The organism is Petroclostridium sp. X23, assembly GCF_030013905.1.
Taxonomy (GTDB): Bacteria; Bacillota; Clostridia; order SK-Y3; family SK-Y3; genus X23.
The window spans coordinates 173,014-403,699 of sequence record NZ_CP124862.1 but is presented as its reverse complement, the minus strand read 5'-3'; the positions used below and the strand labels follow the sequence as shown (position 1 = coordinate 403,699).

General features: G+C 37.4%; 214 protein-coding genes, 6 tRNA genes, 3 pseudogenes, 2 riboswitches and 1 other annotated feature (2 of these 226 running past the window's edge). Of the genes and pseudogenes, 59 read left to right on the top strand and 164 right to left on the bottom strand.

Annotation, left to right across the window (positions count from 1 at the left end; translation table 11 throughout):
• The 13 genes from QKW49_RS01900 to QKW49_RS01840 all read left to right on the top strand — a co-directional run.
• Positions 1–1,131 carry the 3' portion of a uracil-xanthine permease family protein gene (locus QKW49_RS01900; protein ID WP_282865904.1) on the top strand. It extends 99 nt beyond the left edge of the window, so the window shows 1,131 of its 1,230 coding nt (coding positions 100–1,230); its start codon lies off the left edge, out of view; its stop codon occupies positions 1,129–1,131.
• A gap of 72 nt (positions 1,132–1,203) precedes the next feature.
• On the top strand, positions 1,204–2,145 hold the full coding sequence (locus tag QKW49_RS01895; protein ID WP_282865903.1) for an aspartate carbamoyltransferase catalytic subunit: 942 nt from the start codon (positions 1,204–1,206) through the stop codon (positions 2,143–2,145).
• Positions 2,129–3,421, top strand: coding sequence for a dihydroorotase (locus tag QKW49_RS01890; protein ID WP_282865902.1), 1,293 nt, complete (start codon positions 2,129–2,131; stop codon positions 3,419–3,421). The genes QKW49_RS01895 and QKW49_RS01890 overlap by 17 nt, the downstream gene beginning before the upstream one ends.
• A 381-nt stretch (positions 3,422–3,802) precedes the next feature.
• On the top strand, positions 3,803–4,717 hold the full coding sequence (gene pyrF / locus QKW49_RS01885; protein ID WP_282865901.1) for an orotidine-5'-phosphate decarboxylase: 915 nt from the start codon (positions 3,803–3,805) through the stop codon (positions 4,715–4,717).
• A gap of 51 nt (positions 4,718–4,768) precedes the next feature.
• The gene (locus tag QKW49_RS01880) at positions 4,769–5,857 is read left to right on the top strand and encodes a carbamoyl phosphate synthase small subunit (RefSeq protein WP_282865900.1); all 1,089 of its coding nucleotides are present in this window, start codon (positions 4,769–4,771) and stop codon (positions 5,855–5,857) included.
• A complete protein-coding gene (gene carB / locus QKW49_RS01875) occupies positions 5,857–9,063 on the top strand; it encodes a carbamoyl-phosphate synthase large subunit (protein ID WP_282865899.1) in 3,207 nt (1,068 codons plus the stop codon). The genes QKW49_RS01880 and carB overlap by 1 nt, the downstream gene beginning before the upstream one ends.
• Before the next feature lie 158 nt (positions 9,064–9,221).
• Complete coding sequence (locus QKW49_RS01870) at positions 9,222–10,016, top strand: dihydroorotate dehydrogenase electron transfer subunit (protein ID WP_282865898.1); 795 nt, start codon at positions 9,222–9,224, stop codon at positions 10,014–10,016.
• 34 nt (positions 10,017–10,050) lie between these two features.
• Positions 10,051–10,953 carry a dihydroorotate dehydrogenase gene (locus QKW49_RS01865; protein ID WP_282868037.1) on the top strand — a complete coding sequence of 301 codons (903 nt, stop codon included), beginning with the start codon at positions 10,051–10,053 and terminating at the stop codon, positions 10,951–10,953.
• Positions 10,954–10,977: 24 nt separating this feature from the next.
• Entirely contained in the window at positions 10,978–11,637 is a 660-nt protein-coding gene (locus tag QKW49_RS01860; RefSeq protein ID WP_282865897.1) for a histidine phosphatase family protein, read from the top strand.
• 24 nt (positions 11,638–11,661) lie between these two features.
• The gene (pyrE, locus tag QKW49_RS01855) at positions 11,662–12,240 is read left to right on the top strand and encodes an orotate phosphoribosyltransferase (RefSeq protein WP_282868036.1); all 579 of its coding nucleotides are present in this window, start codon (positions 11,662–11,664) and stop codon (positions 12,238–12,240) included.
• A 120-nt stretch (positions 12,241–12,360) separates the two neighbouring features.
• Positions 12,361–12,436 (top strand) — tRNA-Glu (locus tag QKW49_RS01850).
• A 388-nt stretch (positions 12,437–12,824) separates the two neighbouring features.
• The gene (locus tag QKW49_RS01845) at positions 12,825–20,912 is read left to right on the top strand and encodes an S-layer homology domain-containing protein (RefSeq protein ID WP_282865896.1); all 8,088 of its coding nucleotides are present in this window, start codon (positions 12,825–12,827) and stop codon (positions 20,910–20,912) included.
• Positions 20,913–20,968: 56 nt separating this feature from the next.
• Positions 20,969–21,133: a hypothetical protein gene (locus QKW49_RS01840; RefSeq protein ID WP_282865895.1), complete on the top strand. Its 165-nt coding sequence runs from the start codon at positions 20,969–20,971 to the stop codon at positions 21,131–21,133.
• Positions 21,134–21,209: 76 nt separating this feature from the next.
• On the opposite strand, the gene uvsE is transcribed toward QKW49_RS01840, so the two are convergent.
• Positions 21,210–22,172, bottom strand: a complete 963-nt coding sequence (gene uvsE, locus QKW49_RS01835) for a UV DNA damage repair endonuclease UvsE (protein WP_282865893.1) — start codon at positions 22,170–22,172, stop codon at positions 21,210–21,212.
• A gap of 209 nt (positions 22,173–22,381) precedes the next feature.
• On the opposite strand from uvsE, the gene QKW49_RS01830 reads away from it, so the two are divergent.
• From QKW49_RS01830 to QKW49_RS01820, 3 genes are read left to right on the top strand one after another with little or no spacing between them, the layout of a single operon-like run.
• Positions 22,382–23,260 (top strand): zinc ABC transporter substrate-binding protein, encoded by an 879-nt coding sequence (locus QKW49_RS01830; RefSeq protein WP_282865892.1) that lies wholly within the window; start codon positions 22,382–22,384, stop codon positions 23,258–23,260.
• Positions 23,257–24,048: an ABC transporter ATP-binding protein gene (locus QKW49_RS01825; RefSeq protein ID WP_282865891.1), complete on the top strand. Its 792-nt coding sequence runs from the start codon at positions 23,257–23,259 to the stop codon at positions 24,046–24,048. The genes QKW49_RS01830 and QKW49_RS01825 overlap by 4 nt, the downstream gene beginning before the upstream one ends.
• The gene (locus QKW49_RS01820; protein WP_282865890.1) at positions 24,045–24,899 is read left to right on the top strand and encodes a metal ABC transporter permease; all 855 of its coding nucleotides are present in this window, start codon (positions 24,045–24,047) and stop codon (positions 24,897–24,899) included. Before QKW49_RS01825 ends, QKW49_RS01820 begins: the two co-directional genes overlap by 4 nt.
• Positions 24,900–24,970: 71 nt before the next feature.
• Here QKW49_RS01820 and QKW49_RS01815 read toward each other — a convergent pair whose 3' ends face one another.
• Positions 24,971–25,960 (bottom strand): tyrosine recombinase XerC, encoded by a 990-nt coding sequence (locus QKW49_RS01815; RefSeq protein WP_282865889.1) that lies wholly within the window; start codon positions 25,958–25,960, stop codon positions 24,971–24,973.
• Between the two features lie 351 nt (positions 25,961–26,311).
• Positions 26,312–28,051: an IS1634 family transposase gene (locus tag QKW49_RS01810; protein ID WP_282863996.1), complete on the bottom strand. Its 1,740-nt coding sequence runs from the start codon at positions 28,049–28,051 to the stop codon at positions 26,312–26,314.
• A gap of 259 nt (positions 28,052–28,310) precedes the next feature.
• Between QKW49_RS01810 and QKW49_RS01805 the strand changes: the two genes are divergently transcribed.
• From QKW49_RS01805 to QKW49_RS01765, 9 genes are all read left to right on the top strand, one after another.
• Positions 28,311–29,657, top strand: a complete 1,347-nt coding sequence (locus QKW49_RS01805) for a transposase (protein ID WP_349239048.1) — start codon at positions 28,311–28,313, stop codon at positions 29,655–29,657.
• Between the two features lie 362 nt (positions 29,658–30,019).
• Positions 30,020–32,239, top strand: coding sequence for a formate C-acetyltransferase (gene pflB, locus QKW49_RS01800; protein ID WP_282865888.1), 2,220 nt, complete (start codon positions 30,020–30,022; stop codon positions 32,237–32,239).
• 81 nt (positions 32,240–32,320) lie between these two features.
• Positions 32,321–33,172, top strand: coding sequence for a formate/nitrite transporter family protein (locus QKW49_RS01795; RefSeq protein WP_282865887.1), 852 nt, complete (start codon positions 32,321–32,323; stop codon positions 33,170–33,172).
• Positions 33,173–33,424: 252 nt separating this feature from the next.
• A riboswitch (cyclic di-AMP (ydaO/yuaA leader) is annotated at positions 33,425–33,551 on the top strand.
• Positions 33,552–33,705: 154 nt separating this feature from the next.
• The gene (locus QKW49_RS01790) at positions 33,706–35,106 is read left to right on the top strand and encodes a TrkH family potassium uptake protein (protein ID WP_282865886.1); all 1,401 of its coding nucleotides are present in this window, start codon (positions 33,706–33,708) and stop codon (positions 35,104–35,106) included.
• A gap of 12 nt (positions 35,107–35,118) precedes the next feature.
• Positions 35,119–35,766: a TrkA family potassium uptake protein gene (locus QKW49_RS01785; RefSeq protein WP_282865885.1), complete on the top strand. Its 648-nt coding sequence runs from the start codon at positions 35,119–35,121 to the stop codon at positions 35,764–35,766.
• A 75-nt stretch (positions 35,767–35,841) separates the two neighbouring features.
• Positions 35,842–37,683, top strand: coding sequence for an ATP-binding protein (locus QKW49_RS01780; protein ID WP_282865884.1), 1,842 nt, complete (start codon positions 35,842–35,844; stop codon positions 37,681–37,683).
• 4 nt (positions 37,684–37,687) lie between these two features.
• Positions 37,688–38,056: a response regulator transcription factor gene (locus QKW49_RS01775; RefSeq protein ID WP_282865883.1), complete on the top strand. Its 369-nt coding sequence runs from the start codon at positions 37,688–37,690 to the stop codon at positions 38,054–38,056.
• 13 nt (positions 38,057–38,069) lie between these two features.
• Positions 38,070–38,705 carry a response regulator gene (locus QKW49_RS01770; RefSeq protein WP_282865881.1) on the top strand — a complete coding sequence of 212 codons (636 nt, stop codon included), beginning with the start codon at positions 38,070–38,072 and terminating at the stop codon, positions 38,703–38,705.
• A gap of 522 nt (positions 38,706–39,227) precedes the next feature.
• Positions 39,228–40,130 (top strand): MFS transporter, encoded by a 903-nt coding sequence (locus QKW49_RS01765; RefSeq protein WP_282865880.1) that lies wholly within the window; start codon positions 39,228–39,230, stop codon positions 40,128–40,130.
• 442 nt (positions 40,131–40,572) lie between these two features.
• Here the strand turns inward: QKW49_RS01765 and QKW49_RS01760 are convergent, their stop codons facing one another.
• From QKW49_RS01760 to QKW49_RS01740, 5 genes are all read right to left on the bottom strand, one after another.
• On the bottom strand, positions 40,573–41,448 hold the full coding sequence (locus QKW49_RS01760; RefSeq protein WP_282865879.1) for an ARMT1-like domain-containing protein: 876 nt from the start codon (positions 41,446–41,448) through the stop codon (positions 40,573–40,575).
• Positions 41,449–41,610: 162 nt separating this feature from the next.
• Positions 41,611–42,486: an aldose 1-epimerase family protein gene (locus QKW49_RS01755; protein WP_282865878.1), complete on the bottom strand. Its 876-nt coding sequence runs from the start codon at positions 42,484–42,486 to the stop codon at positions 41,611–41,613.
• Between the two features lie 299 nt (positions 42,487–42,785).
• Positions 42,786–43,124: a YddF family protein gene (locus QKW49_RS01750; protein ID WP_282865877.1), complete on the bottom strand. Its 339-nt coding sequence runs from the start codon at positions 43,122–43,124 to the stop codon at positions 42,786–42,788.
• Between the two features lie 414 nt (positions 43,125–43,538).
• Positions 43,539–43,709 carry a hypothetical protein gene (locus QKW49_RS01745; protein ID WP_282865876.1) on the bottom strand — a complete coding sequence of 57 codons (171 nt, stop codon included), beginning with the start codon at positions 43,707–43,709 and terminating at the stop codon, positions 43,539–43,541.
• A gap of 67 nt (positions 43,710–43,776) precedes the next feature.
• Complete coding sequence (locus QKW49_RS01740) at positions 43,777–44,079, bottom strand: LysM peptidoglycan-binding domain-containing protein (protein ID WP_282865875.1); 303 nt, start codon at positions 44,077–44,079, stop codon at positions 43,777–43,779.
• Positions 44,080–44,250: 171 nt separating this feature from the next.
• Between QKW49_RS01740 and lexA the strand changes: the two genes are divergently transcribed.
• Entirely contained in the window at positions 44,251–44,886 is a 636-nt protein-coding gene (lexA, locus tag QKW49_RS01735) for a transcriptional repressor LexA (protein WP_282865874.1), read from the top strand.
• Between the two features lie 272 nt (positions 44,887–45,158).
• Here lexA and QKW49_RS01730 read toward each other — a convergent pair whose 3' ends face one another.
• The 8 genes from QKW49_RS01730 to QKW49_RS01695 all read right to left on the bottom strand — a co-directional run bounded on the left by QKW49_RS01730 (position 45,159) and on the right by QKW49_RS01695 (position 53,518).
• Positions 45,159–46,457, bottom strand: coding sequence for a methionine gamma-lyase family protein (locus tag QKW49_RS01730; protein ID WP_282865873.1), 1,299 nt, complete (start codon positions 46,455–46,457; stop codon positions 45,159–45,161).
• A gap of 105 nt (positions 46,458–46,562) precedes the next feature.
• Positions 46,563–49,682, bottom strand: a complete 3,120-nt coding sequence (gene ileS, locus QKW49_RS01725) for an isoleucine--tRNA ligase (protein ID WP_282865872.1) — start codon at positions 49,680–49,682, stop codon at positions 46,563–46,565.
• Positions 49,683–49,755: 73 nt separating this feature from the next.
• Positions 49,756–49,998: a binding site (T-box leader), on the bottom strand.
• An 81-nt stretch (positions 49,999–50,079) separates the two neighbouring features.
• Complete coding sequence (locus tag QKW49_RS01720) at positions 50,080–50,502, bottom strand: C-GCAxxG-C-C family (seleno)protein (RefSeq protein ID WP_282865871.1); 423 nt, start codon at positions 50,500–50,502, stop codon at positions 50,080–50,082.
• A gap of 31 nt (positions 50,503–50,533) precedes the next feature.
• Entirely contained in the window at positions 50,534–51,391 is an 858-nt protein-coding gene (locus QKW49_RS01715) for an ARMT1-like domain-containing protein (RefSeq protein WP_282865870.1), read from the bottom strand.
• 130 nt (positions 51,392–51,521) lie between these two features.
• Entirely contained in the window at positions 51,522–51,938 is a 417-nt protein-coding gene (locus QKW49_RS01710) for an acyl-CoA thioesterase (protein WP_349239065.1), read from the bottom strand.
• A gap of 39 nt (positions 51,939–51,977) precedes the next feature.
• The gene (locus QKW49_RS01705; protein WP_282865869.1) at positions 51,978–52,355 is read right to left on the bottom strand and encodes an iron-sulfur cluster assembly scaffold protein; all 378 of its coding nucleotides are present in this window, start codon (positions 52,353–52,355) and stop codon (positions 51,978–51,980) included.
• Between the two features lie 232 nt (positions 52,356–52,587).
• Positions 52,588–53,061, bottom strand: a complete 474-nt coding sequence (locus tag QKW49_RS01700; RefSeq protein ID WP_282865868.1) for a DUF134 domain-containing protein — start codon at positions 53,059–53,061, stop codon at positions 52,588–52,590.
• Between the two features lie 145 nt (positions 53,062–53,206).
• Complete coding sequence (locus QKW49_RS01695) at positions 53,207–53,518, bottom strand: DUF5320 domain-containing protein (protein ID WP_282865867.1); 312 nt, start codon at positions 53,516–53,518, stop codon at positions 53,207–53,209.
• Positions 53,519–53,764: 246 nt separating this feature from the next.
• On the opposite strand from QKW49_RS01695, the gene QKW49_RS01690 reads away from it, so the two are divergent.
• Positions 53,765–54,223: a DUF3189 family protein gene (locus tag QKW49_RS01690; protein WP_282865866.1), complete on the top strand. Its 459-nt coding sequence runs from the start codon at positions 53,765–53,767 to the stop codon at positions 54,221–54,223.
• A gap of 47 nt (positions 54,224–54,270) precedes the next feature.
• Here the strand turns inward: QKW49_RS01690 and QKW49_RS01685 are convergent, their stop codons facing one another.
• From QKW49_RS01685 to QKW49_RS01665, 5 genes are all read right to left on the bottom strand, one after another.
• On the bottom strand, positions 54,271–54,702 hold the full coding sequence (locus QKW49_RS01685; RefSeq protein WP_282865865.1) for an ACT domain-containing protein: 432 nt from the start codon (positions 54,700–54,702) through the stop codon (positions 54,271–54,273).
• Between the two features lie 31 nt (positions 54,703–54,733).
• A complete protein-coding gene (locus QKW49_RS01680) occupies positions 54,734–56,038 on the bottom strand; it encodes a phenylacetate--CoA ligase (protein WP_282865864.1) in 1,305 nt (434 codons plus the stop codon).
• Positions 56,039–56,260: 222 nt separating this feature from the next.
• The gene (locus QKW49_RS01675) at positions 56,261–56,836 is read right to left on the bottom strand and encodes an indolepyruvate oxidoreductase subunit beta (protein ID WP_282865863.1); all 576 of its coding nucleotides are present in this window, start codon (positions 56,834–56,836) and stop codon (positions 56,261–56,263) included.
• The gene (gene iorA, locus QKW49_RS01670; protein WP_282865862.1) at positions 56,829–58,574 is read right to left on the bottom strand and encodes an indolepyruvate ferredoxin oxidoreductase subunit alpha; all 1,746 of its coding nucleotides are present in this window, start codon (positions 58,572–58,574) and stop codon (positions 56,829–56,831) included. The genes QKW49_RS01675 and iorA overlap by 8 nt, the downstream gene beginning before the upstream one ends.
• Positions 58,575–58,728: 154 nt before the next feature.
• Entirely contained in the window at positions 58,729–60,237 is a 1,509-nt protein-coding gene (locus tag QKW49_RS01665; protein ID WP_282865861.1) for a sodium/solute symporter, read from the bottom strand.
• 570 nt (positions 60,238–60,807) lie between these two features.
• Here QKW49_RS01665 and QKW49_RS01660 point away from each other — a divergent pair.
• Positions 60,808–61,788, top strand: coding sequence for a ketoacyl-ACP synthase III (locus QKW49_RS01660; RefSeq protein ID WP_282865860.1), 981 nt, complete (start codon positions 60,808–60,810; stop codon positions 61,786–61,788).
• 176 nt (positions 61,789–61,964) lie between these two features.
• Here QKW49_RS01660 and QKW49_RS01655 read toward each other — a convergent pair whose 3' ends face one another.
• The 4 genes from QKW49_RS01655 to QKW49_RS01640 form a co-directional block, all read right to left on the bottom strand.
• Positions 61,965–63,596: an MBL fold metallo-hydrolase gene (locus QKW49_RS01655; RefSeq protein ID WP_282865859.1), complete on the bottom strand. Its 1,632-nt coding sequence runs from the start codon at positions 63,594–63,596 to the stop codon at positions 61,965–61,967.
• Positions 63,597–63,720: 124 nt separating this feature from the next.
• The gene (locus tag QKW49_RS01650) at positions 63,721–64,713 is read right to left on the bottom strand and encodes a M42 family metallopeptidase (RefSeq protein ID WP_282865858.1); all 993 of its coding nucleotides are present in this window, start codon (positions 64,711–64,713) and stop codon (positions 63,721–63,723) included.
• Positions 64,710–65,753 carry a M42 family metallopeptidase gene (locus QKW49_RS01645; protein WP_282865857.1) on the bottom strand — a complete coding sequence of 348 codons (1,044 nt, stop codon included), beginning with the start codon at positions 65,751–65,753 and terminating at the stop codon, positions 64,710–64,712. The genes QKW49_RS01650 and QKW49_RS01645 overlap by 4 nt, the downstream gene beginning before the upstream one ends.
• A complete protein-coding gene (locus QKW49_RS01640) occupies positions 65,744–66,793 on the bottom strand; it encodes a M42 family metallopeptidase (RefSeq protein WP_282865856.1) in 1,050 nt (349 codons plus the stop codon). Before QKW49_RS01640 ends, QKW49_RS01645 begins: the two co-directional genes overlap by 10 nt.
• Before the next feature lie 304 nt (positions 66,794–67,097).
• On the opposite strand from QKW49_RS01640, the gene QKW49_RS01635 reads away from it, so the two are divergent.
• From QKW49_RS01635 to QKW49_RS01625, 3 genes are all read left to right on the top strand, one after another.
• Positions 67,098–67,173, top strand: a tRNA-Phe gene (locus tag QKW49_RS01635).
• A gap of 154 nt (positions 67,174–67,327) precedes the next feature.
• Positions 67,328–67,403: transfer RNA gene (locus QKW49_RS01630), tRNA-Thr, on the top strand.
• A 6-nt stretch (positions 67,404–67,409) separates the two neighbouring features.
• Positions 67,410–67,494 (top strand) — tRNA-Tyr (locus QKW49_RS01625).
• Between the two features lie 72 nt (positions 67,495–67,566).
• On the opposite strand, the gene QKW49_RS01620 is transcribed toward QKW49_RS01625, so the two are convergent.
• The 3 genes from QKW49_RS01620 to murD form a co-directional block, all read right to left on the bottom strand.
• Positions 67,567–68,892 carry a TIGR02679 family protein gene (locus QKW49_RS01620; protein WP_282865855.1) on the bottom strand — a complete coding sequence of 442 codons (1,326 nt, stop codon included), beginning with the start codon at positions 68,890–68,892 and terminating at the stop codon, positions 67,567–67,569.
• The gene (locus QKW49_RS01615) at positions 68,871–69,338 is read right to left on the bottom strand and encodes a DUF2397 domain-containing protein (RefSeq protein ID WP_282865854.1); all 468 of its coding nucleotides are present in this window, start codon (positions 69,336–69,338) and stop codon (positions 68,871–68,873) included. Before QKW49_RS01615 ends, QKW49_RS01620 begins: the two co-directional genes overlap by 22 nt.
• A 118-nt stretch (positions 69,339–69,456) precedes the next feature.
• Positions 69,457–70,848 (bottom strand): UDP-N-acetylmuramoyl-L-alanine--D-glutamate ligase, encoded by a 1,392-nt coding sequence (gene murD, locus QKW49_RS01610; protein WP_282865853.1) that lies wholly within the window; start codon positions 70,846–70,848, stop codon positions 69,457–69,459.
• A 229-nt stretch (positions 70,849–71,077) separates the two neighbouring features.
• On the opposite strand from murD, the gene QKW49_RS01605 reads away from it, so the two are divergent.
• Positions 71,078–71,164: transfer RNA gene (locus QKW49_RS01605), tRNA-Leu, on the top strand.
• 110 nt (positions 71,165–71,274) lie between these two features.
• Here QKW49_RS01605 and QKW49_RS01600 read toward each other — a convergent pair.
• The 21 genes from QKW49_RS01600 to QKW49_RS01500 all read right to left on the bottom strand — a co-directional run bounded on the left by QKW49_RS01600 (position 71,275) and on the right by QKW49_RS01500 (position 91,111).
• Positions 71,275–71,412, bottom strand: coding sequence for a hypothetical protein (locus tag QKW49_RS01600; protein ID WP_282865852.1), 138 nt, complete (start codon positions 71,410–71,412; stop codon positions 71,275–71,277).
• 37 nt (positions 71,413–71,449) lie between these two features.
• Entirely contained in the window at positions 71,450–71,881 is a 432-nt protein-coding gene (locus tag QKW49_RS01595) for a hypothetical protein (protein WP_282865851.1), read from the bottom strand.
• 94 nt (positions 71,882–71,975) lie between these two features.
• The gene (locus QKW49_RS01590) at positions 71,976–72,155 is read right to left on the bottom strand and encodes a hypothetical protein (protein ID WP_282865850.1); all 180 of its coding nucleotides are present in this window, start codon (positions 72,153–72,155) and stop codon (positions 71,976–71,978) included.
• 281 nt (positions 72,156–72,436) lie between these two features.
• Positions 72,437–72,682, bottom strand: coding sequence for a nucleotidyltransferase domain-containing protein (locus QKW49_RS01585; RefSeq protein WP_282865849.1), 246 nt, complete (start codon positions 72,680–72,682; stop codon positions 72,437–72,439).
• Between the two features lie 956 nt (positions 72,683–73,638).
• Complete coding sequence (locus QKW49_RS01580; protein WP_282865848.1) at positions 73,639–75,033, bottom strand: FibroRumin system radical SAM peptide maturase; 1,395 nt, start codon at positions 75,031–75,033, stop codon at positions 73,639–73,641.
• 106 nt (positions 75,034–75,139) lie between these two features.
• Positions 75,140–75,319, bottom strand: a complete 180-nt coding sequence (locus QKW49_RS01575; RefSeq protein WP_282865847.1) for a hypothetical protein — start codon at positions 75,317–75,319, stop codon at positions 75,140–75,142.
• Between the two features lie 38 nt (positions 75,320–75,357).
• Positions 75,358–75,516: a hypothetical protein gene (locus QKW49_RS01570; RefSeq protein WP_282865846.1), complete on the bottom strand. Its 159-nt coding sequence runs from the start codon at positions 75,514–75,516 to the stop codon at positions 75,358–75,360.
• Positions 75,517–75,986: 470 nt separating this feature from the next.
• The gene (locus QKW49_RS01565; protein ID WP_282865845.1) at positions 75,987–78,407 is read right to left on the bottom strand and encodes a DEAD/DEAH box helicase; all 2,421 of its coding nucleotides are present in this window, start codon (positions 78,405–78,407) and stop codon (positions 75,987–75,989) included.
• Between the two features lie 23 nt (positions 78,408–78,430).
• Entirely contained in the window at positions 78,431–78,862 is a 432-nt protein-coding gene (locus QKW49_RS01560) for a GNAT family N-acetyltransferase (RefSeq protein WP_282865843.1), read from the bottom strand.
• Between the two features lie 644 nt (positions 78,863–79,506).
• On the bottom strand, positions 79,507–80,214 hold the full coding sequence (locus QKW49_RS01555; protein WP_282865842.1) for an HAD family hydrolase: 708 nt from the start codon (positions 80,212–80,214) through the stop codon (positions 79,507–79,509).
• Between the two features lie 47 nt (positions 80,215–80,261).
• A complete protein-coding gene (locus tag QKW49_RS01550) occupies positions 80,262–81,350 on the bottom strand; it encodes a hypothetical protein (RefSeq protein WP_282865841.1) in 1,089 nt (362 codons plus the stop codon).
• Positions 81,351–81,435: 85 nt separating this feature from the next.
• The gene (locus QKW49_RS01545; RefSeq protein WP_282865840.1) at positions 81,436–82,728 is read right to left on the bottom strand and encodes a radical SAM protein; all 1,293 of its coding nucleotides are present in this window, start codon (positions 82,726–82,728) and stop codon (positions 81,436–81,438) included.
• A 13-nt stretch (positions 82,729–82,741) separates the two neighbouring features.
• Positions 82,742–83,773 carry an NAD-dependent epimerase/dehydratase family protein gene (locus QKW49_RS01540; RefSeq protein ID WP_282865839.1) on the bottom strand — a complete coding sequence of 344 codons (1,032 nt, stop codon included), beginning with the start codon at positions 83,771–83,773 and terminating at the stop codon, positions 82,742–82,744.
• Positions 83,766–85,046, bottom strand: a complete 1,281-nt coding sequence (locus QKW49_RS01535) for a beta-ketoacyl-[acyl-carrier-protein] synthase family protein (RefSeq protein WP_282865838.1) — start codon at positions 85,044–85,046, stop codon at positions 83,766–83,768. Before QKW49_RS01535 ends, QKW49_RS01540 begins: the two co-directional genes overlap by 8 nt.
• Before the next feature lie 27 nt (positions 85,047–85,073).
• Complete coding sequence (locus QKW49_RS01530) at positions 85,074–86,081, bottom strand: thiamine-phosphate kinase (RefSeq protein WP_282865837.1); 1,008 nt, start codon at positions 86,079–86,081, stop codon at positions 85,074–85,076.
• Positions 86,074–87,057, bottom strand: coding sequence for a diacylglycerol kinase family protein (locus tag QKW49_RS01525; RefSeq protein ID WP_282865836.1), 984 nt, complete (start codon positions 87,055–87,057; stop codon positions 86,074–86,076). The genes QKW49_RS01530 and QKW49_RS01525 overlap by 8 nt, the downstream gene beginning before the upstream one ends.
• Entirely contained in the window at positions 87,054–88,229 is a 1,176-nt protein-coding gene (locus QKW49_RS01520) for a pyridoxal phosphate-dependent aminotransferase family protein (protein ID WP_282865835.1), read from the bottom strand. The genes QKW49_RS01525 and QKW49_RS01520 overlap by 4 nt, the downstream gene beginning before the upstream one ends.
• The gene (locus QKW49_RS01515) at positions 88,216–88,452 is read right to left on the bottom strand and encodes an acyl carrier protein (protein WP_282865833.1); all 237 of its coding nucleotides are present in this window, start codon (positions 88,450–88,452) and stop codon (positions 88,216–88,218) included. Before QKW49_RS01515 ends, QKW49_RS01520 begins: the two co-directional genes overlap by 14 nt.
• A gap of 1 nt (position 88,453) precedes the next feature.
• Positions 88,454–89,653 carry an NADH:flavin oxidoreductase gene (locus QKW49_RS01510; RefSeq protein ID WP_282865832.1) on the bottom strand — a complete coding sequence of 400 codons (1,200 nt, stop codon included), beginning with the start codon at positions 89,651–89,653 and terminating at the stop codon, positions 88,454–88,456.
• A 12-nt stretch (positions 89,654–89,665) separates the two neighbouring features.
• Positions 89,666–90,646, bottom strand: coding sequence for a UbiA family prenyltransferase (locus tag QKW49_RS01505; RefSeq protein ID WP_282865831.1), 981 nt, complete (start codon positions 90,644–90,646; stop codon positions 89,666–89,668).
• A 21-nt stretch (positions 90,647–90,667) separates the two neighbouring features.
• Entirely contained in the window at positions 90,668–91,111 is a 444-nt protein-coding gene (locus QKW49_RS01500; RefSeq protein ID WP_282865830.1) for a helix-turn-helix domain-containing protein, read from the bottom strand.
• 223 nt (positions 91,112–91,334) lie between these two features.
• Between QKW49_RS01500 and QKW49_RS01495 the strand changes: the two genes are divergently transcribed.
• On the top strand, positions 91,335–91,973 hold the full coding sequence (locus QKW49_RS01495) for a DUF421 domain-containing protein (RefSeq protein ID WP_282865829.1): 639 nt from the start codon (positions 91,335–91,337) through the stop codon (positions 91,971–91,973).
• Positions 91,974–92,012: 39 nt separating this feature from the next.
• A complete protein-coding gene (locus tag QKW49_RS01490) occupies positions 92,013–92,372 on the top strand; it encodes a DUF4363 family protein (RefSeq protein WP_282865828.1) in 360 nt (119 codons plus the stop codon).
• A gap of 272 nt (positions 92,373–92,644) precedes the next feature.
• Here the strand turns inward: QKW49_RS01490 and QKW49_RS01485 are convergent, their stop codons facing one another.
• The 12 genes from QKW49_RS01485 to QKW49_RS01430 all read right to left on the bottom strand — a co-directional run bounded on the left by QKW49_RS01485 (position 92,645) and on the right by QKW49_RS01430 (position 103,345).
• The gene (locus QKW49_RS01485) at positions 92,645–93,238 is read right to left on the bottom strand and encodes a class I SAM-dependent methyltransferase (RefSeq protein ID WP_282865827.1); all 594 of its coding nucleotides are present in this window, start codon (positions 93,236–93,238) and stop codon (positions 92,645–92,647) included.
• A 103-nt stretch (positions 93,239–93,341) separates the two neighbouring features.
• Positions 93,342–94,124, bottom strand: coding sequence for a protein-glutamate O-methyltransferase CheR (locus QKW49_RS01480; RefSeq protein WP_282865825.1), 783 nt, complete (start codon positions 94,122–94,124; stop codon positions 93,342–93,344).
• A gap of 353 nt (positions 94,125–94,477) precedes the next feature.
• Positions 94,478–96,523 (bottom strand): bifunctional 4-hydroxy-3-methylbut-2-enyl diphosphate reductase/30S ribosomal protein S1, encoded by a 2,046-nt coding sequence (locus QKW49_RS01475; protein WP_282865824.1) that lies wholly within the window; start codon positions 96,521–96,523, stop codon positions 94,478–94,480.
• Positions 96,524–97,108 (bottom strand): lysophospholipid acyltransferase family protein, encoded by a 585-nt coding sequence (locus QKW49_RS01470; RefSeq protein WP_282865823.1) that lies wholly within the window; start codon positions 97,106–97,108, stop codon positions 96,524–96,526.
• A complete protein-coding gene (cmk, locus tag QKW49_RS01465) occupies positions 97,108–97,779 on the bottom strand; it encodes a (d)CMP kinase (protein ID WP_282865822.1) in 672 nt (223 codons plus the stop codon). Before cmk ends, QKW49_RS01470 begins: the two co-directional genes overlap by 1 nt.
• A gap of 157 nt (positions 97,780–97,936) precedes the next feature.
• Positions 97,937–98,704, bottom strand: coding sequence for a TSUP family transporter (locus QKW49_RS01460; RefSeq protein WP_282865821.1), 768 nt, complete (start codon positions 98,702–98,704; stop codon positions 97,937–97,939).
• A gap of 146 nt (positions 98,705–98,850) precedes the next feature.
• A complete protein-coding gene (gene aroH / locus QKW49_RS01455) occupies positions 98,851–99,213 on the bottom strand; it encodes a chorismate mutase (protein ID WP_282865820.1) in 363 nt (120 codons plus the stop codon).
• A gap of 17 nt (positions 99,214–99,230) precedes the next feature.
• The gene (locus QKW49_RS01450) at positions 99,231–99,644 is read right to left on the bottom strand and encodes a HutP family protein (protein ID WP_282865819.1); all 414 of its coding nucleotides are present in this window, start codon (positions 99,642–99,644) and stop codon (positions 99,231–99,233) included.
• Positions 99,645–99,705: 61 nt separating this feature from the next.
• Positions 99,706–100,197 carry a hypothetical protein gene (locus QKW49_RS01445; protein WP_282865818.1) on the bottom strand — a complete coding sequence of 164 codons (492 nt, stop codon included), beginning with the start codon at positions 100,195–100,197 and terminating at the stop codon, positions 99,706–99,708.
• A 77-nt stretch (positions 100,198–100,274) separates the two neighbouring features.
• Positions 100,275–101,513 carry an NAD(P)/FAD-dependent oxidoreductase gene (locus QKW49_RS01440; RefSeq protein WP_282868033.1) on the bottom strand — a complete coding sequence of 413 codons (1,239 nt, stop codon included), beginning with the start codon at positions 101,511–101,513 and terminating at the stop codon, positions 100,275–100,277.
• Between the two features lie 320 nt (positions 101,514–101,833).
• Complete coding sequence (locus QKW49_RS01435; RefSeq protein WP_282865817.1) at positions 101,834–102,442, bottom strand: histidine phosphatase family protein; 609 nt, start codon at positions 102,440–102,442, stop codon at positions 101,834–101,836.
• A 3-nt stretch (positions 102,443–102,445) separates the two neighbouring features.
• On the bottom strand, positions 102,446–103,345 hold the full coding sequence (locus QKW49_RS01430; RefSeq protein WP_282865816.1) for a MurR/RpiR family transcriptional regulator: 900 nt from the start codon (positions 103,343–103,345) through the stop codon (positions 102,446–102,448).
• Between the two features lie 430 nt (positions 103,346–103,775).
• Between QKW49_RS01430 and QKW49_RS01425 the strand changes: the two genes are divergently transcribed.
• Positions 103,776–104,414: a hypothetical protein gene (locus QKW49_RS01425; RefSeq protein WP_282865815.1), complete on the top strand. Its 639-nt coding sequence runs from the start codon at positions 103,776–103,778 to the stop codon at positions 104,412–104,414.
• A gap of 505 nt (positions 104,415–104,919) precedes the next feature.
• Here QKW49_RS01425 and QKW49_RS01420 read toward each other — a convergent pair.
• From QKW49_RS01420 to QKW49_RS01400, 5 genes are all read right to left on the bottom strand, one after another.
• Positions 104,920–107,457, bottom strand: a complete 2,538-nt coding sequence (locus QKW49_RS01420; RefSeq protein WP_282865814.1) for an ABC transporter permease — start codon at positions 107,455–107,457, stop codon at positions 104,920–104,922.
• On the bottom strand, positions 107,457–108,143 hold the full coding sequence (locus QKW49_RS01415; protein WP_282865813.1) for an ABC transporter ATP-binding protein: 687 nt from the start codon (positions 108,141–108,143) through the stop codon (positions 107,457–107,459). The genes QKW49_RS01420 and QKW49_RS01415 overlap by 1 nt, the downstream gene beginning before the upstream one ends.
• An 82-nt stretch (positions 108,144–108,225) precedes the next feature.
• Positions 108,226–109,236, bottom strand: coding sequence for a HAMP domain-containing sensor histidine kinase (locus QKW49_RS01410; RefSeq protein ID WP_282865812.1), 1,011 nt, complete (start codon positions 109,234–109,236; stop codon positions 108,226–108,228).
• A complete protein-coding gene (locus QKW49_RS01405; protein WP_282865811.1) occupies positions 109,223–109,909 on the bottom strand; it encodes a response regulator transcription factor in 687 nt (228 codons plus the stop codon). The genes QKW49_RS01410 and QKW49_RS01405 overlap by 14 nt, the downstream gene beginning before the upstream one ends.
• A complete protein-coding gene (locus QKW49_RS01400; RefSeq protein ID WP_282865810.1) occupies positions 109,906–110,100 on the bottom strand; it encodes a helix-turn-helix domain-containing protein in 195 nt (64 codons plus the stop codon). The genes QKW49_RS01405 and QKW49_RS01400 overlap by 4 nt, the downstream gene beginning before the upstream one ends.
• Before the next feature lie 261 nt (positions 110,101–110,361).
• Between QKW49_RS01400 and QKW49_RS25945 the strand changes: the two genes are divergently transcribed.
• The gene (locus tag QKW49_RS25945) at positions 110,362–110,652 is read left to right on the top strand and encodes a DUF4368 domain-containing protein (RefSeq protein ID WP_349239117.1); all 291 of its coding nucleotides are present in this window, start codon (positions 110,362–110,364) and stop codon (positions 110,650–110,652) included.
• Positions 110,653–110,866: 214 nt separating this feature from the next.
• Here QKW49_RS25945 and QKW49_RS01390 read toward each other — a convergent pair whose 3' ends face one another.
• The 51 genes from QKW49_RS01390 to QKW49_RS01140 form a co-directional block, all read right to left on the bottom strand.
• Entirely contained in the window at positions 110,867–112,264 is a 1,398-nt protein-coding gene (locus QKW49_RS01390; protein WP_282865809.1) for an oxaloacetate decarboxylase subunit alpha, read from the bottom strand.
• A 101-nt stretch (positions 112,265–112,365) separates the two neighbouring features.
• Positions 112,366–113,535 (bottom strand): sodium ion-translocating decarboxylase subunit beta, encoded by a 1,170-nt coding sequence (locus tag QKW49_RS01385; RefSeq protein WP_282868031.1) that lies wholly within the window; start codon positions 113,533–113,535, stop codon positions 112,366–112,368.
• A gap of 53 nt (positions 113,536–113,588) precedes the next feature.
• A complete protein-coding gene (locus QKW49_RS01380; RefSeq protein ID WP_282865808.1) occupies positions 113,589–113,978 on the bottom strand; it encodes a biotin/lipoyl-containing protein in 390 nt (129 codons plus the stop codon).
• Positions 113,979–114,014: 36 nt separating this feature from the next.
• Entirely contained in the window at positions 114,015–114,377 is a 363-nt protein-coding gene (locus tag QKW49_RS01375) for an OadG family protein (RefSeq protein ID WP_282865807.1), read from the bottom strand.
• 53 nt (positions 114,378–114,430) lie between these two features.
• Entirely contained in the window at positions 114,431–115,981 is a 1,551-nt protein-coding gene (locus tag QKW49_RS01370; protein WP_282865806.1) for a carboxyl transferase domain-containing protein, read from the bottom strand.
• 376 nt (positions 115,982–116,357) lie between these two features.
• Positions 116,358–117,086 carry a pseudouridine synthase gene (locus QKW49_RS01365; protein WP_282865805.1) on the bottom strand — a complete coding sequence of 243 codons (729 nt, stop codon included), beginning with the start codon at positions 117,084–117,086 and terminating at the stop codon, positions 116,358–116,360.
• Positions 117,087–117,162: 76 nt separating this feature from the next.
• Entirely contained in the window at positions 117,163–118,326 is a 1,164-nt protein-coding gene (locus tag QKW49_RS01360) for a D-alanyl-D-alanine carboxypeptidase family protein (RefSeq protein WP_282865803.1), read from the bottom strand.
• Between the two features lie 79 nt (positions 118,327–118,405).
• Positions 118,406–118,867 carry a GerW family sporulation protein gene (gene ytfJ, locus QKW49_RS01355; protein ID WP_282865802.1) on the bottom strand — a complete coding sequence of 154 codons (462 nt, stop codon included), beginning with the start codon at positions 118,865–118,867 and terminating at the stop codon, positions 118,406–118,408.
• A gap of 52 nt (positions 118,868–118,919) precedes the next feature.
• Positions 118,920–119,603, bottom strand: a complete 684-nt coding sequence (locus tag QKW49_RS01350; RefSeq protein ID WP_282865801.1) for a DUF2953 domain-containing protein — start codon at positions 119,601–119,603, stop codon at positions 118,920–118,922.
• A 70-nt stretch (positions 119,604–119,673) separates the two neighbouring features.
• Positions 119,674–120,210, bottom strand: coding sequence for an SMC-Scp complex subunit ScpB (scpB, locus tag QKW49_RS01345; protein WP_282865800.1), 537 nt, complete (start codon positions 120,208–120,210; stop codon positions 119,674–119,676).
• Positions 120,200–120,946, bottom strand: a complete 747-nt coding sequence (locus QKW49_RS01340; RefSeq protein ID WP_282865799.1) for a segregation/condensation protein A — start codon at positions 120,944–120,946, stop codon at positions 120,200–120,202. The genes scpB and QKW49_RS01340 overlap by 11 nt, the downstream gene beginning before the upstream one ends.
• Before the next feature lie 25 nt (positions 120,947–120,971).
• A complete protein-coding gene (locus QKW49_RS01335; protein ID WP_282865798.1) occupies positions 120,972–121,619 on the bottom strand; it encodes a site-2 protease family protein in 648 nt (215 codons plus the stop codon).
• A 124-nt stretch (positions 121,620–121,743) separates the two neighbouring features.
• Positions 121,744–123,045, bottom strand: a complete 1,302-nt coding sequence (gene lysA, locus QKW49_RS01330; protein ID WP_282865797.1) for a diaminopimelate decarboxylase — start codon at positions 123,043–123,045, stop codon at positions 121,744–121,746.
• A gap of 342 nt (positions 123,046–123,387) precedes the next feature.
• Positions 123,388–124,548 (bottom strand): D-alanyl-D-alanine carboxypeptidase family protein, encoded by a 1,161-nt coding sequence (locus QKW49_RS01325; RefSeq protein ID WP_282865796.1) that lies wholly within the window; start codon positions 124,546–124,548, stop codon positions 123,388–123,390.
• Positions 124,549–124,691: 143 nt separating this feature from the next.
• Entirely contained in the window at positions 124,692–126,017 is a 1,326-nt protein-coding gene (locus tag QKW49_RS01320) for a pyrimidine-nucleoside phosphorylase (protein ID WP_282865795.1), read from the bottom strand.
• A 36-nt stretch (positions 126,018–126,053) separates the two neighbouring features.
• Positions 126,054–126,938 (bottom strand): site-specific tyrosine recombinase XerD, encoded by an 885-nt coding sequence (xerD, locus tag QKW49_RS01315; protein ID WP_282865794.1) that lies wholly within the window; start codon positions 126,936–126,938, stop codon positions 126,054–126,056.
• A 284-nt stretch (positions 126,939–127,222) separates the two neighbouring features.
• Positions 127,223–127,855, bottom strand: a complete 633-nt coding sequence (spoIIM, locus tag QKW49_RS01310) for a stage II sporulation protein M (protein WP_282868030.1) — start codon at positions 127,853–127,855, stop codon at positions 127,223–127,225.
• A 94-nt stretch (positions 127,856–127,949) separates the two neighbouring features.
• Complete coding sequence (locus tag QKW49_RS01305) at positions 127,950–129,017, bottom strand: DUF3866 family protein (protein ID WP_282865793.1); 1,068 nt, start codon at positions 129,015–129,017, stop codon at positions 127,950–127,952.
• 143 nt (positions 129,018–129,160) lie between these two features.
• Entirely contained in the window at positions 129,161–129,979 is an 819-nt protein-coding gene (proC, locus tag QKW49_RS01300; protein ID WP_282868029.1) for a pyrroline-5-carboxylate reductase, read from the bottom strand.
• Positions 129,980–130,098: 119 nt separating this feature from the next.
• Complete coding sequence (gene purB / locus QKW49_RS01295; RefSeq protein ID WP_282868028.1) at positions 130,099–131,529, bottom strand: adenylosuccinate lyase; 1,431 nt, start codon at positions 131,527–131,529, stop codon at positions 130,099–130,101.
• A gap of 83 nt (positions 131,530–131,612) precedes the next feature.
• Positions 131,613–132,812, bottom strand: coding sequence for a pyridoxal phosphate-dependent aminotransferase (locus QKW49_RS01290; protein WP_282865792.1), 1,200 nt, complete (start codon positions 132,810–132,812; stop codon positions 131,613–131,615).
• Between the two features lie 138 nt (positions 132,813–132,950).
• A complete protein-coding gene (locus QKW49_RS01285; RefSeq protein ID WP_282865791.1) occupies positions 132,951–133,895 on the bottom strand; it encodes a dipeptidase in 945 nt (314 codons plus the stop codon).
• Between the two features lie 18 nt (positions 133,896–133,913).
• Positions 133,914–134,291: a YraN family protein gene (locus QKW49_RS01280; RefSeq protein WP_282865790.1), complete on the bottom strand. Its 378-nt coding sequence runs from the start codon at positions 134,289–134,291 to the stop codon at positions 133,914–133,916.
• On the bottom strand, positions 134,278–134,580 hold the full coding sequence (locus QKW49_RS01275) for an EscU/YscU/HrcU family type III secretion system export apparatus switch protein (RefSeq protein WP_282865789.1): 303 nt from the start codon (positions 134,578–134,580) through the stop codon (positions 134,278–134,280). Before QKW49_RS01275 ends, QKW49_RS01280 begins: the two co-directional genes overlap by 14 nt.
• Before the next feature lie 2 nt (positions 134,581–134,582).
• A complete protein-coding gene (locus tag QKW49_RS01270; RefSeq protein ID WP_282865788.1) occupies positions 134,583–136,115 on the bottom strand; it encodes a flagellar hook-length control protein FliK in 1,533 nt (510 codons plus the stop codon).
• A gap of 10 nt (positions 136,116–136,125) precedes the next feature.
• The gene (locus QKW49_RS01265) at positions 136,126–136,905 is read right to left on the bottom strand and encodes a ribonuclease HII (RefSeq protein ID WP_282865787.1); all 780 of its coding nucleotides are present in this window, start codon (positions 136,903–136,905) and stop codon (positions 136,126–136,128) included.
• A gap of 433 nt (positions 136,906–137,338) precedes the next feature.
• Positions 137,339–138,187 carry a ribosome biogenesis GTPase YlqF gene (gene ylqF, locus QKW49_RS01260; protein WP_282865786.1) on the bottom strand — a complete coding sequence of 283 codons (849 nt, stop codon included), beginning with the start codon at positions 138,185–138,187 and terminating at the stop codon, positions 137,339–137,341.
• Positions 138,188–138,460: 273 nt separating this feature from the next.
• Positions 138,461–139,072, bottom strand: a complete 612-nt coding sequence (gene lepB, locus QKW49_RS01255) for a signal peptidase I (RefSeq protein WP_282865785.1) — start codon at positions 139,070–139,072, stop codon at positions 138,461–138,463.
• A 126-nt stretch (positions 139,073–139,198) separates the two neighbouring features.
• Positions 139,199–139,540 (bottom strand): 50S ribosomal protein L19, encoded by a 342-nt coding sequence (rplS, locus tag QKW49_RS01250; RefSeq protein WP_282865784.1) that lies wholly within the window; start codon positions 139,538–139,540, stop codon positions 139,199–139,201.
• A gap of 177 nt (positions 139,541–139,717) precedes the next feature.
• Positions 139,718–140,443, bottom strand: coding sequence for a tRNA (guanosine(37)-N1)-methyltransferase TrmD (gene trmD / locus QKW49_RS01245; RefSeq protein ID WP_282865783.1), 726 nt, complete (start codon positions 140,441–140,443; stop codon positions 139,718–139,720).
• Entirely contained in the window at positions 140,443–140,955 is a 513-nt protein-coding gene (gene rimM, locus QKW49_RS01240; RefSeq protein ID WP_282865782.1) for a ribosome maturation factor RimM, read from the bottom strand. The genes trmD and rimM overlap by 1 nt, the downstream gene beginning before the upstream one ends.
• A 57-nt stretch (positions 140,956–141,012) precedes the next feature.
• On the bottom strand, positions 141,013–141,243 hold the full coding sequence (locus QKW49_RS01235) for a KH domain-containing protein (RefSeq protein WP_282865781.1): 231 nt from the start codon (positions 141,241–141,243) through the stop codon (positions 141,013–141,015).
• Positions 141,244–141,323: 80 nt separating this feature from the next.
• On the bottom strand, positions 141,324–141,596 hold the full coding sequence (rpsP, locus tag QKW49_RS01230; protein ID WP_282865780.1) for a 30S ribosomal protein S16: 273 nt from the start codon (positions 141,594–141,596) through the stop codon (positions 141,324–141,326).
• 37 nt (positions 141,597–141,633) lie between these two features.
• Positions 141,634–142,971 carry a signal recognition particle protein gene (gene ffh, locus QKW49_RS01225; RefSeq protein WP_282865779.1) on the bottom strand — a complete coding sequence of 446 codons (1,338 nt, stop codon included), beginning with the start codon at positions 142,969–142,971 and terminating at the stop codon, positions 141,634–141,636.
• A gap of 15 nt (positions 142,972–142,986) precedes the next feature.
• A complete protein-coding gene (gene ylxM, locus QKW49_RS01220) occupies positions 142,987–143,358 on the bottom strand; it encodes a YlxM family DNA-binding protein (RefSeq protein ID WP_282865778.1) in 372 nt (123 codons plus the stop codon).
• Positions 143,359–143,463: 105 nt separating this feature from the next.
• A complete protein-coding gene (locus QKW49_RS01215; RefSeq protein ID WP_282865777.1) occupies positions 143,464–146,193 on the bottom strand; it encodes a UPF0182 family protein in 2,730 nt (909 codons plus the stop codon).
• Between the two features lie 26 nt (positions 146,194–146,219).
• Entirely contained in the window at positions 146,220–147,131 is a 912-nt protein-coding gene (gene ftsY, locus QKW49_RS01210) for a signal recognition particle-docking protein FtsY (RefSeq protein ID WP_349239116.1), read from the bottom strand.
• 376 nt (positions 147,132–147,507) lie between these two features.
• The gene (gene smc / locus QKW49_RS01205) at positions 147,508–151,074 is read right to left on the bottom strand and encodes a chromosome segregation protein SMC (protein ID WP_282865774.1); all 3,567 of its coding nucleotides are present in this window, start codon (positions 151,072–151,074) and stop codon (positions 147,508–147,510) included.
• 83 nt (positions 151,075–151,157) lie between these two features.
• Positions 151,158–152,237, bottom strand: a complete 1,080-nt coding sequence (locus tag QKW49_RS01200) for a radical SAM protein (RefSeq protein ID WP_282865773.1) — start codon at positions 152,235–152,237, stop codon at positions 151,158–151,160.
• 170 nt (positions 152,238–152,407) lie between these two features.
• Complete coding sequence (gene rnc / locus QKW49_RS01195) at positions 152,408–153,124, bottom strand: ribonuclease III (RefSeq protein ID WP_282865772.1); 717 nt, start codon at positions 153,122–153,124, stop codon at positions 152,408–152,410.
• Positions 153,125–153,337: 213 nt separating this feature from the next.
• Positions 153,338–154,573 (bottom strand): beta-ketoacyl-ACP synthase II, encoded by a 1,236-nt coding sequence (fabF, locus tag QKW49_RS01190; RefSeq protein ID WP_282865771.1) that lies wholly within the window; start codon positions 154,571–154,573, stop codon positions 153,338–153,340.
• Between the two features lie 137 nt (positions 154,574–154,710).
• On the bottom strand, positions 154,711–154,938 hold the full coding sequence (acpP, locus tag QKW49_RS01185; protein WP_282868027.1) for an acyl carrier protein: 228 nt from the start codon (positions 154,936–154,938) through the stop codon (positions 154,711–154,713).
• Between the two features lie 64 nt (positions 154,939–155,002).
• Positions 155,003–155,746 (bottom strand): 3-oxoacyl-[acyl-carrier-protein] reductase, encoded by a 744-nt coding sequence (gene fabG, locus QKW49_RS01180; RefSeq protein WP_282865770.1) that lies wholly within the window; start codon positions 155,744–155,746, stop codon positions 155,003–155,005.
• Positions 155,747–155,748: 2 nt separating this feature from the next.
• Positions 155,749–156,687, bottom strand: coding sequence for an ACP S-malonyltransferase (gene fabD, locus QKW49_RS01175; protein ID WP_282865769.1), 939 nt, complete (start codon positions 156,685–156,687; stop codon positions 155,749–155,751).
• A gap of 1 nt (position 156,688) precedes the next feature.
• Positions 156,689–157,636, bottom strand: a complete 948-nt coding sequence (gene fabK / locus QKW49_RS01170; RefSeq protein WP_282865768.1) for an enoyl-[acyl-carrier-protein] reductase FabK — start codon at positions 157,634–157,636, stop codon at positions 156,689–156,691.
• 14 nt (positions 157,637–157,650) lie between these two features.
• The gene (locus QKW49_RS01165) at positions 157,651–158,637 is read right to left on the bottom strand and encodes a beta-ketoacyl-ACP synthase III (protein WP_282868026.1); all 987 of its coding nucleotides are present in this window, start codon (positions 158,635–158,637) and stop codon (positions 157,651–157,653) included.
• Positions 158,630–159,646 (bottom strand): phosphate acyltransferase PlsX, encoded by a 1,017-nt coding sequence (gene plsX / locus QKW49_RS01160; RefSeq protein ID WP_282865767.1) that lies wholly within the window; start codon positions 159,644–159,646, stop codon positions 158,630–158,632. The genes QKW49_RS01165 and plsX overlap by 8 nt, the downstream gene beginning before the upstream one ends.
• Before the next feature lie 4 nt (positions 159,647–159,650).
• Entirely contained in the window at positions 159,651–160,226 is a 576-nt protein-coding gene (gene fapR / locus QKW49_RS01155; RefSeq protein WP_282865766.1) for a transcription factor FapR, read from the bottom strand.
• Positions 160,227–160,410: 184 nt separating this feature from the next.
• The gene (locus QKW49_RS01150; protein WP_282865765.1) at positions 160,411–161,355 is read right to left on the bottom strand and encodes a sensor domain-containing diguanylate cyclase; all 945 of its coding nucleotides are present in this window, start codon (positions 161,353–161,355) and stop codon (positions 160,411–160,413) included.
• Positions 161,348–161,983 (bottom strand): chemotaxis protein CheC, encoded by a 636-nt coding sequence (locus tag QKW49_RS01145; protein ID WP_282865764.1) that lies wholly within the window; start codon positions 161,981–161,983, stop codon positions 161,348–161,350. Before QKW49_RS01145 ends, QKW49_RS01150 begins: the two co-directional genes overlap by 8 nt.
• A complete protein-coding gene (locus tag QKW49_RS01140) occupies positions 161,980–162,348 on the bottom strand; it encodes a response regulator (RefSeq protein WP_282865763.1) in 369 nt (122 codons plus the stop codon). The genes QKW49_RS01145 and QKW49_RS01140 overlap by 4 nt, the downstream gene beginning before the upstream one ends.
• 215 nt (positions 162,349–162,563) lie before the next feature.
• Between QKW49_RS01140 and QKW49_RS01135 the strand changes: the two genes are divergently transcribed.
• Together QKW49_RS01135 and QKW49_RS01130 are read left to right on the top strand one after the other, a co-directional pair.
• Positions 162,564–163,022, top strand: a complete 459-nt coding sequence (locus QKW49_RS01135; RefSeq protein WP_282865762.1) for a MarR family transcriptional regulator — start codon at positions 162,564–162,566, stop codon at positions 163,020–163,022.
• Between the two features lie 26 nt (positions 163,023–163,048).
• Positions 163,049–163,915, top strand: a complete 867-nt coding sequence (locus QKW49_RS01130; RefSeq protein WP_282865761.1) for a hypothetical protein — start codon at positions 163,049–163,051, stop codon at positions 163,913–163,915.
• Between the two features lie 112 nt (positions 163,916–164,027).
• Here QKW49_RS01130 and pgsA read toward each other — a convergent pair whose 3' ends face one another.
• The 8 genes from pgsA to QKW49_RS01090 form a co-directional block, all read right to left on the bottom strand.
• Positions 164,028–164,567, bottom strand: coding sequence for a CDP-diacylglycerol--glycerol-3-phosphate 3-phosphatidyltransferase (gene pgsA / locus QKW49_RS01125; protein ID WP_282865760.1), 540 nt, complete (start codon positions 164,565–164,567; stop codon positions 164,028–164,030).
• Positions 164,551–165,894, bottom strand: a complete 1,344-nt coding sequence (rimO, locus tag QKW49_RS01120; RefSeq protein ID WP_282865759.1) for a 30S ribosomal protein S12 methylthiotransferase RimO — start codon at positions 165,892–165,894, stop codon at positions 164,551–164,553. Before rimO ends, pgsA begins: the two co-directional genes overlap by 17 nt.
• A 21-nt stretch (positions 165,895–165,915) precedes the next feature.
• On the bottom strand, positions 165,916–166,542 hold the full coding sequence (locus QKW49_RS01115; protein ID WP_282865758.1) for a RecX family transcriptional regulator: 627 nt from the start codon (positions 166,540–166,542) through the stop codon (positions 165,916–165,918).
• A gap of 265 nt (positions 166,543–166,807) precedes the next feature.
• Positions 166,808–167,842: a recombinase RecA gene (gene recA / locus QKW49_RS01110; protein ID WP_282865757.1), complete on the bottom strand. Its 1,035-nt coding sequence runs from the start codon at positions 167,840–167,842 to the stop codon at positions 166,808–166,810.
• A gap of 148 nt (positions 167,843–167,990) precedes the next feature.
• On the bottom strand, positions 167,991–169,262 hold the full coding sequence (locus QKW49_RS01105; RefSeq protein WP_282865756.1) for a competence/damage-inducible protein A: 1,272 nt from the start codon (positions 169,260–169,262) through the stop codon (positions 167,991–167,993).
• Between the two features lie 164 nt (positions 169,263–169,426).
• Positions 169,427–169,627, bottom strand: coding sequence for a PspC domain-containing protein (locus tag QKW49_RS01100; protein WP_282865755.1), 201 nt, complete (start codon positions 169,625–169,627; stop codon positions 169,427–169,429).
• Positions 169,628–169,698: 71 nt separating this feature from the next.
• Positions 169,699–170,877: a tRNA uracil 4-sulfurtransferase ThiI gene (thiI, locus tag QKW49_RS01095; protein WP_282865754.1), complete on the bottom strand. Its 1,179-nt coding sequence runs from the start codon at positions 170,875–170,877 to the stop codon at positions 169,699–169,701.
• Between the two features lie 5 nt (positions 170,878–170,882).
• Positions 170,883–172,046: a cysteine desulfurase family protein gene (locus QKW49_RS01090; RefSeq protein ID WP_282865753.1), complete on the bottom strand. Its 1,164-nt coding sequence runs from the start codon at positions 172,044–172,046 to the stop codon at positions 170,883–170,885.
• A 297-nt stretch (positions 172,047–172,343) separates the two neighbouring features.
• Between QKW49_RS01090 and QKW49_RS01085 the strand changes: the two genes are divergently transcribed.
• On the top strand, positions 172,344–173,225 hold the full coding sequence (locus QKW49_RS01085; RefSeq protein ID WP_282865752.1) for a DUF2225 domain-containing protein: 882 nt from the start codon (positions 172,344–172,346) through the stop codon (positions 173,223–173,225).
• Positions 173,226–173,309: 84 nt separating this feature from the next.
• Positions 173,310–173,510, top strand: coding sequence for an alpha/beta-type small acid-soluble spore protein (locus QKW49_RS01080; RefSeq protein WP_282865751.1), 201 nt, complete (start codon positions 173,310–173,312; stop codon positions 173,508–173,510).
• Positions 173,511–173,618: 108 nt separating this feature from the next.
• Here the strand turns inward: QKW49_RS01080 and QKW49_RS01075 are convergent, their stop codons facing one another.
• The 3 genes from QKW49_RS01075 to QKW49_RS01065 all read right to left on the bottom strand — a co-directional run bounded on the left by QKW49_RS01075 (position 173,619) and on the right by QKW49_RS01065 (position 177,336).
• Positions 173,619–174,434, bottom strand: a complete 816-nt coding sequence (locus QKW49_RS01075; protein WP_282865750.1) for a peptidoglycan-binding domain-containing protein — start codon at positions 174,432–174,434, stop codon at positions 173,619–173,621.
• Positions 174,435–174,691: 257 nt separating this feature from the next.
• Positions 174,692–176,410: a dihydroxy-acid dehydratase gene (ilvD, locus tag QKW49_RS01070; RefSeq protein ID WP_282865749.1), complete on the bottom strand. Its 1,719-nt coding sequence runs from the start codon at positions 176,408–176,410 to the stop codon at positions 174,692–174,694.
• 239 nt (positions 176,411–176,649) lie between these two features.
• Entirely contained in the window at positions 176,650–177,336 is a 687-nt protein-coding gene (locus tag QKW49_RS01065) for a FadR/GntR family transcriptional regulator (protein ID WP_282865748.1), read from the bottom strand.
• A gap of 228 nt (positions 177,337–177,564) precedes the next feature.
• On the opposite strand from QKW49_RS01065, the gene QKW49_RS01060 reads away from it, so the two are divergent.
• From QKW49_RS01060 to QKW49_RS01030, 7 genes and pseudogenes are all read left to right on the top strand, one after another.
• Positions 177,565–177,879: a spore coat associated protein CotJA gene (locus tag QKW49_RS01060; RefSeq protein WP_282865747.1), complete on the top strand. Its 315-nt coding sequence runs from the start codon at positions 177,565–177,567 to the stop codon at positions 177,877–177,879.
• 15 nt (positions 177,880–177,894) lie between these two features.
• Positions 177,895–178,209, top strand: coding sequence for a spore coat protein CotJB (locus tag QKW49_RS01055; protein ID WP_282865746.1), 315 nt, complete (start codon positions 177,895–177,897; stop codon positions 178,207–178,209).
• A gap of 3 nt (positions 178,210–178,212) precedes the next feature.
• Positions 178,213–178,308 (top strand): annotated as a pseudogene (locus tag QKW49_RS01050) (manganese catalase family protein); the annotation flags it as partial.
• Between the two features lie 221 nt (positions 178,309–178,529).
• Positions 178,530–178,606, top strand: a tRNA-Met gene (locus QKW49_RS01045).
• Between the two features lie 771 nt (positions 178,607–179,377).
• Positions 179,378–179,466, top strand: a riboswitch (cyclic di-GMP riboswitch).
• Between the two features lie 264 nt (positions 179,467–179,730).
• A complete protein-coding gene (locus QKW49_RS01040) occupies positions 179,731–180,075 on the top strand; it encodes a hypothetical protein (protein WP_282865745.1) in 345 nt (114 codons plus the stop codon).
• Positions 180,072–180,911 carry a GGDEF domain-containing protein gene (locus tag QKW49_RS01035; RefSeq protein WP_282865744.1) on the top strand — a complete coding sequence of 280 codons (840 nt, stop codon included), beginning with the start codon at positions 180,072–180,074 and terminating at the stop codon, positions 180,909–180,911. Before QKW49_RS01040 ends, QKW49_RS01035 begins: the two co-directional genes overlap by 4 nt.
• A 259-nt stretch (positions 180,912–181,170) precedes the next feature.
• Positions 181,171–181,923 carry a FadR/GntR family transcriptional regulator gene (locus tag QKW49_RS01030; protein ID WP_282865743.1) on the top strand — a complete coding sequence of 251 codons (753 nt, stop codon included), beginning with the start codon at positions 181,171–181,173 and terminating at the stop codon, positions 181,921–181,923.
• A 134-nt stretch (positions 181,924–182,057) separates the two neighbouring features.
• Here the strand turns inward: QKW49_RS01030 and QKW49_RS01025 are convergent, their stop codons facing one another.
• From QKW49_RS01025 to QKW49_RS00995, 7 genes are all read right to left on the bottom strand, one after another.
• Positions 182,058–182,801 (bottom strand): amidohydrolase family protein, encoded by a 744-nt coding sequence (locus QKW49_RS01025; RefSeq protein ID WP_282865742.1) that lies wholly within the window; start codon positions 182,799–182,801, stop codon positions 182,058–182,060.
• A gap of 14 nt (positions 182,802–182,815) precedes the next feature.
• The gene (locus tag QKW49_RS01020; protein ID WP_282865741.1) at positions 182,816–183,793 is read right to left on the bottom strand and encodes an ABC transporter permease; all 978 of its coding nucleotides are present in this window, start codon (positions 183,791–183,793) and stop codon (positions 182,816–182,818) included.
• A complete protein-coding gene (locus QKW49_RS01015; protein WP_282865740.1) occupies positions 183,790–186,252 on the bottom strand; it encodes an ATP-binding cassette domain-containing protein in 2,463 nt (820 codons plus the stop codon). Before QKW49_RS01015 ends, QKW49_RS01020 begins: the two co-directional genes overlap by 4 nt.
• Positions 186,253–186,340: 88 nt before the next feature.
• Positions 186,341–187,471 (bottom strand): ABC transporter substrate-binding protein, encoded by a 1,131-nt coding sequence (locus QKW49_RS01010; RefSeq protein WP_282865738.1) that lies wholly within the window; start codon positions 187,469–187,471, stop codon positions 186,341–186,343.
• Positions 187,472–187,766: 295 nt separating this feature from the next.
• Positions 187,767–188,627, bottom strand: coding sequence for a phosphogluconate dehydrogenase C-terminal domain-containing protein (locus tag QKW49_RS01005; protein ID WP_282865736.1), 861 nt, complete (start codon positions 188,625–188,627; stop codon positions 187,767–187,769).
• Between the two features lie 18 nt (positions 188,628–188,645).
• A complete protein-coding gene (locus tag QKW49_RS01000) occupies positions 188,646–189,590 on the bottom strand; it encodes a transketolase C-terminal domain-containing protein (RefSeq protein ID WP_282865735.1) in 945 nt (314 codons plus the stop codon).
• A gap of 3 nt (positions 189,591–189,593) precedes the next feature.
• Positions 189,594–190,412 (bottom strand): transketolase, encoded by an 819-nt coding sequence (locus QKW49_RS00995; RefSeq protein WP_282865734.1) that lies wholly within the window; start codon positions 190,410–190,412, stop codon positions 189,594–189,596.
• 644 nt (positions 190,413–191,056) lie between these two features.
• Here QKW49_RS00995 and QKW49_RS00990 point away from each other — a divergent pair.
• Positions 191,057–191,992 carry a hypothetical protein gene (locus tag QKW49_RS00990; protein ID WP_282865732.1) on the top strand — a complete coding sequence of 312 codons (936 nt, stop codon included), beginning with the start codon at positions 191,057–191,059 and terminating at the stop codon, positions 191,990–191,992.
• Between the two features lie 199 nt (positions 191,993–192,191).
• Here QKW49_RS00990 and QKW49_RS00985 read toward each other — a convergent pair whose 3' ends face one another.
• Together QKW49_RS00985 and QKW49_RS00980 are read right to left on the bottom strand one after the other, a co-directional pair.
• Positions 192,192–194,639 (bottom strand): beta-propeller domain-containing protein, encoded by a 2,448-nt coding sequence (locus QKW49_RS00985; RefSeq protein WP_282865731.1) that lies wholly within the window; start codon positions 194,637–194,639, stop codon positions 192,192–192,194.
• Positions 194,640–194,697: 58 nt separating this feature from the next.
• The gene (locus QKW49_RS00980) at positions 194,698–195,612 is read right to left on the bottom strand and encodes an RluA family pseudouridine synthase (protein WP_282865730.1); all 915 of its coding nucleotides are present in this window, start codon (positions 195,610–195,612) and stop codon (positions 194,698–194,700) included.
• 144 nt (positions 195,613–195,756) lie between these two features.
• Here QKW49_RS00980 and QKW49_RS00975 point away from each other — a divergent pair, with 144 nt between their 5' ends.
• Entirely contained in the window at positions 195,757–196,482 is a 726-nt protein-coding gene (locus QKW49_RS00975; RefSeq protein ID WP_282865729.1) for an HAD family hydrolase, read from the top strand.
• A 54-nt stretch (positions 196,483–196,536) separates the two neighbouring features.
• Here QKW49_RS00975 and QKW49_RS00970 read toward each other — a convergent pair whose 3' ends face one another.
• From QKW49_RS00970 to QKW49_RS00905, 14 genes are all read right to left on the bottom strand, one after another.
• The gene (locus QKW49_RS00970) at positions 196,537–197,622 is read right to left on the bottom strand and encodes a TRAP transporter substrate-binding protein (protein ID WP_282865728.1); all 1,086 of its coding nucleotides are present in this window, start codon (positions 197,620–197,622) and stop codon (positions 196,537–196,539) included.
• Positions 197,623–197,718: 96 nt separating this feature from the next.
• Positions 197,719–198,996, bottom strand: coding sequence for a TRAP transporter large permease (locus QKW49_RS00965; protein WP_282865727.1), 1,278 nt, complete (start codon positions 198,994–198,996; stop codon positions 197,719–197,721).
• Positions 198,990–199,499 carry a TRAP transporter small permease gene (locus QKW49_RS00960; protein WP_282865722.1) on the bottom strand — a complete coding sequence of 170 codons (510 nt, stop codon included), beginning with the start codon at positions 199,497–199,499 and terminating at the stop codon, positions 198,990–198,992. The genes QKW49_RS00965 and QKW49_RS00960 overlap by 7 nt, the downstream gene beginning before the upstream one ends.
• Before the next feature lie 534 nt (positions 199,500–200,033).
• The gene (locus QKW49_RS00955; RefSeq protein ID WP_282865726.1) at positions 200,034–200,735 is read right to left on the bottom strand and encodes a FadR/GntR family transcriptional regulator; all 702 of its coding nucleotides are present in this window, start codon (positions 200,733–200,735) and stop codon (positions 200,034–200,036) included.
• A 277-nt stretch (positions 200,736–201,012) separates the two neighbouring features.
• The gene (locus QKW49_RS00950; RefSeq protein WP_282865725.1) at positions 201,013–202,098 is read right to left on the bottom strand and encodes a TRAP transporter substrate-binding protein; all 1,086 of its coding nucleotides are present in this window, start codon (positions 202,096–202,098) and stop codon (positions 201,013–201,015) included.
• A gap of 259 nt (positions 202,099–202,357) precedes the next feature.
• Entirely contained in the window at positions 202,358–203,137 is a 780-nt protein-coding gene (locus tag QKW49_RS00945; RefSeq protein ID WP_282865724.1) for an SDR family oxidoreductase, read from the bottom strand.
• 20 nt (positions 203,138–203,157) lie between these two features.
• Entirely contained in the window at positions 203,158–204,435 is a 1,278-nt protein-coding gene (locus QKW49_RS00940; RefSeq protein WP_282865723.1) for a TRAP transporter large permease, read from the bottom strand.
• Positions 204,429–204,938 (bottom strand): TRAP transporter small permease, encoded by a 510-nt coding sequence (locus QKW49_RS00935; RefSeq protein WP_282865722.1) that lies wholly within the window; start codon positions 204,936–204,938, stop codon positions 204,429–204,431. The genes QKW49_RS00940 and QKW49_RS00935 overlap by 7 nt, the downstream gene beginning before the upstream one ends.
• Before the next feature lie 79 nt (positions 204,939–205,017).
• A complete protein-coding gene (locus QKW49_RS00930; protein ID WP_282865721.1) occupies positions 205,018–206,061 on the bottom strand; it encodes a zinc-binding dehydrogenase in 1,044 nt (347 codons plus the stop codon).
• A 201-nt stretch (positions 206,062–206,262) separates the two neighbouring features.
• Positions 206,263–206,958 (bottom strand): FadR/GntR family transcriptional regulator, encoded by a 696-nt coding sequence (locus tag QKW49_RS00925; protein WP_282865720.1) that lies wholly within the window; start codon positions 206,956–206,958, stop codon positions 206,263–206,265.
• 120 nt (positions 206,959–207,078) lie between these two features.
• On the bottom strand, positions 207,079–208,011 hold the full coding sequence (locus QKW49_RS00920; RefSeq protein ID WP_282865719.1) for a transketolase family protein: 933 nt from the start codon (positions 208,009–208,011) through the stop codon (positions 207,079–207,081).
• A gap of 10 nt (positions 208,012–208,021) precedes the next feature.
• Positions 208,022–208,855, bottom strand: a complete 834-nt coding sequence (locus QKW49_RS00915) for a transketolase (RefSeq protein ID WP_282865718.1) — start codon at positions 208,853–208,855, stop codon at positions 208,022–208,024.
• A 397-nt stretch (positions 208,856–209,252) separates the two neighbouring features.
• A complete protein-coding gene (locus QKW49_RS00910) occupies positions 209,253–210,260 on the bottom strand; it encodes a methyl-accepting chemotaxis protein (protein ID WP_282865717.1) in 1,008 nt (335 codons plus the stop codon).
• 140 nt (positions 210,261–210,400) lie between these two features.
• On the bottom strand, positions 210,401–211,153 hold the full coding sequence (locus QKW49_RS00905) for an exodeoxyribonuclease III (protein WP_282865716.1): 753 nt from the start codon (positions 211,151–211,153) through the stop codon (positions 210,401–210,403).
• A gap of 204 nt (positions 211,154–211,357) precedes the next feature.
• Between QKW49_RS00905 and QKW49_RS00900 the strand changes: the two genes are divergently transcribed.
• The 5 genes from QKW49_RS00900 (at position 211,358) to QKW49_RS00880 (ending at position 214,907) form a co-directional block, all read left to right on the top strand.
• Positions 211,358–211,732, top strand: a complete 375-nt coding sequence (locus QKW49_RS00900) for a GntR family transcriptional regulator (protein WP_282865715.1) — start codon at positions 211,358–211,360, stop codon at positions 211,730–211,732.
• The gene (locus QKW49_RS00895; RefSeq protein ID WP_282865714.1) at positions 211,732–212,433 is read left to right on the top strand and encodes an ABC transporter ATP-binding protein; all 702 of its coding nucleotides are present in this window, start codon (positions 211,732–211,734) and stop codon (positions 212,431–212,433) included. The genes QKW49_RS00900 and QKW49_RS00895 overlap by 1 nt, the downstream gene beginning before the upstream one ends.
• Positions 212,426–213,250 (top strand): hypothetical protein, encoded by an 825-nt coding sequence (locus QKW49_RS00890; RefSeq protein ID WP_282865713.1) that lies wholly within the window; start codon positions 212,426–212,428, stop codon positions 213,248–213,250. The genes QKW49_RS00895 and QKW49_RS00890 overlap by 8 nt, the downstream gene beginning before the upstream one ends.
• 130 nt (positions 213,251–213,380) lie before the next feature.
• Positions 213,381–214,175, top strand: a complete 795-nt coding sequence (locus QKW49_RS00885) for a MotA/TolQ/ExbB proton channel family protein (protein WP_282865712.1) — start codon at positions 213,381–213,383, stop codon at positions 214,173–214,175.
• 6 nt (positions 214,176–214,181) lie between these two features.
• Positions 214,182–214,907, top strand: coding sequence for an OmpA family protein (locus QKW49_RS00880; RefSeq protein WP_282865711.1), 726 nt, complete (start codon positions 214,182–214,184; stop codon positions 214,905–214,907).
• Positions 214,908–214,974: 67 nt separating this feature from the next.
• Here the strand turns inward: QKW49_RS00880 and QKW49_RS00875 are convergent, their stop codons facing one another.
• Genes QKW49_RS00875 through QKW49_RS00865 form a run of 3 tightly spaced genes read right to left on the bottom strand, consistent with a single transcriptional unit; the run spans position 214,975 to position 218,109 of the window.
• Positions 214,975–216,393 carry a penicillin-binding transpeptidase domain-containing protein gene (locus QKW49_RS00875; RefSeq protein ID WP_282865710.1) on the bottom strand — a complete coding sequence of 473 codons (1,419 nt, stop codon included), beginning with the start codon at positions 216,391–216,393 and terminating at the stop codon, positions 214,975–214,977.
• Positions 216,377–217,651: an FtsW/RodA/SpoVE family cell cycle protein gene (locus tag QKW49_RS00870; protein WP_282865709.1), complete on the bottom strand. Its 1,275-nt coding sequence runs from the start codon at positions 217,649–217,651 to the stop codon at positions 216,377–216,379. Before QKW49_RS00870 ends, QKW49_RS00875 begins: the two co-directional genes overlap by 17 nt.
• Before the next feature lie 11 nt (positions 217,652–217,662).
• Positions 217,663–218,109, bottom strand: a complete 447-nt coding sequence (locus QKW49_RS00865; RefSeq protein ID WP_282865708.1) for an FHA domain-containing protein — start codon at positions 218,107–218,109, stop codon at positions 217,663–217,665.
• 430 nt (positions 218,110–218,539) lie between these two features.
• Between QKW49_RS00865 and QKW49_RS00860 the strand changes: the two genes are divergently transcribed.
• Positions 218,540–219,556: a calcium/sodium antiporter gene (locus QKW49_RS00860; protein WP_282865707.1), complete on the top strand. Its 1,017-nt coding sequence runs from the start codon at positions 218,540–218,542 to the stop codon at positions 219,554–219,556.
• 69 nt (positions 219,557–219,625) lie between these two features.
• Here QKW49_RS00860 and QKW49_RS00855 read toward each other — a convergent pair whose 3' ends face one another.
• The 7 genes and pseudogenes from QKW49_RS00855 to QKW49_RS00825 form a co-directional block, all read right to left on the bottom strand.
• The gene (locus QKW49_RS00855) at positions 219,626–220,102 is read right to left on the bottom strand and encodes a CBO0543 family protein (protein WP_282865706.1); all 477 of its coding nucleotides are present in this window, start codon (positions 220,100–220,102) and stop codon (positions 219,626–219,628) included.
• 52 nt (positions 220,103–220,154) lie between these two features.
• Positions 220,155–220,322, bottom strand: a complete 168-nt coding sequence (locus QKW49_RS00850; RefSeq protein WP_282865705.1) for a hypothetical protein — start codon at positions 220,320–220,322, stop codon at positions 220,155–220,157.
• 185 nt (positions 220,323–220,507) lie between these two features.
• Positions 220,508–220,723: a hypothetical protein gene (locus QKW49_RS00845; RefSeq protein ID WP_282865704.1), complete on the bottom strand. Its 216-nt coding sequence runs from the start codon at positions 220,721–220,723 to the stop codon at positions 220,508–220,510.
• Between the two features lie 177 nt (positions 220,724–220,900).
• Entirely contained in the window at positions 220,901–221,230 is a 330-nt protein-coding gene (locus QKW49_RS00840; protein ID WP_282865703.1) for an STAS domain-containing protein, read from the bottom strand.
• Positions 221,231–221,432: 202 nt separating this feature from the next.
• Positions 221,433–221,663, bottom strand: a complete 231-nt coding sequence (locus QKW49_RS00835; RefSeq protein WP_282865702.1) for a DUF3892 domain-containing protein — start codon at positions 221,661–221,663, stop codon at positions 221,433–221,435.
• Between the two features lie 96 nt (positions 221,664–221,759).
• Positions 221,760–222,047 (bottom strand): annotated as a pseudogene (locus QKW49_RS00830) (sigma-70 family RNA polymerase sigma factor); the annotation flags it as partial.
• Between the two features lie 790 nt (positions 222,048–222,837).
• On the bottom strand, positions 222,838–223,002 hold the full coding sequence (locus QKW49_RS00825) for a hypothetical protein (RefSeq protein WP_282865700.1): 165 nt from the start codon (positions 223,000–223,002) through the stop codon (positions 222,838–222,840).
• Between the two features lie 323 nt (positions 223,003–223,325).
• Here QKW49_RS00825 and QKW49_RS00820 point away from each other — a divergent pair.
• Positions 223,326–223,769, top strand: a pseudogene (locus QKW49_RS00820) (sigma-70 family RNA polymerase sigma factor); the annotation flags it as partial.
• 31 nt (positions 223,770–223,800) lie between these two features.
• Here QKW49_RS00820 and QKW49_RS00815 read toward each other — a convergent pair.
• Complete coding sequence (locus tag QKW49_RS00815) at positions 223,801–225,336, bottom strand: recombinase family protein (protein ID WP_282865699.1); 1,536 nt, start codon at positions 225,334–225,336, stop codon at positions 223,801–223,803.
• 181 nt (positions 225,337–225,517) lie between these two features.
• Here QKW49_RS00815 and QKW49_RS00810 point away from each other — a divergent pair, with 181 nt between their 5' ends.
• The 3 genes from QKW49_RS00810 (at position 225,518) to QKW49_RS00800 (ending at position 228,482) form a co-directional block, all read left to right on the top strand.
• Positions 225,518–225,697 (top strand): hypothetical protein, encoded by a 180-nt coding sequence (locus QKW49_RS00810; RefSeq protein ID WP_282865698.1) that lies wholly within the window; start codon positions 225,518–225,520, stop codon positions 225,695–225,697.
• A 371-nt stretch (positions 225,698–226,068) separates the two neighbouring features.
• Positions 226,069–227,508: a four-carbon acid sugar kinase family protein gene (locus tag QKW49_RS00805; RefSeq protein WP_282865697.1), complete on the top strand. Its 1,440-nt coding sequence runs from the start codon at positions 226,069–226,071 to the stop codon at positions 227,506–227,508.
• A 188-nt stretch (positions 227,509–227,696) separates the two neighbouring features.
• Entirely contained in the window at positions 227,697–228,482 is a 786-nt protein-coding gene (locus tag QKW49_RS00800) for a sugar phosphate isomerase/epimerase family protein (protein WP_282865696.1), read from the top strand.
• Positions 228,483–228,790: 308 nt separating this feature from the next.
• On the opposite strand, the gene QKW49_RS00795 is transcribed toward QKW49_RS00800, so the two are convergent.
• Positions 228,791–229,474, bottom strand: a complete 684-nt coding sequence (locus QKW49_RS00795; protein ID WP_282865695.1) for a response regulator — start codon at positions 229,472–229,474, stop codon at positions 228,791–228,793.
• Positions 229,452–230,686 carry the 3' portion of a DcuS/MalK family sensor histidine kinase gene (gene dcuS / locus QKW49_RS00790; protein WP_282865694.1) on the bottom strand. It continues 391 nt past the right edge of the window, so the window shows 1,235 of its 1,626 coding nt (coding positions 392–1,626); the start codon falls outside the window, past its right edge; it ends in the stop codon at positions 229,452–229,454. The genes QKW49_RS00795 and dcuS overlap by 23 nt, the downstream gene beginning before the upstream one ends.

Here is a 230,686-nt window from a genome sequence, read left to right as displayed (position 1 = left end):
GCAGTAGCACTTTTTACAGCAGGTTTAGGTACACTGGCATTCCATTTTGTAACAGGGAAAAAGGTACCGGTATTTTTAGGTTCAAGTTTCGCATTTATTCCTGTAATTCAGGCAGTCATTATTGATAAGAATCCTCAATATATTCCTCTTGCACAAGGCGGGATTATAGCAGCCGGATTTGTATATATTCTTTTATCCGCTTTGGTAGCATTGGTTGGAGTAGATAAGATAAGATCTTTCTTCCCTCCGATTGTAACAGGGCCTATCATTATGGTAATCGGTTTAACATTAAGTCCTACAGCCGTAAGTATGGCATCAGGAAACTGGTATGTCGCAATATTCGTTCTTGTAGTGGTCATCGCCGTTACCGTATTTGATAAAGGGTTCTTCAAGCTGGTGCCTATCTTGATCGGGATCGCTTCGGGATATGTTCTTTCATTGATATTTGATTACGCAGGATGGTCGGGTGAGACGCCATTGGTAAATATCCAAGCGATTCACGATGCACCACTGTTCTACTTCAATGATATTGTTAACGGCAAATTCTTTACGGTTCCGACTTTTGATTGGAGTGTCATTCTATTAATTGCCCCGGTCGCTTTTGTAACTTTCATGGAGCATATAGGTGATATTACAACCAATGGTGCAGTCGTACAAAAAGATTTCTTTAAAGACCCCGGAATGCATAGGACGATACTGGGTGATGGTTTAGCGACCTTAATCGCCGGTACTTTCGGTGGACCTGCTAACACAACCTACAGTGAGAACACCGGTGTACTGGCAGTTACCAAAGTATATGACCCAAGAATTTTAAGAATCGCGGCCGTTTACGCGATTATTCTTAGCATGGTTGGGAAATTGGGTGCCGTGCTGCAGACCATACCGGTACCGGTTATGGGGGGAGTTAGCCTTGTGCTGTTCGGTATGATCGCAAGTATTGGTATGAGAACAATCTCCGAAGCAGAACTGGACTTTACACACAGCAGAAACTTAATCATTGTATCATTAATCCTTGTCGTCGGACTTGGCGTAGGGAATGTACAAATTACACAGAGCTTTTCGGCCTCCGGCTTGTTCCTTGCAACAGTGGTAGGCGTATTCGCAAATAAAGTATTACCCAAAGATGTTTAGATAGATCTTATAGAGTAGTGAGGAAATCCTTACTACTCTTTTAAAAAGGAAGTTTAATGAAGAGGTGATCATATGCTAGGTAAAAGAAAAGATTTGCTTGGGTTAAAGGATTTAACGGCAGAAGAAATTAAGTATATATTAAACAATGCGGAAACAATGAAATATATCTTAGCACAAAAGAATAAAAAAACTCCGCATCTTCAGGGGAAATCAATTATCACCCTGTTTTATGAAAATAGTACGAGAACCAGACTTTCTTTTGAATTGGCTGCTAAATATATGAGCGCCAGTGCAGCAAATGTATCTGCATCTACAAGCAGCGTATCAAAGGGCGAAACACTAATAGATACAGGTAAGACCATAGATATGATGGGAACGGATATTATTATTATTCGTCATCCTATGTCAGGGGCGCCGCATTTATTAGCTAAAAATGTAGACGCTTCCGTGATCAATGCCGGTGATGGTATGAATGAACACCCGACACAGGCACTGCTGGATATGATGACCATTAAAGAAAAAAAAGGAAAAATCAATGGCTTAAAAGTAGCAATTATCGGTGATATTGCGCACAGCAGAGTTGCACGCAGCAACATTTGGGGATTAACCAAGTTGGGTGCGGAAGTTTGTGTTGCAGGACCGTCCACATTGCTTCCGGCAGAAATCGAGAAGACCGGTGTAAAAGTATTTAACAGTGTCCAGGAAGCGCTTTTGGATGCAGATGTGGTGATGGGTCTTAGAATCCAAATGGAGAGGCAAAAGAGCGGATTATTCCCGACAACACGTGAATATGCCAGATTCTTCGGGATTGATGATAAGAGGCTTATGTTTGCTAAAGAAGATGCACTTCTGCTGCACCCCGGTCCGGTAAATCGAGGGGTGGAATTATCATCTGAAGTAGTTGACGGTGAAAGTTCATTAATCAATGAGCAGGTTACCAATGGTGTAGCCGTGAGGATGGCGATCCTTTATATACTTGCCAGAAAGGGTGGTAATAATGAGAATATTAATTAAAAACGGGCATGTAATTGACCCAAAAAACAATAGGGACGATATTCTTGATATTTATATTGAACAGGGAAAAATTGTTGAAATAGATAAAAATCTGGATTACAGCGGCGGAGAATTAGAGATTATTGATGCGGCGGGAAAATTAGTGGTGCCCGGATTGATTGATATGCACTGTCACCTTAGGGAACCGGGATATGAGTACAAGGAAGATATCGAGAGCGGTACAAGAAGTGCTGCAGTGGGTGGGTTTACATCTATTGCATGCATGCCCAATACAAGTCCGGTAATAGATAACCAAGCCATTGTAGAATATATTAAAGCCAAAGCTAAAAGTGTAGGCGTTGTAAATGTTTATCCTATAGGCGCTGTAACCAAAGGATTAAAAGGGGAAGAACTAGCGGAAATAGGTGAACTGAAATTCGCGGGTGTCGTTGCTGTTTCGGATGACGGAAGGCCAGTTATGAACGCATCTTTGATGAGAAGAGCACTCCAATATTCCAGTATGTTTGAGACACCGGTGATCTCCCACTGTGAGGATTTGACATTGGTTGATGAAGGTGTAATGAACGAAGGATATATGTCTACTTATCTGGGATTAAAGGGAATTTCCAAAGCTGCTGAAGAGGTTATGGTCGCAAGGGATATCGTTCTATCGGAAGTGACAGGGGCACCTATTCACATCGCTCATGTAAGTACGGCAGGAGCAGTAGATATGATACGATATGCAAAAGCAAAAGGGATCAAAGTTACCTGCGAAACATGCCCACACTATTTTACACTTACAGATAAGGATGTCGACGGCTACAATACCATTGCTAAAATGAATCCTCCGCTGCGTACAGATAAGGACGTTGAGGCTATCAAGGAAGGCTTGCGAGATGGTACCATTGATGCCATCGCAACCGATCATGCACCCCATCATACCGATGAAAAGAACGTAGAATTCACCAAAGCCGCAAACGGTATCATCGGATTTGAAACTGCGCTTGCACTAAGTATCACTTATCTGGTAAATGAAGGTGTGCTGACCATGAAAGAGTTGCTTCAAAAAATGTGTTTAAACCCTGCAAACATTCTGGGATTAAATAAGGGATCTTTAGGAATTGACAAACCGGCGGATATTATAGTAATTGATCCTAATGAAGAATATGTAGTGGACGTAAATCAGTTTCAGTCCAAAAGCAGAAACTCTCCTTACCACGGGTATAAACTGAAAGGGACGGTACATTATACCATCGTTGGAGGGAACGTGATTGTAAGGCAGAAAGTGCTGCTTTAGGGGTAGTGAATAAGTAATAGTGAATAGTGAATAATGGACAATGGACAATGGACAATGGACAATATAATAAGGAAGATGTGAGCGACTAATGGTCTGTGGGAAAGGTTTGAGATCACTGATACAGTCATATTTAGCACACAGAAGGAGTGAAGCATGGGGACGGACCTACTGCTGCGCTCGTTTTTTAGGGAAGCTGAAGGTCCGTCCCCATGCTTTGCGACTGACCAATCAAGCACTTTTTCAGTGGTTTCGGACTGGTCTGCTGTCCCGACTAGTTTTGGAGGGGCTGCGGCCCTGGGCCCCGCCCATGTGTTGCCCTGACCGATAAAGCACTTTTTCACATCTTCCAAAATCACGTGAAAGCAGAGGTGGATGATTGGGATGTCTATGGATGTTTTAATTGAAAAGATAAAAGAGAAAAATAATCCTTCGGTCATCGGTTTGGATCCGAAGGTTGAATATGTACCGGGTTTTATTAGGGAAAAATGCTACGAACAATATGGTAAGACTCTCAAAGGTGCAGCACAGGCGATATTGGAATTTAATAAAAACTTGATAGATGGCCTCTTTGATATTATTCCGGCCGTCAAACCGCAGGCAGCGTATTATGAAATGTACGGTTATGAAGGTGTCAGAGTACTTCATGAAACTGTTGAATACGCAAAGAGCAAAGGCTTATATGTCATTGCCGATATAAAGAGAAATGATATCGGCTCAACTGCGGAAGCCTATTCCAGTGCATACCTGGGTACCACAGACATTGACGGTATACAAACAAATGCATTTCAATCGGATAGCGTTACAGTAAATCCTTATTTAGGTTCTGATGGGATTGAGCCTTTTATCAATGATTGTAATAAGTATAACAAGAGTATATTTGTTCTTGTTAAAACTTCTAACAAATCCTCCGGAGAGCTGCAGGACCTTACGGTTGATGGGGAAATGCTCTATGAAAAGGTTGCTGCGTTGGTAAATCAATGGGGACAAAAAAGTATGGGAAACCATGGTTACAGCAATATTGGCGCAGTTGTAGGAGCCACTTATCCTGAGCAAGCAGCAAAATTAAGAAAAATGATGCCCAATGCTTATTTCCTAGTGCCCGGATATGGAGCGCAAGGAGGAACTGCCAAAGACGTAATGAACAGTTTCAATAAAGATGGCCTGGGAGCAATCGTAAATTCCTCCAGGGGAATTATGTGTGCCTATAAGAATATGAAGATGGATGAAAAAGATTTTGTGAATGCAGCAAGAGAAGCTGCGGTAAATATGAAAAATGAGATAGTAAGTAGTTTATAGTAGATAGCAGGAATTTAATCCTGCTATTCGTCAGAAAGGGAGGCGAAATTCGTGAAAAAAGCGATATTGGTACTTGAAGATGGTACTATATTTGAAGGCAGCAGTTTCGGTATGGAAGGAGACGTTATCGGTGAGATCGTATTTAATACGGGAATGACCGGATATCAGGAAATTCTGACAGACCCTTCATACTGCGGCCAGATTGTAAACATGACATATCCGCTGATTGGCAACTACGGCGTTAATATAGATGATTTTGAATCCTCAAAGCCGCAGGTTAAAGGGTTTATTGTAAGAGAATTATGTAAATCACCCAGTAACTGGCGTTCGGCTGAAACACTGGATCATTACCTAAAGAAGAATCATATCATCGGGATCGAAGGGATAGATACAAGAGCACTAACCAGAATTCTTAGAGACAATGGCACTATGAACGGTATGATCTCTACCGATGTTGAAAGCGATGTAAATAAAAAGATAGAACAAATTAAAGCATTTACCATAAACAATCCGGTAAACGAAGTGACTTGTAAAGCACCTTACGAATTAAAAGGTGATGGTTTCAAAGTGGCTGTCATCGACCTTGGCGCAAAGCTGAATATTGTACGTTCCTTATCAGCAAGAGGATGTAATGTACATGTTTTTCCTGCCCACACCGGCGCAAAGGAGATTATGGAGATTCAACCCGATGGGATTATGCTTACGAATGGTCCTGGCAACCCTAAAGATTGTGAAAGTATTATTGAAAATATAAAAATTCTGATTGATTCAGGCATACCGATTTTTGGAATCTGCCTTGGTCACCAATTGATTGCGCTAGCCCATGGAGCAGACACCGAAAGGTTAAAATACGGACATAGAGGATGCAATCATCCGGTAAAGGATGTTACAAAAGACTTGACTTACATTACATCTCAGAACCATGGTTATACCATTATAGAATCTTCTTTAAACAAAGAATTGGCTGAGGTTAGTCATATCAATATGAACGATGGCACTATTGAAGGTGTCCGTTATAAAAACAAGCCGGTTTTTACTGTTCAGTTTCACCCGGAAGCATCTCCGGGTCCGAAGGATACAGCATATTTATTTGATGAATTCATCCAAGCGATGACAAGATATAGAGAGGAGAAAGCTTAATGCCATTAAGAAAGAATATTAAAAAGGTATTGGTAATCGGTTCAGGACCAATCATTATAGGTCAGGCAGCCGAGTTTGACTATGCGGGTACACAAGCCTGTCAGGCATTAAAGGAAGAAGGAATTGAAGTTGTGCTGGTAAACAGCAATCCTGCTACCATCATGACAGATCAAAATATAGCTGAAAAAGTATATATCGAACCGCTTACTCCGGAAATAGTGAAAAAAATTATTATAAAGGAAAAACCCGACAGCATCCTGCCGACGCTTGGAGGCCAGACAGGACTGAATCTTGCGATGGAATTGGCTGAAGGAGGCTTTTTGGAAAGCCAAGGCGTAAAACTGCTGGGAACAGCTGTCGAAGCGATTAAAATGGCGGAGGACCGTCAAGAATTTAAAGATACGATGGAGAGAATAGGGGAGCCTGTCATTGCCAGCAAAGTTGTAAGCACCTATGAAGATGCACTTGCTTTCGCCCGTGAAATTGACTTCCCTGTGATCGTACGTCCTGCGTATACGCTTGGAGGAACAGGCGGAGGGATTGCCTATAATGAAAAAGATCTATCTGAAATCGCTCCTCATGGCCTGCGTTTAAGCCGTGTTCATCAGGTTTTAATCGAAAAGTGTATTGCAGGATGGAAGGAAATAGAATATGAAGTCATGCGGGACAGCAAGGGGAATTGCATCACCGTATGTAATATGGAAAATATCGACCCTGTGGGTGTGCATACCGGAGATAGTATCGTTGTAGCACCTTCACAAACACTGACCGATAAAGAATATCAGATGCTTAGAAGCGCATCATTGAATATTATATCAGAGTTAGGGATAGAAGGTGGCTGTAACGTTCAGTTTGCCCTGCATCCTGAAAGCTTTGAATATGCGGTCATAGAAGTAAACCCAAGGGTAAGCCGCTCCAGTGCGTTGGCTTCTAAAGCCACAGGATACCCCATCGCTAAAGTTGCAACGAAAATTGCGATCGGATACGGACTGGATGAAATAAAAAATGCCGTTACCGGTAAGACTTACGCATGCTTTGAGCCTACGCTGGACTATGTTGTAGTTAAAATTCCGAAATGGCCTTTCGATAAGTTTGTGAAAGCAAAAAGAACCCTGGGAACACAAATGAAAGCCACCGGTGAAGTAATGGCCATCAGTTCCTCTTTTGAGGGCGGACTCATGAAAGCCATACGTTCCCTTGAGCTAGGACTATTTAATATCGAATTGGATTTCTTAAAGAAGTTCAGCGATGAAGAAATTTATTCCAGATTAAAAAATATTGATGATGAAAGAATATTTGTAGTAGCCGAAGCGCTGCGTCGCGGCACGACAGTGCAACAAATCAACGATATCACAAAGATAGACTTGTTCTTCCTTGATAAGATCAGCCAGTTGGTGCAAATAGAGAAAAAACTGAAGTCTTTAAGCATAGACCAGCTGGATAAAAGCGTATTGTTAAAAGCGAAGAAAATGGGCTATACCGATGCGGTGATTGCATCTTTTGTAAGATGTACGAAGGATGAGCTGAGGGCGCTGAGAAAGTCCTTGTCCATCAATCCGACTTATAAAATGGTTGATACCTGCGCGGCTGAATTTGAAGCCGTAACCCCTTACTACTACTCTACGTTCGATGACCATTGTGAAGTAAAACACTCAACCAATAAAAAAGTACTGGTCATCGGTTCAGGGCCTATTAGAATCGGACAAGGGATAGAATTTGACTACTGTTCTGTACATTCGGTATGGGCACTAAAGGAAGCAGGCTATGAAACAATCATCGCGAATAACAATCCGGAAACGGTAAGTACCGATTTTGATACTTCCGATCGCCTATACTTTGAGCCTTTGACGCCGGAAGATATAGAATATATTGTTGAAACAGAAAAACCTTTCGGCGCGATTGTACAGTTCGGAGGCCAGACAGCTATAAAGCTTACAAAAACACTTAAAGAATTGGGTGTCAAAATACTGGGAACCACTGCTGAAAATATAGATGCTGCAGAAGACAGGGAAAAATTTGATAAGATTCTGGAACAGTGCGATATTCCAAGACCTGCCGGAAAAACGGTCTATACATTGGAAGAAGCTTTGGACGCTGCCGGGCAGCTCGGATATCCCGTCCTTGTCAGACCTTCCTATGTTCTAGGCGGACAGGGTATGGAAATAGCGTTTAGTGAAAATGATGTCATTGAATTTATGGAAATTATCAATCGTGTAAAACAAGAGCATCCTATACTGATTGATAAATATATGATGGGTAAAGAAATTGAGGTTGACGCGATATGTGATGGCGAAGACATCCTTATCCCCGGTATTATGGAACATCTGGAAAGAGCCGGCGTACACTCGGGGGACAGTATCTCGGTCTATCCAACTCAAACCATTGAACAAAAATATAAGGATATGATTGTAGATTACACGTATAAGCTGGCTAAAGCACTTGATGTAAGAGGCTTGATAAATATTCAATTTGTCTTATACAATGGCCAAGTGTATGTCATAGAGGTAAATCCTCGTTCCAGCAGAACAGTACCGTATATAAGCAAGGTCACTAAAGTACCAATGGTAAATCTCGCAACAAAAGCTGTGTTGGGCATGAAGCTGAAGGATCTGGGGTATGGAACAGGATTGCACCCGGAGGGCAAACATATCGCCGTAAAAGTACCGGTGTTCTCCTTCGAAAAACTCCACGATGTTGACATCAGCCTTGGGCCGGAAATGAAGTCTACCGGAGAAGTACTTGGAATTTCGGAGAATTTTGCCGAAGCGCTTTATAAAGGATTAATAGGTGCCGGATTTAAAATGCCTAGGAGAGGCAATATCTTAATGACAGTAAGAGATACTGATAAACAAGAATTGATCTCTATTGCGCAGGATTTTGAAGCTTTAGGATTCAAGCTCTATGCTACCGGTAATACAGCACATAAACTCAACAGAAACTATATTGCGACCAATGTTGTAAAGAAGATAGGTGAAGGTTCGCCGGATATTCTTGATTTGATACAGTCAGGAAAAATAGATATGGTAATCAATACGCCTACACGTGGAAGACAACCTGGCAGAGACGGTTTTAGAATTAGAAGAAAGTCAGTAGAGCAATCCATACCGTGTCTTACATCCCTGGATACGGCTAAGGCGGTCATTGATAGCTTGAAACTCAATAAGGAACAAAAAGATCTTGAAGTGATAGATATTACGAAGATATAATTTATAGTGGGGAGTGGGGAGTGGGGAGTGGATAGCAACCGTGATTCATAACTCATAGTCTGCGATGTATTTGTTTTGTAGGGGCAGGCCTTGTGTCTGCCCAAAGAACTAATAGTAAGCAATTGGTTATTTGTAAAATACACAAGGAGATATCAAATATGTACAAACAAACATATCTTTGTCTGATCACCTATAAAAAAGAAATTGCACCCGGCATCATCGATATGAGGATTAAGAGTGAAGAAATTGCACAGCAGGCTCAGCCGGGACAGTTTTTAAATATTAAGTGTTGTAATGGGTTAAATGCAATATTGAGAAGACCTATCAGCATATGTGATGTAGATGTTGAAAAACATGAAGTAAGATTTATATTCCAAATAAAAGGAGAAGGTACAAAATTACTTTCTTCAAAGTCAATTGGAGAGCAACTTGATATTCTTGGACCGTTAGGAACAGCATTTGCTTTAGAGCAGCAGTATTCAAATCCATTATTAATAGGTGGTGGAATAGGGACGTTCCCTCTGCTGTATCTGGCAAAAAAACTTGACCGGGAAAATATCTCTGCGTATTTGGGCTTCAGAAATAAAGATATAGTAACACTGGAAGATGAGTTTAAGAATTATTGCTCAGATGTGCAGATTGCTACTGATGATGGGAGCTATGGATTTAACGGTTATGTGACACAGTTGCTGGAGAAAAAAATTCAAGAAGGAAAAGTCGATATTGTATATGCCTGCGGGCCGGAACCCATGCTAAAAGCTGTGGTTGACATGTGTAAAGCAAATAACCTTTACACCCAAATATCTATGGAACAGAGAATGGGGTGCGGAATTGGCGCTTGTCTGGTATGTGTATGCAAGATCAAAGTAAACACGGAAGATGGTTGGGATTATAAGCATGTGTGCAAAGACGGACCTGTTTTTTGTGGGAATGAGGTGATATTCAGTGAGTAAAAATGTAGATTTCGTGGCTCAAAATAAGGTTAACATGAAAGTGAATATCGCAGGAGTTGAATTAAATAATCCCGTTATAACAGCATCAGGTACTTTTGGCTTTGGCAGAGAATACGGAGAGTATATTGACTTAAATAAATTAGGTGGAATATGTGTAAAGGGATTAACCTTTACACCGCGAAAAGGCAATCCTCCTCCCCGAATTGCGGAAACTCCCGCAGGAATTTTGAACAGTGTAGGATTACAAAATCCCGGGGTGAAATATTTTGTTGATCACGAGATGCCTTTTCTTAAAAAGTTTGATACAAGAATTATCGCAAATATATCGGGCAATACTGTGGAAGAATATTGTAGTATGGCTGAGATTTTGAGTGACAGCGATGTTGACCTTATTGAAATGAATATCTCATGTCCGAATGTAAAAGAAGGCGGTGTTGCTTTTGGGACCAAAGCCTCTACCGTCAGCCATATTACGAAAGAAGTAAAAAAGCATTGCGCAAAGCCATTGATTGTAAAGCTTTCGCCCAATGTGACAGATATTAAAGAAATAGCGCTTGCGGCGGAAGAAGGCGGTGCGGATGCCGTTTCTCTTATCAATACGCTTTTAGGAATGGCCATTGACATTCACAGCCGGAAACCGATACTGGCAAATAATGTAGGAGGCTTATCCGGGCCTGCTGTAAAACCGGTAGCAGTTAGAATGGTCTGGCAGGTGACATCGGTGGTAAAAGTACCTGTCATCGGAATGGGTGGAATTATGACAGGTGAGGATGCCGTCGAATTTATGCTGGCCGGTGCATCCGCAGTAGCGGTAGGTACAGCAAATTTTGTAGACCCACAGGTTTGTCCTAAAGTTGTACAGGGGTTAGAAAGTTATTTAAAGCAGCAGCATATACATGATGTGAAGGATGTCATTGGAAAATTGGAGCTTAATTGACAATTAATAATTAAGGAGAGTTTTATGACAAGGTTGATTTTAGTTAGGCATGGAGAAGCTGAAGGAAATATAATGCGGAGATTTCACGGACAAACCAATTCCCAATTAACTGAAAACGGTCATATGCAGGTTAAAAAGTTAGCCGAACGGATGGCGTCGGAACGTATAGATATATTGTATTCCAGTGATCTGTCGAGAGCTTATCAGACAGCAAAATATATCGCAGAAAAGAAGAACATGGATATTCATATTGTAGAAGGCCTGCGTGAAATAAACGGTGGTGACTGGGAGGATATCCCCTTTGCGGAACTACCTAATAAATGGCCGGAGATTTACCGATGCTGGGAAGACCAACCGCATCTTGCCCAATTACCCAATGGGGAATCAATGGAAGGACTTCAAAAAAGGGTAGTGAACGAAATCATGCGCTTAGTCAAAGAAAACCCTAACCAAAATATATGTGTAGTGACTCATGGAACCGTTATCAAGGTACTTCTATGCTTTTTTTATGGGAAACCCCTTGAAAACGCAGTAGAAATACAATGGCATGACAATGCTTCTTTTACCATAGTGAATGTTGATGACGATCACTTTCATGTTGTGATTGAAGGAGATAATCAGCATTTAGGTGAGCTAAGCACACTGGCCAAACAAGATTGGTGGAAAAAAGAAAAAGATGCTTAATAAATAAACAAAGGAGCGAAAATGATGATTACTAAAGAAAGAGTATTGGAAGTTTTAAAAGAAGCCGGCGTATTATTGGAAGGACATTTTCTTTTAACATCCGGACGTCATAGTAACAAGTACCTTCAATGCGCAAAGATTTTTCAATACACGAAGTACAGCGAAGAGCTTTGTAAAGCGTTAGCGGAAAAATATAAAGACGCAGGCATAGATCTGGTCATTGGTCCTGCCATCGGTGCTATTCAAATGTCTTATGAAGTCAGCAGATGGTTAGATGTAAAAAACATTTTTGCTGAAAGAGATAACGGCGTGATGGCTCTTCGAAGAGGATTCACCATCGAAAAAGGACAAAAAGTGCTCATTGTTGAAGATGTTGTTACTACCGGAGGTTCTGTGAAGGAAGTAATCGAAATTGTAAAAGAAGCCGGGGGAGAAGTAGCAGGTGTAGGTGCAGTAGTTGATAGAACCGGAGGAAAAATCGATTTCGGCACAAGATTTGAATCGGTAATTTCTATGGAAGTGGAATCTTACGAGCCTGATCAATGTCCGCTCTGTAAGCAGGGAATACCATACATAAAACCGGGAAGCCGACAGATAAAATAATAATTCCAATCAGTATAATGGTGGTAGCGTGTAGAGCTGTCACCATTATTTCTATTTCTTTTATATAGTATATTTACAAATTATTCATACAGGTGTATAATGATCTTGGTAAACTTGTAAGGCCCTATCGTCTAGCGGCCTAGGACGCCGCCCTCTCACGGCGGTAACAGGGGTTCGAGTCCCCTTAGGGTCACCAAATCCGTAGGAACATATGTTTCTACGGATTTTTTATGTTATAAATTAAAATATCACAATATTGCATATATAAAAAATATGTAAGATTTGTATGATTGAAGAAGGATTATGTAAAAAAAAGTAGAATATTATATCTTGATTATGTTGTGTAAATATGGAAATGAAAATTAGGAGGGCATAATACCTTGGAAAAATGCAGCCAAATGGTGAATGAATTTTACTAAAGCAATAAAATAGAACATCATAACGACAACAATCTACTATTTGAAAAAAATATTTGCTATTATGAAGGCAGCGGTATTCTGAGGTGAGGGTATTACACTTATCAGAATACAAAAAAGGTAATTGTATAAGACGTTGTTTTAAAAGTAGAGGGGGAATTTACAGAAATGAGATTAATTATATGTGGGAAAAAATATCAAGTCTTAATGCGTATCATTAGTATGCTTTTAATTATCAGTATGCTTTTACCCCAAACATTGGTTTTTGCATCGGATGATGAAGCGCAAATTCTTCAACAACATATTATACCGGATGAAATCTTAGAAAATAATCTATTCTACATATCTACCTCATCTCAGATTTTTTATGAAGGCGAAGGCGGAAAATACTTACTAAAGATCGGCAGGGGCGGAGATGCCTCGGATGACGTCAATGTGCAGCTTAAAATCATAGACATTACTGCAAAATACGAAAAAGATTATATCATTAGATTAAAGGGCATGCCGCTTATCGGAGGCGAAAAAGTAAAAACCTCTCAAGAAAATCGGTCCATGATAGAGATGATCGGCACGGCGGAGGATTTAAAAGAGACATCTGCGGAACCTGATGTGGAGCTATTGCAAGAAATGTTTGATGCGGCGCAGGACAATCAAGACGCGCCGGGAATGGATTCCGAAAGTGAGGAGAGAACCGTTTCTTCTGCCGTATATGGTGGAGAAGATGCAGAACCTTCTCTGACAGAGGAAACATCTCCTGATGAAATTCCATTAAATCCTCAAGATGTAATTGCAGAAAAAACTGTTTCTGCTGCTGTATATAGCAAAGGAGCTGCAAGCCCTTTATTAAGGGGAAAAGAGTTGTTTACCGGCATTAAATCGGACAGGCAGCCCATGTCTGCAAAGCAGGATATGATTGACGGCCTAGGGGAACTGGCGGATTATTTAACAGGCAATCTTTTAGGAGCAACTTTAGATATACCGTTCAAAGCCGGTATAAAAGAACGGTTTATAGAGATTGAAATACTGGATAATAAGGTTTCCGACGGCCAGAGGATTTTTGCCGTCGTACTGGGCGCGGCATCGGAAGGTATGAATAACAGCGCACTCTCAAGCGCCATGTTTACAATAGACGATGACGAGCCGAAAATACTCTCGCAGGTGTACTTTGAAACGGAAAAGATCTATGCGCAGGAGGATCGGGCAGTTGTGGAAATTTACCGGGAAGGGGCTCTTAATTCCATTGCATCGGTAAATATGAAAACCGTTGCGGGCAATGCGGTTGCCGGAAGAGATTATTCACCGGTGGATGCGGATATCATTTTTCCTATCGGTATACAAAAGAGAACCGTTGAGATTCCTGTAAACAGTGGATATATTAATGACAGCGCACAATTCAAGCTGGTCTTGTCAGACCCCAAACAGTGTACGATTCAGGGGACAGGAGAAGCAACCGTAATCATTGAAAAAGGGAAGACATCACGTATCGCGTTAAGAGCGGCATCCAACAGTTCCGGATCAACTGCGGCGCAATCCACTGTTACAAAAGGTGCGGCCCTTGATCTGAGCCTGATGCGGGCAACCGGCAATACTGCCAACTTTGGAGGGGTCAATCAGTATAATACGAACAAATACAGTATAAGCTGGGCGTATAATAGCTTTTGGGAAGAGTGGACCGGAACATCGGCAGCACAGATTGATCTTGTAGATGATACTACCAAGATGGCAATCATAGATTGGTATGGAGGCAATGCCCTTCAACGCAATTATTCGGCGGTCTTCCGTGCGAATGGGAGATATGATTGGGACGGTGTTGAAATAAACTGGGAACAAGAATCGAGCAAGCCGGCTTTTGTTTCCACCAGGGTATTTGCCCGAGGCATTACGAATAGTGGGGCAGATACCTCCACGCGCCTTTACGATACCGATGAAGAACGATGGAGCAGAAAAACCGACACGCTTTATTTTGGACTTGCAAAAGTACAGGCTCTGGCAGTAGAAAACGAAAAGCGAAAAACCGGCAATTCCTCTACCACACATCTATACAGTCTTACGCCTATAAAAAGAAAATTCGAGGTTCATTTCAAAGCAGCCGATCCTTTAACCTTTGATATCGGAAATGGAACAAAAATTCCCATTCCTGAATATACCGCTGCAGAACTCAAGGGTACTTCAAGCGACAGTGCGATGGTAGAGAAATATGCGGATGAGGAATTCTCCATTTCCGTAAAAAATACGGCCAAAGCCAGGCTGAAAGAGATCAGGATTGTCAATAATACTAAGTCTGAAGTGATCTGCTCCGTTCCGCCCGGAAAAACGGTTGTAAACATAAAAATAGACAATCTGTTTTTGCAGAAATATAACGATGTGATATCATACAACGACGTACCCGGGGTAACAGGTTCTAAAAGGGGCAGCTTTACCGTACAGCCTGTTTTTGAATATATCGATTCGGAAGTACGGGTTTTTACAACCCAGGGTGAAGGATATTTTGATGGATTCACTGCACCGGCAGGACGGCAATATGTGGATCGGATATATCATCTGGGGGATAAGATCAACCTTAAGTTTGTGCCTTTCTCACCCGATGATTACAGAACCGGTCATGTACAATATAAAACAAAAGAAAATAAGAATGAAAATGCCGAATTAAGCGGCAGATACGATGTGACATCGGGGGATACGTGTACCTACGCGGTCAATACCCCTGTAGTGCAATTGACACCGGTCTTCCAGAAAAAAGATAATAAAATTGTAGTGCGTGTCAATAAAAATGATGTGAGTCAGTATTTCAATACGGGAAGCGGACTGTTTACTTCCACAGAAACCACAGATGGAGGAAGTTATTGGGAATATGTAATCGATAAGAATCCTAAGTTCCAAAGCAACTATGCGCTGGCGGTCAACACAAAAAATTCCCGGTATGTACCTACGTGGAAAGAAGCCAGAAACGATACGGTTTACAGCGGAAATATATTCTACTTTTCCGCCAAAACCCTTACCAGTGACAATGTAATCTGGCTGAGTGCCGTAGACAGCATAAAAGTCAAAGCGGGTTATTTTTCTTTAAACGGGACAGCTTATCATAATAATATTTCCATCAGAAATAAGAGCGGTGCAAACCCTTATCTTGCTGCGGAGGGAGCGGTTGTTGCCAGCTGCGGGTCCATGGCGCTGGTAGGCGACGATGGAAAATTTGAACTATCTCCATTTTTTGGCGTTTATGGCGGAACCATAAGATACCTTGTTGCTTCGGATGGCAAGCAGGGCTTGAGGGAATATACGCTGCCAAAAACAGAAGGTTCAAAAAAGACTTTTGTCACAACCATTGTTGATCCGGCAACAAATCAGCCTAAAACCGAAACCGTTCAAGCCGAGGCGGTAAATCTTTCCGAAGTGCTTTTGCCCAGCGACGGCACCGAGATTCCCGTATTTACGTCGGTAAGCGCATATTCGGGAAATGTGCCCCTTGCGGAATTTGATAACGCACTTCTTATCAATGAGGAAATGATCACTTTTATGGTGGATATTGATGCAAAGGGCAAAGAGATCGCCGGAGTAAACTTTATCGTCATGGATAAGAACAATACGAAAAAATTTACAAAACCGGGTGTGCGGAGCTATTCAGGCACCAACAGATTTGGTTTTACGTCCAAGCTGACAACAGCGGGCAATGAGAGCTATGCTCCGGGAGATAAACTGTTTGTACAAATGGAGATCAATATTCCTCCTGTTACACAGGAAGAAGGGGCAGGACAGTTTACTACAACAAAGCTTACTGCCAAGGATACGGGGCTTGTGTTTGTGTCGTCGGTATATAAGGAGCCGGTGACTCAAAACTTTACAGTGCCTACAAATGCGTCATTTATAGAGCTGCCGCTGATTGGAAGCTTTAACTCCGCATTTGCTTTCAGCAATGTCATGTTTACCATCACGCAGAAGCCCAACAACTTGATAGAAATGAGATTCGGTTATCTGCCCAACAATGTGAGCATGTCGGCAGATAATTATAAAGATTACGATTCGATGTCCTATACCGATGGACTTAAAGAGGCATTTGCCGATGGATTTTCCGACGCATCGGCCGCGAAGGCCGGACTGGCCGCGATGGGAGCGCCTCAGTTTAAGGTGAGTCCTGCTGTAGGTATTTCCCTTACTTTCGGTATCCGGGATACAAAGGATTTTGAATTGATGGGCGGAGGGATTTTCCTGGGTGTCACCGCCGGATTCAAAGTGACCTGGTATACACTGCTTCCGGTCGTCTTTATCCCTTGCTATATCGGCGTCGCAGGCAATATATCGGCCCTGATGCAAGGAGGCTTTTTAGCAGATCCCAACGGTCCTTTGATTACGGTGGGAGGACTGAACAATCAGTCCTATGAATTGGAAAAAAGCTTGAAATTTGATGCCGCTCTTCAAGGTTTGGGAAGCATTCAAATATTCGCCGGGGTAGGACTTGCGGGAACCATTGGTGTGCGCGGCGGCGGCGAGATGGTGGCATCCTATATTTGGTATCCTACCGTTAAAACATATTATCCGGCCTACCATACCCATGGGCTGAGACTTTCCTTTGCGCTGAAACTATGGGCAGATGCATTTTTAATGTCCATTCCTATTCCCATTTATGAATTTGATGATCTGAATTTCGGATATTATAAAGACATCGCAGATGCTAAAAGTCAAACGCAGCGAAGGATTGTCAATGCGCTGGCGGCGCCGGGAAATGATATTGAAGAACAAGAGACGGACCAGGTTCAGTATAAAAGCCGAGATTATATTCATCAAATGTCGGACTGGCTGCCGGAAAACAATAGGCTTTATAGTATGAGATTGCTTGGAGCATCTGAAGAATTAAAACAAACAACCCTCATCGAAAATGGCTATGACCGGCCGGATTCAAAATTAATGGATATAGGCGGCGGAAAAATGCTGCTGGTATTTTTAGCCGATGACAAGCAAAGAGAATCCAATCAAAGGACCGCATTGCAGTATAGTGTTTATAACGGAAACGGATGGAGTAAGCCTGTAACTATACAAAACGACGGTACTGCGGATTTTACGCCCCATATACGGGATGCGGGTGAAAATGTAGTGATTACATGGACATCAACCCCGCCGGGTGCTGTTACATCTGAAGATCCGATAGAGTTCCTGAAAAAGACCGAAATCTATACCACCATGTTTAATAAAACAAAAATGACCATCGGGAAAATCGTACGGTTGACGGAGGATGACTATTATGATTCCATGCCTCATGCAATTTACGACGAATCCACCGGTGATATCGTGGTGTACTATGTGAAGAGCAGTGCTGGTGATGACTTTGTTGCTTCATTAGATATGACACAAAATAACAGCGTCATCGTATATATGTTGTACGACCACGGCAAAGGGCGGTGGTTGAGAGATTATTACTATGACAATGAATTAAGCAATCCTGCCGATGCGGAAATCCTGATAAGAGATTGGAAAGGGCAGAGATTTCTTCCTTCGCCCATCGAGCAATTTGGGATGGAGGATCCTATCATTACCGATTTCAACGCGATTAGTTATAATGGATTGGGTGTCTATGCATACACCGTTGATAAAGATAATATTAAGGATACATCAAGCGACAGGGAATTGTTTATCCAGGTTTATGATTTTCATACGCACAACACATATAAACCTGTCCGCGTCACCGATAATGTTGGAAATGACGCAATTCCAAAACTAATTAGAAAAGGAGAGGAAACATATTTATTCTGGCTGCAAGGAGATACGTCGATACGGTATATTAATGTTACGACGTTGATTAAAGAAGGTATCCATGCCGATGGCACCATAAAAGAAAATTACGATTTAAAAGTCGGCACGGTAGTACTGGCGTCGGAAAATACCGATATACAACCTATCCTGCACAGCTTCGAAGTAGTTCAGGATCAACATGATAATCTATATATTGTCTGGGCGCAGCCTGTAATTGATGAAGAAACCCAAAAAGGCAGTCAGGAAATCTTTGCTGCAGCAATGATTAAAACAAAAGCAGCTGACAATACGGAGTCGGTTGTTTGGTCACAGGAATACCAGATTACAAAATCAGGACTGTATAACGATGAACTGTCATTGGCAGTGAATGAAGATGGCAAAGTATATATTGTCCATAATGAATTTGTTCAGGAGTATACGGACGACCCGGATGCGCCTGTATTGATTAAGGATATGAAGCTTAAAGCTACGGAGTTTATGCCGGACAACAATTTAAAGCTTGAAAGATTTAGTCTGTCCGATGAAACGCCAAATCCCGGAGAAATGATCACAGTGGGCATGGCAATAAAAAATGAAGGTGTGCTTGCAAATCAGAAAGGATATCAGGTGGATGTCTATGAACTCAATAGTGGGGTGAGAGGCCGGCAGGTTGCGGTGATTGAAAATACTTTACCGGTTTTGCCCGGAAGTATTGAAAACATCTCATTTGAATGGACGCTGCCGGAGGATGTTGACAATCTTTCATTGGAAGCCGTGATTACCAATAAAGACACCAACCGTATCACATCCGGCAGCAGCAGTGAAATCAAAATCGCGCCGGAGTATGAAATAAAAGATTTTGAATTCTATCAGGATGAAGAAGGAATGAAAGCTTTATTCAACATCTATAACACAGGCAATATGCCGTCGGTGGAAAATGATATTGTGAGAGTAAACTTTAACGGGCCTTTCGTTTCTTCGGAACAACTAGGGATACAAAACAAGGTTTATTTGGAACAAGAAGTAGGCGTGATCATGCCGGGAGAATTTAAACAATGTGAAGGTGTGCTGGATGTTCCGGCTGAGGCTTTTAACCGCTTCGGCTTTGTAAGGACCTATACGGTGGTTACCGACAATACGGCAGAAATAAGAAAAGGTAAGGGCGTCTCCATGGATGTATTTCCTACCCGGCCCATACACATCACATTAGAGGATGTAACCGACAAAGCGATCACGCTTCAGAAAGGAAAAAGTCTTAGCTTAATGTTGAATTATGAACCTGTTGATATCTACCCTAATGCCGAGATCATATATACGGTACAGGATACCTCCATTGCTGATATAGAAGGCAATGTACTCAGAGGGATCGGGAAGGGCGAAACCCTATTGACAGCATACCTTCAGCCCTATGGCGCTAAAAAGACGTTTGCGGTGAAGGTAGAGGGAGGTTCTTCTTCATCCGAAACATCAAGCGGACAAAGCCAGTCGGTTCCAAAGGCTGTGGTAAGCAGCACCGTTACGATAGGAAGGGAAGTTGTACAAAATAATATCATCAATAATATACTGTACATACCTGGTGTGAATACGGCACAAGAGATAGCGCTGACTTTCGAAAAGGATGCAATCGGAGACGATGTTCATGCGATCCATATTACTGCTTTAAAGGCAGATATCGTCCTTTCGGAGGATACGGTCAATGCGGTCCGCGGTGCCGGTACAACTACAATGATGTTTATTACCGGAGCAGGTGAAAAAGAAGTCTCTGTGAAGATGATGACGGATGGGCAAGAAGTGCTTGGTGCAGCGGGATATATGTTTATAGATTATGAATTGAATGATAGCAGTAATACCGACAGTGTTATCGTTAAATTCAAAGATAAGGTCCTTACGGAAGCGTTTTTTGATGAAAGTAAAGGACGGATATATATACCTCTGAAGGAATTTGGGATTTATCAAATATCGGAAAACCCAAGAACATTTGATGATTTGAAGAACCACTGGGCAAAGAATAATATAAGTTTTCTTGCGGCCAGATCTATTTTAAACGGTTATACTGACGGCAGCTTCCAGCCTGAAAAGCCGGTAACACGTGCTGAGTTTTTAAAGGTATTGCAGACAAGTGATATCTTAACCCAAGAACGGGAGGGTGAACCGCATTTTTCCGATGTTGATGAGCGCAGTTGGTATTACAATTATGTTCAATGGGGTGCAGCCAATCATATCATAAATGGCTATGAGGACGGTTCTTTCCGTCCGGATCATCCGGTTACCAAGGAAGAAATGGCCGTGATGCTGACGAAATTTATTGCACTATCCGGAAAAGGGTTTGAAAGGACAGATAACAAGCATTTTCTTGATGCTGATCATATCTCTGCATGGGCAAAAGATGCAGTAGAAGTATTAAAAGAGCAGTCCATTGTAGAAGGGGATGAACAAAAAAGGTTTTATCCCAAAGAGAAGCTTACGCGTGCGCAAGCAGCCAAGCTTATTTCTACAATTTTAAAAAGCTATACCGAGATATCCTCTCAATGATCCGTTATTCTTTGTTGGGTTAAAATCGGCATATTGACGCAAGGGGGGTGATAAAAATGCCTGAAAATAAAAAAATAGAAAAACAAGAGGAGCCGGAAAAACAGTTTGAGCAGTTTTCCGATGAAGGCTTGGTACAGGTCTCAGGCGGCAAAAGTGCGTTTACTAATGTTCCTCGTGTACCGCTGAAAGATTATGATGATGAGGTTAAGAAAAATATTTAATGCCAAGCTAACAAAACATTATAGAATTAAAAAACAGCATAAAACCAGATCAATACAATGGTTTTATGCTGTTTTTTTAATATTCTATTGTTGATTGATTAATAATATTTACACCCTGTTTATCCCTTAACTTTTCCATTAAATTAAACAAAGCATTATCCTTATTTTTTGCTTCAAGCATTACATCAAAGTCCCGGTCCAGTTCTTTAGCAATATCCAAGAACCTTATAAACTCATCGACATCGATATCGTCTGCATGATTTCTAAATTTCTTTTCGCTTTTAGGACTGGAAAAATGAATCTTTGGTTTGAAATATTCACTATTCCACGTGTCAAAGATGGCCGGCAGAATATCAATGATATTTTCACCTGAGTTATTGCATGCATAATGATGCACATCAAAAACCATAGGAATATTCAACTGCTTGCAAATAGATAATACATCAGGGGCTGTATATATTTTGTCATCATTTTCTAGAATAAGCCTATTGCTAAAATATTCCGGCAGCCTTTTAAAATTCTCTATAAATCTTTGTATGGACAGTTCTTTTTTTTCATACATACCGCCGATATGCAGCACCAGCTTATATTTCTTATCACTTAACCCCATCGCACGGTATATCTTATAATGGTATTCAAGGTCACGTAGTGAGTCCTCAAATACTTTCGGATTAGGACTGTTGATCAGCGTAAAATGGTCAGGGTGCGCACTAACCCTAAAGTCATTCTCTTTTACGAAATCGCCTATTTCTTTGAATTCTTCTATAAAATCTTCTTCGTAGTTCCAGTTTTCTACAGGCGTATATGTAGCCAGAGGAACTAGTTTAGAGGTGAAGCGATAAACCTCTATTTCATGTGCCAAGTTATATTTAAGGATTCTTAAGGTGTTCTCTAAATTTGTACGGGTTATTCTTCGAAGTCTATTTTTTTTACCTTCTTCATTATCAATCTTGTTATAGGTTGCGGCCGTGACCGTCTTAGAAGGGGAACAATCTTTTAAATTTAATGTCATTGCGACATAGCCCAGTCTAATAATCATAAAACATCACCCAAATTATTTTCTCCAATAATAAAAAAATGATCACACAACTTCATATGAATGTTTATTTTTGTTATAAAACAGTTAATATATGCCAAAAATATATATTGACAAATAGAAATTAAGTGAGATATAATCTTTAGTTGTAAATGCAAATCATTTGCAAATAAAAAAACACTAAAAATGATTCAACATGAGGAGGTTTATACATGAAGAAGAAAAGCACAATTGTCATTACTCTTGTTTTAATGCTTGCTTTAAGTTTTTCATTTATTACAGGCTGCAGTAAGAAAAATGAAACCACAGCAAGCGGTGATGCTAAAATAACCGTTGCAGTAACTATTCTTCCACAGAAAACACTGGTGGAAGCCGTATGTGGTGAGCTGGCAGAGGTAGTGGCGATGGTTCCACCAGGAAACAGTCCTGGTAATTATGAACCAACTCCTATGGAAATGGAGAAGTTCAGCAAAGCATCAATATTCTTTACAATTGGAGTTCCTACAGAAAAAGCTAATATTCTTCCTAAAGCCGGAAGTATGAGAGTAATAGAGCTTCACGAAAAGGTTGCAGGTAAGTATCCGGACAGGGAATTTGCTCCCGGAAAAAGGGATCCGCACATTTGGCTTTCTCCCAAAAGAGCAAAAATAATGGTGGAAGTGATAGCACAGGAATTGAGTTCGTTAGACGAGAAGAACAAAGATACATATCAAAAAAATGCTCAAAATTATATACAAGAACTGAATAAATTGGATGAAAACATAAAAACAACATTCGAAGAGGTAAAAAATAAGAAGTTCATCGTATTCCATCCGGCATATGGATACCTGGCGGATGATTATGGCCTTGAAATGGTTTCTTTGGAGGAAAACGGAAAAGAGGCGACGCCACAACACTTGCAGGAGGTAATTGATCTTGCAAAAAAGGAAAATATAAAAGTTATTTTTTCTCAAGCGGAAATTGATAGCAAGCAGCCGGAAGCCTTTGCTCAAGAGATTGGAGGAAATAAGGTTCTGCTTGAGCCCCTTTCACCGGATTATATTGCAAACCTCAAAAACATGGCAGAAACCATCGCTGAGGCAATGAAATGAATAAGTTGAATGATGAGAATAAAAAAGCTATTCATATAGACAATCTCACTGTTCATTACAATAAGATACCCGCGCTGGTCGATATTTGTATTGATGTGGAAGACAAGGAATATTTAGGTGTTATAGGTCCTAACGGGGGTGGAAAAAGTACGTTATTAAAAGCCATCCTCGGATTGGTGCCGGTGACTTCAGGAACTATTAATGTGTACGGGAAAAGACCTGGAAGACTTGGAACACTGGTAGGATACGTCCCACAGTTTGTAGGACTGGATAAGCGCTTTCCAATAACGGTTCTGGAAGTAGTGTTAACAGGACGGTTAAACAGAAAATTGTCACTATTTCATAAATTCACAAGAGAAGACAAAAATGCAGCAGAGGAATTGCTTGGAAAAGTAGGTATCTGTAATCTTGCAGATCGTCAAATCAATGCACTTTCCGGAGGAGAATTTCAGAAAATGCTGATTGCCAGAGCGCTTGCCGTCAATCCGAGGCTTTTGCTGCTGGATGAACCTACCGCTAGTGTAGATGCAAAATCCCGGGATCAGATATTCAAGCTGCTCGAAGAACTCAATAAAAATATGACCATTATTCTTGTAACCCATGATTTGCTAGCTGTTTCATCACAGGTACGGAAGCTGGCATGCCTTAACGAACGGCTGGTTTATCACGGGGAAACCGAACTCAATCAAAACATTGTAAACAGCTTGTACGGTTGTCCTGTTGACCTTATTGCTCATGGGGTACCCCACAGGGTGTTAAAAACACATAAGGAGGATAAAGTAATTTGATATCAGCGATGATTCAATACGAGTTTCTTCGAAATGCAATGATTGCAGGTATCTTAGCAAGTGTCGTCTGCGGTATTATCGGAGTTGTGATTGTTGAAAAGAAATTGATCATGATGAGCGGAGGCATTGCCCATACTTCCTATGGCGGAGTAGGGCTGGGATATCTTATGGGTTTTGAACCTATTTTAGGAGCGTTACTGTTTTCTTTATGCGCTGCACTTGGTATAGGTTTTATCAAAAGAAAAGGCGGCGCCCGTTCTGACACGGTTATAAGCTTATTATGGTCTTTAGGAATGGCCTTGGGTATCCTTTTTATAGGGTTGATGCCAGGATATCCTCCGGATATGACTTCCTATCTTTTCGGCAGCATTCTATCCGTAACTAAGGAGGATATTTACTTAATGTCAGGTTTGACCTTACTTGTTGTTTTTATCATTCTTACGTTGTTCAACTACTGGAAGGCATATCTGTTTGACGAAGAATTTGCTGCGATTTTAGGAATAAGGACCGCTTTTCTTGAATATCTGCTTCTTATACTTATTGCATTGACGGTGGTAGTTCTGATACGGGTAGTAGGAATTATTTTGGTACTGGCTTTACTGACAGCCCCTGCGGCGGTTGCAGGAATATTAGCTTCAAGCCTTAAATCCAGAATGGTATATTCAATTGTTTTTGGAAATATTTTTTGTATATCCGGACTCTGGGTATCCTATGAAATGAACATCGCATCCGGAGCTTCTATTGTAATTCTGTCCGTGGTATGCTACCTTTTATCCTATGCAGTACACTCACTACATAGACAACTGAAAAGAAAAAAAACACCGACAATGCCGTTTACGGCTGAGCGATAACAAGAAAAAATAAAAGCAACTCGGCTATTTAATACCTGATTTTAGTAATAGCAGAGTTGCTTTTTCAGCGTTCAATATTTATCCGATTTTACAGATTTATAATCCGATAATGGATTGCTGTTTACGGCATCTCTGAGCTGCTCATTATCCAGATGTGTATAAAGTTCTGTTGTCGCAATACTTTCATGACCAAGTATCTCCTGCAGTACCCTGATATCCACCTTTCCGTGCTTATACATTAGGGTGGCCGCCGTATGCCTTAGTTTATGGGTAGAATATTTTTGAGGATCCAATCCGGCTTCAATGATATATTTTTTGATAATACGCTGTACCATGTTATTACTGATTCTTTGCTTCCTCTCACTTAGAAATAAAGCATTCCTATCTTTCACACCATCCCGGGGACGGACTTTTAAATAATTATCGATAGCTTCTCTGCAAGCATCATTTAGATAAACCGTTCTTTCTTTATTGCCTTTTCCAATGATGGTAAGGGTATCACTCTTGATATTACTGATATTGATACCTACAAGTTCCGACAGTCGCATACCACAGTTCAAAAACAAAATAATAATAGCAAAATCCCTTATCGAATGTTTACCTGAAATCACGGACAGTAATTTCATACTTTCATCCACGGTAAGATATTTTGGCAGCCTTTTTTGGGTTTTCGGCGTCTCAAGTTCACTGGCGGGATTAGTTTTTAAAAGTTTTGCTTTATTGGTAATATAATTGAAAAATGATTTTATGCTGGCAACTTTTCTTGCGCGGGAACTTGCGCTGTTATCACGCTCGCGGCTCATAAAAGACATAAAGGCATATAAGTCGCTTAGTGTGACCGTTTTCAAAAGATCAATATCCACATCGGTTATAGTAATTTCTTCAAAAGCAATCGTTTTTGGTTCAATAATATTTCTGTATACCTTTAAAAAACGGAAGAATACCCTTAAATCATAAAAATATTCTTTAATAGTGTTTTTAGATTTACCTCTAATGGTTTCCATATAATTCAAAAAATCCTTCAGTATGACCGGTGATTCATCAAAAACAAATTTTTTCATTTATAAAACCTCACATAATTTATGATATGCCCATAGATATAAGATACATCAGGCTAATATTTGTGTTAAGTGGAACAATACTTTAATAATATTATAAAGTGTTACTGCTAAAGTTTCAAACTTTTCTTTTTATCTTACATTCAGCATGAATAAATTACCACTACCCTTTTATGTTGCGTAGCGATATATCAACTTGCTAATGAGCATGATTACGGTCAGAATTAGTGGATTTACCATAGCTTACGTAAAAAAAGCGCACTGAACCAAGGTATACCACTAACTCCGGCAACCCAATATATCCCTTTTATTAATAATACATTTTCGAGATTACTATGGATGTCGTGTTAACTGTCATTCTAAGAATTCTTCAATGTCTATATCTAGCAGTTCCAGCACTGTTGTTACAGTTAATTGTTGGTGTTCGCTATAAAACCCATAACTGTAGGTATCTTCTTGTTCTTTCACAAAGTATGCTTTTTCTAAAGCTTCAAGCACATATTTGATGGTAGGGTTTTCAAGCTTCTTGTTATTCCAGCCAATACGTGGAAGCTCCTCTTCTGATTCATTGATACTTTTACGAATCTTGTACTGAACAATTGCACGAATCAGAAGTGAGATGTTCATGAGCATGACCAAGGCATTAATTCGCTCTGGCGTTTTTAAAAAGATTGAAGCTGCAAGTGCAGGTTCTTTCAACAGTCTAAACTGCGCCTCAACAACAGTTTGTTCTTTGTACTGACGGAGGATCTCCTTGCCATCAAATTCTGTCTCATGAATACTTGTGATCAGCACGAAGCATTCTTCTTCGTGTTTTAGTTTCTCCACAGCTGTAGCATTTTCTGCTTGTATGTGTACAGTTACACGCCAAGATATTACGATAACTGGAGGTTTAGGATTTTTTCCCGGATTACCACGTGGTCTTTTTTCTGTTTTTTCTTCCTTGAAACAGACGTCAAATAGAAAAAGACTCTTCTTGTGAGCTTTTTCAAAGCGAGCCCACTCTTCACGGGCATCCGCTTCACAAACAAATACTTTGCCCGATAATGTCAGGATATCTTTTTTAAGCTCCATACGTTGCTTCTCCAGCTTATGCTCAAAACGATCTTTTCCCGCACTACTGCGGACAACAATAAACCGGGTATCACAATTTTCAACAGCCTCCATAAACTCCTGCATTTCATAGGTACATGCGTTCTTGCCAGAACCTATCTGACCGATATCAGTCCATTGATCAAATTTATAAGCTTTCTCGATCAGTCTTCCGGCAACCTTGCCGTAAAAATTTGCAGGACACCGCGATATGAACCGTATCCTGTTGTCTGGATCGGTAAGCTGCTTGAACGTTGGCAGATTAATAAGCTTAGAGTCAGCAATATAAGTTACTTCATTCAAACAATCTCCGAATATTTGCTTTGTAAGGGCTAAGGCTTTTTGATTCCATTCAATATCGGAAGTATTTCCATCCATAGTTGAACTGGCTACGGCAATACCATGTTCATTGACAATCTTACCTACTACGGCCTGTTTGCAATGCGGAAGGTGATCCTTGTTATATCCTTTGGTGATGTTCAAAGCACCCTCCGGCGCATCGTCGCACATATATTGCCCATAAAAGGACAATGTTGTTGTATCAGAATGCAGCCGATTGAAAGCAATATGAAACACGCTGTACATAGACAAACAGATAGATGAAAACAATCCTTCAGGTTTAGCTTCACTGATTCGGTCTAATGCACGTGCGATGGAATAGTCATTTAAGTGTTCTGGCATAACCCCTTTGCCAAACAATGCTTCAGTATCATAACCGGCAAATGCCCGCTTGATCCTGTAAAGTGGGGCTCGTACCTGCATAAATGTTGCCAATATCACGGCCTTAGCTAAATTACCGGGAGACACTTTCCAATGACTTTCATCCCATTCAACACTACCATCTATGAATTCAACAAAACCAATGAGTTTTAAAAACTTGTTTGCAAGCAGTAAAGCAAAAGGAAGGATCAAAGGTTGCTCTACTTTTGCCGGATGCAGTATAGTAATTTTACGCTTTTTATTTCTTTTGTGTTTATGTGACTTCTTTGAAGCTTTTGCCATACGAATCACTCCTATAATTTTGTATATAAAAGAGATTCGCCAAAAGTTCTAAATTCCATTCAAGTTTACATAAATAATGCATGGTAATTTATTCATGCTGAATGTGAGTTTTATTATAAAAGTATCATATAATCTTATTTACTATAGTTTTGCACTTTTTAAATTACATGCATCAATTACCAGCATAAAAGCACAATAAAATAGGAATATAGATATTGCAGGGCACCGGCCCAATCCCTTAAAAAGGAGCGATTCTGCAATGACTATCTACATTCCTATGGAAATAATCCAGTTACTATTATTTCCAAAAGAATGCTTTAAATGCATAAAAACTTATAATTATTTTATTTGCTATATATGGTGCCTACTTGTGGTTCCAGGCAAGAAAACTACCAGAAAGCTGTATCGGCATTGCTTTTTCTTTCGTAAAGACGTATCTAGTTGGTGTAGGTTCTTTACGGAGTATAAATGGGATTATACAGAAGTTATAAGAAAAATGTTTTTGCTGCTTCTGAACTTGTTCCCAAATGAACTCATGGTACATGGTAAGATTCAAGCCTGCTTTGATACTACTTTGAATGCAAAAGATTCTAAGAAAGTAATCGGCATTCAAAAATGGGATAACCACAGCGGTAATGCTGATGCTGGTGAATATATTATAGGACATCACTGGGGAGTACTTGGTATTACAGGCTTTTTCAAAAACCAATATATTAGCTTCCTTATTTCCTTTAAACTCGTTACAGGAAAGCTTGCAAAGAGCCAATGGAAATGTAATCAATCAGGCCAAGCAGAACCATTAAAAATCTGGGATGTTGCACATGCTCAAATACTCCAGTTAAATCAATGGGTATTACAAAGCGGTCATAAACTACGTACCGTAGAAGATGCATACTTTGCAAACAAACCTTTTATTCAGCCATTGCTTGACCAAGGCATTGATGTTGTTACTAAATTAAGAGCTGATGCTGTAGCACGTTTAGACCCTGAACCGCAATCGCAGAAAAAAAGGGGTCGTAAGCCCAAATATGGCAAACAAATTAAAGTTCGTGAACTTTGGAATCTTACCGAACATGAAATTGTTACTGTACAGCTTTACGGCAAAATTCAAACTATAGAAATTGCTGTAGCCGATGTTTGCATGCTCAAGTTATCCAAAAAGGTTCGTACGGTAGTGCTCCATACTAATAAAGGTAAGCTAATGGCATTAATCAGTACAGATACAACCCTCACTGCTGCCCAGATTATTGAAATATACGGTTCCCGTTTTTCAATAGAATTGGCAATACGCGATGTTAAGCAGTATCTCGGTTTTGGAGAATACCAACACCACAGCTTATTACCTGTATTACGATTTTTACACACTGTTGGTATCGCCTATAATATTGGTAAAATTGTACTTATAAAGTATGGCAAGTGCAAATGGTTAAATATTACTTCCGATACAGGGGATACCCCTTGGGTATCAGAGTTAAGTTTTTCCAAGCTACGGTATTGTTTGAGAAAGTATGCCTTGGGAAAACTTGTATTCGCTGATTCCGCACCAGAAGCGGAACAGCATGAAATTGTCTTGGATAAAGATGCTATCGTGGACTTCGTTGCATAATGCACAGTGGGTTTTTATGGTAACACATTTACCCAAGAGTTTTCTGCAAAACTATAGTTATTTAGGTTTTATTTGCGATTTTGCTAGGGAGATGAGCTAAACGAAAAGAGACACAGAAAGGTTAATATTCTATCAGGTAGATATACGTATTCTTTGAAAAAAGGAAGATTTAATCATATCTTAGACATAATAGATATTGACACAGTACATTGTATACAATATACTGTATATTGTGTTAATAAATATGTTTAGACTTGTACTTTGAGTGGAATATATAAAACATAATACAATATATACTTATGGCTTGCAATACATTCTGTTTTTTCAGATTAAACTGCAAGCAAGAATAGGGGGATATCAATATGAATACCAATCTTAAACTTGGAATATGGAAAAATGAAATAAATGTAAGGGATTTTATACAAAAGAATTATACACCTTATGATGGTGATGAAAGCTTTCTGGCACCACCTACTTCTGAGACTTTAAAACTCTGGAATAGAGTTTCGGAATTGATGAAAGAAGAGAGGGAAAATGGAGGTGTATTGGATATTGATGAAAAAACTATATCCACCATTGCATCACATAAACCCGGGTATATTGATAAAAATATTGAAGAAATTGTGGGACTTCAAACTGATGCACCTTTAAAGAGAGCGATTATGCCTTTTGGCGGAATTCGAATGGTCAAAACATCTTTTAAGGCATATAATCGCGAGATGGACCCGGATGTAGAAAATGTATTCAAATATAGAAAAACACATAATGACGGTGTTTTTGATGCTTATACCGATGAAATGAAAAAAGCAAGAAGTACCGGCATTATTACCGGATTACCGGACGCTTACGGCAGAGGAAGAATTATTGGTGATTACAGAAGAGTACCTCTTTATGGTGTGGATTTCCTGATAGAGAAAAAGACGCAAGCAAAGAAAAATTATATTTTTGACACCATGGATTCACCTGTTATAAGACAACGTGAAGAAATGAGTGAACAAATCAGGGCATTGGAAGAACTAAAAGAGATGGCATTAAGCTATGGTTATGATATCAGCAAACCTGCCCAAGATACAAAAGAAGCAATCCAGTGGCTGTATTTTGCTTATCTTGCAGCTATTAAACAGCAAAATGGTGCCGCAATGAGTTTGGGAAGGATATCTACTTTTTTAGATATTTATGCGCAAAGAGACTTGGAACAAGAAAAGTATACAGAAGAGCAAATTCAAGAGATGGTAGATCACTTTGTGATGAAATTAAGGATGGTAAGATTCCTGAGAACGCCTGAATATGAAGCCCTATTCTCAGGTGACCCGACTTGGGTGACCGAGGCTCTTGGTGGTATAGGCATAGACGGCAGACATATGGTTACAAAAATGACGTATAGATTCATGCATACATTGACCAACTTAGGACCGGCTCCGGAACCGAATATGACGGTATTATGGTCTACAAGGCTGCCGAAAAGCTTTAAGAAGTATTGTGCAAAGGCATCTGTTGAAACTTCATCTATTCAGTATGAAAACGATGATCTTATGAGAGAGAAATTTGGAGACGATTATGGAATCGCATGCTGTGTATCGGCAATGAAAATCGGAAAACAGATGCAGTTCTTCGGTGCAAGAGCGAATTTGGCAAAAGCCTTGCTATACGCAATCAATGGCGGAAAAGACGAAATCAAAGGGGTACAAGTTGCTCCGGCCTATGTACCTATTACCTCTGAATATCTGGATTATGATGAAGTCATACAGCGTTTCGATACCATCATGGAATGGCTTGCCAACTTATATATCAATACACTGAATATCATTCATTACATGCACGATAAATACTGCTATGAAGCACTGCAAATGGCTTTGCATGATGAAGAAATACTAAGAACATCGGCTTGCGGCATTGCCGGTTTATCTGTAGTAGTTGATTCATTATCTGCAATTAAGCATTCAAAGGTAAAAGTGATTAGAAATGACCAAGGACTAGCTGTAGATTATGAAATCGAAGGGGATTATCCTAAATATGGTAACAATGACCCGGTAGTTGATGAAATCGCAGTGAATGTAGTAAAAAGCTTTATGTCCAAATTAAGTAAACATAAAACTTATAGAGACAGCAAACCTACCATGTCCATCCTGACCATCACTTCAAACGTAGTATATGGTAAGAAAACAGGTAATACTCCCGATGGTAGAAAACATGGAGAACCTTTTGCGCCGGGTGCTAATCCGATGCATAAGAGAGACACAAAAGGATGCGTCGCTTCAATGATGTCAGTGGCGAAACTGCCATATGACTACAGCGAAGATGGTATATCTTATACATTCTCCATTATCCCGGGTGCGCTGGGAAAATCGGATGATGAAAAGTATAACAACCTGTCTGCGTTAATGGATGGGTATTTCAGCCAAAGCGGCCATCATATCAATGTGAATGTATTAAATAAAGATGTTTTGATGGATGCCATGAATCATCCTGAGAAATACCCGCAGCTTACCGTTCGCGTATCGGGTTATGCGGTTAACTTTATAAGATTGACCAAAGAACAGCAGCTGGATGTTATCAATAGAACTTTCCATGATAGATTCTAGGAGAGGTTTTTGATATAGGGGCAGGCAGATATGCTTGCCCTAATTTATTGAAATATGCGAATCTTAGAAGGAGTAAAGTGTATGAATAATTATTTACCGCCTGAGCAAATTGCGGAGAAAACCTTAGAGATAGGGATAGCAAAAGCAGATAATTCTCTGAATAAAAGTTTTTTATTAGGAGTCATGGGTGGCATTTTTATTGCATTAGCTGCTTTTGGAAGTATCGTGGCCACTGCAACCATCAGTAATTATAGCATTGCCGTACTTATCGCAGGGATCGTGTTTTCAACGGGATTAATGATGGTAGTAGTTGCAGGAGGGGATTTATATACCGGAAATGTATTGATGATCATTTCGGTTCTCAAAAAAAGAACAACTGTAATAAGAATGATCTTAAATTTAGTCACTGTTTTCTTGGGAAATTTGGCAGGATCAATAATAATTGTACTTATAGTAAATTATTCGGGATTACTTGAAAGTGCGAATGGCATGATTGTCGGAAAAATCCTGACAAAAGCTGTTCATAAAGTAGAGTATCCTTTTCATCAGGCATTTTTATTGGGTATATTGTGTAACCTTCTTGTATGTATAGCCGTATGGATGATGTACTCTGCTAAGGATACCGCAGGCAAGATATTGACATGTTTTTTTCCTATTATGTTATTCATTTTGAGTGGTTATGAACATATCGTCGCAAATATGTATTATATTCCGGCAGGGATACTGGCATCATGGAATATGAACTATATCGATATCTCTGGGTTGGCGAAAGATGAGTTGTTACATTTAACAGTAGGTGCTATCCCGAATAATTTCATTCCCGTAATTTTGGGAAACCTCGTTGGAGGGCTGATTATAGGAACTATATATCATTCTATATACTTGAGAAATGATATTAAACAACCGAAGACAAAATTAAAAATGAGTGCGTAAAACGTATAAAAATACTGTTAATGAAAGATATCGTAGCGGTTTCTCTTTATAATCGGTACGATATCTTTTTATACAATTATTCTAATAGGTACAAGTATTATAAATATATTTATATATAGATATACAGTGTTATATGAAGCAATTGTATCATAAATAGCAACAATCAGTATATTTAGTCCATATCAATGACAATAATCAAATTAGATAACTTTGACGATTATTTGTGTGAGTGCTAGTATTAGATAATAAATTGAATATCCTACGCTGAATTCTAATATGAAACGGGGGATCCATTTATAGGGGCGAATTCTGAAAAGATAGGATAACTCTTTCAATCCGAGTCCGACAGCTAACCTCGTAAGCGATGGAGGAGGAGATAACTGGATATTTATGCAACCATGGTTTCTCCATGGTTTTTTTACGTTTGGAATATCATATGTATACAAAATTTTCAGATATATAAATAATATTATATCTGTTGAAATAGATTTTAATAGTAAAAATCATTCAAGATCTAAGAGTAATCATTTGCTATGGTATTTAGTTCGAAGGGGGTAGTTTTTACGAATTATATAAATAAAAGAATAATAAAAAAAATATTGAGCTTTACTCCTGCCCAACTGATTCCTATTGGTTTTGCAACAGTCATTCTTATTGGCGCGATACTACTTAACCTTCCTATTGCTTCTAGAGACGGACAAAGTATCGGCTTTATCAATGCATTGTTTACGGCTACCTCAGCTGTATGTGTAACAGGATTAGTTGTAGTGGATACTTATACACATTGGACTTTATTTGGACAAATTACGATTCTATTTCTTATACAGATTGGCGGGCTTGGTTTTATGACTATGGCTACATTATTCTCTTTGGTATTAGGAAGGCGAATCGGTCTAAAAGAACGTTTATTAATTGCCGAATCGCTGAATCAGTGCAGCCTAGAAGGCATGGTAAGACTCACAAAACAAATCCTTTTGGGTACTTTGCTTTTTGAGATGTCCGGAGCTATTATACTATCCATCCAGTTTATCGGCGAATTTGGTGTTGCAAACGGAATATATAAAGGCATTTTTCATGCTATTTCAGCATTCTGTAACGCAGGCTTCGATTTGATGGGAGAAAAAGAGAAATTCAGCAGTTTGGTATCTTATGTAGATAATACAATGGTAAACCTGACAATCATGGCACTTATTGTTATAGGAGGGCTGGGCTTTTCGGTTTGGGATGATGTTTATAGAGTGAAAAGGTTTAAGGAACTAAGGCTTCATACAAAATTAGTATTAATGGTAACAGCAGTTTTATTAATCACCGGTTTTTTGTTTTTCGCTTTGTTAGAATATAATAACCCAAACACACTGCAACCGCTCGGAGTAAAAGGTAAATTTTTAGCAACCATGTTTCAGTCGGTTACACCAAGAACAGCAGGTTTTAATACTTTGCCGCTGCCGGATTTAACAAATGCATCAAAGTTTTTTACAATTATACTTATGTTTATCGGCGGATCTCCAGGTTCTACAGCAGGCGGTATTAAAACTGCGACCGCCGGTGTGCTTATATTTGCGATTATCTCAGTTTTGAAAGGATCTGAAGATACAAATATTTTTGAAAGAAGGGTTAATGTACAAGTTGTACTAAGAGCGTTAGCTATTACCGTCATCAGCCTTTCTATTGTTGTAGGAACAACTGTTATTCTATCAATTTTTGAACAGGCTAGTTTTATGGAAATGTTCTTTGAAGCGGTATCAGCGTTTGGTACAGTAGGTTTGTCTCTGGGAATAACACCATCACTAAGTACTGTGAGTAAATTGGCTATTATCATGACTATGTTTTTTGGAAGAGTAGGCGTACTGACCATGGCATTAGCACTTACAATTAAAATGAAAAAATCCAACGCGAATTATAAATACCCTGAAGGAAAAATAATGGTAGGATAAGGGAGGAACTATATGAATTCTTTTGTAATATTAGGTCTGGGCAGGTTTGGGAAAAGTGTTGCTAAGACTTTATATCAGCTAGGAAATGATGTTTTGGTAATTGATGAAAATGAAGAAACTATTCAAAGCATGTCAGAATGCGTTACACATGCAATTGCCGGTGATGTCACTGATGAAAACGTACTAAAAGCTTGTGGAATAAGGAATTTTGATGTTGCTATTGTAGCCATTGGCGGAAACATGGAATCAAGCATTTTGGTCACAGTATTATTAAAAGAAATCGGTGGCAACTATATTGTTGCGAAAGCGCAAAATGAACTTCATGCGAAAGTATTAAGCAGGGTTGGCGCTGATAAAGTAATCTTTCCGGAGCGGGATATGGGTGTTCGGGTAGCGCATAACCTGGTTTCTACTAATATTTTAGACTATATTGAGCTTTCTCCGGATTATAGTATTATGGAAATTACCGTTCCGAAACAATGGATAGAAAAATCATTGAAACAGTTAAATGTAAGAGTAAAATACGGTATTAACATTATGGCAATAAAAAATGGAAACGAGATAAATGTAGCTCCTAAAGCTGATAATATCATCCAACAAGATGATGTGCTTGTTATTATTGGCTCCAATGCGGATATAAAAAAAATAAATGAAAAATAAAATGATAATTATTGAATTAGCATATGATATAATTTATTAAGATGTTATTTATAATAAGTGAAAAGGTGATTGCTAATGTTCCAGTCATTAAGAAGTAAAATATTATCGATATATATATTTCTTATTCTATTAATCTGCTCGATTGCAGCGGTATCGGTATTAAGTTTATATAACCTGAATAGAGCGATAGACGGACTTATTGAATCAAATTACAGGAGTATTGTTGCTGCAACCAATATGATTAATGCAATGGAAAGACAGGATAGCAATCAGCTTATTTTTCTTCAAGTGAATGAGGAAAAAGGCCGAAGTGCTTTTACGAATAATGAAAAAGAATTTTTTATATGGCTGGGAAAAGCAAAAGATAATATTACTGAAGAAGATGAGGCAGAAATCCTGGATAAGATTGAGATGAATTATATAAAGTACCTTAAATATTTCTCTAAGCTACAGCAGATCAAAGCGTCAGGAAGGGAAAGGGATGCTATTGCATTCTATGATAATGAAATATACCCGGTATTCCATTCTGTAAAAGATGCATGTATGGGCTTATCCGACCTCAATGAGAGAGCCATGTTTAGAAGTAAAGAAAAGGCAACCGTGAGTTCTAGAAATCAAATGTACTCAATCATTGCCTTTTCACTTTTCTTAATCTCATTTGGGCTATTTGTTGCTCTATATTTTATCAATAAAACGATGAAACCGATGCATATGTTAATTTCCGGGGTTAAGTCTATTAAAGAGGGAAATCTGAATCAGGAAATTCAAATCAGTACACAAGATGAAATAGGACAATTGGCTTCTGAGTTTAACAATATGACAAAGAGATTGTGGCAATATGAACAAAGTAATATTAAGAGCTTAATTGCCGAAAGAAACAAGTCATTAGCAATTGTAAAAAGTATTTCGGACCCTATTATAGTAACAGATAATCAATATCAGGTTACTCTGGTAAATAAAGCTGCGGAGACCGTATTTGATATATCTGAGCAGAAAGTCACAGGAAAACATTTTTTAGAAGTCATTAGCAATAATAGTATTTTTGATGAAATAAAGCGTATTACGGATGGTAATGAGTTTGCCAATGCGAGTAATAATTTAGTTACAATTATAAAAAAAGAAAAAAAATACTTTTATCTTTTAGCGGTTACATCTATACTGAATAATGATAATCAAACGATCGGGACAGTATCAGTACTCCAGGATATTACGCATATGAAAGAAGTAGAGGACTTGAAATCAAACTTTATCTCAACGGTTTCTCATGAATTAAGGACCCCTTTGACCTCTATTATAATGGGGGCCGGACTTTTACTTGACGGAATCTCAGGAGAATTAAATCCGGGTCAGAAAGAAATTGTGGAGGCGATGGATGAAGATGGAACCCGCCTTATGGCGATTGTAAATGATTTACTTGATCTTTCAAAAATCGAATCAGGTAAAATGTATATGAACTTACAGCAAACTTCAATATATGCGCTTGTAGAATCTTGTATCAATCCTTTATTGGATATTGCAAAAGAAAAGGGGATAAGGCTATTTGATTTGGTTTCAAAAGATATCCCTCTGATATATCTGGACTCTAATAAAATAAGTTATGTGATGAATAACTTAATTACTAATGCGTTAAAGTTTACAGACAGAGGTGGAGAAATAAAGATATCGGCAAAAGTTGAAAATCAATTATTGAAAGTTTCTGTAAAAGATACCGGGATCGGAATACCGAAAGAATACCATGAATTGATTTTTGAAAAATTTACACAAGTAGAAAGCGAAAGTAAAAACCAAGGAGGAACCGGACTAGGGCTTGCAATCACAAAAGAATTTATTAAAAAGCATAATGGTGATATATGGGTAGAAAGCGAACCCGGTGAAGGAAGTAATTTTATATTTACCTTACCTTTAGATAGAGGGTGATTTTATGCAGAAAAAAGTACTAATTGTAGAGGATTCTAAAAATATATCTTTCATGATAGAAATGTGCTTAAAAACAAACGGATACCAAGTATTTAAAGCTTCTGACGGTGTAGAGGCTATGGTGAAAATCTTTGATATCATACCCGACTTGATTCTGCTCGATATCCTTATTCCCAAATTAAACGGGTATTCGGTATGTGAAGCTGTAAAATCAAATGAGAAAATATCACGCATACCTATCATTGCAATGAGCGCAAAAACGCAAGATGAAGATATTCAAAAAGCTTTTGAATTGGGAGTTTCCGATTATCTTGCAAAACCGTTTTCTCCAGCAGAGTTGCTTTCTGCAGTGAGGAAGCATTTGAACGAATAAAGAGGTGAGATATATGTCTTATAGAATACTTGTCATTGATGATACAAAAAATATAAGAATGATGGTTTCCAAATGTCTGGTATCTGAAAACTATACCGTTGATGCGGCAGATAACGGCTATGATGGAATCAAGCTATTCAAGGATCATAGATATGATTTGGTGATGCTGGACATACGAATGCCCGAATTAAGCGGTACCGAAGTGCTGAAGATCTTAAAAGGAATCAATAAAGATATTCCCGTGATCATCATTACCGCTTTTCCTACAATAAAAAACGCGGTTGAATGTGTTAAACTCGGAGCCATTGATTATATAAGAAAACCGTTTACTTCGGAAAGGATCAAAGAAACTGTACTCTCATTAATCAATAGAGCTAATATTAACGAGCTTGACGTGAACGATTATAAATATTTATTGGAATATGCTAAGAAATGTATTAATAATCTAGAATTTGATAAGGCTTTAAATTATTTAAAAAAAGCTGTATCCATTAATATTAATGATGGTGAACCTTTTAATCTTATGGGGAATATCTGTGAAATCCAAGAAGACTTTATTAATGCTCAGAAGTATTATAATATTGCACTTGTATTAGATCCTAACTCAGAAATTATTGCGGAAAATTTAGCTAGAATAGCACAGTATTAAAGCTACCTTCAAAATTGCTGGCGTTAACTCTAGTTCATGCTTAAACTAAGGAAGGGGAGAAGGATGTTAATTTAATAGATATCTTTTTTTATTATATCTTGTATTCTTCTCCCTAATAAATGAACGGCAGTATTTTGCTTTTCGGTTAAATTTATGATTGGAGAAATTTCTCCGATTTTCTCACCATTTGTAATTAATTAGACTTGGCAATTTGAATTTTCTAAAAGTCTCAAGGAAATCACGTAACTTGTTTTCTTTTACTGTTTTGAAGACGATATTGAGAAATTGTCATTCCTTCAATTTCTTTAAACAGTTTAAATAATGTACGAGAAGATGAAAAACCTACTAAAGTAGAGATTTTTTCCACGGAGAAGTTAGTATTACAAAATAGTCTTTTGCATAATTTAGACGGTAAATGCTCAAAGTTTTACCAAAGCTTGTACCAAAATACTCTTCAAACAATCTCCTAATATGTCGTGGCGTTACATAGAACGCATCAGCGACATATTGTAGAGTTATGTTATGATACCCCGGTCCAGCTTAGCAAGTTATCGTATGACCGGTGCTTTTATAGCAACTCTTATTTTATCCCAACTAGTGCTGCGTGTAGTAAAATGGGCCGGCAATGGTGATGAGGCAAGGGGATTCTTCTGGGCAGCAATTATCTTTTCCTTTATAGCGCTACCGCTATATTTATTCTGCTTTAAAAACACTAAAGAAATTGTTGATATACCCGTTATAAAAACAAGCTATAAGGATATGTTTAAGGTGTTAAAGGGGAATACCCCTGTTATGATTTTAGTATTATCTTTCATTTGTTGGGAATTTTACGAGGCAGCAGGCGGTGGTGTGAGAATGTATTACTTCAAATATTATATTGGTGACGATAGTCTGTTTATGACCAACTCCGGGCTGATGTTCTTAGGCAGAGTTATAGGGACTTTCTCTCTCGCATATTTAGTAGCAAAAGTTAGTAATAAGAGGACTCTTCCATTGATTGCGTTTATCTCTTCAGGTGTGTTGATGATCATAATGAACTTCCTGCCAGTGAACACTGCGGTTGGATTAAATTTATATCACTTTTTTACCTTTTTAACAGGTATAGGCGGTGGTCTTGGTCTTGCTTCTTTATTTGGTATGGTGCCGGATACTACAGAGTACTCCCAGTATAAATATAATATTCATGCAGCGGGTTTTATTTCTTCCTTTATCAACTTTGCATTTAAGCTAGGCATGGCAATTTGCACAGCAGCGATTGGCTGGCTATTAGGCAGTTTTGGTTATATAGCAAATCAAGTACAAAATGCACAGGTTATGTCAGCAATCAACAATTCTATGAATTTATTCTGTGGAATTGCATTATATTTCTATAAAATAGACAAAAAGAAATATGATCAAATTGTAGAAGAATTGAATAAAAGATAGAATGATATTTTTCTTGTTTTATTTGATGGCTTATGAGAAATTATATAGAAAAACTTTTGACCTAAAAATTTGAAAAACTTCGTTTTGTATCAGAAGACAAAAATGCCATTATAAATAACTTGAAGTCCAAGTTGAATAATTTCATAGGACTGGTTAAAATAGTAGCGTACAAGCGAAATATTAACGTTAAAATATTTTTTATCGCCCATACGATTCAACAAAATATTTATTTTGTTGAATCGTATGGGCTGTCTTATGGATTTTATCAACTATTCTAAATTATCCATATCTATGTTGTCTAATACCGTAATCGTATTCACATTTTTTTAATTCTTATGACACAGCAATTTCATTATTGTATCGTATTTATAATGGGATCATATAAAATAAAAAATAACCTTCTTTTAATCTCAAAATAATAAGTAATCATTATGTTTTTTATTTAATCCGTTTCTTTCACTTTGTTCCTTATGAATAAAATCTCTCCCAATTTTGCGCCTGCACAGTCAGCTACAAGATCACATTTTGCCCGTAAAACAAAGAAAGTTTTATCGCCGGCAAATTTGCTTCCTTCAAGAGACTCAAAATTAGCCTGTCCTTTTCCGATTACTAAGTCCGATTTTTCAAAGCGGTCTATAAATTCGTGGGAGCATTCGTGTACGACCGTTCCTAAAAAGTTTGCACCATTTGTAATTACTTCAGTAATCTGACTCATTCCTGTCTCTATAGCATCTTCCATTGTGGCATCATTAAGGATTGGCCCATTTTTCACTACATATGTAACATTCTTATTATAAGATTTTAAAACCTCTACTAATAATTTATCAAATACAATCTCTCCGCTGTTATCCCCGAGAATCATAATGTTTTGAGCAGCTTCGAGACATTCATTAAACTTATCATAATCACAGTGATCAAATTCTTTGCTAGTAATTTCGTTAAGAGCCACATTGATATCAAAATCAGGCGTTATACCCATGTCAATGATATTCCCCGCAACTGAAATCTTAAAAACAGTTAACAGAGGATCATCAGCTTCTTTCACCAGCTGCGCCATTCTATTATACAACTTCATCGCCAGATCATTAGATTCTTTTTTTGCCTGTTTAAATGGATCATCCATACGCATTGCCTTGTACGCCTCAAGCAGTGCGATAGTAGAATTCTCTGCCGGGGATGCTGCTGTATTCATCTCAGGTATGATCCTCATGGCTTGATAAAAAACTTCATTTGCTTTTTCTTCAGAATATCCTCCTATCTTCACTGCAGATAAAACCTGCTTTAAATAGCAAGGAATACATTCCATTCTAACTTTCATTATTCACAACTCCTTATGCAATAAACTTCTTATGTTTTAAATATACACATGTTCGTTATTATTTTAACATACGTACAAAAAATATAAAAGAGGATATCCTTCTAACTCAAGTATATCAAGGATATCCATCTATTTATAGAAATTTCATATGCTTGTCGTTTTCTATTTTACTTCTATAGAATAATTGCATTCATAGCTTTTACTTGTACCTAACTCAATAATCATCTCTTTTTCTTTAAATTCTCCGTTATATCCTTCAACATCTGCTATACCATGCCAGGGCTCAATACATACAAAAGGCGCATCCTTTGCCTGCCATAACCCCAGATATGGAAGATCGTCAAAAGATACAATTACTTCTTTATCGGATTTATTACTTTTTAAAGATATCTTTCTTGAATTAATATTTTTAAAGACCAGTGCGCCATCTTGGAACAGCTTACGTGTTAACGGAATGATATTTTTGTCCTGTAATATCATTTCCGACTTGTCTTTGATAAGCACATTGGCGGCATTCATGAAAAGTCTTTCGAGGGTTTCATTACATTCGAACTCTAAATAATAGTCTTCAAATTTCTCATCTTTCGCTAAAGGACAGTTAAATCCCGGATGTGTTCCAATCAAAAAATAGATTTCCTTATTATCGACATTTTCCACTTTATATGTTATATCTAATTTGTTCCCCGTTAGTGCATAAGTAATAAATAAATTAAATTTGAAGGGATACATTTTTAAAGTTTCTTCACTATACGGCAGTTTATATGTAACGCTGCTATCAGTATCTTCTACAACAGAAAATTCACTTTTTCTTGCAAAGCCATGATTTCCTATTGCATACTCTTTGCCTCCAACTTTAATTTTTCCTTCATCAACAGCGCAAACCAATGGAAACAATACAGGTGCATGACTAGCCCAATATTGTTTATCTCCATTCCATAGGTATTCACAATCATCTTTCAATGTTTTAAAACTTATAACTTCTGCTCCTAAAGTTGATATTTCTACTCGAGCGATATCATTTTCTATCACTTTGTTCATAACGCTGCTGCCCCCTATAAGCTTTTATTGTTTTCTGTTACAATCATATTATGCATAATATTTTATTCTCTGGCAACTGTTTTTTTACGACAATACTCACCTATATACGTCACACTAAGTATATTAACATACTCGCTCAAAAATGCAACACGAAATGCAACACGGGAACGGTTCTCCTGTCACCCAAAACCGTTGTGACATGAAAACCGTCCCCATGTCACATTTTTTCTTCTACGCCTGACTGTGATGTATTTAGTGTTATTTATATAACAACTTTATTATAAATTCAAAGAAATACTCTACTTTAATCTTTGCATGATTTTCAGACTATAACCTATACGCTGAATTTCTTCTTTATTTAATATAACTCCTTCCGGAGGTCTCTCATTTAATTTAAAGACAATAGCAACTTGTCCTACTTGTTGATAAAATTGAATTCTATTCATCGGTATATTTGTGCATAAAATATCCGACATAATTTCTGCTGTAGCTTCATGGCCGATTGCAGAAATAAAACCGTTTCGTGCGATATATTCCTTAGCATTCTCAACATCTATGTCTTCGATAGAATATAGTCCATTGGTAGTAGCTACTGTACCGTTAAATAATGCAATAGGAAGTATTCCATTATTAACCAACTCCATCCCCCCTCATATGTAACCTTTAGTTTATTTAATATTATAACATAACTTTACCAAAGAACGTAATTTAAATATCTTATCTTTAATAATATATATACGTCACACTAAGTATATTACAAATGTAACACGGGGACGGTTCTCCTGTCACCCAAAACCGTTGTGACATGAAAACCGTCCCCGTGTCACATTTTTTCTTCTACGCCTGACTGTAATGTACTTAGTGTTATTTATATAGTAATAAACTTTAGATTTGAAAATGTGACAATATCGTTCGCATACGAACTATTTGATACTATACTGTATATTACTGCAAATTGGAAATACTGTTAATACATTATTTGCACAAAAAAGGTACCTTGCAATATCTGTCTAATACGCAAAATACCCTATAGAATACCATATATACTTTTATTACTCTTCTATTTCAAGAATATCATCTATTCCAACCGTTTTATAATCGGATCCTTCATCAATACATCTTCCGCAATTGTCACAATACTTACTATGATCTAAATCACAAACATCACACTCACCGCAATAGATACATGCTTTGTCTTCCAATACACATTCTTTCTGAGACATTTTATTCACCTTGATTCTAAAAATATTTGTTACAGTATAACATAAGTATTTAAAAGAAATCAAGGGATTATTTAACCGGGACCTTGATCACCTGATCCTTATAAAGCATCGCCGTTGTCATATCATTTTCATTCATGATATCATATATAACATTTCTTATATCTTCATTATTATGGTTATTTTCTTTTGCTATATCCCACAGCGTATCCCCTGTAACGATAGGTACATATTTATAACTGTTTTGAGATTGTCCATTAACTTGTTTTTGATCGATAAGTGTAATTGTTGCTATAGAAAGTAATATAAATACCATCGTAACAAATGTTGTAAACCGTTGTCTGTTTATAATTTTTAATTTTACTTTTGTCATACGCACGCCTCCATTAATATCGAACAAATGTTTCTATGTGAATTATTATACAAGAACATTTGTTCTTAGTCAATGTTTTTTTAACATTTTTTACGAACATTCGTTTGATATTTGCCATAATATGTGTTATAATTGCATTAACTTAAATGTAAGAAAGGTTGTTATAATACTATGCAGAAAAAACTTACAGAAAAACAACAGATGATTCTTGATTTTATAAATCAGCAGGTTCAACAAAAAGGCTACCCGCCTTCTGTCAGAGAAATTTGCAGCGCGGTAGGTTTGAAATCCACGTCTACTGTTCATGGATATCTGGAAAGATTAGAAAAGAAAGGTCTTTTGCAGAAGGATGCCTCCAAGCCCAGAGCACTAAGGCTTATTGAAAATGAAACCCATAAGAGTACTATATCTAATGAAGTTATGTCTTCCCGTGAAATTATTGAAGTTCCTATTCTAGGAAAAGTGACTGCCGGACAACCTATCCTGGCGGTTGAAAATATTGAAGATACATTTCCTTTACCTGTGGAGTTTGCACAAAACAGCGATGTATTTATGCTTCGTGTAAGCGGTGAAAGTATGATTAATGCAGGAATTCTTGACGGTGACCTAGTGGTTGTAAGAAAGCAGAATACTGCTCATAACGGTGATATCGTTGTAGCGCTTATTGAAGATGAAGCAACTGTAAAAAGGTTCTTTAAAGAAAAAACACATGTTCGCTTACAGCCGGAAAACCAGTTTATGGACCCTATACTGGTAAGTGAAGTCATCATTTTAGGAAAAGTTGTGGGCGTATTTAGAAAACTCTAATAGAAATAAAAAAAGAAGATGACAGATTCATCTTCTTTTTTTACACATTTATTAATTCTTTTTTAAATATATCTGTCGTGTTATCGTAGGGGTGGACAGACCCTGTCCACCCTCTGTACTATTACCGTATCTACGGGCGGACAGAGTCGTCCGCCCCTACAGAATCTTAACTATTAGCGTGATATATAATTTGGTAAATTACAAGCCTACAGTTCGTTATCTATAAATAGTAGAAGTACAGAATATTTTTTCTCCGTACTCCCCACTCCTCACTATAAACTAATATCAATCAAACCCTTATCAACCATGTTTTGCAGTGCGATCATCACACCCAGTTTGGCGTGATGCCATGTGAGTCCCCCCTGCATATAAGCAATATACGGCGGCTTGATAGGTGCATCGGCACTCAATTCAATAGATGCTCCTTGAATAAATGCGCCGGCTGCCATGATGACCTGCGATTCATATCCGGGCATATCCCACGGCTGCGGCTCAACGAATGAATCGATTGGAGCACCTTTTTGTATTCCTTGGCAGAAACTGATCACCAGTTCGGGATTGTTAAACTTTACGGCTTGAATAATATCAGTGCGTATATCATTCACAGCCGGACACACATCAAAACCTAGTTTCTCAAATACAGCAGCACAGAAAATAGCCGCTTTCAAGCTTTGAGATACAATATGCGGCGCCATAAAGAATCCTTGAAACATTTGGCGGTTCATCCCTAAAGATGCCCCGCATTTTTTCCCTATTCCCGGCGAAGTTAAGCGATAGGCAGCAAGCTTTACACATTCTTTTTTACCTACAATATAACCGCCCGTGGGTGCTAATCCACCCCCGGGATTTTTAATAAGTGAACCGGCTGCAAGGTCTGCTCCTACTTCTGTGGGTTCTATGGTCTCTACAAATTCACCATAGCAATTATCTACAAGGCACATGGTATCAGGATTGATTTTTTTGATCTCTCTGATGATTTCTCCGATTTCTGTTACCGACAGAGAAGGTCTCCAATCATATCCTTTGGATCTTTGTATTAGTGCCATCTTGGTGTTTTGATTTACTGCGGATTTCACTTCTTGGAGGTTTACTTTCCCTTCAAGAGTAAGATCGATCTGCTGATAATTTACGCCTAATTCTTTTAAAGAACCGTTATTTTGGCCGCGTATTCCGATTACTTCTTCAAGGGTGTCATAGGGTTTCCCGGTTACTGCTAACAGTGTATCGCCGGGGCGAAGGATTCCAAAAAGACATATCGCCAATGCATGTGTACCCGATATAATATTATGCCGGACCAATGCGTCTTCTGCCCTAAACACATCGGCATAGACAGCATCCAGTGCCTCACGTCCCAAATCATCATAGCCATAGCCTGTAGTTTCTACAAAATGCGTATCACTGATGTGATGGTTTTGAAATGCTTTTAACACTTTATACTGATTGTATTGGCTTATTTGGTCTATCTCTTCAAATTTTTCAGATATGTATTCTTCAACCTTTTGTGATAGCATATATATCTGATCACTTATGTTAAACTCATTGAATAGAAGTTCAATCATTTTATTTTTCATAGGTATATCATCCTTTCTTTGCTGCGAATATTTTAACATATCTATGATGCTGAGGCAATAAAAAAACTCGTCCACTTTGATGAACGAGCTTATTAATATTGTATATTATACTTTAGCAACAGTTATTTTTACTTTTTCACCATTTACATTCCATTCTTTGGTGTAGCCTTCACCGCTTGCTTCAGTCATTGCTTGTGCCAGTACTTCCTTTGCAATCTCTTTTGCGTTGTTCTTCATGATTTCAGCAACTTTCTCATTGTCATTGTAATACACATGAATGTTATCTTGAATCTCGAAACCGGCTTCTTTTCTCATGGTCTGTATTTTACTGATAATTTCACGTACAAAACCTTCTTCAATCAATTCCGGTGTAAGATTGGTATCCAGTACAACAGTAATGCCGTAGTCGGTTTCTGCTACCATTCCGGCTTTATCTGCAGACTCACTGAGTACATCCTGTTCTGCCAGTTCAACCTTTGTACCTTCAATGTCCAGTGTAATGGTTTCTTCTTTTTTGAATACATCCATGACTTCATTTCCATCTATGCTATTAAGTGCTTCAGCGATCTTAGGAACCAGTTTACCGTACTTTGGTCCCAGTGTTCTTAACTGAGGCTTAAATTTGTAAGTTGTAAACGCACTTACATTATCTACAAAAGAAACTTCTTTTATATTCAACTCATCTGCCACAAGTTCCTTAAACATTTCAGGCAGTTTCATTTTTGATTTTACATACATGGTCCCGATAGGCTGACGGTTTTTGATATTGGCTTTGTTTCTGCAAGCACGGCCTTGTACTACCAGCTTAAGCACAACATCCATGTTTTCTTCCAGTTCTTTATCTATAAAAGATTGGTTTGCCTTCGGATAATCACACAAGTGTACACTTTCCGGAGCTTCTTTGTTTACGCTCAACACAAGATTTTTGTAAATCTCCTCAGCCATAAACGGTACAAAAGGCGCAGTAAGCTTGGACAGTGTTTCCAATACCGTATATAAAGTCATATAAGCATTGATTTTATCCTGTGTCATTTCTTCCTGCCAAAAACGCTCTCTGCTTCTTCTTACATACCAGTTGCTTAACTCGTCGGTAAATTCCTGGATTGCTCTTGCAGGTTCGGTAATACGGTAATTATCCAAATTCTTTTCGACCATTGCAATTAATGAATGCAGTCTGGATAATATCCATTTGTCTATAACCGGCAGTTTATCATGTTCCAATTTATAGTCATTCGGATTGAATTTATCTATATTTGCATATAGCACAAAGAAGGCATAGGTATTCCACAAGGTTCCCATGAACTTTCTTTGTCCTTCACTTACGGCTTCTTCGTAGAAACGGCTTGGCAGCCATGGTGCACTGGCAGTATAGAAGTACCAACGAACTGCGTCGGCTCCCTGTTTATCAAGGATCGTCCATGGGTTAACGACATTCCCTTTATGTTTGCTCATCTTTTGTCCGTCTTTATCCTGTACATGACCCATTACGATAACGTTCTTATAAGAAGGTTCATCAAAAATCAGTGTTGAAATCGCCAAAAGCGTATAGAACCATCCCCTGGTCTGGTCAATGGCTTCACTGATAAAATCAGCCGGGAAATTCTCTTCAAATATTTCTTTGTTTTCAAACGGGTAATGCCATTGCGCAAACGGCATGGAACCCGAGTCAAACCAACAGTCTATTACTTCAGTGACTCTTTTCATGGTTCCGGTTTTACACTCCGGACAATGCAGATAGACTTTATCGATATATGGTTTATGCAGTTCTATATCTTCAGGAACATTTTGTCCCATTTCTTTTAATTCTGCGATGCTTCCTATAGCATGGCGGTGTCCGCATTCACATTCCCAAATAGGCAGAGGCGTTCCCCAGTATCTTTCACGGCTTAAACCCCAGTCAATGACATTCTCAAGGAAATTGCCGAAACGTCCGTCTTTGATGTTATCAGGCAGCCAGTTAATCTTATTATTGTTCTTTAAAAGATTGTCCTTTACGGCCGTCATCTTGATAAACCAAGTATCACGGGCATAATATAACAATGGTGTATCGCATCTCCAGCAAAATGGGTAGGAATGCTCATAATCCATGACTTTATATACCAGGTTCCTTCGGTCAAGCTGCTCAATAATCATTGGATCAGCATCTTTAACAAAAACACCTTTCCATGGTTCTACACTATCAATGAATGTTCCTTGCTCACTAACCAATTGTACAAACGGCAGATCGTATGCACGTCCGACTTTGGCATCATCTTCCCCAAAAGCCGGTGCAGTGTGTACAATCCCGGTACCATCCGTTAATGTTACAAAGTTATCCGAAACGACGTAGTAAGCTTTTTTCTCCGGCTTCGCGAAATCAAATAAAGGCTCATATTCTATTCCTACTAAATCTTTTCCTTGCATTCTTTCCAATACTTCAAATTCTTCACCCAACACGGTAGGTGCCAATGCTTCAGCTAAAATATATACTTCATCGGCACATTTTGCTTTAATATAGGTTTCGTTCGGGTTTACGGTGAGCGCCACGTTAGATGGCAATGTCCATGGCGTGGTTGTCCAAGCCATCAGATATACTTGTTTTTCTCCTTTTACTTGGAATTTCACATAAATGGACGGGTCTTTCACATCTTTATAGCCTTGAGCGACCTCATGGCTGGATAGAGATGTTCCGCAGCGTGGGCAATAAGGTACGATCTTATGACCTTTATAAAGCAAGTCCTTGTCCCAGATTTTCTTTAATGCCCACCATACCGATTCGATATAGTTGTTATCATAAGTGATGTAAGGGTTCTCCATATCTACCCAGAATCCTACACGATCACTCATCTTTTCCCATTCACCCTTGTATTTCCATACGCTTTTCTTGCATTCCTGGATAAAAGGTTCTACCCCATATTTTTCTATTTCCGGTTTGCCGTCAATACCGAGATGTTTTTCAACTTCCAGCTCAACGGGAAGTCCATGGGTATCCCATCCTGCCTTACGAAGAACATTGTATCCTTTCATGGATTTATATCTCGGTATAATGTCCTTTATAACACGGGTTAAAATGTGTCCGATATGAGGCATCCCATTGGCAGTTGGCGGGCCGTCATAAAAGGTAAAGGTAGGCGCATTTTCCTTCTTTTCGAGACTCTTTTCAAAAATATTGTTTTCTTTCCAGTACTTTAAGACTTCCAGTTCTCTATCGCCAAAATTTAGGTTGGTCGATACTTTTCGGTACATGTTGTTACCTCCGTTTCTTCTATACATAATAATAATTTTTACCAATTTAGACAATAAAAAAACCCTTCATCCATCACAGGACGAAAGGATTATTTCGCGGTACCACCTGAATTGATACACAAGGTATCCGGCTCTCTACATACGGCTTAATACGATATGTTTCCTTTTAACGTCAGGATCACGGCACAACCTACTATCAATTCGGTCTGCTGCTCTGGAGTGATTTTCAATATCTATTACTTCAGACCGGGCTCACACTACCCCCGACTCGCTTGGCTTTCAATAGGTATTTACTCTTCTCCTTCTTTGCATTTCAAATATTTACATTTGTTCTATTACAGTATATTTTAAAACAAAGTTATTGATTTGTAAAGGTTTTTGTGAAATTTTGTGTTTATCATCTTATACTGGTACCGTCTTGTTCATTAGCCTGGTAAATATCACCCAAAGCTATTTTTTGACTATGTAAAAAGTTTGAATATTTTAATAATAACTCAGCACTTTTTTCAACACAATCTAAACATGAAAATTTTCTGCACTTTCTAATTTCATGACATTTAGTTGAACCGGCATGAACCAAAAAATATTGTTCCAACTTTTTCTCATGTCCCTCACATTCTTTTTCCAATAAAAATTTTGCCGCATAATATGCACCACATAGCCCCTCAGGAGCTCTTCCACGTCCATAAGCTTTGAACATTTCAACTATTTCATCTTTTAGTTTATATTTGTGTTCAAATGTACATATTATTGATTGTGCGCAATTCATCCTCTTATATCCATCAATACCAAGATAATGTCTTTTAGCTTTTTCTATCAAAATTTGTTCTCCTCCAATAAAAATCATAACATCAATTTATTTTGCCGCTGTGCTTAAAAATATATTCGTTAACATCAACGTTAACAAGATTAGCAACAACCGGACATTTCACTTTTAGCAGAAAAAAAACTTCTCTATCCACATCTGATAAAGTTTCAAAATTCCCTTGACCTTTACTAATGACAATATCGGCATGCCTAAATATATCTGAAAATTCCTTGCTGGATTCCTCTAATATCAAGCCTGGCGCATTGCAGCCAGTAGAAATAATGTTACAGTGTTCAGATAAACCGGAAGCATAGGCATCTTCATATGTAGCATCATTAATAATCGGTTCACTTCTGACAGCGTAAGTAATTTTTAATTGTAAAAGATCTTCTATTAATACCTTATCAAATACGGTTTCACCTGCATTATCTCCAATGATTAACAGCGTTTTTGCATTTCTAAATTGTTTTTCAAATCTTTCAATATCATTGATAGCAAATTCTTTTTCAAGTTCGTTTTCAATACATGCTTTAATATCAATATGATGATTAATAGCATAATCAATGATATTGCCCATAGCAGATACCTTTAAGGCCCAATATAATCTATTATCATATTTTCTATATAAAAAATGTTTTAATGATGGATAAAGGTCTTCTGCAAGCTCTATACTCTTTTCTTTAATTGTTTTATATGGATCGGCTATATCTGTATATTTTTTTATTATATTGTGCATATCTCTTCCTAATTCAGGTGAGTATTTATACCTTTTATACTGTAATACCAATCCAATTGTATCTTGCATTATTTTATCTTGTACATCCAATTCGTTTGTTATCATTCTGGTTGTCTCAAGCACTTGTCTTAAAAAACAAGGCAGGCAATCAAGATAAACCTCCATTACATCACCCCTGAAATTTTTATATCACATATGTATCTTTTCATTTTCTATCTTCTGAATTACAAATACAATATATCATTAGCAAACTTATTCTGTATTATGAACAGCTTTTAGTTTATAAGGGATCAAGTTATATTGCTTCTTTAAGCAATTGATATAAATCAGATATCTTTTTTTCAATATTTAAGGGTTTTAAATTCTGATCAGTCCAAGCGTGTGCTGTTTCTCCAATTGCAATTAAATCAGAAAAATGATCATATATTTCATAAGAGAATGCAATCCGCACACATGTCATTTTTATTATCCGTACCTTTATTATTATTTCATCCTCATATCCAGCCGGCTTTTTATATGAACATTTTAAATCTGTTAAAGGAAGTAATATCCCCTTTTCCTCAATACTTAAATAACTAAATCCTAGTTTCTTAAAAAACTCTGTTCTCGCAAATTCAAACCATACAGCATAGTTAGAATGATGTGCTATTCCCATTTTGTCAGTTTCCGCATATCTTACAATCAGTTCCGTTTTTGTTTCCAGCATTTTCATCACCTATCTCTTTCGTATTCCAATGCACAAGCAGTAAAACTATTTTTCAATTTTATTTCTTCTATAATAGTCTTCAATAGCTTTTTTTAACGCTTGAACACCAAGATTAGAGCAGTGCTGTTTATCTTCAGGCAATCCACCCAAAGCCTCTATAACATCCTCTTCTGTTAATTTCAATGCTGCTTCTATTGTCTTCCCTTTTGTAAGTACAGTTGTCATACTACTGGTTGCAATTGCTCCGGCACAACCAAAAACCATAAAGCTTATGTCCTCTATAACATGGTTTTCAACTCTAATATATATTATTAGATAATCTCCACATGAAGGATCACCACATTCACCTTGTCCATTTGCATCAAGCATGTTCCCTATATTCCGTGGACACATAAAATGATCAATTGCAATATCACTATACATTGAACCCGCTTCCTTTCATCACAATTCCCCTTATAATATATTTTTGGGCTTACGCCCATTTATTTTCCATTTAAAATCATACAACTATTTTAAGCATATGTCAATATTTATTAGTTTTTTTACTTCATACTACCTTATGAATGATAAGCAGAAGATATCATGCAAAAAAAGAGCCCTTCGTGAAGTGACTCTTTTCTGACGTAATTCTATTTATTCAAATAACACCTTACTATCAATCCATTCTTCCTCTTCTCCAGCAATTGCGCTTACAAAATTTCTGACCATTCGTATTAAGACATACTATCTTCTTTGATTGACACTCAGGACATAAATACTCACCATTAATAATTTTTTCAAAGTTTTCATAGCTTTCTTTCCACTCTTTCCCGCAATCAAGGCATTGGACCGGACAAATGTGGCGGGTGAAATTCCCGCCTTCTATACGTATAGCTTTTCCATTTATAATACTGTCAGCGATTTTTTCTCTTGCACTATTAAGTATCCGTTGGAAGGTTTGTCTTGAGACTTCCATTTTTACAGCACATTCTTCCTGCTCTAATTTTTCAAGATCCTTCAAACGTACTGCTTCAACTTCCTCAATCCGCAGAATATTTTCTTCTATATTATTTTTTTCTATGTCCAGAGGCACAAAATGCTGTATATTAGGAATAAATTCAACTTTTCTCCATTTAGGTGGTCTAGCCAACTTGCTTTCTCCCTTCAGAATTCTATTTATATGTTTATTCTATCATTTTGAGCACTTTAAAAAAAGAGGGTATTTTAATAAATTTGGATAAATAGAAAGCAGGCTCTTTATCTTTAGAACCTGCCGTCCGAAAAGAATCAGATATCTACTTTTCTTCATCAAAACTTTTTAAACGGTCCTTTACCTGTTTAAGCTGCTTCTCTAAGAATTCTTCTTGGTTCTTCAAGGTTGTTTTTTCATCATAAACTTGTCTATCCGTATAACCATCTCTTGGCCAACCTGGAAGTCCTACAGCACAAAACATTTTTCTAAATCCTCTGCCTCCGCCTATTCCTCTTCCAAATCCAACTCCATCATGTTTTACAAGACCAAACATTGCACGACCTGTGCAATAACCTGCCCCTCTTCCTGTCATAGACCCCATTCCCATTGGACCTGTAGCGTCTCTTCTTGGCATAATAAATCACTCCTCATTAAATATAATTATTGGCATATGCCCATTTACATTATAAATCTATTATGGGCATATGTCAATAATAACTTAAAAGAATATCTCTCTGAAGGTATATGTTTTTATAACATAATACAATATCATTCTGTAAAAATAATAAAAATATTGGTTATATGTATATTCATCTTGATTAATGTGCAAACATAAATAATAATACTGGTTCAATAAAATGATATAAGTTGGAGGACTTAAATGATTATTATATATCATTGTTCCGGTGGTACCCACTCATCGGTTCTTGCTGCGAATATTCATTTAGGAATACTGCCGGAAGATAGAATTCCTGACGCTGATGAAATGCTACAAAAAACAAACTTTGATAGGTCCAATAAAAAAAGATGGGGCTTAATAAATAAGGTTGGATATGATGAGCATGGAAGTCTTGTGTGTACTTTGGGAAGAAGATTTAGTATTGATATCACTATACAGGCACTTAACAGTTTGAGTATACTCTTTGATAAAAAGGAAGAATTACAGCTTATAAACATTCATAATGATGTAAATTTCCTTATGAAAATCGGCGGAACATTGTCGAGAGGTTTACACATGGTTGGTATGGGAAGGCCCATTGTTATCAAAGGATCTCAAGCTGTATATCCAAATATTGTAGAAGTGGTCAAGAATGTAAAACAACGGCTATATAATATATAAAAAAGTGCATTTAGCATAAGTCCAAATGCACTTTTTTCCGTTATATTTTAAAGTTCATATACCTTTTCTGAAGGTAAAACCCTTATATTGCTTGCTTCTAATTCTTTTACAGCCCGTTCTGGTTCTTCTACTCTTAGGATAACCATTGCTTCATTGGTTGTTTTCCCTACGAAAGCATACATATACTCAATGCCAATGGACGCGCTTTCCAAAACTTTTAATGCTGCAGCTAATCCACCGGGCTGGTCTACGACGGCAATGGCTATAACACTGGTGCAGCTTACTGTAAATCCGTTTTCCTTTAAAACCTTTTCTGCTTTTTCCGGCTGATTGACAATCAGTCGTAGTATACCGAAATCAGTGGTATCGGCAATGGATAAAGCACTAATGTCAATGTTATTGCCGCCTAAAATATCTGTAACTTCCGCCAAGCGTCCCGATTTATTTTCCAGGAATACAGAGATTTGCTTAACCAGCATAAATTACCCCTCCCTTAATATAATTTTTAACTTATTTTAAATTTCTCTTATCAATAACTCTCTTTGCTTTCCCTTCACTTCTCTCAATGGTCTTAGGCTCAACCAGACGGATCTTCGCGCTGATGCCTAATGTACTTTCAATGGCATGCTTGATTTTCTTTTCCAGATCTTCCAAGCGCCTTACCTCATCAGAGAAAAGCTTATCTGACATCTCAACAAGTATTTCCAGTGTATCCAAAGTACCGATACGGTCAACAATGAGCAAGTAATGCGGCGCTGTTTCACCGATTTCCAGCAATACACTCTCAATTTGTGACGGGAACACATTTACCCCTCTAATAATCAGCATATCGTCAGTACGTCCGGAAACTCTGGCCATTTTCACCAGTGTTCTGCCGCAGCCGCATTTTTCATAGGTTAAGGATGAGATATCTCTGGTTCTATAACGTATAAGCGGTAACCCTTCCTTGGTGACAGTAGTAAATACCAATTCCCCTTTTTCACCTTCCGGCAATACCTCTCCTGTATCAGGATTTATGATTTCCGGAATAAAATGATCTTCAGGAATATGTAATCCGTTTTGAACTTCACATTCATATGCCACACCGGGACCGATGATTTCACTTAATCCATAAATATCAATGGCCATGATTCCCAGTTTACTCTCTATTTCTTTCCTCATATTATTCGTCCACGGTTCTGCACCAAACACCCCTGCTTTAAGCTTTAACTGGTCTCTCGTAATCCCCATTTCTTCAAGCGTCTCCGCTAAAAACAGCGCATAGGACGGTGTACATGCCAGCAATGTGGTTCCAAAGTCTTTCATGATTTGCACCTGTCTGCTGGTATTGCCTCCTGAAATAGGGATAACGGATGCTCCTATTCGTTCAGCACCATAGTGCGCACCAAGTCCACCGGTAAATAAGCCGTAACCGTAAGCGACTTGTATGAAGGATTCTTTGTCTGCCCCTGCGGCAGTAAGCGTTCTTGCCATTACTTCAGACCAAATGGCGATATCGTTTCTCGTATATCCTACTACTGTTTGTTTTCCTGTTGTGCCGGATGAAGCATGGATTCTGACGATTTCACTTAACGGAGTGGCAAACAATCCGTAAGGATAGTTATCTCTTAAATCCTGCTTATAAGTAAATGGTAGCTTCTTCAAATCTTCTACCGTTTTGATATCCTCAGGAACCAATCCGGCTTGCTGCATTTTGTTACGATAAAAAGGTACGTTATGATAGACTCTTTTCACCGTATTGATTAGCCTTTCAGATTGTAAAGCGCTCATCTCGTCTCGTGACATGCATTCACATGTCTGGTTCCAATAGCTCACTCTCATGACCTCCTCAGTTCTAATGTATAGCTGCATTAAATGCATTAAAGATTTTCAACGTACTATCAGGATAAAACCGTCCAATATACTACGGGCGGACAGAGTCGTCCGCCCGTACAACATATGCCAATTACATCATATTAAATGATATGAGCGTTAGAATAGTTAAATTAATCTGAACTCATACTACTATACTTTATAATGTCCATTGTCCACTGTACATTATCCAAAGTTGTATCCTAATTCAAAAGCCGTTTTGTTCGCTTCTAAAAACTTAGCAGGAACAGTTTGCTCAATAGCCTTTAACCAAATCTCTTTATCAATACTAGTATATTTAGCCATTAATCCAATCAGTACAACATTCACAGCTTTCATATTACCTGCTTTTAGCGCAAGACTTAATGCATCAACCGTTGTAACATTACCGGACAGGTTCTTTACTTTTTCAATAATATTCTCCGGATATTGCGCACTGCCGATAATTACAGGCATAGGATCTATGTTCTGTGTATTAATAATCATTTTCCCATCTTTTTTCAGGTAAGGCAGCCATCTATATGCCTCCAATTCTTCAAAAGCAAGAATGATATCCGCTTCTCCTTCTGAGATAATAGGTGAATATACCTTTTCGCCATATTTTACATAAGTTACTACACTGCCGCCTCTCTGGGCCATTCCATGTACTTCAGAGACTTTCACATCATATCCCAGTTCTATTGCCGCATTTCCTAATATTCTACTGGCCAGCAAGGTTCCCTGACCTCCGACACCTACAATCATAATTGAACGATTAGCCATTGATATCACCCGCCTTTTCTATTGCTGAGAATTTACATACTTTCAAACATAGTCCGCATCCGTTACATAGGGTCACATCAATCTGGATCTTCCCGTTCTTATTTGAAATTGCCGGACATCCCAATTTCATACACATTTTGCAGCCGGTACATTTTTCTTGATTAATGGTTAGCGGGCCTTCGAATTTTACATGCTTCAATAATGCACATGGACGTTGTGTAATAATCACTGAAGGTTCTTGAACCGCTGTTTCTTCTTTAACGATTTTTTCAAACGCATCCACATCAAAAGGATCTACCACTGATATACGTTCCACACCAATTGCTTCTGCCAGTTTCACAAGATCTACTTGTTTAGTCGGCTCCCCTTTAATGGTTTTGCCTGTTGTAGGATTGTGCTGATGTCCCGTCATTCCTGTAATGGAGTTGTCCAATATGATGACAGTAGAACATCCTTTGTTATATACAATATCAATAAGGCCGGTAATTCCTGAATGCATAAATGTAGAGTCACCAATGACAGCTACCATCTTCTTGGCGAATTCTTTGCCTCTGGCTTTTTCCATCCCTTGCGCCGCACTTACGCTGGCACCCATACAAATGCATGTATCCATTGCCTCTAACGGCGGAAGTGCACCTAGTGTATAGCAGCCGATATCGCCGGTAACAACCATTTTTAATTTTTTGAGAACATAGAACATTCCTCTATGAGGACACCCCGGACACATTACCGGTGGTCTCACGGGAATAGGCTCATTGACACTGATTTTATCTTGATTTTTAATACCCAGTATTTTTTCTTTAATAATTTCAGCGCTGAATTCTCCTGTAATAGGAAGCAAATCTTTTCCTATCACTTCGCAGCCAAGTTTTTTGCAGTGATCTTCAAAAATAGGATCTAATTCTTCAACGACATATACTTTTTCTACTTGACTGACAAATTCTTTAATCAATTTCTCAGGAAGAGGATAAACCATACCAAGTTTTAAGAAAGAAACATTTCCTAATGCTTCTTTCGCATACTGATATGCAATACCGCTGGTAATCACACCGATTTTTTTGTCGCCCCACTCAATCTTATTCAATTCGCAATTTTCCGCATATTCTTGCAGTGCACTGATTCTATCTTCAACAATAACGTGTCTCTTTCGAGCCATTGCAGGCATCATAACAAATTTTTGAAAATCTTTTTTATATTCTTTTAGAGGAACGCTTTTACGTTCATTGAGTTCTACAAGACTCTGTGAATGGGATATACGTGTCGACAGTCTAACAATAACAGGTGTGTCGAATTTTTCACTTAATTCATAAGCCATCATGGTAAAATCTTTTGCTTCCTGGCTATCGGACGGCTCCAGCATCATAACTTTGGATGCTTTTGCAAAATGTCTGCTGTCTTGTTCATTTTGGGAACTGTGCATTCCCGGATCATCGGCAACTATAAATACAAGACCGCCGGTTACGCCTGTATATGAACACGTAAACAAAGGATCGGCAGCTACATTCAATCCGACATGCTTCATGCAGGACATGGCGCGTGCTCCCCCGATAGAGGCGCCAATGGCTACTTCCATAGCTACTTTTTCATTTGGTGCCCACTCGGAATATATTTCATCATACTTTGCAATTGTCTCAGTGATTTCGGTACTTGGTGTACCGGGGTAGGAAGAAACAACCGTAACTCCTGCCTCATATGCACCACGGGCAACTGCTTCGTTACCTAGCATTAATTTTTTCATCAGAAACCCCCACTTTTAGAATTGAGAATCTGGAACAATGATCACAAGTTCCATACTCAGATTTTCAATTTAAATTATTTATTTTAATAATTATAGCATTTTTTTATAAGTCTAGTCCATACATTTTCTATTAATAACACATGTATGTTAATGACTACATATCCAATCCAACTTCATTTGACTTGCTTATTTTAGTATTAAATACTTCAGCTACATGGCTATGCGAAAGTTTTGGTGTTATCAAACTTACCACCGGTACAGTAATAATAGAAACCAACATGGCAATCATTCCGAACAACGGCGCTTTACCGGCATCCATATTGTAAACCACTGCCAGGGTGATTGAAGTACCAAATCCACCAATCATTCCAAGCCATGCACCAAGCTTTGTAGTTCCTTTCCAATACAATCCGAAAAGGAAAGGACCAATAAAAGAACCGGCTACTGTTCCCCAAGAAAATGACATCAGTACCAATATCGCATTTGGCTTATAGGCTACAATAAATGAAAAAGCAATAAATACAAGACATAATATCTTCATGAGCATCATGATCTTCTCGTTCTTCATATTAGGGAACATATATCCTTTTACAAGGTCCATGGCAATCGCAGAGCTTGATGTCAATACGATGGAAGCCAATGTGGACATAGAAGCGGATAAAATCAAAAGAAGAATAATGCTCAACATCACTTCGGGAAGAGCCATCTTAAGAAGCTCCGGCATAATGATATCGAAATTGTCTTTTCCGTTTAGCATCGGAATTTTATTATCAAAATACAGTCTTCCGAAACTTCCTGCCAGATATGCGCCGCATCCTATCAGCATCGCAAAGCAGGTTGAAACAATGGTAGCTTTAGAAATCGATTTTTCATCCTTTATCGCGTAGAACTTATGGATCATTTGCGGAAGTCCCCAGCTTCCCAAACTGGTTAGTACGATCAATGACAATAGACTTAGCCATTTACCTCCACCAAAAACGCTCACCAATTGAGCGCCTTCTTCCGGAATTTGTGAAAGCCTTGATATTCCTTCGGTTAATCCGCCAACTGCAGGATTCATAACCACATAAAAGATCATGAGAACTACGCCGCCTATCATAATAATACCCTGAATAAAATCGGTCATTACGGTTGCGACATATCCTCCTAGCACAAGATAAATAGCAGTCAGAATTGCCATAAAGAGCATGCAGTACACGTAATCAAAGCCAAATATAGATGTAAAAAGATAGCTTAGTCCGGCATATACCGAAGCTGAATAAGGGACTAAGAAAATAAAAATAATGAGTGCGGAAAAGACCTTTAGTGCCTTACTATCATATCTTTTTTCAAAAAATTCAGGCATTGTTGAAGCATTCAAACGGTGGGTCATATCTCGGGTTTTTTTTGCCAGCACAACCCATGCCAGCAGGCTGCCGACGAGAGCATTTCCTACTCCAATCCAAACTGCGGAAGGGCCGAATCCCCAACCGATTTTACCGGCATACCCGATAAATATAACAGCGGAAAAATACGTAGTACCATAGGCAAAAGCCGATACCCACGGTCCCATCTTTCTACCGCCCAAAAAAAAGTCTTGTAAAGTTGACGCTTTCTTCATACTTACAAAACCTATTCCCAACATAAGCACAACATAGAGTGCTAAAAATATGAATTTTAACATACTACCATCCTCCCATAATACATTTAAGTTTTAATTTTATGAATCTCTACCCTACCGTACTAACCGTTCTAAAAGCATCTCTCTCAATGTGTTAACAACTTCCGAATTCGGATATGTGCTTCTTCCGTTAGGCTACCACTATTATTTTACATGATTTTAATCTAAAAATAAAGTGTCAATTTAATAGTATTCAAATGGGTCTATCGGCCTACTCCTATAATTAAGGAACAGCAAAATAATAACTTCCGATTTTTCAGCGGTTATTTTTCCGCCATGCGTCGTTGTCGACCTTTGCCATACGCCAGTATTGCCAAAGGCCTTCGCCTAGCCTGACGAAAAAATCCCTCGCTGAAAATTTCGGAACTTATTATTTCACTGTTCCTTAATTAAAAAGAAGTATTGTTTTATTCTTTTCCTAATAATAAACTATGCCTGGTGCATCAAATAGTTTCGTAATCAAAATATCAATTTAGGAAATTGATTGATAATTGATATAAATTATGGTAAATTTATATTACTAGATATTATCACTAGCTACCAAACTACTAATGTATCTTTAAGGAGGTATATATGGAAAACAAGTCAAATTCTAAAATAATTGGAGTAGGTACATACTTGCCGTATAGAAAACTGACTAATCAAGACCTTGAAAAGATGGTGGATACCAGTGATGAATGGATCGTCCGCCGTACAGGGGTGAGAGAAAGACGTTTATCAGAAGAAACCGAATTTTCCAGTAATATGGCTATAAAGGCTGTCGGAAATTTAATTGAAAGATATCGTGTAAACGTGGACGATGTAGATATGATTTTAGTCACAACCTTTACTCCTGACCACTTTTCTCCCACTGTTTCAGCGTTAGTTCAAGGGCATTTCGGTATGGAGAAATGCGGCACAATGGATATTAGTGCAGGGTGTACCGGATTTGTATATGCACTATGTGTGGCTGATTCTCTAATAACAGCGGGATACAGCAAAAAGATATTAGTCATTGCCTCAGAAACGGTTTCCAAAGCTGTTGATTATTCAGACCGGAATACCTGTGTGCTTTTTGGCGATGCAGCAGTGGCTGCACTCATTGTAAGAACTGAAGAAAAAGGAAATTTTATTTCATCTTACTTTTCTACCGACGGAAATTTTGGAGAAAAAGTATCTTGCAGCAATTTATCACAAAGTGTTAATGGACATGTGTTAGGCAAGAAAAAAACGTTCGAACAAGAAGGAAGATTTTTATACGAATATGTCCTTAAGAGTGTGCCAAATGGTGTTAGTAATCTATTAAAGAAAGCTGAATTGACATTGGATGATATCAATTGGTTTATCCCTCACAGTGCTAATTTACGCATGATAGAAGCTATTTGCAAAAGACTGGATTTTCCGATGGAGAAAACTTTAATAAGTAATGAATTGTATGGAAATACATCTTCTGCATCAATTCCTCTCGCTCTTTGGATAGCATTGGAAGAATCCAAGATTAGATCCGGTGATAAAATGGTGCTATACGGATTTGGCGGCGGGTTAACTCAGGGTGGAGTTATCATTGAATGGTGATAAGATATCTGCCATTTTACCGCAAAAAATAGCGGAACGGCACAGAGGCCGTTCCCTACATAGAACACCAAATTCCATTTATACATGATTTACAATTCGTAGGGAACGCCCCCCCCGTGGCGTTCCGCTATCTTGCAATATCCAATTATTTAATTCAACTTATTTAGATCCTATCTTTAAACTCTTTTAAAATAGTGCAAGCTTTTTTCCAGCTCCTTCAGCTTAAATACCATGATTTCGATAGTTTCGTCATCGGTATCTTGTGAGACAGCTTCTCTCACACTATCTTCAAGATCAAACATCTCTTCTTGAATCATTTGAATATATTCAAGCAATTGCAGTCTTGTGTATCGGTATTTCTTATCATATTCAATGGTTCTTGCGGTAAGTGCCCTATTTTCTGTGATAGAATATTTTTCATGCTTATCCGGAATAATGCACTCAATATTGAATTGATCTTTGATCTTGTCAGACAGAACTTTTTGTGCCTCTTCTTCCCCATGAACAATAAATATCTTTTTGGGTTTACCGCTAAAGCCGCTTAGCCAATCCAGCAATCCTTTCTGATCGGCATGGCCCGAAAAGCTTTCAATAGATTCTATTCGTGCATGAATAGATATCTCTTCACCAAAAATACGTACTTTTTTTGCGCCTTCCAGAATTCTTCTGCCCAGTGTACCTTGTGCCTGATATCCTACAAACAGGATAGTGCTTTCCGGCCTCCAAAGGTTATGTTTCAAGTGATGCTTAATTCTACCTGCTTCACACATACCGCTGGCCGAGATGACAATCATCTTTTCGTCTTTCTCATTTAGCTCCTTGGATTCTTGAGCAGTCTTTGTAAACTGCAGTGTAGGAAAATCAAGAGGATTATCACCATTTTTTATATATTCTCTTGCTTCTTCATCATAGCAATCAAGATTATTCCTAAATACTTCGGTAGCAGATATAGCCAAAGGGCTATCTACATAAACCGGAATATTGAATAATTTTTTAATTTTCTCATCGTATCTGGACAATTGCTTATGCAATTCATAAATGACTTCCTGCGTTCTTCCTACTGCAAAGGAAGGGATAACTACATTTCCGCCTTTTTCAATGGTTTCAATGATGATATTTACAAAATCACTTATCTTCTCATCAGATTTTTTATGAAGCCTGTTACCATACGTAGATTCTATAAACAGATAATCGGCACTTTCGATGATGGTTGGATCCCGTAAAATGGGAATATTTCTATTTCCTAAATCACCTGAGAATACCAGTTTTATTTCTTGTCCGTTCTCGTTGACCCATATTTCAAGAATAGAGGACCCCAGTATATGTCCTGCGTCGCTGAAACGTACGGTAATATTCCCCGGAAGCCTGACATACTCGTCATATTTTACCTTCTCAAAGCATTCTATGCAGTCTACCGCATCCTGATAGGTATATAAAGGGTCTATTGGTTTTTTGCCTGCCCTAAGTCTCTTTCTGTTTATCCATTCATATTCCGTTTCCTGAATATGGCCGCTGTCGGGAAGCATGATTTCACATAGCTCAACAGTGGCTTTGGTGGCAATGATTTTATTTCGGAATCCGTCTTTATACAATTTCGGAATTCTGCCGCTATGGTCTATATGGGCATGTGTCAATAATACATAATCAAGTTCCGATGTATCAAAAGGGAAAGGTTCAAAATTCAAATCCCGGTCTCCATCATGGCCCTGAAACATTCCGCAGTCGATAAGTAATTTTTTATCGTTAACTTCGAGGTAATAGCATGATCCTGTTACGGTTTTGGCTGCTCCTAAAAAAGTAATATTCATAACCCCACTCCAATCATATATTATTCTATATTATCCTTCTACTCTATTTATTCGACAAAAGATATATCAAATCCTGCAAATTATTTTCTTTTATTACATACTTTATGTCTCATTGGGTTGGAGATTACTTATCAATTTTCTTTAGTGCAATTGCAATCATAAGTGCTATAGCATTTTTTACATCATCCATATCTAATATTTCTCTGGGTGAATGAATATATCGGGTAGGTATGGAAAGCACACCTGATGGGATACCGCCTTTTGTCAAATGAATCGCACCGGAATCCGTACCGCCTCTTTCCAATACTTCCAACTGATAAGGAATCTCATTTTCTTTAGCGGTATCCACCATCAAGTTGCGCACAAACGGGTGTGTGATGATAAGACTGTCTTTTACTTTTACGGCAGGTCCTTTGCCTAGCTTTAATGCCATAGGTTTTGCACCGGGGATATCCCCCATTCCGGTAACATCTATCGCAATGGCATAATCGGGACTGATAGAGTAAGCAGATGTTTTTGCACCACGCAGTCCAAGCTCTTCTTGTACGGTGAAAACAAAGTATAGATCGTTATGATTATCTTTTATAGACTTTATCACTTCAATCAAAATATAGCATCCGATACGGTCATCCATGGCTTTGGAAGATACTTTATTGAAGTTCTGATGAAATTCCCCGGTAAAGCAAGCGGCATCTCCGATATTCACCATTTTTTCCGCTTCTTCTTTGGATGACGCACCAATATCTACAAACATTTTTTCTAGCTTCAGATTTTTCATTTCTTCAATTTTTTCCTCATAGCCTATAATACCGATGGTGCCATTTTCAAATATGACTTTTTGAAACAATGAATAATGGGGTGAAACCCCTCCTATATTTGAGAACCTCAAGAAGCCATTATCATCGATAAATGTAACGATGATCCCGATTTCATCCATATGCGCCGCAAACATCAGCTTTTTTCCGTTCCCTTTTTTTCTGGCAATCAGGTTTCCTAATGGATCTACGCTGATTTCATCCACATAATCTTTTATTTTTTCTATAAGCAATTCCCGTATTTTCTCTTCATTACCGGATGGCCCGTAACATTGTGTCAATTCTTTTAATAAGTCCATCATTTTATTACCTCCGAATAATTTATATTTGTATTCTCTAGCTCTTTAAGGAACAATGCGACAATTTTACTGCATGTTTCAAAATCATCCAGACTCATTACCGATACCGGTGAATGGATATATCTGCATGGAACTGAGATCGCAGCCGTAGGGATGCCCTCACCGGTCAAATGAATTTTACCGGCATCATTTCCCCCAAAAGTAGTACGTTTGTACTGTACCTTTAAATTGTTACTCTTAGCTAAGTTATAAAGCATTCTTGCAAGCTTTTTATCGGAATAGGAGGTTCTGTCCATAATAGATACGGCAGGACCATCCCCTAGCTTTGTTGCGTATTCATGTACCTCCGCGCCGGGAACATCCGAACAAGTTGTACCTTCTACTACCAACGCAATGTCCGGTTTTACGGTATATGCAGTTACACCGGCACCCCTTAGTCCAACCTCTTCCTGCACTGTGAAGCATGCATATAAATCAAAAGCATACCTATTTTTTAACATTTCTATCAGGATGGCACAGCCTACACGGTCGTCCAATGCTTTGGCTTTCACTAACCCATCCCCAAAAGCTACGTATTTACTGTCAAAGGCAATATAATCTCCCGGTGACACTTTTTTTTCCGCATCTTCTTTATTTCTCGCTCCGATATCTATATACATACTTTTAACTTTTACTGCTTGTTTTCTTTCTTCCGTACTTTGAAGATGAATAGCCTTTAAACCGATCACCCCGGGAATCCTATCAGCACCTATAAGGACCTTCTTAGAGAGTAGAATTCGGGCATCTATGCCCCCTACCGTTTTGAACTTTATAAATCCGGTGTCAGTAATGGAACTGACAATCAATCCTACTTCGTCCATATGAGCAGATAACATAATTTTTTTATCGTTACCTGCTTTGCCTTTTTTGTATGCAATCACGTTTCCCATACGGTCTACTGTAATATGATCACAATATTCCTTTATTTCGCTTAATATGATTTCTCTTACCTCATTTTCATTCCCCGACAATCCGTTAGCTTCAGTCAATTTCTTTAATAGCATAGCAGCTCCTCCAATTCTCCTTCCAGCTTTCGAATAAAAAACGCTAAAAGTTTTCCGGTATTCACGATATCATTGAAGTTTATTGTTTCAACGGTAGTGTGCATGTATCTAAGCGGGAAAGAAAGCAGCAGCGTAGGAATTCCGGAGCGTGTCACTTGTATGGCCCACGCATCGGTGCCCGTATTCCCCGGCTCCACATCTATTTGATACGAGATATTATACTCTTTTGCGATGTCCGTCAGTCTTTTTGAAAGCTTAGGATGTATATTGGCTCCAATGGTGATGACCGGCCCTTTCCCCGTTGAAAAAGTTTCATCTTTTGACGCGTCCGGGGTTTCTCCATGACATACATCAACAGCGATACCAATATCAGGATTGATATGATACGAACTTACTACAGCGCCTCTGGTACCTACCTCTTCCTGTACGGTAGCTACCGCATATACTTCAACATCGGTTTTCATGGTTTGCAATTCTTTAAGACATTCAATAAGCACAATAATTCCTGCTCTATCATCTAAAGATTTACCACATAAATAACTGTTCATTAGCTCTAAAGGCATGGAATGGAAAGTGATGATATCCCCTATATTGATTATCTCTTTAACTTTTTCTGCAGAAAAACCTGCATCTATGGCCATATCTTCCATTTTAACAGCTTTGTCTGTATCTTCCGGTGCTTGCAGGTGCGGTGGTTTTGCCCCAATCACACCATAAATGCTTTCTTTCCCATGCACCATGACTTCCTGTCCAAGCAATATCCGATGGTCAACCCCTCCGATATTTGTAAAACGAATAAATCCTTTTTCATCTATTTCTTTTACCATTAATCCGATCTCATCCATATGGGCAGCCAGCATCACTTTATAGGGATTGTCTTTTTTAGATCTTATTACTCCAATGACGTTCCCCATACTATCTTGGTTAACAAAATCACAATATTGCTCAAAAGCTTTCTTGATTAGGGAGGAATATATATATTCATATCCCGAGACACCGGTAGAACTGCTTAAACTCTTTAATAACTCCCGTGTATTCATGTTGTCACCTCATTTACTTATTTTTTATGCTATGTTTTAATTTATTTTTCTACTAATATTCACAAAGTACTCATTAATATATTATTAACCAAATCCACGAACTGTGAACCGTGAACTGTGAACTACAACACTAGTTATCTTATTAGATATTGGCACTTTTTTCAATATTATTAATATATTAATATTGGAAAAAATAAATTTCCTCTATTTTCTATGAAAATACTATTGACATAAACATAAATTTATCGTATACTAAATTTCGTCGCTGCGGCAGACAAGTTTCTTAGGTAATGATTAATAATATGCCTCTGTAGCTCAGTCGGTAGAGCAGGGGACTGAAAATCCCCGTGTCGGTGGTTCGATTCCGCCCGGAGGCACCATTAAAGGCAATTAACAATAAATACTTCTAGTATAATAAATATTTAGTGTGAATTGTTAAATCTATATTATGCTGATGTAATGGATTTTGTTTAATGATGCATGATATGTAGTTATAATGGCTTTAAGATTATTAATTGTTAATTAAATACACGTGCTGGTGTAGCTCAGTAGGTAGAGCAGCTGACTTGTAATCAGCAGGTCGGGGGTTCAATTCCGTCCACCAGCTCCATAATCAGGAGGGGTTCCCGAGTGGCCAAAGGGGGCAGACTGTAAATCTGTTGTCAGTGACTTCGATGGTTCGAATCCATCTCCCTCCACCAGAATAAACCCTTATATACTATATGATACAGTATATAAGGGTTTATTGCTGTTTCCAATAAAGTCGTTTTCGCTTAATCTTTAGTAATATTAACATTCGAATGTTCCAATGATGTTTTTACATCCTCCGTAAGTAAATCAATCATCATCTCCTGATATCCCGCATGCGTTTCATCCTTTAGAATAGCAGCCATTGCTTGAAGTTGTTCATCTTTGATATTTCTCATTTTATTTAACCGGGCACTATTAATAATTTGATGAGACCGTGATTTTAAATAGCTGTCCTTATCGTATCGCCATAGTACCAATTGCGCCTTATACCTCTGCTTTAATCGATCAGCAATCAATAATCCTTCCGGGTCAAAATCTCCGGAATAAAAAATAATGGTTCCTTCTTTCACCAACATGTCCAATAGCACTAGAGATGCTATTTTTACCTGTCCATAGCTGCAAAGCATGGGAGGATAATATTCTTTACACCGGTAATATACTTCTGAAAAAACACTGGGATTTTCAAATACAAATATCTTACCCGTTGGACTGATGATTCTGGTGATGCTGGTTAAATTGATTAAAGATACCTGCATCGGTTCTTTATTATTATAATATCCTCCCCAACCTTCATGGACACTGTTTTCTTTATACGCTTTTAGGCCGCAGCACACCGTAAAATTGGAAATCTCATCTTTCAGAATACCGGCTTGGAAGAAGAGCTCTGCTTTTTCTTCAGCATTCTGTGGCTTTTTTATATTAAGACGATGCATTAAAGCATATTGAAACAGTTGTCCGCAGTCGGTATTCTCATCAAATTGGTGGGGATTTTTTGATATTTCAGCGGCGAATACTGCCAATGGGATTTTTTTCTTTTTTTCCAGCGGAAGACGATTTATCGCTTTGCAGGTGATGTCTATATCTTTAAGCACCTTTTCACGACCTAGATCATATCTTTTTACTAATATCACATAGCAGCCGCATTTTTCTCTATAATTATTATCCAGCCATCGGGCAGCAGGGGTATCCTCATAACGTTTTATGATACTGTTAAAGAAAAGATCCCTTCGCTCTAAATACATATTGGCTGTTTCCTTATTGGATAATAGTTGACTTTCAAAATATTTTTCCAAAATATCTTCCAGCTTTAATCCTGCAAATCTGGTCCTTTCCAGTGCCTTCTGAAATGTATCCACTTTTATAATCGCAGATTTTTGCTTTGTATAGTCTTTTCGCAGAAAACCTGATAACGCATCTTTTTCTTTTTCAGACAGATTGGTTACCTGAATGGTTCCCCCTATCGTCCCTAAGGACTTATATTTGTCTTTCATCTTACTAAATACCCTCTGGAAGCCTTCATGCGCTTTAAAATACAGGATACATTTCTCTAATTGTTTTTCATGTTCCATCGTGCATTCCCCATTCTTAATTGGTTACCAATTCCTTTACCCTTCCGTTCAAATAGTGTGGGCTCGAGGGATGCACCTTCTACAAAAAGATTTTCCAGTTTGATAGTCATACGTTCAATTTCAACAGCATACTCGGAAAGCTGATATCTGAATTGTTTATTTTTGAATTCTTCAACCGTAGCCGCCTTTGTGGTATCCTGAACCGCCACAAGGTTACCCCATTCCACCAGCACATCCAAATCCTGCTTGCATTGATCAAGGGTATACTCTCGAAACAGTTCATGCTGTCTTAATTCACCATATACCTCTTCTTTATACATCCAATATTTGATTTTCTCATATTGCACATAAAAATATCTTAAAATAGGGCGGTACCGCCATGTGTTTTCCGTCGCAAGATATTTCGTTTCGGTAATTCCCTTTGTGAGCTTCATATTGATTTCCATATTTCTACATCCTTCTCAACCCTATTACTTTAATTATTGCCTGTATTATACCATTTTAAGCTTTCATGGGCAATAATCCGCGGATTTTCTAATACATGCAAAAAAAGACTATAGTTTCCTACAGTCCTTTTACAATTCCCTTATATACTTTTCCTCTTTCCTCAAAATTCTTAAACATATCAAAACTTGTACTTGCAGGTGATAATAAAATAATGTCTCCACTCACCGCATTTGAATAGGCTGTTTTGACAACTTGTTCATAAGTGCTGCATATAAACACCGGGATATCTTTTCCCTTTCCGCTTCTCTGCACTTCATCCTCAAGCGCTTTTTTTATCTTTGAACCGGTAGGACCGATGAGTATAAGGCACTTTACGTTATTTACCAAGGCCTCTCCTATTTCATCATAAGGTATATTTTTATCTTTGCCTCCGGCAATAAGAATGACTTTTTGGTTGAAGGTATTAAGGGTTGCCATGGTTCTGTTTGGGCTGCTGTCAATGGAACTGTTATAGAATTTGATTCCGTTTAGTTCTCTCACTAACTCTATACGATGCTCCACACCGGTAAAAGTGCCCGCCACTTTCTTTATGCTTTCTGCACCGGCTAATCCCCAGACCGCACCAGTTGCTGCCATATAGTTTTCAACATTATGCATTCCAGGCAAGATAATATCCGCTACATCCATTGCTTTATGAGTACTTCCATCCATATTTACACAGATTGATTGGTCTTGGATGAATACTCCTCTTTCAAGACCGTTTTGCCTGCTAAACATTACAACTGCCCCTACTGCTTCTTTTTCAAAATCTCTTGTGATAGCATTGTCAAAATTAATGACAAGCTTTCCGGATTTTGATTGATGTAGGAAAATATTCTTCTTTGCGTCAATATATTCTTCCATTGACTTATGTACATCCAAATGATTCGGCGTTATATTGGTAATTACCGCGACATCAGGACTTGTTCTCATAGTATGCAGCTGAAAGCTGCTTAGTTCCAAGACTACTTTATGATTCTCCTTTATGTTCTCAATCTCACTTAATAACGGAGTGCCGATATTCCCGCCCAGCCAACAGTGATATCCTTCTTGCTTTAAAATTTTATGGATCAACGTGGTGGTGGTGGTTTTACCGTCACTGCCGGTAACCGCAATGATAGGCGCGGGACATAATTCAAAGAACACTTCCATTTCCGAAGTAACTGTGCTTCCCTTTTCTCTTGCTTCCAAAAGTTCAGGGATATCATATCTCATTCCGGGCGTTTTGAATATGATTTCATGACTGATATTACTAAGATAATGATCACCCAGTGAAAAACTCACACCCAATGCTTCCAATTCATCATATACTTCCTCAAGCTGCCCCTTAGACTTTTTATCAAATGCGGTAACATTTGCTCCCAGTTTAATAAGAAATTTAATCAATGGCGTATTACTGATTCCTATGCCTATCACTGCTACTTTTTTTCCTGAAATGCTTTTTTTAAACGTTTGAAATTTCTGATTCACGGATTATCCCCCTAATGTCCATTATTAACTACTGCAACTTCCTGTAAAAATATATGCTAAATATTGAATATTATTGACAAAATATCAGTATGATATAATTCAGGCCTTTACTTTACCATTATTAAACAACATTTTTATATTGTCAATACCACAAATTTCTGAGAGATTTTTTAAAAAAACTATTGAAATTCATTAGAAAATGTTGTAGAATAGTTAATGTTCTCTCTATGCGAGAATGGCGGAATTGGCAGACGCGCTAGCTTCAGGTGCTAGTGGGGGCAACTTCGTGCAGGTTCAAGTCCTGTTTCTCGCACCAGTGTTGATGAGGGTTTGAGGAAATCGAAAGGTTTTCTTGAACCCTTTTTTCATAAACTTCTTTCAAATCTTCTTTCAACCACGTAACTTCTTTCGAACTTCTTTCAGTCATCAGTCTACCGAAGTAAAATTACTGAAAAGTTTATTCATTTGAGTTGCAACATTCTTTTTCATATCAACATCAATATGAGAGTAAATATTTGCTTTTGCAGGCTTAAAATTCTTTATAAGCTTTAGTGTTTTTTCCATTCTTCTAACCTCCAATATAGAGCTATAGATTAACATATTAATTAAAAAACCTAACCAACTGTATCAATTTATCGTTTTCATCTTTTTGGAGAACCATGAATCCATTATTAGTATAAAACTCTATCAGCTTTGGCTTATCCAAACATTCAATAAGTACAAATCTGCCGCCAACCAGTTCCTGCACTTGCTCAAGGATATTAATTGCATAGTCAATAATTTCTTTTCCAGTAATTTCGGTTTTATATAAATCATTTTTGCCTAATTGTCCGATTAGGTATGCTGATACATTAGTTGCTTTATTAAAAAGTCCATCCAACTGTTTTATCTTGGTTTTGGAAATATTAGATCCAATAAATAATGTCTTAAGAGAAATGGTGAAATATGCAATGATGATAACTTGTTGATTTGCCAATGCTTCCTCGTCTACAAACAGATAAGTTCTACTCTTAGACCTTTTTTCATAGTGCATCGCTCTTGCTCTCAAAAAGTTTTGAACATCAGGGTCTTTCTCACAAAAAAATTAGAAACAGCCGAGTTAAATACTTCTTCTTCAACTGTTTCTATCAGGTTTTTGAGCGAGAGAACGATCGCCTTAATAGCGAAGAACTCCTTTCCAATTCTGAAACAACATCAATTTTCTTGTGATCCGATTTATCAATTTCTTTGTTAAGACTCTTTAACAAAACATCCATTGACTCATTGTTATTAATAACTATTTTCTTGTCAAATGATACTGTTGCCATTAAATCACCTCTCTTAATTACCTTTATTATAGCACAGCACTAGCTACTGCAAAGATATTCATTTAGTATTATTATATGCAATAACAATATATTCAGCAATCAAAAACAAGGCACAATTTTTCCAATAATATTATAATATGATTAACCATAAAAAAAGGTTCATGTTAGAACTGTTCATACAAAACGATCCCCTCATTTTTCACCTTTGTGTAAAATGGCATATCATCTTGATACTTCATAAACTTACTTTGAGGTACAAAAATTGGCGATACAAGTGCATCCTATTTCATGTTGATTTCTGAATCGATTTCTATAATATCGTGCTTATATTTTCTTATCGCTGTATCATCCTCATCAACCATTACTAAAATATCTATATCGGATTCTGCATCATAGTCTCCTCGTGCATAGGAGCCAAACAGGATTACTTTTTTAAACTTATCTCCAAACACAGGTTTTACTTTTCTTACAAATTCACTTGTGATCTCTTTAACTTCTTCCTGGGTCTTTGTTGAAAGGACAGCCATAACAACACCACTTTTTCTGACTATATTCTTATTATAGCCAAAATATATTTTTTTGTCTAACATGATTATTACAAATTTTGCCTAACCGAACTAAAGCTTCGAATTTTTTTAAAACTGATATTGGAAATAAAGGCAGTAATATCGGCATTTTGCGGCTGAAAATCTTCTAACAAATCTTCTAACAAACGCATAAACACACACACATTTTCGATTATCAATAATCGTTGGAATTTTTTTTTATGCGACTTGTAACAGACTTCTAACAAATGCACTTATAAAGAAGCTGCTTTACCGACTTGCTCCTGAACTTATTTTTCTTGGGTAATGAAATATTCTCTAACGGATTCGTACTGACGAGATTCATATCAATCGCATGATTGAAAAAACTTTGAAGTAGTATTTTATGCTTTCTTAATGCCTGTCCAGATAAACCACTCTTACCATCTAAACGCCCTGTTTTGAACTTTTCATCAAAGCATCTCTGGAAATCTATTGTTTTCGACTGTTGGAGTAATGTCTCTTTATCAAAATATTTTTTGAGATGAGCGTTAAGTATTATTATGACATAGCCGTTCATTCATAAAAAATAAATTACATCCGAATGTTGCCTAACAAGATTAAGTTTTTTAATTTTGAAAAACTGGTATCTAGGATAAACTAATAATATCTGTAAAATACAATATAACTGGCTTTTTAGCATCTTTTATAATACAATAAAGAGACAGAAATCGATGCCTAGGATGTAACTTTAAATTTCTGATCATGTAAAAAGCCGTCCACTTTCGTAAACGGCAAATCTCTTCAAATTAAGGTAGTAATCGCTCAAGATTAACTACCTGCCTTCACCTTTAATATCACTATACTCATATAAGAATCATTTTTCAAGAAAAAACATCCCCCTTCGGGGGGAAAAACCTTTTTCTTACCCTATGTTTCCTAAAGGCTTGTTTTTCATTTTATTGCTTCACTGACTTAGCATATAAATCCCATATCAACCATTCCAATGTTTTCTTTGCATGTACACAAAAACGTTCGTCTAAATCCCAAATAGACTGATTCTTTCCATTTTTCTTTGCACTTAAAGGACAGCCGCCCCCACATATGCCAAGAGCAGAACAATCTACACATTCGTCCATATTAACAGGTGTTCTCCGGCTCCATTCTAAGTATACATCATCTTTCACTGGATCAAACTCTAAATTATCAATCGTTGTAGGGAAATAATCTCTGTTATACAAGTAACCATGACATATTCCAACTTGTCCATTAGGAGCAATAATTATTTGGTTACCACCAACAGCAGCACAATCATATAAATAAATTTTAGCATCAACAAATGCTTTTGCCTTACGCATAATCCTATCTTCATAAATACCTTTTTTTCTAAACACCTCAAATGCATTAAGAATAAATTCTGAAGCTTCTTCGTTGTATTCTTCAGAGACAGAAAAAGTTTCATCTGTCATAATAATATTAAACCCTAAACTTTTAATATTATACTCATCAACCATTGTCTCTATTTGAGACAAATCCTTAATTGTTTCTTCTGTTAAGGTAACAGATAAACTACAATCTATTTCGGCCTCAGTGGCATTTTCAACTCCTTTAATTATATCACGGTAAGCTTCATCACCATTTCTATATTTTCTGCAACTATTTTCTACAGCAGTTGCTCCATCTAATGATATACTTACCGACACATTCCGCTCTTTTAATATTTGGGCAATTTCTTTAGATAAAAGTGTTCCATTAGTAATCATCGAAACCGTGGTTCTTTCCGGTAATCGTTTATCGGCTTTATATTCATCAATCATATCCAACAAATATTGGACCACTTCAAAATTAGTTAATGGTTCACCACCATAAATAATAATCGCTTTCTCATCCTCAAATGAGTCCATATCTAATAATATTTGTTTAGTAAAAAAATCTAATCCTTGCTTTACAGTTTCTTTCGTCATAATTTTCTGTCTTATAGCGTTCTCGTCCATACTATTTTCTATAAAGCAATATGAACAAGCTAAATTACATAACTCTGACATAATAAAATAAGCCACTTGTATAGACGGTTTAGGAAGTTTCTCTCTCAACATATTGAGAACTTTTATATCGTAGTTTTCATCTTCAATAATAATTTTATTATTTTGAAGTGCTTTTAAAAGCAAAGTCATTTGTTGTTTATAAGCCTCTGGCAGATTATCAATTGCTTGCTCAGAATTATCAGCCAAAACTATTTCTTGAATATATTTATGATATTGCTCATTTACATAAACTGGCTTCATTCGTAATGAATGATAATAAGCATATACGTTATCTTTTTCAAATATTGATGTGTATTTTGATAATTTCATTTCTTTGCTCCTTTAAAAAAAGGATATTACTATTTCTTTCTTAATGGAACATCGGTCTTTCCACGTAGTCAGAAATTGTAGCATCCTTTTGACAAATTTATAAATTTTATGCCGCCCAAACCTCTTCTGATTTAAATTCTGAATTATCAGGATCTGGCACCATGCAAGAGCAACGATTACAAGCTACACATCTGCATTTGCATCCACCTGTGATTTCTATAGCTTCAACGTTAACCTCTCCAAAAATTTCCTTTTTTGTTTCATCCATAGGAATAATAAAACTCATTGCTATCCCTCCTTTCGCCATACAAAACTGTTCACCGCTTAGTTCCAATCTACGATAAACTCATCATCTCTGTTTTTGCAAGGACAACCTCGGCAAGAACTAATACATTTAGGTGTAGCACTACATCCCAACTTACTTAATTCTCCCAACATCATTTCATAATTAGAACTTTCCGGTACATAAAATGCTTGGCTCATTCTTCTCACCGCTTTCTCTAATATGTTTTTAAATTTTTATGTATTATTGCTAGAATTCATATGTATTATAGCAAATATAATTTTTAAAAGCAAACACATAGAAACTCAAGAAAAATAGAGAAAAATCGATATATATAAAGATAAATGGCAATATATAGCACCTTTTTATTTGAAATTTTTATGGTATTTTTCGCCACTGTGACTTAAAATATAATATAAAACACGACATAATTCTATAGTTCGTAGCCTATGCTTTAAATATAAGAGTATTTATTAAACAATTCACAATATCGCTAATATACTGCCTATAATCACCGAATTTAGCCAAATTGGATTAGTCCATTATAACAACGAATGTCATTGAATAAACAATTAGAACACACCGTTTTAACGAGGCAGGGATATCCCCACCGTCAAAAAACCTGATCGCTATCTGCCACCTATAGGGTCTTTTGACCTCGTTATAACTATTACAATGTTTTAATAGTAACATTTTTCACATGTGTTTGTTCTAAGTCATTCACAATATAATTGAGTACACTATCAAGTTGTCTTTGTAACCATTCTGGATGATTCCCACTAAATATTGTAAACTCCCAATTAAAATAATACTTAGAATTACTTCGTCTACTTATATTCACATCATGTACTGCACCGCATTCATAAAACATGTTGATTGATGCTTTTAGAGCAGCTTTTATTTTTACGATATTTCGAATATTTTGTTTATCAAATGTTATCCCTGTAAATAATTTAGGCGAAACTAAGCTAGTTCGGGTCACTTTAAAGTTATATCTATTTTCTTTATTCATGAAATTACACCGAGTACATAAGGTTTGTAAATTATGCATTGTCTTACCCTGTGAGAAATTATAATTCAATATCTCCGCTGCCACTAACCGTACTCCTTGATTTGACAAACCACAGCATAAACATGTATGATTATCTCGAAACTTTACAGCTTTTATTAATTCCTTTTCCTGTGCTGAATCCATAGCTAATTGTAGACTTTCACTACTTTCGCTTGTATTCTCAATAACACCTTCCCTTGAGAACAGCAATTTGTTTACATACATATCCACTGCCGTTTTAAAGTGAAAGAAATGTTCATATAAATATGGCCAGACACCACCAATTTCATTATATTCTTTAAGTAAATAATTATATTGTGCATTAGGTGTCATATTAATAAAATTCGATGCAATACTTTCAATATCACATTTATCCCTGTCATAAAAGTGATAAAACCGCGGAGAAGAGCTATTTTGTGCAATATGTCTGCAAATGTTACAAATATCTTGAAAAAGACCTTTATTCATTGAAGTATGTAGAATGTTAAAATACTTATCGAATAATTTCTGTGTTTCCACATATAATGCTTTGTCTTGAATATCTTCATTCTCCCATATATCATCTAAAGATACCAATGCATTTGAAATCAACTCTTCCCAAATTTGTCGATCTATTTCATATACCAAAACCGTATCTTTGACTATTTCTATTCTTTCACCTTCGGCATTTTTAATAGAAACATATTCTGTCTCATACCATCCGATTGGTATTTTTTCTTTGAAATTGGGTATCTTGACGCTTTTAAAAGTCATATTAGAAATAAGACTTCGCACTAAGGAAATAGATACTTTTTCCATAGGATAGGATACTTGGTGTACTCTTCCTTCTTCAATTCCTCCGGCTAAGTCAGGTCTTGCCCATGCAATTGTTTTATCCCAACTATCTCCAAATAGGACAATATTGGCATTTTCTTTCTTTCCTCCTGCCCGTTTCCCCCGTAATGCTCGTCCTATCATTTGCTGCAACAAAATATGACTTGTAGTATCACGGGTTATAAAAACTGTATTTACATCTGGAATGTCTGCACCTTCCGTAAACATTTTTATATTCAATAACACATCTAATTCGCCATTTCTAAATTCATTTATTATTTCGGTATTTGATTTTTCACTATGCTCATTTCTTTTTTGATAATATATTGTATCTGCTTTAATCCCATATTCAATCAATTTATTCTTAAAATATATACATTGATACCATCTATCTAGAAAGAAAATCGTCTTTTTATAAGTTTTGCGATTTTTAAGATAATCATTAACTATATAGTCATTTCTTTCTTTATTTGCAGCTAATTCTTCAATAATATTTTCAGGAATATCAGAATGAAATCTGATTATCTTATTGAACTCTTCATCTGTAAGTTCAATCCTAATGGGAGTTTTCTTTCTCATTATATTTTCTTTTGCTAATATTTTCTGTTTTTGTAATAGTTCTTTCTCAACTTGATAAACAATTCCACCATCGAATATTTTCCACAACCATCCTCTTTGCATTCTGTTAGTATAAGTGGGTGTAGCTGTCAAACCTAGCATCCAAACATTTTCAGCTAATTCTTTGACTTTATTTAACATATTTCTGCATCCTCGTGCAGGAGCGTGATGAGCTTCATCCAATATGACTATTAACCCATTTCTTCCATTATACTTAATATAGTCACTTAATTTACTATCATCTTTTCCAAGTGATTTCATAGCAGTTTGAGTTGTAATAATGATTACATCATCATTTTCGTTAATATCAGAAACATTCATATGCTCATTATTACTTGAAATAATTTTGATTTTGATGTTTCCATTATTATTCCTAATAGTGTAATAAGCCTGATTTAAGAGTTCAAAAGATTGTGCAAACCAAATTACTTTTTTAGGCCTTTTTTCAATTATTTGATTTATCCATGTTACTGCTGTAAATGTTTTTCCTCCACCAGTAGGTATCACAAGCAATCCTGATAAACTGCTTTCATTTTTTGATACAGAAAAAAATTTATTCAAACAGGAAATTGCTTCTTTTTGATGTGGAAATAACTTATAAACATTCATATAAAAATCCTCCTGTGCAAAAGCTATATTTTCATTATCAAATACATTCCCGCACCATCCTCTGTGGTTGGCCTCAAGTCAAATCCTTGTTTTTCGTAAAATCTCTCTTTTCCTTTTGCACTTATCAACTCAAGACTAACATACCATCCTTCTGGAATTTGCTCAATAATATATTTCTTTATATCCTGAATAATTAATGTACCAATGCCCTTACGCTGAAAGTCCGGATGAACAATTAAATCTTTTATATAAAAAGACATCGCTCTATCTCCGCAAAGCCGTGCAACAGCAATAACCTTCTCAGCAGAATAAACAGCAAAAGTACACAAGGAATTCTCAAGTGCTTTCTCCGCTTGCTCATATGGCAATTCTCCCCAACCAACTAATGAAAATAAATAAATAAATTCTTTTGTATTAATTGAATTTCTTTTTTGTGTCCACATATTAATTTTCATTCCTTTCACTTCGCTTAAGCACAATCATTATCAAAATATCTGAGCTTTTTCAGTATTCACTATTCTTACATTGAAGTATATGGTACACCATAGAGCACGGAGATGGAAATAGTGTTGAAAGGACAGCCATAACAACACCACCTTTTGTGACTATGCTCTTATTATAGCCAAAATATATTTTTTTGTCTAACATGATTATTACAAATTTTGCCTAATTAAACTAAAGCTTCGAAATTTTTTAAAACTAATATTGGAAATAGTAATATCCGCATTTTGCAGCTCAAAATCTTCTAACAAATGCATCAAAAAACACGCATTTTGGGTCATTAACCATGTTGGTGAGTTAACGAGTCATCGATGCGTGTAACTCTTGATACAACTCGATTTTCAGCGTTTTTGATAACACAACACAATAAGAGGCTATGCCCTGAAAATCGTGTTCTTTTAGCTTCAGGTGCTAGTGGGGGCAACTTCGTGCAGGTTCAAGTCCTGTTTCTCGCACCAGATATGAAAAGAATTCCAGCGATAATTATAATCGATGGAATTCTTTTTTTGCATTTTTTAGTAAACTTCTGAAAAAATTCTAACAAATGCTCTTATAAAAAATCTGTATTGATAAAAAGAAAGACTTGTGTTTTTTGCTTTTAATATGAGATTAAATCCCGTAACATATAAAAATTTGTTACCCTGTGCTTAACATGAAGATATTTTTCTGCTCTATCTAAAAGCACTGTTCTCAATCCCAGTTCTTTCGGAGTTATGTAATCATTTTTGAAATCATCACCTACAAACAATATTTTAGAAAGCGGCACATCCGCTTTGTCTATTGCAGCCTTATAAATATTATAATGCGGTTTTTTCCATCCTTCATTAATTGATGTAATGATAAAATCAAAATATTTGTAAATTCCGTTGGTTTTCAATAATTCTTCAATACCGCCGCTAACCATAAAATTAGATACAACTCCCAAATTGTACTTTTTTGTAAGTTCCGTAATTATTTCTTTTACATCGTTCCTAACATAGCATTTGCTTTTATATGTATCCCAAAAGTTTTTATATAAGCAATCAGCAATTTTTTGAACTGCTTGTTCATCTTTATTACAGATCTTTAATCCAGCTACCATCTGCAATCTCTCATAAACTTCATACTCTTTACCTTGAGGCAGCTTATTTGCAATCACTTCAATTGCATATTTATAACTTTCATAGAAATCTTCAAATCCATCCCACAAGCCCTCTACCCCTGAACCTTCATATGCCCAAAGAGCATAACCCTTTAAACCAGGCAGCTCCGTCAAATCAACCAACGTTTCCATACAATCAAATAATATCCAACTAATATTTTTCATATTTAATTAATACCCTCATAGATTTTTTATTACTTATTATTTTTATACTATATCGCCATATCTATTTGATGCACCGTACCGGCACCACCATCTTCCTTTAAAAAGATACTTGAAGTTCTCATCGTTCCGAGTGTTTTGTTTTCAGCGTCCTTATATTGGTAAGCAGTGTCTATATTTCCCAGATATATCGCACCTATTCCTTTTTCTCCCAATGCAAATAGTTTGTTGTTTCCGTTTTCATCTTTTGTCCATATACGCAGTTTTTCATAGATGATATCACTCTCATCAATCCATCCGTTTCCATCTTGATCATATGCTTGCAGCTCTTTAAACCCGTCACCGGTTTTGGGACCAAAAAGCTCGCTGCCGTCATTGATGATTCCATCATTGTTTAAATCCAAAGCTAGAAAACCGCTTCCCTGCCCCACAAAAGATATCTGATCGTCAGATCCATCCATATCAATATCAAAGGCGTATTTTTGATCTGTTAATTCGGTTAAACCGATATCATAATTGATAACCAACGGATCTATGGCGGCATCACCGGCAAGCAGCCGTATATCATTTTGTGATATAAATTCCCTGCTCATATTCAGTTGGACATCAATACTGATTTTTCTGCCGTCAGTCGTTTGGATCAATCCTCTTGTATTAAATGACAGCGTTTCCTTTTCATAATAAGTCTCATGATAATGATACTCAAGTCCCCACCCTTGTCTGTTACTCATAAGATTTTCCGCATTTGGTGAAGCTGTGGCTTCAATATCATTTTTGGGCCGCTTCAACTTTATGTTGTCCATTAAAACGAATTTAAATTTCTTACCGGTTAGCTTTTCAAGCAGCTTTTCAAGCAACATAATTTTTTGTTTATCTTCATCCCTGATAGAAAATTCAATGCATTCTTCCGAGTCGGTCTTTTTAATAGAAGAGGACAGCGACTGGTTCGCCTTTTGCCCTTGTTCGGATATTTCAAAGATATCTTGAGATGCTAAAAGATTCATATCTGATAAATCATCCCGCTCTTTAGAATCCGATCTTTGTTCTCCTATCCAAAAGTTTAGAGACTCTTCTTTTTTGGCCCATTTTTTCATGTCATGGGTGCTCTCCATGCTCATGTGTGAAGTTTGAATTTTCATACATATTGCCTCCTTGCATTTTCTGTTAATCCTTATATGATATATATCGGTATTATTTTAGTAAGATTAACATTAAATGTAAGAATTATTTTAATTGTTCAAGACTTTTGTATAGATCGGTTTTATCCCCTCTGTCCCATGTACCGTAGATTTTTTCAGATATCTCCGGCGGAAGCGGCAGTGTTTTTAAATGGTTTTCTTTATATTGATGATGTATCTCTTTAGAATACTTTTCACAAAGATAACAATTCCCTCCCCATGAAAAAACATTTCGCATTTTTTCATAAATCATCTCAAAAGGCTGATCAGCGATATTGCCAAAGGAAATATTGAGAAACTCACAGGGCTGCACATCTCCTTTTGCATTGATGTAAAAACGATCGATTCCTCCTGCCGTACACCCGAAAACCGCTGCGTCCTCTTCTATAATCTGAGCGGAAATGGAAGGATAACGTGCAAATTCCTGCTGCGTATTATATTTATTTACCTTTTCTTTCACCAAGGCGATATCCTTTTCATCAAACAATATATCTTCCTTCTCAAGCCATGCCCCTGATGGTTTGGGTTTTATCAACTGAATCATGCATGCATGAAAATCTTTGGCAGTGTCCATAATTTCTTCAAAAGTCCCATTATAAAAGTCTTCTCTCATCAGACAAGTATTGAATGCCACAGCGATATCCGCATCATGACACATCTCTACGGCTTTCTGAAGCGTATCCCAGGCAGAATCATTCCCCATAAAGCGATTGAGATCTTCCGGTTGAGGACTGTGTAAAGAGAACATTACTGCGGTTACATTCAGTTTTCTCAGTTCTTTTAATTTTTCTATTGTCATTCCTACTCCTGTTGAGTTTATCCAAATTTCCGATCTTTCATCAATAGAGGAACACAAATTTTTTAACCGGTCATATGCGAGAAAAGGTTCACCACCTTCTATATTATAGAAAGCCACGCCCCTCTCCTGAAGAACCTGTGCAGCATTCACCAAAGTATCTATATTCACATCTTTCCCTTTGTCCAACTTTTGATAACAGTGACTGCATCGGTTTGTACAGGCCGATGTGACCGATATCAGCACCGTAGCACAGGGCATGGCCCCATCAAAATGCATGAATTTTTTACATGCCGTATAAAAGGCTTTTGATGGAAAACCGGGTACATATAGATCCAGTCGGGTTTTATCTCCGATTCTTACAAACTTATTGTGCTGCATCCTTGATAAAAAAATTAAAAGCCTTCTTAGAAAAAGAATAAAATTTTTTAGCGACAACTTGCGTTTTAAAATATAAGGAATAAAATGGAACAAAACACTAATTTTTAGTTTCAGATTAAAGAGTATCTTATTATTCCCCGTAATGTTTGTTATTTCAATCATGGTGATCATCCCCCTAAAGAAATCCATTTTCTTTATACCATTTCACTGTCTTTTTGATTCCTTCTTCAAGACTATATCGGTTCTTAAACCCTAACACTTGTTCTGCTTTTTTAGTTGAAAATTCAATATTATCATAAAACATGTTTACCCTTCCACGGGTTAGAAGAGGTGGCTTGCGGGAACCAAACAATGTATACAATAACTCCATGATGAAGGCGGCCGGATAGATGAAGCTTTTAGAAATATTCAATGGTTTCTTGATCCCTGCCTCTTTACAGAATAGTGTATATATTTTATCCATGTTTTCGGCTTTTTGATTGCCGATAATAATGCAGTGAGTACTTTCCAATTTCTTTCTATATGCTAAGTAATAAGCATAGGCGACATCATCGGCATAGACTACATGAAATTTATTTTTTTTAGAACCGGGCAGCATTGGAATACCTGAAGCGGCAGTGCTAAGATACTCGTAAAATCCGGTATTGAATTCCCGTTCTCCATATACCCATACCGGTTCCATCATGGTGATGTTCAAGCCGTTTTCTTGTGCAAATTGAAGCGCTGCCTTTTTAGCCAGTGCCTTGGTATCCCTGTAGTAATTTAAGCGGCATGGAAAAATGTTATCAGCAAAATATTTGTAATGAGAGTGATACGGTGAGTTTTCATCTTTTATGCAATCATTGTTTTCTTCACCGTAAACCGAATTGGAACCGGTTAAAATAATGTTCTTGATGCCTGTTTTTTTACATGCTTTTAATACGTTTAATGTTCCTGTCGCATTCATATCGTAAAAATCCTGGTAAGTGCCCCAATCGGATGCCTTTGCGGCATTATGGATGATAAAATCATACCCGGCAAAAGCCTTTAGCAAGTCATCTATGTTTCGGATATCTCCATATCTTAAATCCACCGGAAGACTCTCTATATTTGTAAGACTGCTGCCTTCCCTGACAAGGCATCCGATATGAATGCCCTGTTTGCAGAAATAATGTGCGATATGGCTTCCTATAAATCCTGTCGCGCCGGTAATCATCACATTATTCATGTTCATCCACCTTCTTAAAAAGAAGTAATGCGTTATGACCGCCAAAACCATAGGATGCAGAAAGGGCATAGTTAATATCCTTATTAAATGAAGAGAGAGGTAGATTCAAGTTATCCAACGGATATTCAGTGAGGTTTCCATGTATGACCGAATGCTTAATAGACATAGCTGTTACTGCTGCCTCAATGGCTCCGCTTGCGCCTATGCTGTGACCGATAATTCCTTTTGTAGAATTGATGTAGGGCTGCGATTCCTTATCTCCGAAAATCGTTTGTATGATCTTGGCCTCGATATCGTCATTTAAAACAGTCCCGGTACCATGGGCATTGATATAATCTATTTTATAACCGTTAGATATCTTATTGTAAAGTTTTAAAATATTTTCACCGGATGGATCCATTTGTACAATATTATATGCATCACTGGAACATTCATAACCGATGATCTCAGCATATATACGTGCCCCACGTTTTTTGGCACTTTGGAGCTCTTCAAGAATCAACATGCAGCCTGCACCCTCGTTAAACAAAAACCCGCTTCTTTTATGAGAAAACGGAAGCGGTCCGCCATCCGGTGACTTTGTCAACGTTGTAAGCATATCAAAGCCTCTCATAATTGCACCGCTTTTGTCAGTCAATGCTTCAACACCACCGGCGATAGCAATGTCGCACCGACCTCCTAAAATATTTCTATATGCTTCACCGATAGCAAAACTTCCCGATGCACAGGATGCGTTAATAGTATAGTTAAATCCTTGGATGCCAAATAAGATGGATACCCACGCCGAAGCAGCATTGGGCATGAGCATTGGGATCACCATTCTATGATATCTGGGAGATGCTGCTCTTTTATCTGTATCTTCTTCATCGATTGGCGCAGTATGTGCCGTATAGGATTCCAATGCCGTTTGAAGACTGCTCATCCCTATTCCTATGGTAATAGAACAGTTTTCAGGAATATCGGTATGAAAACTTTTTTCTTTGCTTTCCACTCTAAATCCGGCATCTTCTAAAGCCAGCTTGGTGCATAAAACAGAAAGCTTTGCGGTATCTTCCATTACATTTTCCAACGATGCATGAACGCCATAATCAGCTAGAGAGAATATAGGTTTCGGCACAAAATACCGTGATTTAAAACGGTAGTTTTTCTCATAGCAAGGAGGAATTTCAGATAAGTTTGTTTTCATCCCTATAATGCTGTTGAAGAACGTTTCCTTTCCTATGCCAACTGCCGTTGCAGGGCCCATTCCTGTAATCACAACTCGTTTTCGCATATCCTTCTCCTTCATTTATTTGGTATCTTACAACATGTCTACAAATTTTATAACTTCTTTTAAATACTCTTTTGGATTTTCAAAATCCCTGGCGCTGCATTTATATGTGCATAGATCTATTTTTTTCCTCTTATCATATAACAATTTTACATTTGAATCTTTTATCTCTCCAATTTTATAAAAACTAAGATGATGCTTTTCAGCCTCTTGTATGAATTCTTCCTGCTTTTCCCGATTGATAGTAAAAAGCAGCTCGTATTCCCCACATTCTCCTAAAAAAAGCAGTTCTTTCGGAACATGCAAGAATTTAGAAAGCAATAATCCTTGTTGATCATAAGGGAGACTGTTTACCTCAAAACCTGCATTACTTAATTCTGTAATCGTGCTAAGTGCATTATAAGAACCGTCACTGGTGTCTATGCAGCAATGACTGTACTTTTTAATCAATTGCACCTCTTTGCTTCGAAGCTTGAACCGGTTCTTGAATCTGTTTGTAATATTTTTGATAACAGGATGGTTTGAGTACAGTTTTAAAGCAGCTTCTACATTCCCTATTCCGATATTCCCGGTAATAAAAATAGCATCTCCTATTTTTGCACTGCTCCTAAGCATCGGATTTCCTTCCATTTCTCCAATCACCGATCCGGTGTATCTCCATCTATCGGAAGTACCAAAATCGCCTCCAATAAAAGCCGTACCGGTTTCTCTGAGTACATCCGCAATGCCTTTGGCCAGTTGTTCAATAAATGATTTGGTCCAAGTTTTATTGATCACAAGACTATGGGCATAATATACCGGAACCCCTCCTGCCGCATAGATATCACTGATACTGCCGACAGCCATATTCCATCCCAATACATAAGGATCATGTTCCCTCAACATATCTTCTTCTGAAAATTCATCGATATTATAAACCATTTTTTTCCCGTTAAAGTTTACGATTTCAGCGTCGGATTCAAAAACTTTGTTAAATTGCTTTGTAGTTTTTGGCATTTGCTCTTGTATGCTACGGATGAATTCCTTTTCTTTACTCATTTTTCACCTCACATATCAACTCTATCGGATATTGTACGCATTCGATGGTACAAGGAAGAAATCCTCTGGGATCACCGTCAAATTCTATTTCAGGATTCTCACTTTGTCCTAAAATTTCAATCTTCTCTACATAGTCAAGAGAGATATGATTGTTATTTACAATCCTGTTGCCGCTGTATATCTGTTTGAAAATCTTCAACCAGTTCATCCATCGTAAATTTCTTACCATCAAACAATAAAACTTCTCGTCTTCTGGCTGCAAGTCATTTTTTACCTTGATACCCGAGGCGATATAGGTTGTTTTTCCGATGGATATATTGAACACATCATGATAGATTCTTTTATCGCCGTTTATTATGGTAGCAAAAGCACAAGGCCGGTATAGCATAAGACTTTTGATCATAGAAATAAATGTACCGGCAATATCACCGAGATATTTTCGTATTCCGTTGTTGGCGTTTCTCGCGATAAAAGCACCTATTCCGATATTGGTACAGCAGGCAAAATAGCTGGTCACCACATCTTCAGTAACCCTGCTTATAGGGAGGTTATCATATTTCGGATAATTGGTCCGTGCATGAATGATTTTTCCTATTTGAATTTTTTTACTTTTCCCTTCAAGCAGAATCCTAACTGCCGGCTGGACTTTTATCGGAATACAATAACTCTTACAAAAATCCGGACTTGTCCCGGTATAGATCACACCCAGCCGTGCATTTGAAATTTTACTGCCGGAGGAAACATCATAAAACCCATTTATAACTCTATTGATGGTTCCATCTCCCCCAACGGCAACGATCACATCATATCCTGTTTTATTCGCTGCTACCGAAAATCTATATGCTTCTTCCAATGAACCAGTAATTTTATAGTCATAAGTAATATTATTACTATCAAGAAAATGAAAGATCTCTTTAAATAATCTCTTGCTTTTCCCTCCCTTGGAACCGGGATTCATAATGAGGTAATATCTCATAGAGCACACCTTTTTATAATAGCTCCCGCTTCCTCTACCGTATCTTTTGAAAGATTCGCGCCGGCAATTAATCTTACACGGCCTTCCCCAATAGGTACCGATGGTTCGATAAACGGAGTTGTAAGAATACCATTTTCAAAAAGTCTTTTAAAGATTGCAGCTGTGCTTTCTTTGCAACCTGCCTTAATAGTATTAATAGGTGCCTCACTTCGAACAGTTTCGAATCCTGCCTTACGAAGACTATCAAAAATTACTTGCTGATAGTATCTCATTTTTTGCTTTAACAATGAAAATTCTTTATATACAATATCTAAAACCGCTTCAATTCCGGCTAAAACCGGAGGGGGAAGCGCCGTTGAATAAACCAAATGCGGACAGTAATATTTCAGATAGTTAATAATCTTCCCATCTCCACTGATGATTCCCCCTGCATTGGCGAATGCTTTCCCAAGAGAGGCAGTATAAATCCCTTTATATGAGGTAATGTTCTGTTCTTCCAATATCCCTTTTCCGGATTCCCCTAGTACACCTATCCCATGTGAATCATCTATGACAGGAAGTGCATTGTAAATATCACACAATGCCAACATCTCTTTAAATGGTGCAATGCTGCCATCAGTAGAAAATACCGATTCCGTCACCACAAAGATCTGATCATATTGGGCTGACCGCTTTAAGATGCTCTGAAGATGATCGATATCGTTATGCAGAAACGGTCTGATTTTACACCCGGCAGCTTTTATACCTTGTATTAACGATGAATGGGCAAAACGGTCTACCACAATAAGATCCTCTTTTTTAGCTATGGAAGGAAACAACCCATTATTTGCTTGATAGCATGAGGGAAGAATCATCGTCTCTTCAAGTCCTAAAAAATTTGATAACTTGTGTTCCAGCCTTTGAAAAAGATCAATATATCCTGTTGATATAGGTGTAGCACAAAGAGATACGCCATATTCATACACTGCTGCTGCAGCAGCTTTTTTCACTCTTACATCCGATGCCAAACCCAGATAATTATTTGAAGCCAGATTAATGACTTGTCTTCCATTGATCATAATTTTGTCATCCAAACCGGGTGAGATGGGTATATAATAGGGATTGATACCTATTGTTTCGCTCAGGCTTTCATCTACTCTAAACCTTTGGTGAAAATCCTTAAACGCCATCATTGTTCTCCTTTAATTTTTGCACAATATCATTGATAGAAATAATATCAGCAAAATCGCTTTCATCTATCGTAATTGAAAATTCATCTTCCAGCGCGGAAATGATCATCAGCTTATCGAAAGAATCCACCATTAAATCTTCTACCAATCTGCTATTAATAGTAATATCCGTATCTTTTTGCAAATTACTCTTTATGGTTGAAATAATCCTTTCTTCCAAATTCATTTTACGACCTCCTATAACACTTTGTCTTGTGCTGAGAGTCACACATCACTGCGCATATATTGCAATTTGTACATTTTGAAACGTAGCTCTCATTTTTTTCTACCTTTTGTACGATATCCGGTTCGCATATGAAAGGTCTGCATAGGCTTACAAAGTCTGCAAATCCATCATGCAAACAATCTTGCATTTCCTTTCCTGTTCTGAAACCACCTACACAAATAATCGGGATATCGGTAATCTCTTTCGCTGCCGTGGCATGTTCCAAATTATATACAGGAGTGAAAGGTTTTAGCTTGGTTTTCATGTACGGGTAAATGAGTGAATGAAAAATTGCTTTATTTACTGCTCCGTTTGCTTTGAACACCGGATTGTATTTTAAAATCACTTCTAACGGGACCCCTCCCCTAAAGATATTCAGCGCATAATCCATCGTGCCATAGCTGATTTCAATGGCATTCACTTTTTTAGAATCCAGGAAACCGATCAAGTTTTTAAACTGGGAGGTGGAGAATCTTTTAAAATAATCATCGCTTGCGCTTACTTTCACAAGAAGCGGAAAATCATACCCACATACGTTTCGAATCTCATCAATGACCAAGTCCAAAAATTTTGTGCCGATTCCGGTCGTTCTATCCACCCCAAACTCATCTTTTCGGTTATTGATGGACGGCAAAATAAATTGATGTACAAGATATCCGTGGGCCGCATGTAATTGTATACCGTCAAATCCCGACATCTTTGCGTATTGTGCGCTTTGTCCAAATGCTCTGATAATTTCATGGATTTTTTTAGCGGATAACTTTATGGGATTACTTCTAAAATAAGTTGATTTTTTTTGAGAAACCCCATAGACTTCACAGCCCGTATCTATTCTTCTGGTTTGTCTCCCCGTATGTGCCAACTGCATAAAAATCTTCGCGCCATATTTGTGCACATGGTTGTTTACAGTTAAGAAATGCTCGATTTTTTTCTCATTGTCCATTCCCGCCTGTCCGGGCTGCATGGCTTTCCCTTCGGGTGAGATATAGGCAAAGCCTGTAATAATGGCACCAACACCGCCGGATGCTAATTGTTCATACATCTTATGGTATTCAGGTAAAGGAAATCCGGTTGCATCACACATGCCTTCAAAGGTTGCGGAGCGGATGATTCTATTTTTCAGCCGGCATGTTCCTATCTTTCCTTGCTCAAACAATTTCATCTTATTTTTCTCCTATGATTTCGGATTTGTATGCAAATCAAATAAAAAGCCTACGAATATATATGCCATCAGAAAAAGTACAATGGATAATTCGGTATTATACAAGGCAATCAACGCTGCCTGTCCGCATGTACATGCTCTGAAATTCGCAGCCAACGAATAATATGTCTTTCTGCCTTTAGGGTTTTTGTAATATAGATACCCTGTCCAAACCTCTAAAAATATGGTCAGTATACCTAGGATCAGAAACATATTATTCACACGGGCGACAATAGCACCATTAAAATAAAGCATCATAAAGATGACCGCAGGCATAAAAGATGAAAGTATTGCAATGTACCGTGACTTTTCAATGCCCAGTTGAACCACAATGGTCTTTTTATCTGCTTCCTTATCGCCTTTATAATCCTTAAAATATGTGTAAAATGTCATCAGGCCGTTCATCACAGCCACCAATATCATTACAGAAATTCTGCTTGATGTAAAATACGGCGATTGTGTAGGGCCTGCAGACAGGAACCCAAAAGCGGTACACATGGATATCATCAGACCAAATACGATATTGCCAAAGATTCCATACCCTTTTGCATATTCATATACAACATTTAGTAAAACACCCAGCACTGCCGGTATTAATGCTATAGGTTCCAGATAAAAAAATATAATCAAAACAGTAATCAATAGTAAAAATCCGGTAAACAGCAGCGCTTTATGCGGCTGCAATTCGCCGGTCACCATCGGACGATGCGGCGCATTAATCCGGTCTTCTTTTAATCCGAGATAATCATTGATGATTTGATTGATTCCCCAGCTTAGAAACAGCATTACCAGTATCACTGCTTTTTTTTCTGCTAATGGGACCAATTCCACTGTCTTGAATGACGATTTTGCGATATATTCATAAAAAGCCATTCCGATCCACCCGGCAATACCCGTAATAAATGCATAATATAGCCTCATTGATTTAATATACGCTTTAAAAAACGAAAGCATGATCTTTCCCCCCAAAACATCTCAAATCTCTTGCAGCCTCTTCCGTATATAATCATAATCAAAAGATGACGATATGCGTCTGTCTTCACCGTCCAATATCCTGTAGTGTTGAGAAATCAAATTCTGTTGTATTCGATAAACTCCTTTACTTTCAACATCTTTCCACCAGACTTTTCCACCCATTGTTTTTTCATAGTTGTTTTCATACCCGTTAAAAGCCAATGTCAGGATGATATCCTGCGGCTGTCCTCCAAATGTCATTTGAAGTATTTCGCTGTCTTTAAAGATTGTGCACAATGCTACTGCTCCGGTCCAGCCTAAGGTTGACCGTCCTTTTTCAATCTGGACCAGCGTTTTTTTTGACATACCAAGTATTTCTGCCATCTTATCTTGTGTATAGTCATTTTCGGTCCGTATCATTTTTAATTTTTCATCTAACTTTTTAACAAAACCTACTCTATCCATATACTTTTACTCTCCTTTAGTGTAATTTTACACTATTCAAATATAGATGTAAATATATTTTTAGAATGATATCAAAATAATTATTTTATCATCAGGGGAAAATATACTTATTCCTGATATGATCAAATAACAAATAAAGGAAGTGTTTACCATATCTATTATTTGGGTGGTAATTATTCGTTCTGTAGTTTCTTTTTTTGCGTTGTTAGTGCTAATACGAATTATGGGAAAACAACAGGTCTCGGAGCTGACATTTTTTGATTATATTGTCGGCATTACAATAGGCTCAATCGCTTCAACACTTTCGGTTCAGCTAAATCAGAATACCACTGCGACTTTAGTCGGTATGGGAATATGGGTAGTACTTCCCATATTATTAGGCTATCTATGCATGCATAGTGTATGGGTTAGAAAACTTGTCGAAGGAGAAGCTACGGTAGTCGTGGAAAACGGTAAGATTTTAGAAAACAACCTGGGTAGGACCCGTATTACAATTGATGACTTAGTTGCTCAATTGAGAACACAAGGAGTATTTAATATCTCCGATGTTGAGTTTGCTTTATTTGAAAGCAATGGAAAAATAAGCATACAAAAAAAATCTCAAAAGCAGCCGCTTACACCTGGTGATATAAGACTATCAACGCAGTATGACGGTCTGCCTACGAATTTAATTGATGACGGGATCATTCTTATAGATGCGCTACGCTCGCTTAATCTTACGAAAGCCTGGCTGCAACATCAGTTAAGTAAGAAAAATATCAACGATATGTCTCAAGTTTCATTGGCACAGCTGGATACAAAAGGAAACTTATATGTGGATTTGAAGGGTGACCAGCCGTATTTCATTATTCCAACAAATTAATAAGTGCAATATATATTTCAACTACTATGGAGGTTCATGATGAGAAAGAATATTATTTTAATTATTTTGATATATATGTTTACAATGGTATTATGTTCCTGCACTATCTTAAGAAAGCCACTTGACCGTAGATATGAATTCTCAAAACACTTAAAAGAAACGGAAAGCTTTATTAAAAAAGAAGATTGGGATAATGCAGAGAATAGCTTAAAAAATTCACAACGCGCGTGGCATAAAGTGAAGCCTATTCTTCAAGTGGATATAGATCACGATTATGTCAATGATATCGAAAATAACTTTGACCTATTAAAAGCATCTATTCAAACGAAAGAAAAATCCGATGCTTTAGCCACTATTTATTTGATTCAGAATGATTGGTCAAGTATTGATTCAATGTAATACCTATGCTATAAGTGCTTAAGTTGCCAAATCGGGTATCTTTGGCATTTTTTATAGTAGTGTGGAATACCCCTTCAATACTGTTAACTTAATGTTACGAATTGTGGTGATTTAGATTATTATATCATAAATCACCTAATATCACCTGAAGCAGAACGCCACAGGGGGCGTTCCCTACACACTGTACATAACAATTTGTATCAATTAATAAAAAGATCAAGGGATCTTGTAGGGAACGGCCCCCGTGCCGTTCCGCTAACCTCAAGTTTTACTTATCTCTCATCAAGTGTTGCAGTAAAGAATAACTTGTTATAAAAATATAACTGGCTAAACCTTTTTAACACCTCTACCTTATACCTTTGCTCTGTAAATATACTCACATACTCATCTTCATTTCTGATATATTTCCCTTTGTCAAAAAGAGCCATAAAGTGATTACTTACAGGGCAATGATCATAAACACAAGGTTCAATTACGAGGATTTTACCATTATTTTTTAATATTCTTCGATACTCTTTCAAATAATCCGTAAGCTGCTCTGACGGGATGTGGTGCAGCACAGATATAATCAATATATAGTCGATTGAATGTTGTAAAACAGGTATATGCATGTTTTCAATAGTACTAAAATTATATCCCGGATGTACGTGTGCCGCATATTTTACCCTATCAGCATCGACATCCATTCCTAAATAGTTATTAGGAGTAAACATCGTGCAAGATGAACCCACTCCACATCCAAAGTCCAGGATCTTTTTATTGCTAAAGTCAAACTCTTTTAAAACTTTATTGTTTATATAAACTTCTGTAAACCATTTTGGACGTACAAACCAATCATAGATTCTTGGAGATAATTCCATAGTCATCTACTTTTTCACCCTTTATTTAATATGCTAAAAATAATATGCCCAAATAGCCAAAAGTTATTGATAGTAATATACAACAATAATGCTGCATTAAACAATAAATTTAAATTTTAAGCTTTTGATAGAAAAAAGTTTTTGATGGAGCAAGATTATAGCGGTTAGGCATGATGATTTGTTCGGTACTGCCAACAAACAATATCCCTTCAGGTTTTAATGACTGTGTAAACTTTGTATAGATCTCGGTTTTTGCCTCTTCAGTAAAGTAGATCAATACATTACGGCATACAATAAGATCACAATTGCTTGGGTAAGCATCTTTTAAGAGATTATGCTGTGAAAACTCAACACATTTTTTTACTTCGTCTTTTATTTTATAGAAATCTCCTTCTTTTGTAAAAAATTTATTAATATTTTCCTTAGGTACACCCTCAAGACTTTTAGCGTTATATAAACCGATGCTCGCTTTTGCAAGGGCTTCTTTATCAATATCCGTTGCTGTAATTTTGATAGATGCCAATGGAAAAAACTTTGTCAATACCATTGCAAGTGAATAGGGCTCTTCCCCCGTTGAGCAAGCTGCACTCCAAATCTTCAATGTTCTGCTTTTAGCTAAAAGCATTGGAAGAATCTCTTTTTCTAGTATTTCCCATTGTCCCGGGTTCCTATAAAACTCTGAAACATTAATTGTAAGATAATTAATGAATTCATTGTATAATACTTTATTAGACTTTAATTGAGTCACATAGTTGCTAAAGTTTTCAATAGCATTCTTTTTCATGAGAGATTCTATTCTTCTCTTCATTTGTTTTTCTTTATAACAGGTTAGATTAATGCCGGTCATTTTAAATATTTCAATTTTAAAATCTTCATAATCTTTCACTAACATTTCGACACCTCTTTGCAAAAAATGTAATCTTATTCTACCACATCTATATACAAAAAAAAAGCGTGATATATAATAATATCACGCAAATGTAAAGGGGGTCTCAATGTATTTTGTGAGGTCATTCATTATTATTGCCATACAATTAGAATATATACATCATATTCATAAAAAAATAAATACTTTATAAAAATTTTCTGTATATAAAAAGCGACAAAGAATTTACAGCTGCAATCATAAAGTGAGGAGTGGGGAGTGGGGAGATTTTATATTCTCCTCACTATCCACTCCTCACTGGTTAGCAATAAATTCCGCCTAAAATCTATAGTGCGTTTAAAGCAGGTTTTTTAAATCTACTAATTATTCTCAGTTTTATTATTTAACATATCGCCAATTGTGACTTTAACATCTTCACGGTATTCTGAAGGAATCTGATCTTCCTTTTTTTCTTCCTGAGCAGCAGCCGGTGCTGCCTGAGGTTCCGGCTCCCCTAAGAGCTCTCTTATGCTTAAACTTATTTTTTGGCTGTCAAAGTCAAGAGAAGTAATTTTGGCTTCTACCGTACTTCCTAAAGCTAAAACATCTTCCGGCTTACCAATTCTTTTATTAGAAATCTGAGATATATGGATCAATCCGTCTACTCCCGGAATCAATTCTACGAAAGCGCCAAATGGAACCATACGAACCACTTTACATTTCACTACATCGCCTTCATTGAAATTTGATTTTGCGATTTCCCATGGATTGTCTTCTGCTTTTTTAAAGCCCAAAGAGATTCTATTCTTTTCTTTATCCAATTCCAGAATATATACTTCAGCCATATCGCCTTCTTTTAAGACTTGTGACGGATGTTTAATTTTCTTCCATGACAGTTCAGAGATATGAATGAGACCGTCTACGCCTCCCAAATCTACAAATGCTCCAAAGTCGGCAAGCTTCTTAACTGCTCCTGTATATTTCTTTCCAATCTCTGCGGTCTGCCAGAATTCTTCAGCTTTTATCTTTTGTTCTTCTTCCAGCACTACTCTGATAGAGCCGACAGTTCTTCTTTTTTTCTTATTGATATCAATAATTCTTAAGCTAACTTCTCTTTTTAAGAACTGATTCAAATCAGTTATATATCTATCACTTGCCTGCGATGCAGGAACAAATACACGTATTCCATTTACTAAAACAATGATACCGCCATTTACAGCTTCAATTACCTTACCGGTAAGAATTTTCTTGCTTTCCAGTGAGGATTCAATCTCTTCCCAACCTTTAATGGCATCAATTTTTTTCTTGGACAGTAAAACGTTACCTTCTCCATCATCCACTCTAATAATAAATACTTTTATTGGGTCTCCAACCTTTACAAGGTCTTTCGGGTTTAAGGATGGGTCATCGGTTAATTCACTCGCCTTAATAACACCATCAGATTTAAAGCCAAGATCAACATACACTTCATTTTCTGAAACACCAATAACAGTACCCTCTACAATATCACCTGTATTTAAAGTTACCAGAGATTGTTCAAATGCTTCAGCAAAGCTCATTTCAGTTTCGTGGTTTTGCAAGTTTTCTTTTTCAGACATTTTGTCTATAACCTCCTTTATAATCCATGCCGGTGTAGATGCGCCGGCAGTAATACCAATTTTTTTTGACGTATATACGATATCCTGTGGAAGCTCTTCAAAAGTTTCAATATGATAAGTAATTTTACAGTTATTTCTACATATTTCAGCAAGCTTTTGTGTGTTTGAACTGTGCTTTCCACCAATGACTATCATGATATCTACCTGTTTTGCAAGTTTTTCTGTCTCAACTTGTCTATCATTCGTTGCACTACATATTGTATCATAAATCAAAGGATTTTGACATCGCTGCTTTATATCATCGGTTATTCTATCCCAACGTTCTCTATTAATGGTAGTTTGCGCAACTACACAAGTTTTATCAGAACATTTTAATTTTCCTTCAATGTCTTCAATACTACACACAATAATGGCGGAGTTTTCACACCAGCCGTTGATCCCAATGACTTCAGGGTGGTTTTCATCACCGACGATCACAATTTGATATCCTTCATCATAATATTTTTCAACAATTCTATGAATTTTTTTCACATAAGGGCAAGTTGCATCGATATAATCAATTTGATGCGCTTCTAAGTCAGTATAACTGCTTTTGCCTATCCCATGCGTTCGGATAATGATTTTAGCGTTTGGATCGGAAATATCTGTGATAGATTCAACCATACCAACACCTTTGGATTTTAAGTCATCAACTACCTGCTGATTATGAATAATAGGACCTAATGTAAGGATACCCGAATGTGCTTGTTTTACATTTTCATAAACAGTATCTATAGCCCTGTTTACTCCAAAGCAGAATCCAGCTGTTTTTGCTATAATAATTTCCAACTAATTCTCCTCCATAAGCATTCTAATATGATTCATTATATTATTACTGATAGATTGCAGCTGCTCCATTGATAGCTTGTGATCAAAATATTCATCATAATATAAAGGATGTCCAATATTAATGGTTATCTTACTAAATAATTTATAGGCTCCTGTAACACCAACCGGTATTACAGGCACTTTTGCCTTTGTTGCAATCAAAGCGACTCCTGGTTTTGCTGCCCCTACTTCACCGTTTTTGTTTCTTGTTCCTTCAGGATACATGGCAAGAACCTTACCTTCATTAAGAATAGCAATAGATTTTTTTATCGCGGTAATATCTCCCATTCCCCTTTTCACCGGAAAAGCACCTAAAGCATTTATGATAGATCCTAATAACGGTACCTTGAATAGCTCTTCTTTCGCCATGAATACAAGCTGTCTGGGCATAAAAACCCCTATAATGGGCGGATCAAAGGTGCTTTTATGATTAAAACAAATAATACACGCACCCTCTGTAGGGATATTTTTAATACCTTTGATATCCATTCTATATAAAACTCCAGCCGCAGTTTTGATAATCCATTTAACGATACTGTAAAACATTACATTAACCTTTCCCTAATCAAATTTGATACAACAGCCACCGATTGTTCCAAATCATTATTAGTAGTATCAATGATGACCGCATCTTCGGCCGCTTTTAACGGGGCGAATTCTCTGCTGCTATCATTCTTATCCCTATATTCAATATCTTTTTTTACTTGCTCAAAACTGCAGTCACTGTATTTTAATTTCATCTCTTCGTATCTTCTTCTTGCACGGTCCTCCACTGAAGCAGTCAGAAATATTTTGATATCTGCATCAGGAAGAACGTATGTACCAATATCTCTGCCGTCCATAATCACATTATTCTGTGCTGCCAGCATCCTCTGCAATTCTACCAGCTTTATCCTAACTTGCGGAATGGCTGCCACATTGGAAGCTCCTACTGAAACTTCAGGAGTTCTGATTGCCTGCGTAACGTCTTCACCATCCAACAATACGACTTGTCCATCTTCATCATGTTTAATATTGATATCTATATTCTCCAATATAATACATATTTTATTTGCTTCCTTGGTATTAATGTTGTTCTTGATCGCTTTTAGCGCCACCGCCCTATACATGGCCCCAGTATCTATATAAATGAAGCCCAGCTGTTTGGCTACAATTTTAGCAATTGTACTTTTCCCTGCACCGGCAGGTCCGTCTATTGCTACTTTAATAGTAGTCATTAATAACAACACCCCTTATATTCAATTTTATAATTATTCTATAAAAAAGTCAAAAATCCTTTTTTTTTGTAAAAAAACTTATGTTCGCTGAAATATTAGTTTCATCGCAAAGCTTTTTTCTACTTGCTGAAACTAACAATCATCACTTTATAAGCAATCATCTAAATAAATCAAAACTTATTTTCCCAAATAAAAGTATCATGACACAAATAAAAACCGGCTTAATAATTTTAGATCCATTTTTTATTGCCAGCCCTGATCCTATCCAATTTCCAAGTATTCCAAAAAAAACAGCCGGTATGCCTATTGCAAAAAAGACTTTCCCATTGGCTATAAATGTTATCACAGCCGAAATATTGGATGCAAGATTTACCAGTTTCGCATTACCGGAAGCAGTTGTTAGATTGAATCCTATTATCCCCGTATAAGCAAGAATAAGAAATGCCCCTGTTCCGGGACCAAAAAATCCATCATAAGCGCCTATAATCAATCCTGATAATACAGACAAGACAATGATTTTATGATCTGATAAATGAACACTTTTATTATTTTCACCAAACCTTCTTTTTGTTAGAATAAACACTGCTATAATAGGAAGTAAAACAACTAGGCAATACTGCAGATACTTTTCATCAAGTGCCAGTGCTGCTTTTGCTCCCGCGAAAGAACCTATCAATGCACTAATGATGGACACAATAGCAGACTTCATATGAATATGCTTGCTTTTGATGAAACGAAGCGCAGAAAAAAAAGTACCAAAGGTTGAAGAGAATTTGTTTGTACCATATGCAAAATGTATTGGAAGTCCTATAAATAGATAAGAAGGTAAGGAAATCAAGCCTCCTCCGCCGGCTATTGAATCGACAAAACCAGCTGCAAAGACCAACGGACATATTATTAATAAATCACTCAGTTCGACTTGCATTCATTTTCCTACTTTCATAATTTTCCTAATATCAAAAAATTGGAATATATCACAATAATATATTCCATCAGAACAGACTGGATTCCACTTTACAATATCAAAAGGGTGCTACGACACAATTATATTTTAGTGTGCGTTATCTATATCTATTCAGCCAAGTCCGGCCTCAATTTTTTAGCATTCCCAAGATATACATGCTTGATTTCATCTAAACTTTTGTCACTGTTTAGATGCAGCATGACACGTATACATTTCGGCAAACTCCCCGGAACTTCCATCTCAACCGCTGTCATTAGCGGTACATTTGCCAGGCCGAGTTCACGTGCAGCAACCGGAGGAAATGCAGCGGTTATATCATTCGTCACAGTAAAAAATATACTAACCATATCACTATTCGAAACGTCATTGCTTTGAATGATTTCAACTAATAATTGCTTTGTTTTATTTATAATTTGTTCCTTTGTATTCTCATCAACGGTGATAGCCCCTCTAATCGCTCTAACAGACATTCTATATCCTCTTCTTTCTAAACAACTCTATGTCCTAGTCCGATCGCAACTTCATTTAAATGAAGAAGTCCGATTCCAAAGAAAATCGCAACACTTATATGGTCTTCAAATCGTGCGATGCCAATTTTCCCCCCGACATTTAATCCAATCGCTTTATTCATAATCTGTGATAAAGCTTCTCTTGTGGCTCCGGCTACTGCGCCTTCTTCAGAGTGTGAATCTTGAATAACACCTTCGCGTTTTGCAGATACTACCGCTCTCTCTACTATCTTCATTACAGAGCTGATAAATTCCCCTCCATAATCAACAGCAGCAGTATGAATGCCGATCTTTTGATACTCTGATTGCAATGCTTTCTCTTCATGCCGGTCACTTGTGAGAGATATCTTTATTGCCGCGCTTGCAATGTCTTTGCTTCCAAATTTTTTCATCTACATCCCCTAATTATAGTATTTGAGTATATTATATAGTAATCATTGTCATACTACAATATTATTTCAAAAAAATTCTAGCTAAAACCCCAATATTTCTATCTATTTCGATTTCTTTTCCGTTACAATTGGACATAATGTTATCACTTGTATTTACGATCTGTACTTTAAATGGTACTTCAACTTTTGTTCCATCTATTTCAATGATACAATTATTTCTTACATCTATAACTGCGGTTTCTTCAGTAAAATCATATTCCACGGTTCCGTTTAATAATATTTTTATATTGGCATCGGGAGTAGTATTTATTAGCTTTACCGTAACTTGCCCTTTTTTAAACACTTCATCTAAATCATTAATATCGACACCTTCATACCGGTCGATATCCGTAAAGAACGTTCTGGTAGTTTCGTTGAACAAGCCGATTTGTGAAATAATAAGCGTAAATACAAAAATAGAAGAAAGAAGTGCTAAAAATCTTTCGAATTTTTTATTTATTATATTTAGTTTTGATAAACGAGAAAATAGATTTTTAATACTTTTGAAGACCACCCTAATCCCTCCCAATTCGTACATAAAATAATAATTCATAGTATATTATGCACAAAAAGGGAAAAAAATACACTCGATTATTCAGTGAGACAATAGTACCCGGCAAGATATCCTGTTGAAAAAGCGATCTGCAGGTTAAATCCTCCGGTATATGCGTCTACATCTAATACTTCTCCCGCAAAATATAATCCTTTGATTATTTTCGATTCCATCGTTGAAGGATTAACTTCATCCACATTAATGCCTCCGGAAGTAATAATAGCTTCTTCAATAGGTCTGAAACCCGTGATATTTAGTGTCAATTCTTTCAAAGTTTTAATAATAGAAAAACGCTCCTGTCGGGTTATTTGATTTACCGGCTTATCCTCAGGAATACCCGATAATTTAATAATAACCGGTATTAATTTTTTGGGAAGCAGCTCATCTAAAGCATTTGAATAATGCTTTCTAGAGTATTTTTCAAAATCTCTTTGTATTCTTTTATCTAATTGTTCTTCCGATAAAGCCGGTTTAAGGTCAATCCTTAACATATATCTGTGATTCTCTATATCTCTCATATGTGAACTTGCGCTCAGAATCACAGGTCCTGAAACACCAAAATGCGTAAAAAGCATTTCTCCAAAGTCAGTGTATAATTTTTTCGCCTTTTCATCCAGTATGGTGATAGATATATTCTTTAAAGACAACCCTTGCAGCTCTTTTATCCAAGGTTCTGATACTTCCAAAGGTACCAGAGAAGGCTTAAGAGTAGTAACAGTATGTCCTGCCTCTTTTGCAAATTTATAGCCGTCACCGGTAGAGCCTGTCCCGGGATAAGATATGCCTCCAGTTGCCACAATGACAGCATCTGCATCTATTTCGCTACCATTATCCAATTGGACGCCTGTTACCTTATCATTATGAAATAAGATCCTCTTAACACCGCTATATTGTATTTTAACATGATTACGTGATATATATTTTTCAAGCGCTTTTACCACATCTAACGCTTTATCCGAAGACGGAAAAACCCTTCCGCCCCTTTCTACCTTAACCTCTAATCCCAATTCTTCAAACAACGCTAATAAATCAGTATTAGAGAATGTGTAAAATGCGCTATACAGGAAATTACTATTAATCGGAACATTATCGATGAGGCCTTCCACATCGGTATTATTAGTAATGTTACATCTGCCTTTTCCTGTAATAAGCAATTTTCTTCCTAAACGCGAGTTTTTTTCAAGCAATACGACATCCAATCCTCTTTTGCCTGCGGTTCCGGCAGCCAGCATCCCCGCTGCGCCGCCACCAACCACAATTATCCTTTTATGATCCATCAAAATATTTCACTTCCCCAAGTTATTGTAATTAATAGTGAATAGTGAATAGTTAAAGAAGCCAAATCAAATGATTTTCCATTTATGATTATATACGTCACACTAAGTATATTACATACTCGTTCAAAAATGTAACATGAGGACAGGGCCGCAGTCCGGTCAAAAACCAAGCCTGACAGCAGACCAGTCCCCATGTCACATTTTTTCTTCTACGCCTGATTATAGTATATTTGTGTTATTTATATCTCCATTAACTATCGACTATTGTCTATTACTTATTCGTTATCATGTATTCACTATTACTTATTCACTATTACTTATTAATTATCCAAGTGGCTCGTGTCATTTAATAACCCCAGCACATTCCTATCTTTTCGTATTTCAATAATACTTAATGATGTATTCCCTAACCATAGCTGGTTAAAATGAGATAAATCCATATCCAGCAATGATAAGATCGCAATCTTTAACGATGCACCATGAGATACTATAATGATATTACCGTTATCATACTCATCAATTATTTTATTTATTCCTGCCATCACTCTTTGTTGAACTTTATATAAAGTTCCTTCTCCCGGAAACTCTACTATATGCGGTGCCATTTTCCATTGATTGAAATCATATTCCTTAAGATTTATTATTTCTTCTCTAGTCAGCCCTTCCCAAGCACCAAAATGAATCTCTCTGAGTTCAGGGAATTTAGTGACCTGCATGTGATGTGGCTCAGCAATATAGTTTGCTGTTTGGAATGCCCGGTCTAAATCGCTGGCAAAAACAGCATCAAAATCAAGCTTTGATAATCTTTTGGATATTTTCTTGGCTTGTTCTACTCCTTCATCACATAAAGGGATATTCGAAGAACCCTGAAAGCGATTCACTTTATTCCATTCAGTCAAACCGTGTCTGATAAAAAATAGTTTCATCATCAGTTATACCTTTTGTATTTCATCTTCAGTGATTTCATCAGAATATTTTTCATAAACCTGGTATTCCTCCCAGATGTGTTCAAGATGCTCAAAGGTTTGGTATACCTCATCTTTTTTTCTCATACCTAGTGCTACTATCAAGGCATTAATAACACTTAACGGCGCCACCAGAGAGTCCACAAATGATGCCATATCACTTCTTGCGATAATGGTATGATCTGCATAGGCTGCAAGGGGGGATAACTGACTATCGGTAATCGCTACAACTTTACTGCCTTGATCCTTTGCATATTGCAGTGCCTTTACAGTTCTTCTGGAATATCTGGGAAAACTTATTCCGATGACTACATCGTTAGCATCTACTCTTAAAACCTGCTCAAACATTTCACTTACACTTGTTGTATGGACCAATCTGACATTATCAAAAATCAGATTAAAATAGAATCCCAGAAAGCTTGCAAGCGCCGCTGAGCTTCTAACACCTAGAATATATATTTTGTTTGCTTTTAAGATGGTTTCAATAATATTTTCAAATCCATCCTTATCGATTTCTTCCAATGTAAGTCTGATTTTATCCATATCAGCTTGTAGTACGGTAGATAGTATATCATGGTCACCTATTCTGTCGGATGTTATCTCCATTCTCTGGACTGCTGTAAGCTTCGTACGGATTAACTCCTGTAATGCCTTTTGCAGCTTTGGATAACCGTCATATCCTAATTCGGTAGCAAATCTGACAACGGTAGATTCGCTTATCCCTACTACGCTTCCTAAACGTGCTGCAGTCATGAAAGCAGCCTTATCATAATGATTTAATATGTAATTAGCAATAAGCTTTTGCCCCTTACTAAATTTTGTCATGGATGACTGGATTCTTGATATTAAGTCCTGCTTTTTATCCATATTGCTAATGCCTCCCTATGGAATTATATTGACTATATATGATGAATTAAATATTTGTAACGATCTAATTATGCAAAACATGTAGGGACGTATGGCAATACATCCGATTAAATGTCCTATGTCTGTATTCCTGTTTTCGGCCGTATTTCCATACGGCCCTACTAATCATCAACATGAATATTGGACCAATAGTCCAATTATTTAATTCAACTTATATAGCTATTTAAAATATGCAAGAGAAAATTAGCTATCTTGCATATCGCACCTATTATTAATATTATTATTTAATATAACAAAAATCAAGTGTTTTTATAATGAATACATGGAAAAACTTAATTTGACAATAAAATCAGTGCAAAGTTTTCATAAGATAGCTATTAAATTGTAATACTAATATAGACTATTGGTTCGCTGTAAAGGATGTGAAATATTGGTACAAATTGATGACTCCGGGAGCGGCAGCTTAATTGGCGGAACATGTATAGGGTTGTATAACACTAAAAATCAACAATATTACTATGAAATCATTCCAATCAGATACTTTAATCAAACCAACTTCCCTCAGAAAAAGTATCTTGATTATGTAATTAATATCGTAAAACGAGGATTCAAGCAATTATCCGTATCAAAAAATGATACAATTGAAATATGTCAGGGCTATATGTTTGATAGATTAAGAAATTGGTTAAACAAAAAAAATTATCAATGGAAAAATACTCAAATTACCGGCTATCTTCAAAATACCATTGAGAGGACGTTTGAGCAGTATGCGATTTCGTTAGGGTTTCCGGAACAATATATAAAATACACAAAATATCCTTTTCATTTTCATAGGATTCTACGATGGGTATATGCAGATTACACTAACAGATCAAAGTTATGCAAAGTCGGATGGAAAAGCTGGAAACTCTATGGCAATCTAGATTTAGAAACTACCATTGAAAGGATGCCTAATAAAAAATATTACTGTCTTAAATGCGGAAATACCTTAGAACCAAATACCGAAGTAAAAACACTGAGATATACCAGTAATAAGCCAAATATCATATACTTGCATAAGGAATGTTAGATTTTCGAACAATTAAGCACTTTTTCACATTCTCCTACAGTAAGGTACCTTAATAAATTTACGTTAATTACTTTATAAAAAAGAAGACAGACATAAGTCCACGGTATCGTAGGGACAATTTAAGAAAAGCAAACTGAATACGGTAAAAAAATTCTCCAATAAGGTATTGACCAAATCATAGTTGTTTGGCACACAGCCAAACAACTACCAGTGAATTGTAAATATTCTTTATTGGAGAATTGATTTATAGAAACATTTAAATGCACATATACTAACATTGAAATTTATAGGTAAGCAAAGAGCGGCAACTTGGATAACTATGGATCGTTAAGCCTAAATTATCTGCACTAATAAAAGTGATTTCAGACGAATGTACCACAGCCAAGTTAATTTGTATTTTATAAAACGTGAAGAAGCCATACTCCTAATTAATGTATGGCTTCTTCACGTTTTCATTATCGGCTATATAGGACAAAGTGTAAAATCAATCCACATGTAATTTAAATTAAGCCATATCATCCCGGAGTGCGTCAATGATATTTTCCCTTTTTATCTTGCGGATGGCATACAGTGTGGTAATAAACACCACAAGGAACACACCAAGCATACTGATTCCGGTGCTGTCCCAAGGAAACATAAATCTTATCTCACCGCCGCCAATAACCATTCCTTTGTAAATCAGCCAAGAGAGAATTCCCGATAGGGGCAAACCCCAAAGCATCGTCCGTGCTCCGTAAAGCGCACATTCAAAACGCATCATCTTATTGAAATCCCGGTCGGACATCCCCACCGAGCGGAGCATGGCAAGCTCCCGTCTGCGCAGCTTGATGTTGGTGGAAATTGTGTTGAACACATTGGCAACCGCAATCAAGGAAATCATAGCGATAAAAACAACAGTGAATAGATTTACGATAAACAGGATGTTTCGATTTTGCTCCAGTATTGCATGAACATTGTATAACGTATAGCCTGAGGTAATGCCCGATCCTTCAATCATCGCCTGCATTTTCGCCGTTGACTGTGCAGGATTATCCGACCAGAAGGTCAAGCCCAGCTTTGTAGGTGCATTCAGTGCGTCAAACTGCAGTTTCATCTGGTGAGGAGCTACCACCGTCAGCACGTATCCTTTTACCTCAGAGCGTTCTGCGGGTGGGGGATCTAACGGGTAACTATCTGCAAAGGTGGTGTGAATCGTTTTGGTCTGTTCCCCGGATTCAGTATGAAGTGTAAAATCCATCGAACGCTCTGTAAACATATCAAGCCCACCGTTATATTTCCCCACGATAACCATTTTTGCGTCCTGCCCGGTGTATTCAGCTGTGGACAGACCGATGCTTTCGATAAAGTTTTGATAGATGCCATCCTCAATAAACTGAACATCCAACGACAGTTTCATCGTTTCACTGGATGCATCGAAACCGGCAGACTTACGGTAGCTATCTAAAAAGCCATTGGTAAGCTCACTTGTATTGATCTCACAGGTATAGGTTGAAACAGCCTGATCGGTGCTTTTGGTCACTCCGTCAGCGGTTTTCAGTGTATCATAAAGCTGGGAAAATTCGTTTTGGGTCATATCCCGTGTATACAGCAGGATGTCACCATCCATTTCAACAGCTGACTGCTCTGTCAGTTGATCCAAATAGGTGCCAAAAGCGCTTGCCGCTACAAACAGCACAACGCTGAGTGTAAGCGAGAGGATAATACTACGATAACGCCGCTTGTTTCTCTTAAAGTTTTTTAATGCAAGTGTTCCCTCTAAACCATAAATCCGACTTGTGAGGTTTGAGGTTTTTATGGCTTTGGCTTCCACCTTGACCTCGTTAGTCTGGCGAATACACTCCATCACGGGAGTCCCGGCAGCTTTCTTTGCTGGGATATAGGCTGAAATCAGAATGGTAACCATACTGATGACTGTGGCAACAACAAGGACAGGAACCGATACTACCAAAGTTAGCGGTACATTGTCATAAAGAACATTTGCGAAATTCTTTGCTACAAAAGAAAGTACAAGTCTGATGCTTGGTATGCCAACCAAAATGCCGATAGGAATACCGACTACACCGATACAAAGCCCCTCAAACAACACAGAACTACGCAACTGCTTTTCTGTGGCACCTACCGACATTAGAATGCCAAACTGGTGTGTGCGCTCGTTTAGGGAAATGTTGAAAGCGTTGTAAATCAGGAACACCGACCCGAGCATAATCAGGGCAACCAAAATTCCCCCGACTGAGTAGAGCAGCGCATTAAACATCTTATCTTCCGATAGCCCCATAAAGCGCAGCACATCATCGTTTAGGACATAAACATGGCTCTCGCTCTGCTCATCTGCATAGGAGCGAATCTGGCTTGGCTTTTTCAGCGTTACAAACGCACTGAGGCTACTCACCGGAACTGCTGTATCTGCTGTCGTGATTAGAGTATATCCGGGAGCAGAACGTTGTTCAAAGGCAGGCCTTTGGCAGATGCCGACCACCGTGTAAGCTTTCTCCACGATAGGTGTCAGAGTTTCCTCTCCGGAACGATATGGGTCGTGCTGACTCAGGGTTTCGTTTCCGGCTTGACGGGGTCCGACCGCAAGGGAGAGAGTATCGCCAACCGAAATTTTCACGCCGCCGTTTGCCGCAACGTGCGCCGGAATCAGAATTTCACTACTGTTTTCCGGTAATCTGCCGGAAAGAAGTTTAACAGGCAAAGCGGAAAAGGTTTCCTTGTTAAATCCAGCAATGAATAAATAGGGTTTGTCAGGATTTTGTCCATCTGCAAGCGCCCCGTAGCTTATATTTTCAAAGGATGCGATATTTGCAACTTTGCTGTCATCAGCCTGTTCCTGCACGAAAGAGGTGTCTACATCGGGAAATGCAACGTGCCAGTTGCCGTACTTCATGATGGCTCCGTTTACCATATAGGTTTGCAATGAAACAGCAAAGGTGGCAACTGCCGTAATCAGAGCAGCAGACAGGATAACTCCAACAATTGTTACAAGTGTTCGTGTGCGGTTCTTTTTCAGTCCTTGCAGGGCAACTTTATTAAAGATGTTCATTATCGTGCCACCTGCCTCTCATCCCGCACCACTGTTCCATCCGCAAGGGTAATGATGCGGTCTGCCTGCAAGGCGATATTTTCATCGTGGGTGACAAGAAGCAGGGTCTGTCCGTATTTTTTATTGCTTTCTTTGAGCAGTTTAATAATTTCCGAGCCGTTGCGGCTGTCCAGACTGCCTGTCGGTTCATCGGCCAGCATAACTGCCGGGGCGTTCATTAAAGCGCGCCCGATAGCGACACGCTGTTGTTGACCGCCGGAAAGCTGATTTGGCAGATGGGTTTTGCGTTCCTGTAACCCGAGCAATTCGAGCAGGTCATTCAGCCGTTCTTCGTTGACTTTGCGCTTGTCCATCAGAATGGGTAAAGTGATGTTTTCCACCACATTTAAAGTGGGGATAAGGTTATGAAACTGATAAATCAACCCCACCTGCCGCCTGCGGAAAATGGCAAGTTTTTCGTTGCTCCCCGCATATACATCCTGACCGTCCAAATAGATCTTTCCGCTTGTGGGCACATCAACACCTGCAATGGCGTGAAGCAAGGTGGATTTACCGGAGCCGGAAGAACCGATGATTGCAGTAAAATCGCCCTTTTCAATTGTAAGAGTAACATGGTCTAACGCGGTGATCTGATTGTCACCCTTGCCGTAGACCTTACATAAATTTTCAATTTTTAAAAACTCCATCGTATGAGTCTCCTTTCTCGTGGTTCACCCATATCATAGAACTTTTAACTGACATCCCGGTGACTTTTTGGTGAGAGATCCGTCACTTAGAAAAACGAATCGTAAATACAGCACCGCCCTGCGGGTAGTTTTTGGCGGTAATTGTACCGCCCTGCCGTGTGATAATCGTCTTGCAGAGAGCGAGTCCAATCCCGTATCCGGTAGCCCCTGCGTGTTTCCCTCGATAAAACCGGTCAAACAGGTGCGGTAAATCTTCCTTTGCAAAGCCAACTCCGCTGTCACGAATCATAATCTCGGTATACAGCGGATTATCTTCGCATGCAATCGCAATCTTTCCGTCATCGCCGGCGCTTTCCATGCAGTTCTTTAGAATATTTTGAATGGCTTCCGAAAACCAGCGGTCATCGCCCTGAATAAACATTCCTTTCGGCACATCAGTTTGCAGAGTGATGTTGTGCAGTTCCATAGAAATTAAGAACGGATGAACTGCACTGCTGATCAGGTCATGCACATCAATTTCCTCTCTCTGAAACACTACGATCCCCGCATCCAAGCGAGATAGTTTCAAAAGAGAAGTAAGCAGCCAATCCATCTGTACAAACAGTTCCTTTGTTTCCCGGATCATTGCTTTCCGTTCCTTTTCATCTGGATTATTTTCCAATTCATCTGGATTATTTTCCAATAGAGATAAAATCAGGTTTACCGATGTGAGAGGAGTACGTAGCTGATGGGCGATGTCAGCCATCGACTCGGCAAGATGTTTCTTTTCCCTTTTCAGTGCATCGTTTTGCTCCCGAATACGCAGCGTCATTTTTGTAATCTCGCTTTGTAAAATGGAAAGCTCGCCCTCATTCATTTCACCGATGAATAGATGGTCGGCATTATGCAGTACAAGGTCTATTTGCTCGGATAGCTGCGCGATGCCTTTATATCTTGATTTAGTAAATACATAAAACGCTGTGCCAAAAGCAACAGCAGAAACAAGGGAAAGAATTCCGGCAGTCGGATGGAGGGCAAATCCTGCTGCGGCAGCGGTGGCGGTGATTGCGGCAAATACCACAGCAAATTTTCGTATCTCCCTATTTCGAAACATGTCCACCCCCCAGTCGATAGCCTGTCCCACGAACGGTCAAGATGATTTGTGGATTTGCAGGGTTGTTCTCAATTTTCTCCCTCAGGCGTTTGATATACACTGTCAATGTGTTGTCGTTCACAAACTCGCCCACAGCATCCCACAATTCGTCAAGCAAGCGGCTCCTTGTGATAATACTTTTGGGGTTGTTGATAAACACTAAGAGCAGCCGGTATTCCAAAGCAGAAAGAAAGACCTCGCTGCCGTTCTTTTTCACAACGCCGCTCGCCGTATCGACATGAAGCCCAGAGATTTCAAAGGCCGATGGAGACTTTCCACTTTTACGCAGTGCGGTTCTGATTCGTGCAACGAGTTCACGTGGACGAAAAGGCTTGGTGATGTAGTCATCCGCACCCATGTTCAGACCGGTCACCACACTCACCTCATCACCGGAAGCCGTCAAAAAGATTACGGGAATATCCATTGTATCTTTAATTTCTGTACAAACCGTAAAACCATTTCCGTCTGGCAGAGAAATATCTATCAGAGCCAAGTCAAAATCATCTCCGGCAAGCGCTGCCAGAGCTTCCCTGTGTGTAGAGGCGTGGATTACTGTAAATCCCTCCGAACGGAGCAAAAGCATCAAGTTTTTGGCGATTGCCTTATCATCCTCAACTAAAAATATTCGTTTCATTTATGTTCGCCACCCTTTCCTTTACTGCTCCTGTATCGTCCATCAACTGGTTTTTTAGCGGCAGCGGGAACAAGCCATGTGTTACCGATTTTTTTAGCTCCCTGAATCCGCCCGCCAGAGCAATGGTACACAACCATTCGGTCTGTGATTCCCCAATTTTTCGCTGCTTCTTTTGTAGTTATATAATCCACGCATAACACCTCCAATCTTTTTATTATATTTCTTTTGACGGAAATATACAAGCTGAGGTATCAAACGAGAATATATGGTGTGTCTGTTTCACAAATTGCTATAGAAAACCTAACCTACAAGTTACCCTTAACTTAAACTTGTAGTTCATAAACGTTTTGAATCAAAAACTACTGCCCAGAAAAAACTTACTCTCCACCTGAGTAGGCTTTGTACATTCTGTGATTTTAGTGGATACGCTTTAGCATTTCCTCACCGCTGATATCCTCAGCCTTGTACGCCTGGCGTGCCTTAGATGCTTCTGCAATCCATGCCTTAAACTGTTCCTCTGTCAGCTTGTTGGTCTGACGGTCGCTGTCCCAAAAAAGGAGAGCTATCTGGAAAAATTAAAGGCTTCGGTCAGCAACGTCAGTGCATTTATTGATAAGGCAAAACAGTATACGCAGATTGATAAATTGACTGCCGAAGTCCTGCACCTCTTCATTGAGCAAATAGAAGTCGGTGAACGCACAGAGAAATGGTCTCGCACCGCCATGCAGGAAATCAACATTTAATATCGAGATATCGGACTGTTGGATAACGTGATTGAGCCACAGACCGATGAACCCGCACAACCAGAGCCATCTGAGGTCGCATAAAAGGTAATCGGCAGACAGTGAATACTCACCGTCTGCCGATACATACAACCCGCTTCTCCACGGTTTAGAAAATGTCCCTATGACACCGTGGAGAATGTCTGTCTTCTTTTTTATTGTACTGACTATCTTATCAGATAGGATGAGTTTTTTGTTCCATATCTACCATATTGCCATCAATCTTATATTTTTGTGCTCTTCTGAATTCAAAGAACTTGGTAGCAACCTGTGGGAACAGTGCGTAGGACAATACATCTTCATCCTGCTCCATAAATTCTTTAATCTCTGCTCTCAATTTTTCCAATTCAGGTTCAATCAAGTCAGCAGGACGGCAGGTCACAGGTTTTTCATTTCCGATGATTTGCTTTCTGAATTCATCAGAAATCTTAACCGGCGTTTCACCATATTCACCTTTTACAAGGGCTTTGGATTCTTTTGATACCATCTTGTATCTTTCTCCTGCAAGGACATTTAAAACAGCCTGTGTTCCGACAATTTGGCTGGAAGGTGTTACAAGCGGCGGGAATCCGAAGTCTTCTCTTACTCTCGGTACCTCTTTAAGCACTTCCTCATACTTATCTTCTTTATTTTGCTGTTTCAGCTGAGATACAAGGTTGGAAAGCATTCCACCCGGCACCTGATATAGAAGTGTATTAATATCAACGCTTAACAGTTTAGGATCCAATAATCCGCTTGCAATATACTTCTCTCTTAACGGTCTGAAATACTCGGCGATTTCACTTAATAATCCAAGATCAAATCCTGTATCATACTCAGTACCTTGTAGCGTAGCTACCAATGGTTCTGTCGGCGGCTGCGAAGTACCTAATGCCATAGAAGAAATTGCAGTATCCACTACATCAACACCTGCTTCAATGGCTTTTAAATAGGTCATAGACGCAACACCGCTGGTGTAATGCGTATGAAGCTGAATAGGTATCTTTACGGCCTTCTTCATGCCTTTTACAAGGTCATACGCTGCATATGGCGTTAATAATCCCGCCATATCCTTAATACAGATGGAGTCTGCACCATTATTCTCCAGCTGCTTAGCCATCTTGATAAAAGTATCGTTGGTATGCACAGGGCTTATGGTATAACATACGGTGGCCTGTACATGTCCTTTTTCTTTTTTACAAGCATTAATTGCTGTTTGAAGATTTCTAACATCGTTTAATGCATCAAATATTCTTAGAATATCGATACCATTTGCAATGGATTTTTGAACAAAATATTCAACAACATCATCAGCGTAATGCTTATATCCAAGAATATTCTGACCTCTGAACAACATTTGGAGCTTCGTATTCTTAGCTATATTTTTAAATTTTCTTAATCTTTCCCATGGATCTTCATTCAAAAACCTTAGGCATGAATCAAATGTCGCACCACCCCATGCTTCCAGTGAATGATAGCCCACTTTATCTAATTTATCTACGATTGGGAGCATTTCATCAGTCGTCATTCTTGTTGCGATGAGTGACTGATGCGCATCTCTCAATACGGTTTCAGTAATCTTAACCTTAGGCATATTTATCCTCCTTTATTAAATGTATTTCACTTTATAATACTGCATATATTCTACCGCTCTCGGTATTTATAACAACAATTCTGTTAACCGTGAACCCTCAACTACTTCGCATACATAGCCAGGAAAACCCCTGCAGCAACAGCTGAACCGATAACACCTGCAACATTAGGACCCATTGCATGCATTAATAAGAAGTTTGATGGATTTTCCTTTTGGCCTACCACCTGTGACACTCTGGCAGCCATCGGTACCGCGGAAACCCCGGCAGATCCTATCAACGGATTGATTTTACCACCCGATAGCTTGCACATTACTTTTGCGAATAAAACACCGCCGGCAGTACTGATACAGAACGCAAGCAGACCTAATACAACTATACCCAACGTCTTAGGGTCAAGGAATGTAGCTGCGTTTGCAGTAGCACCGACTGTTACGCCCAAGAAAATAGTAATGATATTGATCAACTCATTTTGAACAGTTTTGTTCAAACGTTCTACTACACCGGATTCTTTAATCAAGTTCCCCAGCATTAACATCCCTACTAATGCTGCCGCATCAGGAATGATAACGGATACAATGATGGTAACAATGACAGGAAATACGATTTTTTCAATCTTACTTACCGGTCTTAACTGTTCCATTACGATCATTCTTTCTTTCTTGCTTGTCAATGCCTTCATAATAGGAGGCTGAATGATTGGAACAAGTGCCATGTAAGAATATGCTGCAATCGCGATAGGACCTAATAATTCAGGCGCTAATGTTTTAGTTACAAAGATTGCGGTTGGGCCATCCGCACCACCGATGATACCGATAGAAGCAGCCTGCTCAAGCGTAAATCCTATTGCAGGAATGGTTCCTAATAAAATAGCACCTATATACGTTGTGAATATCCCTATCTGGGCTGCCGCACCTAAAAGTATGCTTTTAGGATTTGCAATCAATGGTCCGAAATCGGTCATTGCTCCAACACCAAGGAATATTAACGGCGGATAGATTCCAAGCTTTACTCCGACATAGAGCAAATCCAAGAGCCCGCCTTTTTCAACAATTTCAACAATGTCCAAATGCCCGCCTTCAAAGAGCTCCGGATGCATCAAACCTGCATTAGGCAAGTTCGCAAGCAGCATACCGAAAGCAATAGGAAGCAGCAATAATGGCTCGAACTTTTTCCCTATAGCCAGATATAATAATACTGCTGCAACCGCAAGCATAATGATTGTAGGGATATTGAGTTCATTTACTGCACTTTTATCTAAAAACTTTAATATGGTTTCAAAAATCAATGTACTTCCCTCCATTCAGCAGATGATTTCCTTAAAGCTTATCCAACAGCTATAAGAACATCTCCGCTATTTACTGAAGCCCCTTTTGCAACATTAACAGCTACAACTTTTCCTGATTTTGGCGCCATGATTTCATTTTCCATCTTCATTGCTTCAAGAACACATAGTACATCGCCTTCTTTTACAGAGTCGCCTTCTTTTACATTTACTGTCATGATGGTACCTGGCATAGGCGCTGTTACACTAGCTGCAGACGCAGGAACTGCTGCTGCCGGTTTTGCAGCAGGAGCAGGTGCCGCTTTAGGAGCCGCAGGAGCAGTTGCTGCTGCGGGTCTGCTTACAGGAGCAGCTACCGGTGCACCATCTCTCATTTCTTCAACTTCTACCTCATAAGACTTTCCGTTCACATTTATTACAAACTTTCTCATATTGTTTTCCTCCTGACATATTATTGTTTTAAATGCTTACATTCTGCTTTCCAATTGTTCTTTTCTGCTTACTGAATTCCACACCGGAGCATTTTGGTCTATTCTCCTGAAGGATCTAATATTCAGATTATAAGTTGATTGATTCAAACTTGCTGCTACAGCCGCAGTAAGTACAGCAATCAATTCATCTTCATCAATTTCTTCTTTCTGTTCTTCTACTTGTACAGCGGTAACCTGCTCTTGTTTTACTTCCTTCACTCCGGTTGAAGCTACTGCCTTATTCTCTTTATAAAACACCATTTTCATACCCATGAGAACCAGGTAAAGTAAAATCAATATGCCAAATACAATACCCATTCCAACAACAGTTACCGATAACCCTTGAGCAATTATTTCCAATTAGATTCACCCGCCTTTATTTGATATAGCGATTTACTGGTCTATCATTCACATTATACAGGAATATTACCATGCTTTTTAGCCGGTCTGTTTTCCCTTTTGCTTGCAAGCATTTCTAACGCACTGATGATTCTTGGTCTTGTAGAATCCGGTTCGATAACATCATCCACATAACCTCTTGCAGCAGCAACATATGGATTTGATAATTTTGTCCTGTATTCTTCAATTTTCTCTGCCCTTGTCGCGATAGGATCAGCAGCATTTGCGATATCTTTTCTGAAAATAATATTCGCTGCACCTTCCGGTCCCATTACTGCGATTTCTGCAGTAGGCCATGCAAATACCATATCTGCGCCAAGGTGCTTGCTGCTCATCGCGATATACGCACCACCGTAAGCTTTTCTAACAATGACGTTGATCTTCGGAACAGTAGCCTCAGAATATGCATACAGAAGTTTCGCCCCATGACGAATAATACCTGAATGTTCCTGAGATACCCCCGGTAAATAACCAGGCACGTCAGTAAATGTGATAATTGGAATATTAAAGCTGTCACAGAATCTAATGAATCTTGCAGCCTTGTCCGATGAATTCACATCTAAAGCACCAGCCATTACTTTTGGTTGATTCGCAATAATACCAACAGTTGCACCGTTCATTCTAGCAAAACCTACAACAATGTTCTTTGCAAAATGCGGCTGTACTTCAAAAAACTCTCCATTGTCAACTACTTCGGCAATGACTTCTTTGATATCATAAGACTTATTTGAATCATCTGGGACGATTGAAGTAAGTTTCTCAGATATTCTATTTAAATCATCATTTGATTCGTATACACCTGCATCTGATAAATTATTAGATGGTAAATAACTTAATAATACCTTAATCTGATTGATACATTCTTTTTCATCAGCACTTACGAAATGAGCAACACCGCTCTTGGAATTATGCGCCATTGCACCACCGAGCTCTTCAGAACTGACATCTTCACCGGTTACGGCTTTAATAACCTGCGGACCGGTAATAAACATTTGACTTGTTTTTTCTACCATAAATACGAAATCGGTGATTGCGGGAGAGTATACTGCTCCACCGGCACATGGTCCCATGATTACAGAAATCTGCGGAATCACACCGGAAGCAATGGTGTTTCTATAGAAGATTTCACCAAAACCGCTTAAAGCATCGATACCTTCCTGAATTCTTGCGCCGCCTGAATCATTAATACCTACGATAGGCGCACCCATTTTCATTGCCATGTCCATTACTTTACAGATCTTTTTGGCATGCATTTCTCCAAGAGAACCGCCTATTACTGTGAAATCTTGCGCATACACATAAACAAGACGGCCATCTACCGTACCGTAACCGGTAACTACTCCTTCTCCGGGAGCTTCAGTAGTCGGCATATCAAATTCTGTGCTTCTGTGCTTTACAAAAGCATCGATTTCAATAAAGCTTCCTTCATCCATAAGCAAATCTATTCTTTCTCTTGCTGTTAGTTTGCCGGATTCATGCTGCTTTTTAACTTTATCAGCACCGCCGCCTTGTTCAATGACACTTCTGCGGTACTGCAAGTCATTAAGTTTGTCCATTGTACTCATTACTACCCCTCCAGACTAAAATTTGTTGCTATGTATTGTGCCCAAACTAATTATAAAATTTCATTCATTATTACCCCAGTGCATAATGCTTTGATAATCTATAAAAGTTATGAGCATTGATTAGTTGATTATACAAAAATATAATACAACATAATATCAAATAAGAACAGAGAAACACAACAAATTTCCCCATATTCTTTATTCGACATAAATATCTTTTTTCCTGCTTAGATAAAAAAAATTTTAAAAAATAATTAATTTTTTAACAATTATATTTATATATATATTATTATTTCTTAATTCTAGCAATATATTACATTTGTTTAATCACCCAGTAGATATCTGCACCCAATAAAGCTTATACGCAATTTAAGGATCATATATTTTTTAGATAACTTATCTCTTCATTAGTCAAATGTCTCCAATTCCCCCCCGACAAATCATCTAATACAATATCCCCAATAGCGACACGTTTAAGCTTTGTCACGGGATGTCCTATTTTTTCACACATTTTTCTTACCTGCCGGTTTCTTCCTTCATGAATTGTAACTTTCAACTCGCATCCGCCTTTAATAATTTTTATTACTTCAATATCCGCAGGTGAAGTAATATAATCGTCTATCTCCAGACCTTTTCTGAATTCATCAAGTTTGGTCCTAGTTGGTATTCCTTTAACATTTGCCACATAAACTTTTTTTATGACATGTTTGGGATGTGTTATCTTATATGTCAAGTCTCCATCATTGGTAAGTAGCAACAATCCTTCGGTATCATAGTCCAGCCTTCCCACAGGATATAATCTCTCATTAAAATCATTTTTCACCAAATCAAGCACTGTAGGCCTGTTAAATTGGTCTGATGCAGTAGAAACAAATCTTACGGGTTTATTTATCATAATATATACTTTTCGCTGCTCCACATGAATAATTGTTTCATCAACTTCCACAAGATCGGTCTCTATATTTATTTTTTCACCTAGCGTTTGTATTACTTGATGATTTACTTTGACTCTACCTTCCTGAATCATCTCTTCAGCTTTTCTTCTTGATGCTACTCCTGATAAAGCTATGTATTTTTGTAATCGCATTAAATTTTGTTCTTCCATATAATTTTTCACCTGCTTTCTCAATATATTATTATAACAAAAAAACAGCCGATAATCCGACTGTTTTTTTACTATATTAATTTATCATTAACTTCAATATTATTTCTCTATTTGAAAACATCATCATCCAGCTTTTTGTAATTTTTTCAAATGCCATTTTTACATCTTTTCTTTCCACATTGTCAATAGCCGCAAGAGGAATGCTGCCACATTTTATATCCTCAAGATACAGATCTATTTTCCCGATTTCCTGACCATAATTAACCGGCGCCATCACGTAATCCGGGACATCATACTTTACTTCTACTTTATTCTTTTCTCCCTCCATAATAGGAAGCTGAAATGATGCAGATGCTACAAGAGATATTGTATCTTTTTTACCGTCAAGTACGGGAATGGTTTTCATAAAATCTCCTTCCTCACATACCGACTGTATTTTATAGCGATCAAAGGCATAATCAAACATCTTTTTATGATCTTCCCAATCATTCGGTGCATTGAGCGTTACTGCAACTACTTGCCAACCGTCTCTGGTAGCGGAAGATACTAAGGTGCGCCCACTTTTTTTAGTATACCCTGTTTTCACCCCATCACAACCCTCATACATTTTTAGCAGCTTATTATGATTTGTTAAGACACGGTTCCATTTGTGTCCTTCCCACGGAATTTGCCGTTTCTCAGTTTTAACAATCTCTGCAAATTTATCATTCTTTAGGGCATATCTAGTAATTAAAGCAAAATCATATGCTGTGGTATAATGGCCTTCTTCATCCAAACCGTTAGGATTTTTAAAATTGGTATTAATAGCACCGATATCCTTTGCTTTTTGTGTCATGATTTTTGCAAATTCATCGACTGAACCTGCTATATGTTCTGCAATGGCAATTGCCGCATCATTGCCGGAACTAAGCATAAGTCCGTATATCAGATCTTCCAGTTTCTGTTTTTCTCCCTCTTCAAGCCATATCGAGGAACCCTCCGCATGTGCTGCGTTCGGACTTGTAACTACAATATCATTCAGATTGCCGTTTTCAAGAGCAATAACTGCAGTCATTATTTTCGTAATGCTGGCCATCGTACGCTTTTTATGTGCGTTTTTTTCAAATATTACCCTTCCTGTTACCGTATCCATAACGACCGCTGATGCTGCCGATACATCCGGTGTATTGGCTAACACCGTTTGAATATTCACAATAGATACCATCATAATTGCCACAAGTAACAATGAAATTTTCCTCAAAAAAATCACCCGCCCATTTATGTAATACATATATAATTTATATGAGCAAGCGATTAATATATTCATATTTTACCTATTTTTATTCATTTTCCACTTCTGTATTTGTGGTCTTTCCTTCTTCAGATTTTTCAATTTTCTTCTTAATATTTACTTTTTTTCTTACACTTTCATTAATCTTTTCAATTAAGTCAGGAACAAGGTCAAGAATCTTATCTACAGATGAATTGGTATTAACCGGTAGCAGTTTAATCTGTCCCTGTCCTACAACCATAAATGCAACAGGCTGAATGGTCACGCCTGCACCACTGCCTCCTCCAAAAGGCATTTTTGATACGGATTCTTTATCGTCATCTTTTTCTTTTACACTTCTGCCAAACTCTGATCCGCCGGCAGCAAATCCGAATGATACTTTAGAGATTGGTATAATGACCGTACCATCAGGTGCTTCTACAGCATCCCCTACAATGGTATTTACATCCACCATCTCTTTAATACTTTGCATTGCTGTTGACATTAAACCTTCAATTGGATGTTCCGCCATTTTTGTCACCGCCTTATGTTTTTTATAACCCCATCGTCATCATGATGTCTTTCTATAGTCTGACATACTTTTGGGGTGTTTTCAATCCATTTGTTAAAATATATTTATTAATCATATATCTAATGATAGAGTATATAAAAATAAAAAATATAATAATAATATGTACTATTCTAATACTAAATATACAATACCATTTTATTTGAAAAATTGTATCATTAAAACATGGATTTATTCTGATATCCTGTTGTTTTAGTACTAAATTGTTGTCGATAATAGACAGCGTATTATAGCATGCTCCCCATATCAAACCGCTCGCCATACCGGTAAGAGCTGCATCGCCAAATCCAAAGTCAAAATGAAATATAAAATCTTCACATATCAATCTTTTTTTTGTGTAGTTACGGATAGGTATCAGTACTTGTTTATATTTCTGAAATTGTTCATATCCGTTTTTCATGGTATCGGTCAATTTGGAAAAACTAACGAATGCCTTATCTTCATCACTTATCTGTTCGTCTTTTTTATTTTTAATTCTTTTGGAGAACTTGATTCCCCAAAAGCCTTTTTTATTATCTGTATCTATAAACGGTATTTCCAATTTAATGAGTCTTTTGAGAATGGACAAGGTTAATATTGCTTTATCATTTTCCCCATTGCGCAAAAATTCAATGCTTATATTCATTTTTACAAAGAGTAATATAAATAGTATTATGCATATTAATATAAGGTAAATCACAGCAAACACCTCGTTATGGTATTATTACCAATAATAAGCATATCATACTGATTATCTATTATTCGGTAATTTACTCCTCAAGATCCTCAGGGACATGAAAACTATCAATTTCCGGCAGTTCTTCCAATGTTCTTAATCCAAAACAGCGAAGAAACTCTTGTGTAGTACCGTAAAGAATAGGCTTTCCAGGTGCATCCATCCGTCCTCTCTCTTCTACCACCCCTCTTTCAAGCAGCTTGTTCAATACGCTGTCACTGTTCACACCACGTATTTGCTCGATATTGCTCTTGGTTACAGGCTGATTATAAGCGATAATTGCTAATGTCTCCAAAGCAGCATTAGATAGACTTTGATTATTTTTAGGCTCAATAAGTTTTCGTATATACTCATAATACTCCGGCCTGGTGCATAGCTGAAAGCAATTGTCAATTTCGATAATCTGTATTCCGCGCCTTTCATAAGTGTAGTAATCCATCATTCTGTGTACAATAGAGCGTATCGTATTTTTATCGATCTCTAAAATATCCGAAAGCCTGTCAATATGGATCGCATCTCCCCATGCAAAGAGTACTCCTTCTATGATTGACTCTACTTCTTTAATATTCATTGGCCTCACCATTCTTCTTTGAACGATATATATATAATTGTTCATCTTTATTTTCTATGATTATAACATCTAGTTTCACTAGCTCCAGTACGGCAAGAAAACGGGCAACTATTTCTGCCCGCAAATGAGTATTGTTAAATATGTCTAAAAATTTCAATTCTTTTTTTTGCTTGAGAAGCTTTAATATCTCTTTAATTTTTCGTTTAATGGAGACCTTTTCAGTTCCCACAATGTTATTGAAAGCACTTTTATCCTCTGTTCGTACCTCTGTATTTTTCTTCAGAACTGCTTTAAAAGCTTTTAATAAATCATCGATTGATAAATTTACAAGATTGCAGCTAGATGAAGGAATCTCAATTTCGTCTGCATCCTTAAAAAAAATATTTTTATGCCTATGCTCTCTCTCTTCCAAAAACACAGAAGCTTCCTTATACTTTTTATATTCCAAAAGTCTTTCAATCAACTTTTGGCGAGGGTCTTCCTCGTCCTCTTCAGGCTCAGTGTATTTAGGAAGAAGCATCTTGGATTTTATATAAAGCAAATGCGCAGCCATTACAAGAAATTCACTTGAAACATCTAAATCCATCGATGATAATTGGTTTAAATAATCCAAGTACTGTTCGGTAATTTCGGAAATCGGAATATCATAAATATTTACTTTATTTTTATCTATCAAATGCAACAGCAGGTCAAGCGGCCCCTCAAATATTTCAAGTTTAAAAGAAAGTTTTTCCATCTCAAAGTCCCTTTGTTTAGTATAATTAGAAAGGAAGTATATTCACTATTGCCAGTAAAAGTTCTTGTACTATTCTAAAAAGGATATTCAACACAGGATTTAACATCCCTGTAAATAGTAATAGCAATAGTATGACTTGTCCATAGCTTTCATATCTTAATATATTGTAGTACCATTTTGATGGTAAAATCGATATAAATACCTTTGACCCATCCAGTGGCGGGATGGGAATTAAATTAAATATCGCTAAACCTATATTATAGCGCAACATATAAATAAGAATGATATTCATAATATCTGCACTTAGACCTGAAAGCCCCACCGTTGGTAAATATAATACCTTTGCCACCAGCAACGCAGTAAAAGCCAAAATCAAGTTTGATACCGGGCCTGCCAATCCTACCAGCGCAGTATCCTTTTTATAATTTTTAAAATAAGCAGGATTAAACGGGACAGGTTTTGCCCACCCAAACCCTACCGTGAGAAGCGCAATCGCCCCAAGAGGGTCAAGGTGCTTAATCGGGTTTAATGATAGTCTTCCATAGCTTCTCGGGGTCGGGTCCCCTAATTTATCCGCCATATAACCATGCGCAAATTCATGAAATGTAATTGCCAACAATAAAACCGGAATACTAAACAGCAGTTCCAATGGGTTATCAAGTCCTCTAATCAAATAATCACATCCTGTATTCTGCAATATAATCTACATACATTATAGTATTTATCATCTATGGTGTCCATATTTTGTTAATAAAAAACTATAAACAGCACAAAGTCTGTGCTGTTTATTCTTAGAATCAGATGATATCATTTTTAATGATGTCTTCATAGGTTTCTCTTTTTACAACTACTTTTGATTGTCCATCTTTCACCATTACTACAGGTGGACGAGGAATCCTGTTATAATTGCTTGCCATAGAATAATTATATCCTCCCGTTGCTAAAACCGCCAGATAATCTCCGGGTTTAATTTCGGGCATCATAATGTCTTTTATCAGCAAATCACCGGATTCACAGCATTTCCCGGCAATTGTAATTTTCTCAGTTTTTTCATCTTGAGGCCTGTTGGCCAAAACCGCATCATATTCTGACTGGTATAAAATATACCGGGGATTATCTCCCATACCTCCATCTACAGAGACATATTTTCTAACATTAGGGATATCTTTTACCGCCCCCACTGTATATAATGTAATTCCAGCCGGCGCAACGATAGACCTCCCCGGTTCCATCAGTATAAACGGAAGCTGTACGCCTCTTTGTGCAGCAATTTCCTTTACAACCTTCGATACCGCTTCTATATAGCTGTCATATTGAATAGGGTCATGCTCAGGAACATATTTAATCCCGTATCCGCCGCCTAAATTTAATTCTTTTATTTCTAAACCAAATTTGTCTTTTATATCGCCTATAAAGTTCATCATTACTTTTGCTGCTAACTTAAAAGGATCAAGATCAAAAATCTGCGACCCGATATGGCAATGCAACCCAACAAGCTCTATATTAGAAAGATTGATCGCTTCCTGTACGATTTCCATTGCTTCCCCGGTCTCAAGCGCGACACCAAATTTGGAGTCTATTTGTCCGGTTTGGATAAAATCGTGGGTATGGGCTTCAACACCTGGTTTAATTCTAAATAGTATTTTTACTTTTTTATTGAGCTTTGAGGCAATATCGTTTAGCAATCCCAGCTCGTATTTGTTGTCTACAACGATTCTTCCGATATCATTCTGTACGGCAAGCATCAGTTCATCGTAAGTTTTATTATTACCATGGAAATAAATTTTTTCGACAGGAAATTCTGCTTTTAACGCGGTATATAACTCTCCTCCTGATACTACATCAACACCCAAGCCCTCTTCTTGTAGAATTTTGCACATATATAACGTACAGAAGGCTTTGCTTGCATATAACACAAGGCCGTTTCCACCATAATACTTGTCCATGGAATTTTTATATATTCTACAATAATTTCTTATCAAACCTTCATCCATTACATATAATGGCGTGCCATATTCTTTCGCAAGCTCAACACAATCACAACCGCCTATCTCTAGATGATTCGCTTTATTCACTTTCAGACATTCGGAAACAAACATATTGCACCACCTTAATAAAATATTTACGAAATTTTAACATATTTTTCTGCAAGTGTCAATATCCACGATTGCATGCTTGTTATAGATCAACAAGTTTAAACCTATAGTTTACCAAACTATATTTTATTTCAGTTTTCGTAGGGGCGGACGACTCTGTCCGCCCGCAGATATTACAATAGAGCATCGGGCGGACAGGGTCGTCCGCCCCTACAATAAAAAATACCTAGATATATTTAAGCACAAAGTAGCACGTTGGTTAAACATGATTCCAAGGATTTTTATCCATCAAGAATGCAAAAAGACCTTCTCGAGATTTCCAGAAGGCCATTTCATATTCTTTAATTAATTTCTTGCATTAAGCCATCGCTTTACTAATTTATTAAAAACTTTACCTACCGTAATTTTTTCAATTGCTTCGGCAGTAACAACATCTACCTTACCGATTTCTTCACCATTTGATGAAAAGACTATATCTCCAACTTTTTGGCCTTTTTCCACCGGTGCCATCACATTATCTGTAATATTGACTTTTTTATCGATACTGCCTTGTTTTCCCTTCTCAACTAAGAGATTAAATTCCGCGGCAGTTTGTAGTTTTACTTTAGGATACATTCCCTTACTTACATTAATTTCTCCTACCGCTTCATCTTTTTCCACTCCCCGGACTACTGCGTATTGCGCGAATCCATAATCAAGAAGTTTGGATGCCGAACTGAATCTTTGAGAAGACGTAGGTGCTGCCATAATAGTGGCTATTAACTGCATTCCATCTCTTTGGGCCGAAGCTGACAGACAATAGAGCGCTTTACTGGTAGAGCCGGTTTTGATACCATTTGCTCCTTTATAAAACCTTACAAGCTTATTTGTATTAGCCAGACCAAACTTACCCTCTCTTAACGAATCAATCCAAATGGTAAGATAGTCATGAATTTTCGGATATTTAAGAAGCTCTCTGGACATAAGAGCAATATCATAAGCACTGGTATAATGGTTCTCTGTATCCAGTCCATTGCAGTTCACAAAATTCGTATCATTCATACCCAGTTCTTTTGCTTTGTCATTCATCGCTTTTACAAAAGCCTCTTCACTTCCACAAATATGTTCCGCCATAGCAACGGAAGCATCATTTCCGGATGCCACTGCGATTGCTTTCAACATATCCTGTACCGTCATTTGTTCTCCCGGCTCCAGGTATACCTGAGAACCTCCCATACTGGCGGCATATTCACTGCAGGTTACTAAATCATCAAATGAAATCTTACCATTATCAATAGCTTCCATAATAAGCACCATGGTCATCACTTTGGTTACGCTTGCCGGCGGAAGCTTTTCATGACTGTTTACTTCAAATAGAACTTTTCCCGTCGACTGTTCCATTAACACTGCTGATTTCGCTTGTATGTCAATGCTTGCCGATGGCTCTTCCGCTTTTGTCACTACTGCAAAACCTAACAATAACGATATAACACAAACCAATGAAATGATCCTTAGAAATTTCTTCATATCACAACCTCCTGGTTTTTTCCTTAGTTTATGTTATGCATCGTTTTTTCATCTTATTCCCAGTATTATAATAATTTTAATCAAAAAGTGGGGAGTGGGGGGTGGGGAGTCTTTTTATGTTCACTCCCCACTCCCCACTAAGTTCAGAATCTTTTGGTTCCTTCCTTGCTTACTATCCCATGAATCAGTTTTCGAGGTTGGACAGGTTGTTGAGAGATCTTGTACGCTGATAAAACGGTTTCTTCAATCTCATTTATTTTAGACGCATCATTTGTATAAATCTCAGCAATGGCTTCACCGCTTTTAACTTTATTGCCGATTTTCTTTTGTAAGATAATACCGGCACCTAAATCAATTTGACTTTCTTTAGTAATTCTGCCCGCTCCGCTGAGCAAGCTTGCAATGCCAACCCTTTCACTATCAATAGATGCAACTGTTCCCGTATCTTTTGCTATCACCGGCCTGATATATTCGGACTTGGGGAATAAATGATAATCATTAATTACACCTATATTTCCACCTTGGTGGGCTATCCATTCTTCAAACTTTTTCAATGCTTTCCCTGAAGAGAGTTTTTTCCTTAATATGCTCTCCCCTTCTTCAATATTGTCCACGACTTTACCCATTAAGAGCATGTACGAGCCTAAAATCAAGCATAGCTCTATAAGATCTTGAGGACCATTTCCTTTTAGTGTTTCAATCGATTCTATCACTTCCACAGAATTCCCAACAGCATATCCCAAAGGCTGGTCCATATCGGTGATCACTGCCACCACTTCCCTACCTACCCCTATGCCTATCCGAATCATTTCCTGTGCTAATTGAAACGCTTCTTCAGTATCTTTCATAAATGCACCGCTTCCGGTCTTAACATCCAGCACAATCGCATCTGAACCTGAGGCAATCTTTTTACTCATAATACTGCTGGCGATTAACGAAAGATTGTTTACTGTTGCAGTAACATCTCTTAAAGCATATAATTTTTTATCTGCGGGCACGAGATTTCCTGTTTGCCCTGCAAGAGCAATACCAATGTTATTTACATTATAAATGAATTCTTCTTTCTTTAATTGCGTGTTAAATCCCGGAATGGATTCTACCTTATCAATGGTACCCCCCGTATGTCCCAAACCCCTTCCGGACATCTTCGCTACCGATACTCCGGCAGAAGCAACAAGCGGTCCTAATATTAATGTAGTTTTATCACCTACGCCTCCTGTACTATGCTTGTCCACTTTAATTCCCCTAATATCCGATAAGTCCAATTGTTCCCCTGATGCAGCCATGGCCATCGTAAGATCCGCCGTTTCTTGTTGATTCATACCATTTAGGAAGATACTCATCAGCAGTGCGGATGATTGATAATCAGGAATTTCTCCTTTGGTATATCCTTGAATCCAATATGCTATCTCTTCAGCCGATAACTCCATATGATCTCTTTTCTTGGCAATAATATCATACATTCTCATAAGGCAGCCTCCTATTAATTGAAAAAAGGGCTTCTATTAAGCCCTTGGATGTGTCTTTTTATATACTTCTTTTATTTTGTTCTTTGTAAGCTGTGCATATATTTGTGTTGATGATATATCGGAATGACCTAACATTTCTTGTATCGATTTCAAATCGGCGCCGTTCTCCAACAAATGCGCCGCAAAGGAATGACGCAGCGTATGAGGTGTAATTTCCTTATTGATTTTAGCCTGGTTTTTATAAAGCTTAATAATCTTCCAAAATCCCTGCCTCGTCAATCTACGTCCATTACAATTGACAAATAATGATTTTTCATTCTGACTTTGTATCATCATTGGTCTGGCTTTCTTTAGATACGATTCCAATGCGTTCACTGCGATCGTTCCAAGAGGGATTACTCTTTCCTTGTTTCCCTTGCTGCATTTTATAAAACCCATCTCTAAATTTATATCATCACAATCCAGATATATTAACTCTGAAACCCTTATACCTGTTGCATATAGCAATTCCAACATGGCTTTATCTCTATATCCTTTTAGATCAACACATTTTGGCTGTTCTAGTAATAGTTCAACTTCCTGGGTAGATAATATTTGCGGTAATTTCTTTTCAACTTTTGGAGATTCTAAATTTTGAGTAGGGTCTTGTTCAACGATACTTACTTTATTCAAATATTGATAAAAGGAACGTATAGAAGCTAAATTCCTTGAAATAGTGGAGGTCGCTCTTCCCTTTTTTTGAAGATACAGTAAGTAAGTAATTACCGCGGTTTTGTTTACACCTGCGATATTTGATATATTTATCTCTTGTAAATAAGATATGTATTGTTGAATATCCCTTCTATATGACTGCAGCGTATTATCCGACAACCCCTTTTCATTTTCAAGAAAATCCACAAACTTTTGAACAAGAACTTCCATTTCAACTATCTCCTTCACAATTTAGTTGATATAACAATAGTATTTTTATTTTACAGAAAATTTTAACAATTGTACATAGTATTCTACAAATTTTTCTAAATTCCTGCATAAAATTACAAATTCCAATAAAATGATACGTTTCATCAATTACGTTAAAACAATTGTTATATTTTTTATATTTTAGAAATATATACTAATTTACTACTTATTAATTGAGTATTGACCGCTTTTTTTAAGTTTATACCTTTTATAAAAATATTTACATATTCTTTTTTATAATAATATTAACCCATGGAAGCAGTAATAGATTTAATAAATACCGGTGTAATATATGCTTCAATGATGCTTCCTATAACCATAATAAAAATCACGATTAACACACAAACGCAGTAGGAAAGGAATTGGACCTTAAAATTATCTTTTCTATGCTTTACCTTGGTTTTGTTTTTTATCATCGTAAGCGAAAAATTAACCGAAGTCATTCCAAGAAAAATAAAACATGGTACAAGTATCAGATTTTGCGGCAATATCCCAAGCAAAGCAAATATCACCCCTTTAAAATTAAGACACTTAATAAAAAATCCTACTGTAAAACCTATAACAAACCCTTTTATTCCGATGATGATTAAAACGAACGGAATCCCTATAATGGTCATTCCAAGTATCCACAGTATAACAATTAGTTTTATATTGTTAAACAGTGAAGCCTTTAGTAATTCTACATTGTTCACATCCTGCATGTTAATGATATAAAAGAATTCCTGTATATACTCAGATAAATCATCAATTTGAGTATAATCTAGTACATTGACAGTAAACGCTCCTGTAGAAACACCCACTGTAAATGAAAGTATAATAATTATATATAATACAAGGTTTTTTAAGAAATGGTCTTTTATCATTTTGTTTAAGGTCACTGTCAAGCTCTATCCCCTCCAATGCTTACATAAAAATTCTATGCACCGAAAAGGAGAAAAATTACATAATTTTTTAAAAAATAATTATCCATAGTTACATATTTAATGCGAAGACTGCTGTACTACCGATGGTTCTAAAGAAAGCAGGATCTTGCGCTATTCCTCTTCCCATTGTTTTTATTTGCACATTACGTTGCTCTAAAATACTTAAAGTATTTTCATCAATACGGGAAATATCATGTTTTTGGTGTATTTGATGCTTATTGATTTGTTGGAAAATGACATTCTCTTTTTCCTCATTAAAAACCGGAACCGCTAAATGTGCACCGGAGCACGTAAGTTTTCCTAAAACAGTAAGAGAATGGTGACTGATGCCATAATGCCTTTCTCTTTGGTCAGCAAAACTTATCCTCGGCACATAGAAGGGTACTCCGTTCATTAAATTGACAGCATCAATAATAGATCCCCCTTCAACACCGGAAAAACCAAGCTTTGTATTTGTACCTACCACTCCCGGTCCGGGGCCGATAATTGCTATATCGCATTCACAAATGTATTTTGCTCCCAATAAGGCAGAATAAAAGTTTACCGCTTCAAGGTCACCTCCGAAAGCTTGTCCTGACGTAATGGTAAAATCCAGCAACTGTTGTTCTTTTAATGTCCGCACCATTTTACTGAAGAATAAGGGCAAACAAGCACTATCAGTCATAATATATGTAATTTTTAATGATTTATTATAATGCTTTAATATATGTACCGTGGGGGAGAGCATACTATGTAAAGGAATAATGATTACTTTCATTCCACTTACCGAATCCCGATCTTTAATTATTAGATGATACGGACTATCTATCTCCTCAATAGATAAACATTTAACTTGCATAGGTGTATATCTGAGTTTTATGATATGCCCTTTATCGGATGAAAAATTATTTATTGGGCTAGTGAGATTTGCAATTACATAATCATAACCACCGGTTCCTAAATTTAAATAGGTGGCATTGGTATTGGTGATCACCTTATCGCCTACTTTCACCGGACCGGCAATACGGCTATAGTTGATCGCTTTCTTCTGGCCTTCTTCACTGCTAATCAGTATTTCGGTAATCTCATCGTTTTGTTCCAGGATTTTATCTACAACAGCTGTCCTGCTTCTAATCAAATGAATCTTCCTTTGTTAAATTTCTTTTGAACAGTCCGAAATCACTGAAAAAGTGCTTATCGTTCGAAAATCTGACTTTTTCAGTAGTCTCGAACAGTCCCCTATGATTCTGAGCTGATATGTAATATACTTAGTGTGACTTCTCAGCTATATTTTTTCCCAAGTTCGATCGCCTTTTCAGTACATTTTTCCATTGCATCCATCAATGCGCTGCGGAATCCGCTTTTTTCAAGTTGGTATACTGCCTGAATGGTAGTTCCTGCCGGAGAACAAACTGCGTCTTTAAGCTCTCCCGGATGTTTACCGGTTTCCATCACCATTCTTGCTGCCCCTGCAACCGATTGCGACACAAGATTATACGCTATATTTCTAGGAATCCCTCTCATTACAGCCGCATCAGCCATTGCTTCAATCATCATATAAATATATGCCGGACTGCTTCCATTCACTGCAATGACTTCATTCATATAATTTTCACTTATTGATTCTACCTTCCCTATACTTCTAAAGATCTGATTCACTATTTCAAATTCATCCTTGCTGACCGGTTCCTCAAAACACGTTACTGTCATTCCTTCTCCGATTAATGCAGGTGTGTTTGGCATAGTTCGAACTACTTTTACTTCACAGTCAAAAAAGCTTTTAATATATTTAATAGAGATCCCTGCTGCAATGGATACAATAATTTTTTTATGTATATTTGAAACTGTACTCAATTCTTTTAGCACAGCACTATAAATATTAGGCTTAACTGCTAAAATAATGATATCACTGTGTTCTGCTATAATGGTATTATTTATATTAGTATTTACGCCTTTGTCCTGTAATATACTCAATTTCTCAGTATCCATATCACTTACATAAATATTCTTTGTATTTACAATGGCTGCTTTCATCATACCGTTCATGATTGCGGACGCCATGTTACCCGCCCCTATAAATCCTATATTCATACTATTCATTTGCATAAAATTCCCTCCAAGTTTTTTTATATATTATCTTACTATTTTTTCTATCAAAAGGCAACAAAAAAGCGCTAATGCGCTTTTTCACGAGTATTGAATATTCTTTTTGATACACATCATACTTTTAGTTCTACTTTTACACCCAATAGTGCTTCATTCTCTTTAAGAATCGGTTGAATATACTCATTTACAAATTCTTCGACCTGCTCAGGGGATCTGCCTACAAAATCCTTAGGATTCAAAATTGCTTTAAGTTCATTCAGATTTAAATTGAACGTTTCATCATCAGCAATTCTTTCAATAAGGTCATTATGCTTTCCTTCCACTTTTACCTGTTTTGCGGCATCCATAGAATGAATCCTTATCTTTTCATGAAGCTCCTGCCGGTCTCCGCCTTTTTTAACAGCACTCATCATGATATTCTCGGTAGCCATGAAAGGCAGTTCACGGTTGATATGCTGCTCTATGACCTTAGGATATACCACTAATCCATCTACAACATTGATATATATTCCAAGGATCGCATCCACTGCAAGGAACGCTTCAGGAATACTGATCCGTTTATTGGCAGAATCATCCAAAGTCCTTTCAAACCATTGTGTAGATGCGGTAATCGCAGGATTCAATGCATCTACTATGACATAGCGTGCAAGAGAAGAAATTCTTTCGGTTCTCATAGGATTTCTCTTATATGCCATCGCCGAAGAGCCAATTTGATTCTTTTCGAAAGGTTCTTCGATTTCTTTGAGATGTTGAAGAAGCCTGATATCATTGCTGAATTTATAAGCACTTTGCGCAATGCCGCTTAATACGTTGAGCATCTGACTATCCAGTTTTCTGGAATAAGTTTGTCCGGAAACAGGAAACACATCGGAATATCCCATGTTTTCAGCAATCATTTTATCCAGCTTTTTAACTTTTTCATGATCTCCGTCAAATAGCTCCAAGAAACTTGCCTGTGTTCCGGTAGTCCCTTTAGAACCGAGCAATTTGGCTTTGGACAACTGATAGTCCACATCTTCCAAGTCCAATAATAATTCCTGAAGCCACAAGCATGCTCTTTTGCCTACGGTTGTAAGCTGGGCAGGCTGAAAATGCGTGAATCCCAAAGTAGGCAAATCCTTATACTCCATTGCAAAATCAGCCAGTAATTTTATGATGTTGACCAACTTTTGTTTGATTAGCTTAAGTGCTTCGGTCATAATAATAATATCGGTATTATCTCCAACATAACATGATGTCGCCCCCAAATGAATAATAGGCTTTGCCTTAGGACACTGCTCTCCATATGCAAAAACATGCGCCATTACATCATGACGGACTTCCGCTTCCCGTTTTGCAGCGGTTTCATAGTTAATTTCATCTTGAAACTTCTTCAGTTCACCGATCTGTTCATCAGATATATTAAGTCCTAACTCCTTCTCTGCTTCAGCAAGTGCGATCCATAGCTTCCTCCATGTTTTAAACTTCATATCAGGGGAAAAAAGCTGTTGCATCTCTTTACTTGCATATCTGGAATTCAAAGGACTTTCATAAGTATTTTTCAATGCGATCTTCCTTTCTGCAAAAGTTTGAGTAGTAAACAATGGTTTCATTACTAACCACTATCCACTACTCATTTTATACTCTATTATAACTCATTGTTCAAGAACTTTTCAATCCTATTTAATCCTTCTACGATATTTTGCATGGAAGTCGCGTAAGACCAACGGACATAACCCTCTGCACCAAAACCGGAACCGGGAACTAAAGCCACATTGGCTTTTTCTAATAACAGATCCGCAAATTCGTCGGAATTATTAATTGTTTTTCCATAGTATTCCTTACCAAAGGTACTGTTGATATTCATCATGACATAGAATGCGCCTTGCGGCTTTGAACATGATAAACCTTCTATACTGTTGATTCTATCTACCATATAGTTTCTTCTTTCAACAAATGCCTTCTTCATCTCTTCAATCTCATCCTGCGGACCATCTAGAGCTGCGATGGCAGCTACCTGCGCAATAGAATTCGGATTGGAAGTAGCATGACTTTGAACATTGCCCATTACCTTCGCGATCTTGGCATTTGAAGCGGTGTATCCTATTCTCCAACCTGTCATCGCATAGGTTTTTGATACGCCATTTACAATAATGGTTAAATCTTTGATAGCTTCTCCAAAAGAAGCGATACTCACATGCTTTAAGCCATCATAAATAAGGTGCTCATAGATTTCATCAGAAACAACATATATATTATTCTGCACCGCAAATTCCGCAATTTCCTTTAGTTCATCCTCTGTATATATCATACCGGTAGGATTACTTGGGCTATTCAGTACTAAAGCCTTTGTTTTAGATGTCACTACCTTTTTTAAATCATCAATTGTAAATTTAAATTGATTTTTTTCATTAGTGGGCAAAAGCACAGGCACACCATCTGCCAGCTTTACCATTTCAGGATAACTAACCCAGAAAGGAGCAGGGATGATTACCTCATCTCCAGGGTTACAGATGGCAGTAAATACATTCACCAGAGAGTGCTTCGCTCCATTACTAATAACAATTTGCTCCGGACTATACGCAAGATTATTATCTTTTTTTAATTTCCTGCAAACAGCTTCTTTTAATCCGGGCATCCCTGCAGCAGGTGTGTATTTTGTAAAGCCTTCATTGATTGCTTTAATAGCAGCTTCTTTGATATGCTGAGGGGTATCAAAATCCGGCTCGCCGGCACCAAAGCCAACAACATCTATTCCCTTTGCTTTCATGCTTTTAAATTTCGCATCTATAGCTAATGTAGATGATGGGCTAATAGAAATTGCCTTTTCAGAAAGATTGAGATTCATAAAAAAATATACCTCCATTGATATAATTTTAACCAATGCATTATCCGCATTAATAACATTCATTTATTCGAAATTTACTATATTTATATTATTATAATTACAATGAAAATGCAAGAGCTTTATGCAAATAATTCATAACTATAGTATTTTTTCTATCAACCTCATAAAATTTTTCCCCATGATCTTTTCTACCTGCTGCTGGCTGTAATTTAACCTCAAAAGATTGCTGCATAAAGCATCCAACTGTTCTACACCAATGACATCTTTTGGCGTGGTGTCTATACCATCAAAGTCCGTACCAAGACCAATATTATTTTCCCCATTCAGCCCCATAAAATGCTCAATATTCTTTAAAATATCCAGCATATCAGCCTCATCGCTTTGATTAAGAAATGGAGGATAAAAATTGATACCTACCATACCTCCATTATTCTTAATAGCTATAAATTGTTCATCGGTGAGGTTGCGTTTATGACCGCAAATCGATTTCGAGTTGGAGTGAGATGCTATAATAGACTGTTTGGAAAGTTCTATTACATCCCAAAACCCTGCAGGTGAAAGGTGCGATACATCGATGATCATTCCTAGTCTATTCATTTCTTCAACTACTTCTCTGCCAAAGTTGGTTAACCCTCCATTGGTCTGTTCTTCTCCAACCCCATCTCCAATCTCATTTCGTCCGTTCCAAGTGAGACAGATACTTCGTACACCTAGACGGTATAGCATTCTCAAAACACGCAAATCTCCCTGTAGTGCTTCGCCTCCTTCAACAGAAACAAAAGCAGCCACCTTTTGATTATTGACTGCTTCCATCATTTGTTTATAATCTTTAACAAATGCAATATGTTCTTTATTATTCTCGACTTGTCTAAAAAATTCATCCAGGATTTGCATGGTTCTTTTTAATGCATTATGGGGAGAATACTCCGGCGCAATCCATGCGGCAAACATCTGGATATATCCTTTGTACTTTTTCATTCTACGGATATCTAAATGTGTATCATTGGAATATAAATCCTGTCCGTTTTCCATCAGTTTTGTAATGGTATCACAATGTGCATCAAAAACAATGTAGTTGTGCATACAATTCCCCCTAATCTTTTACGCTTGAAAAGCGTTTTTGATCACCCTTACCGATTTTATATCCGGCTTATGTCCGGTAACACAACCGATTACCTCTACAACATCAAATCTTATATTTCTCCCGTGCATTCTTTTTTGCATAAGATAATACTGAGCAATTTGAATAATCTTATTTCTTTTATAATAATCTACTGCCTCGGCGGGAATTCCAAACCGGCAATCCTTACGGGTTTTTACCTCGATAAAGACAATATATTCACCCTCTCTGGCGATAATGTCTATTTCACCAAGCCGACAGCGAAAATTTTTATCAATGATTGTATAATGATTCTTGATTAAATAATTTGCTGCTTCCTGTTCCCCTAACGCACCTATCTGTTTTTTATAAACTGTCATGCTTCTTAACTTCTCCCCTTAATTTATCCAAATCACTTACAAAAATCAGAATTTGCGCAACCACTTCATATAGCTCAGGCGGTATTTCATCGCCTATTTGAAGTAAATTCAACATATGGGCTAGTTTAGGGTCTTTATGAACAGGAATATTATTTTCTTCCGCTTTTTCTATAATACTTTCCGCTATTCTTCCTTTTCCCGAAGCAATCACTTTTGGTGCCTTATCCCCTGAAGCAGGATCATACTTTATGGCTGCCGCCTTTTTCATCGTATCCTTATCTTTTCTCATTTTTACACCCTCATATCAAAAGAATACTTTTTATTAATGTGGCTTTGTGTTTGCTTCACATTTAATAGATCTGTTTTTTCGGCTATTTCTTTATAGGTCACCTTCACAAGCTTGTATCCGTAACTATCTAATAAGCTATATAGCGGAGTAATATTATTTTTTACAAATGCAAGTGTATCATTTTCATCTGTTTGAAAATGGCATTCAATATTTTTATTTTTAATATTAATTAACGCCTCTACCAGTCCCAGATTAGCAGTATCCAGTGAAATAAAGACCGACGCATTAGAAGGATCGACTTTCTTTTTATTTTTAGTATCTTTAAATACATACAACTCAGCAGTACTATTATAATCATTGATGTTAATAGGAATATGAACAACACTGTAAAAGCGGTTTATTTGATTCAAGAAATTCAAATTATCTTCAACCTGACTCATAGTATGCTTTAGTTGTTGTATTTCAGGCGTATCAATATTTTTTATTACGGACTCAATCTGTTTCAATAATTGCTCAATTTCTTTTATATTCTTTTCACCATTAATCTGCTCGGGCAATAGATCAGCGTTAGTTTTATCTATGACTTTAAAGATATTCTTCGTAAGTTTCTCGATATTCTCCATCTCAGCAGGATCTATCAATTTTAACAAGTTTTTTATTTCCGCTTTATTATCTACATCACTACTTATCAGTTTATGATCAACGGGCAGGAGTACCTGTCCATCTTTAGATATGATCTGCTGTTGGTCAACAGCAGGTTGTTTTTGGGTAACATTAATCCTATTATTTTCCATACCTTCAATCGGAAGTTTTGTATTGCCATCTTTAGTATAGCTGCCGGTATCCTTAGAAGCGCTTATGTCGTTCGTAGTAGCGCTATTGTCAGACGTCACTTGCGGCTTATAATTTATATCAGACTGCTGTGTACCTTCTATTTGATTTTTAGATATTGTTTGTACCATATCTTCCAATTGAATAACCAATTTTTGAAGACTTTGTCCCAAAACCTGTCTTTGCTGTGTTAGTTGGCTAAGAACAGTTAAATTTTTTGAATTAACAGGAATGTCATTTCCCAATAAGAAAGTCAGCTTGTCCGCAGTTGTTTTATTAAAATCATTTAAAAGCCTTGTAAGATTTTGAAAATTCTCTTTGGTTAACGGGATTTCATTTTTGGACATTTCACGACCAACTTGTACATTCTTTGAATCCGGCGGTATGGATATAGATAAGAGCTTTTCTTTAATACTATCTGTATTAAGCGCTTGCCCCATTTCTTCTTTTACGATTTCAACAAATACCTGTGATTCATCTTTGGATTTAATATATAAATCTAAAAAATCGCCTAGGTTTACTTCTAAAGGCACCAGGCTGGCAGCACTGATAAAACTTCCATCGGGCATTCTTAAAGAGAGCATCTTAGAAGAAATACCTGTCACCTGCACTCTTAGAACATCTCCGATATCTGCGTTTTTTAATAAGTTTCCGGTATTGGATACGTTTAATTGATTTAGACCTGTAAATCCATCAATTCTCATTTTATCACCATCATACATTAATAAATTTTGAAGTAAAGGTTTTTCTATGAATTGGACATAGTCCAAATTTCTTAATTGAATCTATATGCTCTTTTGTACCATAACCTTTATGTGCAGCAAATCCATATTGAGGATAGATTTTATCACACTCTTTTATATAACGGTCCCTTGATACTTTTGCAAGAATGGATGCAGCTGCGATGGAAATACTCAGACTGTCACCTTTTACAATACATTGGTATGGTACCGATATCCCTTTTACGGCATCACCGTCTATTAATACAAATTCCGGCGAAGTACTTAAATTCTCAACAGCTTTTACCATTGCGTGAAATGCGGCATTCCGGATATTGATCTTATCTATTTCTTGTTCCGAGACACTGGCAACACTATAGCTTACTGCTTTTTTAATAATTTCTTCATATATTGCATCTCTTTTTGATTCACTGAGTTTTTTGGAATCATTAATACCCTTTATAACTGTACCGGGTTTTAATATGACCGCAGCTGCAAATACCGGACCCGCAAGCGGTCCCCGTCCGGCTTCATCCACACCGGCAATATGCTTTAACCCTTTTGTATAGAGCTTTTCCTCAAATGCATAGAGCTGCTTAATTCGTTCAAGCTCGTGATAGTGCTTGGCAACTCTGTTACTGTATTTTGTGATAAGCTTATGTACCGCAGCACGGGAGTCATTATTTAAAAGAGGTATATTTTGCTCTATAGACTCTATATCTAATTGATCCAGAAATTTATCTATCTCCTTAATATTCATATTGGAAAATTCCATTTATTTGCCTCCCATATTATCAAGATCAAATCATTTTCATACTATATAAGTTGAATTAAATAATTGGATATTGCAAGTCAACGGAACGCCACGGGGGGCGTTCCCTACGAATTGAAAATCATGTATGAATGGAATTTGGTGTTCTATGTAGGGAACGGCCCCTGTGCCGTTCCGATTCAAATGTTTAATTCAACTTATATATTAATTATTCTATAAATATATCGGTTATCCTGCAAAATTACTTAAAAAATAAGACAACCACTCTGGAATAGAAGACCAAAGCAAATTGTAAAAAAGTGCTGAATCGTTCGAAAACCAAACATGGGGACAGTCCCTCTGTTATGCCAAAACCATGCAAACAGCAGGGACAGTCCCCATGTTCGATTTTCTCTATGTGCTTATTCTCTCTAATGGTCCTATTGATAACCTAATGCTATATTGGCTTCTCCAAGGTCATACTTCCGATTTTTGCTCCTCTAAATTCATCCAATATAATTCCGGCAGCTCGGAAAGTGTCTATTTCTCCACCCGAAACAATACATCCTCTTTTTTTACCTATATTAGTAAGCAACTCATACCCGCTCAAATCCGATATTTCATTCAGTTTGTACCGTTCTTTTAGTTTTTCCGGGTAATTGTTTCTCAAGAACTCAAGCAAACTGCATGTCAACTCTTCGATATCCATGATCTCGTCTTTTATCGCTCCTGTATACGCAAGTTTTCTTCCTATTTGAACATCTTCAAATTTAGGCCACAAGATCCCCGGCGTATCCAATAGCTCAAATCCGCTTTTTAATCGAATCCACTGCTGCCCTCTCGTTACTCCCGGCCTGTCTCCTGTCTTGGCACTGGCTCTTCCTGCAAGCTTATTGATAAAAGATGATTTCCCTACATTCGGAATTCCAACAACCATGAGCTTAATGGCTCTATTTACCATTCCCTTTGAAGTTTCACGTTCTATTTTTTCTTTTAAAATCTCTCTGCAATAATCAGAAATCTGATTCAATCCTTTTCCTGTAATAGAATCTGCTAAGATAACATTAATGTTATTCTTGTTGAACCAAGCCATCCATGCCTTATTTAAAGTCGGGTCGGCGATATCGCTTTTATTCATCACCATTAGTCTCGGCTTATTACCCACAATATTATCAATATCAGGGTTTCTGCTGCTCAGCGGCAGGCGAGCGTCTACAAGCTCAATGACTATATCAACCAGCTTAAGACTTTCCTGCATAATTCGTCGCGTTTTCGCCATATGACCCGGATACCATTGAATATTCATATTACTTTCTGCCTCCAAGCTTTGTCTGTCCTATCAGGAAGCATAGGAACGGTACGAAATAACTTTAAAAGTGCTTATCGTTCGGAAATCTGACATAGGGACAGGGCCGCAGTCCGGCCAAAAACCAGGCCTGACAGCAGACCAGTCCCTAAGTCCGACTTCCTCTATGTGCTAAATCGGACTTTTTCAGTGGTCTCGGATGGTTCTATTGCTTCCCTTTTAATTCATAAGTTATTTTGAATCATCTGTGAACTGTTAACTGTGAACCGTGAACTAATGATATATTGATCCGAAACGGTTTAAAGGCCAAATCCTTAGGCTTGCCTTACCCATTACCGCTTTAAACGGTACCATTCCAACATCACTATATCGGCTGTCCCGGCTATTATTTCTATTATCTCCTAAAACAAAAACAGTATCCTCCGGAACTGTCTGAGGAAACTTCACATCTCCCCTTTGTGCAATGGGTTCATTTATATAAGGCTCAGATAATGGCTTTCCATCTACCTTCACAACATGGTTTTCAAAATCAATATCAACCGTTTGCCCCGGTAACGCGATCACCCTTTTAACATACGGTGTATCTTTATGCATGGGAGGAGTAAGGATAATAACATCTCCCTGTTTGGGTTTATACATCAATTTTACTACAATTAAACGGTCATTATGGTTCAGTGTAGGAACCATGGATTGTCCATCCACTCTAATTAATGAAAATACAAAAGTTCTGATCACCAATGCTATGACTAACGCAATAACAATAGCTTGCACCCATTCCCTTATTTCTTTTTTATAATCAAAGGCTTGAACCGGAACCGACTGCTGTGACGTTTCTTGAGCAATATCGTTTTCGTTGTTTTCAATATTAAAATGCTCTTTATCCATATTAACCTCCAAAGATCAATAATAGATCTAATTCTTTTCTATCTAATTATTATGAAAGTTATCACTTATATTTATTCAATATCACTTTAACATGCTAAAAAGGGACTATCAAGTCCCTTTTTATGTTTATATCTTTTCTTTAACTTTTGCAGCTTTTCCAACTCTATCACGAAGATAATAAAGTTTTGCTCTTCTAACTTTACCCTTTCTTACCACTTCGATTCTATCGATTCTTGGAGAATTTACAGGGAAAGTTCTTTCAACGCCAACACCGTAAGATACACGTCTTACTGTAAATGTTTCCTGAATACCTCCGTGTTTTTTACGGATAATGGTACCTTCAAACATCTGAACTCTTTCTCTAGCGCCTTCTTTAACCTTTACATAAACTCTTACTGTATCTCCGATTACAAGCTTAGGGAGATCATTTCTTAACTGTTCTTCTATTAAACCCTTAATGACATCCATCATTAATCCTCCTTCCTTCGTAGACGTTCATGCTGCACATTTACAACAGAGGACCGTCCGTTCTACACATTAAAGTAGTATATCATATAGTGTATAATAATACAATACTTTTTTAATATAACAGGTATATACTTTTAAATTGATAAATATTGTTTCATCAACTTCATTAAATACACCCTACTTTAATTTACTTAAAATTTTATTGTCAGTCTCACTTAGCAGCACAGTATCCAGTAGATCAGGCCGCCTGTGAAAGGTACGCAAAAGCGACTGTTCTCTACGCCATTTTTCGATATTGGCATGGTGACCGGATAATAATACTTCCGGCACTTCTCTATCTAAAAAAACCGGTGGTCTCGTATACTGAGGATATTCCAGCAACCCGGAATAATGAGATTCTTCTTTAAAAGATTCCTCCTGCCCCAACACACCCGGGACCATCCTACATACTGCATCAATGACTGCCATTGCGGGAATTTCTCCTCCGGTTAGAACAAAGTCTCCGATAGAAAGCTCGATATCTACGATCTCTTCTATAATTCTTTCGTCTACTCCTTCGTAATGTCCGCACAATATAATCAAGTGCTCCTCTGTAACTAATTCTTTTGCAAACGACTGTGTAAAGGTTTTTCCTTGCGGTGTCATATAAATCACTTTTGGTTTGTATGACAAACCGTGCGTGATACTCGCAAATGCATTATAAATCGGAGCCGGCTGCATGACCATGCCGCTTCCGCCACCGTAGGGATAATCATCTACTCTCTTGTGTTTATCCTCAGAGTAGTCCCTTATATTAATAAAGTTAAGTTCAACGATATTATTTTTTTTTGCACGTCCGATTATACTATGGTCCATTACGGCATGGAACATTTCAGGAAATAGCGTGAGTACATCAAAACGCATTATTCTATCAGTCCTTCTAGAGGTTTTACAATCATGGAATTATTATCAATATCTATTTGAATGACTACTTCTTTTATCGCAGGTATCAAAATATCTTTACCCTCCAAAGGCTTTATGATATAAACATCACTGCTTCCGGTGGAAATAACATCGCTGATTTTACCAAGATACTGGCCCTCTTGCGTTTTCACTTCCAATCCTATCAAATCACAGATAAAATACCTATTCTCTGGAAGTTTAACTGCTTTGTCCCTGTCAATCAGAAGCATCTTATTTTTTAATTTCTCTGCATCATCAATGGTATTGACATGTCTGAACTTTAAAATAATATTGTTCTTTTGGTACTTTACATCATCAATATATATTTTCTCAAGTTTTCCATTCTGTTGGATGTATACCCAATCCAGCTGCTCATAACGTGTCGGGTCATCTGTTAAGGGGATCACCTTCACACTGCCCCTTACACCGTGGGTATTTACGATTTTTCCGACTTCCAACTGTTCACATCTCATGAGTGCCTCCAAAAAATTAAAATCGGGAGTAGAAAATGCCTCTCCACTCCCCCACAGTTATTGAAGTATTTCGACTATTACTCTCTTATTTTCTTTGGTAGCTGAAGCTTTGACTAAGGTTCTGATGGCTTTAGCAATTCTACCCTGCTTGCCGATCACTTTCCCCATATCAGCTTGAGCTACTCTTAATTCAAGAATAATTGATTGTTCCCCTTCTATCTCATTTACAGAAACATCGTCAGGATAATCTACTAATGACTTTGCAATAGCCTCTAATAATTCCTTCAACTTTGCTACACCTCCAATGGGTTGTCTTATTATTCGAAAATATTATTTTCGAATAATAAGCTTTGCACATATTCCGAGTGTTAGGCATTTTTCTTTGCTTCTTCAAACTTTTCTAAAATACCGTTGTTTTTTAGTAAAGCTTTCACTGTATCTGTAGGTTGCGCACCATTTTTTAACCATTTAACTGCTTTTTCCCCATCAATTTTCACATCTGCAGGATTTGTCAAAGGATTATAAGTACCGATTTCCTCAATAAATCTTCCATCTCTTGGATATCTTGAATCTGCAACAACCACTCTGTAGAAAGGAGCTTTTTTCGCGCCCATTCTTTTAAGTCTGATTTTTACTGCCATTACTTTTCACCTCCTTTACAATGTAAAAAGATCTATATTAACCCATAAACGGAAATTTCATCTTGCCTTTTTTCAGTTTCTTAGGGTCACCGAACTGCTTCATTAACTTCTGCATCTGTTCAAACTGCTTTAATAAATTATTAACATCCTGTATCTTGGTACCACTGCCTCCGGCAATCCTCTTTTTACGGCTTGAGTTGATAATGGATGGGTTCTCCCTTTCCTTTTTGGTCATGGATTTTATGATTGCTTCAACATGGTCCAGTTGTTTCTCATCAACTTCAATGTTCTTAAGCATTTTATTATTCATCCCCGGCATCATACCCAGTATCTGGTCCAGCGGCCCCATGTTCTTCATTTGCTCCAACTGACTTAAAAAGTCGTCAAAGGTAAACTGCTGTGTACGCAGCTTTTTCTCCATCTCAAGCGCTTTTTTCTGGTCAAAAGCTTCTTGGGCTTTGTCAATCAGACTTAGAATATCTCCCATTCCAAGGATTCTGGAAGCGATTCTATCAGGATAGAACGGCTCAAGATCGCTTAACTTTTCACCCATTCCAATAAACTTTATAGGCTTTCCGGTTACCGCACGAACCGATAGCGCAGCTCCACCTCTTGTATCCCCATCAAACTTGGTAAGTATAATACCATCTACCCCTAATTGGGCATTAAAGCTTTCTGCAACATTCACCGCATCTTGTCCGGTCATCGCGTCCACCACAAGAAGAATTTCTGTGGGTCTAACCGCTTGCTTGATATCTTTTAATTCATCCATTAACTCTTCATTGATATGGAGCCGGCCGGCAGTGTCAATAAGAACAAGATCATTGCCGTGAGAATTCGCATGCTGTATCGCTGCTTTTGCTATATCTACAGGACTATTCTTATCTCCCATGGAAAATACGGGTATGTCCAACTGACCGCCCACAACCTGCAGCTGTTTAATAGCAGCTGCCCTGTATATATCTCCGGCTACCAATAAAGGTCTCTTCCCTTGCTTTCTCAATACCCCGGCGAGCTTTCCGCAGGTAGTCGTCTTACCTGCCCCTTGAAGTCCCACAAGCATTAGCACGGTGGGAGGCTTTGGCGAAAATACAATCTTGCTTTGCGCACTACCCATCAACGCGGTAAGTTCATCATTTACGATTTTTATGACATGCTGACCCGGCGTGAGGCTCTCAAGCACTTCCGAACCTACGGCTCTTTCAGCTACTTTATTTACAAAATCTTTAACGACTTTAAAGTTTACATCAGCTTCAAGCAGCGCAAGCTTCACTTCACGCATTGAATCTTTTACGTCTTTTTCAGTTAACTTCCCTTTGCCTTTTAACTTTTTGAACGTCTCCTGCAGCTTCGACGCCAAACTTTCGAAAGCCATTCATACATCCCCAATCTAATATACTTTTTCAAAAATATCGTTCATCGCATTTTTGACGATATCAATTTTTTTCTTCAACTCTGTATTCATTATTCTGCTGTTATTTATATCTTCTATATGTTGTATCGTTTCGTTTACCATTTTTATTTTCTGTTGTATGGATAAAAACCGACTGGCCAGTCCAAGCCGTTCTTCCAAATCAAAAAGGATTTTTTCTCCTCTTTTTATGCAGTCTCTTACACCCTGACGTGTAATATTCATATGTTCGCTTATTTCACTTAAAGACAAATCCTGATTATAATACAGGTCGATCACATCAGCCTGCTTGTCTGTAAGAAGTTCTTTATAAAAATCATATAATATGCTTACTTCTAAGTTTTTACTCATATTACCACACTTTATCAATACAAAATTCATGTGTAAAGGCTTTAACCTTTACACATGAATTTTAATGGTTTTTAATCAATTTGTCAAGCGTTTTGAAAAATAAAATTATTGAAGTTCATTTTTTCTCTGCTGAAGTATGTCCATAATGTCATCCAATTGCTTGAGTTTTCTCCCGAAGTTCTCCCAATCATTCTTCTGGGTATAATCCTTCATATCCCGGAAAGCATTCAGCGCTCTTTCGATCACTTGTTTAATATTATCATCTATACCGGTATCACCTGTATCGGGACGAGTATCGGGCGGCCCCTGACCATCTTCACCAAACAGCACTTCAAGTGCACGGTCCAAGGTGGGCTCCATTACAATCTTTTCCCCATACGCTACAACGATTCTTTTCACTTCCGGCAATGAAGATTCATTGCTTGCAGTGATATATATGGGCTCAACATATAAAAGTGAATTGTTTACCGGGATGACAAGCAAGTTTCCTCTAATCACCGATGAACCACCCTGATCCCACAATGAAAGTTCACGGGAAATATCCGGGCTATTCTCTATCCTGTTTTCAATTTGCATGGTGCCGTAAACATTAATGCCTTTAGGAAACTTATACAGTACCATCTGACCATAATTATCCTTTGTTGACCTTACTGCCAGCCAGGAAACCATATTTTCTTTATTGACCAGGGTATAAGGAATCATTAAAACCAATTCCTCCTGCCCACCTTCAACACCGGGTAATTTCATCAAATTATAGTAAGGATCTACCTCTTTAATTTCATCTATATATTGTTCCTGACTGATGGCCCAGGAATCCGCTTTGTTATAAAACGCTACCGGATTTGTCATATGGTACTGCCTGAAGATCCTGGATTGAATCTTAAATAATTGTTCCGGATAGCGTACATGCAGCGCAATATCTTCCGGCAGAGGATCTTCATTAAATAAATCAGGATAAATGCTTTTGTAGACATTGATTAACGGATCTGTTTCATCCGTGATATAGAATTCCACAGAACCCTGGTAAGCATCTACCACCGCCTTGGCAGAATTACGAACATAGTTGATTCCACCGCTAAGCTGGGAATAAGGATAATAGCCGGAAGTCGTATAGATATCTACCACCCATTTTAGTTTTCCTTCCGCATCAATCACGATATAAGGATCATCGTCAAAATTCAAAAACGGTGCTACCCTCTGAACACGTTGCAAAATATTCCTGTTCAAAAGTATTTTACTTTCAGGAGTAATATATCCGGATACCAGCATTCTTAAGTCACCGTATCTAATGGCAAAAATAAGCTTATTTAAAAAACTCAGCTTGATTCCCGAATCCCCATCATAAGTAAACTCCTCCGCCACTTCGCCTTCTAGATAATCCAACTCTTTTTGACCTTTTGCATTAGCAATGACGTAATCATTGGTAAGTTCTCCATAATAAATCCGTGGCTGTGTATTCTCCGGTGCACCTTCAAAGGATTTGGGAGGAATATTTTTTATGATAAACTCCGGCTGCCCTTGCTCGGTGATTCGGTTAATGGGATTCATGACCGTTCCGAAGCCATGCGTGAACTTAAATTTTTTATTTATATATGTCTTAGCGGCATCATCCAGATTTTCTTTGTATAATTCACGGGCTCCCAGAAATACCGCTGTTGGCGCGCCGTTTATGTCATATACCGAAATATCCGTGTCTACAAATCTATAATAGTTTCTTATTCCCTGAAGCTGGTTCAATACGGTTAATGTGGCAGGGAAATCGGTAATCCTGATATTATTAATGGTAACATTATTATTTGCGATATCCTGCGCACTTAAATTGTTGTCGACAGGAAATTCTTTTTCTATAATATTTTCAAGATTGTAAGCCGCTCTGGTAAAGTCGATATTGTGCTTTATATATGGCTCTTCTACCGCCACTTCATTAGGTGACACAACGAGTGTCTGTACGACCCCGGCAGCTGCGACAGCAACAATCCATATGACCGGAAACAACGCAACCGTCATTAATGCGTATTTGATCTTGGTACGCATTAATAAAATAATAGTGATGATAACAATTGCAATCAAAATAAAGGGGGCCACCTTATAGTATCTCAACCACACATTGACATCGGTATATCCTGCTCCCACTACTTCACCAACTGTGGAATATAGAATATCTTCCGATTTAAACTTATATGTAACCGCCTTAATGATAAAGAAAACCACTACATTGATAAGATTGTGTGTAATAATCCCTTTCTCATAGATCATTTCTCCTATGGTTCTATACCCGGTAACTACATATAATACCGAATAGAGAAAAAACGTGTAAACTGTTTGAAATAACCATATGCCCAATAAGCTGTCTACTACAGAAAGCAAAAATGGCCTCTGAAAAATATAGTAACCGATATCCTGATTAAAAATCGGGTCAGTCTTATTAAATGCAAGCGCATTTGAAAACATTAAAAATCGGTTGTAGACCGTTTCTCTTATGAATGTACTTGCAATAAAAGAGATGATAAAGCTAAGCAGTATAATAAGAGACAGTTTTTTTAATATCTCAAGTGACTGGTCTTTTGATAGCATATTCGCTCTTATGATCATTGTTGAGGTCAGAAAAATAACAAATACCAGCAAAAAACTTGCTACCTGTGCGACAATCTTTACATTAAAATTAGTCCAAAATACGCTGGTATATTTCTCGCCGATTTCTTTTATCTGAATATAATCGGTAAATATGCCGAACAGCAGCGCCCCAATCATAATCAGAGATATAAGTGCTAAAACAATTATCAATAACCCAATATAACTTTTCCTGTTTTTTTGTCTATAGTAGTCATAAATCATTTACCGTCACCTTTTTCATAGTATTTTTACTCTCCAAAGAGTGCGTCTACAAATTCCTTTGAATTGAACTCTTGTAAATCATCCATTTTTTCTCCAACACCGATTAATTTTACCGGTATATTTTGCTCTGCCTTAATCGCAATCACAATACCGCCCTTTGCGGTGCCATCAAGTTTTGTCAGCACAATCCCTGTGATCTCCGCAACCTCGTTAAACAGCTTTGCCTGATTCACGGCATTCTGACCTGTTGTAGCGTCCAATACCAGCAGTACTTCACGGGATGAATCGGGTAATTCCCTATCCACTACTTTAAATATTTTTCTTAACTCTTCCATAAGATTTTTTTTGTTATGTAATCTTCCGGCAGTGTCACAAATAACAACATCCATCTTTCGGGATTTTGCAGCCTGTATCGCATCATACACCACAGCCGCAGGATCGGCGCCTTCCTGATGCTTGATCACATCGGTTCCTACCCGGTCTCCCCATATCTGAAGCTGATCTATTGCCGCGGCCCTAAAAGTATCCCCGGCAGCAAGCAGTACCTTTTTTCCTTCATTCTTAAGCTTATTGGCAATCTTGGCGATGGATGTGGTCTTTCCTACGCCATTTACCCCGATTACCATGATCACCGATGGACTCCCTGCCACATTCAAGTGACTATCTTCTGAAATCAACATCTCACTCATGATTTCTTTTAACAATGTCTTAACCTCAGAACTATCCGCGACTTTTTTCTCCTTGCAAGCTACTCTGAGTCTTCCAATGATTTCCATCGAAGTGTTAACACCAACATCCGCTGTGATCAATACTTCTTCCAGTTCTTCAAAAAGCTCTTCATCAACCTTCTTGAAGGTTTTGATTACCTCATCTACTCTTTCTGTAATTGCACTACGCGTCTTGCTTAACCCTTCCTTTAACCGGGCAAAAAAACCCATCTTTTTCTCTTCTGCCATATTTATACCTCCAAAACTTTTAAATTAATTAATAATTAATAGTGAATAGTTAATAATTAAAGGAAAAACCTTACTCTGAGTGGCAACTACTGTAAGTCCAAACATTAATTGTCCATCAAAAGCATAGATTACCAATGCGGACGGCCAATGGCCTCCCCTACAATCATGCCATGCCCAGCATTTTACGTAAAATTTTTCCTATCGCTATCCACTATTAATTATTCACTATTCGTTATTCACTATTCACTATTCGTTATTCACTATTCACTATTCGTTATTCACTATTCGTTATTCACTATTCGTTATTCACTATTCATTATTCACTATTAATTGTCCATTGTCCATTGTCCATTAAAAACTAGCTTGCGACCTCGTCCATTTTTAACGATATCAACTTTGAAATTCCCTTTTCCTGCATGGTCACTCCATAAAGGATATCTGCTGATTCCATGGTTCCTCTGCGGTGCGTTACGATAATAAATTGTGTTTGCTGACTATAATTTTTTAAATACTGCGCGAATCTATATACATTTGCATCATCTAAAGCAGCTTCAATCTCGTCCAGGATAGAAAACGGAGTCGGTCTTACCTTGAGAATTGCAAATAATAGCGCTATCGCTGTAAATGCTTTTTCCCCTCCGGATAAAAGCATAATATTCTGAAGTTTTTTTCCGGGAGGCTGCACCTCTATTTCAATGCCGCTTTCCAGAATATTATCGGGTTGAGACAGTCTCAACGCTGCTTTTCCTCCACCAAACAACTGATTAAATACTATACCAAAGCTTTCATTGATAATGTTAAATTGCTCTGAAAACTGCTTCTTCATCAGCAACAGCATATCATTAATAATCTTTACCAGTCCCATTTCCGCTTTTTCCAAATCATCACGCTGTACAGTGAGAAATTCATATCTTTCTTTAACCTGCTTGTACTCTTCAATTGCGTTTACATTTACATTTCCAAGCTGTCTAATTTCATTTTTTATGATATTAATTTGTTTTTGAGCCTGCTGAATACCGCCTATCTCTTCTTTATATTCTTCGGCACTACTGAATGTCAGCTCATATTCATCCCAAAGTTTATTAATATTGTTCTCCAATTCCATCTCTACCCTGATCTTTTTGTTTTCAATCCTATAAAGCTCATTTTGCAGTACTGAGATACTTTCACGCTTTTGTTTGATAGAAGAGTGATGGATATTTACATTTTGCTGGGCTTGTTCTTTTTTACTGAAGTATTGTTGGGTATCCTGTTGAAGTAAACTCATCTCTTGTTCTAAGGCATCAATATTATTTATTTTACTATTAATACTGCTTTGAATACTTTCATTCTCTTTTTGAAGACCCAGCAGACCTTGATTTTTGTCTTTTTTATTATTCTCATATTCTTTAATTTCATTCCGTATGATGTCCATGCGCTCATACAATACATCGATATCCTTATAAATAGACCCTAAAACAATCTTTTGATCCATCAATTGCTGATTAATACTTTCTTTTTCAGCTATTTCATTTTGATATGCGGCGTGCTTTGACGATATCCGGTTCTTTATTTTCTCTATCTCCACTTCCTTGATCTTATTATCATCCAGCAATCTGACTATTTCACTTTCCGTATTTTCAATCTGTTCTTCAATCTGCTTATTCTCTTTCAACAACGCGGCTATGGTCTGCATACATCGCTGATGCGTAGATTCATTATGCTTAATCTCGGATTCTAAAGAAATATAACATCCTTCTGCTTCTTTCAGACTAATCTCGATAGACTTATGAGATCTTTCAACATTATTTATTTGTTTTTCTTCTTCTGCAATTTTTTTATAAGTTTCTTCTTTTGATTGCTCAATCTCGGCAATCTGCTGCTGCAGCTTGTCAATTTCCTTTGCACGACTTAAAAAGCTGCTGACTTTATTTATACTTCCCCCCGACAACGATCCCCCCGGGCTTAAAACTTCACCATTTAACGTTACAATTCTAAATCTATAAGAGAATTCTTTCGCCATATCAATCGCATGATCTATATGGTCTACAATCACCACTTTACCAAGCAGTTGGTTCATAATGCCCCGGTACTTGCTGTCAAAATCAATAAGCTCCACCGCAATCCCTTGATAACCTTTACATCTGCTGATCTTCCCGCCTCTATCTTCCAGCATGGACCCCTTCACTGATGATATGGGAAGAAACGTAGCTCTACCTAGTTGATTTGCTTTTAAATATTCTATTGCTGCTTTCGCATCATGCTCTGTTTCTACAACAATATTTTGCATAGCGGAACCCAAGGCTATTTCAATTGCAGTAGTAAATTTATCGGCAACACTAACCAACTTAGATAGTACGCCATGAATCTTTACTTTTTCAAGCCTGCCATGCTTCCATGCCTGCAATACGTTTTTTACGCTTTTATTATATCCTTCATAACCCCGTTCCATCTCTTCAAGCAGCGTCTTTCTGGACATCAATTCCTTACCGGATGAAATAAAAGCGCTGTACTGTGAAGAGAGCTCTTTATGATTATTGCGTCTCCCAATAATCTCTTGGGTATATTCTTGATACTGCTTCTTTTTATGATTAATATCACAAACCAGAGTACTATACTGCTCTTTCATATTATTCATAGTCTCTTGAAGCTGCTGCATGTGATGCTTCTGCTGATTAAGTTCCTTATCAATGGATTTCTTCCGATCCAAGAAATTATTCTGCAATACCTTCAAGCTGTTAACCTTAACTTTAGCTTCGGAAATATGGTTCATCTTATCAATAACTTCACTTTTTAGCGAATCTATCGTTGAATTTTCAGACTCTAAAAACTGATGAATCTGTTGATTTTTGATCTCTAAATCACTAATGATTCCTTGTACTTCTGTCTGCTTATCGGTCTTATGCTTCAACAATGATTCTTTTTCTAATCGTTCTTTATTTAGCAATGCAATTTTCTTTTCAATATAAGTAAATTCTTCATCAATCTTTTTCAATATTTCTTTGTTATTTTTGATATTATTCTCTAAAACGATAATATCATTTTTATGTTTCTCAATCATTGTTTTGGTATCCTGAAGCTTATTCCTTGTGACCTCAATTTGTTCGTCATACCCTTTTATAATTTCATACTCCGAATCAAGTGCTTCCTCCAGTTCTTGCAGCTTTGCCTGATCAAGCTGTAATTGAGATGTAAGAATCTCAAAATTTTCATTGATCTCATTAGAACTCTTTTTGAGATTTCCAATAGCATCCAAACAAACATTAATTTCCAAAACCTTCAATTTTTCTTTTAAACTAAGGTATTGTCTTGCTTTCTCCGATTGCTCTTTTAAAGGTTCTATCTGAAATTCCAATTCAGTGATAATATCTTTTAATCGAATGATATTCTGCCTTGTCATTTCTAGTTTTTTTTCTGCTTCATCTTTTCTATATCTGTATTTTGTTATTCCGGCAGCTTCTTCAAAGATCATTCTTCTTTCTTCTGACTTTGAACTTAGAATCTCATCGATTCTACCTTGTCCTATAATAGAATAACCATCCTTCCCCAGCCCGGTATCCATAAATAATTGATGTATATCCTTAAGACGGCAGGAAGATTTATTAATAAAAAATTCACTTTCTCCCGAACGATAGATTCGACGTGTAATAGATACCTCGTTATAATCTATAGGTAAAATCTTATTGGAATTATCCAATGTAAGAGATACTTCTGCAAACGCCATCGGTTTTCTAAGCTCAGTTCCGGCAAAGATGATATCTTCCATTTTACTGCCGCGTAAGATTCTTGCACTCTGCTCTCCAAGAACCCATCTTACCGCATCGGAAATATTGCTTTTTCCGCTGCCATTAGGACCTACAATCGATGTGATCCCTTGTCCGAATTCAACAAATACTCTATCGGGAAAAGATTTAAAACCTTGAATTTCCAATGACTTTAAATACACAATTGATACACCCCGTATTTTCAAACTATTTTCATTTTAACATAAAATCTTAAAATAGCAATAAATCATATGATCAAAATCATCTATTTTATGGGTTTCAAACTATTATAGAAGATTTTTTTCGACACTTTTATTGAAGTCTTTTCTTTGTTTACAATGATTTCATCTCTCATCAAATCGGCATTCTGAATGATATGGATTGTATCAATTTTCAAGTATTGTTTTAAATGATTTATATTATTCTTCTTCACTCCTACCACTTCTGACAGCGCTTTAGGATGAACCTCTAATTGCAAGCCTCCTGTTATTTCTGTGAATTGATTTGCAGCAAATTTTATCATATCCAACCTCAATTGGGACTCAACCAATTCCCTAAAAGCCGGATGAAAAGGTCCTGCTATAATATCTTTGCCTTCTTGCATCGTATCGGTAGGCTGCAATCCTATTCGTATTACCTGAATTCCTGCCATTTCAAATTTGACCAGTAATTCTTTGCATATCTTTACTGCTGCATCTAAGCCGAAAGGTTTGTATTTACCCTGGTAATAAAGCTTCTCCAGTGCCGTCTCTTTAACTACAAGTGTTGGATAGATCCTCACGATATCAGGCTTTAGCGCAATAATTTCATCCGCAGTACGCTGGATGGTCTGTTCGCTATCCCCAGGCAAGCCAACCATCATCTGAAGACCTAATGTAAATCCTTTTTGTTTTATGATTGATACAGCCCTTACAACATCTTCACAACTGTGTCCTCTATAGCTGAGCTTTAGTACTTCAGCATCCATAGACTGCACTCCCAATTCAATGGTGGTAACCCCCATTTGTTTTAATAGCTCAACGATATGCTCATCAATATAATCAGGCCGTGTAGACAATCTGATCCCTTGAATCCGGTCTTGATCCTTAAACCTTTTTGCAGCAAGAAGCAACTCTATTTGTGTTTCTTGAGGAATACCGGTAAAGCTTCCACCATAAAAAGCAACCTCAATTACAGCATCTTTGCGGGGAATTGTGTCCAGATATTTGTTGATGATACTTTCAACGGTTGCAGCGTTAATGTCATCTCTACTTCCTGTTATTTTTTTTTGATTGCAGAAAATACAATCATGGGGACATCCTTTGTGCGGCACGAAAATGGGAATGATATAATTTTTTTTATGCATAAGTACTCCTTATTCTATAATATTACTGCATTGGTGTTAATGTAGAGGCAGGCCTTGTGTCTGCCCGATATAAATCTCCATTTAAAAGAGGGCAGACACAAGGCCTGCCCCTACAGCTATAAATATAATATTTCATCATTAAATGATCAATCGTTGATAGGTAAAATGCTTCACAAATTTGATTGCAACTGTTCCAACGCGTACTTTGCAGCATTTTGCTCAGCTTCTTTTTTGCTTTTTCCTTTACCCGTACCTATTACCTTGTTATTCTGTTTTGCGTCCACATGAAATTCTTTATTATGATCCGGACCGCTTTCAGCTACAATTTCATATTCTACACGTTCTTCACTGTTCTTCTGAAGCAGTTCTTGAAGTATTGTTTTATAATCCTTGAAAACCGTACCTTCTACCGCAGCCTCAATGGTTGCACTTAATTGATCCAATACCCACCTTTTTGCTGTTTCCAAATCACGATCCAAAAAGATGGAAGCAATTATTGCTTCAAATGCATCCGACAGTATAGAGATTCTTTCTCTTCCGCCCGTCATCTCTTCTCCTTTGCCTAGAAAAAGAAACTTTCCGATTTCCAAGTTCTTAGCGCATTGTGCAAGGGACGGCTCACAAACAACACTCGCTCTGATCCTCGTCAGCTCTCCTTCGGGAAGCTCGGAATATTGTCTATATATATAATCGCTTACGATAATATTTAACACCGCATCTCCTAAAAACTCCAAGCGCTCATTGCTAAGAATATTGCTGTGCCGATTCTCATTTGCATAGGAGCTATGGGTGAGTGCTACAATCAGATGATTAATTTTTCTGAATTTATATTTTATTTGGTTCTGAAATATCTCAAGGTTTTGTTTTAGTTGCTTGTCGGTCTTCATACTCTCCTCCAAAGGTCAACAACATTTGGTCAGCACCTGAAAATTATTCAGGCTGCTCACCAAAAGTTATTGAAAAATTATATATCAGACTAAACGTAAATTTGTAGGGGCGGACGACCCTGTCCGCCCGATGGTATTATTGTGTTAGCTGCGGGCGGACAGAGTCGTCCGCCCCTACGAAAACACATAATATATATGTTTACATATACTTTATCAATATTTCTTCAATAGTATTGTGGCGTTATGACCGCCAAATCCTAATGAATTTGACAGTGCGTACTGAATTTCCTGATTTCTGCCTTTGTTGATAACGTAGTCAAGGTCACATTCAGCGTCTGCGTTCTTATAGTTCATTGTAGCAGGAATATACCCCTCTTTTAATGCAAGAGCGCATACAATCGCTTCTATTCCGCCTGCTGCACCTAATAAATGCCCTGTCATTGATTTTGTAGAACTTACAGCAAACTTAAATGCATGATCACCAAATACGGTTTTAATTGCTGCAGTTTCATACTTGTCATTATATGGTGTTGACGTGCCATGGGCATTAATATAATCCACATCCGAAGCCTCAATTCCTGCATCCTTAATTGCAAGCTTCATCGCTCTTGCACCGCCTTCTCCATTGGGTGCCGGTGCTGTAATATGATATGCATCATCTGTTGAGCCATAGCCAACTACTTCTGCGATGATATTAGCGCCTCTATTTAAAGCATGCTCCAATTCTTCAAGAATGACAATACCTGCTCCTTCTCCCATAACGAATCCATCTCTTTCAGCGTCAAATGGACTACATGCGCATTTAGGATCATCGTTTCTGGTAGACATTGCTTTCATAGAGCAGAATCCGGCAAAAGCTAGCGGTGTGATAGGGGCTTCGGCACCTCCGGAAATAACTACATCTACATCCCCGTTACGAATTGCTCTGAAAGCATCACCAATAGCATTTGTTCCCGATGCACATGCAGACACAATTGTTTCATTTACTGCTTTTGCACCGGTCATGATTGCAATATGTCCGGCAGCCATATTGGATATCATCATAGGAATAAAGAACGGACTTACTCTTCCCGGACCTTTTGCCATTAAAGTACTATGCTGGTCTTCCAAAGTCCCTATTCCACCTACTCCCGAGCCTAAGATAACACCGACTCTTTCACCATCCAACTCTTCAACATTGATGTTTGCATCTTCCAACGCCATCTTGGAAGCAGCCATTGCATAGTGGGTATATCTGTCCATTCTTTTAGCTTCTTTTCTATCAACATATTGTGTAACGTCAAAATCCTTTACTTCTGCTGCAATTTTACAAGTATAATCTGTGGTGTCAAAACGTGTTACAAGATCAATGCCGCATTGTCCTTCTTTTATTGCATTCCAAAAAGCTTCTTTTCCATGTCCTATAGGTGTAACTGCACCTACACCTGTTATTACTACTCTTCTTTTCATTTTACTGCCCCCGATCTATTAATTATGATTCACGGTTCACAAAGTTCTGATCTATATAATAAATTTATAATCGTAATTATAAACTAATAAGAATTAACTTAATAAAGACAAAAAGTCCCGATGAACGGGACTTTTTGTTAGTTATTGGCTTTGATATATCCAACTACATCAGCAACAGATGCAATTTTTTCTGCTTCTTCATCAGGTATCTCTAAATCGAACTCTTCCTCAAGAGCCATGATAAGTTCAACGATATCCAAAGAGTCTGCGCCTAAATCATCAATGAAGGAAGCTTCCATTGTAACATCATCTTCTTCAACACCTAGTTGATCAACAACGATCTCTCTAACCTTTTCAAAGATCATTCCATTCACCTCCTTCCACAGAAGTAAGATTTATTAAATAAATATTTGCTATATTTAGATAATATTACATTACTAGCCCACCGTCAATATGTAATACTTGACCTGTAACATAATTTGCAGCATCAGAAACAAGAAATGCGATGATAGCAGCCACTTCTTCAGGTGTCCCTAACCTTTTAAGCGGTATGCTTTTCAAATATTCTTCTCTGACCGCATCAGATAATTGATCCGTCATATCCGACTGGATAAAACCGGGCGCAATGGCATTGCAAGTAATATTTCTTGACGCCAATTCTTTTGCTGTAGATTTTGTAAGACCAATCATTCCTGCCTTTGAAGCAGCATAGTTTGCCTGGCCTTTATTGCCCATTACACCTACTACGGAGGTAATATTAATAATCTTGCCTGACCGCCTTTTCATCATCATCTTGGCAACAGCTTTAGTACAATTAAAAGCACCTTTTAAGTTAATATCTAAGACGTCATCCCAATCTTTTTCACTCATTTTAACAATAGGCGTATCTTTCGTGATTCCTGCATTATTCACCAATATATCTACAGGGCCAAAATGATCTACAGCTGTTTTTACCATTTGTTCAACATCTTCCATACTTCTGACATCGCCTTTGCAGATCACTGCGTTTCCCCCGAAGCTTTTAATTTCTTCAGCAGTTTTTTCAGCATATGTAGAAGATGAACTGTAGTTAACCACCACATTAGCGCCTTCTTGCGCTAGTTTTATTGCCACAGCTTTGCCGATACCCCTGCCCGCGCCGGTAACAATTGCTGTCTTTCCTTGTAAGCTCATTTTCACACCCCTAACAATGCGTCTACTGTTTTTTGCAGGGAAGATACATCTTCAACATTATAAATGTTCACTGTTTTGTCAATCTTTTTAACAAACCCGCTGAGCGCTTTTCCCGGGCCAACTTCTATAAAAGTATCTACCCCGTCTTCAATCATTTTCTTAATACTGTTTTCCCATTTCACACTATTGCTAACCTGCTTGATGAGCAATTCTTTTATTTGATCTTTTTCCTTTATATATTCTGCATTCACATTCGCTATTACCGGAACGCTCATATCCTTTATTTCTACTGTATCCAATTCTACTGCCAATTTATCCCCCGCAGGTTTTAACATGCTGCAATGGAATGGTGCACTCACAGGCAGTACCATTGCTCTTTTGGCACCTTTTCCCTTTGCAACTGCACAGGCTTTTTCCACAGCCTTCACTTCTCCGGCGATTACGATTTGTCCAGGGCAGTTAAAGTTTGCCGGTTCTACAATCCCTGCGTCCTTAGCTTGCTCACAGCAATCTATAACATCCTGGTTGTCTAATCCTAGAATCGCTGCCATTGTTCCAACGCCTAACGGTACAGCTTCTTGCATGTATTTCCCTCTTTTTCTTACTAACTGCACTGCTGCATCAAAGTCGACAGAACCTGCAGCAACATGAGCCGAATACTCACCTAAGCTTAGTCCGGCCACTACATCGGGCTTTATACCTTTTTCTTTTAAGACTTCGAAACAAGCTATGCTCACTGTAAGTATGGCAGGCTGAGTATTTTCTGTGATTTTCAGTGTTTCTTCATCACCTTCAAATATCATAGCTTTCATATCCATACCTAATGCTTGGGTTGCCTGATCATATACGGCATTCGCAGCATCATAACTCTCAACAAGCTCTTTTCCCATCCCCACCGACTGAGAACCCTGTCCGGGGAAGATGAAAGCAACTTTACCCATATTAATGCCCTCCATAAATAGATTTTATCCTGTCAATTACATCGCAGGTATTATTCATTAATTCATCAATAATCTCTTTGCATGGCTTAATATCACCAATTAATCCGGCAATCTGCCCCGCCATCACGGAACCAAAAACAACATCACCATCACAAACAGCAGCTTGCAATCTGCCTTTTCCAAGATTTTCGATATCCTCAACAGATGCTTTGCTTTCTTCTAATTTATCAAACTCTTTTGTTAACTTATTTTTCAATGTTCTAACCGGGTGTCCTGTAGAACGTCCCGTAACAACTGCATCCCTGTCTTTTGCACCAATGACGGCCATCTTATAATTTTCATGCACCGTACATTCGGTGGAACAAAGGAATCTTGTTCCTATTTGTACGCCTTCAGCCCCAAGAGAAAACGCTGCTACAATCCCTCTGCTGTCTCCGATACCACCTGCAGCGATCACCGGTATATTCACCGCATCCACAACCTGCGGTACTAATACCATTGTAGTCAACTCACCGACATGCCCGCCTGATTCTGTGCCTTCTGCAATCACTGCGTCCACGCCGCACTTTTCCATCTTTTTCGCAAGTGCGACACTGGGAACGACCGGGATTATTTTTGTGCCTATGGATTTTAGCTTTTCAATATATTTCCCCGGATTTCCTGCTCCAGTTGTAATCACTGAAACCTTTTCTTCATAAATGACATCCATCACTTCATCTACGAAAGGAGACAGCAGCATTACATTTACACCAAAAGGTTTATCGGTTAACTCTCTCGCTTTTTTCACCTGATTTCTCAACCAGTCGGCCGGTGCATTACCGGCAGCGATAATCCCGAGGCCTCCACCGTTTGATACAGCCGCAGCCAGTTCAGCTGTAGAAACCCATGCCATACCGCCTTGCAGAATAGGATATTCAATTCCTAATATGTCGCAGATTCGAGTTTTCATATTAAACCTCCCCTTTACTTCGCCCATCTGATCACAGCTGAACCCCATGTAAGCCCACCGCCGAATCCAACCAAAACCAGCAAGTCATCTTTTTTTATACGCTCTTCTTCCACCGCTTCACATAAAGCAATAGGAATGGATGCCGCAGAAGTATTACCATATTTATACAAATTAATATATATCTTATCATTTTTAACTTTTAACCTTTTTGCAGCCCCGTCTACAATTCTTATATTGGCTTGGTGCGGTACGATAAGAGAAACATCCTCAAGCGTTTTATTCGCTTTTTCCAATACTGTAAGTGAGGCTTCAGCCATGATCTTTACAGCAAACTTAAAAACTTCCGATCCGTTCATCCAAAGCGTTCTTGGATTATCCGATGATCTTTTCTCCACTTCCTGCGGCTCTAAAGCCAATCCGAGAATCGTAAGGTGTTTTCCTATTGAGCCATCTGCACCTAAGTGCGTCGCCAATATTCCCTTGTTTTCTTCAACAGGTTTTAGCACTACTGCTCCCGCACCATCTCCGAAGAGAACACACGTGTTTTTATCCTTCCAATCTATTACCTTTGATAATGTTTCAGCGCCTATGACCAGAGCATTTTTATACTGCCCGCTAGAAATAAACTGATTCGCTATCGATAAACAATAAATAAATCCGGAGCAAGCAGCATTTACATCAAAAGCAGCAGCGTTTACAGCGCCCAATTTATGTTGTACGATACATGCTGTTGAAGGACTATACATATCAGGCGTACATGTCGCAACGATGATTAACTCAACTTCATCCCCCTTCAATCCTGCGTCTTGCAATGCTTTCTCTGCTGCAGCCGCTGCAAGGTCAGAGGTAAAAACATCATCATTAGCGATTCTGCGCTGTTCTATGCCTGTTCTTGTCTTTATCCATTCATCAGAGGTTTCAACCATTTTTTCCAGGTCATGATTTGTTAGTACCTTATCCGGTACAACCATACCCAGACCAACAATACCAGCATTATTCATCCGAATCAAAGCTCCCCTCTCCCGTCTTGTGAATATATTCTTTAATCTCAGCTATCACTTCTGTTTCGGTAAATTTCTTTGCTTGCTTGATGGCATAATAGAATGCTTTTGCATTTGAACTTCCATGGGCTTTAATAACAACGCCATCAATCCCTAATAATGGTGCCCCGCCATACTCAGTATAATCCATTTTCTTTTTAAAATCTTTCAACCCTTTTTTTACTAACATTGCAGCCAAATAAGTGAAAATATTTTTTGTAAATATATTTTTTATGTTTGAATAAAATGTCAGTCCCATGCCTTCCATAAATTTCAGTATGACATTTCCTACAAATCCATCGCACACCAACACTTCTGCCGATCCGTCCGGAATATCCCGTGCTTCAATATTGCCTAAGAAATTGATGGGGGCATTTTTTAACATCGGATAAGATTCCTTAGTCAAATCATTTCCTTTTCCTTCTTCAGCGCCGATATTCACCAGCCCTACCTTTGGAGACTCAATGTCCAGCACTTTTTTCATATAAGCTGAACCCATGATCCCAAACTGCAAAAGATTAATAGGTTTGCAATTGGTGTTCGCTCCCGCATCGATTAATAGGGAACAACCGGTACTGGTAGGAATGACCGGCGTTAATGCAGGTCGGTCAATACCCTTTATTCTACCCACCAATAACAATGAGCCTGTTAGCAATGCACCGGTATTGCCTGCTGAAACAAACGCATCCCCTTCTCTATTCTTTAACATTTTTAGACCTTTTACAAGTGAAGAGTCTTTTTTGGTTTTTATGGCCTTTGTAGGAACATCATCATTCGTAATGACTTCAGCAGCATTTATAATATGTATTCTTTCCTTGGTATATTGGTATTTATTTAGTTCATTTGAAATTATTTCCTCATTCCCAACCAAATATATATCAATATCCATATCTTTGGATGCCTGGACACTTCCTTTGATTATTTCAACAGGAGCATTGTCTCCACCCATAGCGTCAACAATAATCTTCATCCGTTTACCTCCTCTTGACTTCTCCTTTTAAAGAAACAAGAATAAATTTTCCTCTGAAAACTTCTATCTGCTTTTCTTTTATCTTTACCCAGACGATGTATTTATTCTCACGTATGCGTATTACTTCAGCTTTTGCAATCAACTTCGTTCCTGCATATACCGGACTTTTATACTTTATATTGGCTACCCCGATTAATGCCACTTGTGCGTCAATCACTGCAATTGCCAACGTTTCCGCAAGGGAATAAATAAAATGACCGCGGACAATTTTTGTTTTTTCAAATACCATGTCTTCATCTGTTTCAAGTATGGATATTCCGCTTTTCCCAAGGCTTATATCCACCAGTTCACCAACGATTTCCTTGCTTTGGATGGTAGTTACCTTATTATAGCTGTTTTCAGCTACATTCTTAATACGTTCTCTTAGTTCCGGAATACCTAACTCCAATCGATCCAGGCGTATGGTAGGGACACTAACATTAAACAGCTCTGAAAGCTCTTCATCAGTTAAAAAAGGATCTTCCTTCAGTTGCTCTTGTAAACTTTTTTGTCTCTCCTTTTTTGATGTAACTCTTCCCATTTCATACACCTCATAATATATTATATAGTATTATTACCTGGTTATAATTACAAATCATAAATAAGTATAATATATTTTCGTTATAATTTCAACTAAAAAATAAAAAAATACATCTTTTTACAACAAGATGTATTTTAAATTAAAAACAAATAATTTATTCATAAACTTATTTTTATGACTTAGATCAAGAAATCTTATCGTTACAGAAGCAATTATCTTGCCCATCCTTTTTCTTGGCAATATACATCGCTTTATCCGCTTTGGCAATAATTTGGTCTATATTTTCACCATCATCAGGATAAAAGCTAACCCCAATACTTAATGATATATTGATCTCTTCTCCATCACCATGGATAATCTTATTCTTTGTATTGATAATTCTTGAAGCAATTACATTATGATTATGGTAACTTTTTATATCCGGCAGCAGTATTAGAAACTCATCTCCCCCATATCTCGCAACCACATCGTTTTTCCTTGTAGCCTGTGTTAAAATATTGGCCACTTTAATAAGCACTTGGTCACCAGCTTCATGTCCATAGGTATCATTAATGCTTTTAAATTTATTGACATCTATAAACATTAACCCCATCAAACTATTGTTTCGTTTTGCACTATCTAAAAATTTCTCAGCGTGTGTATAAAATAGTGTTCTGTTTGCAACTCCTGTCAGCTTATCATAATAAGCTAGTTGCTCTATCACTTTTTCTTTTTCTTTTAACTCTTTATTTAATTTGTATAACTGATTAACATAATCTTTTAATTGTTGAATTCGAAGGAATTGATTGGTTACATCAATAAATTCAAAAAGTATTACAGGTTGTCCGCAATTTTCTATTTTGCTTATCCTTAAATTTAATTTTTTATCGGTATTAACCAGGTCTTTATGCATAGCTGCTGAAAAGAACATCTTGCATTCATTTTTCATTACTCTTTCAACTAAGCCTTTAAAATATTCTTTATCTAGACTTGGCAGGACATCATAAATACTTTTATGGGCAACTTCTTCTAACCTCATATTCATCAAGTATCCCATGCAATCATTCCAGTATAATATTTTTAAGTCCTTATTTGCAATCATTATTCCTTCATTAATGCAGTTCAGTGTATTTTGTAATATTTTATCCATTTACATCATCTACCATTGTATTTATTTTTGTCATAATCTCTTCCAAAGAATTTAGTGTCAGATTAATCGCAATCGCTCCTTCAATCTTAGAATCTTCTATATCAAAAGTGATATACAGCATTAATATGTATGTGTATTCTTCTTTACCTAAAATCTCTTCGATATTTATATTATTGAATACTTGCACTTCCGGAAGGGAGTAACTAAACTTTATATACAAATAGTTACCGAGTTCTCCGATAATTGAGTTTAAGATAATATTTCCTACTTCTTTTATAATATCAAAATCGACGTCTGTAAAATTTAGATCACCATACTCATGACCATGATTCTCATGCATACAGAGATTGATGAAATTTCTCATTTTATCCGCCGGAAAAATCAAGCTCGCTTTTCCGGCAACATCTTCTTGGAAAGAAATAGAAGATACCATAATAGTACCCTCAACTACACTGTTGAGATACGCATTTATATCACTTTTACTGTCTTTCAAATGCAATATTTTTACATCCGGCACGTTCAATAATATTTTTTTATCGATAATCTCTGAAAGGATACTGGCTGATTGCCCTACACTGATATTGAATACCTCTCTTAATACATCTTCATTTGATATTACCAAATTCATTTGATGCCCTTCCTTATTATGTCACTTATTGTTTCTGCTTTTTCTTGATTCATAGGTTTATTTACGAATAACATGACACCGCAAGCTTCTACTTCTTCTCTTATACTTTTTTGAACATCAGCGGTCACAACGATAATTTTCGCGTCACTGCGATATTCTTTAATCAATCTAATCAGATCTTGACCATTGATGATAGGCATTAATAAATCTACTATAATATAGTCAGGATTAAGCTGCTTATATTTCTCAAATGCGTTTTTTCCGTTATCCGCAAAATGAATCTCAGCATCATGTATGTACTTCTTAATAAAATTAGCATTAATCTTTTGAGAAAAAACAGAATCATCTACTACTAATATCTTCATGATCATCGACCCCATTTCATTGTAAACATAATTTATTATATATTACTATAAAAAGGAAGATTAATCAATGATGAAATATCACTCAAACGTGACATAAAAGTTGCATTTTTTTATATAAACTATTGAAATCTTTAATGAACAAATATATAATAATAGTTAGTTAATCTAACCATTCGTTAAACTAACTATTATTCGAATGCTAAAGGAGTTTTTTAATGAAAGATGATAAATTTAAAGAAACTGCTGAAAACTTATTTGTCTTATTTCAATCATTCTATAAAAAAGTCATAAATCCGGAGCAAGATCAATTACATGCCGATATGTGCCGCTCCCATTATGAAGCAATGTTTATTATTTATCACAATCAAACAATACCAACCACCGAAATCGCAAAGCAATTAAAACTATCAAAGCCCTATATGACATCATTGTTAAACAAGTTGGTTTCAGAAGAATATGCGATACGTATACCTGACCAAAAAGACAGAAGAGTCATAAATATACAGTTAACTGAGAAAGGAAAAGATTTTTTAAAAGAACATTATGTCTTTATGATTAATGATATCAAATCTAAAATATCCACCCTTAGTGAAAAACGTCTTAATGACTTAAACACTTCCTCTAGGATGATGCTGGAAATTATATCACAACTGAACATGGAAGAACGCAAATAAAATATAAGTGATAGGAGGTCCTAATCATGTCATCTGTTCAAACAATGAAATCTTGGGCTAGATTCATTGATTCTTACGAAAGTCTCCCCAGTAGTTTTAAACCCTATTTAAAGTCTTTTGCGGATACACCATCTTTATTTCCCTATACCGTATTCATACCACCTAATAATAAGTGGTATGCTAATAAAACCAATTCCACAATTATCTATATTTACGATAAAAAGATTGTGGTTCTTGAAAAGATTAAAAAAGACATACTACCGATATGTTACCATCTGGATAAAATCCATTATATCGAAACAGGTACTGTCCTTCTGAAATCCTGGTTTAGCATTAAGGGGACAGACGATGGTGTATCCACCTCATCCACCATAGAATACAACGCTGTTAATGAAAATCTTTTTAAACCTTTTATAGAATCAGCAAGGATGCATATTCAAAAATCCGACGATGCGGATATCGCAAATGAGTTAAGCAAGTTCAACTATCTCAGCAGCTTGAATTATAAGTTTATGAACTATGCCAGAAGAAGTATCAAGCCGGGTCAAAAGGTTCTCTGTATTGTTTTACAGCCAATTATTCAAAAAAAAGTACTTCAAATATTCAATAAAGTTTTTTATAAAAAGCTTTCATGTTCGCATATCCATATTCTAACCGATAAAGAATTAATCATTATTAAGGATGGATATGGAAATTACGGAGGGATATGGACCTATATCCCTATAGATAAAATCACCGATACATTTGTTACTGAAAGCAAAGATGAAAACATCTCTTGTTATACATTAAAACTGGCTAATGACGATCATATTAATTTTTATTTTACTTTTTCCAATACCATTGCATTAAATGCATTGCAAATTGAGTTGGAAAAAATAAAATTACATAGTTGAACTTTACACATAATTTTGCAAGAACTTTTTTCCTAATAACAAAAAGAAATCACTGAATAAGCCTTAAAATCTTGGCCTTTTCAGTGATTTTTTATACGAATATTATATAAAGTCAGTTAAAATCAATTACTTTCCAATTCTTTACCAAATAATCGACACCGGAAAACACTGTAAATACTACTGCGACCACCATAGCGATCTGACCGAAAGAGAAACCAAATAACATAAACGAAAAATCATTCATCAGCATAAGTACAATGGCAATAATCTGAGTAACCGTCTTGATTTTTCCCCACATACTTGCGGCAATGATCACACCTTCGGATATGGCAACCACCCTTAAGCTGGTTACGATAAACTCTCTGGTAATAATAATCATTGCTACCCAAGAAGACAATTGGTTCAGTTCAACCAAAGAGATCAATGCTGCTGTAACAAGAAGCTTATCAGCAAGAGGATCAATGAATTTGCCGAAGTTGGTTACCTGCTTCCATTTTCTTGCCACATAACCGTCCAACCCATCGGTAATGGCAGCTAAGACAAAGATACCTACCGCAATATATGCGCCATATGGAAATTTAGTTAATAAAAAGAACATAAATATCGGAACGAGGAATATCCTTACCATTGTTATCTTATTTGCAAGATTCATTATAGCTCTCCCCTATTAAGTCATAATTTTTCGCTTGAGTAATTTTTACCTGGGCAAAATCACCGGGATTTAATTTTATATTACTTGTAAAAAATGCTTTGCCATCTATATCTAAAGAGTCAGCATAGGTACGACCATAATAATGCCTTGCTCTTTTATCATATCCTTCAACCAGGACATCATAAATTTTTCCGACTTTGCTGTCATTAATCTCTTGCGATATACTGTTTTGAAGCACCATGAGACGTTCATATCTTTCCTGTTTCTCCTCATCGTTTAGTTGCCCCTCAAAGCTTGCAGCCGGTGTATCTTCTTCTTGAGAATATTTAAACACACCTGCTCTATCAAATTTCACCACTTGAATAAATTCTTCCAACTCGGCAAAATGCTTTTCTTTCTCTCCCGGAAATCCTACGATAATAGATGTTCTAAGGGTCACAGAAGAAATCCTTGTACGTATTTTATCCAATAAGGCCGTTAATTGTTCTTTTGTTCCTCTCCGGCCCATCTTTTTTAGAATTTCGTTACTGCAGTGCTGAATAGGAATATCAAGATAATTGCAAACTTTGGGCTGATTGGCGATAACATCAATCAGTTGGTCCGTAATATCCTCAGGATAGCAGTAGTGTAACCGAATCCACTTCACACCATCTATTTCACACAACTCATTTAATAATTGATGCAGTTTATGTTCACCATACAAATCTATCCCATATCGTGTGGTATCTTGGGCAATAATAATTAATTCTTTCACTCCTTGTTCGGAAAGCTGCTTCGCCTCTGCTACGATGTTTTCAATGGTTCTGCTGCGATATTTTCCTCTCAGCTTTGGTATGATGCAATACGTGCAGAAATTATCGCAACCATCCGAGATCTTTAAATACGCTGTATATGACGGCGTACTTTGCAGCCGAGGCAGCCCCTCTTCGGGTGTAAAATCCTGATTACCATATTTAAGTACTTTTTGCCCCTTAAATGTTTCATTAATTACATCCGCAATCTCATGATAATTCCCAGTCCCTATTACCGCATCCACTTCCGGAATCTCCTTAATGATTTCATCCTGATATCTTTCAGCCAGGCACCCTGTTACAATCAACAGTTTGCAATTACCTGTCTCTTTATATCCGGCCAAGTCCAGAATATTATCTATGGATTCCTGCTTAGCAGACTCTATGAAACCACATGTATTTACAATTAATATATGGGCCGAATCCGCACGATTGGTAATAGTAAAACCTTCTTTAGATAACAGCCCCAGCATTACCTCCGTATCTACCAAATTCTTCGCGCATCCAAGGGATACTACGCCAATTCTATATTTCAACTGTTTCCCTACTTTCTTTTTCTAGTAATTACTCTCATGTATTATATCATGGATTACTTTATTTATCATCTCAAAAGAATATCCTTTTCTTAAAAAATAATTTTTTATCTTAATTAATGCGTTATCGTCACCACAAGAAACAGAAGCTATTTTTTTTCTTATAAGCGGTTCCAATACTTCCCGGTCATCCAATTGAGCTTTATTTAGTTCGTCATAAATTGTTTTTTCATCAATACCTTTTCTTTGCAGTTCCAAATATATTCTATGCTCACCGAATTTTTTCAGATTGCGTGCGTCTTTAATAAATCTACAGGCATATTCTCTATCATCAATATATCCTAACTGCTGGAGTTGGCCAATCACTCTTTCTATCACGAAATCGTCAAAGCCCTGTTGTTCTAACTTTTTTATCATTTCAAACGCTGTGCGCCTTTTATAAACGCTGTATTTGACCGCAGCTTTTTTCGCTTTAGAATAATTACATGTTTCGTTAATTCTCTCTATATCTTGTTGAGTCACTTCTTTTCCTACATGTAAGTCTAACCGAAACCAATCCTCTTCATCAATACCAAATGCATATTTTCCATCTATAAAAACCGACATTCTACTAGAATTCTTTTTCTGTGCTTCAGCATGAGTGATTGTCATCAAAATAACCTCCCGAAGCTATATATAACGCATTAAAGAAATTACAATAACGGTAGGTTTTGGGGTGGTGTATGTTTCCGTAAGAGACCGTCCACTGTTTGAACGAAGTGAGTTTGGGCGCGTCTCTCAAGGACACATACACCACCTCAAAACCGTTTGCCAATGTAAAAGCTTTAGTGCGTTATATATATATATTGTAAATATCTTATCACCATAACGAAAGCCTCCTTGTACATACAAAGAGGCTAATAATATTATACATGCATTATTCGGATTCTTCAACAGCTTCATTTGGAGAAGGCATGCTTTTTAAGAAGGCCAAATTAAAGTTTTCACGGATTTTTGCTTCTATTTCCATCGCAACTTCCGGATTTTCCTTAAGGAACTGTTTCGCATTTTCACGGCCTTGGCCAAGTCTTACATCACCATAGGAAAACCATGCTCCACTTTTATTGACAATATCAATATTCACCCCTGTATCCAGAATATTTCCTTCTCTTGAAATCCCTTGACCGTACATGATGTCAAACTCTGCTTCTTTAAAAGGAGGGGCAACTTTATTCTTAACTACTTTAACCCTTGTTCGGTTTCCTACCACTTCATTCCCTTGTTTTAGCGATTCAATCCTACGAACATCGAGACGTACAGATGAGTAGAACTTGAGGGCACGTCCGCCGGGTGTAGTTTCGGGATTACCGAACATTATACCAACCTTTTCCCTAAGCTGGTTTATAAAAATAGCGGTAGTCTTTGACTTGCTGATAACACCCGCAAGCTTTCTTAATGCCTGGGACATTAGTCTTGCCTGCAGACCTACATGCGCATCTCCCATTTCACCGTCTATTTCAGCTTTTGGTACCAGCGCTGCCACAGAGTCAATGACTATAACGTCTATCGCACCACTTCTTACCAGTGCTTCAGCAATCTCCAATGCCTGCTCACCGGTATCCGGCTGTGATACAATAAGATTCTCTATATCTACACCCAATTTTTGAGCATAGACAGGGTCAAGCGCATGCTCAGCATCTATGAATGCCGCCTCTCCCCCTGCTTTTTGGGCTTCCGCAATTACATGAAGAGCGACGGTCGTCTTACCCGAAGATTCAGGTCCATAAATTTCCACAACCCTTCCTCTAGGCACGCCGCCCAATCCAAGAGCGATATCAAGACTTAACGCGCCGGTAGGAATAGATTCAAGATTCAAATGAGTAGTTTCGCCAAGTTTCATTACCGCGCCTTTACCAAATTGTTTTTCTATTTGATTGAGAGCCATCTCCAGCGCTTTTTTCTTTTCCATCATATTTTTTCCACCTTTATATATAATTTATATTTTCATTAGTACAAGATCTATACAATTCACAAGAACGTTTGTTCTTGTTTATTATATCTCACTATATCTTAAAGGTCAAGGAATTTTGTAAATAATTTCATATTTTTATTATATTTATTTAACACTCTCCCCGAGCAAATGAATCCTGTTCATCGGGATAATTCAGCAGATATTTTCTTATCATGTCAAAGGCATTCATTGTAGTCATGTTTCTGATCCTTTCCCGGTTTCCAACAAGATGCAATTCCTTAAACCAGCTTTTCTCTCTGGTAGACATTCCGATATAAACCAAACCGACGGGCTTTTCTTCCGAGCCACCCCCGGGCCCTGCGATGCCGGTAATGGATATTCCGATATCCGCATTTGCTTTCCTTCTGACACCATCGGCCATTTCTACGGCGGTTTGACTGCTTACCGCACCATACTGTTTAAGCGTTTCCTGTGACACACCCAATAATTCTGCTTTTGCCTCATTGCTATACGTAATAAAACCCATATGATAGCACGCCGATATTCCTGAAATACTGGTTATTTTTTCACCCAGCATGCCGCCGGTGCATGATTCAGCTGTTGCAACCGACACATTCTTCTCCATAAGAAGCCTGCACGCAACTTCTTCAAGGCTTTCTTCTTCCATACCATAAACGGTTATACCAAGCCTGTTTCTGATTTCAGCTTCCACCGGTGCAATCAACTTTTCCGCTGTTTCAATGTCTTCACATTTTGCCGTAATCCTTAAAGTTACTTCTCCTTGTTTCGCATAAGGTGCAATGGTTGGATTATTCTGCTTTTCAAATAGGTCAGATAGCTTTTCTTCTAACGATGATTCCCCAATCCCAAAGATACGAAGTACCCGCGAATGGATAATATATGGACTTTTTTCACGTAAAAAAGGATAAACAGATTGTTGGAACATTGGCTGCATCTCTTTTGGCGGTCCGGGCAGCATCACTATTATTTTATCATCGTTTTCTATGATACATCCCGGAGCGGTACCATGATCATTTGGTAAAACAATAGAACCTTTTGGCAGCATTGCTTGTTTCTCGTTATTCTTAGACATTTTTCTATTTATTCTAGAAAAAAAATCTTTTATTCTTTCCAGACTGTCCTGATGCAATTCCAATGGCAATCCCATAATTTCAGCAATAGTTTCTTTTGTCAAATCGTCTTTTGTAGGGCCCAACCCTCCGGTTAAAATTACTATATCTGTTTTCCTTAGCGCATTTCCCAATGTTTCTCTCAGACGCTGATTATTGTCACCCACAACCGTTTGAAAAAATACATTTATACCCAATTCCGATAATTTAGTAGATAAATACTGCGCATTTGTATTTAATATCTGACCCAACAACAATTCTGTTCCGACAGCAATGATTTCCGCATTCATAAAATTACCTCCTTATTCACTCAATATGCCTACTGTATAATTTTAGCATATATTTTTATTTTATAACATTGTATTTGTTATAGATGTTTCATAAAAGAAAAGCCCACGGTTCACAGCCAGCAATTCGCAGAGAACTATAACGCTGCTGTGAACCGTGAACTTTTTTAGTAATTCTCCGGTTTCGGAGGAATAATAGCCCACGCCAGTAAATATGCAATAAGTCCGCCAACTCCGGCAGAAAATATAGTTAGAAGTACCCAGATCAACCTCACTAATGTAGAGTCAATATCAAAATACTCACCTATGCCTCCGCATACTCCGGCCCACTTTTTATCAATATTTGAAAGATACAGCTTTTTTTGCATGATTATCTCCTCCTGCACATTTTAATAACTCTTTCTATTTATAATGTACGGAAAAAGTATATAAAAGTATGCTATTTTTCTGCGGTGATTTCTATTACTTCCGTATCATTTACTGCTTTATCTACCATCGTTTCTACATCAAGATGGGTTTCGGATTCTACGATCTTATCCAATACCGGTTTGGTCTTGGGATGTTTAGGTACAAAAACCGTACAGCAATCTTCATAGGGTAAGATGGATGTCTCAAATGTATCAATTTTTCTTGCAATGGTTACAATCTCATCTTTATCCATTCCGATTAACGGCCTAAATACAGGCAAATCAACAGCAGCATTGGTTACACCGAGACTTTGTATCGTCTGACTTGCTACTTGTCCGAGGCTTTCCCCGGTGATAAGTGCATTGCAACCACTTTTCACAGCAATTCTCTCCGCTATTTTCATCATAAATCTTCTCATGATCAATGTCATTTGATCTTCAGGACATTTTTCATGGATATCCAGTTGGATATCGGTAAATGGCACAATATGCAGTTTGATCCTTCCGCAGTATGAAGCCATAATTTTTGCCAGCTCAATGACCTTGTCTTTTGCTCTTTCACTGGTATAGGGAGCACTGAAAAAATGTACAGCTTCCAGCTCTACACCTCTCTTTGCAATCATCCATCCGGCTACCGGGCTATCTATACCACCCGATAGAAGAAGTGCTGCTTTTCCATTGGTACCGATAGGCATACCACCTATACCTGCTATTTTTTCTGTATAAACGTAAGCAAATGTATCTCTTACTTCTACATTTACCACGATGTCCGGATTATGTACATCAACCACTAAATGATTAAACTGGCTTAATATATATCCTCCCACTTCTCTGCTGATCTCGGGAGATTTTAACGGAAATTTTTTGTCGGCACGTTTTGTTTCTACTTTAAAAGTCTTAATCTGGTCTAAAACCGGTCTCAAATACTCTACGCATTTATTATTTATTTCATCCAAATCTTTTTCCATTTTAGCAACACGGCTAATTGAGACAATACCGGATACCTTCTTTAACCGTTCTATTACCTTAGTGATACTAACATCATCATTAAGCGGCTCAACATAAATCGTGGCTTGCGCTTTGGTCACTTTTATCTTTCCTAAATCCTTTATTACATTTTTAATATTTTTTATAAGCTTTTCTTCGAACAAAGGCCGATTCAGACCTTTAAGTATGATCTCACCATATTTCACCAAAATCAATTCATCCATTAATATTACCTCCGCATATACTTTCGTAATTGTTTGATTATTGTCGCTAACTGCTCCGCACAGTATTCAATATCTTCTATTGAATTAAAAGTTGATATGCTAAATCTTATTGCACCTTCTATACATTCGCGACTTGTCCCCATTGCAGTTAGAACATGACTGGGCGAGGGTTTGTTAGATGAGCATGCAGAACCGGTCGATACAAAAATCCCTTTGCTTTCCAACGCATGTAGAAGAACCTCCGCCCTAACACCAGGAAAAGACACGTTTAGTATATGAGGAGCACTCTTCTCATCATTAGTTCCATTGATAACGATGTTATCCACACTCATACTAATTAATTCTTTCAGCTTGTTTTTCAAGCGTTTCATCATAGATATATTTTCTTTGAGATTAGCAAATGTCTGCTCTGCTGCTTTTCCAAATCCAATCATCCCCGGTACGTTTTCAGTACCTGAACGAATACCGGTTTCTTGATTTCCTCCATATATGATAGGTTTTATAAGCAGGCCCTTTTTTATATATAAAGCCCCAATCCCTTTAGGACCATGAATCTTATGCGCGCTGACAGATAGCATGTCGATGCCGAACTCTTCAGGAGTAAATGGAATCTTACCGAAAGATTGTATTGCGTCCACATGAAACGCGGCTTGTGACTTTTTTATCGATAACACATCTCGTATTTCTTTTATTGGCTGTATTGTACCTACTTCGTTATTGACGTGCATAATGCTTACCAATATGGTATCATCACCCAACTCGTTTTCTAACTGCTTCATATCGATGATTCCATCTCTGTCAATTTGGATATACGAGACCCGATATCCCATTTCTTCCATATACTTGTAGGTGTTTAATACCGATGGATGCTCTATCACAGAAGTAATAAGATGGTTTCCCTTCTTTTTACTCGCTGCGGCAATACCTCTGATGGCAATATTATTAGATTCCGTACCTCCTGAAGTAAAGATGATTTCACTGCTCTTTACTTCCAGTGCATTCGCTATGTTTTGTCTGGCTTTTTTTACGGCTCTTTCCGCATGAATACCTTTTATATGTAAAGATGACGGATTCCCATAGTTTTCCGTCAACATTTCCACCATCGCCTCAACCACTTCAGTATAGGGCTTTGTCGTGGCACTATTATCAAGATATACTTCTTTTTGCATAAAAACACCCCGTTGACCGTTGATATTTATAGTATTACCCAAATACGCTTAAATTTCCATTGTATTATTTTATATTAATTATTGCGAATTTGCAAATAAAAACCTGTACAATTCATGCTTGGCATCTATTTTCTTTTATGTTTTAATATACTCATCAATAAATAATTTCATATTATTACATAAATAGGTCTTTAGACCTACGTTTTTTTCTGGTATACTATCATTAATTAATAGTCTAACTTTTATTTTTACTACTACGTATAAGGGAATATCCCGGCCACCTTAAGGAGGATGAAGATGAAAGCAGATGAAATAAATGACTTATTTGAAGGTCTGGAAGATTTAGGATTCGATGATCTCGAAAATGTTTCCGTATATACAAAAAATACTGAAGAAGAACCAAATAAGAAAGTGCAAGAAAGGCAGCAAACTGACTTTCTCTATGATAGAAAAATAGTATGTCCTGTTTGCAACTCGAATATTACGGTACGTGCCGTTAAGTCTTCCAGTATAAGAGTGGTCTCCAGGGACAGTGATTTTATGATATACTATCAAGACCCAAGTCCCATGCTTTATGATTCATGGGTTTGTGTCAAGTGCGGATACGCCGCAATTTCGGCACAATTTAATCACTTAACATCAACACAAACGAGACTTATTAAAGAAAAAATATGCTCTAAATGGAAACCAAAAGCATATGAAGCGATATATGATATTGACACTGCTATTGAAAGATATAAACTTGCATTATTGAATGCTATCGTAAAAAATGCCAAATCTAGTGAAAAAGCGCTCATATGCTTGAAGCTTGGTTGGCTGAGCCGCCTTAAAAATGATAATGAAAATGAAAATAAGTTCCTTCAACAAGCTTTGGAAGGATTTATACAAGCATTTGAAAAGGAATCTTTTCCGATTGCAGGTTTAGATGAATCCAGTGCTACATACCTCATCGGAGAGTTATACAGAAGACTGGAAGACAATACCAACGCATTATTATGGTTTAGCAGGGTTTTATGTAATCGTAATGCAAAGAATAAAATAAAGGATATGGCAAGGGACCAAAAATATTTAATTACTCAAGAAAGAAATGAAGAAAAAACCGATGAACAGCTTACAGCTGATAGTACTACAATAAAAAAACAAGGACTATTTAGCGGATTATTCAATTGGAGCAAGTAACGTTACATAATAATACATATTTGCCATAAAGTACATTAATAAAGTTATCTATTACGGGAAACTATATTAATGGAGGTGATAATCATGGCAAACACTAATCAAAAATTAGTTCCTGAAGCAAGAGCAGCTCTTGATAGATTTAAAATGGAAGCTGCTACAGAAGTTGGCGTTAACTTAAAGCAAGGCTATAATGGGGATTTAACTGCAAAACAGGCTGGTTCAGTTGGTGGACAGATGGTTAAAAAGATGATCCAACAAGTTGAACAGGGTATGGCAGGTAAATAATTGCACAATAATAATAAAAGTAGCCGTAAAATTTCGGCTACTTTTATTATTTAAATCCTAACTTGAAAAGTCAGTCTATTTAAGCTTTCATAATATAACGTCTTCTGATTACCTACTACGTGCTGCTTTGGTTACCATATTCTGATGTGCGGTATCCACGCGGTTAGTTCCATGAGTCTTACTCTGATAAAAATGCAAGTCTACAACACCAGACATATCATTATTTTTTACACCGTCCAGATTTGCTCCCCGGCCATAGTTTCCGCTTCGGTTATCGACAGTTACCCCAAACGGCTTATCATCTCTCCCTGCATGAGGCATAGCTGCAATTGAGGCAGCCATCTCTCTTCCATTGACATTCACAATCACCGCTCTTCTAGTCCACGACCAACTTCCACCGTAAATCTTTTTTAATATGGCAGTATCCTCTTTGGTTAGTGTTTCCACATCGGCATGGTTATATCCTGCAACACGTTTAACCTTATAGGTTAAGCCGGTGTCTATATCAGTGACCGTTGCAACATCGCCCTTTTTGAAAATATTCTCCGCTCCATCAAACCATGGTACCAGAAGATCTTTAGAAGCTGCAGCAGTTCCTCTGCTGACCTGCGGGGTGCTTCTTGAAAGTGCACCCAAAGTCTGCGGTCCGGCAATACCATCTACAATCAATCCATTATCCTTCTGAAATGCTATTACCGATGCCTTTGTAATGCTGCCATAATATCCGGTTGCGTTTACATTGAAATATCCCAAATCTTTTAGTTTTTGCTGCAAACTGGTAACTTCCGCTCCTCTGGAGCCTACTTTCATTATAACTGTTGTATTCTGATATGAACTGGCATATGCAGGTGCAGCATATGTAACTCCTGCTGCAGAAATCATTAAACTAACTGCGCTGATAATAGCTATTTTTTTTATATTCATCTTCATCATCCTCCCTAAATAATCATACATACTACTGGTCTAAGCTAATATGTTTATTAGTTTACCATAATAATATTATTTAGTCTAAGATGACATTAGTGGATTATTTTATATTATAATACCTATATGCAGTTATTCTTATATATCCTTAAAATATTACAAATTTATTAAATACTATTACAAATTCATTAACGATATTACTATTATATTAAATACAACAAAGACTTGTATGAAATATATTGCTGCTTTCTTGTAAATTATTCCATATATCCGCCTTTCATAGGAGATACGGCAAGTTTTGAGTAAATTTTCAATATTCCGCTTTTCTCTTTTAAAGGTATCATTTTATAATCTTCTTTTCTTTTCTTTAAAATTGCGGTCATCTCCTCTTCGGTTTTCATTTCACCCGCAACGCCTACAATATCCAATCGTCTAGCCGGTATGTCAATTTTGATCAGGTCTCCCTCTTCCACCAATGCAATGGGACCGCCTTCAGCAGCTTCGGGTGATACATGCCCGATTGCAGGACCCCGTGTTGCTCCTGAATATCTTCCATCGGTAATAAGCGCTACCGTGCTGACAAGTTCCGGATCTGAAGCAATCGCTTCGGTAGTATAAAACATCTCCGGCATTCCGGATCCTTTAGGTCCTTCATATCTGATAAAAACCATATCTCCGGGTTTTATTCTTTTTTCTATAACCGCTTTATATGCGTCTTCTTCACAGTTAAATGGTCTTGCCGTTCCAATCGTTTGATGCATTTCCTTAACAATTGCCGAATGCTTTACCACTGCTCCTTCCGGTGCCAGATTTCCTTTTAAAATTGCGATTGCGCCTTGTTTTTGTATCGGTTGTTCATATGGCTTTATTACCGCTGTTTTTTCTACCCCTTTTTCTATTAAATATCTATTACAATTTTCATAAAAACCGTTCTTCTTTAAACCTTCCAGATTTTCACCCAGAGTTTTTCCCGTAACTGTCATCACATCCAAATGCAAATGTTTTTTAATCGCTTCCATGATTGCCGGAGTACCTCCCGCATACCAATAATACTCTCCCGGGAAACTACCGCTAGGACGGACATTTGTTATATACGGTATTTTTCGATGTATCTCATCAAATAGTTCAGGATTGATCTCAATACCCAATTGGTGCGCAATGGCAGGCATATGCAGCAATGAATTGGTAGAACCTGCAATTGCCGCATGTACCATAATTGCATTTTCAAAAGCCTTCCGAGTGATAATTTTAGCCGGGGTCAAATCCATTTCAATCAGCTTCAATATTTGCTTCCCTGCCACTAATGCATTTTGGTCTATTTCATCCTTTACCGCAGGAATTAGTGCTGAGCCCGGCAGGGCAATACCGAGTGCTTCCGCCATTACTTGCATAGTTGAAGCAGTGCCCATAAACTGGCATGCACCACAGCTGGGGCAAGCATCTTGTTTATATTGCTCATATTTTTCTTCGGTAATCTCTTTTTTTAGATATTGCGCATAATATGATCCGATTTGCTCTAATGTCAGGTTGTCTTTCCCAGCAATCATCATTCCTCCGGGAACAAATATAGAAGGCATATCGCTCTTAGCAATTGCAATCAGATGAGCAGGCACCGACTTATCACATGATGATATGAATATGCCACCGTCAAAAGGTATTGCATTTAACTGTGTTTCAATAGTCAGTGCAATCATCTCTCTGGATATTAATGAATAATTCATCCCATCATGCCCTTGTGCAATACCGTCACAAATATCTGTCACAGTAAATTGTGCAGGCCGTCCTCCCATTTGACGAATCCCTTTTTTGGCTTGTTCAGCTAATCTTCCGAGATGAACGCTTCCCGGATGACTATCTCCCCATGAGCTTTGAACCATCACCTGCGGCCGGTTCAATTCTTCTACAGTCCATCCGGCTCCAAGTTTTAATGAGTCCATTTCCGCAGCAACACTTCTCATTCTTTGACTTTTTAACATTCAAACCATTCCTTTTCTATATTATTTATTAATAGCATTTCTGTATTACAAGTTAATTATATAATTTTATATTTCATTCGTCAATATAAACATATTCGCCTGTTATATGCTATTTTTTTATTTTAAATCCAACATATTTTAAGATATCTGTATTACAGATTATTTGGTTATAAAATATGCCATAATAATATTTGATTAATTATTATGACATATTTTATGATAAACTTCCGACAGTGTTTTTAATCTTCAGCTTTAATATCTTGGGCTTTCTTAATATCATTAATTGTCCTTACAATATGCATCTCCATAAAATGAGCACCCAGTTCAGGATTTTTATCTTCTATCGCTATAAGGATATTTTTATGATCGTTTAATCCACCAGATGGCCCCAATACTTTATTCAAGCTCTTTTGATGCGTTTCCAAAAGGCTTATAAGTATATTATTTATTTTAACAATCACTGCATTGTCAGTACCTTTTGCGATTTCTAAGTGAAATTGCAAATCCGTATAAGGAAATCTTTCGCGGTCATCTTTGTATTCCTCCATTTCATCCAACAACTCATGAAGTTTTTTTATTGTGTTATCATTTCTTCTCTGCGCGCAAAGTCTTACAGCCCCAACTTCTATAATTTTCCTAAACTCCAGGATATCAATCATATTTTCTTTTCTAAAGAGAATAAACGGTAACAAAGAGGTAAAATACATGGACGCATCCAATTCGCTTATATAGGTCCCTCCACCCTTTCTCTTGTAAAGCACACCGATAGCAACAAGTCTTTCTAGAGCTTTCCTTACAGATACTCTACTAGTATTCCATAATTTGCACATATCATTTTCCGATGGTAGTTTATCGCCACTTTTTAATTCTCCGCTAATAATTTTCGATTGTATATCAAAATATATCTGATCACTCGCACTATTCACTGTCACATTCTCCTTAGAAATCAATATACTTGTCTTATAATAACATATTTTAAAATAATTATGAATTATTTTTTTATAAATATCTGTTTATCATTATATTTTTCACTTTATGCTATGCACTTTTGATTAAATGATGTTGTCTGATCAATTAGATATTATTATTTGTAACAAATTTTATCAATGAGAATATTATGTATATGAGAAACCTATTTTTAAGGAGGATTTATTATGATTGATAACTGCGCACCTGAGACATATTTTCATGATCCAGGGCATAATATGATGCCGGATATGCCATATCTGCCCGACATGCACCGCGCACCGCAGCAGCTCCCAGGTATGTATTGTCCGCCTGCCGGCCCTTGCATACCGCAAGAAACAGTTTTGTATAATGTAAAGCTTGCAAGAGCCTATGTTCCTTTTCAGAAATATTGTACCACATATGAACCTGTAGAAGGACTGGATAAAGGAACTGTATTCCCAGAACTCTATAGCCCTTATACAGCCCCCGATAAAAGATGCAAACCACCCGTATTTGACTAAAAAGGAGGAAGGTATATGAATATGAATATGAATATGGATATGGATAGAATGCATATGAGTAGAGATGAAATGTTAAAGCAACTTTCAGCACTTGATTTTATGGTCATAGACTTGCATTTATATCTTGATACTCACCCTTGCGATAGAGAAGCATTGATGAAGTATAATTGTGTTGCTATGCAAGCAAATATGTTAAGAAATACTTATGAAAGAATGTACGGACCGATCAATGCATACGGACCTATACATGGCTACCCTTGGCAGTGGAATAATAACCCCTGGCCATGGAGCGCCGAATTCAACTTTCAACTTGCTGGGGAGGAGTGTTAGTTTATGTGGGTATATGAAAAAAAGCTGGAATATCCGGTAAAAATAAAATGTCCTAATCCTAAAATGGCAAAATATATTATAACACAATACGGCGGTCCTTACTGCAATAGGGTAGAATATACTTTCCCTGCTTATTAATTACATTATATTGTAGTTCTGGGCCAATGTCTACCTATCCAAATAAAAACATTATCCAGTATAGAAAGGCACCAATAATGCTAGTACAATAAAAATCAAACCTGCTGCCCTTGCCCTTCATAAACTTCGCTTTACTTTTCGAAGAATCTATGATAAAGTAACTAGTGTCGCACAAAATATATCGCGGGATGGAGCAATCCGGTAGCTCGTCGGGCTCATAACCCGAAGGTTGTCAGTTCAAATCTGGCTCCCGCAACCATTAAATCAAAGATTATAGAGACAAGAATCTATGATTTTTTTATTACATTAAACCTGTCTGTTAATCTTCTTTTTTTAGGATAAACTATGAATATAATCTTTTAAGGAGTGATAATATTGGATTTTTGTCAATGCGGATCAATAAAACATAATGGTACATGTAGCAATCAACGATGCCCTGAGCTAAACCAAAAACGTAAAGATTGGATTATTGATGGTATCCAGAAACATTTTAAGAAAGCTATTCTTTACGAAGAAGCTGTTAACATTATAGAAAAAACTAAAAGCTAAAACTAATTGTGTACTTTACTCCGCACCCTCATCTTTATTTTTAGGATCATAACGTGAGTAACTTCGTTATGATTCTTTACTAAAACCTTATTTATTGCTCTTCTAATTCTTCTTGGAATCTTTCTCTTTCTGAAGGACAAAAACTTGTATTTCTATCAATTACTATAACAAAAGTAAATAAATCTATATGTGTCGGCATGAATTATTCTCTTAACGCAAGCCTTATTAACCCTACTGTTGAAAATTTGTACATTATAATGCTACTGGTGATGATTGGAAGTGGATATACCTTATAAAAGAAACCTAGCATAATTAATACAAAAAAATTAAAAATTTTTTAAAAAAAAGAGGATATTGTATAATTATGTAGAATATTAACAATAAAGGTACTTTAGACCTACATAAGAGGCAGAGTTATAGTGCTTTAGCACTACAACTCTGGAATATATAGTAAAAACTTTTTTAAACAAAACTTAATATATACCGATAATGGCACACTTATTGAAAAATAAGGTCGCAAAACCATGGGTCTACTGGAATATCTTTTCCTACGATTGCCAGGTTGCCGAAGATTACTTAAAAAAGTTATTATTGATTTGCGTAACCTATATAAAGAAGGCACCTATGATCCTGTAGGTGCCTTCTTTATAGTGAGGATAGGCTAACTCTCCCGCTTATACAATACAATTTTAATCAAGAAAGTACATATCCAAATCATTGCTGTATTTAACGAAGGTTATGTTATAAATTTATACTGGATTGCAAGTGAACTACATTAGTTTGTTCTGCTAATCAGATAAATGAGCTTTATAACTTAGAAAGAAGGTCATATATATGCGACGTGAAAAAACTAAAAGTGCCACCGTCTCAATTAAGTTTTGTGAATTTGAGATGCCACCTATGCAGGATATATTAATTCTTGGCAAATATGCGCCTATCGGGACAGAAGCAGCCAGGAGAATGGCAGATGTTCTATCACCGGACCAATATGAGGTTATTAAAGTAGAGCATACAAAGATTGAAGCTATCGTTGTCCGAAGAAAAATACTGTCAATAATATCACGCAATCAATTAACAAAAGTAGTTATTGAAGAAGTAGAAGATTTTATTAGCGATAGTACTGTATTTAAGGCAAATATAAACATAGAAATTAACGTAAAGAGGTCAATTGAACTATGATTATTAAACAAATAATGACACCAAAGCCATTTACAATAGATTTACTCAGCGGTGTTATGAAAGCTGAAAGAATTATGCGGGAGAAAAGGATTGGCGGGTTACCTGTTATCGACAACGGGACATTAGTAGGAATTATAACTTCCAGAGATATAAAAAAAGCCCATCCTAATAGAATAGTGGCTGACGCTATGACATCTGATGTCATAGTTTTAGGACCACATAACACACTTTGGGAAGCTCAAAGTTTAATGGATCAATACAATATTGAAAAATTAGTGATTGTCAACAACAAAAAAGTAGTGGGAATATTAACCAAGTCAGATCTATTTAAGGAAATAGGGAAATACAAAGACAGTTTGACTGGCTTGTATAAAAAAGAATATATCCTTGCAAAATCCATGACCTTTTTAAAAAATAATAGTCCTTTCAGTTTTATTTTTTTAGATCTGGATAAATTTGGACGAATTGATAAAGATTTTGGTCATGCGTTTGGTGATAAAATTTTAATGGAAACAAGCAATATGCTAAAGAAGTTTGAAAATGAAAACACTTTTGTATGCCGGTTTGGTGGCGATGAATTTGTATTATTATTAAATGATAGCAGACAAAAAGCCACAGCTCTTGCAGTAAAACTCATACGCAAATTTCAAACTAAAAAATGGCCTAATAATTTAGATATATCTGCCTCTGTGGGAATTGTTCATACCGACCAACAAAACATGACACAATATAATCCCGAAAAAACTTTTTGGGTTGAAGAGTTACTAAATAAAGCAAGTTTAGCATCTACCGCTGCAAAACAAGCACCTAAAAAATATGTAGTCCAAAATCTTTAAAGATAGCAAAATCCTCTACATAATATCTAGAACCTATACCTAACTTTCACAGCTATTTCTCAAAAGTATAACCGGTTATTTTCGAACATATAAAAATAGCAAAAGTTTAAGCTCTCTAAACCTTTGCTATTTTTTTGTGTAATTATTGTTATTGACAATAAGAAAGTTCGAATGGTAAAATTAATTCATTAAACATCATATGTTTAATAGACTTTCCATATATTCTAAGTTTGATAAATACTATTAAGGAGTTTATTTGATGATCACCAGTTTTAATGAATATGGTTCTTCTAACAAGGACTACGTGAATAAGAACATGTTTACTCCACAGAAAAAGGAAACAGCAGTTGATGTGGTAATAAGCAATATTAAGAGATTACTGCTCACAAGAAAGCTGCTGCCGGGCGATAAACTGCCAAATGAAACCGATCTTGCAAAAAACCTTAATGTCAGCCGCGGTTCAATCCGTGAAGCGATGAAGATATTTTCTGCATTCGGAATTGTAGAAATCAAGCAAGGCGATGGAACTTATATTGCCAAATCTACAACTAATTCTCTATTTGATCCTCTTTTATTCAGTCTCATTCTTGCTGAGCCTGATGTTGAAGAGCTTGCTGAATTCCGTCAATTAATGGAACTAGATATAGCGACGCTTATTATAAAGAATTCAGACCCTGAGGATTTAAATAGAATTGAGAACGTTTATCTTGATATGTTAAAAAAAGTGGAGACCGGAAGTGCTTCACCTGCTGAATTATCCAGGTGCGACCTTGATTTCCATTTGGCATTGAGTTCTGCGACTAAAAACAGATTGATTGAGAGAACGTATGAATTTATTTTAGACTTCTATGCTCTTTCTATCGAAAAAACCCACGAGAATGAGGCTACCGGACGTAAAGCGCTGGAGACCCACAAACAAATTCTTGATGCACTTAAAGAAAAGAGTATTGAAAAAGCAGCGAAGGCTATAAAAAATTCCGTTACCGTGTGGAAAAGCCTTTCTCGCCCCTGAGCTTCAGAATGAAATCATTACTCTTTATGCTGTGAATAAAAAAATGTTTGATATAAAAGTATAATAAAATCCTTTATATCAAACATTTTTTATTTGTTAATTCCAGCCTGTTTAAAAGAGCAGACTTTCACATTTTATTTGAGATTGAAAATTTTTACGGCATTTTTATATAGTACTTTTTCCAAATTATCTTGGTTACTGATTAGCGATTTATATTTCGCCAATTCCACAGGTATATTATAGATATTATCGGAAGAAAACAATATCTTTTCACAGCCTATCTGTTTAATCATATTCATAACTCCTAGTACGCCTACCCAGCTTGGTTCCAAAAAAACATTTTCAAATTTTCTCGCAAGATATGTTGCCTGCTGATTATGCATTTCGGAACCTGCATGGGCAAGCACGCAAGTCACATCCGGAAAGCTCTCCAATGCTTTTTCAACACTTATTGGGTCAGAAAATGGAATACCCGCACCGGTATGAATCATCAAAGGCACCGATAATTCCCTGCACACTTCCCATACGTGAAAAGCATCTTTTGAAGAAGGGTGCGTTGCATGCCCGATGGGAGTGATTTTAATTGCTACAAACCCCAACTCATTAATGCATCTTTTGGCTTCCTTATCATAATCTTCCGGCCGAAAATGAGGATTAATAGATGCCATTCCCCAAAATTTCTTTTCCTTGTTTTTGGTCAATTGAAAAATCCTATCATGAATATCCATATGATCTTCCATATATATCCTTGGAAGATATGGCTGTACAATTCCTCCATCAATACCGTACTTGTTATATGCCTCTATCAGTTGCTCTTCTGTAAGTTCTTCGTCAAATACAACATCCACCCCAATATGCGCATGAACATCGATAATCACTATTCTCTCCCCCTTTAAATATTTTTAAGTCTTTTTACGTGCTTATTGCTATTTGTTGAAGCAGCTCCTAAAACTATAACAATGATTATCAGCAGTCCCTTAAGAATATTCTGAGCCCCTACCGAGAATCCCATAATCTGCATGGATGTTACAACCAAACCAAGAAACAGACATCCTGCAAGAGTGCCTACAACATTTGCCTTGCCCCCTGAAATTAAAGTTCCTCCAACAACAATACTAGCAACCGTTTCGAGTAAATAAGCATCTCCCATACCAAGGAGGGCTCCTCCTACCCTTGCAGAAATCAACATTCCTGCCAAAGCCGCCAGGATGCTGCTGGCCATGTATGTTATCATTTCTACTCTAACAACCTTAATGCCGGCAAGCCGTGCTGCATCTATATTCTGTCCAACTGCATGCAAAGATTTCCCATACGGAGTTTTATTTAATATAGTCCAGATGAATATTGCCAGTACTGTTATGATGTATATCATCAAAGGAATACCCAAAATCTTCGCCCTTGTAACAGCTTTAAGAGCAGGAGCAATTGCGAATATCGAAAAATTCTTATTTATCAATAATGCTGCTGTTGTAAGTATGTAGTTCATTGCCATTGTTGCTATTATTGCAGGTATTCTTAAATACATAACAAATATGCTGTTAAAAAATCCGATTACCGCACCTACTACAATGATTGCTAAAATTGCAAGGATCAAATTTTTATTTTGTCCATTAATAATACTCACAGAGACAAATGCCGAAAAAGTTAGTACACCTGGAATTGATAGGTCTATTGCTCCTCTTCCGGTAGTTACAACAAGCATCTGCCCAAATGCGATTATTGCTAGAAAGGATGCTGTATAGGCATTGGACAAGAAACTATCCAGGTTAAGTCTTCCTGATGAGATACCCATAATCAGCCATAGCAGAAAAGCTCCGATTGCAGCCCAAACCCAATTGTTGTTTTTTATATAGTTCACTATTTTATTCATTGTTTATGTTCCTCCTTTCTGATCAGCTTCAATGAAAGGATTAAAATCAGCACTAATCCCTGGATTGTTGCGGTAAAATCCGTACTGACCTTCATCAGTCCCAGTAAAACACTTATCATGGTAAGAGAAATACCTCCAAAAACTGCACCAATATGTGTCACAATACCGCCTGAAAAATGACCCCCACCTATAATAACAGCCGCAACAGTAAGCATTGTATAGGTGGCGGAAGCATTGACATCCGATGCACCTGTAATGGCTGACTGAGCAAAACCACCCATCATTGCAAACAATCCTGCTACCAGATAAGTAGCCCAATAGGCTTTGGCTTTTGACCAACCGCTGTTGATCATAGAAGTTTCATTATTTCCAAAGCCCCGTAAAACAGTACCGTACCGGGAACGATAAAACAATATTGCAGCAGCAATTGAAAATACAAGCCATAAAATAATTCCTTCCGCAACCGGATTCTTAAAACTGAAGAATTTCACCATCCATTCAGGCACATGCCCTCCCGGAACATCCTGAAGAACGTAGGCTGTACCCACCCATACAAAGGACATTCCCAGTGTAACAATGATGGGCGGTATTCCCCTCCAGTATATGATCAATCCCATACTTGAATATACCATAAGCAAGCTAATTAAAAGCAATATTCCCAAACCCGTGTTTTGATCTAAAACGGTCGCACAAACAACATTTATCAATCCCATAAATCCACCGATTCCTAAATCAATATGCCCAAGACCGATTATAAATGTTTGCGCCAGTGCCGCGAAAATAAAGGGTGTAAAACCTACTGCCAGCAATTCAAATCCAAACTTTTGGAAAACTGCAGGTGACAAAATTCCGCAAATCGAATAAAGAAGAATCATTGAAATCAATGAAAACATGTAAAGCTTATGTTCTTTTGCTTTTTTAACTTCTTTAATTTCCTTAGTTTCTTGCTTTTTCTCACTTTGCTGAAATGCTAATTTCAATATGGAAGAATGCTCTAATTCTTCATGTCCGAATTCTCCTACAATAGAACCTCTGTTTAAGACACATAGTCTGGTGCAGTACTCAAGCTCAGCGTCATCCGATGTTCTCCAAATGACAAGCTTGCCCTCTTTTGCAGCATTTCTGAATACTTCATACAATTCCAGCTTTGTACCTACATCAACACCCCTGGTAGGGTCATCTAATAAAATGATGTCTGCATCCACGCACATCGCCCTGGCAATTAGAACTTTTTGTTGGTTTCCCCCACTCAAACTGGTAATCAGATCTTCCGAGGAATTGCATTTGGTTTTTAATCTTCCATTCCATTTATCAACAATTTCATCTATGAACTTTGCAGAAAATATTTTAAATAAAGGTCCGTCAGATATATTTGAAATAACCGTATTCTCTGCTATTGACCAAAGTGGAAATATCCCCTCTTTTTTTCTGTCTCCTGCAACATATGCGGCCTTGCCATTTACTTTAACGCCCTGTACATTCTTACCTGCCTGAAAGAAGACTTCCTGAAGGAGCTCAAGCTGTCCGTTTCCTTCAAGACCGGTTAGTGCTATAATTTCACCGCCGTACATTTGATTATTTACATTCTTCAGCTTATTTGTAGAATAATTATTAAACTTAACGCTGACGTTCTCATTTATAGGAAAATCGACAGATACAATAGTATTATCCTTGTTGACTTTAACAACGCCATCTCCCATTCTCATAACCATGTCTTCTTCACTGGTATGGCAAATTGGACACTGGTATTTTTCAGATCCGTTCTGCATGATATAAATATGGTCTGCCAAAAACATAACTTCTTTTAAACGATGAGAGATGTATATATAGGCTATTCCCGTACTTGCACTCTTTTTTATATATTCCTGCAGCTGATTGGTCTGCTCAGCCGGTAATGATGAAGTAGGTTCATCCAGAACAAGCATTTTTACATCAGGGTCATTTGTTGCCCTTGCAATTTCCACCATCTGCTGTTGTGCAATACTTAATGTCGATAAACCGGCATTAACATTTATCCCGTGGTTTGGAAAGACATTATCAAGAGCTTCTTTAGCAAGTTCTTTGGCTCGTTTCCGCCAATCAAACGATTTTTTATCAAATCTTTGAAACTGTTCAGTATAGAAATTCTCGTACACTGTCAGATTTCTACACAGCGACAGCTCCTGGTGCACTACGCGGATTCCTTTCTTTCTGGCTACTGCCGGAGAATATTTATCCAGATTCATTTCTTCTCCTTCAATGCTGATTGATCCCTGATCTGATTGCACGATCCCTGCCAGAAGTTTTGTGAGTGTGCTCTTTCCAGCACCATTTCCCCCAATGAGCGCTAATACTTCGCCTTTGTATATTTTAATATCCAAATGATTAACAGCCGTTGTCGGTCCATAAGTTTTCAAAAGGCCTTGGGCTTCTAAAAAAACTTCTCTCTTACTTGATGAACATTCCCCTAAATTTCCCAAGCTTACCACCATACTTTCTTGAATTTTAGAAACGGCATTTATACAGGTATAAATGCCGCTTCAGTAATGTATTTTTCAGTTAGTGTTATTATTTTGCTGCATCAATTATATTCTTAATTACATATTCATTTGTGAAGTTTGGCGATACAAATGTGCCTGGCTTCATTCCTTGATAATCTTTCAGATTGTCATTAGTGATATGAGGCACAGCTAACATCATTTTTTTCGGTACATCATAACCATTAAGGATATCCAGTGCTGTCCAGAAAGCTGCAGCTCCACATCCCGGTGTAGATCCTTGGCTTAATGTCTCATAGTCTTTCTTTTCCGACCACCAGTTTATAAATTCAGCAGTATTGTCGCCGATAATAATAGGAGTCTCTTTGCCGGCCTGTTCAAATGCATTCACAACGCCTATTGCATCACCGCCGCAATGTGTAATAACAGCATCTATTTCAGGAAGGGATGGCAACACCTTGATCAGTTCTTCTTGTGTTTTTGTAGCACTGGCTTCACCTATAACTTCCTGTACTAGTTTAATATCTGGATATTTCTTAAGCGTTTCTGTAATTCCGGCATAAATCCCTTTATCCGGAGCTGCTCCGGAAACTCCTCTAACTACAACAATATTACCTTTCCCACCTAATTTTTTAGCAACAAATTCAACACTGTCTGTTCCTATTTGCTCCCAAGGATAATCCATTGTATAGACCCCATCAAGTTCAACAATTGAATCAAATGCGACTACCTTGATGCCTGCATCCAGGGCTTTTTGTATTGTACTGTTCAATGCTGTTGGGGATGCTGCACAAATGGCAATAGCGTCAACCTTACTTAAAATAAAACTGTTGATTTGCGCGATTTGTGAGTTTACTGTACCATCACCATTTTGGATCTCATAATCAGATATGTATCCGGCTGCTTTTGCTTCTTTAGCTGCATTGGTAAATGCTTCAACCATTTGCTTTCTCCAGGTGTTGCCGAAATATGAGTTAGAAAGTCCGATAACATATTTCCCGCTTTTCAATACATTATCCGGTTTTAAAGCTTCAACCGCTTCCTTGCCGGCTTGTCCTGCATCTGGCTTGGCAGATTCCTGTTTGGTTGCTGCTTGAGTTGGAGCTGGGGCGTTTTCCTGTTTTTGTGAACTTCCGCATCCGGCAAACAAACCCATCGTCATGACCAGGCTCAATACTACTCCTATAAGTCTCTTTTTCATTTTTTCCAACCTCCATTAATTTTATATTTATAGAAAAAGACTCTAAAAGTAAAATATAATCATACGTAAGCAACCTTATTGAAAATCTTAGAGATTGTTTACAAAGTGTAGGATAGATACCTTTATCGTTTGAACGAAACGAGTTTTAAAGGATTCTTTGAGGACATTCCTTGACGAAGGAGAGGGATGTCCCCTGATCTTAAACATGAGTAATATAAGCTCTTAGATTTGGAATATCAGTTGCTGGAGCAATATTATATTTATAACTTCAGAGTTTTTTATCTATACATCGATATTATATCTTAGGATTCTCTGGATGGAGCATTGTAGCTATTACATTATCCAGCACTGTGTCATCCCAAATCTTTTTCCAATCCTCCCTAAGTACCAGGCGATTGCCCAGTCCTATAGCAACCTGACAGGCATCAGATACCTTGGCATCCAGTATACCGAGGAAATTGGCAGAAAGGTTGTAAATATGACCGGCAAGGAATGAAATTGCGGCCTCACGGGGAATGCCTCTTCTTTCAGCTTCGTTTACGGTTTCAGCCATCGCATACAAGCAGGTAGCTCCGAGCAGCTCTACAAGGGTAGGCTCCAGGAAAGCAATATCCCTGATTCCCATCACGTAGCTGTTAACTACAGGTTCAAACATAATTTCCGATACTTTTCTTGCCTGTTCAAAAACCTTTTCATCCCCCTGGATCAGAGCCATCACGATATCCTGCTTCCCTCCAAGTCCGCCAAAATAATCATTTCTGGATTCATACGTATCCTGATCAAGAAAATATGAAGGATGGCATGGATGTGTAACGGCAAAGGTGCAATCATCTCTTAAAGACAGCTCCTTTGCAACAGCTGCAGCAGGATCGAGAATGATGAGTGCCGTACCGGGGCGAAGCAAGTTCACAATCCCTTCCGATACAACCTTTATCACGCTGTCAGGTACTGCCAGTACAGTAATATCTGCAGCCGGAACAGCTACTTCAGCAGGTGTTACATCAAAACCCCTATCACGTATAGCCTTTACACCAAATTCACTATTTTCAACAAAATAGAGCTCAATTTCATCCACGTGCTTTGCAAGATTATTGGTCACACGTGTACCCATTTTACCGCCGGCACCGACGACGGTTACCTTTACTTTTTCACTCATATCAATTATCCTCCTGATTTATTTTTTTAGCAATACCTTTTTAACTGCATTAACAATATCTTGAACCGACATATTATAATTGTCGGCAAGTATATCCGCGGGGCCGGACTCAGGGAAGATATCCATTAGGCCGGCTCTTATCAAAGGAGTCGGACAGTGCTCCGCACTGATTTCTGCAATCACGCTTCCCAGACCTCCATTGATATTGTGGTCTTCTACCGTCACAACCGCTTTGCATCTACTCAGCACAGCAGTTATTCCTTCAACATCTACAGGCCTTAAAGTATGGACTTCTACCAATGTAGGCTTTATTCCCTCCGAATCAAGAAGCTCTGCTGCTTTTATTGCGCGATCGGTAATAAATCCATTCACAAATATTGCAGCATCCGTTCCATATTTTTTTATAATCCTTATCTTTCCTAATTCAAAGGGTATGTCTCCCGAAAACACGTCCGGTTCACGGCCGCTTCCAAGCCTTAGATAAACAGGACCATCAATCTCTGCGATTGCATTGGCAGCGTGGTAAACCTCAAGTGCATCAGCAGGGGCAACCAGCGTAATACCCGGAATACTCCTGATTATTCCCATATCTTCTAAAGCTTGATGAGTACAGCCTTCGCGTTCTCCGCCAATTAATCCCGCATTAAGACCTATTAATTTTACATTGAATCCAGGATAAGCTACAAATGTGCGCACCTGCTCACAAGCTCTCATCGTAATAAATCCGCCATATGTCACAACATAAGGTTTTAATCCGCAGGATGCAAGACCCGCAGCGATTGCCACAGCGTTTTGTTCTGCTATACCTGCCTCAAAATACCTGTTTGGATATTTTTCAACAAAATCCGTTGCCCTTGCCGCCTTAACAGAATCTGCGGAAACCATGACAACCTTTGGGTCCTTTTCAGCCAATTCCATAAAACTTGCGATAAATGCCTCTCTGGAACCTTTAAATTTCTCCATCAATTACACCCCCAGAATTTTCATTGCTTCTTCATATTGTTCTTTAGTAGGGACCCTCTTGTGCCATGAGTTGTCATTTTCCATAAATGGAACTCCTTTTCCTTTAATCGTACGGCAAAGAATCATAGATGGACGGTTTTCTTCTTTTTTAGCAGTGTTTACAGCACCTAGAATACTTTCAATATCATGCCCGTCTATTTCCTGGCAGTGCCAGCCAAAGGATTCGAATTTTTGATATATAGGCAAAAGTCCGCTGATACATTCAACAGAGTCTCCGCTCTGCCAACCATTATGATCAACAAAAACAATGAGTTTTCCCAGTTTGTATTTTGTGGCTGTCATCATACCTTCCCACACTATACCTTCTTGGAGTTCACCATCACCCATGATTACGTAAACATTATAGTCTGTTCCGGTGCAATTGGCAGCTAAAGCCATTCCAACTCCGATTGACAATCCATTTCCAAGGGAGCCTGATGTCATATCAATTCCGGGTGTCTTGTTCACTACCGGATGTCCCTGCAGCTTGGAATCAAATGCCCTAAGTGTCGGAAGAATTTCTTCAGAATAGTAGCCCTTCTTAGCCAATGCGGAATAAACAGCGGGACAGGCATGACCTTTGGAAAGAATCAGCCTATCTCTTTCAGGCCAATCCGGATTTTGCGGATCCAACTTCATTAGATTAAAATATAACGATGCAACAATATCTGTTATAGACAATGCCGGCCCAGGATGCCCATCCTTAGCTAAGTACACCATTTCCACAATATCTTTCCTTATTACTTTAGCCTGGTCGCATAAGTATTTTATTTGTTCATTCATTTGAACCAACTCCCACTTTGTAATTAAATTTTCGAGAAAATAATTTGATTTTTAATCACAGTAAATCTAGACTAGAAAATATTTGACTTAACCAAAATATCATCATACATTAAACGTCATATGTTTTATATATTAATATTAGCATAAATAAATTTATGTGTCAATTATTAATTTTATAGAATGAGCTAACCATTTTTCATGAATGACAGCCCTACAATCCCTTCTTTTCGCACTAAGAATCAGTCAAAACTTTTTCATTAAATCCAGAACGCTTATAAACATTTAACATATAATCATATAACATATGATGTTTATATGTTATCATTTATATTATTTATTGTCAATGATAACTATTCGTTAGATATTTTTTTTGTACAATTTATCCGATACGTAACGCATCCGGACAATATTATGTCATAAGATCCTATTTTTCATATTTTTTATCCTTTATGGTAATGGAATAATAGGTAAAGGAATGGTTTTTCCGTCCCCATAAGATATATACTAATACTCTGTTCATTCCAAAAGAAAACTTTTATATTTATTGATCATAAAAGTCACATCAGGTTTACCATCGTAATATTATGTTGATATAGATGAATATCTATATTAACAATTAACATTTATAAGGAGAGTAGAATATTATGAAGGAAAGACTTAGACCGGGTCCAGTGCTAGGCACACCTCCAGAAACAGGAGAAAGATTTATACCTGACCTAGTCCTAGGCACACCTCCACAATCAAGAGAAAGACTTAGACCAGGTCCGATTCAAGGATCACCTGCAATTAGAGAAGCTGTATGCATACAAACAGATAAAGTTTATGATTCATGTAGAGAAAAAGATTGCCTGGAAAACTTAAGAGTATTTTTAACCAGACGTGGTCAGGAAATTGTTGATAGAGCTATTAACGTTAAATGTAGAAAATCTGAAGTTATTTGGGTTTTCCCGGATGTAGAGGCCGTACCTTTTAATAGGGGTTTCTTTACTGTAAGTGTGAAATTCTTCTTCAGAATTACATTAGATGTATTTACAGGTGTTGGAGCACCTACACCTGTAGAAGGCGTGGCAACTTTTGACAAGACCGTTATACTCTTCGGCTCTGAAGGAAAAGCAAGAATATTTGAATCTAAATTCAAAGAAGATGCTTTTGATCCGCAGCTTTGTTCAAAAACCAACCTTCCAAAAGCTAAGGTTGAAGTTGTTGACCCAATTTGTCTGGCAGCAAAATTAGTTGATATTACCGACAGATTGTTTGAGACAGATGAATTCGACTTGGCAGGAGTACCTGAAAGTGTTTCCAATTGCTTCGATGATGAACTAGCAGCTGGAGTAGAGAGAAAAAGAGTTTTTGTTTCACTAGGATTGTTTACTATTATCAAGCTTGAAAGAAATGTTCAACTTCTTATTCCGGCATTTGATTTCTGTATTCCGGAAAGAGAATGTATTGCGGCTACGGAAGATAATCCTTGTGAATTGTTCGAAAGAATTAGATTTCCTACTGATGAATTCTTCCCACCTCAAAGAGAAGATTTTGCAGGCGCAGAAGATGTATTTAAGAATCCGAATTCTTGCAGATAAAAATATAGGCCACAAAACAGTGGACCACTGGAAAAGTGCCCTTGGAACATTGTGAAAAAGTCGTAGGTATAAGAAAAAACCTGCGGCTTTTTCTTATACAGATATCAGATGACCCAGGATATATAAATCAAATCCCAGATCATCTTTTTTATTGCATTATCAGGCACCCCCTATGAAAGTCGGCTTATTTTTAAGAGTGTTATTGAATAATCACAGCTTTTTTTTCTTTTAAATCACTCATATTATTTGCTTTAATCATTCCTTTAGATAAAGTATAGATGATATCATCAATATACAGGATTCTTTCCACGTTGCGTTCGCTATTATACCAATAATTACCTGACTTCAGGTAGTCTTCTTCTGTCAAGTGCGTAATCCTTCCTTTTAAACGGAATCCGTTCTCAATACCTATATTGTAAATATAAGCACCTTGAAAAGTAAATTCACCATATTGAGGAAATCCTTGGTGCTTACCCTCACTCGTATCTCTTGCCTCTTTTAGAGTAACGGGAAATGCAAGCAAGTTCTTTTCTTTTGAGAACAGCAATGCTTTATGATTTCTCAGCAATTCTGAGTCTGTTCCCCGATCCCCTATATATTCAGCAAACTTTTCTTTAGGATTGTTTACATCACTAACATCAAAAAGTGCCATTTTTAATCCCTGATAAAACGCCCCGGTAGATAATTCTACCGTATCTTTTCCGAAACCAATGATATGGTTTTCATCATAGGGATGTAAATAATCACTGTACCCCGGGATTTTCAAAGCCCCCAGGATCGACGGCTTCTTTGGATTTTTCAAGTCTATTACAAAGAGCGGATCGACCTTTTTAAACGTCACGACGTACGCCCTGTCGCCCATAAATCTCACAGAATAAATCTTTTCGCCGGGAGCGACATCTTCAAGCTTCCCGACAATATTTAATGTCTCATCAAGTACATATACATTATTTTTGGAAGTATATTCATCATTTCTCCACTCATCCCCTTTTGTGGTCGCAATCCTGAAATAGTCTTTACTTTCATCCATTGAGAATTGATTCAATACCGTTCCGGGGACTTCTCCCTTGCTTAGATAAGTGATACTGCCATCATTTAAAGAGAACTTATAAACAAGTGTATTTAACTGCTGATAGACATAGGGTCTAATCATATCATCCTTCTCAGTATTATAGGAAGTGACCCCAATATACATGTTATCATTGGAAACATATACATTTTTACTGACACCCAAGTAAGTTGAAACTTTTATTTTTTCGTCAGACTTATCTAAATTCAGACCGGCAATGATCAAATAATTCGGATTCTCAAACTTTGGAATATACTGAATATCTTTATAATCTACGTTAATGTAGCTATTGCCAATGGCAGTGTCGCGATACCGGGGCGTACTTTTTTCCGGCTGCTGCTGAATATAGTAATAGTTAAGATACTTGTTTGTGATGAAGTATAGTGCCGTACCTATTTTTCGGGACGTCACATATTGGCCATCCAGTTCCACTTCACGAATACTGCGGATATTTTCTTTATCTGAAATATCATATATGATGGCTTTTACAGTATGCTCAACATCAGGTCTGATGATCGAAGCTTTCTTTTTAGCTGCGGCAGGATAATCTGATATATTTTTATCGTATGCAGAACCAATCACTACCAGGTGTTTATCGTCAAGGTATAGCTCTATAGGATTAAAATTCTGATCACCATAGGCAATGGTACTGACAACATTTAATTGGTCTGCAGGATAAGCCTTCGCCACTACAATACGCTGCTTGTTCACTTGATAGATATATTCTCCGTCGGTTTTCACAATATCTGCTTCGTCCACACCCTGCACCTGAATATTGGTAGTGGAGTAATCCGATGTCTTTGAACCGGATACCGGCGCAGCTTCTTTCTTTGCTTCAGGAGCGGCTCCTGTCAATGTATCCAGTGCCACAGCGGTACTAACCTCCATTTCACCATGTCTATATCCACTGTGGTTTTTCGCCTCTTCTATCAGGCTTGTCAATTTTTCATAGCTTCCTACAGCAGGCAGTACATTTACCCTGGCAATGATCTTGTCTAACAATGCTTTATCGGTATTTACGTCAAAAAGTTTTTCACGGTCACTGATTACAATCAATCCTCTATCGTAAAACACTTTCTTATCCAACGCTTCCGCCAATGCCCTTAGGGGTACGAGCGTCCTTCCATTCGCTTCCTCTGCAGGAACTTCCAGCAAAATGGTTTTATCATTCACTTTCATAATTTTACTTCCCAATATCATCCGTATATCCTTGCTGCCTAAAGATATTTTGATTTCTGAAGTGTTTTCATTCCAGTCTACATTGGCACTCAGGCTCTCTGAAATAAACCGTACCGGCACAAGCGCCCTTCCTTCTTTCACCATAGGATATACTTCCGGATTGGCCGTATCGATATCTTTAAGCTGATTATTTATATTTGCTTTGGGACTTCCTATGTACAGTACAATAGCGTCGCTTATTCTTTCCCTAATGATTTCTTCCAGACTATTGCTTTTGTTGTCAGCATTGATAGCAGTACTGCTACCATCGGTCATGGAAAACCCTACATTGATTTGTTGAGTTGAAATCACCGCAGCCACTATCAGCAGTACGCATATGATAATACTGATCTTTTTCATTTCTCCACCCACTTTATTACATAATATTTAAGCGCTTATAAATGATTAGACATTGATTCTATTCTTTTTGTTCCATAGTATTTATATGATTGCCTACCAGTTTTTTCATGTCTTCCGGGATCTCTGAAGTAAATCTCATAGGAATCTTGCTTACAGGGTGGGTGAATTCGAGATAATAGGAATGTAATGCCTGACGATTAATTAGCTCCGGCTCTTCTTTGCCATACAGCCAGTCTCCAACAAGGGGGTATCCCATATGACTCAAATGTACCCTTATTTGATGCGTCCTGCCTGTTTTTAAAGTTAATTCAACGACAGTAAAATGATTTATTCTGTTCACTACTTTATAATATGTGACCGCCTGCCGGCCTTCAGCACTGATCATCCTCTTAATAGTACTCCCTTCCTCTCTCGCAATAGGAAGGTCGATCTTCCCTTCATCTTGATGGATGTATCCATGGGCAACGGCAATATATTTTCTTTTCAGCTCTTTGCTAATAATCTGGTCCGCTAACTGCTGGTGGGCATATTGATTTTTTGCGATGGTCATCAGACCTGAGGTGCCTTTATCAAGTCGATTCACCGGACGATACATAAAAATCTGTTCTTTCTGCTGCCAGTAATACACAACCCCATTGGCCAGCGTATTGCTGAAATTTCCTTGACTGGGATGCACCGGCATCTCCGGCGGTTTATCAACCACCATAATATCTTCATCTTCATATTGTATTTTTATATCCATGGGCGTTGGAACGATATTCTCAGAAAACTCAATAGGCATGGTAATCATCATTATATCATCTTGTTGGACGATGGCAGTAACATTGACTACTCGGCCATTGAGCGTAATTCCTTTGGTAAGTTTCAATCTATTGATGAATCTTGTTGACATTTTATAATAACCGGTTAATATTTGTTTAATGCTTTTTTCGGCCATATCTTCTTCTATTTTAAGTTCAAGTATTCTATTCAATCATGCCCACATCCTTATCATATCGTATGTATTCATAATATAACCTTTTACATTATGAATTAGTTTTGAAAGTTTAGCAAGTACATGTTATAATATTCACCATATGATAATATTTGTAATAATTAAAATTTCTGGAGGTTACCTATGATAAATACATTTTTATTTGACTTGGACGGAACGCTTCTTCCTCTGGACATGGACCGGTTTATGAAATTATATTTTGATGAACTTGGAAAATGTTTTAGTGATATGATTTCACCGGAGGTATTGTATAAGTACATTTGGGAATCAACCGAAGCCATGGTCACTAATACCGATTATCGGACAAATGAAGAGGTTTTCATGGATAAGTTCTCTTCCCTTATAGATGGGAATATCGAAACTTACCAGAGCCGTTTCGATGCGTTTTATGATCATGAGTTTTTAAATGTGAAAGCCTCTGTTCAAAGCATGCCGCTGATTAAAGAATGTATTAGCATCTTAAAAGAAAAAAGCTATGAGCTTGTAGTTGCAACCAATCCCCTATTTCCTAAAAAAGCGATCTTGCATAGAATTGTATGGGCGGGACTTGATCCTAAAGATTTTACATATATCACATCCTATGAAAATAATCATTACTGCAAGCCGCAAATAAAATACTATGAAGAAATATTAAATGAAATAAAAAAATCTCCTGAGCAGTGCATCATGGTAGGTAACGATGTACAGGAAGATCTTATTGCTTCTAAATTAGGGGTTAAAACATATCTGATTACAGATAATATGATCCACAGGTCTAAAAACGATTTTATAACTGATTATAAAGGGACTTATCAGGAATTTTATGATTATGTGTGCGGTTTGGATCCGGTATCTGATACCTTAACATGAATAAAAGGAGATTGTCCTATGACGGACTTTCTCCTTTTAAAGTTTTAAATAGATCTATTTCGCAGCTTCTATAGCAGCTTTGAATTCTGCGATAAGTTCTTTACCGATTTCATTTTCAAATTGTGTATATACCGGTTGAACTGCATCCTGGAATGCTTTTTGTTGTTCCGGTGTTAATTCAGTAACGGTCATACCTGCTGCTTTCAAGTCAGCAACCATGCTCTCGGACATTTCTCTGTTCTTTGCTCTGTTAAGCTTAGCAGATTCCTGCGCTGCTTCTTCAAAGATTTTTTTGTCTTCATCGGAAAGAGATTCCCAAAGCTTTCCGCTGATCAGCATGATATGAGGTCCATATACATGACCTGTCATAGTCATATACTTCTGTACTTCATAGAATTTATTTAAGTTGATAGTAGGAACCGGGTTTTCCTGTCCATCAATTGTATGCTGCTGCATAGCGGTAAACACTTCGCTAAACGGCATTGGAGTCGGGTTTGCTCCCATCGCTTTCCATGCTGCTAAGTGAATAGGATTTTCCATCGTTCTGATTTTTAACCCTTTTACATCTTCAGGGCTTTTTACTTCTTTTGCACTGTTGGTCAAGTTTCTGAATCCATTTTCATAATATGCCAGCAAGTGTATTCCTTTTGAGTCCAGAGTATCTCCGATTTTCTTACCTACAGGACCATCAAAGATCGCATCGGCAGCTTTTGTATTCGGTACGATAAACGGAAGGTCAAATACCATGAATTCCTTAGCCATACCGGTTAATGGAGAAGCGGATGTTACCACCATTTCCAATGTACCCATCTTTACATCCTGCGTTGCCTTTACATCATCACCCAACTGGGCATTCGCGTATACTTGTATGTCATATCTGCCATCTGTCTTTTCTTCCACTATTCTTTCAAATTCCTTACTGCCAAGATACGCAGGATGCTGCTCATTGATACCATTGCTGATTTTGATGATCTTAGCGTCCTTTTTCACTTCTGCCTTTTGTTCTTGTTTTGCTTCCTGTTTTGCCTCTTGCTTCGGTTCTTCCTTAGTGGCCGGTGCCTGCTTGGAAGACAAGCAACCTGTAAACAAGGACATGGTCATCAGTGATGCTAATACCAGACTAACTACTTTTTTCTTCATAAATGAACTCCTCCTTAAAAATTGTTTTTAGTTTAATTTAACACCCTTATTATCAAAAGAGATTTTTTATCTCTTTATAATAATCACTTGTACAAATTATTGACTTACAGCATAAGGAATGAAAGTAATAAGATCCGGCACATACGTGATCAGCAAGAGTACCGATATCATCACAGCAATGAATCCCAATACCGGCGGTGTTAAATCCTTCATGGATAATTTTGATAATCCGCATCCCACAAACAGTACGTTTCCTACCGGAGGCGTAATAAGTCCTATACAAAGATTTACGACCATTACCACTCCAAAATATATCGGATCCAGGCCGAAATCGACAACGATAGGCAATAAGATAGGCCCCATAATCAGCAAAGCCGGAGTCAAATCCATTACACACCCTACCAACAGCAGCAAGATGTTGATTAAAAGCATGACGATCATTATATTATCGGATATGGACAGCAATGTATGTGCCAGCAACTGAGGTACCTGGGCTGTCGTAATCATATATCCTGCCGCAGTGGCAGCACCGCAAACCAGCATAACCACTGCCGTACTTTTTGATGAGGTAATCAAAATCTCAGGTAAATGATGTAGTTTTAATTCTTTGTATCCGAAAAATCCTACAAACAGAGCATATACTACTGCAACTACGGCTGCCTCTGTCGGAGTGAATACTCCTGATAGGATTCCTCCCATGATAATGACCGGTAAAAGAATCGCCCAAAAAGCGTTTTTTGTACTCGCCCATACTTCCTTCATGGAGGATTTGTGGTCAGATCTATATCCTTTTTTCTTAGCATGGAAATACCATACCACCATAAGCCCTAACCCTATTAACACACCAGGGATAATGCCACCCAGAAACAGCTTAACAATGGATACCCCACCGATAACACCAAAGATAATCATCGGAATACTTGGGGGTATAATGGGACCGATGGTTCCTGCCGAAACAATTAATGCAGTACTTTTTTTCTTGTCATATCCTTCCTGTTCCATGATCGGAAGTAATATAGACCCAATGGCGGTTGTATCTGCGATGGCAGAACCGGATACACCGGCAAACAGCATACTTGCCAAAACGGTTACATAGCCCAAACCACCTGTGACATGTCCCACAAGGGCCTTGGCGAAAAATACGATCCGCTTGGATATTCCTCCCACATTCATAATTTCTCCTGCCAGCACGAAAAACGGAATAGCCATCAACGCAAAGCTGTCAATACCTCTTACAATACTTTGGGTAATAATTTCAGCAGAAACGCTGTCCATGAACATCATTAACACTACCGTCGTCAGAATAAGACTGAACGCAATAGGTACATTAAGTAAAATAAAACCGAATAAAGCAACTAGAAATGCTATTAACATGTGGCTTCCTCCTTACTGAATAAAAATTTGATATGCTTGATCAATTTAAACGCTGCTTGAAGGAAAAACACAGTTCCGGATATAGGTACAATCATATAAACATATGCATAGGGCAGTGCAATCGCCGGAGACTTCCAATCCCAACTGGACATCATAATATTGTATCCGCCTTTGATCACCAAAAAGATTCCATACAACACCAGAATATCTGCTACGATCTGTATCAACTTGGCTACAGGTTTCGGAACAGCATTAATCAATACATCCAGCCCCAAATGTTCGTCTTTGATATATGCCAGATTCGCACCTAAAAACACTAGCCAGATAAACATAAATCTTGAGACTTCCTCCGTCCATGCGATGGATGCATTTAAAAAGTAACGGAATATGACATTCATAAAAACTACCACAACCATTGCCGAAAGCATTAAGCAGGTTGTAAATACTGCGGTTTTTTCCAACCCTTTATATAGCTTATCGAAGCTACCCTCACTTTTCTTCATCAAATTGCCTCCCTTTAATTTATCCCCGTCAATTCTGTATTACAAGTTTATTATACATATTAAATAATTTGTTGTCAATATGTTTATTTAATTTGTTCATTTTGCTTATATTTTCCATGGTTTTATATATTCATACATATATAATTCCGCATATTCCTAGCATCACCCAATAACATGTATTACAAGTTTTGCTATACATACGCTACAGCTATGTCTCAATGCATTTTGTAAAATACGTATTATTTTTTCATTAAGCAGAACATAATCCCGTTATATTATGATTATAATTCCTACCTAATGCCAAATAAGAAGCAGAAGAAAAAACTGAGTTTTTTTCTTCTGCTTCTTATTGTTGATTATTAAACCTCTTGATATTATGCACCACTTTCATCCGCTATATATTATTTCAATAATAACATCATTACACGTAACAAATCATTGTGATAATGTTTCGCTTACCATAACATAAAAAAGAGACCGTCGCATCTTCGACTTTCTCTATTACAGCACCATTTCTCAATTATTTTTTGCATTTTAATTCACTTTGCTATTTTTTTCACTATTCATTAACGACTCAATGGAATCCAGAATATGTTCTTCCATAATTTCCCTAGTCAGATTGCGATCCTTCTTTTTGATCGCCTCTAAAATTTTCTTATGATAATACAAACCGTGAAACTCGCCTCGATGGCAATAGATATCAACAATCGTCGCACCGAATATATCTTTTATAATATAAAAAACCTGTATAATAAAAGGATTTCCTGTCATTTCTGCTAACGCAACATGAAAATTCAAATCTTCATTACAGAACGGCTCTCCATCATCTTTATATAGCTCCATTTTTTTATATATCTTTTCAAGCTTTTCAATATCTTCATCTGTTGCCTTATCGGCTGCTAATCCAGCTGTTTCTATCTCTATTGCCTGCCTGAACTCCATCATTAGAATAGATTGCTTACCATTTAATGCCATGATCGGTATTAAAGAATTCATATAAATAGCCGGGTCTAATTCTTTAACGTATGTCCCTTCTCCTTGTCTTGCCTCAAGCAACCCTAAAGTAATCAGCTTCTGCAATGCAGCCCTGATTGAAATACGACTGACATCCAGAATACTTGATAACTCATTTTCCGACGGAATTTTTTCGCCCGGCTTCCACACACCTTTTATAATCTGATCCCTTATCCTTTCAAAAACTTGTTGGCTTATATTACTTTTTTTTATTGGTTTCATACCCTTTTTCATCCCATTCCGAATTCTATTAAAGAACAGTTCCCCGTGTCCGCTGTTTACGAAAAGACAACTCCCTCGGCGATAATTCATATTACTATTTTAAAGTTCTATATACATTACAATAACGTTTCTTCCTTAATCATTGAATAAGTGTTCGCCATTTCAAATAGTATTATATGTTATACTCACAGATTATTCAAGTGTTTGTCTAACAAAATATACTAACCAACCGCATGTTGCGGTTGGTTAGTATATAAAAATCAAGTTATCAAGACTATTATTTCGCAGCTTCTATAGCAGCTTTGAATTCTGCAATAAGTTCTTTACCGATTTCATTTTCAAATTGTGTATATACCGGCTGAACGGCATCCTGGAATGCTTTTTGTTGCTCCGGTGTTAATTCAGTAACGGTCATACCTGCTGCTTTCAAGTCAGCAACCATGCTCTCGGACATTTCTCTGTTCTTTGCTCTGTTAAGCTTAGCAGATTCCTGCGCTGCTTCTTCAAAGATTTTTTTGTCTTCATCGGAAAGAGATTCCCAAAGCTTTCCGCTGATCAGCATGATATGAGGTCCATATACATGACCTGTCATAGTCATATACTTCTGTACTTCATAGAATTTATTTAAGTTGATAGTAGGAACCGGGTTTTCCTGTCCATCAATTGTATGCTGCTGCATAGCGGTAAACACTTCGCTAAACGGCATTGGAGTCGGGTTTGCTCCCATCGCTTTCCATGCTGCTAAGTGAATAGGATTTTCCATCGTTCTGATTTTTAACCCTTTTACATCTTCAGGGCTTTTTACTTCTTTTGCACTGTTGGTCAAGTTTCTGAATCCATTTTCATAATATGCCAGCAAGTGTATTCCTTTTGAGTCCAGAGTATCTCCGATTTTCTTACCTACAGGACCATCAAAGATCGCATCGGCAGCTTTTGTATTCGGTACGATAAACGGAAGGTCAAATACCATGAATTCCTTAGCCATACCGGTTAATGGAGAAGCGGATGTTACCACCATTTCCAATGTACCCATCTTTACATCCTGCGTTGCCTTTACATCATCACCCAACTGGGCATTCGCGTATACTTGTATGTCATATCTGCCATCTGTCTTTTCTTCCACTATTCTTTCAAATTCCTTACTGCCAAGATACGCAGGATGCTGCTCATTGATACCATTGCTGATTTTGATGATCTTAGCGTCCTTTTTCACTTCTGCCTTTTGTTCTTGTTTTGCTTCCTGTTTTGCCTCTTGCTTCGGTTCTTCCTTAGTGGCCGGTGCCTGCTTGGAAGACAAGCAACCTGTAAACAAGGATGCGGTCATCATTGATACTAATACCAGACTAACTACTTTTTTCTTCATAAATGAGTTCCTCCTTAAAATTTTGTTTTTAATAGATACAAAGTCTGCACCCATTATATTTCATGGCTTTTCAGCCTGAAATTCTTAATTATTTTCTCTATGTGGCTGCCCATTTTCCAATTGCCCTGGATCTATTTAACAATATTAATATTTGATTAGCAGATTCCAACCACTTTCAATAAATTGTGTTGCTGTTCTGTTTACCGGACCATAGGTAATAAATTCATCAGGTGTCATATACCATCTTCATTATATTACTTCATAAATCTTTCTTTTCAGGCAGTCCGTTTTTACTCCAGCCACCATCTACAAATAATGTTTGCCCTACCATTCCGCTTGAATCATCTGACGCTAAGAAACAAACCGCATTTGCTATTTCTTCAGTTTCCAGAAGTCTTTTGCCAGGTACGATGGTCAATATCTCATCAATATTGATAATTCCTTCTGTGATTCCTTGTTTTACCATATCAGTAGCAACATATCCAGGAGCTACGGCGTTAATTCTGATACCAAATCTTGCCCATTCGACACCTAGTGTTCCTACCAATCCATTTACTGCCGCTTTTGAGATATTGTACAAGGACCTCTTGCTTGTATACTCCGTTGAGTTTGCGGATGAAATACATACAATAACTCCTTTTCCCTTTGGAATCATCACCTTTGCAGCTGCAGTAGAAGCGAAATAAAGTGCTTTTAGATTAATTCCCATTAATTTATCCCATTCCGCTTCTTCGAAATCTACAGCCCATTTTCTAATTTGAATACCCGCATTGTTTACCAAAATATCTAATGTTCCGTATTTTTTTACAACATAGTCCATCATATTGCTTATTTGTTGGACACTCTCTAAATTAACTAAAAAATAATCAGCTTCATATCCCTGAGATTTAAATTCTTCAACTGTATTTTTCATTTCATCCTCAAGAATATCAGCAATAACTACAGTTACTCCTTCTTCCAACAACCTCTTAGCCATTGCTTTGCCTAAACCTTTGGCTCCGCCTGTCACAATTGCGATTTTTCCTTCTAAATTTTTCATTTTATCGCCTTCCTAGTAGATTATTTACTTACAGCATAAGGAATGAAAGTAATAAGATCCGGTACATACGTGATCAGCATTAGTACCGCTACCATCACAGCAATGAATCCCAATACCGGCGGTGTCAAATCCTTCATGGATAATTTTGATAATCCGCATCCTACAAACAGTACGTTTCCTACCGGAGGCGTAATCAGTCCTATACAAAGATTTACTACCATGACCACCCCGAAATATATCGGATCCAGGCCGAAATCGACAACGATAGGCAATAAGATAGGCCCCATAATCAGCAAAGCCGGAGTCAAATCCATTACACACCCTACCAACAGCAGCAAGATGTTGATTAAAAGCATGACGATCATTATATTATCGGATATGGACAGCAATGTATGTGCCAGCAACTGAGGTACCTGGGCTGTCGTAATCATATATCCTGCCGCAGTGGCAGCACCGCAAACCAGCATAACCACTGCCGTACTTTTTGATGAGGTAATCAAAATCTCAGGTAAATGATGTAGTTTTAATTCTTTGTATCCGAAAAATCCTACAAACAGAGCATATACTACTGCAACTACGGCTGCCTCTGTCGGAGTGAATACTCCTGATAGGATTCCTCCCATGATAATGACCGGTAAAAGAATCGCCCAAAAAGCGTTTTTTGTACTCGCCCATACTTCCTTCATGGAGGATTTGTGGTCAGATCTATATCCTTTTTTCTTAGCATGGAAATACCATACCACCATAAGCCCTAACCCTATTAACACACCAGGGATAATGCCACCCAGAAACAGCTTAACAATGGATACCCCACCGATAACACCAAAGATAATCATCGGAATACTTGGGGGTATAATGGGACCGATGGTTCCTGCCGAAACAATTAATGCAGTACTTTTTTTCTTGTCATATCCTTCCTGTTCCATGATCGGAAGTAATATAGACCCAATGGCGGTTGTATCTGCGATGGCAGAACCGGATACACCGGCAAACAGCATACTTGCCAAAACGGTTACATAGCCCAAACCACCTGTGACATGTCCCACAAGGGCCTTGGCGAAAAATACGATCCGCTTGGATATTCCTCCCACATTCATAATTTCTCCTGCCAGCACGAAAAACGGAATAGCCATCAACGCAAAGCTGTCAATACCTCTTACAATACTTTGGGTAATAATTTCAGCAGAAACGCTGTCCATGAACATCATTAACACTACCGTCGTCAGAATAAGACTGAACGCAATAGGTACATTAAGTAAAATAAAACCGAATAAAGCAACTAGAAATGCTATTAACATGTGGCTTCCTCCTTACTGAATAAAAATTTGATATGCTTGATCAATTTAAACGCTGCTTGAAGGAAAAACACAGTTCCGGATATAGGTACAATCATATAAACATATGCATAGGGCAGTGCAATCGCCGGAGACTTCCAATCCCAACTGGACATCATAATATTGTATCCGCCTTTGATCACCAAAAAGATTCCATACAACACCAGAATATCTGCTACGATCTGTATCAACTTGGCTACAGGTTTCGGAACAGCATTAATCAATACATCCAGCCCCAAATGTTCGTCTTTGATATATGCCAGATTCGCACCTAAAAACACTAGCCAGATAAACATAAATCTTGAGACTTCCTCCGTCCATGCGATGGATGCATTTAAAAAGTAACGGAATATGACATTCATAAAAACTACCACAACCATTGCCGAAAGCATTAAGCAGGTTGTAAATACTGCGGTTTTTTCCAACCCTTTATATAGCTTATCGAAGCTACCTTCACTTTTCTTCATGAAATGACCTCCTTTTTTATCTATATATTAGTACTTATGTTATGGATATCAAAATTGGCATGCGGATAATAATTATTAGTTAATCAATAGGTGTCAATACAATTTTAAGCCCTTCCTTCGACTCAATCAATTCAAACCCTTCATGCCATTTATCCAACGGCAGTTCATGAGTGATAAAATCATTAAGATCCACAGCTTTTTGACTCATCAAAACAAGACATTGCTCCCACACATCCCAGTTATGACTGAATGTAAAGTTTACCGTTACAGCTTTGGTTATCAATGGGTCTAATGAAAAATCAACCGGTTTGGGACCCCAACCTATTTTATTAATTTCACCGCATGGTTTCACAACATCCACGGCTAATTTAAATGTAGGAGAGAATCCGGCTGTATCTACTACGAGATCGGCTCCATAGCCATCTCTCATCCCTTTAATAACAGGGATAGGATCTTCTTTTGAACTATTGATGGTAACGGTTGCACCAAGCTTCTTAGCCAACTCCAACCTTCCTTCATCACCATCAGTACCAATGACGATGATATCTGAAGCACCAACAATACTTGCGATCTTAGTACAAAGCAATCCAATCGGACCAGGACCAATAATAACTACTAAATCGCCCGGCTTGATTTTTGAATGTTTTACCAACGAGCTGTAGGCCACGCACAGCGGCTCTGTAAGTGATGCTTCCTTAAGACTTACATTATCAGGTACACGGTGTAAGATTCTACTGGGAACTTTTACATATTTTGCAAATGCACCATCGGTATGGAATCCATAACCTTTTCTTTCACGGCAAACGTGATAATTATTTGTACGGCACAAGATGCATTCTCCGCAGTAATCCGCATGCGTTTCCGCCGTTACTCTGTCTCCTACTTTATACCCTTGAACGTTTTCACCAATCTTTTCGATAGTACCCGAAAATTCATGTCCGAGAATTAACGGAACATTCACTTTATACGTTACTTTGTTATGATGCATATGTGGGTCACTTCCACAAATCCCAATATAGGCAACTTTTACGAGCACATCATTTGGTCCTATTTCAGGAATGGGAACTTCCCTCAACTCGGTTGCACCATCCACATTGTCATATTTTACTACCGCTTTCATCATAGATACTCCCCCTTAATATTAGTGATACTTAGTGAAAATAGAATAGAAAATTATAAATTGATAAAGTAAAAGAATAAAAACATTAGTGATATTATGTATGTTGTATTACAACTGTTATTATATATTATTAACAGTTACATGTCAATATAATTCAAATATTTTATTGGTTTTATATAAAACCAATAAAATATTTGTCTAACTTCATTTTTGATTCTCTAGAGAGTTCTTTAAAGATTGTATCGAATCCAAAATATGTTCTTCCATAATTTTTTTTGTAAGATTGCTGTCTCTCGTTCTAAGTGCATCTAGAATTTTTTTATGGTAATACAAACCGCGAGATTGACCTTGATGCCGGTTTATATCAACGACAGCCGCACCTAAGATATCTTTTACCACATGGAAAACTTGTACTATAAATGGATTTCTTGACATTTGTGCTATTGCAAGATGAAAATTCAAATCTTCAATAAGAAAAGGAGCACGGTCATCCTTATACAATTCCATCTTCTTGTATATTTTCTCTAGATTATTAATATCTTCATCTGTTGCTTTGTCTGCTGCGAGTCCCGCTGTTTCTATCTCTATTGATCTTCTAAACTCCATCATCAGCATAGAACGCTCGCCATTTAGAGCCATGACAGGCATTAAGGAGTTCATATAATTAGATGAATCCAGCTCTTTTACATATGTCCCTTCTCCTTGTTTTGCTTCAAGCAAGCCTAAAGTGGTCAATTTCTGCAATGCAGCCCTAACTGAAATACGACTGACATTCAGAATATTTGCCAACTCATTTTCTGAAGGAATTTTTTCGCCGGGTTTCCATATGCCTCTAATGATTTCATTTCTTATACGTTCAAAAACCTGCTGACTTATATTACTTTTTCTAATTGGCTTCATACTAATATTCTCACCCATCCAAAGTTAATCACATACCAATGTATAATTGTTAGAATAGACTTCTGTTCATATTAAAACTCGTATATTTTTCTTCTTTCCAATAATGCTTCTGACATATTTTTATTTCTTAAGCATACTTTCAACCGCATCAACAATCGCTGCTGAAGTCAAACCATAACATTCAAGCAATTCGTCATAATTTGACGCCGAAGTTCCAAAACAATCTTTCACACCCACAAATTCAATAGGTATAGCAGTTCCTCTTAACGCTTCTGCGATCGCACTACCCAGACCACCTATAATAGAGTGTTCTTCTGCTGTAACCACAGCTTTGCATCCTTTTGACAGTTCAATAATACCATCCTGATCTAAAGGCTTAATGGTACTTACATTGACCACTTTTGCCGATACGCCTTCTTTTTCAAGCTGTTCTGCCGCTTCCATCGCTTTTGAAACCATTACGCCATTTGCAAAGATGACAACATCTTTTCCATCTTTAATTTGATATAATTTACCGATTTCATACGTTTGTGCTTCATCAGTATACAATGGTAGATCATTTCTATTTATTCTAATATACACAGGTCCCGGATAGCTTGCCATTGCTTTAACCATCTTTTTTGTTTCTATTGCGTCTACCGGTACCAGAACAGTCATGTTGGGTATTGCTCTCATCACCGCCATATCCTCTATAGCCTGATGTGTAGAACCATCTCCAAAGTCAGACAGTCCTGAGCTTGAACCGCATATTTTTACATTCAGCTTTGCAATAGAGATAGTCTGTCTCAATTGGTCATAGGCCCTTCCCATTGCAAATATTGCAAACGTACTGATAAAAGGAATTTTTCCTGTTAGTGATAGTCCTGCTGCAGTAGATGCCATATTTTGCTCAGCGATCCCCATTTCAAAATATCTTTCCGGAAATTCACTTTCAAACATACACGACATTGTTGATTTTCCTAAATCAGCTTCTAAAGCTACAATGTTTTTATTTTCTTTTCCAAGTTCAACCAACGTTTCACCATAGGCTACTCTTTGACTTTTTGTACTCATTTCTCTCACCTCACACTTTTAACTTTTCTAAATCTTTTATTGCGGTACTATACTGTTCTTCGGTCATTGAACCATTATGGAACGCAGCATTATTCTCTGCAAATGAAAAACATTTCCCTTTTACGGTTTCAGCAATAATCACCGTAGGTTTGCCTTTTATTTCATCAGCTTTATCCAGTGCTTCAATAATTTGGCCCATATCATGTCCATCAATTGCAATAACATTCCAACCAAATGCTGCCCATTTTTCCGGTATCGGATTTGTATTAAATCTATCAGTGATCGCACCGGTCGCCTGCAATCTGTTTCTATCTAGGATGGCTACCAAATTATCAATCTTAAAATTAGCTGCCGCCATTGCAGCTTCCCAGATTTGTCCTTCTGCCAGTTCCCCATCACCTAGAATAACATATACTTTATTGTTACCTCCATCTAGCTTCAGCCCTAGCGCCATCCCGTTGGCGATGGATAACCCTTGCCCAAGAGACCCGGTATTTGCTTCTATTCCCGGTGTTTTGGTCATATCCGGATGTCCCTGAAGTTTTGCGCCAAGTGTTTTTACCTTTTTAAGCTCTTCTTTTGGAAAATATCCGGCCTCGGCAAGTGCTGCATATTGTACTAACGCCGCATGACCCTTACTTAACAAAAACCTGTCTCGCTCTGCCATACTAGGGTTCTGAGGATCATGTTTCATCTTGTAAAAATATAGTGCAGCCACAATATCAGCACATGAACTAGAGCCTCCCAAATGGCCTACCTTACCAACACCAATCATATCTGCAATATTCCTTCTTAATTGAAGCGCCTTATCTTCAATTGACTTTATAATATCTTTTGATACCATAATCATCCCTTCTTTCAATAAAGTAATATAATTTCATTTAAACAATTAATAAATGTTAATAAAAATTTGAAGCCTTCGTCACCATCAGTGCCAATATGGATATTTTCTATGAGCCTTAGTTTTAATGTTTTGCAGAATAAGCCAAGATCTTGTTTTTGATAGGTTGATCCTATTTAAAGGTATTTCGTAATATGTAAGTTGTATTACATATTACATTGTATATTTTAGATAACTATTTGTCAATACATTTTTATAAAATTATTTATTTAACACAAATTTATTCTTTATCCTGGTTTTTTATTACAAATAATAATTAAAGAAGCAGAAGGCAAATCCGTCTGCCTTCTGCTTCTTTATTATTATTATTCACATTTTCATTTCTCTTGTTAAATCTTTGCTATTCTATTGGTTCGCTTACTATTACAGACCAATGCTTACCTCGATAAGCATTATAACCTTTTGTATGTGCATAACCAAATAAATGCATTTTTCCGCTTTTGTCTTTTTCTATTGTATAACCGTACTCCTCACCTTTTGTAACCACCTGAACAGCCTTTAAATGATTAAGGTTTTCTTTCAGGATATCGCTGTGGTTATTTGAACCTATAACGACCCCCTCTTTATTAATGACATAAATTTTTCCGTTTTCACCGATTTTAGCATTTTCGATAATGTCATAGATGAATTCCCAGTTAAAAAACGTGATAAATACGCCTATCATTTCACCGTGGTCATTTCTCACGGGGCACGCATATGAAATCGTGTATTTCCCTAAATCTTCAGAGTAATACATATCGGTAACATAAACCTTTTGTTCTTGTTTAATGACTTTGAACCACTGACTTTCACCCCGGTTTACTCCAACCAGCTCCTGGTCACCGGCTGCTGCTACCACGTCTCCCTGGATATTTAACAATAATAAGTTATGATAAACCTCGTATATATCCAAAATATTTTTCATTAATTTAGTGGCTCTTTCATAGTTTTCCGGACCGGGCTCTTCCAATGCCTTTTTAATAGAACCGAAAGTAGCCCACGCTTGAACGTCACAATTTCTTTCAAATAGATTTCTATCAATTTTATCTATAACATCAAACGCGACATCTGCTGTCCTTACAGCTATAACTTCATTGGCCTTCTCTTGGATATTGGCTACCAATGCATTACTTTTCTTATTTGCTTCAGTACTTTTTTCAGCTAATTTCTTAATTTCATTCGCTACTATACTAAATCCTCTTCCCGCTTCTCCCGCTCTTGCGGCCTCAATCGCCGAATTTAAAGATATCAGTTTGGTTTGCGATGTGATTTGTTCAATATTTTTCACAACATCACCCATATCTTTATTTGCTTTCTTCAATTCATTTAGAAGACGAGATACATTTAAATTGCTTTTTCCAAACGCCAAAACAATCCCCTCCTTACCGATATAAATACTATAGTTATTAGCGACATTAATACCCACTATTATTTTAAACCGCAATCATTGCCACTTAATATGTATAATAGTATTCTACAACATCATCCGACTTTTTTCAACAAATGCTTTCAAAAAACTTCCAAGCCTATAGGACAGTGATCCGATCCCAATACATCCGGATATATGATGGCATCTTTCAAGTCAGCTTTCAAACTTGGTGAAACACAAAAATAATCTATACGCCACCCTGCGTTATTGGCCCTTGCATTAAACATATATGACCACCATGTATATGCACCTGTTTGATCAGGATAAAAATATCTAAAGGTATCGATAAATCCTTGATTTACCAATTCATCAAACTTACCTCTTTCTTCATCGGTAAATCCCGCATTTTTTCTATTGGTATCCGGATTTTTCAAGTCAATTTCTTTATGCGCTACATTTAAATCCCCACAAAAAATCACCGGCTTTGATTTTTCCAATTGTTTCAAATAACTCAAAAAATCCTCTTCCCACTTCATCCTGTATTCAATACGAGCAAGTCCCCTTTGAGAGTTCGGGGTATAGACCGTGACAAGAAAAAACCCTTCAAATTCCAAGGTAATCACTCTGCCTTCATGGTCATGCTCATCTTTTCCAATACCATAAATCGCTTTTAAAGGTTCTTTTTTAGTAAATACCGCTGTACCTGAATAACCTTTTTTATCGGCATAATTCCAATATTGATGATATTCTTTCAAATCAAGTTCTATTTGACCTTCCTGCACTTTTGTTTCCTGCAGGCAAAAGATATCTGCATTTTCACTTTCAAAAAAACTCATAAAACCTTTCTTCATACATGCACGAATGCCATTTACATTCCATGATATAAGCTTCATATGCTTTAACCTCCAACACTTATTGTCTATAGTTTTATATCCATTATATCATTCTGTCGTTTTTTCCGAAATCAAAAATGATGAGAATAATTATTTTGTTTACTTATCATGCTTAACTATTTCCTTTTTAAAAAACTCTTGACAGCAACAATGTATTAGTGTACTATACAAATAGTACACTAATACATTGTTGCTGCGGAGGTGATGCATTTGAAAAATTTTGATGATAAAGCACCCATATATCTTCAAATTATGAATGATATCAAAAGAGATATTATTGCTGGAGATTTAAAAGGAGGAAGCAAATTGCCTTCAGTAAGAGAAATGGCGGAGAACAAAAGAGTAAATCCCAATACGATTCAAAGGGCATATCAAGAACTGGAAAGAGAAAATGTAACCTTTACTCAGAGAGGAATGGGAACATTTATCACTGAGAATACAGAGATATTAAGCAATTTGAAATCAGAGATGTGCAAAGAAGTGATTACTGATTTTATAAACAACCTAAAAAGCTTTGGATTTTCGAATAATGAGATTATCGACATTATTAAGAATTATTTGGAAAAGGAGAATTTATAATGACTGTGTTATTAGAAGCCAAAAATGTTACCAAGAGTTATTTCGGCAAAAAAGCATTGGATGGCGTAAACTTGAAATTAGATACCGGAAAGATTCTAGGTCTTATGGGACCCAACGGAAGCGGGAAAACAACTTTTATGAAAATCGCTGCCGGCTTGCAGCACCCGTCTTCAGGCGAACTATTGATCGCTGGACATACGCCGGGGCTCCTTACAAAATCAATCGTTTCATTTTTACCTGATACGAACCAACTATATCATTGGATGAAAACAAAAGATGCGGTTGACTATTTTCATGATTTTTTCAATGACTTCGATCTGAAAAAGTGTATGGAAATGCTCCAATTTATGAAATTAGACATGAATAGCAGTGTAAAATCACTTTCTAAAGGGATGTTGGAGAAGCTAAATCTATCTTTAATTTTGTCCAGAAAAGCTAAACTCTATATCATTGACGAACCTCTGGGTGGTGTTGACCCTGTCTCACGAGAACAAATTATTGATTCTATATTAAATACCTACCGTGAAGACAGCTCATTAATGATCTCTACACACCTTGTAAATGATATCGAAAGACTTTTTGACGAAATAGCTTTCATCTCGGCAGGCAGTATCGTTCTCACGGGAAATGCAGAGGATTTAAGGTATGAACATTCAAAATCAATTGATGCGCTTTATAGGGAGGTATTTCAAAATGCTTAAACTGATAAAATACGAAATCAAATCAAGATACAAAATATTGCTTTGGATATTTGGAGTTTTTCTTTTCCTAAATATATTAGTGATGCTTAAAATCCGATTTGACGGAGGTATCTTTGAAAATACAGCCGGCACCTCCTATTCCCTAGCCAACAATACCAACAGCCGCATAAACTTCTTTCTACTGCTGTTTTTATCTGTCAGCGGAAATACTATTCCGATCATGATAACCCTATGGGGCATCCAAAATATGTATAGGGCTTTATATGATCCTTCAAGTTATCTTTTGCTCTCTCTTCCTAAAAAAGGATACCTGATTGTGGGCGCAAAAGTTTTGGCAACATTTTGCGAATTCATTGTTAGTCTGGCGTTGGTTTGTATTGTAGCTGCTGCTCAGATTGCAAACGTCACCCTATGCACCAATATAACATTCAGTAAAATGTGGATAATATTTAATGAAAAAGTGTTAGGAGTCGCTTCATTGATCATTCTTATTAGTATTTTAATGCAGATCACGACAACCGTTGCATTATATTTTTCGATCATTATTATCCGAAGCTTTTTTATCAACAAAAAATTCGGTAGTCTTGCAGCTTTTGGAATCTTTATTGCCACCGCGGTTATAATGATTAAGATTGAACATCTGCTGGAAAAAGTATTCCCCTTTAGCATCAACTTAGGTTCTTTCTTACTATTCAAGTTGCCTCACGAGTTATCCATGGAACCTATAAATATTGCCAGCAGTCTTTTTGACTTATTATTTTTCACCGGTTTATTTTTTGCATCCGGATGGCTTTTAGAAAAAAAGGTCGAGGTATAATGTTCCATCCGATACCATAGGAAAAGTTCTCGGAATAATTATTGAATAAAAGCAGATATTTTGTTATGCTTATGTAAAAAGCAATAAACAAATATCTGCTTTCTATTTTTACTTGGAGGTTACTCGACAAATGAATTTTACCAATAGAAATACTAAATTAATTGTTATCGGCATCCTTGCGGTTCTGCTGCTCCATGCAATATTAGGAAGCATCCCCATCAAAGCCGTATTCAACTTGGCGGCTTTGGAAATCATCTTTGCAGGAATCTGTTTGGCTGCCATTATAAGCTTTCCTTTTTCTACTGTAATGGACACAGTCATCATAATCAAGGAAAGTTTTCAGCATCAGATAGCTTATGAAGATGCTATTTATAAAATCCATAAGTTAGCTATCAAAATCAAACGAGAAGGTGTCCTCTCTATTAAACAAGAAATAGACATGGAGAAAGATATATTTTTGCGGGATGCCATGGTACTGCTAAACGATTATAAAAAACCTGACAACATCCAAGACATTCTCTCAAAAGATATCGAAACAAGGCGTGCTAATTTTCAGAAACCTTATAATGTGCTCAAAATGATGGCGCAGGTTGCTCCATCCTTCGGTTTAATCGGTACTTTAATAGGACTCATCGGGCTGCTGTCCAACATAGATCAACCCCGTCTTATTATGGGAAATATGGCTGCCGCATTGGTCAGTACACTTTACGGGAGCTTGATTGCGAATTTTGTTGCAATTCCTCTGATGGGTAGGTTAAAAGAATATACTGACAGTCATATTCTGCGGTATACTATCATCACGGAAGGGATCGTGTTAATCGCCCGCGAAGAAACTTCCCGGGATATCTTTGATAAGATGAACGTCATGCTGAAAGAAGAACAGAGGCTGCAGTATCCACGCAAATTTCCAAATGAAGGGATGTAAAACTTTATGAGTTCCGATCTTAACCAAAACAAGTATGAAATCCAATACCCTAATAGTTGGTTGATCACTTATTGCGATACCATCACCATCATTCTGTGTTTCTTTATTATCTTTTTTATTCTTTCAGCCAATGAAGTTAGCATGCTTAGCGACATAAAAGAGACCCTTTCAACAAAAGTCAATGATTTAAGTACAAAGGTGAATAAGCTCAATTCTGAAAATAAAGAATTAAAGAAAGAAACCGAATCACTAGCTGCTCAGTTATTTGGATTGAACGATATAAAAAAAGACATGAAAACCTCCAATGAAAGCTTCATTACCTATTTACGAGAAAATAATTTATTAGAACAAGTGGATATTGTGTCCAACGGACAAGGATTATTAATCCGTTTTAAAGATGGAGTGCTGTTTAATAGCGGAAAAGGAGAAATATCTTCTAAAGGCTACCAAACACTGGACCAAATCGGAAACACACTTAGAGATATTGACAATGATATTATTATTCAGGGCTTTACCGATAATCTTCCTATCCATACTTCTCAGTACCCCTCAAACTGGGAACTTTCGGTAGCAAGATCGATTAATGTGGCAAAATATTTGATTGAAGAAAAAGGCATACTTGATGAGCGCATCACTGTGACCGGCTATGGAGAACATAAACCAATAGATACCAATAATACTCCTGAAGGCAGAGCCAATAACAGAAGAATTGAAATTACCATTTTGGATTAAATAATAGTGGGGAGTGAGGAGTGGATAGTGGGGAGGAAATTTTCTCCCCACTATCCACTCCTCACTGCTATTTAGCAAGCCATGCTGCCATAAGCTCTCTGGCAATGGGTGCCGCTGTTTGTCCTCCTGTAGAACCACCATATTCGATGATGACGGCCACCGCTACCTGAGGGTCTTCCACCGGAGCAAAACCTACAAACCATGCATGTTCTTTATTTTTCTCTTTCCCGGTAAGCTCATTCTCAGCTGTGCCGGTTTTACCGGCAACGTTAATTCCTTTGATTCCTGCATTTTTCCCCGTTCCGGTCTCCACTACCTCTCGCATCATCTCTTTTACCTTATTAGCTGTTTCAGGCATCATCGTCTGGCAAAGTCTTTCGGGCTTATGGTTGCTTATCACACTTCCACCGACTGTCGTGACTTCACTTACCAAAAACGGCTTCATCATTATTCCCTCATTGGCAACACTTGATGTAATCATAGCCATATGCAGGGGTGTTACCAGAAGTTTCCCTTGACCCATTCCTACAGCTGCCATATCTGTTTCGCTCATATCGTTATATGGAAAAATACTTTGGTTCATTGGAATATCAAAAGGAATGTCTTTTCCAAATCCGACCTTCAAAGCAGTACTTTTTAGATGTTCAGTTCCTAACTTCACACCAATCTGTGAAAAAAAAGTATTACTGGATACCGCCAACGCCTGTTTCATATTTATCAGTCCATGTGCCTTGCTTCCTGAATTTTTTATTTCTTTTCCGTCAATGACAATACTTCCTTCATCTTCAATAGTGAAATCTCCCAGCCCTTGCTCGATCGCAGCCGCGCTGTTCACAATCTTATAGGTAGAACCCGGTATGTACAATCCCTGTGTGGCTCTTGGAAGAAAAGGATACTCTTTTGACTCCACCATTTCCCTCCACTTTTTTTCTAAATTCTCATTCGTGGGGTTAAAATCCGGCTTGCTTACCATTGCTAGAATCTCTCCGGTCTTTGGATTGACTACTACAACCGCTCCTTTTTTACTTCGTAATAATTTCTCTGCTCTTACTTGGAGCTGATGGTCGATCGTTAAGTGTACATGATTTCCTTTTTTTGCCCCACCGGTCAATTTATTTTTTATATCAAAGACTGCATTAAGCTCATTGATCCCTAATAAATATTTATTATAACTCGCCTCAATTAAGGACTTACCGTAAACTTTGGAGCTATATCCTATGATATGGCTATATAAATTCTTGTAAGGATAGATTCTTTGCTGCTTTTCACCTTCTACCTGACTTTCTGCCAGCACAGTCCCATTTCTGTCAAAAACACTTCCCCTGATAGCATTTTCCTCTTGTTCCAGTTGCCGTCGGTTATAGCTGTTGCTTATAATCTTATCCTTCATAAAAACTTCAAAATATGTCATATACCCGATGATGGAAAGAAATAGCATGCTCATGACCACCAGTGTATGGATAATTCTTTTATTGCTCTTGTGCAATTGTCTCATCCTCCATCTCATAAACCTTCTTTGATACAGCCTGTAAAATACCCAACGCAATAAAACTCGTGGTTAATGAGCTTCCACCATAGCTTATAAACGGAAGAGTGATTCCTGTCAGCGGAATAAGTTTGATTACCCCTCCGATAATAATAAACGTCTGAAATCCAAACATCACTGTAATTCCCAGCGCAACCACCTTGTCAAAAATGCTTTCTACAGCCAGCGCAATTTTAAATCCACGGTAAGCTAGTATAAAGCATAAGAGCACCACAGCTACGCCTCCGAAAATACCCATCTCCTCACAAATAGCAGAGAAAATAAAATCAGTCTGAACCTCGGGGATAAACTGAGGACTTCCCAATCCTATTCCTTTGCCGAAAAATCCCCCTGATCCAATCGCAAATAACGATTGGGCGATTTGAAAACCCTTGCCGGCGATATCTGCCCAAGGATTTAACCAAATATCCACCCTTACCTTAATATGGTATACAAACAAATAGCCGAAAGCGCTTCCTAATAAAGCTATGATGCCATTTGCTAAAAGCACTTTAATATTCTCTTCAAACACATAGAGCAACGTAAAATAAATAAGAAAAAATAACAGCGCGCTTCCCCACTCCCTTTGCAGTACCAAAAAAAGCATATAGGTATATGCTGTAGCTGCCAATATGCTCTTACTTCCTATGATAAAATTTCTATCTCCCAATGTTATTTGAAAAGATTTTAATTGTTCAGGATATTTATAGTAGCATGCCAAAAAGAAAATAAATAATATCTTTATCGGCTCGGATGGCTGAAAGCTATGTCCCTTTATTACAATCCAATTGGTTGCCCCCTGTATACTATCTCCCAGAAGTAAAGTCAGTAAAAACAGTACCAGTGAAGTACCAAGGTATAGATACATCCATCGGCTCCAAAAGCGGAATTTTCGGTACATATAATAACTTAAAAAGAATAAAATTATACCTATTGCAAACCAGATAATCTGTTTGATCCCTAACTGCTTATCTAAGCGATAAATCATAATATTCCCCATACTTACCAACATAGCTACAATTAAAAAAATATATTCATCTCCACAAGCTTTCCATCTTAAAAGAAAATGGGATAGATAAATAATTCCAATTACGCACAATCCCCAATAAATGGTATTACGATCATACGGTTCCTTATATAAGAATAACAGTGCAAATGCTATAATATTCACTAATACCACCATTCTGACAGGGCGGTAATAGTTCAAAATTTTTCTCATAAATATGCCCCTCATTCACATTCTTGTACAAATATAAAATCTAATTGCCCAATATGGATTCTGTCTCCGTTTTTTAAAACTACCGGTTCATTCCCTGCCCGCGTATCATTTACAAATGAACCGTTCGTGCTTTCCAAATCTTCTAAAAAATATGTATTATTTTCTGACAAAAAACGTACATGCCTGCCTGAAAGAAAAGGATCCTGAATGACAATTTCATTTTTACTTGCACGGCCTAAAGTCTTATCCTTATCAATAATATAACTTTCATGTACTTTAAAATCCAGCTTTTCTCTGCGGTTGATCAATTTTAAATATGCATGTTTTTCATTGGTCTTTTTACCATGATCATTTAAGGATTTAATATCCAGATAAATGAGGCGTATAATTCCGAAGATAAATACGTAGATAATCAAGATAAAAATGAATTTAAATATGGAAGAAAGTATCTCAAACATTCTATCCCTCCCCGTTCAATAATATTTTACACTTATGTTCAAATATAAAATGTCAATCCGTAATAAATAAATTGTACATTGTCCATTGTCCATTGTCCATTGTCCATTAGTAATTATTCGCTATTTACTATTCTATTATATTATTAGAAATTTTATAAATCAAATAAAAACACTGCTTTAGTTATTAAAACACCCTTGACAAAACATTTTAATTTTTCTATAATACAATCAAGAATAGAGGGAGTAACTAACCTGAAATAGGGATCAAAGTCGTCATTACGGAAACACAAGTTTCCCGGCTTTGATGGCAAATTAGTCTAGTGAGACTCTACGATTAACGCATGTTAATTGTAGAGTCTTTATGTTGTCTCCCACTTTTCTACTATAAAAAATAAGAGCAGCGCTCTTATAAAAGAAAGGATCATCATCTATGGAAGCACTTATTCACAATCACTTATCCTCATTCCCTATTCTGGTTTTAATTCTTGTAATCGCCGGAACGCTTTACACCTTAAGCAAAGGAGCGGACATCCTTGTAGATGAAGCTGTAAGTCTTTCGGTTCATTGGGGTGTACCCAAAATGATTATTGGTGCAACCATTGTTTCGTTAGGAACAACCCTACCTGAAGCCTCGGTCTCAGTTTTGGCAGCGATCAATGGAAATCCCGACCTGGCTCTGGGCAATGCCATTGGTTCAATTATTGTTGATACCGGTTTGATTATAGGTCTGGCTGCCCTTATTGGACGTTTACCGGTAGATCAGATGATTGTCGACCGTCAGGGGAAAGTACAATTTTTAGCCGGGGTTTTATTGGCTGTCGTTTCCCTTCCTATCTTCTCTAATGGTGTCACAGGAAAAATTACACAGTGGATGGGCTGGGTTTTTATTCTACTGCTGGTCACTTATATCTATGTTTCGATCAAGTGGGCTAGAAACTCTGATGCAACTGAAAATGAGAATGAAGATACGTTCGGCGAAGAAAGAAGTCCTATCATCATCCAAATGCTGAAACTGCTTTTTGGCGTAGTGCTTGTGATAGGATCTTCAAAAATACTTATCCCTGCTGTAGAAATAACAGCTATTCGCATAGGGATTCCTCAAAGTGTTATCGCCGCAACCCTTGTTGCTTTCGGAACCAGTCTTCCGGAACTCGTAACTGCCATTACGGCTGTAAAAAAGGGACATGGCGAGCTTGCTGTAGGTAATATCGTTGGTGCCGATATTCTGAATGTGCTTTTCGTAATCGGAAGTGCAGCAGCAGTTACAGCCGGTGGTCTTAACGTGCCGGTAAACTTCTATAAGCTCCAGATTCCGACTATGCTTATTATTCTGTTTGCTTTTAGAATGTTTTCTAAGAATAAAAACCTTGAAATCACTAAAAAAGAAGGGCTATTACTGTTTGGGATTTACATGATCTATTTGGTACTAAACTATACCTGGATTTAAATGATTTGAGAATATGAATTGTAATTGCATGCGGGTCAGCCGGAAAAAGGTTGATCCGCAAAAAATACCCTATACTGTTTTAGAGCCGGATTGAAAAAACCAGCTATAAAATCTGTTGGAAGCATAAAAAGTAATAAATAGCGTGATCCATGTCCAATACCATACCCATCCGGTATATTCAATTAGATCGGTATGAGCTTCTAGAACTGCCTCAATGATAGTGATCACCGAACAATATATGAAATAATGAGCGAATTTTCTAATCCTCGGCTTCTGTTTCGGATAATACAGATTAAACAACACACATATTGCAGGATATTCAAAATATTCAAAAGTAAAGCTGGTTCTGGAAGCATATGAAAATAATCTTATAGGATATTCGATCAAATGCATTTCCACTATATATAAACCCACAAGCCATGTCATGACTTGTTTGAACAAAAAAGCAACCCAAGCATTGCGTATTTTGTCTCTTGGCACAAAAATAATAAGTAAACCAATGGTTATTACCCATGCAGCTAATAAGATCATATACTCTGTTTTCATCTTGAATCCTCTTTGCAGTCTAAATTCTTATATATTATGAAGGATTATCTCATTATACTGCCCCATTTTTATCTTTGCAGCTAATAATGATCCTAAATGTATCTCTTGGATATAAGGCTATGGCTTTTCGATCCTTTATCTTCTCTACCGGATCACAAGTATCCTTTTTGCGGCAATTCTCACATATACTGCAATTCACCTTTTTCATCTCAGTTGCCATGAAATCCCCCCTGCTATCCGTGTTAGATATTTTATATACACTATTATAGTACTATAGACCTATAATTTCAATACATATAGGTCTGCAAGACTAATGATTTATTAATATTCGACATCATTTTTAATTTTCACGATAAGTTGTAAAAAAGCTGATCAGAAACCGAGCCTTAACAGTTTACTTATATCCTAGCTTTTTATATTTAATATCTCATTTCTCAAATCAATAGAGATACTATCCCCTTCTTTAATAAGTCCCGGGTAATACTTGCTAATGATTTCTCTCCATTCCGGCTGTGTAACGTTATCAAGTACTTGATCAGTAACTTCATGAAAACCATTCAATTCAACAATATCCTTCATAAGTTTTTCTTTAATACCTGTCACTCTAAAAGTCTTTTCCATATATATCTCTCCTTATCCTTGAACATAAATTACTCTTAGTATCTCCAAAGATTATTACAAATATAAAAAGCAGGTATCTACTTCTAAATATAGATACCTGCTTTTTATATTTCGTTATATACGTAGCGCAACTGCTTACTATTTCCTATAAATATACATAAAAAAAGAGTGGCTGGCTTACCACTCCGGTGCGTCCTGGATATCTATCTCAAATATTTGGTCCAAATTCATGGTTCTAAAAAGTTTGTAAATATACTTATTAACATTTTTTAATTTTATTTTAAGACCTTTACGCTTAGCTATGGCCATAGCTTGAAGAAAAACTAAGATTCCTTGACTGTCAATATAATTTAATTCTTTACAGTCAAATTGTATGTCGGCAGTACTGCCGCTAACAATCGGAAATATTTCGTTCCTCAGCTTATCGACATTTGAGATATTTATTTCACCCATAATCGAAACAGCTATACAATGGTTGTCATTCCTTAATCCTACTCCAATATCCACATGCAGCACTTCCTTTCGTATTAAGTTATAAATATATAAATTCGACATTTAAAAGTAAAATCCTGCAATATTTATTATTATTTATTCATATTTTACCAAATTAATGTTTGCCATATATGTATAAAGAGCTCCAAACAACCCGGAACTCTTTATAAAAAATATTCATATAGTTAACTATAGAGATGTTATATGTTTCGTGATTCTAAAAAGTGGGCAGCTGATCTAAATTATCACTCTTACTGCCATTGGGATTACTTCTTATATATTCTCTTCCATTCTTAGCAGTGCCAACATTTACGCCTTCTATAAGTCCATCTTTAGCCATCATAATCGCCTCAGATATAGAGTATACATTCCCATTTTCAAGTGCTACATCAGTAATATCCCCATCAGGATTCTTCTTTACTTTAATAATTTTACTTGTATTTTGCATATTCTATCCCTCCTCATATATAGTGTTTGAAAGCAGGATAGATAATATGCACTAGAAAAGCTGATGACATTGATTCTGCCAACAGCTTTCGTCCGCTTATAAAGTATTCTCGGTTTTTAACTCTTTACCCAGCTTTTTAATTGCTTTTTTTTCTATTCTTGATACATAGGAACGAGATATTCCAAGCATCTGCGCTATCTCTCTTTGTGTCTTAACATTACCGTTTAACAACCCATACCGCAGCTGCAATACAATCTTTTCTCTGTTTTTTAATATATTCTTCATTTTATTATATAATTTTTTTACCTGCATTTTTAGTTCCACTTCTTCAAAAACGCATTCACCGTCATTGCCGATAATATCAATAAGTGATATTTCATTACCTCTCATAGATTATCAACATTAATCCAAAAATTGAATAATTTACACAAAAAAATTATGAATTAAATAATCTCATATGGGCATATTAATAGCGTAAGGAACATAACGATTGAGCCAAGATCTATATATGCTCTGAGTAAGGGTGTATATAGGTCGGCCAAAGATTGCATACGGGTCATTTATTGGCTCGTATGCAGTCGGAGGGAAGATTCTATATGGTAAGGAAAGGTTTTATTATAGTCGTATTGAAAAATATATGATTATAATAAGATCCCAACTTATTATGTAGGGTCGAGCGAAGATCATGCAGAGTGCCGAAAAGTCTTTTGGCCAAACGGTTATATGCAGCCGAGAGGTTGCATATGGCTGTGTAGGTATTTTGTATGGTCGAACGAACCATTATTATAGGTAATGACCTGCTTGGTTATGGTCGAAAGATCATAGCTGGGTAATAAGTTATCTGTGATAGTGCAAGGTAGATCGTTATGTTCTTTACTTTTTATTGTCAATTAACTACTCATTTTCAAATAAACATTGAATATTAGCAGCAAAATATTATCTATATATTTTCCCTAAAATATTACTATATTTCGAAAAACAGTGAATATTATTCTATATTAATATCCATAATATTACTGATGGAGCACATGCTCTTTTCTTAGATACAATGGCGTATCAAAGAGTTACAATGGTGTACAAGAGTATGCTCTCCGAATGACACTAAAATTTTTCTTCACAAACCTGCTGGTCGGCCAACCTTGCAGGTTTCTTGTTTTCTGTATGATACCTATACTTATACATTTTCACCTTTTTGTATCATATCCTCTATAATCGCCCAACCGGCTTTATGAAATTCCTCCAGTATTTTCTCTATTTCTTCCTTACTCTTTGGTGGTGGAGCAACAACATGTACCGTTATGTTTCCGATTTTATACGTAATATCATATTTCTCATCCATAAGACCACCCCTAATAGATGATATTAAAGGAGCCTTTTGTCCTATTCCCTGTATTTGCTTTTTTATCACATTCTCCTAGGAGACTGTGATAAAGTCGAATTTAGCACAGAAGGAGTGAAGCGTGGGGACGGCCCTACTGCTGCGCTTGCTTTTTAGGGAAGCTGTAGGCCCGTGCCCCGCCCATGCTTTGCTACTGACCAATCAAGCACTTTTTCACAACCCCCTATATAAGACTTTTAAAAAAACCGTTATAGACAGGCACATTGATAACAGTTAATTCATATAATTATAGGGAAACGTTATTTTGCGGGGGTGTCTAGTTAATGTTATCTATCCTATTAACGGCTTTTCCAACGATCTTGAAATACTTTTTTGTATTATTGTCTTTTGTATCGAATAACAACTCTTTTCCTCAGCCTCTTACTACTGAAGAAGAGCAAATGTATCTTGAGAAATATAAAAATGGAGATGAAGATGCAAAAAACATACTTATAGAAAGAAACCTCAGATTAGTAGCACACATCATTAAAAAATACAGTATGACGGGTAAAGAAACGGATGACTTGATATCTATCGGTACAATAGGCCTTATAAAAGCGATTACAACTTTTGATATCGATAAAGGAACTAGATTGGCCACGTATGCTGCACGATGTATAGAAAATGAAATACTAATGACAATTCGAGCTAACAAAAAAACACAAAATGAAATTTCACTTCATGATCCCATTGGAGTTGATAAAGAAGGTAATGAATTCTCCCTTATAGGTTATCAACAAAGAAAAAGAAATGCACCGTTTACTGTCTTGGAAGTTTGGGATACAAGACAAGAGTAAACTGGTCATTTCTTTGACTTTTATTTTTATAATACTCCGCTCGTTCAAGGATACTCTTTAACAAATCATTTTTTTTAGCCGGGTCGTCAGAACTATAATACATATCCAGTACTTTCTGCACTTTAGGGATAACATCTTGCTTCACTTTATCCTGCTCGAACTGTAACAGCAGTTCATCTTTACAGTTTTCGATATTACTGCGAATGTCTTCAAACCTCCCAGCGAGGTTTTGCGAACGCTCCAGATAAGTATCTATCGAATAGACTCCTCTCTCAAGTAAATCATGCAGCCGTTCTTTCTGCTTTCCCAATTCTGAAAACTCTTTTTCCAGATAACTTATCTTTCTTTTTAAAACCTGAATATTGTCATTATCCGGTTGGCTGTTTTTGCGTCCCTTATCCCATTGCGCTTTATACCCTTTTAGCCAATCATTTAAACTCTGAATGAGGCTTTCCTCAACATATTTCAGCTTGCTGCTTTTATTGCCGCAATGATTATAACACATGATCTGGTCATCTTTATCAGGATAAGGCCTTAATACCATAGATGCACCGCACTTTTTACATTTAATAAGCCCTGCCAGCGGATTTTTAATGATAGATTCGCGTTGATAAGGAACATGATATTTATTACTTAATATCTCCTGTGATTTCTCAAATATTTCTTTTGAGACAAGAGGTTGATGCTTTCCATCAACAATAAGCCATTCGCTTTTATCCCTCAGACGCGTATCTTTCCTTTTATTCGGATCAAGAGATTTTTTTATCTCCTTCTTTCTCCAAGTAATCTTTCCAACATAAACAGGATTTTTAACAATTGAAATGATGGAAGCAGAAGACCAATCTTTGCCTGTATAAGTTTTATACCCCAAGCTATTCAATTTGTGAGCGATTTTACTGCCTCCCAGCCCGTTTGTGTACAATTCAAAGATTAGTTTTATAACATCCGCTTGTTCCGGATGAGGCTTCAGTGTTCTGTCTTTATTAGTCTTATGAATCATATACCCGAAAGGCGGAACATTAGAGATATAATTTCCATCCTCGATGCTTCTGATTCTTCCGCGCTGGAGACGCCGATTGATGATCTTTAATTCCTTTCTGGCCATAAAAGCTTCAAATTCACTATATTCTTCATCAAACTCATCATGTAGGTCATATATTTTCCGCGGCGTAATGATTTTTGTATCGGAACTCTTAAAGGTTTCCAGTATGATCCCCTGCTCCTGCATGTTGCCGCGTCCAAGACGGTCCACATCCATGCATAGGACAGCATCATACATGCCCTGCTCAACTTCCTTCAGCAGTTCCAACATTTCCGGACGATGGGCAAGACTTTCACCGGACACGATCTCTTCACGGATTTTTATAATATTGATATCTTTTTCGTTGGCATATTTCAAGAGCATTTTTCGATGCTTTCCTAGCGTCTCGCCTTCGCCTCGTTTCTCAGCTTCTTCATCAGCTCTTGACTTTCTGAGATACATGCATACTCTGTTCATATGATCACCTTATCTTTTTATTTAGTACATTGTATCTATATTTTTTCAAAAATATGTATAGAAAGAATTATAAATATATAACCATATTATGTAACCCAGCTTTCAAATGCTATAAAAAACTATCATTAAAATTAACTAACTGAGGCATACTAATTTATATCGTGAAAGAAGGTGATATCTAATGGCAGATGTTAATGAAATTGCTCAAAAGCTAAATCTTACCGTTGAACAAGTAAGTAAAAGCGCTTCTCTCCAGCAAACATATAATGAAATCAAAAATAATCCAAACATTGCTCAAGAAGATAAAGAGAACGCGTACGCCGAAATGTCCAAAATATTTAAAAATATGATTCAGAAATAAAAAATTCTAAGAAAGTCTACTGAAAAAAGCATTTGGTGGAACCTATAGGAGGATGTGAAAAAGTCCGATTCGGCACATGGAGAAAATCGAACTTGGGGACTGTACCTGCTGTTTGCCCGGTTTTGGCACAACAGAGGGGCTGGGCCCCGCCCATGTTTGATTTTCGACCAATTAAGCACTTTTTCACAGTCTCCTATAGAATAGACAAAGGAAAAACGTCTACTACTGTAGGTTCTTTTCTTTATGATTCAATTATAAATCTCATTGATATTCATTTTTTGACATGATACTATATTGTTATTGGCACACAATTTGCAATATATTTATTTTGAGCAATTTTAAAAATATATACATATGAGAGGAGCATTACTATGAGCTTAGAAATAAGAGATCTTAAGGAATTAATCAATCTCTATCATCAAGCGGATGTTTCAAAAATCAATACACATCTGGAGAAATGTCTCGCAGCAAATAATATGAAAATCGTTGTTTTGGATGATGACCCAACAGGAGTGCAAACTGTGCATGGCATCTCCGTATATACCGATTGGATGCCTGAAAGCGTATTACAGGGTTTTATGGAAGATAGCCCTATGTTCTTTATCTTAACAAATTCACGAAGCTTTACTTCAGAACAAACAGAGAAAGCACACAAAGAAATTGCCAGTAATATCGCTGAAGCAGCTAAACAAACAGGCAAGGATTTTATGATTATCAGCCGCGGAGATTCTACACTGCGCGGACACTACCCTATTGAAACAAAAGTTCTAAAGGAAACCGTGGAACAGAACTCTTCTATGAAAATCGATGGTGAAATTATCATTCCTTTCTTCCTTGAAGGCGGAAGATATACCGCTGAAAATATTCATTATGTTGCTGATGGACAGCAGCTTATTCCCGCAGGCCAAACAGAATTTGCAAAAGATAAAACCTTCGGCTATAAAAGCTCACACCTTGGTGAGTGGGTTGAAGAAAAGTCCAATGGAGAATATAGGAAAGAAGATGTTACATATATTCGCCTTGATGATATCAGAAATTTTGATATCGATAAGATTACATCGCAGCTTATAGGTGTCCACCATTTTAATAAAGTTGTAGTAAACGCACTGGATTATACCGATGTTAAAATATTTGTCATTGCTCTGCTAAAAGCAATGGAAGAAGGAAAGCATTTTATTTTCAGGAGTGCCGCCGCTTTAACTAAAGTATTGGGCGGAGTTCCAGACAAGCCTTTACTGAATAGATCTGAAATGATTAAGGATACTTCAAAAAAATCATGCGGATTAATTATCGTCGGTTCCCATGTGCAGAAAACTACCGATCAATTAGAGCAGTTGAAAGCATGTGATGATGTAGAAATGGTAGAATTCAATCAACACCTTGTTGTGAATCCAACTGAATTCGATATGGAGATTAATAGAGTAGTAGCGATATGTGAAGATAACATCCGAAACAGTAAAACCACTGCGGTTTATACCCGCCGTGACCGCCTTGATCTTAACACAAAAGATAAGGAAGAAGAACTTAAAATCGCAGTAAAAATCTCGGATGGAGTAACAAGTATTGTTCAAAAACTAAAAGAACGCCCCGATTTTATCATCGCAAAAGGCGGAATTACTTCAAGTGATATCGGAACAAAGGGATTGTCGGTAAAAAAAGCAGTTGTTGCCGGACAGATCCGCCCCGGCATACCCGTATGGATAACCGGTAAAGAAAGCAAATTCCCCGGTATTGCTTATATTATATTCCCTGGAAACGTGGGGAGTGTAACTGATCTTAAAACCGCTGTAGACATTTTAACAGGAAAATAAAAACTATCCCCTGACGGTCAACTACTGTAGGGGCGGCCATTGGCCGTCCGCAAATATCTCATATTACCAAGACGGACGCGCAATGCGCGCCCCTACAATCAGATTATTCATAGAATTTTGCGCTAACTATCCTATGTGATATAAATAAGCACGCTATATTTAATTAAACTAAAAAGGAGAAATCAATAATGAAATATGGATGCTGTACTTCTATCAGCAATTACGATCTTTTAGAACAAATAGGATTTGACTTTATCGAGCTTTCCGGACGCGCAGTTACATCTATGAGCGAGAAAGAGTTTGATAAAGTGATCGACAAGGTATCAAATGGTCATCTGTTCTGCAACGGCTTTAACGATTACTGTCCACCGGATATTGCAATTGTAGGTCCTGATTATGATCCGGTAAAAGCTGAAAAATATGCGCAGCTGATTTGCAAAAGAGGCAGCAAATTAAATATCTCCACCATAGGCATAGGGGCTCCTCTGTCCCGCAGGCTGCCCGAAGGCTTTGATAAAGCGACAGCAGATGGACAGGCGATTGAATTTCTTGCTATTACGGCGGATATCGCAAAACAATATAATATTACAATATTGTTTGAGGCTTTAAACAACGAGGTTTGTAATTATGTGACTTTAATGCCTGAAGCAGTGGATATTGTACAGAAAATTAATAAAGAAAATGTTAAAATCGTTGCCGACTTTTATCATATGCAAATGATGAATGAGGATGTAACCGATATCGCTTATGCTATCCCGTATATAACCCACTTGCACATAGCACAGGATATAGATGGTAATAGAGGGTATTTGCGTGAAAAATATTACGACCAATATAAATCTGCAATAGCCGCTGCCATGAAAGAAGGATATGATTCAACCCTAAGTATTGAAGCACTATGGGGTGATGTCGCCAAAGAAGGAAAGCAATCTTTGGATATTCTAAAGAGAATTGAAAAAGAGCTGAATTTATAATAAGTGAGGAGTGGGGAGTCTTTACACTCTCCTCACTCCTCACTAAAGCAATATATTCCATGTAAAATCTTTAATGCATTTAATATAGCACCAGATTTGGATATCTATATATGGCAACTATTTTAGAAATATTTCATCCTGAAGCCGCCTTAAATCTCATTTGGCAAAATTTCCACCAGCTTCCGGTACACCTGTACCTTCACACACCACTCATACCTTAGTACTTTATATCTGCTAAGCAATTAAACGCATCAAGCTTGACTCATGCGTTTAATTGCTTAGCAAAAAGAACATATAATTTTTAAGTATTAACAAGTAGTCTCAAAATATTTATATAAATGTGAAGGCCTTCCTATATCTCCATATTCAACTTCAAGTTTCACTTCGCCTATTGATTCGAGATATTCCAGATACTTTCTAACCGTTACTTTTGACAACGCCGTTTTTCGCGCTATATCTTCACTGGAGAAATACGTACCGGGATTACCTTCCATCAATCCGCGTATTCTTTCCAGTGTTTTTTTATGAAGCCCTTTTATCATCCCGCCATCATTATTTTCCCTGTACTTCTTTGTTATAATATCTAAATCTTCTTGCTCTACCATCCCTCTATCATGAAACAGCTTATACCTGCCGGCATAACTTTCCAATGATTTTTTCAACCTTTCATATCCAAACGGTTTCATCAGATAATCTACTGCTCCAAGTTTTAATACAGCATCAATATTTTGACATTCTCTTGACGCTGTTACTAAAATCACATCTATCATCATAAATCTTTTCCTTAATTCTTTCAAAAAACTGATGCCATCCGTCTTTGGCATATATATATCCAATATAATCAAATCAACCTCTGTTTTTTTACAGAAACCTAAAGCCTCATCTCCGTTCGATGTGATGCCAAGTACGTCAAACCCTTCCACGCTTTGAACATATCTTTTATTTAACTGGGCAACCATAGGATCATCCTCAACGATCAATACCTTTATCATTCGAATCCTCCTTAGGCAAAACAACTGTAAATACAGTTCCTTTGTTAATCTCTGAGCATACATCTATTTTTCCGTTAAGAATCTCTACATTTTCTTTTATCGAAGCCAGCCCTACTCCCGCGCTTTCAGTTTTCGTAGTGAAGCCTCTTTCAAATATCTTTTCTAGATTATTTTGCGCTATCCCTATCCCGAAATCTTCTACTTCAATTAAAATTTGCTTATCGGTTTCTTCTACCCTTACGTTCACAATTTTTTCTTCTTTATCACTCCGACTGACCGACTCCATCGCATTTTCAATTAAGTTCCCGATGATCCCGACCAATACACTGCTGCTGATATTTTTATGCTTAGACTGGAGCACCGTACGTTCATCAAGCTTCATACATATCCCTAATTCTTTTGCCCTACTGTACTTTCCAAGTATAAGCCCTGCAATGGTTGGATCTTTAATCCTTTTAATAACCATGCTTAATATCTGCTGTTGGTTATCGGTAACACGAACGATATAACTTTTAGCTTCGTCTATTTCTCCTATTTTAATTAATCCTAGGATAACATGAAGCTTGTTCATAAACTCATGGGTATTCGCCCGCAAAGCATCAACAATCTGCTTTACCCCTGTAAGTTCTTCCGCCAATCTCGTTAGCTTCGTCTTATCTCTAAAAGTTGCTATAACACCTATAATCTTTCCTTGATCCTTAATAGGAACCCTATTCACCATAATGATTGTATCATCTAATATCTGTTCTTTATCATACTCTGCAATTCCTGATTCCAAGACTTCCGGCATTCGACTGGAAGGGAAAATGTTATTTATATCCTTGCCGATTATCCTATTATTTCTGTGCTTTTCTTGCAGTATATTTAGTGCCGAATCATTCACAAGGGTTATCCTGCAACGGTCATCAATAGCAATGATCCCTTCGTGTATTGCATCAAGCATCGCTACTTTCTCATTATATAGCTTTGTTATTTGATCAGGCTCCAAGCCTAGCAAGGTGTTTTTTATATTTCTTGCCAACAAAAATGCCCCGATGGTTCCTGCCGACAATCCGATAAACGTGAGCAGAATTAATTGTCTTATTGCTCCTGCCTTGGCTCTTTCAATATCTTTGGTCAGTGTTCCGACTGAAACAAAACCTATTTGCTCATTATTTTCAAAATTATATACCGGTGTAAATGCCCTTAATGACTTCCCTAGGGTTCCCATCG

Coding starts and splice junctions, on each gene's coding strand:
- QKW49_RS01895 (WP_282865903.1), top strand. CDS start 1,204: ATGCTAGGTAAAAGAAAAGATTTGCTTGGGTTAAAGGATTTAACGGCA.
- QKW49_RS01890 (WP_282865902.1), top strand. CDS start 2,129: ATGAGAATATTAATTAAAAACGGGCATGTAATTGACCCAAAAAACAAT.
- pyrF (WP_282865901.1), top strand. CDS start 3,803: ATGTCTATGGATGTTTTAATTGAAAAGATAAAAGAGAAAAATAATCCT.
- carB (WP_282865899.1), top strand. CDS start 5,857: ATGCCATTAAGAAAGAATATTAAAAAGGTATTGGTAATCGGTTCAGGA.
- QKW49_RS01870 (WP_282865898.1), top strand. CDS start 9,222: ATGTACAAACAAACATATCTTTGTCTGATCACCTATAAAAAAGAAATT.
- QKW49_RS01865 (WP_282868037.1), top strand. CDS start 10,051: ATGAAAGTGAATATCGCAGGAGTTGAATTAAATAATCCCGTTATAACA.
- QKW49_RS01860 (WP_282865897.1), top strand. CDS start 10,978: ATGACAAGGTTGATTTTAGTTAGGCATGGAGAAGCTGAAGGAAATATA.
- pyrE (WP_282868036.1), top strand. CDS start 11,662: ATGATTACTAAAGAAAGAGTATTGGAAGTTTTAAAAGAAGCCGGCGTA.
- QKW49_RS01845 (WP_282865896.1), top strand. CDS start 12,825: ATGAGATTAATTATATGTGGGAAAAAATATCAAGTCTTAATGCGTATC.
- QKW49_RS01840 (WP_282865895.1), top strand. CDS start 20,969: ATGCCTGAAAATAAAAAAATAGAAAAACAAGAGGAGCCGGAAAAACAG.
- uvsE (WP_282865893.1), bottom strand. CDS start 22,172: ATGATTATTAGACTGGGCTATGTCGCAATGACATTAAATTTAAAAGAT.
- QKW49_RS01830 (WP_282865892.1), top strand. CDS start 22,382: ATGAAGAAGAAAAGCACAATTGTCATTACTCTTGTTTTAATGCTTGCT.
- QKW49_RS01825 (WP_282865891.1), top strand. CDS start 23,257: ATGAATAAGTTGAATGATGAGAATAAAAAAGCTATTCATATAGACAAT.
- QKW49_RS01815 (WP_282865889.1), bottom strand. CDS start 25,960: ATGAAAAAATTTGTTTTTGATGAATCACCGGTCATACTGAAGGATTTT.
- QKW49_RS01810 (WP_282863996.1), bottom strand. CDS start 28,051: ATGGCAAAAGCTTCAAAGAAGTCACATAAACACAAAAGAAATAAAAAG.
- QKW49_RS01805 (WP_349239048.1), top strand. CDS start 28,311: ATGACTATCTACATTCCTATGGAAATAATCCAGTTACTATTATTTCCA.
- pflB (WP_282865888.1), top strand. CDS start 30,020: ATGAATACCAATCTTAAACTTGGAATATGGAAAAATGAAATAAATGTA.
- QKW49_RS01795 (WP_282865887.1), top strand. CDS start 32,321: ATGAATAATTATTTACCGCCTGAGCAAATTGCGGAGAAAACCTTAGAG.
- QKW49_RS01790 (WP_282865886.1), top strand. CDS start 33,706: ATGGTATTTAGTTCGAAGGGGGTAGTTTTTACGAATTATATAAATAAA.
- QKW49_RS01785 (WP_282865885.1), top strand. CDS start 35,119: ATGAATTCTTTTGTAATATTAGGTCTGGGCAGGTTTGGGAAAAGTGTT.
- QKW49_RS01780 (WP_282865884.1), top strand. CDS start 35,842: ATGTTCCAGTCATTAAGAAGTAAAATATTATCGATATATATATTTCTT.
- QKW49_RS01775 (WP_282865883.1), top strand. CDS start 37,688: ATGCAGAAAAAAGTACTAATTGTAGAGGATTCTAAAAATATATCTTTC.
- QKW49_RS01770 (WP_282865881.1), top strand. CDS start 38,070: ATGTCTTATAGAATACTTGTCATTGATGATACAAAAAATATAAGAATG.
- QKW49_RS01765 (WP_282865880.1), top strand. CDS start 39,228: ATGATACCCCGGTCCAGCTTAGCAAGTTATCGTATGACCGGTGCTTTT.
- QKW49_RS01760 (WP_282865879.1), bottom strand. CDS start 41,448: ATGAAAGTTAGAATGGAATGTATTCCTTGCTATTTAAAGCAGGTTTTA.
- QKW49_RS01755 (WP_282865878.1), bottom strand. CDS start 42,486: ATGAACAAAGTGATAGAAAATGATATCGCTCGAGTAGAAATATCAACT.
- QKW49_RS01745 (WP_282865876.1), bottom strand. CDS start 43,709: ATGTCTCAGAAAGAATGTGTATTGGAAGACAAAGCATGTATCTATTGC.
- QKW49_RS01740 (WP_282865875.1), bottom strand. CDS start 44,079: ATGACAAAAGTAAAATTAAAAATTATAAACAGACAACGGTTTACAACA.
- lexA (WP_282865874.1), top strand. CDS start 44,251: ATGCAGAAAAAACTTACAGAAAAACAACAGATGATTCTTGATTTTATA.
- QKW49_RS01730 (WP_282865873.1), bottom strand. CDS start 46,457: ATGAAAAATAAAATGATTGAACTTCTATTCAATGAGTTTAACATAAGT.
- ileS (WP_282865872.1), bottom strand. CDS start 49,682: ATGTACCGAAAAGTATCGACCAACCTAAATTTTGGCGATAGAGAACTG.
- QKW49_RS01715 (WP_282865870.1), bottom strand. CDS start 51,391: ATGGAGGTTTATCTTGATTGCCTGCCTTGTTTTTTAAGACAAGTGCTT.
- QKW49_RS01710 (WP_349239065.1), bottom strand. CDS start 51,938: ATGAAAATGCTGGAAACAAAAACGGAACTGATTGTAAGATATGCGGAA.
- QKW49_RS01705 (WP_282865869.1), bottom strand. CDS start 52,355: ATGTATAGTGATATTGCAATTGATCATTTTATGTGTCCACGGAATATA.
- QKW49_RS01695 (WP_282865867.1), bottom strand. CDS start 53,518: ATGCCAAGAAGAGACGCTACAGGTCCAATGGGAATGGGGTCTATGACA.
- QKW49_RS01690 (WP_282865866.1), top strand. CDS start 53,765: ATGATTATTATATATCATTGTTCCGGTGGTACCCACTCATCGGTTCTT.
- QKW49_RS01685 (WP_282865865.1), bottom strand. CDS start 54,702: ATGCTGGTTAAGCAAATCTCTGTATTCCTGGAAAATAAATCGGGACGC.
- QKW49_RS01675 (WP_282865863.1), bottom strand. CDS start 56,836: ATGGCTAATCGTTCAATTATGATTGTAGGTGTCGGAGGTCAGGGAACC.
- iorA (WP_282865862.1), bottom strand. CDS start 58,574: ATGAAAAAATTAATGCTAGGTAACGAAGCAGTTGCCCGTGGTGCATAT.
- QKW49_RS01665 (WP_282865861.1), bottom strand. CDS start 60,237: ATGTTAAAATTCATATTTTTAGCACTCTATGTTGTGCTTATGTTGGGA.
- QKW49_RS01660 (WP_282865860.1), top strand. CDS start 60,808: ATGGAAAACAAGTCAAATTCTAAAATAATTGGAGTAGGTACATACTTG.
- QKW49_RS01655 (WP_282865859.1), bottom strand. CDS start 63,596: ATGAATATTACTTTTTTAGGAGCAGCCAAAACCGTAACAGGATCATGC.
- QKW49_RS01650 (WP_282865858.1), bottom strand. CDS start 64,713: ATGATGGACTTATTAAAAGAATTGACACAATGTTACGGGCCATCCGGT.
- QKW49_RS01645 (WP_282865857.1), bottom strand. CDS start 65,753: ATGCTATTAAAGAAATTGACTGAAGCTAACGGATTGTCGGGGAATGAA.
- QKW49_RS01640 (WP_282865856.1), bottom strand. CDS start 66,793: ATGAATACACGGGAGTTATTAAAGAGTTTAAGCAGTTCTACCGGTGTC.
- QKW49_RS01620 (WP_282865855.1), bottom strand. CDS start 68,892: ATGGAACATGAAAAACAATTAGAGAAATGTATCCTGTATTTTAAAGCG.
- QKW49_RS01615 (WP_282865854.1), bottom strand. CDS start 69,338: ATGGAAATCAATATGAAGCTCACAAAGGGAATTACCGAAACGAAATAT.
- QKW49_RS01600 (WP_282865852.1), bottom strand. CDS start 71,412: ATGGAAAAAACACTAAAGCTTATAAAGAATTTTAAGCCTGCAAAAGCA.
- QKW49_RS01595 (WP_282865851.1), bottom strand. CDS start 71,881: ATGCACTATGAAAAAAGGTCTAAGAGTAGAACTTATCTGTTTGTAGAC.
- QKW49_RS01590 (WP_282865850.1), bottom strand. CDS start 72,155: ATGGCAACAGTATCATTTGACAAGAAAATAGTTATTAATAACAATGAG.
- QKW49_RS01585 (WP_282865849.1), bottom strand. CDS start 72,682: ATGGCTGTCCTTTCAACAAAGACCCAGGAAGAAGTTAAAGAGATCACA.
- QKW49_RS01580 (WP_282865848.1), bottom strand. CDS start 75,033: ATGAAATTATCAAAATACACATCAATATTTGAAAAAGATAACGTATAT.
- QKW49_RS01575 (WP_282865847.1), bottom strand. CDS start 75,319: ATGAGTTTTATTATTCCTATGGATGAAACAAAAAAGGAAATTTTTGGA.
- QKW49_RS01570 (WP_282865846.1), bottom strand. CDS start 75,516: ATGAGCCAAGCATTTTATGTACCGGAAAGTTCTAATTATGAAATGATG.
- QKW49_RS01565 (WP_282865845.1), bottom strand. CDS start 78,407: ATGAATGTTTATAAGTTATTTCCACATCAAAAAGAAGCAATTTCCTGT.
- QKW49_RS01560 (WP_282865843.1), bottom strand. CDS start 78,862: ATGAAAATTAATATGTGGACACAAAAAAGAAATTCAATTAATACAAAA.
- QKW49_RS01555 (WP_282865842.1), bottom strand. CDS start 80,214: ATGAAAAATATTAGTTGGATATTATTTGATTGTATGGAAACGTTGGTT.
- QKW49_RS01550 (WP_282865841.1), bottom strand. CDS start 81,350: ATGAAAATTCAAACTTCACACATGAGCATGGAGAGCACCCATGACATG.
- QKW49_RS01545 (WP_282865840.1), bottom strand. CDS start 82,728: ATGATTGAAATAACAAACATTACGGGGAATAATAAGATACTCTTTAAT.
- QKW49_RS01540 (WP_282865839.1), bottom strand. CDS start 83,773: ATGAATAATGTGATGATTACCGGCGCGACAGGATTTATAGGAAGCCAT.
- QKW49_RS01535 (WP_282865838.1), bottom strand. CDS start 85,046: ATGCGAAAACGAGTTGTGATTACAGGAATGGGCCCTGCAACGGCAGTT.
- QKW49_RS01530 (WP_282865837.1), bottom strand. CDS start 86,081: ATGAGTAAAGAAAAGGAATTCATCCGTAGCATACAAGAGCAAATGCCA.
- QKW49_RS01525 (WP_282865836.1), bottom strand. CDS start 87,057: ATGAGATATTACCTCATTATGAATCCCGGTTCCAAGGGAGGGAAAAGC.
- QKW49_RS01520 (WP_282865835.1), bottom strand. CDS start 88,229: ATGATGGCGTTTAAGGATTTTCACCAAAGGTTTAGAGTAGATGAAAGC.
- QKW49_RS01515 (WP_282865833.1), bottom strand. CDS start 88,452: ATGAATTTGGAAGAAAGGATTATTTCAACCATAAAGAGTAATTTGCAA.
- QKW49_RS01510 (WP_282865832.1), bottom strand. CDS start 89,653: ATGAAATTGTTTGAGCAAGGAAAGATAGGAACATGCCGGCTGAAAAAT.
- QKW49_RS01505 (WP_282865831.1), bottom strand. CDS start 90,646: ATGCTTTCGTTTTTTAAAGCGTATATTAAATCAATGAGGCTATATTAT.
- QKW49_RS01500 (WP_282865830.1), bottom strand. CDS start 91,111: ATGGATAGAGTAGGTTTTGTTAAAAAGTTAGATGAAAAATTAAAAATG.
- QKW49_RS01495 (WP_282865829.1), top strand. CDS start 91,335: ATGGGAAAACAACAGGTCTCGGAGCTGACATTTTTTGATTATATTGTC.
- QKW49_RS01490 (WP_282865828.1), top strand. CDS start 92,013: ATGAGAAAGAATATTATTTTAATTATTTTGATATATATGTTTACAATG.
- QKW49_RS01485 (WP_282865827.1), bottom strand. CDS start 93,238: ATGACTATGGAATTATCTCCAAGAATCTATGATTGGTTTGTACGTCCA.
- QKW49_RS01480 (WP_282865825.1), bottom strand. CDS start 94,124: ATGTTAGTGAAAGATTATGAAGATTTTAAAATTGAAATATTTAAAATG.
- QKW49_RS01470 (WP_282865823.1), bottom strand. CDS start 97,108: ATGTTTTACAGTATCGTTAAATGGATTATCAAAACTGCGGCTGGAGTT.
- cmk (WP_282865822.1), bottom strand. CDS start 97,779: ATGACTACTATTAAAGTAGCAATAGACGGACCTGCCGGTGCAGGGAAA.
- QKW49_RS01460 (WP_282865821.1), bottom strand. CDS start 98,704: ATGCAAGTCGAACTGAGTGATTTATTAATAATATGTCCGTTGGTCTTT.
- aroH (WP_282865820.1), bottom strand. CDS start 99,213: ATGTCTGTTAGAGCGATTAGAGGGGCTATCACCGTTGATGAGAATACA.
- QKW49_RS01450 (WP_282865819.1), bottom strand. CDS start 99,644: ATGAAAAAATTTGGAAGCAAAGACATTGCAAGCGCGGCAATAAAGATA.
- QKW49_RS01440 (WP_282868033.1), bottom strand. CDS start 101,513: ATGGATCATAAAAGGATAATTGTGGTTGGTGGCGGCGCAGCGGGGATG.
- QKW49_RS01435 (WP_282865817.1), bottom strand. CDS start 102,442: ATGATGAAACTATTTTTTATCAGACACGGTTTGACTGAATGGAATAAA.
- QKW49_RS01430 (WP_282865816.1), bottom strand. CDS start 103,345: ATGGATAAAAAGCAGGACTTAATATCAAGAATCCAGTCATCCATGACA.
- QKW49_RS01420 (WP_282865814.1), bottom strand. CDS start 107,457: ATGAACATCTTTAATAAAGTTGCCCTGCAAGGACTGAAAAAGAACCGC.
- QKW49_RS01415 (WP_282865813.1), bottom strand. CDS start 108,143: ATGGAGTTTTTAAAAATTGAAAATTTATGTAAGGTCTACGGCAAGGGT.
- QKW49_RS01410 (WP_282865812.1), bottom strand. CDS start 109,236: ATGTTTCGAAATAGGGAGATACGAAAATTTGCTGTGGTATTTGCCGCA.
- QKW49_RS01405 (WP_282865811.1), bottom strand. CDS start 109,909: ATGAAACGAATATTTTTAGTTGAGGATGATAAGGCAATCGCCAAAAAC.
- QKW49_RS01390 (WP_282865809.1), bottom strand. CDS start 112,264: ATGCCTAAGGTTAAGATTACTGAAACCGTATTGAGAGATGCGCATCAG.
- QKW49_RS01380 (WP_282865808.1), bottom strand. CDS start 113,978: ATGAGAAAGTTTGTAATAAATGTGAACGGAAAGTCTTATGAGGTAGAA.
- QKW49_RS01370 (WP_282865806.1), bottom strand. CDS start 115,981: ATGAGTACAATGGACAAACTTAATGACTTGCAGTACCGCAGAAGTGTC.
- QKW49_RS01365 (WP_282865805.1), bottom strand. CDS start 117,086: ATGGAAGAACAAAATTTAATGCGATTACAAAAATACATAGCTTTATCA.
- ytfJ (WP_282865802.1), bottom strand. CDS start 118,867: ATGGCGGAACATCCAATTGAAGGTTTAATGTCAACAGCAATGCAAAGT.
- scpB (WP_282865800.1), bottom strand. CDS start 120,210: ATGAATATTAAAGAAGTAGAGTCAATCATAGAAGGAGTACTCTTTGCA.
- QKW49_RS01340 (WP_282865799.1), bottom strand. CDS start 120,946: ATGGAAAAACTTTCTTTTAAACTTGAAATATTTGAGGGGCCGCTTGAC.
- lysA (WP_282865797.1), bottom strand. CDS start 123,045: ATGTTTGTTTCCGAATGTCTGAAAGTGAATAAAGCGAATCATCTAGAG.
- QKW49_RS01325 (WP_282865796.1), bottom strand. CDS start 124,548: ATGAAGAAATTTCTAAGGATCATTTCATTGGTTTGTGTTATATCGTTA.
- QKW49_RS01320 (WP_282865795.1), bottom strand. CDS start 126,017: ATGAGAATGTATGATATTATTGCCAAGAAAAGAGATCATATGGAGTTA.
- xerD (WP_282865794.1), bottom strand. CDS start 126,938: ATGGAAGTTCTTGTTCAAAAGTTTGTGGATTTTCTTGAAAATGAAAAG.
- proC (WP_282868029.1), bottom strand. CDS start 129,979: ATGAATAGTATGAATATAGGATTTATAGGGGCGGGTAACATGGCGTCC.
- QKW49_RS01290 (WP_282865792.1), bottom strand. CDS start 132,812: ATGAATCTCAATCTTTCTGAAAAGGCAATTTCTATTAGCCCATCATCT.
- QKW49_RS01285 (WP_282865791.1), bottom strand. CDS start 133,895: ATGCACAACTACATTGTTTTTGATGCACATTGTGATACCATTACAAAA.
- QKW49_RS01280 (WP_282865790.1), bottom strand. CDS start 134,291: ATGACAGTTTATAAAAAACAGATAGGTGCGTTAGGGGAACAGGAAGCA.
- QKW49_RS01275 (WP_282865789.1), bottom strand. CDS start 134,580: ATGAGAAAAGATAAGGATACGATGAAAAAGGCGGCAGCCATAAAGTAT.
- QKW49_RS01270 (WP_282865788.1), bottom strand. CDS start 136,115: ATGAGAATTGATGGATTTACAGGTCTAAATCAATTAAACGTATCCAAT.
- QKW49_RS01265 (WP_282865787.1), bottom strand. CDS start 136,905: ATGGAATTTTCCAATATGAATATTAAGGAGATAGATAAATTTCTGGAT.
- ylqF (WP_282865786.1), bottom strand. CDS start 138,187: ATGAATATTCAATGGTATCCGGGTCATATGGCGAAAACGCGACGAATT.
- lepB (WP_282865785.1), bottom strand. CDS start 139,072: ATGGATAAAGAGCATTTTAATATTGAAAACAACGAAAACGATATTGCT.
- rplS (WP_282865784.1), bottom strand. CDS start 139,540: ATGGATGTCATTAAGGGTTTAATAGAAGAACAGTTAAGAAATGATCTC.
- trmD (WP_282865783.1), bottom strand. CDS start 140,443: ATGCGTTTTGATGTACTCACGCTATTTCCTGAAATGTTCCATGCCGTA.
- rimM (WP_282865782.1), bottom strand. CDS start 140,955: ATGAGATGTGAACAGTTGGAAGTCGGAAAAATCGTAAATACCCACGGT.
- rpsP (WP_282865780.1), bottom strand. CDS start 141,596: ATGGCAGTAAAAATCAGACTTAAAAGAATGGGCGCGAAAAAAGCTCCT.
- ffh (WP_282865779.1), bottom strand. CDS start 142,971: ATGGCTTTCGAAAGTTTGGCGTCGAAGCTGCAGGAGACGTTCAAAAAG.
- ylxM (WP_282865778.1), bottom strand. CDS start 143,358: ATGAGTAAAAACTTAGAAGTAAGCATATTATATGATTTTTATAAAGAA.
- QKW49_RS01215 (WP_282865777.1), bottom strand. CDS start 146,193: ATGATTTATGACTACTATAGACAAAAAAACAGGAAAAGTTATATTGGG.
- ftsY (WP_349239116.1), bottom strand. CDS start 147,131: ATGGGTTTTTTTGCCCGGTTAAAGGAAGGGTTAAGCAAGACGCGTAGT.
- QKW49_RS01200 (WP_282865773.1), bottom strand. CDS start 152,237: ATGCATAAAAAAAATTATATCATTCCCATTTTCGTGCCGCACAAAGGA.
- rnc (WP_282865772.1), bottom strand. CDS start 153,124: ATGAAGACCGACAAGCAACTAAAACAAAACCTTGAGATATTTCAGAAC.
- fabF (WP_282865771.1), bottom strand. CDS start 154,573: ATGAAAAGAAGAGTAGTAATAACAGGTGTAGGTGCAGTTACACCTATA.
- acpP (WP_282868027.1), bottom strand. CDS start 154,938: ATGATCTTTGAAAAGGTTAGAGAGATCGTTGTTGATCAACTAGGTGTT.
- fabG (WP_282865770.1), bottom strand. CDS start 155,746: ATGAGCTTACAAGGAAAGACAGCAATTGTTACCGGCGCGGGCAGGGGT.
- fabD (WP_282865769.1), bottom strand. CDS start 156,687: ATGGGTAAAGTTGCTTTCATCTTCCCCGGACAGGGTTCTCAGTCGGTG.
- fabK (WP_282865768.1), bottom strand. CDS start 157,636: ATGAAAACTCGAATCTGCGACATATTAGGAATTGAATATCCTATTCTG.
- QKW49_RS01165 (WP_282868026.1), bottom strand. CDS start 158,637: ATGAATAATGCTGGTATTGTTGGTCTGGGTATGGTTGTACCGGATAAG.
- plsX (WP_282865767.1), bottom strand. CDS start 159,646: ATGAAGATTATTGTTGACGCTATGGGTGGAGACAATGCTCCTGTTGAA.
- fapR (WP_282865766.1), bottom strand. CDS start 160,226: ATGGGAAGAGTTACATCAAAAAAGGAGAGACAAAAAAGTTTACAAGAG.
- QKW49_RS01150 (WP_282865765.1), bottom strand. CDS start 161,355: ATGGATAAAATATTACAAAATACACTGAACTGCATTAATGAAGGAATA.
- QKW49_RS01145 (WP_282865764.1), bottom strand. CDS start 161,983: ATGAATTTGGTAATATCAAATGAAGATGTATTAAGAGAGGTATTCAAT.
- QKW49_RS01140 (WP_282865763.1), bottom strand. CDS start 162,348: ATGAAGATATTAGTAGTAGATGATTCTGTTTTTTCTCAAAAGATTAAT.
- QKW49_RS01135 (WP_282865762.1), top strand. CDS start 162,564: ATGAAAGATGATAAATTTAAAGAAACTGCTGAAAACTTATTTGTCTTA.
- QKW49_RS01130 (WP_282865761.1), top strand. CDS start 163,049: ATGTCATCTGTTCAAACAATGAAATCTTGGGCTAGATTCATTGATTCT.
- pgsA (WP_282865760.1), bottom strand. CDS start 164,567: ATGAATCTTGCAAATAAGATAACAATGGTAAGGATATTCCTCGTTCCG.
- QKW49_RS01115 (WP_282865758.1), bottom strand. CDS start 166,542: ATGACAATCACTCATGCTGAAGCACAGAAAAAGAATTCTAGTAGAATG.
- recA (WP_282865757.1), bottom strand. CDS start 167,842: ATGATGGAAAAGAAAAAAGCGCTGGAGATGGCTCTCAATCAAATAGAA.
- QKW49_RS01105 (WP_282865756.1), bottom strand. CDS start 169,262: ATGAATGCGGAAATCATTGCTGTCGGAACAGAATTGTTGTTGGGTCAG.
- QKW49_RS01100 (WP_282865755.1), bottom strand. CDS start 169,627: ATGCAAAAAAAGCTGTATCTTTCAAATATTGATAAAAAGTGGGCCGGA.
- thiI (WP_282865754.1), bottom strand. CDS start 170,877: ATGGATGAATTGATTTTGGTGAAATATGGTGAGATCATACTTAAAGGT.
- QKW49_RS01090 (WP_282865753.1), bottom strand. CDS start 172,046: ATGCAAAAAGAAGTATATCTTGATAATAGTGCCACGACAAAGCCCTAT.
- QKW49_RS01085 (WP_282865752.1), top strand. CDS start 172,344: ATGAAAGCAGATGAAATAAATGACTTATTTGAAGGTCTGGAAGATTTA.
- QKW49_RS01080 (WP_282865751.1), top strand. CDS start 173,310: ATGGCAAACACTAATCAAAAATTAGTTCCTGAAGCAAGAGCAGCTCTT.
- QKW49_RS01075 (WP_282865750.1), bottom strand. CDS start 174,434: ATGAATATAAAAAAAATAGCTATTATCAGCGCAGTTAGTTTAATGATT.
- ilvD (WP_282865749.1), bottom strand. CDS start 176,410: ATGTTAAAAAGTCAAAGAATGAGAAGTGTTGCTGCGGAAATGGACTCA.
- QKW49_RS01060 (WP_282865747.1), top strand. CDS start 177,565: ATGATTGATAACTGCGCACCTGAGACATATTTTCATGATCCAGGGCAT.
- QKW49_RS01055 (WP_282865746.1), top strand. CDS start 177,895: ATGAATATGAATATGAATATGGATATGGATAGAATGCATATGAGTAGA.
- QKW49_RS01040 (WP_282865745.1), top strand. CDS start 179,731: ATGCGACGTGAAAAAACTAAAAGTGCCACCGTCTCAATTAAGTTTTGT.
- QKW49_RS01035 (WP_282865744.1), top strand. CDS start 180,072: ATGATTATTAAACAAATAATGACACCAAAGCCATTTACAATAGATTTA.
- QKW49_RS01030 (WP_282865743.1), top strand. CDS start 181,171: ATGATCACCAGTTTTAATGAATATGGTTCTTCTAACAAGGACTACGTG.
- QKW49_RS01020 (WP_282865741.1), bottom strand. CDS start 183,793: ATGAATAAAATAGTGAACTATATAAAAAACAACAATTGGGTTTGGGCT.
- QKW49_RS01010 (WP_282865738.1), bottom strand. CDS start 187,471: ATGAAAAAGAGACTTATAGGAGTAGTATTGAGCCTGGTCATGACGATG.
- QKW49_RS01005 (WP_282865736.1), bottom strand. CDS start 188,627: ATGAGTGAAAAAGTAAAGGTAACCGTCGTCGGTGCCGGCGGTAAAATG.
- QKW49_RS01000 (WP_282865735.1), bottom strand. CDS start 189,590: ATGGAGAAATTTAAAGGTTCCAGAGAGGCATTTATCGCAAGTTTTATG.
- QKW49_RS00995 (WP_282865734.1), bottom strand. CDS start 190,412: ATGAATGAACAAATAAAATACTTATGCGACCAGGCTAAAGTAATAAGG.
- QKW49_RS00990 (WP_282865732.1), top strand. CDS start 191,057: ATGAAGGAAAGACTTAGACCGGGTCCAGTGCTAGGCACACCTCCAGAA.
- QKW49_RS00985 (WP_282865731.1), bottom strand. CDS start 194,639: ATGAAAAAGATCAGTATTATCATATGCGTACTGCTGATAGTGGCTGCG.
- QKW49_RS00975 (WP_282865729.1), top strand. CDS start 195,757: ATGATAAATACATTTTTATTTGACTTGGACGGAACGCTTCTTCCTCTG.
- QKW49_RS00970 (WP_282865728.1), bottom strand. CDS start 197,622: ATGAAGAAAAAAGTAGTTAGTCTGGTATTAGCATCACTGATGACCATG.
- QKW49_RS00965 (WP_282865727.1), bottom strand. CDS start 198,996: ATGTTAATAGCATTTCTAGTTGCTTTATTCGGTTTTATTTTACTTAAT.
- QKW49_RS00960 (WP_282865722.1), bottom strand. CDS start 199,499: ATGAAGAAAAGTGAGGGTAGCTTCGATAAGCTATATAAAGGGTTGGAA.
- QKW49_RS00955 (WP_282865726.1), bottom strand. CDS start 200,735: ATGAAACCAATAAAAAAAAGTAATATAAGCCAACAAGTTTTTGAAAGG.
- QKW49_RS00950 (WP_282865725.1), bottom strand. CDS start 202,098: ATGAAGAAAAAAGTAGTTAGTCTGGTATTAGTATCAATGATGACCGCA.
- QKW49_RS00945 (WP_282865724.1), bottom strand. CDS start 203,137: ATGAAAAATTTAGAAGGAAAAATCGCAATTGTGACAGGCGGAGCCAAA.
- QKW49_RS00940 (WP_282865723.1), bottom strand. CDS start 204,435: ATGTTAATAGCATTTCTAGTTGCTTTATTCGGTTTTATTTTACTTAAT.
- QKW49_RS00935 (WP_282865722.1), bottom strand. CDS start 204,938: ATGAAGAAAAGTGAAGGTAGCTTCGATAAGCTATATAAAGGGTTGGAA.
- QKW49_RS00930 (WP_282865721.1), bottom strand. CDS start 206,061: ATGATGAAAGCGGTAGTAAAATATGACAATGTGGATGGTGCAACCGAG.
- QKW49_RS00925 (WP_282865720.1), bottom strand. CDS start 206,958: ATGAAGCCAATTAGAAAAAGTAATATAAGTCAGCAGGTTTTTGAACGT.
- QKW49_RS00920 (WP_282865719.1), bottom strand. CDS start 208,011: ATGAGTACAAAAAGTCAAAGAGTAGCCTATGGTGAAACGTTGGTTGAA.
- QKW49_RS00915 (WP_282865718.1), bottom strand. CDS start 208,855: ATGGTATCAAAAGATATTATAAAGTCAATTGAAGATAAGGCGCTTCAA.
- QKW49_RS00905 (WP_282865716.1), bottom strand. CDS start 211,153: ATGAAGCTTATATCATGGAATGTAAATGGCATTCGTGCATGTATGAAG.
- QKW49_RS00900 (WP_282865715.1), top strand. CDS start 211,358: ATGCATTTGAAAAATTTTGATGATAAAGCACCCATATATCTTCAAATT.
- QKW49_RS00895 (WP_282865714.1), top strand. CDS start 211,732: ATGACTGTGTTATTAGAAGCCAAAAATGTTACCAAGAGTTATTTCGGC.
- QKW49_RS00890 (WP_282865713.1), top strand. CDS start 212,426: ATGCTTAAACTGATAAAATACGAAATCAAATCAAGATACAAAATATTG.
- QKW49_RS00885 (WP_282865712.1), top strand. CDS start 213,381: ATGAATTTTACCAATAGAAATACTAAATTAATTGTTATCGGCATCCTT.
- QKW49_RS00880 (WP_282865711.1), top strand. CDS start 214,182: ATGAGTTCCGATCTTAACCAAAACAAGTATGAAATCCAATACCCTAAT.
- QKW49_RS00870 (WP_282865709.1), bottom strand. CDS start 217,651: ATGAGAAAAATTTTGAACTATTACCGCCCTGTCAGAATGGTGGTATTA.
- QKW49_RS00865 (WP_282865708.1), bottom strand. CDS start 218,109: ATGTTTGAGATACTTTCTTCCATATTTAAATTCATTTTTATCTTGATT.
- QKW49_RS00860 (WP_282865707.1), top strand. CDS start 218,540: ATGGAAGCACTTATTCACAATCACTTATCCTCATTCCCTATTCTGGTT.
- QKW49_RS00855 (WP_282865706.1), bottom strand. CDS start 220,102: ATGAAAACAGAGTATATGATCTTATTAGCTGCATGGGTAATAACCATT.
- QKW49_RS00850 (WP_282865705.1), bottom strand. CDS start 220,322: ATGGCAACTGAGATGAAAAAGGTGAATTGCAGTATATGTGAGAATTGC.
- QKW49_RS00845 (WP_282865704.1), bottom strand. CDS start 220,723: ATGGAAAAGACTTTTAGAGTGACAGGTATTAAAGAAAAACTTATGAAG.
- QKW49_RS00835 (WP_282865702.1), bottom strand. CDS start 221,663: ATGCAAAATACAAGTAAAATTATTAAAGTAAAGAAGAATCCTGATGGG.
- QKW49_RS00825 (WP_282865700.1), bottom strand. CDS start 223,002: ATGGATGAGAAATATGATATTACGTATAAAATCGGAAACATAACGGTA.
- QKW49_RS00815 (WP_282865699.1), bottom strand. CDS start 225,336: ATGAACAGAGTATGCATGTATCTCAGAAAGTCAAGAGCTGATGAAGAA.
- QKW49_RS00810 (WP_282865698.1), top strand. CDS start 225,518: ATGGCAGATGTTAATGAAATTGCTCAAAAGCTAAATCTTACCGTTGAA.
- QKW49_RS00805 (WP_282865697.1), top strand. CDS start 226,069: ATGAGCTTAGAAATAAGAGATCTTAAGGAATTAATCAATCTCTATCAT.
- QKW49_RS00800 (WP_282865696.1), top strand. CDS start 227,697: ATGAAATATGGATGCTGTACTTCTATCAGCAATTACGATCTTTTAGAA.
- QKW49_RS00795 (WP_282865695.1), bottom strand. CDS start 229,474: ATGATAAAGGTATTGATCGTTGAGGATGATCCTATGGTTGCCCAGTTA.